Below are 222,973 nucleotides of genomic sequence, written 5' to 3'. Positions count from 1 at the left end.
CGAGCCGCCGATGCCGCCGACGCTGAAGTAGCGGTTGAGGCAGGCGAAGACGAGGACGGGCGGAAGCATCATGATCACGGCGACGGCCATGACGTAGCCCCAGTTGGCCGCGTTCTGCTGGAAGAACGTGTTGAGGCCGACCGGCAGGGTGTACTTCGACGAGTCCTGCAGGAACAGCAGGGCGATCAGGTAGTCGTTCCAGGCGAGCAGGAACGAGAAGATCGCGGTCGACAGGATGCCCGGGAGCGAGTTGCGCAGCACGATGCGGGTGAAGCTGCCGAAGACGCTCGCGCCGTCCATCCACGCCGCCTCCTCGAGGGAGATCGGGATGGAGTCGAAGTAGGCCGCCATCATCCAGATCGCGACCGACATCGTCGAGCCGATGTAGATGATCGCGACGCCCTGCAGCGTGTTCACGAGGTTCAGCGCCGCGAACGTGATGAACAGCGGGATCGCCGCGGTCACGACCGGCAGCGACTGGATGACGAACAGGATCAGCGAGTACGTCGAGACCAGCCGGTTGCGCAGCCGCGACAGCACGTAGCCGGCGGGTGCCGCGACCGCGACCGCGACGACCACGACCACGAGCGCCACGCCGAGGCTGTTGCCGAGCCAGAGCAGCACGTCGGTCTGGCTGAGGACGGCGGTGAAGTTCTCGAAGGTGAACCCCGTCGCGCTGCTGCCGAGGCCCGGCTGCACCGAGAGGTAGAGCACCGCGAGGATCGGGATGATCACGATGAACGTGACGACGAGCACGAGGAGGAAGCGCCACCACTGGCCGCGCTTGCCGGTGGACAGATCGGCCCGCTTGCGGGCCTGGGTGCGCTCCTGAGCTCCGACGGTCGCTCGCGTGGCGCCGCCGACGGCGAGTGGCTGGCTCATTCGATGTTCACCTTCTTGATCTGCTGGTAGAGCACGACCGACACGATCACGAGCACGACGGTCATGATGAACGCCACCGCGGTGCCGGGGCCGGTCGCGAAGTTCTGGAACGCGTACTGGTAGGCGAGCACGATCAGCGACGTGGTGGCGTTCTGCGGACCGCCCTGCGTCAGCAGGAAGATCGTCGGGAAGTCGTTCACGCAGAAGATCGTCATGAGGACCCAGCTGATGTAGGTCGACCTCGAGATCATCGGCAGGGTGATGCCCGTGAACGTCTGCCAGCTCGTGGCGCCGTCCATCTTCGCCGCCTCGTAGACGTTGACGTCGACCGAGGCGAGCGCCGAGCCCATCATCATCATCATGAAGGGGAAGCTGATCCAGACCTTGAAGACGCAGACCACGATCTGCGCCAGCACGGGGCTGCCGAGGAAGTTGAGGTTCCCCGCCCCGAACACGGACAGGATCACGGGGACCGGGCTCTGCGGCGTCGCGACGAGCCAGTTCCATGCGGTCGACGAGACGACGACCGGCACGATCCACGGCAGCAGCAGCAGCACCTTGAACACGGTGTTGCCCGGGATCTTGGTGCGCAGCAGCAGGGCGAGCGCCAGCCCGATCACCCAGGACCCGAAGACGCCGGTGATCGTGAAGATGACAGTGAAGATCGTGCTCGCCCAGAACTGCGCGCTCGTGAGCACGTTGCCGTAGTTCGTGAGCCCCACGAACGGCGCGTCCCAGGGCAGCGTCGACGGGGTCCCGTTCTGCAGCGATTGGAGGATCGCGTAGATGACGGGGAAGAGGTTGAGCAGCAGCAGCAGCACGAGCGACGGCAGGGCGAAGCCCGCCATGGTGAGGGCACCGGTGTGCCGTCGCTTGCGCGCAGTGGGGGTGCCCGGCCCACGGCCGGACACCCCCACTCCACGTCGTGCCCGCTGCAGTCGCTCCGGAACGGTGTCGATGGCCATGTGGCTTCCCTCCGTCGGGATTCGTGCGAATGCTAGAAGCGGATGCTGACTACTTCTTGATCGATGCCTGCAGCGAGTTCTGCAGCGTCGTGAGCGCGGCCTTCGCCGTCGTGTTGCCCGACAGGATCGCCTGCGTGAACGTCGTGCCGGGCGCGGTGCCGTCGACGGCGGTCACGTTGAGGAACACCGTGTTGCCACCGGGGGCGCCCCACGTCTTCGAGACGGGCTGCCACTCGGACAGGATCTTCACGTTGTTCGGGTCGGACTTGAACTCGGGCGTGTCCGCGATCGACTTGAGCACCGGGAGGCCGATGCCGGTCTTCTGCGTCCAGAGCTGCTTCATGTTCTGGTAGTAGTACGTCGCGAACGCCTCGGTGCCCTTGATGGACCGGTTGTGCTTGTACATCATGATGTTGTTCGGGAAGAAGAGCGCGCCCTTCGCACCCGAGTGGCTCGTCAGCGGGCTGGCGACCTTGAGGTTCGCGCCGACCGTGCCGCCGACGTTCTGCGCGAGACCGCCGGTGTCGAAGCCCATGCCGAACTTGTTCGCCTTGTACTGGTCCTGCGCGTTCTGCGCCGTGTAGGTGCCGGCGCGCGGGTCGACGAAGCCCTGCTTCACGAGGCCGATGACCCAGTTCATCGCGTCGATGTTCGGCTGCGTGACGCAGTCGGGCTCCTGGTTGGCGTTGAACAGACCGCCGCCGTTGTTGATCATGTGGCTGACCAGGTTGTGGAACCCGGTGAAGCCGCCCGCGCCGGAGTACGTGCCGTAGCCGTAGATGCCCTTGGCCTTCAGCTTCTTGCAGACCGCCTCGAACTCGTCCCAGGTGGTGGGCGGCGTCGCACCGACGGAGTCGAGGAGCTGCTTGTTGTACCACATGACGCGCATGTCGAGGTTGTAGGGGATCGCCGCGTAGCCGTTCTTCGTCTTCAGCGTGTCGATCAGGCCCGGCAGGAAGTCGCTGTAGAGCCCGTTGCTCTGCCACGTCTTGTACAGGTCGTCGGCGTAGTGGATCTTGCCCTGCGACTCGAACAGGAAGGCCTGCGTGCCACCGCCCGAGCTGATCTCGGGGTTCGTGTTCGACGCGACCGCCGTCGAGTAGCGCTGGGCGAAGTTCGCCCACTGGATGACCTGGTACTTCACCGTGGGCAGGCCGCTCTTCGGCTTGTACGCGGTGGTGATCTTCTGGTCGAGCGGGTTGAACTGGGTGTTGCCCCAGGGCTGGTTCCAGAAGCTGATCTGGCCGCCGCCACCACCGCCACCGCCGCTGCCCGAGCCGCCGCCGCTGCACGCGGCGAGGAGCGTCGTGGCGGCTGCGGCGCCGGCGACGCCGAGGAAGCCTCGCCGGGTGAACGCGGAACCGTTCTGCTGTGACATTCGGGTCCTCTCCGGGAGCCGGCGCCTCACGGAGCCGCTCCTGTCATTCCTCATCGAATAAAAGTTTCGAAGGCCTCAGTCGCGATGCGACCGTGTTCTCCTCCGGCAAGGTCAGTCTGGGCGGGTCGCTCGGGCGTGTCAACGTGACACGGAACGACAAGGTTGCGATTCGGACACGGCGGAGAGCGTCCGGACCCTCCGAACGGGGGCAACGGAGCGCCGACTCGGGCCTCGATGCTCCGAAACCTTTCGAACACTCGGCTTGAAAGTTGCGGGGTCCTCGTCAGTCCTGAGGGTCGGTCAACGCCTCGACAGCGAGCACGACCGCGGTCGGACCACGCAGGTCGGCGACCGCGATCCGGTCGAGCCGCAGCACCGCGCCCTGCTCCACGGCCCCCGCGGCCGTGTCGGTGACGTGCGGCCACCAGTCGTCGAGGAGGTGCGCGGGAGCCTCCGGCTGCGCGCCGAGCGCGAGCACGGCGTCGACGAGCCGCGCGTGCAGGTCGGCGAGCGCCGGCGTGCGGTCCACGAGCGCGACGGGCACGTCCCGGCTCGGGCCGAACAGCGCGCGCCCGCGGACGGTCGCCTCGATCGGGCGGGTGCCCGCGGCGACGGCGCGCACCGCCGCCACGACGGCGGGCAGGACCTCCGCCTCGGGCACGGCGTGGTTCGGCAGCACCGTGAGGTGCCTCGGCCAGGCGCGGCGCGACACCTCGGCCGAGGGCAGCAGCCGCACGAGCGGCAGGTTGACGGTGACGAGCACGGCTGCGGTCATCGCACCATCCGGATCTCCGGAGCGCCGCCGAGCTCGGCGGAGGCGTCCTGCCGGGCGCCGTCGAGACGGAAGCCGGCCTGCTCGTAGAAGCGGCGGGCCCGAGCGTTCGCCTCGAAGACCCAGAGCTGTGCGGGCGCCGCATCCGGCAGCGCCGCGTCGAGGAGACGCCGGCCGAGGCCGGTCCCGTAGGCCGCCGCGAGCACGTACAGCGAGTACAGCTCGCGGTCGCGCACCGCGGGCAGCGCCTCCGTCGCCCGTGCCGGGCCCGCGATGGTGTGGCCGAGGATCACCCCGCCGACCGCGTCCTCGGCGACGAGCACCGTGGTGCCGGGCGTGGGGGACCCGAGGTGGTGCGCCCAGCGCTCGATCCGCTCCTCGATCGGATGGTCGTCGAACCATCCCGGCAGCAGGATCGAGGCATAGGCCTCCCGCCACGCCGCGTGATGCATGCGGCCGAGCGCCTGCGCGTCGGCCGGCACGGCGGGGCGGATGCGCGGCGGAGACGGGTCCATCGCGGCCGATCCTGCCGCAGGGGAGCGCGCCCCGCCCCGCGCCCCGGTAGCGTGGCCCCTCACGACTGGCGCGGGTAGGGCACTACCGGGGAGTGGAGTCGGAGCATCGCCCGCCTGGGTGCTCCTCGCGGAAGCGGCGAGGAGAGGGATGCCTGCGGAGCTGATCGACGGGAAGGCGCTCGCGGACGCGACGCTCACGCGCGTGACGGAGCGCGTCGCCGCGCTGCGGGCGGCGGGGCGCCGGGCGCCCTGCATCGCGACGGTGCTGGTCGGCGACGACCCGGCCTCGCACTCGTACGTGCGGATGAAGGTGAACCGCGCGCGCCGCGTGGGCATGGAGCCGAGACGGCACGACCTGCCGGCGAGCACCGACACCGCGGGGCTCGTGGCGCTGATCGAGGCGCTGTCGGCCGACGACGCGGTCGACGGGATCCTGCTGCAGCACCCCGTGCCGGCGCACATCGACGAACGCGCCGCGTTCGAGGCGATCGCCGCGGGCAAGGACGTCGACGGCGTCACCCACGCCTCGTTCGCGCGGATGGCGTTCGGCGAGCCCGGCTTCCGCTCGGCGACGCCCGGCGGCATCCTCGCGCTGCTCGATGCCTACGGCGTCCCGCTGCGGGGCACCGACACCGTCGTCGTCGGGCAGGGGCCGATCCTCGGGCGCCCGCTCAGCGTGCTGCTGCTCGCCGCCGACGCGACCGTGACCATGTGCCACGTGCACACCCGGGATCTCGAGGCGCAGGTGCGGCGCGCGGATCTCGTCGTCGCTGCGGTCGGGCTCCCCGGGCTCATCCGCGGGGAGTGGATCAAGGAGGGCGCCGTCGTGATCGACGCCGGCTACGGCCCGGGCGGCCGCGGCGACGTCGAGTTCGACGTCGCCCGGGAGCGCGCCCGGCTCATCACGCCCGTCCCCGGCGGCGTCGGTCCGATGACCGTCGCGACGCTGCTCGCGCAGACGCTCGAGTCCGCGGAGCGGCGGCTCGGCGTCGCCTGACCCGCCGCGGAGACGCGGAAGGCCCCGCACCGGCAACGGTGCGGGGCCTTCGTGCCGAACGGGGCTCACGCGGCGATCGCGGGCGCCTCCTCGCGGACGGTCGCGACGAGCGCGTCGCCCGCGACGTCGATGAGGACCTCGCCGGAGGCGAGGTCGCGCTCGACGAGCACGTCCGCGATGCGGTCCTCGACCTCGCGCTGGATCACGCGACGCAGCGGACGGGCGCCGTACTCGGGCTCGTAGCCGAGCTCCGCGATGCGGTCGACCGCGGCGTCCGACACCTCGAAGGCGACGTGCCGGGCGCCGAGCCGGGCCGCGGTGTCGGCGAGCAGCAGGTGGACGATCGCCCGCAGCTGCTGCCGGTCGAGCTTGCGGAACAGCACGACCTCGTCGATGCGGTTCAGGAACTCCGGCCGCATGGCCTCGCGGAGCTTCGCGAAGACGCGGTCACGGAGGGCCTTGTCGGAGCCGAAGCCCGCGCCGTCGTCGCTCGCTGCGACGAACCCCAGGGCGCCGCTGCGGCTCGCGAGGAACTCGCTGCCGAGGTTCGAGGTCATGATGACCACCGTGTTGCGGAAGTCGACCGTGCGGCCCTGGCCGTCGGTGAGGCGCCCGTCGTCGAGCACCTGCAGCAGCAGGTTGAACACGTCGGGGTGCGCCTTCTCGATCTCGTCGAGCAGCACCACCGAGTACGGGTTGCGGCGCACGCGCTCGGTGAGCTGGCCCGCCTCGTCGTAGCCGACGTACCCGGGAGGGGCACCGACGAGCCGGCTGACGGTGTGCCGCTCGCCGAACTCGCTCATGTCGAAGCGGATCATCGCGCTCTCGTCGCCGAACAGGCTCGCCGCGAGGGCCTTGGCCAGCTCCGTCTTGCCGACGCCCGTGGGGCCGAGGAAGAGGAAGCTGCCGACGGGCCGGCGGGGGTCGCCCATGCCGGTGCGGCTGCGCCGCACGGCCTTCGCGATCGCGGCGACCGCGTCGTCCTGCCCGACGACGCGCTCGTGCAGCTCGGACTCGAGCCGTGCGAGGCGCGAGCGGTCGCCCTCCGTCATGCGGGCCGCCGGGATCCCGGTGACGCGGGCCACCATCTCGGCGATCTCGGCCTCGCCGACACGGGAGTCCGCCTCGGTCGCGGTGCGCGCACCGGCCTCCGCCTGCGCGATGCGCCGCTGCAGCTGCTCGGCCTCGTCGCGCAGCCGCGACGCGTCCTCGTAGCGCTCCTCGGCGACGGCGGTCGCCTTCTCGGCCTCGAGCTCGCTCGCGCGGGCGCGGAGGCCGGCCACGTCGACGCGGCCGCCGACGGCGAGGCGCTTGCGGGCGCCCGCCTGATCGATGAGATCGATGGCCTTGTCGGGCAGGAAGCGGTCGGTGATGTAGCGGGCCGAGAGCGTGACGGCGGCGCGCACCGCGTCGTCGGAGTAGGTGACGCCGTGGTGCTGCTCGTAGCGGTCCTTGAGGCCCGCGAGGATGCGCACCGCGTCCTCGATGCCCGGCTCGCCGACCGTGACCGGCTGGAAGCGCCGCTCGAGGGCGGCGTCCTTCTCGATGCGCCGGTACTCGGCGAGGGTCGTCGCTCCGATCAGGTGCAGGTCGCCCCGCGCGAGGCGCGGCTTCAGGATGTTGCCCGCGTCCATGCCGCCCTCGCCGCCGCTGCCGGCGCCGACGACGGAGTGCAGCTCGTCGAGGAAGACGATCAGTTCGTCCTTGTGCGCGACGATCTCGTCGACCGCCTTCGTGATGCGCTCCTCGAAGTCCCCGCGGTAGCGGGTGCCCGCGACCATGCCGGGGAGGTCGAGCGCGACCACGCGCTTGCCCTGCAGCAGCTCGGGCACGTCGCCGTCGGCGATGCGCTGGGCGAGGCCCTCGACGATCGCGGTCTTGCCGACACCTGGCTCCCCGATCAGGACGGGGTTGTTCTTCGTGCGACGCAGCAGGATCTCGACGACCTGCTCGACCTCGAGGGTGCGGCCGATGACCGGGTCGAGGCCGTGCTCACGGGCGCGGGCGGTGAGGTCGGTGCCGTACTGGTCGAGCGTCGGGGTGCCGGTCGAGGACGCCGCGTCGGCCTGCGCCGGGGCGGTGCCCTCGGCGACGCCCTGCGCGATCGCCTGCAGGCGGTCGGGCGTCACGCCGTGGGCCGCGAGCAGCTGACCCGCTGCCGCGTGCTGGTTGGCGACGAACGCGAAGAACAGGTGCTCGGGGTCGACGTAGGTCGAGCCGAACGCCCGCGCCACCTGCACGGCCTCGAGCAGCGCGCGCTGCGCGTACGGGGTGAGCGAGGGGGTGCCGTCGACGCGCTCGCCGCCGGTGGGCAGCCGCTCCTCGATGGCGCCGACGAGGGCGTCGACGTCGATGCCGGCGCCGCCGAGGGCGCTGCGGCCCTGCTCGCTTCCGACGAGGGCGCGCAGCAGGTGCAGCGCGTCGACCTCGGCGTGGCCGTGCTCGACGGCGAAGCGCACGGCGTCGGCCATCACCGCGTGGCTGCGGCGGGAGAGCAGACGACTGATGTCGATGGGGCGACCGGACGGCGCCGACCGCTGATTGGCGAGCAGGCGGGCGAGGAACTCGTCGAACGAGCCGTCGCCGGCTGCCGGGCCGAAGTACTCAGGCAAGGGACCTCCGATAGAACTTGAGTGCCTACGACTCAGTACAACGGCGTCGGCGCCCGTCCATTCCCGGTTCCGGAACGGACTTGAGCGGATCTCGCTCAGGTCGCGTCGTGCTCCAGCCGGGCGAGCGCCTCGGCCGCCGACGGCGACGTCTCGGCCGGCAGGCGTCGGAGCAGCTCGAGCCAGCGCGCGTCCCGCTCGGCGACCTCGCGGAGGAGCGCCAGGCCGCGGTCGGGCCGCCCCGCGCGCAGCAGGTCGAGCCCGACGAAGAACGCGATCTCCGGGTTGTCCGGGGCCGCGGCGTGCGCCGCCAGCAGCACCGAGGCGGCGGCGTCGAGCTCGCCGCGCTCGAGCAGCGGCTCGACGTCGTTCCCGAGGGAGTAGGCGTCGTTCAGGGTGACCAGCCGACGGAGCTCGCGCAGCGGCTCGGGGGAGTCCTCGACCCGGAGGTCGAGGATCCGATCGGCCTCGGTGCCCTCGGCCGGCACGACGAGGATCGCGGCCGACTGCCGACCGCGGAGGTCGCCGCCCTCGGCCTCGGCGGCGTCGAGCGCGGCGAGGAGCGCCACGCCGAGCCCCTCGGACGCTGCCGCCTCGTACGCCTCCGCCATCGCGTCCCAGACGGTGTCGCGCTCCATGAGGTTCGCCTGGACGGCGTACCCGTCGCCGAGCCGGTGCCCGGCGGCGGAGATGCAGAGGTCGCCGGTGTGGGCGGCGGCGCGGCCCGCGGCGTCGACCACGGCGACCTGGCGCGCGGCGGCGTCCGGGTCGCCGGCGACGAGCGCGGCCACGACCTCGTCGGCGCTGCGACCCTCCCGCAGCAGCGCGAGGGCCTGCGGCTTGTACTGCAGGTTCGCCATCGACTGGGTGGCGATCGCGCCGACCCCCGGCAGAGCGGCCGGCACCGCGGAGCCCACCGCGAAGTAGTGCGACTGGACGGCGACGCCGAGGGCACCGGTCCGGGGGTCTCGCGCGACGATCGAGTAGGTCATGGGCGCGATCCTCTCAAGGACGCCGGCGTTCAGCGCCCGAGCAGTCGCAGCGCCTCCGGCTGCGCGGGCACGGACGCCGGGTCGAGCCGCCGCAGCAGCTCGAGCCACCGCTCGTCCTGCTCGATCACGTCGCGGAGCAGCACGAGGCCGCGGTCCGCGAGCCCCGCGCTCATGAGGCCGAGCGCGGCCCAGAAGACGAGCTCGACCTTGTCCGGCGCCGCCTCGTACGCACCGATGTAGCGCTGCGCGGCCCCGGCCATGTCCTCGTGCGCGAGCAGGGCGTCACCCTCGTCGGCGAGCACGTACGCGTCGTTCAGCGCGACGAGCCGGCGCAGCTCAGCGAGCGGCTCGGGGGAGTCGTCGACGCGGACGTCGACGATCCGGTCGGCGTCGGTGCCCTCGGCGGGCACGATCAGCATCGCGGCCGACTGCCGTCCGCGCAGGTCCCCGCCGGCGAGCTCGGCCGCGTCGAGCGCCGCGAGCAGTGCCGCGGTCAAGCCCTGCCCGAGGGTGGCCTCGTACGCCGCCGCCATCGCGGGCCAGACCTCCGGCCCGCGCATCATGTTCGCCTGGCAGACGTAGCCGTCGCCGACCACGTGCCCGGCCTCGCGGATGCAGGACCGTCCCGTGTGCCCGGCGGCCCGTCCCGACGGGTCGATGATCGCGAGCTGCCGGTGCGGTGCGGCGTCGTCCTCCTGCAGCAGCGCGGCGAGCACCTCGTCGGCGGCGCGGCCCTCGCGCAGCAGGGCGAGGGCCTTCGGCTTGTGCTGCACGTCGGGGAACGCCTGGGTCGCGATCGCCCCGACGCCGGCGGACGCGGCGGGGACGACCGAGCCGACGGAGAACCAGTGGGACTGGACGGCGACGCCGAGGGCGCCGGTCGCGGCGTCCCGCGCGACGATCGAGTAGGTGCCGCGGCGGGGGCCGCGCTGGCGGGGGAAGGTCGACCCGGCGGAGCTGCTCACAGGGGGCGATTCTGCCGGAGCGCCGGAGCCCCGCGCGGGGGCACCGCCCAGGGGAGCGCGGCAGGCTCCGAGCCGTGCAGCAGGACCCGTTCCCCGCCTGGTTCTTCGACCGCGACGACCCGTCCGACGACGCCCGCTTCTACCGGTCCCTGCGGCTCGTGACGCACATCGACGACGACGCGATCGCCGCCGTCGGCGACCTGTACGCCGAGCTCGGCATCGACGGCGCGGCCCCGGCGCCGACCCGGGTGCTCGACCTCATGTCGTCGTGGATCTCCCACTTCCGGACGGCTCCCGCGGAGCTCGTCGTGCTCGGGATGAACGCCGCCGAGCTCGAGGCGAACGCCGCCGCGACGGAGCGCGTCGTGCAGGACCTGAACGCCGACCCGTCGCTGCCCTTCCCCGACGCGTCGTTCGACGGCGTCGTCTGCTGCGTCTCGATCGACTACCTCGTGCGCCCGGTCGCGGTGCTCGCCGAGGCCGCCCGCGTGCTGAGACCGGGCGCCCCGCTCGCCGTGACCTTCTCGAACCGGTGCTTCCCCACGAAGGCGATCGCGGGCTGGCTTGCCACCGACGACGCAGGCCACGTGCGCGTCGTGCAGGACTACGTCCGCCTCGCGGGCGGCTTCGACGAGCCGGTCGCGCAGCGCCGGACGCCGGCCGGGCTCGAGGAGGGCGGCCGGCACCGCGGCGACCCCCTCCTCGCCGTCGTCGCGCGGCGAAGCGGCGACCCCGTCCCGTGACCGGCGCCACCGCGCGGCCCGCGGTCGAGCCGGGCCACCGCCGCGGGTCGCGGGAGTACCGCCGGCTCGTGGTCGCGCTGCTCCTCGCCGGGGTCGCGACCTTCGCGCAGCTCTACGCGCCGCAGGGCGTGCTGCCGCTCGTCGCGTCCGGGCTGCACGTCGACGCCGCCTCCGCGGCGCTCACCCTCTCGGCGGCGACGCTCGGGCTCGCGGTCGCCGCGCTGCCGTGGTCCGTCGCCGCGGACCGCTTCGGCCGGCGGCGCGTGCTGCTCGCGTCGCTCGCCGGCGCCACCGTCGCCGGGCTCGCCGCTCCGTTCTGCTCTGACCTGCCGACCCTGCTCGGGGTGCGGCTCGTCGAGGGGCTCGCGCTCGGGGGCGTGCCCGCCACCGCCGTCACTTACCTGACCGAGGAGGTGACGCGGTCGGCCGCGGCGGTCGCCGCCGGCACCTACGTCTCGGGCACCACCCTCGGCGGCCTCTTCGGGCGCATCGTCGCCGCACCCGTCGCCGACGTGGCGGGCTGGCGCGCCGGCCTGCTCGTCGTCGGCATCGCCTCGGCGCTCGCCGTCGCGGGTTTCGCGCTGCTCGCGCCGGTACCGCGCGGACGCGGCGTCCACGCGTCCGCCGCGCGGCCAGCGCTGCGGCATCTGCTCGCGCCACGGCTCGTCGTGCTCTACGCGCAGGCCTTCCTGCTCATGGGCGGTTTCGTCGCGGTCTACAACTACCTCGGCTTCCGGCTCGAGCAGCCGCCGTTCTCCGTGCGCCCGGGGCTGACCGCGCTGCTGTTCCTCGCCTACCTCGCCGGCACCGTGTCATCGCCCGTGGCGGGAGCCGCGGCGGCGACCGTCGGCCGGCGCCCGGTGCTCGTCGCCTCGACCGCGGTGCTCGCGCTCGGCGTGCTGCTCACGCTGCCGCCCGTGCTCCCGCTCGTCGTCTGCGGCCTCGTGCTGCTCACCGCCGGGTTCTTCGGCGCGCACGCGGTGGCCGCCGGCTGGGTCGGCGCCCGCGCGACCACGGGGCGGGCGCAGGCGTCCTCGCTCTACAACGTCGCCTACTACGCGGGATCGAGCCTGATCGGCTGGGCCGCGGGCGGGGCGTTCCTCGCGTCCGGCTGGGCCGGTCTCGCGCTGCTCGTCCTCGCGCTCGCCGTCGTCGCAGTCGTGTGGGCGCTGCTCGACGCGGGCCGCGGCATCCCCGGCCGGGAAGGATCCGTATGACCGAGACCGACCGCTGCCCCTGCGGCAGCCGCGAGCCGTTCGCCGCGTGCTGCGGTCCGCTCCTCGACGGCGCACCGGCGCCGACGGCGGAACGCCTCATGCGGTCGCGGTACACCGCGTTCGCGCTCGGCCGCACCGCGCACCTGCTGCGCACCTGGGATCCCGCCACCCGCCCGGCATCGCTCGAGCTCGAGCCCGGAGTCGTCTGGCGCGGGCTCCGCGTCGTCGACACCTGGGCCGGCGGCCCGGACGACGACGCGGGCGTCGTCGAGTTCCGCGCCGCCTACCGGGACGCGGACGGGGCGGCGCTGCTCGCCGAGCGCAGCCGGTTCGTGCGCCGCGGGAACGACTGGTACGTGGGCCCCGCGGAGGTCAGCGTCGCGGTGCGACGAGCGCCGGCACCGCCGCCGCGATCGCGGCGCTGATGCCGGTCACGGCGAGCACCGACGGCCACGGCCCGAGCCGTTTCGACAGCGGATGCGAGCCGCCGAAGGCGAGCAGGTACGAGACGGTCACGGCGGAGGCCGCGATGGGACCGGCCCCCCGGTTCACCACCCCGAACGTCGCGGCACCGAAGGCGGCGAGCACCGCGCCGCCGAGCGGGCGGTTCCTCGTCGCGACCGCCACGCCGTAGCCCGAGACGAGCCCGGCGGTCGTGAGCACCGGCGGCAGCACCTCGGTCAGCACGCTGCGGGAGACGTCGGCCGGCCGGGTCACGAGCGGGGCCGGGCGGGGCCGCCGCCTGCGTCGGTGTCCTCGCCCGGGTCCTGCGGGCCGGTCGTGTCGGTCTGCGCGCCGTCCGGCAGGTCCTCGGCGCGCGACAGGGCGTCCGCGTCGTTCCGTGGGTCGCTCATGCGGTCCTCCTCCTGGTGGGAGCTCGAGCGTCCCCCGCCCGGCTCGGCAGACCCTGAGCACCGGTTCCGCCGCGGGGGTGCCCCACCGCCTCCCATGGCGTCCGCAGGCCGCCGCGCTGCAATGGTCGTCGCGCCGCACGGGGCGGCCGGACGACCTGGAGGCACGATGCCGAGGCTCTTGAACGGACTGTGGACGGGCGCACTCGCCGGCGCTGCGGGCGCCACCGCGCTGAACATCGTCACCTACGCCGACATGACGGTGCGGGCGAGGCCCTCGAGCAGCACGCCGGAGCAGCTCGTGCAGAAGGTCGCGAGCGACCTCGACGTCGCGATCCCGGGCGCGGGGGAGCAGCGCGAGAACCGGATCTCAGGCCTCGGCGGACTCTCGGGCCCGCTCGTGGGCGTCGCGGTCGGCGCGGCCGCCGGTGCCGTGCGGGCGCTCGGCATCCGGCTGCCGCTGCTGATCTCCGCGCCCCTGATCGGCGCTGCGGCGATGGCCTCCGCCGACGTGCCGCTCGCGGCGGAGGGGATCTCGGATCCGCGGACGTGGTCGCGCACGGATTGGGCGGCCGACGTCGTGCCGCACCTCGTGTTCGGGCTCGTCACCGCCCTCGCGATCCGGGCGATGCAGCGCCGCTGACGCCGCCTGCGCGACGGCCGCGGTTCAGGCCGGCGCGCCGCTGATGTTCACGAGCCAGGTGGTGCCGAACCGGTCGCGCAGCATGCCGAAGCTGTCGCCCCACTGGGCCTTGGTGAGCGGCTGGAGCACGGTCGCGCCGTCGCTCAGGGCGTCCCACCAGCGCTGCAGCGTCGCCTCCTCGTCGCCCGAGAGCGAGACGGACGTCGTGTCGCCGGGGTTGTACGACATGCGCTGCGGGGTGTCGCTGCCCATGAGCACGACCCCGTGCTCGCCGAGCAGCTGCGCGTGCATCACCTGGTCGGTCTCGGCCGGGTCCTGGGCCGCGCCGAAGTCGCCGAACGTGCTCACCGTGAGCTCGCCGCCGAACACCCCGCGGTAGAACTCCATCGCCGCGCGGGCCTCGCCGCGGAAGCCGAGGTAGGGGTTCAGTCGGACGGTCATGGCGCTCCTTCGGGCCGGGGGATCGAGGACCCCACCCTCGCAGAGCCCTCGGACGCTTGGCCAGGGACGACCGGCCTACGCAGGCGCTCGTCGGGCCTCCGGACCCGCGAGCGCGGCGAGCACCTCCTCGTCCGTCGTCTGACGGAAGTCCTCGTACGCGTCGCCGACGGCGCGGAGGCCGGCGGGGATCAGCGCGGCGACGGCCTCGTCGGCGGCTGCGGCGAAGGCGCGCGACCAGCCGGGCGGCGCGACCGGGACGGCGATGACGACACGGGCCGCGCCCGCGGACCGTGCGGCGCGGCAGGCGACGAGCGCGGTCGACCCGGTGGCGATCCCGTCGTCGATCACGATCGTCGTGCGGCCGGCGAGGTCGAGCCGCGGCCGCGCGGGCCGGTAGCGCGCAACGCGGCGGGCGACCTCCTCGCGGGCGGTTCGCTCGGCGTCCCCGACCGCCTCGACCGGAACGCCGAGGCGGCGGATGAGCGGCGCGTCGAGCAGCAGCCCGCCGTCCTCGGCGACCGCGCCGAGCGCGAGCTCCGGGCGCTCCGGCGTCCGCAGCTTCGCGGCGACGAGCACGTCGAGCGGCGCCTGCAGCGCGGCGGCGACCTCCGCGGCGACCAGCACGCCGCCTCGCGGGAGTCCCAGCACGATCGTCGCGGTGCCGGTCTCCGCGAGCAGGAGCGGCGCGAGCCGGCGTCCGGCGTCCCGCCGATCGGCGAAAGCCATGCCCCGCATGCTGCCGCCGCGCGCCCGGGCTGTCGAGGGCTTCCCATGTCCGGGCGGCGCGGCGCCGGTAGCGTCCTCCGAGGGCGGTGGACAGCTGGACGGGTGGACAGGCGGCCCGGTCGATCGGGGACGTGGGAGGAGCGGCGATGCTGGTGGCGTTCTCGGTGAGCCCGAGCGGAACCGGACGGACGGACGGCTCGGTGCACGACGCGGTCGCGGCGGCCGTGCGCATCGTGCGCGAGTCCGGCCTGCCCAACGAGACCGACTCGATGTTCACGACGATCGAGGGGGAGTGGGACGAGGTTTTCGACGTGGTGAAGCGCGCCACCGAGGCCGCCGGCGCGTACGGATCCCGCGTGTCGCTCGTGCTGAAGGCCGACATCCGACCGGGCCGCACGGGCGAGCTCACCGGCAAGCTCGACCGGCTCGAGCAGGCGCTGGCCGACTCCGAGCGGGCCTGACCGCGCCCTCCCGGGGCGGGGGTTGCAGAAGCGCCCAGCGGCCGGATGGCAGGCTTGAGCCGTGCGCGCCACGGTGGTCTGCCCGGGATGCGGCGCCGCGCTGCCCGGCATGGAGCACCCGCCGCAGCCCGAGGGCAACGCCTCGAGCGAGTGCACGGCCGCCTTCCACGAGGTGATCGGCTTCGAGTTCCAGCACCCCGTGATGCTCCGGTACCACCAGATGAGCGTCGACGCCTACGGCGCCCAGCACGGCGGCGACGCGGCGAAGCCGATCCGCCTCGTCTACTCGCTCGCGGGACTCTGGCTCGCGCTCGAGCAGGGCTTCTCGGGCGACGAGGTGCGCGCGATCCATCAGCGGATGGGGCACCCGGCCGCCGACTGGCCCACGTTCGAGCCGGTGACGGTCGCGAGCTGGACCACGGTCGCCGACGTGCTCGAAGCGGGCGTCAAGCGGAGGAGCGAGACGGGGCACGCGAAGGCCACGCGCGACTGGGCGGCCGACGTCTGGTGCGCCTGGCTGCGCGAGCGACCGGGCACCGCGACGCAGATCGAGGACCTGCTGCGGCTCGTCTTCGTGCACCCGGGGGGCCCGGGCCTGCTCGGCACCGTCGGCTCGGCCGGCGCTGTGCACCGGCTGCTCGGGGTGCTCGAGGGCCCGTCGTCCGCGCGCGGCGCCTGAAAGCCGCAGCCCGAGCCGGACCTCCTGCGGAAGGACGACGACTCGAGCTGCGACCGGTGCTCGATGCCGGTACCGCGTGTAGGTCATCCGTCCTCGTGTAGGTGCGAACCTGCGTTCTGCACCTACACGAGGCCGAAGTACCTACACGCGGTAGTGGTGGGGAGCGCTACTCGAGCGTCTTCGGCGGCATGATCACCACGGGGCACTCGGCCGCGTAGATCAGGCGTCGGGCGAGGTTCGGGCCCTCGGCGAGGTCGAGCCGCGACGGGGCGTCGAGCACGAGCAGGTCGGCGGTCTCGGACGCCTGCAGGAGCACGCGGAACGTGCTGCCGTGGACGACCTCGGACCGGATCCCCGACGAGTCGCCGAGCGCCGCGCGCACCTGGTCGGCGAGGCGGTCCTTCGCCTCGGCGACCACCGCGTCGGCGTCGAAGCCGACCCCGGGCGGGCGGCCCCCGGGCGCGATCGGTGGCCGCGGCTCGCGCCAGGCCGACAGGGCGACGAGCTGGGCGCCGCGGCGTCGCGCCTCGTCGGCCGCCCAGTGCAGGGCGGTGGGGGAGCCGCTCGTGGGGCTGACGCCCACGACGACCGTGCCGCCGGAGCGTGCCGTGTCGTGGGTCCTCGTCTCGTCGCTCATCGCGTGTTCGCCATGAAGTTGATGTCGCTGATGTCCTCGAGGCCCTTGCGCTCGGCGCTCACGCCGAAGATCAGGGCCACGATGCCGCCGACGATCATCATCCCGGCGCCGAGGTAGTCGCCCACCGCGAGCGGGCCGCGCGCGGAGCCGTTGCCGACGAGCGCGCCGAAGATCGTCGGAGCGAACGCGCCGACGAGCTGGCCGATGGAGAAGAAGTACGAGATCGCCTGGCCCCGCACCTGCAGCGGGAAGGTCTCGCTCACCGTGAGGTACGCCGACGAGGCGCCCGCGGAGGCGAAGAAGAACGACACGCACCAGAGGATCGTCTGCGTCACGGCATCGAGCGCGCCCGCCGCGAACAGCGCCCCCGACAGGGCGAGCACGAGACCGGCGATCACGTAGGTGCCGAAGATCATCTTGCGGCGGCCGAGCGTGTCGAAGAGCGGGCCGAGCACGAGCGGGCCGGCCAGGTTGCCGATCGCGAACGGGAAGAAGTAGAGCCCGATCGCCGCCTGCGGGATGTGGAAGAACTTCTGCAGCACGAGGGCGTAGCTGAAGAAGATCGCGTTGTAGAGGAACGACTGCGTGATCATCATCACGAGGCCGACGAACGTGCGCCGCGGGTAGCGGCGCAGGAACACGTGCGCGACCTGGCTGAACGGGATCCGTTCGCTCGGCACGACCTCGATGGCCTTCGAGTCGGGCAGCTTCTCGAGCGGCCGCCCCGACTCCTGCTCGACCTCGCGCTCGATGCGCTCGACGTTCGCCTCGGCCTCCTCCTGCTGGCCGTGCGTCAGCTGCCAGCGGGGGCTCTCGGGGATGTGCCGCCGCAGGTAGATGATCACGAGACCGAGCACCGGGCCGATGAAGAAGCCGATGCGCCAGCCCCAGCCCTGGTCGTTCAGCTGCGGCGTGAGCAGGAACAGGTTCGCCGCGGCGCCGAGGGCCGCACCGCCCCAGTAGGTGCCGTTGATCGCGATGTCGACGCGGCCGCGGTAGTGCGACGGGATGATCTCGTCGATCGCCGAGTTGATGGCCGTGTACTCGCCGCCGATGCCCATGCCCGCCACGAAGCGGAAGATCCAGAGGAACCACGGCGCGAAGGCGAGGCCCGCGATGCCGGATCCCACGAGGTAGATCGCCAGGGTCAGGATGAAGAACCGTCGCCGCCCGAGACGGTCGGAGAGCCGCCCGAACACGAGCGCGCCGACCACCTGGCCGATGAGGTAGATCGTGCCGGTCAGGCCGATCTCGACCGAGTTCATGTGCAGCTGCTGCGCGAACCCGTTCGCCGAGACCATCTGGATCTCGAGGCCGTCGAGGATCCAGGACACCCCGAGGCCGAGCACCACGGTCCAGTGGAACCTCGTCCAGGGCAGCCGGTCCATCCGGGCCGGGATGAGACTGCGGATCGCTCCGGTTGGTCTCGCGTCCGTCGCCGTCATCGTCGCTTCCGCTCCTTATCCGCTCGGCGACGTCGCCGAGCACCGGGAGGGAACGTAGAACCTCTTCCCGGGAAACGGGTCAGAACGATCCAACGGAGACTCTGCCGACGCTCAGGCTTCCCTCCTTGGAGCGCGTCGGACGGGCGGGCAGGATCGTGGCGGAGGGGTGATGCCGGAGCGCGAGGTGCTGTTCGTCCCCGACGCCGACGCCTGGGAGCGGTGGCTCGAGGAGCACGCCACCACCTCGCCGGGCGTGCGGCTCGCGCTCGCGAAGAAGGGCGGGGGCGGGTCGAGCCCCACCTACGACGAGGCGCTCGAGCACGCGCTCTGCTTCGGCTGGATCGACTCGCAGGTGGGCCGCCTCGACGAGCGCTTCTACACGCAGGTGTTCACCCCGCGCGGTCCGCGGAGCGTCTGGTCCCAGCGCAACACCGGCATCGCCGAACGGCTCGCCGCGGAGGGCCGGATGCGGGAGGCGGGCCTCCGCGAGGTCGAGCGGGCCAAGGCCGACGGCCGCTGGGAGCGCGCCTACGCGTCGTCCTCGACGGCGGAGGTGCCGGACGACCTCGCCGCCGCGATCGCGGCGTCGCCGCGCGCGACGGCCGCCTTCGCGCGGCTCAACCGGCAGAACCGGTACGCGGTCCTCTACCGGGTGGGCGCCGCGAAGCGCCCGGAGACCCGGGCCCGGCGCATCGCGCAGTTCGTCGCGATGCTCGAGCGCGGCGAGACGGTCTACCCCCAGCAGCAGTCGCTCGAGCAGCGCTGAGCGGCGCCCGAGCGCTCAGGCGGCGATGCGCGCCTCGAGGCTGATCGGCAGGTGGTCGGAGGCGCCCTGCGGCAGCACGTCGATGCTGTCGATGGCGAACCCGGTCGACGTGACGAAGTCGAAGTAGCCGCTGAAGTACCGGTACTTCACGTACGTGGGCGCGTTCGTGCGCGTGAGCTGGTAGCCGGCGGAGCTGAGGTGCCGCTCGAGCCCGCGCACGAACCACGGGTAGTTGAAGTCGCCGACCATCACGGCGGGCACGCCGTCGGCGAGGGTGCGCATGCCCTCGTGCGCGGCCGCGATCTGCTTGCGGCGGAGCGAGTTCGAGGCGGTGAGCGGGGCGGCGTGGAAGTCGCCGACGAGCACGTCCTGCCCGGTCGCGGTGTCGGTGAGGTGCGCGGCGAGCAGCCGCTCGTGGGCGGGCGCCATGACGCGGTCGTGCAGCGACTTGCGCAGCGCGAAGAGCTTCGAGCGGTGCAGCTCGAAGCGGTCGCTGCGGCAGTACATCGCGAGCCCGAGCCGGTTCGTCTTCGTCTGGTCGATGAGGGAGAGGTGCTTGAGCGTCTGCGGCATGTCGCTGCTGTCGCACTCCTGCAGGCAGAGCAGATCGGCGTCGTAGCGCTCGGCGAGCCCCTCCAGCTCGCCCCGCGCGGTGTGCTCCCGAAGGTTGTAGCTGATGATGCGCACCGGCGTCCCCTCACGTCCTCGTCGCAGTCGGAGCCCGCGGCTGAGGCCCGCCGTCCAACCTACTTCGCGGCGCGGGGGAGCCTCATGCGAGCACGTCGCGGGTGGTGAACCGGCCGTAGGCGAGCGCGCCGAAGACGACCACGTAGCCGAGCTGCACGAGCACGTCGGTGCCGAAGCTCGACCAGATCGGCGGCTGGCGCAGCAGGTCGATGAAGCCGAGCCACGGGTCGGAGAGCAGCCAGGGGTGCAGCCAGGCGAGCTGCGGCAGCTGGTCGAGCACCTCCGACGTGACCGCGAGCACGACGGTGGTCGCCATCGCACCGACCGGCACGTCGGTGACGGTCGAGACGAAGAGCCCGACCGCGGTGAGCCCGAGCATCGACACCGCGGTGTAGAGGCCGATCAGGGCGAGGCGGCCGAGGCCCTCCGCCACGGGCACCTGATCGCCGGAGAGCAGGGTGACGGGCCCGACGGGGAACAGCAGCGCGCCGACGACCGTGCCCGCGAGGACGATCGCGAAGGGCGCCGCGAGGCAGAAGACCGCCGCACCGATCAGCTTCACGACGAGCAGGCGGACCCGGCCGGCGGGGACGACGAGCAGGTAGCGCAGGGTGCCCTGCGCCGCCTCGCCGGCGATCGTGTCGCCTGCGACGACCCCGATCGTGAGCGGCAGGAACAACGGGATCGCGAGCACGAGCGACGCGACGCCGACGAAGAGGCCGTTGCCCGCGATCGCGCCGATGAGCGCGGGACCGTTGCCCCCGCTGCGCGCGCTCGACACCCGGACGGCGATCGCGACGAGCACGGGGATCGCGGCGAGCGCGAGCAGCATGGCCCAGGTGCGGCGGCGCCGGAACACCACGGCCACCTCGGACAGCACGAGCGCGCCGACCGCCGGGCGCGGCGCGCGCGAGGCGGCGACGGCGGGGCGCTCAGGACTCGACATCGAAGCCCTCCCCGGTCAGCTCGACGAAGCGCTCCTCGAGGCTCGCGCCCGCGACGGTGAAGCCCCGGACCCGCACCGCGGCCGTGACGAGGGCGTCGACGAGCGCCTCGGGCGCGACGCCGTCGGGGAGCGCCGCGACGGCCGCGGTCCCGCTCGGCGCCTGCTGCGGCGTCCCGCCGAACCGGACGAGCACCTCGTGCGCGGCCGCCACGTCGGGCGTCGTGACCGTCGCGACGGTGCCGCCGCCGCGGAGCGCCTCGAGCGAGCCCTGCGCGACGAGCCGCCCGGCGCGCATGATCCCGGCGTGGGTGCAGATCTGCTCGATCTCCGCGAGCAGGTGGCTCGAGACGAACACGGTCGTGCCGTCGGAGGCGAGCGCGCGGACGAGCGAGCGCACCTCGCGGGTGCCCTGCGGGTCGAGGCCGTTCGTGGGCTCGTCGAGCACGAGCAGGTCGCGCGGGCGCAGCAGCGCGTTCGCGAGGCCGAGCCGCTGCTTCATGCCGAGCGAGTAGGCCTTCACCTTCCGGTCGGCCGCGGCGGCGAGGCCGACCCGGTCGAGCGCGTCCGCGATCCGCCGGCGGCGCGAGCGCCCGTCGGCGCGCGCGTCCGCCGCGTCGAGCCGTGCGAGGTTCTGCGCGCCCGAGAGGTAGGGGGCGAAGCCCGGGCCCTCGACCAGCGCGCCGACGCGGGGGAGCACCGCACCCTGCTCGTCGGGCATGCGGCGGCCGAGCACCGCCGCGTCCCCGCTCGAGGCGGTGATGAGGCCGAGCAGCATGCGGATCGTCGTCGTCTTGCCGGATCCGTTCGGGCCGAGGAAGCCGAAGACGCTGCCGCAGGGCACCGCGAGGTCGACCGCGTCGACGGCGGTGCGCCGCCCGAAGCGCTTCGTGAGGCCGTGCGTCTCGACCGCGAGCGCCGAGGCGTCCACGTCCGGCGCGGGGTCCGCGGGTGCCGAGCGCCGGCCGCTCAGTGCGCGGCCGCGACCGCGACGAGGCGGCTGATCGGCACGGCGCCCGCGAGCACCCGGCCGTCGTCGGTGCGCAGCACGTTCACGAGCGAGGTCGCGAGCACCCGGCCGGCGGCCGTCGGCGTCGTGAGGCGCTGGAACGTCGCGTTGCCCGACAGCGTCGCGGGCACGTCGGCCGCGGGGATCGTCACGACCGCGTCCCAGCCGGAGCCGGTGACGGTGGGGCGATCGGCCGTGGGGAGCGACCGGTGCTGCTCGTGCGTGCTCGGGCTCACCGTGTGGCGCTCGACGGTCGCGCCGGCCGGCGGGGTGAACTCGAACGTCGCCGCGTCGGGCACCGTGTACGTGAGCGACGTGAAGGCCGACTCGAACGCCGGGCTGCCCGCTCCCTTCGCGAACGCCTGCACGCGCAGCTGCAGACCGGTCGTCCCGTCGACCGCGATCCGGATGGAGCCGACGGTGGTGTCGGCCGACTCGGGCGTGAGCACGAGCGTGTACGCCGCGTGCCCGGCGACCGAGGTCGTCGTGTCGACGGAGACGTCGGTGCTCGGTCCGACCTTCGCGAGCAGGGCGTCGGCGGCCTCGGCCGGCGACATCGTCGTGGACTCCTGCTGCTGGGCCGAGGCCCCGGAGCCGGTGACCTCGGTGGCGCTGTTCCTCCTCGAGTCCCACAGCCACACCGTCGAGCCGTTCCGCACGACGTCGCGCTCCGCGGTGGTGTCGAGGATCGCGATGCGGCTGCGGCTCGTGCCCGCCACCGCCACGCGAGCGGTGTGCGTGCCGGTCAGCAGGTTCAGCGTCTGCGCGGTGGAGGAGTCGCTGCCGGCGCCGGAGGTCGGCAGCGACGGCAGGCCGAGGTAGCTGGTCTGCTGCACCTCGCCGGTGAAGCCCGGGATGGCCCTCGCCTTCGCGACGAGCGCGAGCACCTCGTCGGCCGGCTTCGGAGGCAGGTCTGCCGAGGCGGTGGCGGCGAGCGGGACGGCGACCGCGCCGACGACGACCGCGGGCGCGATCACCGCGGGCAGCCAGCGGAGCAGACGGGAGGACATCGGGACCCCTTTCCGTGGCTCCCGAGGGTACGCGCGGCCCGGTGGGCCGCCGCGTCGCGACCGTGCTTCTTACCGTCCTCGCAGGCGCGGTCAGCGGGCGGGGGCTCTCCCGCCCTAGGCTGGCGCCGACGCAGGCGACCCGCGGCTCATGGAGGATCAGCACGCTCATGGCACGCACCTACTCGTCGATCACCGAGGCCTTCGGCCGGACCCCGCTCGTGCGCCTGAACCGGGTGACGGACGGCGCGGGCGCGACGGTGCTCGCGAAGCTCGAGTTCTACAACCCGTCGTCGAGCGTGAAGGACCGGCTCGGCATCGCGGTCGTCGACGCCGCGGAGCGGTCCGGGCAGCTGCGGCCCGGCGGCACGATCGTCGAGGGCACGAGCGGCAACACCGGTATCGCCCTCGCGATGGTCGGCGCGGCCCGGGGCTACACGGTCGTGCTCACGATGCCGGAGTCGATGTCGATCGAGCGCCGCAAGCTGCTGCGGGCCTACGGGGCCGAGCTCGTGCTCACGCCCGCGAGCGAGGGCATGAAGGGCGCCGTCTCGCGGGCGGAGCAGATCGCCGCCGAGCGGCCCGGTGCGGTGCTCGCCCGGCAGTTCGAGAACGAGGCGAACCCCGCGATCCACCACGCCACCACCGGGCCCGAGATCTGGGAGGACACCGACGGCGCCGTCGACGTGTTCGTCACCGGGGTCGGCACCGGCGGCACGATCACGGGCGCCGGCCGGTACCTCAAGGAGCAGAAGCCCGGCCTGCAGGTGATCGCGGTGGAGCCGAAGGAGTCGCCGATCCTGAACGGCGGCGCGCCCGGCCCGCACAAGATCCAGGGTCTCGGTGCGAACTTCGTGCCCGACGTGCTCGACCGCACCGTCTACGACGAGGTCGTCGACGTCGACATCGACCAGTCGGTCGCGATGGCGCGGCGCCTCGCCCGCGAGGAGGGCATCCTCGCCGGCATCTCCTCCGGCGCGACCGCGTACGCGGCCGTCCAGGTGGCGCAGCGGCCCGAGCACGCGGGGAGGACGATCGTCGTCGTGCTCGCGAGCTACGGCGAGCGGTACCTCTCGACGGTGCTGTTCCAGGACCTGGACGTGTGACCAGGCCGCCGTTCATCGGGGTGCGGGAGGACCTCGCGGTCGCGCTCGTGCGCGATCCCGCGGCCCGGACGCGCCTCGAGGTCGCCCTGCTCTACCCGGGCCTGCACGCCGTCTGGTCGTACCGCGTCGCGAACCGCATGCACCGCGCCGGCCACCGCTTCGCCGCGCGGCTGCTCTCGCAGCTCACCCGGTTCCTCACGGGCGTCGAGATCCACCCAGGCGCGACGATCGGTCGTCGGCTGTTCATCGACCACGGCTCCGGCGTCGTCGTCGGCGAGACCGCCGAGATCGGCGACGACGTGACGCTGTACCACGGTGTGACCCTCGGCGGCACGACCTGGCGGCACGTGAAGCGCCACCCCACGGTCGGCGACCGGGTGCTGGTCGGTGCGGGCGCGAAGCTGCTCGGTCCGATCACCGTCGGCGCGGACAGCGTCGTCGGCGCGGGCGCCGTCGTCGTGCACGACGCCCCGCCGCACTCGTTGCTGCTCGGCGTGCCGGCCGTCGCTCGGCCGCGCTCGCCGCAGGACGCCTCGGTGCACCACTGGGTCATCTGATGACTGCCTTCCGGCTCGGGTCGATCGAGGCCGTGCCCGCGCGGGAGCGGCCGGACCTCCTCGGCGCCCCGGTCGCGGCCTTCGTCGCGGCGCACGACCTCGGCGAGCGGATCGGCGTCCTCCCGATCGATCCGGCGATCTCCGAGACCGCCGCGACGCAGCAGCGCTACGCGCTCGATCCGGCGGCGCTCGTGAACTGCGTCGTGGTCGCGGGGCGCCGCGAGGGCGACGAGCGGGTGGCCGCCTGCCTCGTCCCGTCGACGAAGCGGGCGGATGTGAACGGCGTCGTGAAGCGCCGCCTCGACGTGCGCAAGGCGTCGTTCCTGCCGCAGGACGACGCCGTCGCGCGGAGCGGCATGGAGTACGGCGGCATCACGCCGATCGGCCTGCCCGCGGGATGGCCGATCCTCCTCGACGCCGACGTCGTGCCGCAGGCCCTCGTGCTCGTCGGGTCCGGGATCCGCGGCTCGAAGCTGCTCGTGCCGGGGGCGGTGCTGGCGGCGCTGCCCGGCGTCGAGGTCGTCGAGGGGCTCGGCAGGCCGGTCGCCTGACCCCTGTCGCGTTCTGCGACCAGCCCTCGGGAGCCTCAGGTCGGGCTGGCGACCGGATCCGTGCCGGGAGCGAGCGCTGCTCGCACCTCCACGGCCGCGGCGGCGGACCAGGCCTGCGGGTGGCAGGCCGCCGGGTACGGGACCGGCGCTCCGTCCGCAGCGCCTGAGAAGAGCTCGGGCATCCGCCACCCGAACCCCTCGGCCGCGGCGACGAGGCCCTCGGCGAGTCGGCGGGCCTCGGCGGGGAACCCCGCGCGGATGAGGCCGTGCACGGCGATCGCGGTGTCGTGCGCCCAGACGCTGCCGCAGTGGTAGCTGAGGGGCCAGAAGCCGCCGGAGTCGTCCGCCATGGTGCGGAGCCCGTAGCCGCTGTCGAGGCGGGGATCGACCAGGAGGCTCGCCACACGGGCCTCGTCGGCGGCGTCGAGCAGGCCGGTGCCGAGCAGATGGCCGATGTTGCTCGTCAGCGAGTCGACGGCCCGGCCGTCGGCGTCGAGCGCGATGGCGGGATACCCGCCCTCGCCGTCCTGCACCCAGAACGCGTCGCGGAAGCGTGCCTTCAGCTGCGCCGCCCAGGCGGCCCAGGGCGCCGCCTCATCGGGGTCGCCGAACGCGATGAGCAGCGCGGCGGCGGCGAGGGCGGCCTCGTGGGCGTAGCCCTGGACCTCGCAGAGCGAGATCGGCCCCTGCGCGAGCCGGCCGTCGCGCCAGCGCACGCTGTCGCCGGAGTCCTTCCAGCCCTGGTTCGCGAGGCCGTGGCCGCTCTCGTCGTGGTAGGCCAGGAACCCGTCCTGCGGCACCGCGGCGCGGAGCCAGCCGAGAGCGGAGCGGAGCGCCGGCAGCAGGCCGCGCACCTCGTCGTCGGGGAGGCCCGCCCGCCAGGCGTCGTGCAGCAGGAGGATCCAGAGCGGGGTCGCGTCGATCGTGCCGTAGTACCGCGGTGGGAGCGTGAGCCCCTCGGAGAGCGCCGTCTCACCGCGCCGGAGCTCGTGCAGGATGCCGCCGGGACGCTCGCCGGTGGTGCGATCGGTGGTCGTGCCCTGCAGCCGCGCGAGGACCTTGAGCGTGCCGGCGGCGATGCGCACGTCGATCGTCAGCAGCATGCGGGCCGCCCAGATGGAGTCCCGACCGAACAGCGTGAGGAACCAGGGGCCCCCCGCGGCGAGGAAGACGTCGTCCGGGGCGTCGGGCAGCGCGAGCTCGAGCGCCTCGAGGTCGTCGAGCGCGACACGCAGCCAGGCGTCGAGTGCGCTGCGGCCGGTGGGCGGGGCGGTCAGCGGCACGCGCCGCCGCGGCGCCCGGACCACGCCGGCGGCGTCATCGACGCGGACCGTCCACGACGCGGTCGCGCTGCCGTGCGCCGGCACGTGTGCGCGCCAGGTGAGGGCGACGCCCTGCTCGGTGGGCGACACCTCGAGACCGTCGTCGACGGTGAGGAAGGCGGTGACGCTCGCGTCCCCCCAGCGGGCGGTCGCGCCCGCGACCTCGATCGGGAGCGGTGCGCCCCGCTCACCGCGCCGCACGGCGGGCATCTCGAGGAGGTCCGACCCGAGGTCGAGCGTGAGCGAGAGCTCGAGGGCGTCGTCGCGGGCGTTCGAGGCGACGAGGGTCTCGATGAGCCCCTCGACCGTGACCGTGCGGTCGCGGTGCAGCAGCACGTGCGGATCGGGCGACGGATCGTCGAGACCGGGGAGCAGAGCGGTGAACCGCGTGCGGGCCGTGCTGATCCTGGCCGTGCTGATGTGCTCGATCGGGCTCCCCGCGGCAGCGATGTCGACGCGCGAGAGGATCCGGACGTCCGAGATCCACAACCCGTCGATCGGAGCGCTGAGGGTGCCGTCGGGGCGGCACCAGATCTGGGCCGGCGCGGCGAGGGAGACCTCCGCGTCGTGCAGCAACGGCTGGCGCATGCCGGAGACGCTAGGCGATGCGGCGTGCCGTGGCGACGGGCGCGGGAGCGACGGGCACGTGCCGGATCGCGACCGGGTGCAGGGGCTCGCGCCAGTGCACCGCGAGACGGAGGTGGCCCTGCCGCGCGATGACGATCCCGATGACGACCGCCGCGAGGGCGGGGACGGCGCCGGAGAGGATCATGCCGCCGCGCGGGCCGATCAGGTCGACGATCCAGCCCATCACGGGGCCCCCGACGCCCTGGCCGCCGAGCAGCACGAGGATCCAGACCGCCATGACGCGGCCGCGCACGGCTGCGGCGCTCGTCGTCTGGATGAGCGGGTTCGCGGCCATGAAGAAGAACTGGTTCGAGACGCCGACGCCGACGAGCGCGACGCCGAAGGCGACCTCGCTCGGCATGAGCGCGGCGACCGCCTGCAGGGCCGCCCAGACGCCCCCGCAGACGATCACGGTGCGGAGGCGGATGACGGAGCGGCGGGTGGTGAGGATCGCGCCGACGAGCGCGCCCCCCGCGATCAGCGAGTTGAAGAGGCCGTAGCCGGCGGCGCCCTGGTCGAACACCTGCTTCGCGTAGGCGGCGAGCAGCACGGGCGTCGTCAGGGTGAACACGGCGAGGAACGCCACCAGCACGATCGGCCAGCGGATCGCGGGCCGCGCGGCGGCGTAGCGGACGCCCTCGGCGAGCTGCCCGCGCTTGCGGGGCGCCGGCGCGATCGGGTGCAGGGCCGACACGTCGAGCCGCGTGAGCATGAACACCGTGAACGCGCAGGCGGCGGCGTTCAGCAGGAACGCGGGGCCGCCGCCGACGACGGCGATCAGCGCGCCGCTGACGGCCGGGCCGAGCAGGCCGCCGAGCTGGAACACGCCGGAGTTGATCGTGATGGCGTTGCGGAGGTGCTTCGGCCCGACGAGCTCGTTCGCGAACACCTGCCGCGCCGGGTTGTCGACGACCGTCACGACGCCGATGCCGAGCGCCGTGGCCCAGACGGCCCACACGCTCGCGGTGCCCGTGAGGGTGAGCGCGGCGAGGACCGCCGAGAGGAGCGCCGCGCTGCCCTGCGTGATCATAAGCAGCTTCCGCTTCGAGTAGCGGTCGACGATCACGCCGCCGTGGAGCCCGAGCACGAGCATCGGCCCGAACTGCATCGCGGTGGTGACGCCCACGGCCGCGACGCTGCCGGTCAGCTGGAGCACGAGCCAGTCCTGCGCGATGCGCTGCATCCAGGTGGCGGTCATCGCGAGCACGTTGGCGCCCGCGAACATGCGGAAGTTGCGGACGGAGAGGGCGGAGAAGCTGGAGCGCCAGGTGGTGCCGGAGGAGGTCACGGATCGTCTCGTCTGGTGTCGTATGTCGGTCGGCTGAACAAACGTAACGAGCGGCCAGCATTACGCTGGTCAATGACACGAATAACTCCCATTGGCGTTCCGAATGAGAGGCCGCCGTGTACGACCCGGTGCTGCTCCGCACGTTCCTCGCGCTCACCGAGGCCGGCAGCTTCACCGGCGCGGCGCAGCGGCTCGGGCTCAGCCAGCCGACCGTGAGCCAGCACGTGCGGCGGCTCGAGGACGCGGTCGGCCGGAGCCTCGTGCTCCGCGACACCCGCGAGGTGCGGCTCACCGACGCGGGGGAGTCGCTCGCCGGCTTCGCCCGCGAGATCCTCGCCGCGCACGCGGCCGCGGAGCGGTACTTCGCGGCTCCCGCGACGAAGGGGCGGCTGCGGTTCGGCACGGCCGACGACCTCGCGGTGACGCAGCTGCCGCGCATCCTCCGGTCGTTCCGGCGGCAGAACCCGCAGATCACGCTCGAGCTGACGGTGGGCCAGAGCGGGGCTCTCGTGCGGCGCCTGAGCAGCGGCCAGCTCGACCTCGTGTTCGTGAAGGAGCAGCCGGACGGCGCCGAGGGCACGCTCGTGCTCCGCGACCGGTTCGTGTGGGTGGGGCAGGAGACGACGACCGTGCAGCCCGACGCGCCGGTGCCGCTCGTCGCCTACCGCGCGCCGAGCCTCAGCCGCACGATGGCGATGACCGCGCTCGAGCGGCAGGGTCGCCGGTGGCGCGTCACATGCACGGTCCGCGACGTGGCGGGGCTCATCTCCGCGGTGCGCGCGGGGCTCGGCGTCGCCGTGCACCCGCACTCGCTCATCCCCGGGGACCTCACGAAGGTCTCGAACCGCTTCTCGCTGCCCGAGCTCGACGAGGTCGACTTCCGGCTGCTCGCGAACCCGTCGGCGCCGCGCGAGCCGATCGAGGCGCTCACCGCCGCGATCCAGAGCCAGACGCTCGGCGCGACGGAGGCGCCGCGCTAGGAGGCGGCAGCAGCAGTGCTCCGGGCGGGCAGGGGGACGCCCGCCGCGTCGGTCATCGAGTCGAGGGCAGCCCCGCGGGCGCGCCCTCGAGGTGCCGCTCGTCGTGCCCGACGTACTCGGACAGCGGCCGGATGAGCGCGTTCGCCTCGAGCTGCTCCCGGATGTGCGCGGTCCAGCCGACGACGCGCGCGGCGACGAAGAGCGGCGTGAACATCCACGTGTCGAAGCCGAGCAGGGCGTAGGCGGGCCCGCTCGGGTAGTCGAGGTTCGGCTTGATGCCCTTGCGCTCCTGCATGCCGGCCTCGAGCCGGTCGAGCAGCTCGGCGAGGCCGTGCGCCTCGCGCTTCGCGATGAGCCAGTCGAGCGCGGTGCGCATGGTCGGCACGCGCGAGTCGCCGTGCTTGTAGACGCGGTGCCCGAAGCCCATGATCTTCCGCTTGCTCGCGAGCGCCTGATCGAGCCACTCGTCCACACCGTCGGGCGAGCCGATCTCGTCGAGCACGCCCATGACGGCCTCGTTCGCGCCGCCGTGCAGCGGGCCCTTCAGCGCGCCGATCGCGGCGACGACCGCCGAGTGCAGGTCGGCGAGCGTCGAGGTGACGACCCGGGCGGTGAAGGTCGAGGCGTTGAAGGAGTGCTCGGCGTACAGGATCATCGAGATCCGGAACACGTCGGCCTCGATGTCGCCCGGCTCCTCGCCGAAGGTCATCCAGAGGAAGTTCCGCGACCAGTCGAGGTCGTCCCGGGGAGCCACGAGGTCGTCGCCGTGCCGGCGCCGCTGGTCGTAGGCGATCATCGCCGGGATCGCCGCGAAGAGCGTGACGGCCTTCGCGAGGTTGCCCTCGGGGCTCGCGTCGTTCACCCGGGGGTCGGTCGCGCCGATCGCGCTGACGGCGGTGCGGATCACGTCCATCGGGTGCGCGTCGAGCGGCAGCCCGTCGATCACCCGGCGCACGGCGTCGGGCAGGGCCCGCTGGGCGCGCTCCTCGCGCTCGAACACCTGCAGCTCGTCGTCGCTCGGCAGCTCGCCGTGCCAGAGCAGCCAGGCGACCTGCTCCATCGAGCACGACGCCGCGAGCTCCTGCACCGGGTAGCCGCGGTAGAGGAGCGAGTTCGTGTCGGGGTTGACCTTCGAGATCGCCGTCGTGTCGACGACGACGCCGACGAGCCCCTTGCGGATGTCGGTCACAGCACGTCCTCCTGAAGCTCAGCCGCGGTTGTTCGCGAGGTCGAACGTGAAGACGCCCTCGTCGAACGCGGCGGTGCCCGCGTAGTCGAGCAGATCGTAGAGCCGGGCGCGGGTCTGCATCTCGGGCACGTGGGGCTCGAGGGTGCCCTGCTCCTTGAGGGTCGCGAGGCCGCGCTCGGCGGCACCCATCGCGAGCCGGAGCAGCGAGACCGGGTGGATGACGAGGTTCACGCCCACGTCCCGCAGCTGCTGGTGCGTGAAGAGGTCGCTGCGGCCGAACTCGGTCATGTTCGCGAGCATCGGCACGTCGATCGCCTTCCGCACCGCCTCGAACTCGGAGAGCGACGTGAGGGCCTCGGGGAACACCGCGTCGGCGCCCGCGTCGACGAGCGCCTTGACCCGGTCGAGCGTCGCAGGCAGGTCCGCGGTGCCGCGGACGTCGGTGCGCGCCATGATCAGGAAGTCCGGATCGCGCCTCGCCTGCGCGGCCGCGCGGATCCGCTTGACCGCCGTGTCCTCGTCGACGACCTGCTTGCCGTCGAGGTGCCCGCAGCGCTTCGGGTTCACCTGGTCCTCGAGGTGCAGGCCGGCGACGCCGGCGTCCTCGAGGATCTGCACGCTGCGTGCCACGTTCATCGGCTCGCCGAAGCCGGTGTCGGCGTCGACGAGGGACGGCAGCTGGGTGACCCGGGCGATCTGGCCGCTGCGCCCCGCGACCTCGGTGAGGGTGGTGAGCCCGATGTCGGGCAGGCCGAGGTCGGCCGAGAGCACGGCGCCCGAGACGTAGACGCCGTCGAAGCCCATCCGCTCGATGAGCATCGCGGACAGCGGGTTGAAGGCGCCGGGCAGCACGAGCAGGTCGCCGGAGGCGAGCCGTTCGCGGAAGCGGCGGCGCTTGTCGGCGGGGGAGGACGGGGCGGCGAGCATCTAGAGGAGTCCCTTCCTGCCGACGGGGAGGCCGGCGGCGGTGAACGTGAGCTCGCGCACCTCGGCGGCCGACAGCTCGGGCAGCCGCTCCGCGAGCGCGAGGAAGCGGTCCGCCTCGCCGGGGTCGAGCACCTCGCCCGCGAGGGTGCGGAACTTGCGCGTGTAGTCGGGGCGGGAGAACGGGCGGGCGCCGGCGGGATGCGCGTCGGCGACGGCGATCTCGGCGGTGCGCGTCGTGCCGTCGGCGAGCTCGATCTCGGCGCGGCCGCCGAACGCCCGCCGCATCGGGTCGGGGTCGTGGTAGCGCTCCGTCCACGCGGGGTCCTCGCGGGTCTCGATGCGGCGCCACAGGGCGACCGTGTCGGGCCGGCCGGCCCGCTCGGGCGTGTACGAGTCGACGTGGTGCCAGCGGCCGTCCTGCAGCGCGACGGCGAAGATGTACGGGATCGAGTGGTCGAGCGTCTCGCGGGTCGCCGTCGGGTCGTACTTCTGCGGATCGTTCGAGCCGGAGCCGATCACCACGTGGGTGTGGTGGCTCGTGTGCAGCACGATGCGCCGCACCCGCTCGGGATCCCGGAGCTCGGGTTCCTCGGCGCCGAGCCGGCGCGCGAGGTCGATCCACGCCTGCGCCTGGTACTCGGCGGAGTGCTCCTTCGTGTACGAGTCGAGGATCGCCCGCTTCGGCTCGCCCGGCTCGGGCAGCGGGATGCGGTACACCGCGGTCGGCCCCTCGAGCAGCTGCGCGATGACGCCGTCCTCGCCCTCCCAGATCGGCGCGGGGCTGCCCTCGCCGCGCATCGCGCGGTCGACCGCCTCGATCGCGGCCTTGCCGGCGAAGGCGGGGGCGAAGGCCTTCCAGCTCGAGATGACGCCCTTGCGGGACTGCCTGGTGGCGGTCGTCGTGTGCACCGCCTGCCCGATCGCCTGCGCGATCGTCTCCTTCTCGAGCCCGAGCACGGTGCCGAGCCCGGCGGCGACCGCGGGCGCGAGGTGCGCGACGTGGTCGATCTTGTGCGCGTGCAGGCTCATGCCGCGGGCGAGATCGATCTGCACCTCGTAGGCGGTGGTGATGCCGGCCACGAGCGCGGCACCGTCGGCGCCGGCGTGCTGCGCGACCGCGAGCAGCGGCGGGATCGTGTCACCCGGGTGGGCGTACTCGGCGGCGAGGAACGTGTCGTGGAAGTCCAGCTCGCGCACCGCGGTGCCGTTCGCCCACGCCGCCCACTCGGGCGAGGTCGTCGTGCGGGTGCCCCAGACCACGCCGCCCGGGCCGGCCGGATGCGCGAGCGCCTGGTCGCGGGCGACGGTGACGGGGGAGCGGGTGAGCGAGGCGGCGGCCACCGCCGCGTCGTCGATGAGGCGGTTCGCGACCATCTCGGCGACCTCGGGCGCCACCGGCACCACGTCGGTCGCGACCGCCGCGATGCGGCCGGCGAGCTGCTCGTCGAGGGGGAGCCCCTCGGGTCCGGCCGTCCGCACCTCGTGGATCCGCACGCGCTCCTCGCTTCCCGGCGCGCGGCGTCCGCGCCCCGGAGCGCAACCGTAGCCGCTCGGGGCGGCGTCGCTCGCGCCTCCGGCTAGCGTGGACGCCCGTATGAGCGGGCTCGATTCGACGATCGCGCGCCGGCTGCGCGCCCGCCGCCGTCGGCGCCTGCTCGTCGCGCTCGGCGCCCTCGTCGTGGTGCTCGTGCTCGTCGCGCTCGTGCCGCAGGGCAACGCGCGCGGGGGCTATGCGGTGCCGACCGATCCGCGCATCGGCGGCGAGGTGCAGACCGTCGGGGTCGTGCAGGGACGGCTCTCGGCCGAGCGCCGCGGCGACCGCGTGTGCTACTCCGTCGCGACGGCGCAGGGGCCGCGGCTGCTCGTGCTGCCGGCCGGCTGGACCGCCGACGCAGGGCTCGCGCTCCGCGACGCGAGCGGAGGCCTGCGCGCGCGCCCGGGCGCCACGATGGCCTTCCTCGGGGCCCCCGCCGGCCGCGGCGCGGTGACGGGCTGCGCCGCTGCCGGCGTCCGGTGGGACACGACGGACGTGCGCCTGCCGTCGGTCGCCCGCCCGACCGCGACGCCGTAGCGCGCCGCTAGTCCTCCCGCGCCTTGCGCGTGGCCGTCGCGTTCGCCTTCTGGATCGCGTCGACGAGCTCGTCCTTCGTCATGCTCGAGCGACCCCTGACGTCGAGCCTCCTCGCCACCTCGAGCAGGTGCGCCTTCGACGCGTTCGCGTCGACGCCGCCCTTCGTGTCGTGGCGACCGGGTCCGCCCTGCGCGGCGCCCGCGTCGGACGGCCCGTTCTCGGCCTTGCGCTCCCAGTGGTCGCCGACCTTCTCGTACTCGTGCTTCAGCGACGCGAACGCGGTGCGGCGGGCGCGCTCGCCGTCGCCGCCGTAGGTGCCCGCCGCCGACTTCAGGGTCTCGCGGAACAGCGCCTGCGCGTGCTCGTCCGAGCGCTCGATGGTGCTCGGCAGGTCGGGTTGCTTCTCGGGCACGGCGGCCTCCATCCACGTCAGGGGTGGCGGGACGCTACTCCCAGCCCCTGTCGGGCGCACGTGTGCCGTCGGGACGCCTGGAGCCGCTCGAGCGCCTGCAGATGTCCCGACGGCATACGGATGGGCGGGGCGCCGCGGGCCGAGGAGCTCAGGCCTCGTCGCGCCAGGAGTGCTGCGGCTCCCAGCCGAGCAGGCGTCGCGCCTTGTCGATCGAGAGCAGCGTCTCGCGGCCCGACACCTCGCGCTTGCGGGGCACGTCCGGGAACACCGCGTCGAGCAGCTCGGCGCTGTCGCGCTCCATCACCGTGTCGGCGTTCGCGATGATGACCCGCTCGAAGCCGGGGCCGCGCGTCTCGAGCGCCTTCTGCACGGCGTCGGCGGCGTCGCGGGCGTCGATGTAGCCCCAGAGGTTCCACTTGCGCAGGGTGGGATCCGACTGGAACGACGGGAACTGGGCGTAGTCGCCCGGCTCCATCACGTTCGAGAAGCGCATCGCGGTGATCGACAGCTGGGGGTCCCACCGGCAGAGCTGGATCTCGAGCTGCTCCTCGAGGTGCTTGCCGAGGGAGTAGGTGCTCTCCGGTCGGGCGTCGTACTCCTCGTCGACCGGCACGTAGGGCGGCGGCACGTCGAAGGGCAGGCCGAGCACGGTCTCGCTCGACGCGGTGACGATCTTCTTGATCCCCACCCGTCGCGCCGCCTGGAGCACGTGGTACGTCGACGGCACGTTGTTGTCGAAGGTCGCGACGTCGGGCACGATGCCGGGCGCCGGGATCGCGGCGAGGTGGACGAGCGCGTCGACGCCGCTGTGGTGCTCCTCGATGCCGTGGAACGCGTCGACGACCTGGCCGTAGTCGGTGAGGTCGACGGGGAAGTAGCCCGGCTCGCGCTCCGCGACCCGGTCGAAGACGAAGACCTCGTGGCCCGAGTCCTTGAGGTGCGTGACGACGGCCCGGCCGAGCTTGCCGTTGCCGCCCGTGACGATGATGCGCATGGCGTTCCTTCCGGTCGCTCCCATCGTGCCGGACCGCGTCTGCGGGCAGCATGGGGGCATGGCCGTCGATCTCGCCGCCGGGTTCTCCGCCGATCAGGTGCGCGCCGCCGAGCGGCCGCTGCTCGATGCGGGTGTGCCGCTCATGGCCCGGGCCGCGGCCGGGCTCGCCGACGTCGTCCGCGAGGTGCTCGGCAGCCGCCCCGACCACGAGGGCCGGCTGCTCGTGCTCGTCGGCGGCGGCAGCAACGGCGGCGACGCCCTGTTCGCCGCAGCGGAGCTGCTCGGCGACGGCTGCAGCGCGACCGTGGTACGGCTCGGCCGCTCGGTGCACGAGGCGGGGCTCGACGCGGCGCTCGCGGCGGGCGCCGCGCTGCTGCCCGCGGACGCTGACCTGGACGACGTCGTCGCCGCGGCCCGCCGGGCCGACGTCGTGCTCGACGGGATCCTCGGCACCGGCTCGCACGGCCCGGGGCTGCGCTCGCCGGCCCGCGAGACCGTCGCGGCGCTGCTGCCGCTGCTGCCCGGCCCCGTCGTCGTCGCCGTCGACCTGCCGAGCGGCATCGACCCGGACGACGGGTCGGTCGAGGGTCCCGTGCTGCCGGCCGACGTGACGGTCACGTTCGGCGCGGCGAAGGCGGGGCTGCTACTGCCGCCCGCCTCGCGGCTCACCGGGCTCGTGCGCCTCGTCGACATCGGGCTCGGCCCCGAGCTCGAGGGCGTCGAGCCCCTCGTCCCCGCACCGCGACCTCGCCGTGAGGATCCGTCCAGGCAGCGGTGAGACGGTGATCAGCGACGGCGAGCGGATCGCCCGACGGAAGGAAGCCCCATGCCCAGACCGCCGCAGAAGATCCTCGTCCTCGGGGGTGGCTACGTCGGTCTGTACGTGACGTGGACGCTCGAGAAGCACACCGAGGTGCCGCTCGAGATCACCGTCGTCGAGCCGCGGGCCTACATGACCTACCAGCCGCTGCTGCCCGAGGTCGCGGGCGGCCACGTCGAGCCGCGCAACGTGACGGTCGACCTGCGTCAGGCCTTCAAGCACGCCACGGTCGTCCGTGGCTCGGTCACGGGGCTCGACTCGAAGCGCCAGTTCGCGACCGTGCGCACGATCGACGGCCAGGAGCGCCGCTTCGACTACGACCACGTCGTGCTCGGCATGGGCGCCGTGAGCCGCGTCTTCCCGACGCCCGGGCTCAAGGAGCGCGGCATCGGCTTCAAGACGGTCGAGGAGGCCGTCGGCACCCGCAACCGCGTGCTCGAGAACGTCTCCCGCGCCGCCGCCACGGACGACCCGGCCGAGCGGCGCAAGTACCTCACGTTCGTCTTCATCGGGGGCGGCTACACGGGCGTCGAGGCGCTCTCGGAGCTGTCCGACCTGTCGAAGAAGGCGATCGCCGCGCAGCCCGCGCTCGCCGGCGAGCGGCCCCGCTGGGTGCTCATCGAGGCCCTCGACCGCGTTGCGCCGGAGGTCGGGCCCGAGCTCGCGCAGTGGACGCTCGGCGAGCTGCGCAACCGCGGCATCGACGTGCGGCTGAAGACCACGATGAAGTCGTGCGAGGACGACGTCGCCGAGCTGTCCGACGGCGACCGCATCCCGTTCGGCATGATCGTCTGGACCGCCGGCGTCAAGCCGAACCCGGTGCTCGACAACACCGACATCCCGCGCGGCCCGAAGGGCCACGTGAACGCGAACCCGCAGATGCAGGTCGTGCGCGAGGACGGCAGCTGGGTGAAGGGCGTCTGGGCGGCGGGCGACATCGCGCAGATCCCCGACCTCACGAAGCCGCAGCCGGCCTACTACCCGCCGAACGCGCAGAACGCGCTGCGGCAGGCGGTGCAGCTCGGCGAGAGCATCCCGAAGGCCATCCGTCGCCGTCGGGTGCGCCCCTACATCCACTACTCGCTCGGCACGGTCGCCTCGTACGGCGTGCTGAAGGGCGCCGCGAACATCAAGGGCGTCCAGCTGAAGGACACGTGGGCGTGGCTCGCGCACCGCTCGTACCACCTGCTCGCGATGCCGACCTTCGACCGGAAGGTGCGCATCCTCACCGGCTGGATCGGCGACGCGATCGGCAAGCCGGACCTGAGCCCGATGGACGACCTCGAGGACCCGCGCCACGACTTCCGGGAGGCCGCGGCCTGACGGCCGCGAGGAGGAGGGGACGATGAGCGACCCGCTCAGCACGAACGACGACAACGACCTCGCCCATCCGTCGCAGGCGGAGGGGGAGGACCCGGCAGCCGCCGAGCCCGAGGTCGTGCTCGAGCCGGAGGGCCGCACCTCCCAGGCCGAGGGCGACGACCCCGAGCACCCGGACGAGCACGAGGTGCTCGACCCGGCCGAGCCCGACTGAGCCGGTGGCGCTCACCGTCGGCGCGGTCGTGCTGCGCGTCACCGACCTCGAGCGCGAGGTCGCGTTCTGGGCGGCCGCGCTCGACTACGTGCCCCGCGCGGAGCCCGAGGACGACTGGGTGAGCCTGCGGCCGAGGGAGGGCGGCGGCGTCAACCTGTCGTTCGACCGCAAGCGGTCGCAGTACGACCTGCCGCCGCGGTTCCACCTCGACCTCTACGCAGACGACCAGGCCGCCGAGGTCGAGCGCCTGATCGCGCTCGGCGCCCGCGAGATCGACGTCCCGCAGCGGCCGGCCGACGCCGACTGGCGGCTGCTCGAGGACCCGGAGGGCAACCGCTTCGACGTGGTGCAGCTCTCACGCGACGACCAGCGTCCCGGCAGCTGACCGAACGACGGCCAGGGGCCCCGGGTCAGCACTCGACGAGGTTCACGGCGAGACCGCCGGTGCTCGTCTCCTTGTACTTGTCGCTCATGTCGAGGCCGGTCTGCCGCATCGTCTCGACGGCGACGTCGAGCGGTACGACGTGCCGGCCGTCGCCGTAGAGGGCGAGGCGCGCCGCCGCGACCGCGGTGGCCGCCGCGATCGCGTTCCGCTCGATGCAGGGCACCTGCACGAGCCCGCCGACCGGGTCGCAGGTGAGGCCGAGATGGTGCTCGACCGCGATCTCCGCGGCGTTCTCCACCTGCGCCGGCGTCCCCCCGAGCACGGCGCAGTAGCCGGCGGCCGCCATCGCGCACGCGGAGCCGACCTCGGCCTGGCAGCCGCCGTCGGCGCCGGAGATGGTGGCGTTGCGCTTGATGAGCGAGCCGATCGCGGTGGCGGTGAGCAGGAAGGTCGCCGCCGCGTCGGGGTCCGGCTCGCCGGTGTCGAGGGCGTGCTGCAGCACCGCGGGCACGATCCCGGCGGCACCGTTCGTCGGCGCGGTGACCACGCGTCCGCCGGCCGCGTTCTCCTCGTTCACGGCGAGCGCGTAGGCGGGCAGCCAGTCGGCCGAGCGCCGCTGCGGATCCGTCCGCTCGAGCCGCTCCCGCATGCCCGCCGCGCGGCGCTGCACCTGGAGGAAGCCCGGCAGCACACCCGTCGTCGTGAGGCCCGCCTCGATGCAGTCGCGCATGGCGCCGGCGATGCGCGCGATGCCCGCGTCGAGCGTCGCGGCGTCGTGGTGCGCGAGCTCCGCCTCCCGCGCGAGGGCCGCGATGGAGGCGCCGCGCGCCGCGCAGTCGGCGAGCAGCTCGGCTGCGCTCGCCCAGCCCGCGCCTCGCCCGCCCCCCTCGGCGGCGGGCTCGGCCGCGTTCCCGGGCTCGCCGTCGCGCCGCAGGAACCCGCCGCCGATCGAGTAGTAGACCTCGCTCGCGAGCACCGCCCCGTCGACGCCGAGCGCGGTGAGCCGGAGGGCGTTCGGGTGGCCGGGCAGCCGGTCCCGCGGCGCGAACGCGACGTCGTCCTGCCGCATCCGCACGGGGCGCCCGGCGAGCGTCACCGTGCCGCCGTCCCCGAGCGCCGCCCACGCACCGCGCACGACGGCGGGGTCGCAGGTCTCCGGCGCGAAGCCGTTCAGCCCGGCGACGACGGCGTCGGGCGTGCCGTGCCCGAGCCCCGTCGCCCCGAGCGATCCGTGCAGCACCACCCGCAGGCCCGCGACCTCCGGGAGCAGCCCGGCCTCGCGGAGGGTCTCGACGAAGCGGGAGGCCGCCCGCATCGGCCCGACGGTGTGGCTGCTCGACGGCCCGATCCCGATGGAGAAGAGGTCGAGCACGGAGACGGTCCCGGCGGCGCTGCCCATCCGTCCAGTATCGCGGGCCGGGTCGTCAGTAGCCGCGCAGCCGCGTGATGGCGCGGCGGTCGCGCTTCGTCGGCCGGCCGCTCGCGAGGTCGCGGAGCACCTGGTCGGGGGTCTCCTCGCGCGGCGGCGGGGGAGGCGTGCGGTCGTCGACGGCCTCGGCGGCGAGGGGCGCCGAGACCCGCTTCAGCAGGATCCCCTTCACCCCGAGGATGCGCTCGTGCGCGACGCGCACCCGGACCTCGTCGCCCGCGCGGACCATGTGCGACGGCTTGACGCTCTCGCCGTTGATCTTCACGTGCCCCGCCTTGCAGGCCTGGGTGGCGAGGGACCGCGTGCGGTAGACGCGCACCGCCCAGAGCCACGTGTCGATGCGGGCCGTCGCAGCCGCCGAGGGGTCGCTGGTCATCGGGCAGGAGTGTAGGCGCGGGCCGCCCGGCTGCTGCGTCTCAGGCCTCGCCCTGCGTCTCCGCGACGACGAGCCGCGCCACGTCGCGGAGGTCGCCGCGGCGCGCGAAGGCGCGCCGCTGCCGCTCGGCCGACCCGCCCCGCGCCAGGGCCGCCTCGGCGAGATCCTCGACCTGCTCCCGGTCGCCGAGCTCGTCGAGCGCGGGCCGCAGCCGGACGACGAGGCTCCGGACGGCCTCCGCCGCGGGCACCGCACGCGGGGAGGGGAACGGCTCGAGCAGCGCGCCGGCGAGGCCGCTGCGCGCGGCCTGCCAGGTCGCCGCGCGGTGCAGCGGCAGCGCCCGGTCCACCCTCGGGAGCCCGGCCTCGACGTCCTGCTCCGCGGCGCGCACGAGCGCCCGGAACAACCCGGCGATGAGCACCGCGTCGTCGACGAGCGGGCAGGCGTCGCAGACCCGCAGCTCGAGGGTCGGCGCGTGGGACGAGGGCCGCACCTCGAAGTACGCCATCTTGCGGTCGCTCACGACGCCCGAGGCGATGAGGTCGTCGACGAGCGCGTCGTACTCGGCGGCCGAGCCGAGCGGCCCGGTCGGCCCGGCGCTCGGCCAGCGCTGCCAGACCAGGGTCCGCACCGAGGCGTAGCCGGTGTCGACCCCGTTCCAGAAGGGCGAGCTCGCCGAGAGCGCGAGCAGCACCGGCAGGTGCGGGGCGACCCGCTGCAGGATCTCCACCGCGAGGTCGCGGTCGGCGACGCCGACGTGCACCTGCAGGCCGCAGATGAGCTGCTCGTCGACGAGCAGCCGGTACTGGTCCTGCATCCGCTCGTAGCGGCGGGTGCCGGTCAGCTCGAAGTCGGCGGCGACGCTGCCGGGCGCGCTGCCCACCGCGGCGATGCCGAGGCCCGCTGCGGCGGCGACCTCCTGCGCCCCGCGCCGGAGCCGGACGAGCTCGTCGCGGAGCGCGTCGAGCGAGCGCACGACCGGCGTGTTCGTCTCCACCGTCGAGCGCTGGATCTCGGCCGAGTAGCCGGTGACGGGCAGGGTCGCGAGCAGCTGGGGTGCCTGCGCCGCGAGCTGCCAGCGCTCGAGGTCGAGCAGGTGCAGCTCCTCCTCGGCGCCGAGCGTCAGTTCGGCGGCCACGCCTCACGGTAGCGGCCGGAGGGGGCCGACGCCGCGGCTCCGAAGGGATCCGACAGTCCGCCGAAACCTGCCGATCACATCCGCTCGGGGAGTGGGAGGCGGGAGCGGATCAGAGCGCGGCGCCCACCGCGAGACCCACGCCCGCGAGCGCTGTGGCCGCGGCGAGCAGCCCGAGCGCGTTCACGAGCGCGAATCCGAGCCGCCGCTGCTCGAGCAGCCGCAGGGTCTCGACCGTCGACGCGCTGAAGGTCGTGTAGCCGCCGAGGAAGCCGGTGCCGAGCACCGCGCGAGCGGCGTCGGGCAGCAGATGCGCGCCGGTCGCCCCGACGACGAGGCCGAGCAGCAGGGAGCCGCTGAGGTTGATCACGATCGTGCCGACGGGCAGCGCCGTCCGCGTGCGCGCGCGGACGGCGCCGTCGAGCACGAACCGGACCACGGCGCCGACCCCGCCGGCGAGCGCGACGCCGGCGAGCAGCAGCGGCGTCACGACGCGCGCCCGAGGCGGTCGCCGAGCGCGGCGCCGCCGAGCCCCGCGATGACGGTGACGAGCGCCGATCCGATGCCGGCGACGAGACCACCCGCCCCGACGAGGCCCGCGGTGTCGACGGCGAGCGTGCTGTAGGTGGTGAACCCGCCGAGCAGGCCGGTGCCGAGCAGCAGTCGCAGCGTCCTCCGGCTCCCGGTGTCCGGGCCGCGCCGCGCGAGGGCCGCGAGCAGCAGGCCGAGGGCGAACGCACCGGCGACGTTGATGGCCGGCGTGGCGATGGGCACGTCCGCGGGGAGCGGGATCAGGCCGATCGCGGCGCGCACCGCCGTGCCGACGGTGCCGCCGACGAGGACGACGGCGAGCAGCGCCGGATCGCGGTGCGGGTGCGCGCTCAGACGACGCCGCTCGTGCCGAGCAGCAGGCCGATGGCGTAGGTGAGGGCGAGCGCGAGCGCGCCGCCGATCACGGTACGGATCGTGGGTCGCAGGGGGTGGGCGCCGCCGAGCCGCGCGCCGAGCGCACCGGTGATGGCGAGCGCGACGATCACGACGACGACGGTACCGGGGATGCGCGGTGCGGCCGGCAGCAGCACCACCGCGAGCAGCGGCAGCACGCCGCCGCAGAGGAAGGACACCGCGGAGGCGAGCGCCGCGAGCCACGGGCTCGCGTCCTCGGCGCTGTGCCGGCCCCCGCGAGCCGCCCGCTGGCTGTCGCGCTGGCTGCCGACCGAGACGTACTCGCCGAGCGCCATCGACACGGCGCCGCCGATGAGGGCGGCGAGGCCGGCGACGAGGATGGGGCCGCCCTTCGTCGTCGCGCCCGCGACGCCGACGACGATCGCCGCGACGGACACGATGCCGTCGTTCGCGCCGAGCACCCCGGCACGCAGCCAGTTCGCGCGCTGCGAGACCGCGGCGTCGGCCTCGTCGACCGGCGCGACCTCCGACACCGTGTCGCTCATGCCGACGATCCTGAACGAGGATCGACGCGCCCGCCAGCAAGGGAAGGCAATCCTTCGTGCCGCCGCCCGCGCCGCGGGGAGGGCGGTCAGGGCTCGCCGATGCGGTACCCCTGCCCGCGGACCGTCTCGATGACCGCCCGCTCGGTCTTGCGCCGGATGCCGTGCACGTAGGTGTCGACGGTGCCCGGCCACGCGCCCGCACCGAAGACGTGCCGGAGGATGGCGGCCCTCGAGAAGATGCGGTCGGGCTCCGCGGCGAGCAGCTCGATGAGCGCCGTCTCGCGCGGGGTGAGCGCCACCCGGCCGAAGAACGGCGAGGTGATCATGCGGCGGCCGGGGAAGAGCTCCCACGAGCCGACCTCGATGGACGGCCCGCTCGGGTGCACCCGCAGCAGGGCCCGGAGCCGCGCCTGCAGCTCCTCGAAGTCGAAGGGCTTCACGAGGTAGTCGTCGGCGCCCGCGTCGAGCCCCTCGACGCGGTCCGCGACGGTGCCGAGCGCGGTGAGCATGAGCACCGGCGTGCCGTCGCCGTCGGCGCGGAGCCGCTGCACGACGTCGACGCCCGAGACGCCGGGCAGCAGCCGGTCGACGACGAGCACGTCGAAGTCGCCGTCGCGCACCGCCTGCAGGGCCGCCTCACCGGTGCTCGCGAGCGTCACCTGGTACTGCTCGGCGAGCACCTCCTCGAGCAGCGCGGCGAGGCGCGGGTCGTCCTCGACGGCGAGGAGCGTGGGGCGGGGTTCCGGTTCTGCCACGGGTTCATCGTGACGCATGCGGGCGCGGGACGCCTCGAACTCCGCCCCTGTGCGCCGGGAGTCGCCTCCGCATCGCGCTCCGAGCCGCCGCCGATAGCGTCGGCGGCGAGCCCGAGTGCGAAGGAGCCGACCGATGCCCGACCGCCCCTACCCGCCGCTGAAGCCGCCGCAGCTCGTGCTGCTCCGCCACGGCGAGACGGAGTGGAGCCTGAACGGACGGCACACGGGCGTCACCGACCTGCCCCTCACCGAGGAGGGCGAGCGGCGCGCTCGCGCCGTGCGGCCGGTGCTCGCCGGTCGCGACTTCGGCCTCGTGCTGTCGAGCCCGCGGCGGCGCGCGATCCGCACGGCCGAGCTCGCCGGATTCGCGGGCCGCATCGAGGTCGACCCGGACCTCGCCGAGTTCGACTACGGCGCCTACGAGGGCCTCACCACGCCGCAGATCCGGGAGCAGCGGCCCGACTGGGACCTGTGGCGCGACGGGACGCCGCCCGGCGACACCCCGGGCGAGACGCCGGAGCAGGTGCGGCAGCGCGTCGAGCGGGTCATCGCGCGCGCCGAGACCGTGATGGACGAGGGGAAGGACGTGCTGTGCGTGGCGCACAGCCACGTGCTCCGCGCCTTCGCCGCCGCGTGGGTCGGGCTGCCGGCGGACGGCGGCAAGCGGCTCGTCCTCTCGACGGCCGGCCTCGGCACCCTCGGCTACGAGCACGGCAACCGCGTGATCGACCTGTGGAACGTCACCCCGTGACCGACGAGCGGGCCCGCTCCTTCGGCCGGGCCGCCGCCGAGTACGAGGTGGGCCGGCCCTCCTACCCGCCCGAAGCCGTCGCCTGGCTGCTCGGCGGGGACGCCCTCGACGTGGCGGACGTCGGGGCCGGCACGGGCAAGCTCACCCGTGCGCTGCTCGCCGCGGGCGCCGATGTCGTCGCCGTCGAGCCCGACGACGGGATGCGCGCGGCGCTCACCGCGGCGCTGCCCGGGGTGCGGGCGCTGCCGGGTACGGGGGAGGCCCTGCCGCTGCCGGACGCCTCGGTGGACCGCGTGACCTACGGGCAGGCCTGGCACTGGGTCGACCCGGAGCGCGCCTCCGCGGAGGCGGCGCGGGTGCTCCGCCCCGGCGGGGCGCTCTGCCTGCTCTGGAACATCCGCGACGAGGGGGACCCGTGGGTGCGGCGCCTCGGCGAGGTGATGACCTCGAGCGCCGCAGAGGAGATGATCGCGCACGACCGGCTCCGGATCGGCGCCGGCTTCGCGCCTGCCGAGCACCGGAGGGTCTCGTGGTCGAACCGGCTCACGAGCGAGCAGCTCGTCGCGATGGCGGCGTCGCGCAGCTCCGTGATCACGGCGCCGGAGCCGCGGCGCGCGGCGATCCTCGACGGGGTCCGGGCGCTCGCCGAGGAGCGGGTCGACGCGGACGGGCTCGTCGAGCTGCCGTACGTGACCCACGCGTTCCGCGCGACGCGCCAGGACGGCTGACCGGCGGGGCTCAGGGCCAGAGCCGCGCCCGCCGCCACGCGTCGCCGTCGCGCTCGTAGCGGAGGCGGACCTCGCCCGTGCCGTGCCGCGACTGCCAGAACTCGATCTCGGCCGGTGCCACGAGGTAGGCGGTCCAGCGGGGATCGACCGAGCCGGGATCCTGCTCGAGGCGCTGCACGGCGGCGGCGATGCGCTCGTCGGCGTCGTCCGGCAGCGGCTCGCTCTGGCGCCCGGCCAGCGTGATGGCCTGCGACCGGCCGCCGCGCGCCCGGAACGCGGCCGCGCCGCGACCGGCGTCGCCGCGCGCGACGGCACCGGTGACGCGGAGCTGCCGGGACTGCTCGCGGAGGTGGAGCACGAGCGCCGCGGCGGGGTTCTCCGCGAGGTCGCGGCCGGCGGGGCTCTCGGCGCTCGTCGCGAACCAGAACCCGTTCTCGGTGACGTCGTTCACGAGCACGGTCCGCGCCGAGGGCGACCCGTCGGCCGTCGCGGTGGCGAGCACCGCCGTGCCCGCGCCGAGCACGCCGCCGTCGACCGCGGCGGTGAGCCACTCCTCGACGAGCGGCCAGGGGGTGTCCGGGGCGGCGTCGACGTCCCACTCCGGCTCGGAGGTCGGCCGGGTCGAGGCGCGGGACAGCAGGTCGGCGAGCGGGAACGGCATGCCCGGCACGCTAGGAGCGCCGCCTGGACGTCCGGCGGCGCTCCCTGCCGTCGGCGCGCAGCACGATCGAGCCGAGGGACTGCCGCAGCGGCAGGGTCGAGCCCGCCGCGAGATCCGGTCAGCGCGCCCCCGAGGGGGCGCGGTAGGTTGCGCGGCATGCGGCAGCGGCTCCTCTTCGCCGAGCAGCTCGGGCCCTCGTTCGACGACGGGGAGGTGCCGATCCTCCTCGTCGAGTCGCTCGCGGCCTTCCGGCGGCGGCCGACGCACCGCGCGAAGGCGCACCTCTACCTCTCGGCCCTGCGGCACCGGGCGGCCGAGCTCGCCGACCGCGTCGAGTACGTCCGGGCCCCGCGGTTCCGCGAGGTGCTCGAGGGGCGCGACCTCGAGGTGATCGACCCGGTCTCGTACCGCGGGCGGCGGCTCGTGCGCGAGCTCGGCGCCGAGGTGCTGCCGAGCCGCGGCTTCGTGACGAGCGAGGCGGACTTCCGGGAGTGGGTCCGCGGCCGCAGCGAGAAGAGTCTCGTGATGGACACGTTCTACCGCTGGGTGCGGGAGCGCGAGGGCATCCTCATGACGCCGCAGGGCAAGCCCGTCGGCGGGCGCTTCAGCTACGACGCCGACAACCGGCGGCCGCCCCCGAAGCGGCGCGACACGCTCGGGCTGCCCGAGGCGTGGACGCCGGAGGAGGACGACATCGACGCGGAGGTCCGCGAGGACCTCGACCGGTGGCAGGCCGACGGCCTCGTGCGCTTCGCCGGCGAGGACCGGCCGCGGCTCTTCGCCGCGACGCGCGCGGAGGCGCTCGTCGCCCTCGAGCGGTTCCTCGACGAGCGGCTGCCGGCCTTCGGGCCCTACGAGGACGCCACGCTCGCCGCCGACTGGCGGATGAGCCACTCGACGCTGTCGATGACGATGAACCTCGGCCTGCTCGACCCGCGCGAGGTGGTCGGGCGAGCGCTCGGCGAGCACGCCGCGGGCCGCGCGCCGCTCGCGTCGGTCGAGGGCTTCGTGCGCCAGATCATCGGCTGGCGCGACTGGATGTGGCACCTGTACTGGCACCTGGGGGAGTCGTACACGGGCCGGAGCAACCGGTTGCACGCCACCGAGCCGGTGCCCGACCTGTTCTGGGAGCTCGACCCGGAGCCCGTGGAGGCGAACTGCCTGAGGTCCGTCCTCAGCGATGTGCGGGAGCGGGGCTGGGCGCACCACATCCAGCGGCTCATGATGCTCGGCAACTTCGCGCTGATCCGCGGCTGGTCGCCGCAGCAGATGACGGAGTGGTTCACCGGCATGTTCGTCGACGGCACCCCGTGGGTCATGCCCACGAACGTGGTCGGCATGAGCCTGCACGCCGACGGCGGGATCGTCGCGACGAAGCCGTACGCGGGCGGCGGCGCGTACATCAACCGGATGACGGACTACTGCGGCGGCTGCCGCTTCGACCCGAGGCGGCGAGTCGGTGAGGACGCGTGCCCGTTCACCGCCGGGTACTGGGCGTTCCTCGACCGGGTCGAGCCGCTGATCCGCGACAACCCGCGCATGACGCGGGCGCTCGCCGGCATGCGGCGCCTCCCGGACCTCGACGAGGTCGTCGAGCAGGAGCGCGCCCGCACGACCTGGTGACCCCGGGATTTCGCGGTTCCGGAGAATTCTCCCGGATCCGGAATTCCTGCCCGACACGCCGTCCTCACAGGCGCGCGACCCGGCGTGTCGCTGCGGAAGTCCGGATCCGCGAAAGAAATCCGGATCCGCGAACGTGGCAGGAGGTCAGGGAGTGACGTCGATGAGGACCTTGCCCGTCGCGCCGTCCTCGACCGCGCGGTGCGCGTCCGCGGTGCGCTCGAGCGGGAAGCGGAGCACCGGCAGGCCGGCGTCGTCGCCGATGCGGAGCGCGCCCGCCTCGACGGCGGCGCGGACGCCCGCCACCGCCGCGTCCTTCTCCGCCTCCTGCACCGTGTACGTGAGGAGGAACCGCCAGCGGAGGTTCTTCGTCATCGCGGGCCGCACGTCGAGCGACATCGGCTCCGACCGGTCGGTGGCGTAGACAGCGACGGTCGCGTCCGGCCTCGTCACCGCGAGGTCGAGGCCGGCGTTCGCGTGCGGGTTCACCTCGACGACGAGGTCGACGCCGTCGGCGGCCGCCTCGTGGATGCGCGCCTCGGCGTCGTCGTGCCGGTAGTCGACGACGACGTGCGCGCCCGCCGCCCGCGCGAGCCGCGCCTTCTCCGGCGAGGAGACGGTCGTGATCACCCGGGCTCCGGCCCACACGGCGAGCTCGATCGCGGCGTGCCCCACCGCGCCCGCGCCGCCCGCGACGAGCACGGTGCGGCCGGCGAGCGCGCCGGGCGCGAGCGGTGCCGGCTCGGTGTCGCCCGCGGTGAGCGCGAGGTGCGCGGTGAGCGCGGGGATGCCGAGCGCGGCGCCCAGGTCGAACGACGCGGCGTCCGGCAGCGGCACGACCTGCCGCGCCGGCAGGACGACGAGCTCCTGGGCGGTGCCCCCCGGGCGCCGGTAGGCGGCGTCCCAGACCCACACCCGGTCGCCGACCGCGAAGGGGGCGCCGGCGCCGACGGCGTCGACCGTCCCGGCCCCGTCCTGGTCCGGGACCTGCTCGTCGTCGGGCGCGGTGCCGCTCCGCGACTTCCAGTCGGTGGGGTTCACGCCGGACACCTGGATCCGCACCCGCACCTCGCCCGGCCCCGGGGTCGGCTCCGGCCGCTCGACGAGCCGCAGCACACCGGCGTCGCCGGCCTCGGTGTAGACGATCGCGCGCACGGTGACAGTCTTCCGCGGCGTCGCTGGGGACCGCGCCCGGACGTCTCGACGGATGGGACACTCCATGCGTGGCGGTGCAGCTCGTGGTGGTGGTGAACCCCACCGCGGGGCGGGGGCGTCGCGCCGAGCTCGCCGACGTCGCGATCGAGCGGCTCCGCGCCGCCGGGCACGCCGTCGAGCGGCTGCAGGCCGTCGATGCGCCGACGCTCGAGCGGCTGCTCCGGCGGCGGCTCGACGTGAACCCGCCCGGCGCGGTCGTCGTCGCGGGCGGCGACGGCACCGTGCACCTCGTCGCGAACGTGCTGGCCCGCTCCGGGATCCCGCTCGGGATCCTGCCGATCGGCTCCGGCAACGACGCCGCCCGGAGCATCGGGATCCCGCATGACGACCCCGACGCGTGCTGCGCGCGCCTCATCGCCGCGCTCGCCACGGACGACCTCGCGACGAAGCCGGTCGACGCGGTGCGCACGAGCACCGGCCGCTGGTTCGTCGGTGTGCTCTCCGCCGGGTTCGACGCCGCGGTCAACGAGCGCGCCAACACGCTCCGCTGGCCGCGGGGGCAGGCGCGGTACGTGCTCGCGGTGCTGCTCGAACTCGCGAGGCTCACGCCGCACCGCTACCGCATCACGATCGACCGCGACGCCAGGCAGGTCGACGCCGTCCTCGTCGCCGTCGCGAACACCTCGACGTTCGGGGGCGGCATGCGCATCGCACCGGGCGCCTCGACGGCCGACGGGCTGCTCGACGTCGTCGTCGCGACGCCCCTGCCGAGGTTCCGCCTGCTGCAGCTGCTGCCGCGGGTGTTCGCGGGCACGCATCTGACGGACGACCATGTCGCCGTCGTGCACGGCCGCGTCGTCACGGTCGACGTGGCCGACCGCACCGGCCCGACGCCCGTCGCGTACGCGGACGGCGAACGGCTCGGCCCCCTGCCGGTCACCTGCGAGGTGGTGGCGGCAGCGCTCGCCGTGCTCGCCTGACCTCCCGGGTCGCGGCGCGTCGCCCTGTTGCGCCGCGTTGCGGGCACCCGTCGCGGCGCCGCCGCTCCCCGTCCTACCGTGGCGCCATGCCGGCATCGGTCGCAGCCCTCGACGTCCCCCTGCTGCCGGTGGTCGGCGCGGGGATGCCGGTGCCGCTCGTCGGCGGCGGCTCGGTGCGGGGGGTCGACCTCGACCTCGCGGCCACCGCACCGGCGCTCAGCGCGGTCGCCGCGCACGTCGCCGCCGTGCTGCCGCACCTCGGCAGCGTGCACCGCGGCGCGGGCTGGCGCAGCGAGCTCGCCACCGGGGCGGTCGAGTCCGCCAGGCGCACGATCGGCGCCTTCGTCGGCGCACGACCGGACGACGCGGTCGTGCTCACCCGGAGCACGACGGAGGCGCTGAACCTGCTCGCCGGCGCGGTGCCGGGCTCGACCGTGGTGCTCGACGTCGAGCACCACGCGAACCTGCTGCCGTGGGCGCGCTCGGCCGGCGGGGCGGTCGTCGTGCGCTCCGCCGAGACCTTCGCCGGCACGCTCGCCGCGCTCGAGCTCGCGCTCACGGCCGAGCGGCCCGCGCTGCTCGCCGTGACCGGCGCCTCGAACGTCACGGGCGAGGTGCTGCCGCTGCCGGAGCTCGTGGCGCTCGCGCGCCGCGCCGGTGCGCGCGTCGCCGTCGACGGCGCACAACTCGTGCCCCACCGCCGCATCGACCTCGGCGCCACCGGGGTCGACTACCTCGCCTTCTCCGGGCACAAGGCCTACGCGCCCTACGGCGCAGGGGCGCTCGTCGGCCGCGCCGACTGGCTCGACGCCGCCGCGCCGCACCTCGCGGGCGGCGGCGCCGTGCAGCGGGTCCGTCTCGTGGGCGCGCAGGCGATCGCCGACTGGCGGGACGGCGCCGCCCGGCACGAGGCCGGGACCCCGGACACCGTCGGCGCCGTCGCGATCGCCCGCGCCTTCGACGAGCTCGCGGCGCTCGACCCGGACGTCTGGTCCGCGCACGAGGCCGGGCTCCGCGACCGCCTCGTCGACGGCCTCGCCGCCGTACCGGGCGTGCGGGTGCTGCGGCTCTTCGCCGACCTCGACGACGCGGTCGGCGTCGTCTCGTTCACGCTCGACGGGCTCGATGCCCGCCTCGCCGCGCTCGCGCTCGCCGCCGAGCACGGCATCGGCGTCCGTGACGGCGGCTTCTGCGCCCACCCGGCGCTCGAGCGCCTCACGGGCGGTCGCCCCGCCCTCCGCGCGAGCCTCGGCGTCGGCACCACGCTCGCGGACGTCGACGCGCTCCTCGCGGCGGTGTCCGTGCTCGCCGCCGACGGACCCCGGGGCCGGTACGAGCGCGGTGCGGACGGCTGGCGGGTCGTCGGCGACGACCGGCCGCGGCCCGAGTGGGCGGTCCCGGCCGTCTCCCGGGCCTGCGGGGCGGGCTCGTGACCCTCGAGGTCCGCTGGGTGCGCGCCGACGACCCGCTGCTCGCACCGCTCGTCGAGGACCTCGCCCGCGACTACGACGCGCGGTACGAGCCGACCGACGGCGTCCCGTCGAGCGCCGAGCTGACGCGCTACCCGGCGGCGGCGTTCGCTCCGGAGCAGGGCGGCGCGTTCGTCGCGCTGCTCGACGACGGCGAGCTGGTCGCCGGCGGCGCGCTCAAGCGCGGCCGGCCGGGGCCGGACGGCCGGCCCCTCGCCGAGCTGAAGCGGATGTGGACGTCTCCGGCGCACCGGCGGCGCGGCCTCGCCGGCCGGGTGCTCGCCGAGCTCGAGCAGCGCGCCGCCGCCCTCGGCTACACCGGGCTCGAGCTGACGACCGGCGCACGGCAGCCGGAGGCCGTCGCCCTCTACCTCCGGCACGGGTGGACGCCCGACTTCGACGTGCGGGACGACTGGGAGCGGGTGTCCTACCTGCGCTTCACCCGGCCAGCGCCTCCGCCGCCTGCTGCACCAGCGCCTCCGCCGGCAGCCCGTCGTCGATGATCGCGACGAGCCGGGCCGCGAGCGGGGCGGTCCCCGCGCCGAGCGCGGCGGGCTCGGCGCCGCGGATCAGCGACGCGGCGTGGAGCGCCTCGATCGCGAGCACCTCGAGCACGAGGTCCGCGGCGCGGTGCCCCGCCTCGGCGGCGGTCCACGCGAAGGTCGCGTAGTCCTCGACGACCGAGAGCGGCGCGGCGCCGAGCGTCACCGGGGCGGCGAGGGCCCGCAGCTCGGCGAGGTCGCCGGCCGCCGTGTAGGCGAGCAGGCCGGGCATCCCGGCGCGATCCGCTGCCCGCAGCCGCGCTGCGAGCCGGGAGAGCACGGCGATGCGCCGCTCGGCGATGCCCGCGAGGTGTGCGAGTCCGATCCGGGCCCGCTCGAGGTCGAGCGCGAGCCGCACCGGCGCGAAGTTGCCGTTCGCCGTGATCGTGCCCGTGCCGGTGTCGACGAGGGGGTTCTCGGGCCGTGCCTCGAGCTCGAGGTCGACCGTGGTGAGCAGCGCGTCCGCGGTGTCGGCGAGCGCTCCGTGCACCTGCGGGGCGCAGCGGAAGCAGAGCTCGTCCTGCACCGCCCGCTCGCGGTCCTCCGCGGTGAGGAACGACCCGGCGAGCAGCTCGCGCACCGTCGCGGCGGACGCCGCCTGGCCGAGGTCGCCGCGGTCGGCGCTCGCGACGGCCGAGAAGGGGCCGAGGTCGCCGGAGGGCCGGTGCAGCGCCGCGGCCTCCAGCGCGAGCGCGACCGTGCGGTCCGCCGCCTCAGCGAGCTCCTCGACCCGTGCCGCGAGCACCGCGGCGGAGCCGAGCGCGAAGGCGTTCGTGTTGATGAGCGACAGCGCCTCGTGCGCGGCGAGCGCGAGCGGACGGATGCCCGCCGCGGCGAGCGCCTCGGCGGCGGGTGCGGCCGTGCCGTCGGCGCGGAGCACCTCGCCCTCGCCGGTCAGCACGGCGGCGACCGCGGCGTTCTGCGGCAGGTCCGCGGCGCCGACCGAGCCGCGGTCGCGCACGAGGGGCACGACGTGGGCGTTCAGCAGCGCGGCGAGGGCGTCGGCGACCTCGGGACGGGCGCCGGAGCCGCCGCCCGTCAGGTGCGCGAGCCGCGCGGCGATCGCGGCGCGCACGACGACCGCGGGCACCGGCTCGCCGACGGCGCCGAGGTGGTTGCGGATCACCTGCCGCTGGAACGCCGCCTGGTCGGCGACCGCGTCGCCGTGCCCGGCGCCGAGCCGGCGGGTGAGGCCGTACACCGCGTCGCCGCGCTCGAGGGCGCCCTCGAGCAGGTTCCGCGCCACGGCCATCCGCGTGCGCGCGGAGGGACCGACGCGCACGGGCTCGCCGTCGGCGACGTCGAGCAGCTGGTCGGCGGTGAGCGGGTCGGCGCCGAGGACGACGGGCACGGTCAGAACGCCGCGAGGTTCGCGCGGAGGCCCCGGTCCGAGAGCCCGGTGCGGAGCAGGCCCGCCCGGCGCAGGGCGGGCACGAGCGGGTCGAGGGTGCGGTGCACGTGCGCGGGGTGCACCTGGCCGGTGAACAGGAAGCCGTCGGCGCCGCTCTCGTCGCCGAGCGTCGCCAGGTGCTCCGCGATCTCGTCCGCGGTGCCGATCACGGCGAGCCCGTCGGCCTTCGCCCGGGCGGCGAGGATCTCGCGGAGCGTCGCGCCCGCGGGGGCGCTGCGGACGAAGTTGTCGAGCGTGCCCTGGTTGCTGTTCGTCGTGAGCTCCGGCAGCGGGGCGTCGAGGTCGAACCGGGCGAAGTCCGTGTTCGTGAGGTAGGAGATCGACTGCAGCTGCTCGTCGATCGCCGCCTGCGTGAGCTGCGAGCGGGCGCGACGCACCTCGCCCGTCTCCGCGGCGTTCGCGGTCGGGATGGGGTTCACGACGAAGAGGACGGTGATCGACTCCGGGTCCCGGCCCGACTCGGCGGCCACGGCGCGGATGTCGTCGCGGTGCTGCTTCATGCGCTCCGCGGTCGAGGCGAGCGCGAGCACGACGTCGGCGTGCTTGCCGGCGAAGGCGCGGCCGCGGCCGGAGGCGCCGGCCTGCACGAGCACCGGCTCCTCCTCGGGCGGCACGGTGTTCAGGGGGCCGCGCACCCGGAAGAAGCGGCCCTCGTGGTCGATGCGGTGCACCTTCGTGTGGTCGGCGAAGACGCCGTGCTCGACGTCCTCGACGATCGCGCCCGGGTCCCAGCTGCGCCAGAGCGCGCGGATCACGTCGACCCACTCGTCGGCGCGGTCGTAGCGCAGGTCGTGCTCGGTCTGCTTGTCGAGCCCGTAGTTCTGCGCCGCGAGGTCGCTGCCCGAGGTGACGACGTTGAACCCGAGCCGGTTCTGCGCGAAGTGCTGCAGCGTCGCGAGCTGCCGGGCCGCGGTGTACGGCTCGGTGAAGCTCGCCGAGATCGTCGGCACGATGCCGATGCGGCTCGTGGCGCCGAGGAGGTACGGCACGAGCGGGAGCGGGTCGTGCTTCGGCACGAACCGGGCTGCGGCGAGGTTCACCTCGGCGGTCCCGCGGTACGTGTCGGGCACGGCGACGCCGTCCTCGATCACGAGCAGGTCGAGGCCGGCCGCCTCGAACGCGCGCACCGCGTCCTGGTAGACGCCCGGCTGCTTCCAGTCGTAGCCGATGCCGTACGTCGTGTCGCCCCAGCCCTGCACGCCGAAGCCCGCCCCGAGGAACCAGCCGAAGTGCCGCAGCGTCATCGTTCGCCTCGCAGGGTCATCGTGGGCCTCCCAGCGCCTCGGACAGGTAGTTCCCGCCGCCGTCCGACGACACGACGACGACCACGTCGTCGGCGGTCAGCCCGGCGGCGACCTCGAGCGCGACGGCGACCGCGAGGCCCGAGGAGGGGCCGAGCAGCAGCGCCTCCTCCGCGGCGAGCCGGCGCACCGTCTCGAAGACGACGTCGTCCGAAGCGCTCCGCACCTCGTCGGGCACCCCGGCGTCGAAGCTGGCGGGCCAGTGGCTCCGCGGCCAGCGGGTGCCGACCCCCTCGACGCGGATCTCCCCGGGCGCGCCGCCGCCGTAGGTGGAGCCCTCGGGGTTCGCGCCGATGACGCGCACCGCGCCGCCGCTCGCCTCCTTGAGGAAGCGCCCCGTGCCCGAGATCGTGCCGCCCGTGCCGATGCCGGCGACGAGGTGCGTCACCCGGCCGCCGGTCTGCTCCCAGATCTCCGGACCGGTGGAGCGGTAGTGCGCCGACGGGTTCGCGTGGTTGTCGTACTGGTGGCTGCGCCAGGCGCCGCGCTCGGCCGCGATGCGGTCGGCGACGGCCCGCGGGTTGTCGGGGTCGTCGGGGCCCGCGTCCCAGTCGGCCTCGACGAGCTCGGCCCCGTAGAGCGCGGCCGTCGCCCGCTTCTCGGCGGACATGTTCGGGCCGTGCACGAGCACCACGGGGTGCCCGGTGAGACGCCCGACGAGCGCGAGGCCCACGCCGGTGTTGCCGGAGGTGGACTCGACGATCGTCGCGCCGGGTGCGAGGTCGCCCGCGGCCTCGGCAGCGCGGATCATGGAGAGCGCGGGGCGGTCCTTCGCGCTGCCGCCGGGGTTGCGGCCCTCGAGCTTCACGAGCACCTGCGGCGCGACGGCGCGTGCGAGCACGCCGAGCCGGACGACCGGGGTCCGGCCGATGAGGTCGAGCACCGAGTCGGCGACGCCCGGCATCGCCGGGTCCGTCCGGGCGGGGCCGGGGAGCAGGGACGAGGGACGCATCCGCTCCAGGGTAGGAGCCGGAGGCACGCTGCCGCCGCAGGTGACGGCGGATGACCGACTACTCGTTCAGCCGCTCGACGAGCGCGTGCTTCGGGAGGTTCGAGACGCCCTGGAGCCCCCGTCGCTTCGCCTCCTGGCGGAGGTGCACGAGGGTCCACGAGTCGTTCGGCCGGCCGTCCTGGGGCGCGTGGGGGAGCGGCGGCGTGTAGGCCCGGTCGCCCGCGGCGGCGTCCACGGTCCCGCCGCCCGCGGGCGACGGCGTCGCGGGCAGGGCGGGCTCGTCCCGGGTGAAGACCGCGGCCGCATCGATGGCGGCCTCGACGGGAGGCGCCTCGGGGTCCGCCACCTCGGCCTGCGCGGTCGCGTCGTCGAGCCGCTCCGCGACGTCCCGGGCCACGTCGGCGACGGTCTCCTGCGGGGCGGCGGCAGCGGCGAGCTCGGCGCCGAGCAGGGCGTCGGCGACGGTCGCCTCGACCGCCGCGTCGACCCGCTGCTCGGCCGCGCGCTCCTCGGCCGCGAGGGCGAGCGCGCGGCGCTCGTCGTCGAGCTGCTGCTGCACCTGCCGCAGGCGGTGCTCCGCGTCGACGAGCTTCGCCTCGGTGTCGCGGAGCGCGAGCTTCAGCACCTCGACCTGGTCCGGCTGCGGGCGGGCGGCGTCGCCGGCGGGCTTCCCTCCGGCCTGCTGCGACCGCCGGCCCTGCCGTGCCTCGGCCTTCTGGGCCTTGCGCGCGGCCTTCTCGGCCTTCGCCTGCCGCTTCCGGTCCTTCGCCTCGGCCTTCCGGGCCTTCTTGCCCTTCTTGCCGGCGTCCTTCTTGCCGCGGTCCTTCTTGGCCCGAGCGCCGCCGCCGCCGGGCGTGGGCACCGTCAGCAGCGCGACCGCGTCGCGGAGCGCGTCGCCCGCGCTCGCCGCCGCACCGCGCTTCGCGGCGCCCTTGCCGCGCTTCGCGCCCCTGGCCGTGTCGTCGGCCTTGTTCTTGCTCTTCTTCACCATCGTTCGTCCTCCGACCGATCCCGTCGGCGCCACGATAGCCACGCCGGGTGTCGCCGCACCCGGCGGATGCTCAGGGCACGGGTTCGAAGACGAAGCCGTGCGGGAACGGGTCGGTGGGGTCGAGCAGGTAGTCGGCGCGGCCGGTGACCCACGCCCGCCCCGTGATCGTCGGCACGACCGCCGGCCGCCCGGCGACCGTGGTCTCGCGGACGAGCCGGCCGACGAACCGCGTGCCGAGGAACGACTCGTTCACGAAGTCCTGGAGAAGCGGCAGCTCGCCGCGTCCCCAGAGCTCGGCCATGCGCGCCGAGGTGCCGGTGCCGCAGGGGGAGCGGTCGAACCAGCCGGGATGGATGGCCATCGCGTGGCGGGAGTGCCGCGCGCCGGCGCCGGGCGCGAGGAACTCGACGTGGTGGCAGACGTCCACCCCCGCGATCTCCGGGTGGTGCGGCGCGTCCGTCTCGTTGATCGCCCGCATGATCGCGAGACCCGCGTCGAGGATCGGGCGGGCGGCGGCGCGCTCGAACGGCAGGCCGACCGCGTCGAGCTCCACCATCGCGTAGAAGTTGCCGCCGAAGGCGAGGCTGTAGGGCACGGTGCCGTGGCCCGGGACGTCGATGCGGGCGTCGAGGCGCTCGGGGTAGCTCGGCACGTTCTCGATCGTGACCGAGTCGGCGTGCCCGTCGCGGACGGCGACGGTGGCGACGACGAGGCCTGCGGGGGTGTCGAGCCTGATCGTCGTCACCGGCTCGACGACCGGCACCATCCCCGTCTCGACGAGCACGGTCGCGACGCCGATCGTGCCGTGCCCGCACATCGGCAGCAGGCCCGACACCTCGATGTAGAGCACGCCCCAGTCGCAGTCGGCCCGGGTGGGCGGCTGCAGGATCGCGCCGCTCATCGCCGGGTGGCCGCGCGGCTCGTCCATGAGGAAGTGGCGCAGGTCGTCGAGGTGCTCCTGGAAGTACCGGCGTCGCTCGTTCATGGTCGCGCCGGGGACGGGCGCGACGCCGCCGGTGACGACGCGGGTCGGCATGCCCTCCGTGTGCGAGTCGACGGCGCTGATCAGCCGCGCGGCGCGCACCGGCTACGCCTGCAGCAGTGCACGGCCGGCGGCGAGCGCCCGCTCGGTGTCGCGGCGGATCACCGCCTGCTGCTCGGCCGGGAGCGGCCCGCGCGGCGGCCTCGTCGGGCCGCCGGTGCTCTCGCCCGCGACGTCGATCGAGTACTTGATCGCCTGCACGAACTCCGTCCTCGAGTCCCAGGAGAAGACCGGAGCCATCTCGGTGAAGAGCGCACGCCCCTCGTCGATGCGCCCGGCGGTGAGCAGGTCGTAGAGCCGGACCGCCTCGCGCGGGAAGGCGTTCGGGTAGCCGGCGAACCACCCGGTGGCGCCGGAGACGAGCGCCTCGAACAGCAGGTCGTCGGCGCCCGCGATGACGTCGATGTCGCACCGCTCGCGGATCTCGCGCACCCGCCGGGCGTCGAGGGAGAACTCCTTGATGGCGACGACCTCGGGCAGCGCCGCGAGCTCGGCGACGAGGTCGGGCACGAGGTCGACCTTCGTGTCGATCGGGTTGTTGTACATCATGATCGGCAGGCCGACCTCGGCCACCTTCGCGTAGTGGGTCAGCACCTCCTGCCGGTTCGCGCGGTACAGCGTGGGCGGCAGCAGCAGCACCCCGTCGGCGCCGTCCTCGGCGGCGAGCTCGGCCCAGCGCCTCGCCTGGTGCCAGCCGACGCCGTGCACCCCGGCGATGACGAGCGCCCGGTCGCCGACCGCGTCGACCGCCGTGCGCACGACCTGCCGGCGCTCCTCGTCGGTGAGCGACGAGTACTCGCCGAGCGAGCCGTTCGGGCCGACGCCCCGCACGCCGTTGTCGACGAGCCAGGAGCAGTGCGCGGCGTACCGCTCGTGGTCGACCGCGAGGCCACCGGGGGCGTCGTCGTCGGGGGTGAAGGGCAGGGTCGTCGCGACGACCACCCCGCCCAGGTCGAGCGTCCGTCCGGCCATGCGCGCCTCCTCGTCGATGCCTGACCTCGATCGTATTGAGGCCCGCTGCAGCGCACGTCGGGCGTCCAGGCGGGCGAGGGGGCGCGCTCGTAGTGTGGGCTCGGCGAGGGCGGCCCACGGGACGGCCCGAGCCGTTCGCGGTGGCGCGCCGAGCGGGCCTCGGCGCCGACGACAAGGAGATCCATGCCCCTCCGCATCCTGTTCCTCGGCGGCTCCGGGATCATCAGCTCCGCGAGCGTGCGGCTGGCCGCCGCCCGCGGCCATGAGGTCACCGTGCTGAACCGCGGCCGCACCACCCACCGACCGCTGCCCGACAGCGTCGAGACGCTCGTCGCCGATCAGCGCGACGCGGCCGCGGTCGACGCGGCGCTCGGCGACCGCGAGTTCGACGTCGTCGCGCAGTTCCTCGCGTTCACCCCGGAGCACGTGCAGACCGACCTCGACCGCTTCCGCGGTCGCACCGGCCAGTACGTCTTCATCTCGAGCGCGTCCGCGTACCAGAAGCCGCCGGCGTCGGTGCCCGTCACCGAGTCGACGCCGCTGAAGAACCCGTTCTGGCAGTACTCGCGCGACAAGATCGCGTGCGAGGACCTGCTGATGCGCGCCTACCGCGACGACGACCTGCCGATGACGATCGTGCGGCCGTCGCACACCTACGACGACTCGACGCTCCCGACTCTCGGCGGCTGGACCGACATCGCACGGATGCGGCAGGGCAAGCCGGTGATCGTGCACGGGGACGGCACGACCCAGTGGACCCTGACGCACACCGACGACTTCGCCGTGGGCTTCGTCGGCCTGCTCGGTCGCCCCGAGACCGTCGGCAACGCCTACACGATCACCGGCGACTCCGCGCCGACATGGGACCAGGTGTACACCTGGCTCGGGCGCGCGGCGGGCGCGGAGCCGACCCTCGTGCACGTCGCGTCCGAGACGATCGCCCGCGAGCTGCCCGACAAGGGACCGGGCCTCGTCGGCGACAAGGCGCACTCGATGGTGTTCGACACGACGAAGCTGCGCCGCATCGTGCCCGAGTTCACGACGACGATCCCGTACGTCGAGGGCGCGCGGCGCACCCTGGCCTGGTTCGACGCCCATGAGGACGCGCAGCAGGTCGACGACGAGCTGGACGCGGCCTTCGACCGCCTCGCGGAGCGCGGCTAGCGGGTCCGACCGCACTCCTCCGGTGAGCGCCGGACGTCCCGAGCGGCGTCCGGCGCTCTTCTTCGTTTGAGTCCGATTCGGTCTTCACATCTGTTGATTGTTGGGCTAGCCTCCACACGAACACAGATCCGGGCACTGCGGCCCGGGGGCGGGGCAGCACATGTACGCGACGGAGCGGCACCACCGGATCCTCGAGCAGCTCGACGCGGCGGGGCGCGTCTCGGTCGCCTCGCTCGCGCGCTCGCTCGACGTGACCGGCGAGACCATCCGGCGGGACCTCGACCTGCTCGAGGGCGCCGGGGTGCTGCGCCGGGTGCACGGGGGCGCCGTCCGGGCCGGCAGCGGCTTCGAGCTCGGGCTGCAGGAGCGCACGGAGCGCAACAGCGCCGCGAAGCGCGCCATCGCCCGTGCTGCGCTCGCCCTCGTGCCGCGCACGGTGCCCGCCTCCGTCGCGCTCGACGCCGGATCCACGACCGGCGCGCTCGCCGACCTCCTCGCCGACTGGAGCCCCGAGGGCGGGACGACGCTCGACGTCGTCACGAACGCGATGCCGCTCGTGCTGCGGCTGCAGGACAACCGCGCGCTCGCCGTCCACGCGATCGGCGGCGTCGTCCGCCCCACCACGAGCGCCGCCGTCGGCGCCGCCACCGTCGAGGGCTTCGCCCGTCTGCGGCCCGACCTCGCCTTCGTCGGCGCGAACGGCCTGTCCGCCTCGTTCGGCCTCTCCACCCCCGACGAGCGCGAGGCCGCCGTGAAGGCCGCGATGGTCCGCTCGGCCCGCCGCACCATCGCGCTCGTCGACTCCTCGAAGCACGGCGAGGAGTCGTTCATGCGCTTCGCCGAGCTCGCCGACATCGACACCCTCGTCACCGACCGCGCCCCCGACGGGGACCTCGCCGCCGCGCTCGCCGCAGCGGACGTCGAGGTCGTCGTCGCCTGACCGGTTTCCCCCTCCCTCCTCCGACCGTCCTCCCTCCCGTCGACCCCCTCATCCCTGAAGGAGCGCCATGCCAGCCCTCATCACGCGGGACCTCGTCCTGCTCGACGCCGACCTCGGCACCGACCGGCAGGGGGTGATCCGCGCGCTCGCCGAGCGGGTCGTCGCCGCCGGCCGCGCCACCGAGGTCGACGGCCTCTACGCCGACGCGTGGGCACGCGAGCAGAAGACGGACACGGGCGTGCCGGGCGGCATCGCCATCCCGCACTGCCGCTCGAAGGCGGTGCTCGAGCCGACGCTCGCGATGGCGCGCCTGCAGCCCGGCGTCGACTTCGGCGCCTTCGACGGGCCCGCCGACATCGTGTTCTTCATCGCCGCCCCCGACGGCGCCGGCCAGCTGCACCTCGCGCTGCTCGCGAAGCTCGCCCGCTCGCTCATCGACGAGTCCTTCGTCGCCGAGCTCCGCTCCGCCCCGACGCCCGAGCGCATCGTCGAGCTCGTCGAGCGGGCGACCGCGGACGAGCCCGCGCAGGCCGCGGCGGAGAACCGTGCCGCGTCGAGCGCGCCGGCGGCGAGCGGCGGCGGGCCGCTGCTCGTCGGCATCACGTCCTGCGCCACCGGCATCGCCCACACCTACATGGCGGCCGACGCCCTCACCAACGCGGCGAAGAAGCTCGGGGTCGAGCTGCACATCGAGACGCAGGGCTCCGCGGGCTCGACCCCGCTCGACCCGGCGCTCATCGAGCGTGCCGGCGCGGTGATCTTCGCGAACGACGTCGACGTGCGCGACCGCGGCCGGTTCGCCGGCAAGCCCGTCGTGCAGGCGCCGGTGAAGCGCGGCATCGACCACCCGGACGACATGATCCGCGAGGCGATCGCCGCGGCGTCCGACCCGAACGCCCCGCGCGTGCAGGGCGCCGGCTCCGCCGCGGGCGGCACCTCCACCGGCCCGCGCGCGGGTGAGAGCGTCGGCGCGACGATCAAGCGGGTGCTGCTCACCGGCGTCAGCTACATGATCTCGTTCGTCGCCGCGGGCGGCCTGCTCATCGCCCTCGGCTTCCTGTTCGCGGGCTACGGCATCGCCCTCACGCCGAAGGGCGCAGCGGCGAACAACGCCGTGACGACGCTCACGAACTACACCCTCTTCCACCTGCCGCCGCAGGGCCTCCTCTACTACCTGGGCGCGGTGCTGTTCCAGATCGGTGGCCTGAGCTTCGGCTTCCTCGTCCCCGCGCTCGCCGGCTACATCGCCTACGCGATCGCCGACCGGCCGGGCATCGCCCCCGGCTTCGTCGCCGGCGCGGTCTCCGGGTTCCTCGGGGCGGGCTTCCTCGGCGGCATCGTCGGCGGCTTCCTCGCCGGGTACGCCGCGCTGCTGATCGGGCGCCCCGCGGTGCCGCGCTGGCTGCGCGGCCTGATGCCGGTCGTCATCATCCCGCTGCTCGCGTCGATCATCAGCTCCGGCCTCATGATCCTCGTGCTCGGCGGTCCCATCGCGGCGATCACGAAGGGCCTCACCGCCTGGCTGAACGGCCTGAACGGCGCCGGCGCGATCCTGCTCGGCATCGTCCTCGGCCTCATGATGTGCTTCGACCTCGGCGGCCCCGTGAACAAGACGGCCTACGTCTTCGCCACCACCGGTCTCGCGGCGGGCGGCACGGGCAGCTTCCGCATCATGGCCGCGGTCATGGCCGCCGGCATGGTGCCCCCGATCGCGATGGCGCTCGCGTCCACCGTGCTCTACCGCCGCGGCTTCAGCGAGGTCGAGCGGGAGAACGGCGCCGCCGCCTGGCTGCTCGGCGCGTCCTTCATCTCCGAGGGCGCCATCCCGTTCGCCGCGGCCGACCCGCTGCGCGTCATCCCCTCGAGCATGGTGGGCGGCGCCGTGACCGGCGCGCTCTCGATGGCGCTCGGCCTGCAGAGCCGCGCGCCGCACGGCGGCATCTTCGTGTTCTTCGCGATCGGCCCGACGTTCCTCGTGTCGTTCCTGCTCTGGTTCCTCACCATCGTGATCGGCGCGGTCGTCACCGCCGTCGTGCTGATCGCGCTGAAGCGGTTCGTCCGGCCCGGTGCGCGGCAGGCCGTCGAGGAGCCCTCGGCCACCGCGTCCGCCCAGCCGGTGGCGCAGGTCGCTTGACCCCGCTCCACCCCGGCCCGGCCCTTCCGCATCCGGAAGGGCCGGGCCGTCGTTCGTCCAGCGGGCGCGCCTAGCCTGATCGGCGTGGCGGGATCGGGTGCGCGGCCTTCCGGGGACGGATGGGTCGAGCTGCCCGACGGGCGTCGCTTCTGGGGCCGCGCCGGCGCCGCCGGGCTGCTGGCCGTGAGTCCCGCGGGAGCGGTGCTGCTGCAGCACCGCGTCGAGTGGAGCCACTTCGGCGGCACCTGGGGGCTGCCCGGAGGCGCCCGCGACCTGGGGGAGACCGCGCTCGAGGGGGCGCTGCGCGAGGCGCGGGAGGAGACCGGCATCGACGCGGCCGCGCTCCGGCCGCGGTTCGCGGTGCGGCTCGACCTCGACGTCTGGAGCTACACGACGGTCGCGGCCGACGCCCCGGCCGAGCTGCCCGTCGCGGTGTCGGACCGCGAGAGCACCGGCCTCGAGTGGGTCGCGGCCGACGAGGTCGACGCGCGCCCGCTGCACCCCGGCTTCGCGGACGCCTGGCCGCGGCTGCGCGCCCTGCTGCCGCAGCGCGACGCGCTCGTCGTCGACGTGGCGAACGTGATGGGCTCGCGACCCGACGGCTGGTGGCGGGACCGGCGAGGCGCCGCGGAGCGGCTGCTCGCCGCTCTGGCGGCCCGAACCGCGGCCGGGTTCGACGAGCCGGCCGCCGACGGGCCCCTGCCGGTCGTCGTGCGCTGGCCGCGCGTCGTCGCGGTCGTCGAGGGCGAGGCCCGTGGAGCGACCGCACCCGAGCCGGTCGAGCTGGTCGCCGCACCGGGCTCCGGGGACGACGCGATCGTGGACGTGACCCTGGACCTGCTCGGGCAGGGGTACCGCACGCGGGTCGTCACCGCCGACCGGGGGCTGCGGGAGCGCGTCGAGGCGGCGGGTGCCGCGGGGGAGCGGCCGGGCGACCTGCTCGGTCGGCTGAGCCCCGATCAGCTGGGCTGAGCCGGCTCCTCGACGGGCTGCGAAGCGCGCTCCGCGTCGAGCCGCCAGCCGGCGAGCCGCCGCACCTGCGCGTCGCGGTCGCCCGCCAGGCCTTCGACGAGCGGCAGCGGGAGGCCCGGGTTCAGCACGACCCAGCAGCGCACCCGCGGGTCGCGGTCGCCCGCGAGCGCCGTGAGCAGGCTCTGCGGGACCGTCTCGTTGCGGGCCACCTCGCCCCGCACCGCGGGATCGGCGTCGGCCGCGAGCGCCTCGAGCAGGTCGGCGGGCGCGTGCCGGTTCGAGGCGACGCTCTGCCTGATGCCCGGCTGCGGCGACCCGGCGAGCAGCCGCAGCCGCGCGATCTTGCTCTCGGTCACGGGCGGCGCGAGGTGCAGCACCGCGGCATCCGCCGCGGAGAGGCTCCTGCCGTCCTGCCGCATGGCCGTGCGCTGCGCCGAGGTGTTGAACCGGATGCAGGACATGTCGTCACGGTAGCGGCGGCGTCCGACGACGGCCGGAAGCGGCGCAGCGGCGCCCGCACCTGGCGGCGGTCCCGGCCCTCGTGCTCTACTTGAGACTCGATGCCGCATCCGGCATCCCGATGCGACGGCGGATCGACCGAGGCGGAACGACACGCCGAGGGGACCCGCTAGCCTGGAGCGCCGAAGGAGGTCGCCGAATGGTCGATGAGCGCGACGATCGCCGCCGAGGACGCCGTCACGAGGCCTACACGGGCCCCGAGACCACCGCGTCGTTCGGCTACGAGTTCGGCTCCCAGCTCGCCGCCATGCAGGGCCGCTCCTCCGAGGAGCAGGCCGCGGTGAACGCGCTGCCGTCGGGCTCGGCCCTGCTCGTCGTGCGCCGCGGCCCGAACGTGGGGGCGCGGTTCCTCCTCGACCAGGACGTCACCATCGCGGGGCGGCACCCGTCGGCCGACATCTTCCTCGACGACGTCACCGTCTCCCGTCGCCACGCGCAGTTCACGCGCCACGGCACGGCCTTCGAGGTGAAGGATCTCGGCAGCCTGAACGGCACCTACTTCGACGGCGTCCGCATCGAGACGGCGCTCCTCTCCGACGGGGCCGAGGTGCAGATCGGCAAGTTCCGGCTCACCTTCTACGCCTCGCGCCTCGACCTCGCCCGCCTCGCCGCGAGGTGAGCGCCGTGCTGCCGCAGCGTCGCGAGCCGGCGACGCTGCCCACCACGTTCAGCATCGGGCAGGTGCTCGGCCGGCTCGCGGACGACTTCCCCGAGCTCAGCCCGTCGAAGCTGCGCTTCCTCGAGGACCGCGGCCTCATCCAGCCGGCACGCACCGCGTCCGGCTACCGCAGCTTCACCCAGGCCGACATCGAGCGCATCACGCTCGTGCTGCTCATGCAGCGCGACCACTACCTGCCGCTCAAGGTCATCCGCAAGTACCTCGCCGACCTCGATGCCGGCCGCGAGCCGGCCTGGCCGGGCACCGCCGCCGGTGCGCCGTCGATCCTCGGCACCGAGCGCCGCTTCACGCGCGACGAGCTGCTCGCCGAGACCGAGGCGAAGGCCGACCTGCTGAACGACGCGGTCTCGAACGGGCTGATGCCGGCGACCGACGCGTACGACGAGACCGCGGTCGCGACGCTGAAGGCGCTCGTCGACCTCCGCGTCGCGGGCATCGAGCCCCGGCACCTGCGGGCCATGCGCATCGCCGCCGAGCGCGAGATCGAGCTCGTCGCGAACGCGTTGCTGCCGATGCGCCGGCGGCCCGACGCGGCGAGCCGGGCGAAGGCCGACGAGCGCGCGATCGAGCTCGCGAACCGCATCGAGACCGTCCGGTCGGCGCTCGTGAAGCAGGCCCTCGCGAAGCACGCGTCGTGACCCCCTGCCCCATACCCGGTGCGACACGCCAGACCCCCGTGTCCGGATGTCGTTGCCCGAGGGGCTCCCGCTCTGTAGCGTGACCTCCGAACGCGGCCCCGCCGTTGGCGGGGGCGCATGGGGGGTGGAAGGCAGTCCTACATGACTGAGGTGAACCGGAGCGAAGACCGGTACGACCTCGGCTTGCTGTTCACAGACGGCATGCCGGAGTTGGACGACTCTGCTGGCTACCGCGGCGTGATCGCCGCGCGGGCCGCGGGGATCACGTACCGGCAGCTCGACTACTGGGCGAGGACAGGACTCGTCGAGCCGACGATCCGCGGGGCGGCGGGGAGCGGCTCCCAGCGGCTGTACGGCTTCCGCGACATCCTGGTGCTCAAGCTCGTGAAGCGCCTGCTCGACACGGGGGTGTCGTTGCAGCAGATCCGCACCGCGGTCGAGCAGCTTCGTGACGCGGGCATCACGAGCCTCGCGCAGACCACGCTGATGAGCGACGGCGCGAGCGTGTACCTGTGCACGTCGAACGAGGAGGTCATCGACCTCGTCAACCGCGGCCAGGGTGTGTTCGGCATCGCGGTGGGCAAGGTGCTCCGCGAGGTCGAGTCGAACCTCGTCGAGCTCGACGCCGAGACCTCGGACCCGATGGACGAGCTGGCGCAGCGCCGCGCGGCGCGGGCCGCCGGCTGAGCCTTCCGCAGCAGCGACGACTTCCGCGGGTGCCCGCGCCGACCTGATCGGCGCGGGCACCCGCGTCGCGTCTCCGGCCGCGAGCGCTTCCGCATGCCGTGGGGACGCCTGTATGCGCACGGACGCCTACTGGTCTCCCCACGGCATACCCACGGGGCACACGGCGCTGCTGGCGCGACGCGGTCGGCATGCGTACCGCGGAACCACGGCTACCGCGCGACGTCCACCGCGGCGTCCGGCCGAGTACCGCGTGTAGGTGATCCGCCCTCGTGTAGGTGCGACACGCGGCTTCAGTACCTACGCCAGGGCGAAGTACCTACACGCGGTCCCGGACGGCCGCGACGCGGAGGCCGCACGGTCGGGGACCGCGACCGCGCAGGGGAGGGGCTCAGGCGCCCTTCGCGACCTGCTGGACCGGGCCCGTCGCGTACTCGCCGACGCGTCCCGTGCGCAGGATGCGCTCGAGCAGCTGGTCGAACATGCCCGCGAGCTCCTGGGCGCTCTCACCCGGCCACACGTGCAGCGGCTTCGCCGCGCCCTGCGCCTGCTGCAGCGACGTGCGCTCCGGCAGCTGCGGGCTGAGCACCAGCGGGCCGAACATGTCGCGCAGCTCCTTGATGCGGAACTGGTGCTCGAGGCTCTGCATGCGCGCGCGGTTCACGACGATCCCGAGCGGCTGGAGGCGCGGCGACAGGCCGCGGCGGATCTCCTCGATCGCGCGCAGGGCGCGGTCGGCTGCGGCCACCGAGAACAGGCCCGGCTCCGTGACGACCGTGACCCGGTCGCTCGCGGCCCACGCGGTGCGCGTGAGGGCGTTGAGGCTCGGCGCGCAGTCGACGAGCACGAGGTCGTACTCGGCCTCGACGTGCGCGAGGGCCTCCTCGAGCTTCCAGATGTCGCGCACCGACGGGTGCGGCCCGTCGAAGTTGATGGCGGACGGCGACCCGACCATCACGTCGATGATGCCGCCGCGTCCGCGCGTCCAGCCGCTCGGCGTGATGGCCTGGCGGACCGTCTTCTCCTTCGGCGAGGCGAGCACGTCGGCCACGTTCACCGGCGAGACGGGCACGTCCATGCCGGTCGAGACATCGGCCTGCGGGTCGAGATCGACGACGAGGGTCGGGACACCCTTCGCATAGGCCGCGGATGCGAGGCCCAGCGTCACCGTCGTCTTCCCGACGCCGCCCTTCAGCGAGGAGACGCTCAGCACATGCACGGCCACTAGGTTAGCGGCGTGCCCGGGGAGTCTCCGGGGACGACACCCCCCGCGCGTCGACAGCGAGGAGTCCGGCGAAGTGTTCGAGAAGATCCTGGTCGCCAACCGCGGCGAGATCGCCATCCGTGCCTTCCGGGCCGCGTACGAGCTGGGCGCGCGCACCGTCGCGGTCTTCCCGTACGAGGACCGCGACTCGCTGCACCGGCAGAAGGCCGACGAGGCCTACCTGATCGGCGAGCCCGGGCACCCGGTGCGCGCCTACCTCGACGTGGCCGAGATCATCCGCGTCGCGAAGGAGTCGGGTGCCGACGCCGTCTACCCGGGCTACGGCTTCCTGTCCGAGAACCCCGGCCTCGCCGAGGCGTGCGAGGCGAACGGCATCACCTTCATCGGGCCGCCCGCCCGCGTGCTCCGCTCCGCCGGCAACAAGGTGACCGCGAAGGAGCAGGCGATCGCCGCCGGCGTGCCGGTGCTCAGGTCGTCGGCGCCGAGCAGCGACCTCGAGGAGCTGCTCGCCGCCGCGGACGGCATCGGCTTCCCGATCTTCGCGAAGGCCGTCGCGGGCGGTGGCGGCCGCGGCATGCGGCGCGTCGAGCGCCGCGAGGACCTGGCGGAGGCGCTCGAGAGCGCGATGCGCGAGGCCGACAGCGCCTTCGGCGACCCCACGATGTTCCTCGAGCAGGCCGTGCTGCGGCCGCGGCACATCGAGGTGCAGATCCTCGCCGACGGCGCGGGCACCACCCTGCACCTCTTCGAGCGCGACTGCTCCGTGCAGCGGCGGCACCAGAAGGTCGTCGAGATCGCTCCGGCGCCGAACCTCTCCGACGACGTCCGGCAAGCCCTCTACCGCGACGCCGTCGCCTTCGCCGAGTCGATCGGCTACGTGAACGCCGGCACCGTCGAGTTCCTGCTCGACACCGCGGGCGACCGTGCGGGGGAGCACGTCTTCATCGAGATGAACCCCCGCATCCAGGTCGAGCACACGGTGACGGAGGAGATCACCGACGTCGACCTCGTGCAGTCGCAGATGCGCATCGCCGCGGGGGAGACGATGGCCGATCTCGGGCTCCGCCAGGAGGACCTGCGGATCCGCGGGGCGGCGCTGCAGTGCCGCATCACGACCGAGGACCCGAACGCGAACTTCCGTCCCGACACCGGCCGCATCACCACCTACCGGTCGCCGGGCGGTGCGGGCGTGCGCCTCGACGGCGGCACGATCAACCCGGGCGCGCAGATCAGCCCGCACTTCGACTCGATGCTCGCGAAGCTCACCTGCCGGGGCCGCGACTTCGGGGCCGCCGTCGCCCGCGAGAAGCGGGCCCTCGCCGAGTTCCGCATCCGCGGCGTCGCCACGAACATCCCGTTCCTGCAGGCCGTGCTCGACGACCCGTCGTTCGCCGCCGGCGACCTCTCGACCTCGTTCATCGAGGAGCGTCCGGGGCTCTTCCGCCAGAACCCGTCGCGCGACCGCGGCACGAAGATCCTGAACCACCTCGCCGACGTCACGGTGAACCAGCCGAACGGCGCCCTGCCCCGCGGACCCCGGCCCGCCGACAAGCTGCCCGCCGTGGACCTGCACGCACCGGCTCCCGCGGGTTCGAGGCAGCGGCTGCTCGAGCTCGGCCCCGCGGGCTGGGCGAAGGCGCTCCGCGAGCAGACCGCGCTCGCCGTCACCGAGACCACCTTCCGCGACGCGCACCAGTCGCTGCTCGCCACCCGCGTGCGCACCCGCGACCTCGCTGCCGTCGCGCCGCACGTCGCGCGGCTCACCCCGCAGCTGCTCACCGTCGAGGCGTGGGGCGGCGCGACCTACGACGTCGCGCTGCGCTTCCTCGGCGAGGACCCCTGGGAGCGGCTCGCCACGCTGCGGGAGGCGCTGCCGAACGTCGCGATCCAGATGCTGCTCCGCGGCCGCAACACGGTCGGCTACACCCCGTATCCGACCGAGGTGACCGACGCGTTCGTGCGTGAGGCCGCCGCGACCGGCGTCGACGTGTTCCGCATCTTCGACGCGCTGAACGACGTGGCGCAGATCCGGCCGGCGGTCGACGCGGTGCTCGCCACCGGTACCGCCGTCGCCGAGACGGGCCTCTGCTACACCGCGGACCTCCTCGACCCGAACGAGACGCTGTACACGCTCGACTACTACCTGCGCCTCGCCGAGCAGATGGTGCAGGCGGGTGCGCACGTGCTCGCCATCAAGGACATGGCGGGCCTGCTGCGCCCCTTCGCCGCCGCGAAGCTCGTCACCGCGCTGCGCCAGGAGTTCGAGCTCCCCGTGCACGTGCACACGCACGACACCGCGGGCGGCCAGCTCGCCACGCTGCTCGCCGCCAGCGCCGCGGGGGCGGACGCGGTCGACGTGGCGAGCGCGCCGATGGCCGGCACGACGAGCCAGCCCTCCTTCTCGGCACTCGTCGCCGCGCTCGCGCACACCGAGCGCGACACCGGCATCCCGCTGCAGGCCGTGTCCGACCTCGAGCCGTACTGGGAGGCCGTCCGCGGCCTCTACAAGCCGTTCGAGTCCGGTCTGCCGGGGCCGACGGGCCGGGTCTACAAGCACGAGATCCCGGGCGGCCAGCTCTCGAACCTCCGCCAGCAGGCGATCGCGCTCGGGCTCGCCGACCGGTTCGAGCTGATCGAGGACCTCTACGCCGCCTCGAACGAGATCCTCGGGCGCATCCCGAAGGTGACGCCGTCGTCGAAGGTCGTCGGCGACCTCGCCCTCCAGCTGGCGGCCACCGAGGCCGACCCGCACGACTTCGAGGAGCACCCCGAGCGCTACGACATCCCCGACTCGGTGATCGGCTTCATGGCCGGTGAGCTCGGCGACCTGCCCGGCGGGTGGCCGGAGCCGTTCCGGAGCCGGGTGCTCGCCGGCCGCGACGTGAAGGTGGGCGTCACGCCGCTCTCCGATGACGACCGGGCCGCGCTCGACGGCGACGGCGCCACCCGTCGCGCGACCCTGAACCGCCTGCTGTTCCCGGGGCCGACGCGCATCTTCACCGAGCAGCGCGAGCAGTTCGGCGACCTCTCCGTGCTCGACACCGCCGACTACCTCTACGGGCTGCAGCCCGGGGCCGAGCACATCGTGCGCATCGGCCGGGGCGTGCTGCTGTTCGTGGGGCTCGAGGCGATCGGCGAGGCCGACGACAAGGGCATGCGCACGGTCATGACCACCCTGAACGGGCAGCTCCGACCCGTGTACGTGCGCGACCGGAGCATCACGGTCGTGACCCGGTCGGCGGAGAAGGCCGACCCGAACCGCGCCGGCCACGTCGGCGCGCCCTTCGCGGGGGTCGTCACCGTCAAGGTCGAGCAGGGGCAGCGGGTCGAGCCCGGCGAGACGATCGCGACGATCGAGGCCATGAAGATGGAGGCGTCGATCACGACGCCCGTCGCCGGCTCCGTCGGCCGGCTCGCGGTGCAGGGCACCGCGCAGGTCGAGGCGGGGGATCTGCTCGTCGTGGTGGAATGAGCGACGCGGCGGGCGCGGACTCGGGCTCGTCGTCCTCCGGAGCCCGGGACGGGCTCCGGCGCTGGGGTCGCGGGGGAGGCCAGAAATGGCCTCCCCTCCTGGCTCCACCCCGCGGCGACGCCCAGAGCTCCGGCGCCCGCGACACGCCCCCAACCCGCGTGGCGCGCCTCCGGGGGACGGCGCAACCCTCAAGTTAGAGTCGAACCCGTGACCCCCGTCAAGGGAGCTGAAGCCGTGGCGAACAAGCGCAAGAAGCCGGACCTGCCCGCAGGCCACGGCGACGCGTCGCGCCACGACGAGCCGCTCCAGGTGAGCCTCGTGACCCGCGCCGCCGGGGACGAGGTCGGCGTCGCGTCCGCGGCGGTCCCCGACGTCGCGTCCGCCGCCCCCGAGCACGAGGACGTCCGTCCCGCTCGCGCGACGCACACCGGCACGCTGGTCCGGCCGGGTCTCACCCGCCTGCTCGAGGAGCGCGCCCGCCTGGCCGAGCACCCCTCCATCGAAGTCGAGCTGCCGCCCCTGCCGCGGAGCGAGATGCCCGAGGACGAGGCGCGGGTCCGCATCGACGACAGCACGATCGACCCCGGCGGGCTCGCCCCGGCCGGCACGGCGAGCATCTCGCTCCTCGCGAGCACGGGTGACGTCCCGGCGATCGAGGCCGCCCCCGAGCCGTGGCGCCCGAGCGGCGACCGGGTCACCGGCCCCCAGGCGTTCAGCACGGGCGCGATCGCGCGCACGACCGGTCCCGTTCCGCGCACCACGGGAGGCCTGCCGCGCACCACCGGCGGCATGCCCGCCGTCCCGCGCCGCACCGGCGCCGCCTACGACGCCCTGCTGGGCGGCGCGCGGGTCAGCCCGCACGGTCCGCTCGGCGGCCACCTGCCCGGCGCGACCGGCGAGGTCCCGCGACTCGACGGCGCAGGCACCGCGACGAGGCGCGAGCGCCGCGCCGGCACGCCCGCGGGTGAGCCCGAGTCGGCGGCGATGCTCACGCCCGACCGCCTCATCGAGGGCGGCGGGCGGCCGCGGCAGGCGCCGACCGGCACGTGGAACAGGTTCGTCTACGCCGCCACCTTCAAGAAGCTGAACCTCGGCGACTCCGCGATCGAGCGCATCCGCAAGGAGCAGGCGGGCCGCATCGCGAAGCAGTTCGAGGGCGGCACCCGGTTCGTGCCGGTGCTCACCCGCAAGGGCGGCGTCGGCAAGACGACCGTCACAACGCTGCTCGGCATGACCCTCGCCACGCTGCGCGAGGACCGCATCATCGCCGTCGACGCGAACCCGGACCGCGGCACGCTGTCCGAGCGGGTGCCCAAGCAGACCCGCGCGACCGTCCGCGACGTCGTCACCCGTGCGAGCGCGATCACCGGCTTCACCGACTTCAGCACGCTGGTCTCCCGCGACGAGACGCGCCTCGACATCCTCGCGTCGGACACCGACCCACTGCTCTCGGAGGCGTTCGACGAGAACGACTACAACGTCGTCGCCGACCTCGCCGCTCGCTACTACTCGATCGTCCTCACCGACTGCGGCACCGGCATCGTCCACTCGGTCATGCGGGCGACGCTCCAGCGGGCGGACTCCGTCGTGATCGTGTCGGGCGGCAGCGTCGACGAGGCGCGGCTCGCCTCCGAGACCCTCACGTGGCTCGAGGCGAACGGGTACGGCGACCTCGTCCGCAACGCCGTCGTCGCGATCAACACGGCGACGCACGGCACGAGTCTCGTGAAGCTCGACGAGATCGAGACCCACTTCGCGAGCCGCGTGCGCGCGATCGTGCGCATCCCCTACGACGCGCAGCTCGCCGCCGGCTCCGTCGTCTCGTACAAGGACCTGAAGCAGACCACGAAGGACGCGTCGCGCGAGCTCGCGGCGCTCGTCGTCGACGGGCTCCCGGCGAGGCGCGAGGTCGAGGTCTGACACGCTTGACGGCGTGACCGTCCGCGACATCCGACTCTTCGGCGACCCGGTGCTGCGCACCGTGGCCGAGCCCGCGGGGGAGCCGGACGAGCGGCTCGAGGCCCTCGTGCAGGACCTGCTCGACACCGTGAGGGTGCCCGGACGCGCGGGCGTCGCCGCGAACCAGATCGGCGTCGCCACCCGCGCCTTCGCCTACAACGTCGACGGGCAGGTCGGCTACCTGCTCGACCCCGAGCTCGCCGAGGTGCGCGGCGAGCCGACGCTGTTCGACGAGGGCTGCCTCTCCGTGCCCGACCTCAGCTTCCCGATCCGCCGCCACCCCTGGGCGCGCTCGACCGGCCGGCTGCTCGACGGGAGCACGGCTGAGGTCGTCGGTGAGGGGGTGCTGGCCGAGGCGCTGCAGCACGAGCAGGACCACCTCGACGGCCGGGTCTACCTGCAGCGGCTCGAGCCCGAGGTGCGCCGCGAGGCGATGGCGGCGGTGCGCCGGTCGCCCTGGTTCCTGAGCCGCACCCCCTGAGGGCGGCCTCGGCGCCGGGCCGGAGGTCAGTGCGCCGCGGTCTCGCGGCTGCGCTTCGCGTCGCTGTAGAGGCGCTCGATGTCGGCGGCGTGCCGCTCGAGGATGACGTGCCGCTTGATGCTCAGCTTCGGCGTCAACGTGCCGTCGGCCTCGCTGAAGTCCGTGGGCAGGATCGCGAAGGCGCGGATGCCCTCCGCCCGGGACACGTGCGTGTTCGCGGCGTCGACGGCCCGCTGCACCTCGTCGCGCACCGCCGGCAGCTCGGCCGCCTGCGCAGGGGAGAGGGACGGGTCCTCGCCGTGGTTCGTGAGCCAGGTGGGCAGCATGTCGGCGTCGAGCGTGACGAGCGCGGCGATGAACGGGCGCCCGTCGCCGACGACCACCACCTGGCTCACGATCGGGTTCGCCCGCATCGCGTCCTCGAGCTCGGCGGGCGCGACGTTCTTGCCGCCCGCGGTGACGATGATCTCCTTCTTGCGGCCGGTGATCGTGAGGTAGCCATCGTCGTCGAGGCGGCCGAGGTCGCCGGTGCGGAACCACCCGTCGTCGAACGTCTCGGCGGTCGCCTCGGGGTTCCGCCAGTACTCGCGGAACACCTGGATGCCACGGGTCTCGACCTCGCCGTCGTCGGCGATGCGCACCGCGATGCCCGGCAGCACCGTGCCGACCGTGCCGATCTTGAAGCGCGACGGCCGGTTGACGGTGGTCGGCGCCGTCGTCTCGGTGAGCCCGTAGCCCTCGAGGATCGTCACGCCGATGGCCCGGTAGAAGTGCCCGAGCCGCACGCCGAGCGGCGCCGACCCGGACACGGCCCACCGGACGTGCCCGCCGAGCGCCCGGCGCAGGGTGCGGAACACGAGCGCGTTCGCGACCGCGTACTTCGCGGCGAGCGCCGCGGGCACGTGACCCGCGTCCTTCGCCTCGCTCCAGGCGATGCCGGTGGCGGCCGCCCAGCGGAAGACGTCGCCGCGGCCGCTGCTCTCGGCCTTCTGCTCGGCGGAGTTGTAGACCTTCTCGAACACCCGGGGGACCGCGAGCAGGAACGTCGGCTGGAACGACGCGAGCGCCGGCAGCAGCCGTGACGTGTCGGCCTGGTGCCCGACCTGCACGCCGCCGTGCACGGCGAGCACCGAGATGAAGCGTGCGAACACGTGCGCGAGGGTGATGAAGAGGAGCGTCGACGCGCGCTCGTTGACGACCTCGGGGATCGCGAGGGTCGTGTTGCGGGCGAGCTCGACGAAGTTGCCGTGCGTGAGCACGCACCCCTTGGGGCGCCCGGTGGTGCCCGCCGTGTAGATGATCGTGGCGACGTCGGTCTCGGTGGCGAGCTGCCGCCGCCGGTCGATCTCGGCGTCGTCGATCCCGCGGCCGCGCTCGGCGAGCTTCGCGAGGTCGCCGAGGTGGAGCTGCCAGACGAGGTCGACGTCGGGCAGATCGGGCAGCACCTCGTCGACCCGTGTGTAGTGCTCGGCCGTCTCGACGACGACGCCGCGGGCGCCGGAGTCGGTGAGGATCCATCGCACCTGCTCGGGCGCGCTCGTCTCGTACACCGGCACGACGAGGGCGCCCGCGTACCAGGCGGCGAAGTCGACGAGCGTCCACTCGTAGCTCGTGCGAGCGAGCAGCCCGATGCGGTCGCCGGGCTCGACGCCGGATGCGACGAGGCCCTTCGCGACGGCGATCACCTCGCGCTCGAAGGCGGCGGCGGTCACGTCGTGCCAGCCGTCGCCCTGCGGCTTCGCGAACAGCGGGCGGCCGGGCGTGCTGCGCACACGCAGGGCGAGGAGGTCGGCGACGTTCAGCGCCGGCTCCGCCGGCGCCAGCGCCCGCGCCTCGATCTCCTGCACGTGAAGGCTCCTCGCGTCACCGCCGATCGGCGGGACCTCGATCGTAGCGGGCACCCTAGACTCCGGTCCGTGCAGGCGATCGGCATCGACATCGGAGGCACGAAGATCGCCGGAGCCCTCGTCGACGAGCTCGGCACGATCGTCGAGTCCCGCCGCGTCGCGACCGACGCGGGCGACCCCGGCGCCCTCGAGACGAGCGTCGTCGAGATGGTGCAGGACCTCGCGGGCGGCCGCACCCTGGCCGTCGGCGTCGCGGCCGCCGGCTTCATCGACGCGGGCCAGTCGATCGTCTACTACGCCCCGAACATCCGCTGGCGCAACGAGCCCTTCCGCCAGCGCCTCGAGGCGCGCCTGTCGCTGCCCGTGATCATCGAGAACGACGCGAACGCCGCGGGCTGGGCCGAGTTCCGCTACGGCGCGGGCCGGCTCGTCTCCGACATGGTCATGATCACGAGCGGCACCGGCGTCGGCGGCGCGGTCGTCGCCGACGACCGGCTGCTGCGCGGCGGGTTCGGGGTCGCGGGCGAGCTCGGCCACCTCCGGGTCGTGCCCGACGGGCTGCCGTGCGGCTGCGGCGCGCGCGGCTGCATCGAGCAGTACGGATCCGGGCGGGCCCTGCTGCGGATGGCCAACGCGATCGCCGACGGCGGCGGCATCGGTGTGCCGCTCGCCGAGGCGCGGGCGGCCGCCGGCGGCACCCTCGACGGCGCCGCGATCGCCGCGCTCGTCGACGACGACGACCCGGGCGCCCTCGCCGCCCTCCGGCAGCTCGGCTCGTGGCTCGGGCAGGCCGCCGCGAGCCTCTCCGCGGTGCTCGACCCGCAGCTCTTCGTGATCGGCGGCGGCGTCGCGAGCTCGGGCGACAAGCTGCTCGACCCCATCCGGGCGGCGTACCTCGAGCACCTGCCCGCGCGCGGCTACCACCCCGAGCCCTCGTTCGCGGTCGCCGAGATGCTGAACGACGCGGGCGCCGTCGGGGCGGCCGACCTCGCGCGCATCCACTTCGGCGACCCGATCCACGAGTACCGCTCCCGCGCCTGAGGCACGCGTCCGCGGTGGGCGCGGCCGTCCGGTAGCGTTTCAGGCCGGCGAAAGGGCTGTCCGAAGCGTGCTGTACTTCCTGCTGAAGAACCTGTTCGCGGGTCCCTACATCCGCTCGACCTTCCGGCCGTGGGCGACCGGGCTCGAGAACGTGCCCGACTCGGGTCCCGCGATCCTCGCCTCGAACCACCTGTCGGTGATCGACTCGATCTTCCTGCCGCTCGCGGTGAAGCGTCCCGTCTACTTCCTCGCGAAGAGCGACTACTTCACGGGCCGCGGCCTGCGCGGCTTCGTGATCCGCTGGCTCATGAACTCGCTCGGCCAGCTGTCCATCGACCGCTCCGGGGGGAAGGCGTCCGAGGCGTCGCTGCAGACCGGGCTGCAGGTGCTCCGCCGCGGCGACCTGCTCGGCATCTACCCCGAGGGCACCCGCAGCCCGAACGGCAAGCTCTTCCGCGGCCGAACGGGCGTCGCCCGCATGATCCTCGAGGGTCACGTGCCGGTGATCCCCGTCGCGATGATCGACACCGAGAAGGCGATGCCCATCGGGCGCCGCATCCCGAAGGTGCGCCGCATCGGCGTCGTCATCGGCGAGCCGCTCGACTTCTCCCGCTTCGACGGGCTCGAGTCCGACCGCTTCATCCTCCGGTCGATCACCGACGAGATCATGGTCGCGATCGCCCGCCTCTCGGGCCAGGAGTACCTCGACGTGTACGCGAGCACGCTGCGGCAGGCCGCGCCGGCGAAGGCGGCGTGAACGACGATGTCCGCCACCGAACCCGTCGTCGCCGCGCGTCCCGAGGTCCTCGCCGGCCTCGACCACTGGCGCACGCTGCCCGTCGCCCAGCAGCCCACCTGGCCCGACGGCGGGGCCGTCGAGGCGGTCGCCGCCGAGATCGCCGCGCTGCCGCCGCTCGTCTTCGCGGGCGAGATCGACCAGCTGCGCGCGCGGCTCGCCGCCGCGGCCGCGGGGCGCGCGTTCGTGCTCCAGGGCGGCGACTGCGCCGAGACCTTCTCCGGCGCGACCGCCGATCAGATCCGCTCCCGCGTGAAGACGATCCTGCAGATGGCGGTCGTGCTCACCTACGGCGCGTCCGTGCCGGTGGTGAAGATGGGCCGGATGGCGGGGCAGTTCGCGAAGCCCCGCTCGAGCGACACCGAGACCCGCGACGGCACGACGCTGCCCGCCTACCGCGGCGACATGGTGAACGGCTACGAGTTCACCGCCGCGTCCCGCGCCCACGACCCGCAGCGCCTGGTCCGCGGCTACCACACGGCGGCGGCCACGCTGAACCTGGTGCGGGCGTTCACGCAGGGCGGCTTCGCCGACCTCCGCGAGGTGCACAGCTGGAACAGGGGGTTCGCGACGAACCCCGCGAACCAGCGCTACGAGGGCCTCGCCGGCGAGATCGACCGGGCCGTGCGGTTCATGGAGGCGGCGGGCGCGGACTTCGACGAGCTGAAGCGCGTCGAGTTCTACACCGCCCACGAGGCGCTGCTCATGGAGTACGAGCGGGCGATGACCCGCATCGACTCCCGCAACGGCACGCCCGTCGACACCTCGGCGCACTTCGTCTGGATCGGCGAGCGCACCCGGCAGCTCGGGCACGCGCACCTCGACTTCGTCTCCCGCATCCGCAACCCGATCGGCGTGAAGGTCGGCCCGGCCATGACGGCCGACGAGCTCGAGCGGCTCGTCGACCTCGTGGATCCGGACCGCGAGCCCGGCCGGCTCACGCTCATCACGCGCATGGGCGCGGGTCGCATCCGCGACGCGCTGCCGCCGCTGCTCGAGGCCGCGCAGCGGTTCGAGTCGACGCCGCTCTGGATCACCGACCCGATGCACGGCAACGGCATCACCACGCCGACCGGCTACAAGACCCGTCGCTTCGACGACGTCGTCGACGAGGTGCGCGGGTTCTTCGAGGCGCACCGGCACGCCGGCACCTGGCCGGGTGGCATCCACGTCGAGCTCACGGGCGACGACGTGACCGAGTGCCTCGGCGGTTCCGAGCACATCGACGAGGAGACCCTCTCGACCCGGTACGAATCGCTCTGCGACCCGCGACTGAACCACATGCAGTCGCTCGAGCTCGCCTTCCTCGTCGCCGAGGAGCTCGGGCAGCGGCGCAGCCGCTGAGTCCGGCGGGACCGAGCGGCTACTGGCCGCCGGCGACCACGAGCCGGACGCGCACCCCGGGCGCCGGCGTGGCGCCCGCGCGCAGCGTGTGCCCGGACGCGTCGAGCACGGCGAGCGCCGAGCCCTCCGGGCCACCGGCCGCCCGGTGCAGCACCGGGCCGAGCGCGAGCTCGGCGGCGTGGAGCGCCCGCAGCGCCTCGGGCGTGCTGAGCCCGCGCACGGCCGGCACGCGGCCCGCCGTGGTCGTGAAGCCGGTGAGGCTCGCGCCCCGGGCGGCCGGGGCGCCCGCGGCGCCGAGCGCCCAGCCCGTGCAGGCGGCGACGAGGCCCGCGACCAGCACGATCGCGAACGCCCACGCCCCGCGCTTGTGCGCCTTCGTCGTCGCGGCCTGCAGGCGGGCGACCGCGCCGACGGGCACCGGTGCGCTCGCCCGGGGCCGCATCGGCACCGGAGCCGGGGGCGCGGCCGGCTCGAGCACGCGCGTCGCCGCGGCGGAGGGCAGGACGCTCGTGCGCTGCGCCGGCGCCTGGTCGTCGCGCATCGCGTGCTGCAGCTCGAAGAGGTGGTCGAGCATCGCGCGGGCGTCGCGGGGCCGCTGCTCCGGGTCGCGCGCGGTGGCCCAGAGCGTCAGGTCGTCGAGCGCCGGCGGCACCGACGGGTTCTTCAGCGACGGCGCGGGCACCGAGTCGTTCGCGTGCTGGTAGGCGATCTGCACCGGCTGCTCGCCCTTGAAGGGCTGCTCGCCGACGAGCATCTCGTACATCATGATGCCGACCGCGTAGACGTCGCTGCGGGTGTCCGCGATGCCCCGGGTGACGAGCTCGGGGGAGAGGTACGCGATCGTGCCGAGCAGCGCCTGCCCGCTCGCCGTGTGGCTCGTCGCGGCGCGGGCGAGGCCGAAGTCGCCGATCTTGATGCGGCCGTCGTCGGCGAGCAGCACGTTCTCGGGCTTCAGGTCGCGGTGGATGATGCCCGACTTGTGCGCCGCGACGAGGCCCGCGAGCACCGCCTCGAGGATGTCGATCGTCTGCTCCGGCGTGAGCCGGCCGTACTCGCCGAGCAGGTCCCGCAGGGTGATGCCCTGCAGGTACTCCATGACGAGGTACGCGAGCCCCGCGTCCTGACCCTGGTCGAAGACGTTGACGACGTTCGGGTGCGCCAGGCGGGCCGCGCTGCGCGCCTCCTGGATGAAGCGGTCGCGGAAGCTCGCGTCGTCGGCGAGGTGCGGATGCATGATCTTCACCGCGACGCGACGGTCGAGGCGCAGATCGGTGGCGAGGTACACGGTCGCCATGCCGCCTCGCGCGATGCGGGCGCGGATCTGGTACCGGCTGTCGAGCAGGCGCCCGACCATCGGATCGGGAGGCGCCGCGGTCACGCCGGGCAGTCTACGAACGGCCCTCGCACCTGCCGGGGGCCGCGCCCGGCGTGCCGCGGACTGGCCCGATCCGGTACCGGGCTCAACGGCCCCGGTCGAGGTCCTCGAGCCAGGAGCGGGCGCTGCGCTCCCAGCGCCCGTAGCCGGTCGCGGTGCCGCGCAGCAGCACCGCGGTCGCGACCTCGCCGACGGCGAGGAACTCCCAGCCGGGCAGCTCGAGCAGGCCGCGCGTCCCGCCGCCGGGGAAGCGCGGACCGCGGAGGAACGCGGTCGCCGCCTTCCGCGGGTCGAGGAGCTCGGCCTCGGTGCCCCAGCCGTCGCTCGGGCGCAGCTGCAGCACGCCCACCGCGTCGTCCTCGCCGAAGTCGAGGTTGTGCAGGCACGAGTCCTGCATGGCCGCGGCGAGCGCGACGACGACCGCGTCGTCCGGAGCGCCGAGCAGCCGGCCCGCGGCGACGATGCCCGCGGCGTTCGCGCGCATGTCGCCCGCGAGCACGACGGGGCCGCTCGCGCGGCGCTTCGGTGCCGGCACGACGAGCTCGGAGCCCGCCCGGAGTGCCGCGCCGCGCGACAGCCCGTTCGCGAGCAGCAGCGCGGCGACCGCGACGCCGTGGCGCGCGGCGAGGTCGTCGAGCGTCTCGCCCTCGCGCACCACGTGCACGCCGACGGGCGCGACCGGGTCCGCGGCCCGCGCGGCGGGGCGGACGAGCAGCTCGTCGCCCTCCCGGACGGGTGTGCGCCAGCCGAGGCCGTTCAGCGCGAGCACCGCGGCGGTCGAGACGCCGTGGGCGGCCGCGATGTCGGCGACGGTCTCGTCGGGTCCGACGACGACACGGATCGCCCCCGCGAGCCGGTCCGGCGACGCAGCGGCGACGCCGCTCTCGGACGGAGCGGGGCCCTGGACCGCCACGTGCGCGACATGGGGGACCGGGAGCCCCGCCGGTCCGGCGAACGTGCGGGCGAGCGACCGGATCGTGCCGGGCACGGCGCCGAGCGGCGTCAGGCGCCGCTTCGCGCGTGGTGCCGCGTGGCGCCCCCGCGCCTGCGGCTCCGACTTCGGTCCGTCCGTGGACAGCGTCGAGCTCATCGTTCCCTCTCCGCCTTGCTCCCCCCGGGAAGGCGTGGGAGGAACGGTACCGACGGGCACGACGGAACCGGGGGACCGCCTCGCGCGGAGGTGCGCCTCGTGCCCGCACGTCTTCGGGGGGCAGCCGGGTGCGGCATCCTGGAGGCATGGCGAACGGCGACGAGCGCGACTGGCTGCCGATCCCCGACGTCGCGGAGCGGCTCGGCCTCACCCCGGGCCGCGTCCGGCGGCTGATCGAGGAGCGGCACCTGCTCGCCGTGCGACGGGACGGCGTGCTGCGGATCCCGGCGGCGTTCCTCGGCGACGACGGGCCGCTGCCCGAGCTGCGCGGCACCGCGATCCTGCTGAACGACAGCGGCTTCGACGACGAGAGCGCGGTCTTCTGGCTGCTGAACGAGGAGGAGAGCCTCGGCGCCGCGCCGATCGACGCGCTGCGCGCCGGCCGCAAGGCCGAGGTGCGCCGCGTGGCGCAGGCGCTCGCGCTCTAGCGCCCGCGCACGCTTCCCGCGTTCAGGCCCCCCTCCCGCGTTCAGGCACCACCGGCCTCTGCCGCCTGATCCCGGGCGCACCGCCTGATCCCGGGCGTGATCACGGACCCGCCGCCAACCCGGTCCGGATCCGCGGCGGGTCGGCCGCTCGACCGGATCGGTGCCCGAGGGGAGAGCCGGGCCTCAAGCGACGCGGACGCTCACCGACTCGGCGAGCCCCGACAGCGCGGTCAGCGCGTCGGGCGTCAGGTCGGCGCCGTCGAGGGCGTCGAGCGCGCGGTCGACGTTCTCCGTGATCATCCGCTCGACCTCCTCGATCGCCCCCGAGGAGCGGATGGTCTCCTGCAGCGCCGCGACCTGCTCCGGGTCGAGGTCGGGGTCGCCGAGCAGCTCGTCGACCGTCCGCCGCGCCGACATCGGCAGGCCCTGCCGCGCGAGGGCGATGAGCACCGTGCGCTTGCCCTCGACGAGGTCGTCGCCCGCCGGCTTGCCGGTGACCTCGCTGTCGCCGAAGACGCCGAGCAGGTCGTCACGCAGCTGGAAGGCGATGCCGAGCGGCAGGCCGAAGCCGCGGAGGGCGTGGAGCTGGTCGGGCCGGGCCCGGCCGAGGCACGCCCCGATCGCGAGCGGCGCCTCGATCGAGTACTTCGCCGACTTGTACGTGATGACCCGCTCGGCGTAGGCGATGGCCTTCTCGTCGGGCACCTCGGGCCACGCGGCCTCGGCGACGATGTCGAGGTACTGACCCGCGGTCACGTCGATGCGCATCCGGTTGAACTCGGCGCGGGCGGCGCGGCCCGCCCCCTCGTCGGCGAGCTCGTCGAGGGCTTCGGCGAACAGCTCGTCGCTCCAGACGAGCAGCAGGTCGCCGAGCAGCACCGCCGACGAGCGGCCGAAGCGCTCCGCGTCGCCCACCCGGTCGCGCACGCGGTGCTCGCGCTCGAACAGCCGGTGCGCGGCGGGCATGCCGCGGCGCGTGTCGGAGGAGTCGATGAGGTCGTCGTGCACGAGCGCCGCGGCGTGGAACAGCTCGAGCGCGGCGGCCGCGGACACCACCGCCGGAAGGTCGCGGCGGGGGTCCGTACCGAGCGGATCCTCGAGCCGGTCGCCGCCCTGCACGGCCTGCCATCCCCAGTAGCAGAACCGGGCGCGATAGCGCTTGCCGATCCTCAGAAAGTCCCTTGAGAAGCGGTCGAACACGGCGGCCTCATCGCCGATCGCGGCGAGAATCGGAGTGCGCTCGTCGAGGAACCCGTCGATCCTGGATTGCACGAGATCCACGAGCCTGGCGCCGGCGCTCACGCCGCCTAGCCTAGCCATGGCTCCCGTGGCTACACTCGGCCGGGCGACGGTCGCCTGACCCGTCAACATTCGGTGGAGAGGGAGTCCGGATGCCGCTTTCGGAGCAGGAGCAGCGACTGCTCGACGAGATGGAGCGCAGCCTGTACCACGGCGACGCCGATTTCGTCGCGAGCGTCGGCCGGGTCCGCACCGGCGTGAACTACACCGCCGTCGTCGGTGGCGTGCTGCTCGGCCTCGCGGGGGTCGCGGTGCTGCTCCTCGGCGTCGTCCTCCAGGCGTGGATCGTCGGGGTCGTCGGCTTCGCCGTCATGTTCGCGGGCGTGCTCGTCGCGGTCGGCAACCCTCGCCGCCGCATGCCGCGCGTCCTCCGCCGCCGCAGCCCCCTGCTCGACCGCCTCACCGCTCGCTGGGACCGCCGCCGCCGGGCCTGACGCCCGCCCCTCCTTCCCGAACGCCCCGCGCCGACCCCGGCGACGGGGCGTTCGTCGTTCCTGGGGCGGCGCCGCGGCCGCGGACGCCCTCCACGGCGCTCCACCGGCCCGCGATCCCTCCACTGCGCACCGCCGCCCCCGCGATCCCTGCGTCCCTCGGCGGTTCCCGCGCGCTCCGGCCGCGCGTCGGAGGCGTCGACGGCGTGCGCGGGGGAGGTGGTCGTGCCCCCATTCCGCGGCACATCCGCGCGTGTCGGAGCCCTCGGAAGCGTTCTGTGGTGGAGGAGGTGGAGCGCAGTGGAGTAAAGTGGGGCTAAGACCAGCACTCGGAGGGGGTGGGGTGCCGTGTTCCTCGGTACCTACGCGCCCCGACTCGACGAGAAAGGGCGGATCATCCTGCCGGCCAAGTTCGCGGACGAGCTCGCAGAGGGCGTCGTGATGACCCGCGGGCAGGAGCGCTGCGTGTACGTGTTCAGCGCCGCCGAGTTCGGCAGGATGCACGAGCGGATCCGCCAGGCCCCGGTGACGAGCCGCGATGCGCGCAACTACCTCCGCGTGTTCCTGTCGGGCGCCCACGACGAGACGCCCGACAAGCAGCGCCGGGTCACGATCCCGCCCGCGCTCCGCGCCTACGCCGGGCTCGACCGCGAGCTCGCGGTGCTCGGCGTCGGCGACCGGGTCGAGATCTGGGACGCGAAGGCGTGGGAGACCTACCTCGCCGAGCAGGAGGACGCGTTCTCCGAGACCTCGGGGGAGGTGGTCCCCGGGATCCTCTGACGGTCCGCGACACCCGACTCCCAGCCGTGACGAGCCCTCGCCCCTTCCTCCCTGACGCCACTTCCCCGGCGGCAGGTCGAGGGGTGGGGGGACGTCGAGCCCGCCCTGACACACTTCCCCGGTGGCAGGACGAGGACACGGATGGGGATCCGGTGGCACGGCCCGATAAGGACGCCGGGGGCCGGCGCGACATGACGACCGCCCTCCACGTGCCCGTGCTCCTGCCGGAGACCGTCGAGCTGCTCCGGCCGGCCGTGTCGGCGGAGGGCGACGTCGTCGTCGACGCCACGCTCGGCCTCGGCGGTCACAGCGAGGCGCTGCTGACCGAGTTCCCCGGCCTCACGGTCGTCGGCGTCGACCGCGACCCCGAGGCCCTCGCGCTCGCGAGCGCGCGCCTCGAGCCCTTCGGCGAGCGCTTCCGAGCCGCGAGGGCCGTCTACGACGAGATCCCCGACGTGCTCGACGGGCTCGGGCTGCCGCTCGCGCAGGGCGTGCTGTTCGACCTCGGCGTCTCGTCGCTGCAGCTCGACCGCGACGACCGCGGCTTCAGCTACTCGCGGGACACCCCGCTCGACATGCGGATGGATCCCGACGAGGAGCGCACCGCCGCCGACGTGGTGAACACCGCCGACGAGGCCGAGCTCGCGCGCATCCTCTGGACGTACGGCGAGGAGAAGCTGGCGCGGCGGTACGCCGCCGGCATCGTCGCCGCCCGCCGCACGCGTCCGATCACGACCTCCGCCGAGCTCGTGGCGGTGCTCGAGCCGCTCACGCCGATGCGCGCGAGGAGCGGCCACGGCCATCCGGCGAAGCGGGTCTTCCAGGCGCTCCGCATCGAGGTGAACCGCGAACTGGAGGTGCTCCAGGCCGCGATCCCCGCGGCGCTCGACCGCCTGTCGCTCCACGGCCGGATCGTCGTGCTGTCGTACCATTCGCTCGAGGACCGCATCGTCAAGCGGGCGATCACCGCCCGCACGGTCTCGACCGCCCCTCGGGGACTGCCGGTCGAGCCGGAGGACGCGGCACCCACCTTCACGATGCTCTCCCGGGGCGCACCCGGTGCGGGCGACGCGGAGGTGCAGCAGAACCCCCGGGCCGCATCCGTGCGGCTCCGGGCGGCCGAACGGGTTCGGGGGAACCCGCGCGGCCGAGGAGTACCGCTCCGCTAGGAGCGGCTGGAGTACCAGCAACAGTTGGGGGACTGTTCATGAGCTCTGCATTCGCGTTCGATCCTGTCCGCAGGCCGACGCCCGCATCGATGGCCGCGGCCGCGCTGCTGCCGGCGCCGCTGCCGCCGCTCGAGTCGCCGCTCGCACCCGCCCGGTCGCCGCTCGCGTCGCCGAGGGTGGGCCGCGCGAAGGTGCTGCTCGCCGGGAGCCTCGTCGCCGGCGTCGGCTGCGTGCTCGCCGCGCAGCTCGTGCTGTCGATCGGCACCGCGGACGCCGCCTACCGCATCGACGCGCTCACGACCCGGTCGGTGCAGCTCGCGCGGCAGCAGCAGGTGGGCCGCGAGCAGCTGCAGGTGCTCGCCTCGCCGCAGCACCTCGCCGCCGCCGCGACGGCGCTCGGCATGGTGCAGCAGGACGCGCCCGCCTACCTCGAGCTCGGCTCGGGGCGGGTGCTCGGCTCGCGCACCGCGGCGACGCGGGGGAGCGCGGTCGGCGTCGGCGAGGTGGCGAACGCGCTCGTGACGGGCCGCTAGCCCGCCTCGGGCGACCTCGGAGCGTCGCCCCGGGGCGATCGCCGGCCTCGCGTACCGTCGGCGCGATGCCTGCGCGACCGATACCTGCGGGGCCGAGGCGCCGGCGGGGCCTGCGGCCCGTGCTCGTGCTGCTGCTCGTGGTCGTGGCGACCCTGGTCTTCCTCGGGCGCCTCGTCGACGTGCAGGTGGTGCACGCCGACGCGCTCCGCGCCGAGTCGAAGGACCGCCGCAGCCAGGAGCGCACGGTGCCGGGCACACGCGGCGAGATCGTCGACCGGAACGGGGTCGTGCTCGCCGGCGGGATCCCGGTCTACACGGTCTCCGCGTCGCCGCGGCTCGCGGCGCAGGCCGGATCCGTGCACGCCGCCGCCGCGCGCATCGCCGCCGCTCTGGGCGTCCCGGAGCCGGGCGTCGAGCGGACCCTCACGAAGGACCGCTCGTCGGACTACGCGGTGCTCGCGAAGTCGGTGCCGCTCGCGGCGCTGACGCGGGTGAAGGCGCTGCAGGTGCCGTGGCTCTACTACGACGAGTCGCAGCGGCGGGTGTACCCGAACGGCGCGGTCGCCGGCAACCTGGTCGGTTTCGTCGGCTCCTCGGGCGAGGCGCAGGCGGGCATCGAGTACGGCGAGAACCGCTGCCTGCAGGGCGCCGACGGCACCGTCGAGTACGAGAGCGCCCTCGACGGCACCCCGATCCCCGGCACCGCGGTGACCACGAAGCCGGCGACGCAGGGCGGCGAGGTCACCCTCACGATCGACCGCGACCTGCAGTGGTTCGCCCAGCAGACCCTCGCGGCCCGCGCCAAGCAGACCGGGGCGAAGTGGGGATCCGTGGTCGTCGAGGAGGTGCGGACCGGGCGGCTGCTCGCGGTCGCCGACTGGCCCTCGGTCGATCCGAACGACGTGAACGCCACCGCGTCGACCGACAGCGGCTCGCTCGGCTCCCGCGCCTTCACCGCGCCCTACGAGCCGGGCTCGACGATGAAGACCATCACCGCCGCGGCGCTGCTCGACCGGCGCCTCGCGACGCCGGCCTCGCGGGTGGTCGCGCCGTACCGCTGGACCCCGCCCGGCGTGAACATCGCCGACAGCGAGACGCACCCCACCGAGCACCTCACGCTGACCGGCGTGCTCGTGCAGTCGAGCAACACCGGCATCAGCCGGCTCGCGACGGCGATGAACGACGAGGTCCGCTACCGCTACCTGCAGCGCTTCGGCTTCGGCACCCCGACCTCGGTCGGCTTCGGCGCGGAGGCGGGCGGCGACCTCGGCGGGGGGCCGTCGAGGTGGGATCCCCAGACCCGCATCGCGACGATGTTCGGCCAGGGCCTCACCTCCACCGCGGTCCAGATGGCGAGCGCCTACGCGACGCTCGCGAACGGCGGCGTGCGGCTGCCCGTGCGGCTCGTGTCCTCCTGCACGACGCCCGACGGCCAGGTGCACCGCACGCCCGTGGCCGCGGGCACGCGCATCGTGTCCCCGGCCGCGGCGAAGGGCTCGATCGCGATGCTCGAGGACGTCGCGACGAAGGGCTGGCTCGCGAAGGACGTCGCGATCCCCGGCTACCGGGTCGGCATCAAGACGGGCACGGCGCAGGAGTCCGACGGCCACGGCGGCTACTCGAAGCAGTACCTCGTCTCGGTGGCCGGGGTCGCCCCGGCGGAGTCGCCGCGGTACGTCGTCTACGTCGATCTGAACGCGCCTTCTAAGATGAACACCTCCCAGGCGGCCGCACCCGTGTTCCGCGACGTGATGGCGCGGGTGCTGCAGGCGAACGGCGTGATCCCGTCCGGGACGCGCTCACCCGACCTGCCGACGACCTGGTGACGCGCAACGAGGAGAGGGAGCGGATGGGCGAGGGCCTCCGACCCGAGCATCCGGTACCCCGGTCGCTCGCACGCCTGGCCGAGGAGTTCGGCTTCGACACGCAGGGCGACCTCGGCGAGGCCGAGGTGGAGGGCGTCTCGCTCTCCTCGAAGGGCATCGAGGACGGCGACCTCTACGTCGCCCTGCAGGGCCGCAACGCGCACGGGGCCGCCTACGCCGCCGACGCGGTCGCGGCCGGCGCCACGGGCGTGCTCACCGACCCGGCGGGCGCTGCGCTCATCGCCGGGCTCGAGGTGCCCGTGCTCGTCACCGCCGACCCGCGCGCCGCGCTCGGGGCCGTGGCGAGCTTCGTGTACCGCACCGACTCGGGCCTGCCGCAGCTCTACGCCGTCACCGGCACGAACGGCAAGACGAGCGTCGTGCACCTGCTCGACGGCGTGCTGCAGCAGCTCGGCATCCTCTCGGCGCTCACCTCGACCGCCGAGCGCCGCGTCGGCGACGTCACGCTCGTCTCGTCGCTCACGACGCCCGAGGCGAGCGACCTGCACGCGATGCTCGCCCGCATGAAGGAGGCGGGCGTCCGCGCCGCCGCCGTGGAGGTCTCGGCGCAGGCGCTCAGCCGCCACCGCGTCGACGGCGTCGTGTTCGACGTCGCCGGCTTCACGAACCTCTCGCACGACCACCTCGACGACTACGGCGACCTCGAGGAGTACTTCGCCGCGAAGCTCGCACTCTTCGACCCCGACCGTGCGTCCCGCGGCGTCGTGCTCGTCGACGGCGAGTGGGGCCGGCGCATCGCCGACGAGTCCCGCATCCCGATCGCCACCGTCGCGCTCGGCGACGCGGACGCCGACTGGCACGTCGAGGTGACCGACGAGAGCGCCGACCGCACCGCGTTCACGCTCCACGGTCCCGACGGCCGCACCCTGTCGACGAGCGTGCCGTTCTTCGGCGCCTACATGGCCGCGAACGCGGCGCTCGCCATCGTGATGCTCGTCGAGGGCGGCATCGACCTCGGCGAGATCGACCACGTGCTCACCCGCGACGGCGGCATCGACGCGCGCATCCCGGGTCGCATCGAGCGGCTCTCCGGCGCGCGGGGACCCGCGTTCTACCTCGACTACGGGCACACGCCCGACGCGTTCGAGACCACCCTCAAGGCGCTCCGGAAGGTCACCCCCGGCCGTGTCGTCATGGTGTTCGGCGCCGACGGCGACCGCGACCGCACGAAGCGCGCCGACATGGGCGCCATCGCCGCCCGCGAGGCCGACGCCGTCGTCATCACCGACTTCCACCCCCGCAGCGAGGACCCGGCGACCATCCGCGCCGCCCTGCTGCAGGGCGCCCGCGCTGCCCGCCCGGAGGGCGAGCTGCACGAGGTGCCCGACCCCCGCGAGGCCGTCCGGCTCGCGGTCCGTCTCGCGGGCGAGGGGGACAGCATCCTCTACGCTGGACCGGGCCACGAGAACTACCGGGAGGTCGCCGGCGTGAAGCTGCCGTACTCGGCTCGAAGCGACGCTCGCGTCGCGCTGCAGGAGGCGGGCTGGGAGCCCGCCTACGCCGGGCCGGACGAGCAGTAGCGACGTGATCGCCCTCCAGCTCTCCGAGATCGCCCGCGCCACGGGCGGCACGCTCGCCACGGACGGCACCGACGCGACCGCCGACACGGTGGTCGCCGGCCCCGTCGAGACCGACTCCCGCGACGTCGTGCCGGGCGGCGTGTTCGTCGCCCGCCGCGGCGAGGCCATGGACGGCCACGACTTCGCGGCCGCCGCCGTCGAGAAGGGCGCCGTGCTGCTGCTCGTCGAGCGCGTGCTGCCGCTGCCGGTGCCGCAGGTCGTCGTGGCCGACGCGACCGAGGCCCTCGCCGCGCTCGCCGCCGAGGTGGTGCGCCGGGGCAAGGCCGGCGGGCGCCTGAAGATCGTCGGCATCACCGGCTCGAACGGCAAGACGACGACGAAGAACCTGCTGCGCGAGATCTGCGGCCGCGCGGGGGCGACCGTCGCCTCGCGCGCCTCGTTCAACAACGAGGTCGGGGGGCCGCTCACCATGCTCGAGATCACCGAGGACACCGAGTACCTCGTCGCCGAGATGGGTGCGAGCCACATCGGCGACATCGCGCGGCTCGTGTCGCTCGCGCACCCCGACGTCGGCGTCGTGCTCAAGGTCGGTCTCGCCCACGCCGGCGAGTTCGGCGGCATCGAGAGGACCGTCACCGCGAAGTCCGAGATGGTCACCGACCTCGTCCCCGACGACGTCGCGGTGCTGAACCGCGACGACCCGCGCGTCGCGGGCATGGCCGAGCGGACGAGCGCGACGGTGCTCTGGTTCGGCCTCACGCCCGAGGCGCAGGTCACCGCGACCGACATCGACGCCACCGCGCAGGGCACGACCTTCGTGCTGCGCCTGCCGGGCGGCGAGTCCCGCGAGGTGCGCTTCCAGGTGCTCGGCGAGCACCACGTCATGAACGCGCTCGCCGCGGCGGCCGCCGCGCACGCGCTCGGCATCGGCATCGACACCATCGTCGAGGGCCTCGTCGCCGTGCCCCGCGCCGAGCGCTGGCGCATGGAGGTGCTCGCCACCGACCCCGTCACGGTCGTGAACGACGCCTACAACGCCTCGCCCGACTCCATGGCCGCGGCGCTCAAGACGCTCGCCCAGATCGGGCCGCGCCGCACCATCGCGGTGCTCGGCGAGATGACCGAGCTCGGCGACCTGGCGGGTGAGGAGCACGACCGCGTCGGCCTCCTCGCGGTGCGCCTCAACATCGACCAGCTCCTCGTCGTCGGCGAGGGCGCGAAGCGCATCCACCTCTCCGCCGAGGCGCAGGGCTCCTGGAACGGCGAGAGCCTCTACGCCCCGACCATCGAGGAGGCCGAGGCGCTGCTCGCCGCGATCGTCGAGCCCGGCGACACCGTGCTCGTCAAGTCGTCCAACGCGGCGGGCCTGCGCCACCTCGGCGATCGCCTCGGCGAGCGCTGGAGCAGGGGCGCCTAGGTGCAGGCGCTCCTCACCGGCGCGGCCTTCGCGCTGCTCTTCACGCTGTTCCTGACGCCGCTGTTCATCCGGCTGTTCCACCGGCTGCAGTGGGGCCAGTTCATCCGCGACGACGGACCGGTCACGCACCACGCGAAGCGCGGGACCGCCACCATGGGCGGCGTCGTCATCATCCTCGCCTCGGTCCTCGGCTACTTCGTCGGCTGCCTCACCTCCAGCCGGGCGATCAGCGTCTCGCCGCTGCTCGTGCTGTTCCTCATGGTCGGGCTCGGGCTCGTCGGCTTCACCGACGACCTGCTGAAGACCCGCAACCAGCGCAGCCTCGGCCTCGGCGGCTGGGCGAAGGTCGCCGGTCAGGTGATCGTCGGCACCGTCTTCGCGCTGCTGTCGCTGCAGTTCCCGCGCGAGCTGAAGGGACGCAGCGTCACGCCCGCCGACACGGCCGTCTCGTTCGTGCGCGACCTCACCGTGAACGGCCAGGTGCTCAGCTTCGTCGGCCTGTTCGGCGCGGTCGCGGGCGTGATCGTCTTCGTCGTCTGGATCCAGGCGATCGTCACGTCGACCTCGAACGGCGTCAACGTCGCCGACGGCCTCGACGGGCTCGCCACCGGGTCGTCGATCTTCGCGATCGGGTCGTACATCATCATCGGCTTCTGGCAGTACAACCAGTCGTGCTTCCGGGGCGACGTGCTGAAGGCGAACCTCTTCAAGTGCTACGACGTCCGCGACCCGCTCGACCTCGGCATCGTCGCGGCATGCATCACCGGCGCGCTCATCGGGTTCCTCTGGTGGAACACCTCCCCGGCGCAGATCTTCATGGGCGACACCGGCTCGCTCGGCCTCGGCGGCGCCCTCGCCGCCCTCGCCGTGTTCAGCCGCACCGAGCTGCTGCTCGTGCTGATCGGCGGCCTCTTCGTCATCGTCACCGGGTCGGTGATCCTGCAGCGCGCCTACTTCAAGGTCACCCGCGGCAAGCGGATCTTCCTCATGAGCCCCCTGCACCACCACTTCGAGCTGAAGGGCTGGGCCGAGGTCACCGTCGTCGTGCGGTTCTGGATCATCGCAGGCCTCTCCGCGGGCCTCGGCGTCGGCCTCTTCTACCTCGAGTGGCTGTCCCGGACGAGCGCGTGAGCCCCGCCGAGCGCGTCGCCGGCCTCACCAGCTGGTCCGCCGACTGGCGGGGGCTGAGGGTCGCCGTGCTCGGCGCCGGGGTGACGGGCTTCTCCGTCGCCGACACCCTCGTCGAGCTCGGCTGCGACGTCCTCGTCACCGGCGCCGGCGCGGCGGCCGACCGCATCGAGCTGATCGACGTGATCGGTGCCCGCTTCGTCGCGGGCGACGAGGCCGCGCAGGCCGCCGCGGTGCGCGAGCACGGCGCCGAGCTCGTCGTCGTGAGCCCCGGCTACCACCCCGACGTCCCCGCGCTCGCCGAGGCGGCCGCGGCCGGCATCCCCGTCCTCGGCGACGTCGAGCTCGCCTGGCGCCTCCGCGACAAGGAGGGCGCGCCCGCCGAGTGGATCGCGATCACCGGCACGAACGGCAAGACCACCACGACGCAGCTCGCCACCGCCATGCTGCAGGCGGGCGGCCTGCGCGCCCGGGCGTGCGGCAACATCGGCAGCCCCGTGCTCGACGCGATCCGCGAGCCCGGCGGCCACGACGTGCTCGTGGTCGAGCTGTCGAGCTACCAGCTGCACTGGGTGAACCTCGTCAGCCCGCTCGCGAGCGTCTGCCTCAACATCGCCGACGACCACCTCGACTGGCACGGCTCGCGCGAGGCGTACATCGCCGCGAAGGCGCACGTCTACGAGCGCACGAGGGTCGCCTGCGTCTACAACGTCGACGATCCCGTCACGATGCGCATGGTCGAGGACGCCGACGTCGTCGAGGGGGCACGGGCCGTCGGCTTCACCCTCGGGGTGCCCGCGGTCTCGGAGCTCGGCGTCGTCGACGGCATCCTCGCCGACCGCGCGTTCCTCGACGACCGCCGCCGGTCGGCGCTCGAGCTGACGACGGTCGAGGACCTCGCCGAGCACGGCCTCGCGGCCCCGCACGTGGTGCAGGACGTGCTCGCCGCCGCGGCGCTCGCCCGCGCGGCGGGCGTGCCGCCGGTCGCGATCCGCGACGCGCTGCGCTCGTTCGAGCTCGACGCGCACCGCATCCAGCCCGTGGGCGAGATCGACGGCGTGCGCTTCGTCGACGACTCGAAGGCCACGAACCCGCACGCCGCGACCGCGTCGCTCGGCGCGTTCGAGCGCGTCGTCTGGGTCGCGGGCGGCCTCACGAAGGGCGTCGACGTCGCGCCGCTCGTCGAGGCGGCCGCCGGCCGGCTCGCGGGCGTCGTGCTGATCGGCGCCGACCGGTCCGCGTTCCTCGCGGCGCTCGGGCGACACGCACCCGACGTCCCCGTGGCGGAGGTGACCGCGGGGGAGACTGATCGGGTCATGCCGGACGCCGTGGCGGCGGCCCTCGACCTCGCCGCACCCGGCGACGTCGTGCTGCTCGCCCCGGCGGCGGCGTCGATGGACCAGTTCACCGACTACGCGGACCGCGGCCGGCGTTTCGCCGAGGCCGTCCGCGCGGCGGGGGGCTGAGCCGCACCCGAGCTCAGGAGGCGCATGGAGACCGAGACGGCCGTGCAGCGCACCGCCGACGTGATCCCGCTCTTCGTGCGACGCCGCATGCGGACCGTGCGGGTGGCGCTGCCGCCGCTCTCGCGCGTCGGCACACCCGACTACTACGCCCTCGGCGCGATCACGCTGTTCCTCGCGGCCTTCGGCCTGCTCATGGTGCTGTCGGCCTCCTCGGTCGAGCAGTCGCAGCGCGTCGGCAACCCGTACGCCGACTTCGGCCGGCAGGCGATCGCGGAGTCGCTCGGCGTCGCGCTCATGCTGCTCGTGTCCCGCCTGAAGCCCGCGGTGCTGCTGCGGTCGGCGCCCATCGTCTTCGCGGGCGCGGTCGTCGTGCAGCTGCTCACCGTGCTCACGCCGCTCGGGCTCACGGTCAACGGCAACCGCAACTGGATCCGCATCGCCGGGTTCACCCTGCAGCCCTCGGAGTTCGTGAAGCTCGGCCTCGTGCTCCTCATCGCCGCCGTGCTGAGCCGCCGCAAGGCCGAGCGGCTCGGCTTCGTCGGCCTGCTGCCGGTGCTGCTGCCGGCGGCGCTCGCGATCCTCGTGGTGCTGCTCGGCAAGGACCTCGGCACCTCGATGATCATCGGGCTCATCGTGCTCGCGGGCCTCTACTTCTCCGGGGTGCGGATCGCCACCCTGGGCTCGCTCACCGTGCTCGCCGCCCTCGTGTTCGGCCTCGCGGCCGCCTCCCGCGGGTCCCGCGTCGACCGGCTCGCGGCCTGGTCGCACGGGTGCAACGGCGACGTGCTCGGCACCTGCTGGCAGGCGCAGCAGGCGATCTGGGCGCTCGCGAACGGTGGCCTGTTCGGCGTCGGCATCGGCAACTCGGTGTCGAAGTGGTTCTGGCTGCCCGAGGCCGACAACGACTTCATCCTCGCCGTGATCGGGGAGGAGACGGGCCTCGTCGGGCTGCTCGTGCTGCTGCTGCTGTTCGTCGCGCTCGCTGTCGTCGCGCTCCGCATCGTCACCGCGAGCCGCGACCGGTTCACCCGCGCGGCCGTCGGCATGGCGCTCGCGTGGCTCGTCGGCCAGGCCTTCGCGAACATCGCGGTCGTGCTCGGGCTCGCCCCCGTGTTCGGCGTCCCGCTGCCCTTCGTCTCCGCGGGCGGGTCGTCGATGATCGCGAACCTGCTCGCCGTCGGCGCGGTCATGGCGCTCGCGAACGCGTCGAAGGACGGTCGGGCGCCGTCCGCCCCGCCCCTCCGTCATCGACCCGCACCCGTTCGAGGAGGATCCGCGTGACCACCTGGCTGCTCGCCGGCGGCGGCACCGCCGGCCACGTGAACCCGCTGCTCGCCGTGGCCGACGAGCTCACGGCGCAGGGCGACGACGTGCTCGTGCTCGGCACGGCCGAGGGGCTCGAGGCGCGGCTCGTGCCGTCCCGCGGCTACGAGCTGCTCGTGATCCCGCGCCTGCCGTTCCCGCGCCGCCTCGACGCGGCGGCGGTGCGCTTCCCGCGGGCGGTGCTCGGCTCGATCGCCACGACGGCCGGCCACCTCGCCGATCGTGGGGTCGACGCCGTGATCGGGTTCGGGGGCTACGCCGCCGCACCCGCCTACCTCGCGGCGCGCCGCCGCCGGGTGCCGATCGCCGTGCACGAGCAGAACGCGAAGCCCGGCCTCGCCAACCGGCTCGGCGCCCGGCTCACGACGGCCGTCGGCGTCACCTTCGACGGCACCCCGCTGCCGCACGCCGAGGTCGTCGGGATGCCCCTGCGGCGCGAGATCGCCGCCCTCGACCGCGCCGCGGTGCGCGGCGAGGCGCTCAGGTTCTTCGACCTCGCCGCCGACCGGCCCGTGCTGCTCGTCACGGGCGGCTCGCTCGGCGCCGACCGCATCAACCGCGCCGTGACCGCGAGCGCGCGCGCCGTGCTCGACGCCGGCTGGCAGGTGCTCCACCTCGCCGGCAGCCGCGGGGACGTCGACGACCCGGGGCTGCCCGGCTACCGGATGCTCCAGTACGCCGACCGGATGGACCTCGCGCTCGCGGTGGCCGACCTCGCGGTGTCCCGCGCGGGCGCCTCGACCGTGAGCGAGCTGTCGGCGCTCGGGATCCCCGCCGTCTACGTGCCCTACCCGGTCGGCAACGGCGAGCAGCGGTTCAACGCCGCCGGGGTCGTCCGCGCGGGCGGCGCCCTGCTCGTCGACGACGCCGACTTCACGCCGGAGGCCGTGCGGAACCGCGTGCTGCCGCTGCTCGCCTCGTCGGTGCGCCTCACCGCGATGACCGAGGCGGCCCAGGCGGGCGGCGTCCGCGACGGGGCGGTCCGCATGACGCGCCTCGCCCGCACCGTGCTCGGCGACGGGGCGCGCGTAGGGTTCGGCGCATGACGATCAAGCCCGACCTCGACGTCCCGATCCCGGCCCGGCTCGACCGGGTGCACTTCGTCGGCATCGGCGGCGCGGGCATGAGCGGGATCGCCCGCCTGTTCCTCGCCCGCGGGGCGACGGTGTCCGGCTCGGACCGGGCTCGGAACGCGAACACCGACACCCTGGGCGGGCTCGGGGCGACGATCTCGATCGGGCACGAGGCCGGGAACGTCGGCGACGTCGACGCGATCGTCGTCACGAGCGCGCTCTGGCCCGACAACCCGGAGCTCGCCGAGGCCCGCCGTCGCGGCGTCCCCGTGCTGCACCGCTCGCACGCCCTCAAGGCGCTGATCGGCGACGACCGGCTGGTCTCCGTCGCGGGCGCGCACGGCAAGACCACCACGACCGGCATGATCGCGGTCGCCCTCGACGCGCTCGGCGCCGACCCGGGCTTCGTCGACGGCGGTGTGATCAAGGACTTCGGCACCTCGTCCCGGCTCGGGAGCGGCGACCTCTTCGTCATCGAGGCGGACGAGTCGGACGGCTCGTTCCTGCTCTACGACACGGCGATCGCGCTCGTGCTGAACGTCGACGCCGATCACCTCGACCACTACGGCACCGTGGAGGCGTTCGACGACGCGTTCGTGCGGTTCGGCACGCAGGCGTCGGAGCTGCTCGTGATCAACGCCGACGACCCGGGGGCCCGTCGGGTCCGGGCGGCGATCCCGGAGCGGACGGTGCGCACCTACGGGGAGTCGCCCGAGGCCGACGTGCGCGTCACCGACATCCGCACCGACGGTCCCGCCTCTGGCGTGCTCTCCGCCGGCGGCCGCTCGGTGCACCTGACCCTGCGGATCCCGGGCAGGCACAACGTGCTGAACGCGGCCGGGGCGGTCGCCGTGCTGCTGGGCCTCGGGTACCGGCTCGACGAGGCCGCCGCGGCCGTCGCGCGCTTCGGCGGCACGGGTCGGCGGTTCGATCTGAAGGGTCGTGTGGACGGGATCAGCGTCTACGACGACTACGCGCACCTGCCGGCGGAGGTGGACGCGGCGCTCACCGCGGCCCGCACCGTCGTCGGCGACGGGCGCATCCTCGCCGTGCATCAGCCGCACCTCTACTCCCGCACGCAGGCCATGGCGGGCCGCTTCGCCGAGGTGCTCGAGCGCCGTGCCGACCACACCGTGGTGCTCGACGTCGACGGCGCCCGGGAGGACCCGGTGCCGGGCGTCACGGGAGCGCTCGTCAGCGAGCGCTTCACCGACGCCGCCGCCGTCGACTACGTGCCCGACTGGGGGGCGGCGGCCGAGAAGGTGGCCGAGCTCGCCCGGCCCGGCGACTTCGTCGTGACGCTCGGGTGCGGCTCGGTGTACCGGCTCGTGCCGCAGATCCTCGACGCCCTCGCGGCGCGCTCCGGGCAGCCGGTCTCCGCCCGGTGACCGGGACCGACACGTTCGACCTGCTCGTCCGGCCCGCGGAGCCCGCGGCGGGCGACGACCCGGAGGCACGGGTCGCCGGCGCGGCGCTGCCATCCCCGCGGCAGGATCGCGCGGCGCTCCGGGCGGCGCGACGCGCGCGGCGCCGGGCCGAGGCGTCGGAGGTCCGTCGCTTCACCCGGTCCGCCCGGCGTCGCCGCCTCGTGCTGCTCGGCGGTGGCGGGTTCCTCGCCCTCGCGGTGGCCGCGCCGCTGCTGCTCGCCGTGTCGCCTGCGTTCGCCGTGCGCCAGGTCGTCGTGACCGGGGCGAGCCCGGCCGTCGCCGCGGCCGTCCGGGCCCGCCTCGCGGCCGAGGTCGGGGTACCGATCGCGCTCGTCGACCAGCGCGCGGTGGCCCGCGCCGTCGGCGGGGTCGCGCGCGTGCAGAGCTTCCGTGCGGTCCGCCTGCCGCCCGACCGCCTGCAGGTCGAGGTGGTCGAGCGCACGCCCGTCGGGCAGGTGCGCACGCCGACCGGCTACGCCCTCGTGGACGCGGCCCAGGTGCACCTCGCGACCGCGGCGCGCCGCTGGTCGGGCTACCCGCTCGTCGTGGTGCCCGCGCAGGCACCCGCTGCTGCCGGCGCGTCGGCGGGAGCCGTGCTCGCCGCGCTGCCGCGGCCGATCGCGTCACGGGTGACCACGCTCACGGCGCGCAGCGCCGACGACGTGGTGCTCGTCCTCGCGGACGGCCGCCGGGTCGAGTGGGGGAGCGCGGAGCGGAGCGCGGCGAAGGCGGCCGCGCTCAGCGCCGCGCTCGTCTCGGCGGCGCGGGGCGCGCACGTGATCGACGTGTCGGCGCCGGGCGTCGTCGCGACCCGCTGAGACCGCGACCCAAGGCCCTCGTTCGCGGCGCGTCGACACGGCACCGCATGGTGCTTCCGCTTACCGTCATGTCTGCGAACCCCGCGCAGACCAGGACTTTCACCCTCAAGTAGAGGTTGAGGACCCGACGGAAGGCCCCTCCCAGAGTGACGACGAACCAGAACTACCTCGCCGTGATCAAGGTCGTCGGCGTCGGCGGCGGCGGCGTGAACGCCGTCAACCGCATGATCGAGCTCGGCCTCCGCGGCGTGGAGTTCGTGGCGATCAACACCGACGCCCAGGCGCTGCTCCTCTCCGACGCCGACGTGAAGCTCGACGTCGGCCGCGAGCTCACCCGGGGCCTCGGTGCCGGCGCCGACCCGGAGGTCGGCCGGCGCGCCGCCGAGGACCACGCGGAGGAGATCGAGGAGGCCCTCGCCGGGGCCGACATGGTCTTCGTCACCGCCGGTGAGGGCGGCGGGACCGGCACCGGCGGCGCGCCCGTGGTCGCCCGCATCGCGAAGTCGATCGGCGCGCTCACCATCGGCGTCGTCACGAAGCCGTTCTCCTTCGAGGGCAAGCGCCGCGGCGCGCAGGCCGAGCGCGGCGTCCAGTCGCTCGGCAACGAGGTCGACACGCTCATCGTCGTGCCGAACGACCGGCTGCTCGAGATCAGCGACCGCGGCATCTCGATCGTCGAGGCCTTCCAGACCGCCGACCAGGTGCTGCTCGCCGGCGTCCAGGGCATCACCGACCTCATCACGACCCCTGGTCTCATCAACCTCGACTTCGCCGACGTGAAGAGCGTCATGCAGGGCGCCGGCAGCGCGCTCATGGGCATCGGCTCCGCCCGCGGCGCCGACCGCGCCATCAAGGCCGCCGAGCTCGCGGTCGCCTCACCGCTGCTCGAGGCGTCGATCGACGGCGCGCACGGCGTGCTGCTGTCCATCCAGGGCGGCTCGAACCTCGGCATCCTCGAGATCAACGACGCGGCGAAGCTCGTGCAGGAGGCCGTGCACCCCGAGGCGAACATCATCTTCGGCGCCGTCATCGACGACACCCTCGGCGACGAGGTGCGGGTCACCGTCATCGCCGCCGGCTTCGACGGCGAGGGCGTCCGCGCCCGCGACGTCCGCCGCAGCAGCTTCGTCGAGTCCGCTCGCAGCGCCACCGCGGGTCCGGGAGTCGCCGACGCGAACTCGACCGGCTCGCACGAGTGGCAGCTCGTCGCCGAGACCACGACGCTCACCCAGACGAGTGACCTCGACGGCGGCTACGACGACCAGGACGACGACGACCTCGACATCCCTGAGTTCCTGCGCTAGCGCAGGAACTCAGGGGCGGTGCTCACTGTCTTCGATCCGCGAGCGCATCGAAGACGTCGCTGGCACTCCGCCCGGGCGCGCGCGAGCGCCCGGGCTCCCGTTCCGAAGGTCGGCCGTCTGACCGCACGGCTCGGCGCCTGCCATGCCTCCAGCTCCGGCCAGCCCGGCTTCTGCATGCCGTCGGCACCTCTGTCGGCGCTCGTCCGGCTACACGGGGCCCGACGGCATACGCGTGCCCGCGGCGCGACGACGTCGACGGCGGGGGAGCGAGGGCTCGGCTAGCGTCGAGGGCGCGATGACGGAGGACGACGGGCTCGAGGGGCGGCTGCAGCAGGTGCGGGGCCGCGTCGCCGACGCCGCCCGCGCCGCCGGTCGCGACCCCGGCGAGGTCGTGACGATCGTCGTCACGAAGTTCCAGCCGCTCGCGCTGATCGAGCGCCTCGCCGCCCTCGGCGTGACCGACTTCGGCGAGAGCCGTCACCCCGAGGCGCGCGACAAGGCCGCGGCGCTCCCGGACGCGACCTGGCACTTCGTCGGGCAGCTGCAGACGAACAAGGCCCGGCAGGTCGCCCGCTACGCCGACGTGATCCACTCGGTCGACCGGGCGGTGCTCGTCGACGCGCTCGCCCCCGTGCCGACGTCCGCGTTCCTCGAGATCGACCTGACGGGCGGCGCGACCGGGCGGGGCGGCGCCGCGCCCGACGACGCCGAGGGCCTCGCGCAGCGGATCCTCGAAGCGGGCCTGCCGCTGCTCGGCGTGATGGCCGTCGCGCCGCAGGGGGAGGAGCCCGCCCGGGCGTTCGCGCGCCTCGCCGCCGTCGGCGAGCGCGTGCGCCGCGTCGCGCCCGGCGCGACCGCGATGTCCGCGGGCATGTCGGGCGACTTCGAGGCGGCGATCGCGGCCGGTGCGACACACCTCCGCATCGGCGTGGCGATCACGGGGCCGCGACCGCCCGTTCGCTAAGGTGCCCTCGGGCGGCACCGCGGGGGGCGGGCGCGTCAGCCCGTGGAGGATCCAATTGTCCAACCCGATCCGTAAGTCGATGGTCTGGCTCGGCCTCGCCGACGACCAGTACGACGACTACGACGAGCCGGTCGAGCCGCCGGTGCCGGTGGCGCCCGCGGTGCAGCGAGCGCCCGTCACGCCGCTGCCGAAGCGGCAGCCGCTCCGCGGGGTCGTGCCCGAGCTGAACGAGATCCTCACCGTGCACCCGAAGCAGTACCGCGACGCCCAGGCGATCGCGGAGCACTTCCGTGAAGGCACGCCCGTCATCATCAACCTCACGCAGATGAGCGAGGCCGAGGCCCGACGGCTCGTCGACTTCGCCTCCGGCCTCTCGACCGGTCTCCGCGGCCGTATCGAGCGCGTCACCAGCAAGGTGTTCCTGCTCTCGCCCGAGCACATCAACGTGTCCGGCGAGGACCCGAGCGACACCGGGGAGATCGACGCCGGCTTCCCGGGCTGAGCGCGCCCGGCGCCGCTCCGCCGACCTCGCGCCCCGACGTCCCGACCGCCTCCGGCGGCCGCCGCCGAGGGCGCCCGTCGGCGTGCCCGGGCCCCGCCGGGAGGGTCGTCCCACAGGTATCGGCTCCGCAACGACACGCCACGCCACGCCCGTCGTCGATCGGCCCCCGAACGCGGGCCCGCGCTAGCCTGTCGGGACCGCATCCGCTTCATCCGCAGACCATGAAGGTGGCACAGCATGGCCCTCACGCCTGAAGACGTCGTCAACAAGCGTTTCCAGCCGACGAAGTTCCGCGAGGGCTACGACCAGGACGAGGTCGACGACTTCCTCGACGAGGTGGTCGTCGAGCTCCGCCGCCTCGGTCAGGAGAACGAGGACCTCCGCCAGCGCCTCATCGCGAGCGAGTCGCGCATCGCCGAGCTGCAGCGCTCGAACCAGCCCCCGACGGGCGAGCAGACGCAGCAGCCGGCCCCGCAGCTCGGCTACCCGACCGGGCAGGTCGACGTCGGCTCGGTCGGCTCCATCGACCCCTCGAACACGAACAACCTGCTGCAGCTCGCGCGCCGGCTCCACGAGGAGCACGTCCGTGAGGGTGTCGAGAAGCGGGATGCGCTCATCGCGGAGGGCCACGCCACCGCCGCCCGCGTGGTCGCCGAGGCCGAGGCGAAGCAGCGTCAGCAGATCAGCTCGCTCGACCAGGAGCGTGCCGTGCTCGAGCACCGCATCGACGAGCTCCGCACCTTCGAGCGCGAGTACCGGCAGAAGCTGAAGAACTACATCGAGGGCCAGCTCCGCGAGCTCGACTCCTCGAACATCGTGAACTCGGGCTCGTACAACGTGGGCGTCGCCTCGGCACCCGCCCCGTCGGGCTTCCAGGGCTTTGGCGGCAACTGAGCCCGCCGACGATCAGGCGCCGCCGGGGACGGCGGCGCCTTCGTCTGCTCGGGGGGACCGCCCACGTCGCGCGCGTGCGGCGGTCTTCGGGCTGCTCGGCGTCGTCGCCGCGCTCGTGCTCGTCCTCGACCAGGGGAGCAAGGCGCTCGTCGTGGCGCTGCTGCCCGAGGACGCCCCGCGCGAGGTGCTCGGCAGCCTGCTCGTCTTCCGCCGCCTCGAGAACGCGGGAGCCGCCTTCTCGATGGCGAGCGGCTCGACCTGGGTGTTCTCCCTCATCGCGGCCGCCGTCGTCGTGTTCCTCGTCGTCTCGGCGCCGCGCATCCGGTCGCTCGGGTGGGCCCTGCTCTTCGGGCTGCTGCTCGGCGGCACGCTCGGCAACCTCATCGACCGCCTCACGCGTCCGCCCGGGTTCGGGGTGGGGCACGTCGTCGACTTCCTGCAGATCCCGCTGCTGCCCGCCGTCTTCAACCTCGCCGACTCGGCGATCGTGGCGAGCATGGCGCTCTTCATCCTGCTCACCCTCCGCGGGGTCGGCCTCGACGGGGTGCGCCGCACCGGCACCCGCGAGCACCCCGGTGCCGCCGAGCAGGCCGACACCGGCGAGCAGCCCGCCACGCGCGAGCGCACCGATCCTCGCGAGCAGGCCGATCACCGCGAGCAGGCCGATCACCGCGAGCAGGCCGATCACCGCGAGCAGGGCTGACATGCCCGAGCGCACCCTGCCGGTGCCCGACGGCCTCGCCGGCGAGCGCGTCGACGTCGGCGTGGCGAAGCTGCTCGGGCTCTCGCGCACCCGCGTCGGCCAGATCGCCGATGCCGGCGGGGTGCGCATCGACTTCCGTAGCGCGTCGAAGTCCGACCGGCTCGCTGCCGGAGCCCTCCTCTCAGTCGAGTGGACGGACGAGCGCGAGCCGCCGCCCGAGCCCGTCGCCGTGCCCGGCCTCGGCGTCGTGCACGAGGACGACGACGTCATCGTCGTCGACAAGCCCGCCGGGGTCGCGGCGCACCCCTCGCCCGGCTGGACCGGCCCCTCGGTCGTCGGCGGCCTCGCCGCGGCCGGCGTCCGGGTCAGCACCTCCGGCGCTGCCGAGCGCGCGGGCGTCGTGCACCGCCTCGACGCCGGCACGAGCGGCCTCATGGTCGTCGCGAAGAGCGAGCACGCGTACACCGTCCTCAAGCGGGCGTTCAAGGAGCGCACCGTCGAGAAGCGGTACCTCGCACTCGCGCAGGGGCACCCCGATCCCACCTCCGGCACGATCGACGCGCCCATCGGACGGCACCCGCGCAGCGAGTACAGGTTCGCCGTGCTCGCGGACGGGCGGCCGTCGATCACCCACTACGAGACCGTCGAGGCGTTCCGCGCGGCGACGCTGCTCGACGTGCACCTCGAGACCGGGCGCACCCATCAGATCCGGGTCCACTTCGCCTCGCTGCGGCATCCGCTCGCCGGCGACACGATGTACGGCGCCGACCCCGTGCTCGCCGCCCGGCTCGGCCTCACGAGGCAGTGGCTGCACGCCGTGCGCCTCGGCTTCGAGCACCCGTCGACTGGGGAGTGGGTCGAGTTCGAGAGCCCGCTGCCGGAGGACCTCCAGGTCGCCCTCGACACGCTGGCCGAGTGAGCGCGGGAGCTGGGAGCGGAGGCGGTTCCTCGCCTCCGCCGCGACGCGGGCCCCGCGGGCCGGGCCCTCGGGCGATGATGGCGTCGTCGAGATGACCGCCACCAGACCCCTCACGCTCGCGGACGCGCCCGAGCTCGCCGCGCTCGTCACCGGCAACCGCGCGTTCCTCGCGCCCTACGACCCGGTCCGGCCCGACGTCTGGTTCACCGAGCCCGGGCAGGCCGCCGTGCTCGGCGACCTGCTGCGCCAGGCCGACGCCGGGCGTGCGCTCGCATGGGCGATCGTCCGCGACGACGGACGCATCGCCGGACGGATCACGCTCACGGGCATCGAGCACGGCCCGTACCGGAACGCCCGGGTCGGGTACTGGGTCGCGCAGGGCGCGAACGGCCGAGGCCTCGCCTCCGCGGCGCTCGGCGAGCTGCTCGCGCACGCCTTCACCGCGCTCGGGCTGCACCGCGTCGAGGCGAGCACCCTGGTCGACAACGTCCGCAGCCAGGCGGTGCTCCGCCGGAACGGCTTCACCCGCATCGGGCTCGCGCCGAAGTACCTGCACATCGCGGGGGAGTGGCGCGACCACCTGCTGTGGCAGCGGATCGCCGACGAGCCCGACACGCCGTGAGAACGCCGCGACACAGCTCCGACCAGGGGATCCGCGTGCGGTCGGTGAGGCGAGTCGACGCGAACCCGCGCCGTGAGCAGGAGAAACTGCCACTGTCCGAGGCAGCACCTAGGGTGAGCGCACGATGAGCGCGGCCGACAGTTTCGTCCACCTGCACGTCCACTCCGAGTACTCGATGCTCGACGGCGCGGCGCGCCTCGGCGACATGCTCGCCGAGGCCGAGAAGCAGGGCATGCCCGCCATCGCCATCACCGATCACGGCAACACCTTCGGCGCCTTCGACTTCTGGAAGCAGTCGCAGGCCACGGGCGTGAAGGCGATCATCGGCACCGAGGCCTACCTCACGCCCGGCACCCACCGCGGCGACAAGACCCGCGTGCGGTGGGGCGACGGCGGCGAGAACGACGTCTCCGGCTCGGGCGCCTACACCCACATGACCCTGCTGGCCGAGAGCACGACGGGGCTGCACAACCTGTTCAAGCTGTCGTCGCGGGCGTCGATCGAGGGCTACTACTTCAAGCCCCGCATGGACCGCGAGCTGCTGCACGAGCACCACGAGGGCCTCATCGCCACCACCGGCTGCCCCGGCGGCGAGGTGCAGACCCGCCTTCGGCTCGGCCAGTACGACGCCGCCGTCGCGGCCGCCGCCGAGTTCCGCGACATCTTCGGCCGCGACAACTTCTTCGTCGAGATCATGGACCACGGCATCGCCGTCGAGCGGCGGGTGCAGCAGGACCTGCTGCGGCTCGCGCGAGAGCTGTCGCTGCCGATCGTCGCCACCAACGACCTCCACTACACGCACGCCGAGGACGCGACGAGCCACGCGGCGCTGCTCTGCGTGCAGTCGGGCTCCACGCTCGACGACCCGAACCGCTTCAAGTTCGACGGCGACGAGTACTACCTGAAGTCCGCCGCCGAGATGCGGCACATCTTCCGCGAGCTGCCCGAGGCCTGCGACAACACCCTGCTCATCGCGGAGCGCTGCGAGATCGAGTTCGACACCAAGGCGAACTACATGCCCCGGTTCCCGGTGCCCGAGGGCGAGACCGAGGACAGCTGGTTCATCAAGGAGGTCGACCGCGGCCTCGAGCAGCGCTACCCCGACGGCGTGCCCGAGGCGGTGCGCAAGCAGGCGGAGTACGAGAAGCAGGTCATCGTCCAGATGGGCTTCCCGGGCTACTTCCTCGTCGTCGCCGACTTCATCAACTGGAGCAAGCGCCACGGCATCCGGGTCGGCCCCGGCCGCGGCTCCGGCGCGGGATCCATGGCCGCGTACGCCATGCGCATCACCGACCTCGACCCCCTCCAGCACGGCCTGATCTTCGAGCGGTTCCTGAACCCCGACCGCATCTCGATGCCCGACTTCGACGTCGACTTCGACGAGCGCCGGCGCGACGAGGTGCTCCGCTACGTCACCGACAAGTACGGCGACGACCGCGTGAGCCAGATCGTCACCTTCGGCACGATCAAGGCGAAGCAGGCGCTCAAGGACTCGTCCCGGGTGCTCGGGTTCCCCTTCGGCATGGGCGAGAAGCTCACGAAGGCGATGCCGCCCGCCGTCATGGGCAAGGACATCTCGCTGTCCGGCATCTTCGACCCGAAGGACAAGCGCTACAAGGAGGCCGGCGACATCCGCGCGGTCGTCGAGACCGACCCCGAGGCCAAGACGGTCTTCGACACCGCCCTGGGCCTCGAGGGGCTGAAGCGCCAGTGGGGCGTGCACGCCTGCGGCGTCATCATGTCGAGCGCGCCGCTCACCGACATCATCCCGATCCAGCGCCGCGAGCAGGACGGCCAGATCGTCACGCAGTTCGACTACCCGGCGTGCGAGTCGCTCGGCCTCATCAAGATGGACTTCCTGGGGCTCCGCAACCTCACGATCATCGAGGACGCCCTCGACAACATCAAGGCGAACCGGGGCCACCGCCCGGTGCTCGAAGACCTGCCGCTCACCGACGAGAAGACCTACAAGCTGCTCGCGGCCGGTGACACACTCGGCGTCTTCCAGTTCGACGGCGGACCCATGCGGTCGCTGCTGCGCCTCATGAAGCCCGACAACTTCGAGGACATCTCCGCCGTCGGCGCGCTGTACCGGCCGGGCCCCATGGGCGCCAACTCGCACACGAACTACGCGCTGCGCAAGAACGGCCTGCAGGAGATCGTCCCGATCCACCCCGAGCTCGCCGAACCGCTCCGCGAGGTGCTCGGCACGACCTACGGCCTGATCGTGTACCAGGAGCAGGTCATGGCCATCGCGCAGAAGCTCGCCGGCTTCAGCCTCGGCCAGGCCGACATCCTGCGCCGCGCGATGGGCAAGAAGAAGAAGGCCGAGCTCGACAAGCAGTTCGCGGGCTTCAAGGCCGGCATGAACGAGCGCGGCTACTCCGACGAGGCGGTCCAGACGCTCTGGGACATCCTGCTGCCGTTCTCGGACTACGCGTTCAACAAAGCGCACTCGGCGGCCTACGGCGTCCTGTCCTACTGGACCGCCTACCTGAAGGCGCACTTCCCGGCCGAGTACATGGCGGCGCTGCTCACCTCCGTCGGCGACGCCCGCGACAAGCTCGCCGTCTACCTGAACGAGTGCCGCCGCATGCGCATCCGCGTGCTGCCGCCGGACGTGAACGAGTCGATCGGGTTCTTCGCGGCCGTCGGCGAGGACATCCGCTTCGGCCTCGGCGCGGTGCGCAACGTCGGCTTCAACGTGGTCGACCAGATCATCGCCGCGCGGCAGGAGAAGGGCCGCTTCACCTCGTTCCACGACTTTCTGCGCAAGGTGCCGCTCGGCGTCGCGAACAAGCGCACCGTCGAGTCGCTCATCAAGGCGGGCGCCTTCGACTCGCTCGGCGCCACCCGCCGGGCGCTGCTCGAGATCCACGAGGACGCGGTCGACGCCGCGGTCTCGATCAAGCGCAACGAGGCGAACGGGCAGATCGACCTCTTCGGCGGCCTGCTCGAGTTCGAGGAGGAGCCCGACCACGTGCCCGAGCGGCCGGAGTGGCCGAAGAAGGAGAAGCTCGCCTTCGAGCGCGAGATGCTCGGGCTCTACGTCTCCGACCACCCGCTCGCGGGTCTCGAGGCCGCGCTCGCGAAGCACGCCTCCACCTCGATCGGCGACCTCCTCGCCCTCGAGGTCGCGCCGGACGGCGAGCAGGTCACGCTCGCGGGGCTCGTCACCGAGGTGCAGCACCGCGTCGCACGCAACTCCGGCAACCAGTACGGCATCGTGCAGATCGAGGACTTCGGCGGCTCGGTGAGCGTCATGTTCCTCGGCAAGGCCTACCAGGAGTTCGCGCCGGCGCTCCTCGCCGACAGCGTCGTCGTGATCCGCGGGCGCGTCTCGGCCCGCGACGACGGCATGAACATCCACGCGAACAGCCTGTTCGTGCCCGATCTCGGCGTCAGCCTCGGCTCCGGCCCGCTCACGATCACGCTGCCCGACCACCGGGCGACGACCGAGGTGGTCAAGTCGCTGAACGACGTGCTCATCCGCAACGCCGGCAGCACCGAGGTACGCCTGCGGCTCACCCGCGGCGGCACGGCGCGCGTGTTCGAGATCCCGTTCCCGGTCGAGATCACCGCCGACCTCTTCGGCGAGCTGAAGAGCCTGCTCGGGCCCAGCTGCTTGTGAATCCGGCGCCCATGGGGGCAGCCACCCTGCGCTGAGTCGGGAGGAGGGCCGCTCGCGCGCGGCCCTCCGGACGGTCAACGACGTCTTCGACGCGTGCACGCGTCGAAGACCATCGACACGAGCGCTCGGTAGGCTCACTCGCCGTGCTGCGGACCATCGACCTTCGGGGGAGCGCCCTCGACCGGGCCACGATCTCGGCCAGGCTGCCGCGCGCGGCGACCGATCCCGGCACCGCCCAGGCCGCGGTCCTGCCGCTCATCGAGGACGTCCGCACGCGCGGCGAGGCCGCCCTGCTCGAGCAGGCCGAGCGGTACGACGGCGGGCGCCCGCCCGCGCTCCGGGTGCCGGCCGACGAGATCCGCGCCGCGGTCGACGCCCTCGAATCGAGGGTGCGCACCGCGCTCGAGCTCGCCGTCGAGCGCGTCGGTGCCGCGAGCCGTGCGCAGCTGCCGCAGCCGGCCGAGACCCGCCTCGGCGCGGGCGCGGTCGTGACCCAGCGCTGGCAGCCGGTGCGCCGGGTGGGGCTCTACGTGCCGGGCGGCAAGGCCGTCTACCCGTCGAGCGTCGTCATGAACACGGTGCCCGCCCAGGTCGCCGGCGTGCGCGGCATCGCCATCGCGTCGCCCGGCCAGCGGGCCTTCGGCGGCCGCGTGCACCCCGTGATCCTCGGCGCTGCCGGGCTGCTCGGCGTCGACGAGGTCTACGCGATGGGCGGCGCCGGCGCGATCGGGGCCTTCGCCCACGGGGTTCCCGCCGTCGGGCTCGAACCCGTCGACGTCGTCACGGGGCCTGGCAACGTCTTCGTCGCCGCCGCGAAGCGCGCCCTCGCCGGACGCATCGGCATCGACGCCGAGGCCGGCCCGACCGAGATCCTCGTCGTCGCCGACGCCACCGCCGACGCGGGCCTGGTCGCCGCCGACCTCGTGAGCCAGGCCGAGCACGACGAGATGGCCGCCGCCGTGCTCGTCACGGACTCCGCGGAGCTCGCCGCCGCCGTCGCCGCGCGGGTCGAGGAGCTCGCGGGCCGCACCCACCACGCCCGCCGCGTGCGCGAGGCGCTCCGCGGCGAGCAGTCCGCGGTCGTGCTCGTCGACGATCTCGCCGCCGCCGTGGCGGTGAGCAACGCCTACGCGCCCGAGCACCTCGAGGTGCAGACCGCGGACCCCGCAGCACTCGTGCCGCGACTCACCGAGGCGGGAGCGGTGTTCGTCGGGCCATCGACGCCGGTGAGCCTCGGCGACTACCTCGCCGGATCGAACCACGTGCTGCCGACGGGCGGCACCGCGCGGTTCTCGGCCGGGCTGTCGGTGCGGCCGTTCCTGCGTCAGCAGCAGGTCGTCGAGTACGATCGCGACGCCCTGGCCGAGGCGCGACCGCACGTGCGTGCGCTCGCCGACGCCGAGGACCTCCCGGCCCACGGCGATGCGATCGACGCCCGCTTCGCCTGATCGGGGCGCGCTTCCTCCGCGGCGGCGCCGAATCACAGGCGTGTCATTCTTGCGCTGGCGTGTCGCCGCATCCCCGGTAGCATCGTCCCGATGTTCTGCCCGTTCTGCCGCAACCCGGACACCAGGGTCGTCGACTCCCGCGTGAGCGACGACGGCCTCGCCATCCGCCGCCGGCGGCAGTGCCCGCAGTGCCACCGCCGCTTCTCCACCACCGAGACGGCCAGCCTCAACGTGATCAAGCGCAACGGCGTGCTCGAGCCCTTCAGCCGCGACAAGGTCGTCTCCGGCGTCAAGAAGGCCTGCCAGGGCCGGCCCGTCACCGAGGGCGACCTGGCGCAGCTCGCGCAGCGCGTCGAGGAGACCATCCGGGCGACCGGAGCGAGCCAGATCGAGTCGAACGACATCGGTCTCGCGGTGCTGCCGCCGCTGCGCGAGCTCGACGAGGTCGCGTTCCTGCGCTTCGCCAGCGTCTACCAGGGGTTCTCGTCGCTCGACGACTTCGAGGCCGCGATCACGCTGCTGCGCATGGAGAACTCCTCGCCGGCACCCGGCGCCTGACCGCGACGTGGCGATGACGCGACGGCCGGGACCGGCCGCCCGGGCCGTGCGGGCCGCATACGGCGTCGTGTTCCGGACCGTGCTCCGCCGGCTCGACCCCGAGCGGGCGCACCACCTCGCGATGGACGCGATCCGGCTGCTCGGCGTCTCGCCGACCTTCGCTCGGGCGGTGCGCCGGCGCACCGCCCGGGGCGAGCCCGTCACGGTGATGGGACTTCCGTTCCCGAACCGGTTCGGGCTCGCCGCGGGGTTCGACAAGAACGCCGTCGGCCTGCGCGGACTCGGCGCGCTCGGGTTCGGGCACGTCGAGATCGGCACGGTCACGGCCCGGCCGCAGCCCGGCAACCCACGGCCCCGGCTCTTCCGCCTCGTGCAGGACCGCGCGCTTCTCAACCGGATGGGCTTCAACAACGACGGCGCCGAGGCGGTCGCAGCGCGGCTCGCGACGCTCCGGCGCGAGGGCGCGCTGCCCGTGGTCGGGGTGAACATCGGCAAGAGCCGCGTCGTCGCGGTCGAGGACGCGATCGACGACTACCGCGTCAGCGCCCGGCTCCTCGCGCCCGTGGCCGACTACCTCGTCGTGAACGTCAGCTCGCCGAACACCCCGGGACTCCGTGGCCTGCAGGAGCTCGACCGGCTCGAGCCGCTGCTCGCGGCGGTCGCCGAGGAGGCCGGCGCGGTGCCGCTCCTCGTGAAGATCGCGCCCGACCTCGACGACGAGGCCATCGGCCACATCGCCGCGCTCACCGACCGCCTCGGGCTCGCCGGCGTCGTCGCGACGAACACGAGCACCGGTCGGGCCGGTCTCCGCACCCCTGCCGACCTGGTCGGCAGGATGGGCGACGGCGGGCTCTCGGGCGCGCCGATCGCCGACCGCTCCCTCGCGGTGCTCCGCGTGCTGCGCGCGGCCCTGTCTGCGGACCGGGTCGTGATCAGCGTCGGCGGCGTCGAGACGGCGGCCCACGTGCGCGAGCGGCTGGCCGCGGGCGCCGACCTCGTGCAGGGCTACACCGGGTTCCTCTACGCCGGACCCGGGTGGGCGGCGGAGCTCGCCAGGGCGTAGCGCCGGCCGTTCGTGGTCTGCCCGTCAGGCGCTAGACCTTCTGCCACCGCTTCACCTGAGGCCGCGGCGTCCGCAGCGCGCGGAGCTGCAGCGCCCGCTTGATGACGTACCAGTTGAGCCCGCGCTCGACGGAACCGGCGCCGAAGCGCTCCTCGAGCCGCTTGCGGATCGACCGCGCGGCGAGCAGGCCGTCGAGCACCGCGAGCACGATGAACCCGTAGAGGGTGATGAGGAGCACGCTCTGGTACAGGCCCGGCACCACGAAGGTGATGACGAGGAACACCGCGAAGATCGGGATGAGCAGCTCGCCGAGCGTGAAGCGCCGGTCGAGCAGGTCGCGCGTGAGACGGCGCTGGGGTCCGCGGTCGGCGCGCGGCAGGTAGCGCTCCTCGCCGGCGGCCATGCCGAGCCGGGCCCGCTCGCGCTCGGCGGCGACCTGCGCCCGCGACGCCTTCTGGGCGGCACGCCGGTCGTCCGGCACCAGAGGGCGGCGGCGGGCCTGCTCGGCATCGCGCCGCGACGGCGTCGGGCGGTTCTTGCCGGCGCCCTGCGGTTCCGCCACCGGCTCGGCTGCGGCCTTCCGGCCGCGGGAGGGCCGTGCGGGGACGGCGGGAGCCTGCTCGGCGGGTGCCTTCTTCGCCACGGGAGTCCTCCTGATCGGGTCTCTAAGGTTACCGGCATGGCCGTCGATCCATCGGAGCAGCCCGTCCTCGACGCGGTCGCGGCGGGCTTCCCGGCCGCGGTCGCCGCGTTGGGGCGGCTCGTGCGCATCCCGTCCGTCGCCTTCCCCGGGTTCTCGCCCGAGGAGGTGGAGCGGAGCGCCGAGGCCGTCGCGGCGCTGTTCCGGGACACCGGGCTGTTCGACGAGGTCGGCGTGCACCGGGCCGCGTACGGCGACGACGGCGCGGTGGGCAACCCGGCGGTGCTCGCGGTGCGTCCCGCGGCGCCCGGGCGGCCGACGATCCTGCTCTACGCGCACCACGACGTGCAGCCGGCCGGCCGCGACGAGCTCTGGGACGCGCCGCCGTTCGAGCCGACGCTCGTGGGGGAGCGGCTGTACGGGCGCGGCGCGTCCGACGACAAGGCGGGCGTCGTGACGCATCTCGCCGCCGTCACGGCAGCGGCCGCCGCGCTCGGCGACGCCTTCGCCGTCGGCGTCTCGCTCTTCATCGAGGGGGAGGAGGAGGCGGGCTCCCGCTCGTTCGAGGCCTTCCTCGCCGAGCACCGCGACGTGCTCGCCGCCGACGTGATCATCGTCGCGGACTCCGACAACGTGAGCACCGAGGTGCCGGCCCTCACCTCGAGCCTGCGCGGCAACGTGACGTTCGCCCTCACGGTCGCGACGCTCGAGCACGCCTCGCACTCCGGCATGTTCGGGGGAGCGGTGCCCGACGCGATGCTCACCGCGATCCGGCTGCTCGCCACGCTCTGGGACGACACCGGCGCGGTGGCGGTTCCCGGCCTCACCACCGCCGCCGAGCCGGACGCCGCGGACGGTCCGACGCCGGAGCAGCTCGCGCGCGACGCCGGGCTGCTGCCCGGCGTGACCGCGGTCGGCGCCGGCAGCGTCGCCGACCGGCTCTGGCGCGGGCCCTCGATCACGGTCACCGGCATCGACGCCCCGGACGTGCAGAACGCGTCCAACACGCTGCAGCCGTCGGTGCGCGTCCGCATCAGCGTGCGGGTCGCGCCCGGCCAGCGGGCCGCGGACGCCTACGCGGCGGTGCGGCGGCACCTCGAGCACGCAGCGCCGTTCGGCGCGCACCTCCACTTCGCCGACGTCGACCTCGGCGAGCCGTTCCGCATCGACCAGGACGGCTGGGCGGCGCAGCTCGCCCGCGAGGCGCTCGAGGACGGCTTCGGCTCCGCGCCCGTCGCGACCGGAATCGGCGGCTCGATCCCGTTCGTCTCGACGCTCGCCGAGGCGTTCCCGCGGGCGCAGATCCTGCTCACCGGCGTCGAGGACCCGTCGTCGCGGGCGCACTCGCCGGGGGAGTCGCAGGACCTCGGCGTGCTGCGGCGCGCCATCACCGCGGAGGCGCTGCTGCTCGCCCGGCTCGCCACGCGGAGCCTGTGAGCGGCGGCACCCGGAACGGCGCTCCGCGGCCTACCATGCATCCCATGACCGACATCGCGCTCACGGGCAAGCCCACGACGGACACCGGCCACGGCGTGCTGCTCACCGCGGCGGCCGCCGACAAGGTGAAGAGCCTGCTGGCACAGGAGGGCCGTGACGACCTGCGCCTCCGACTCGCGGTGCAGCCCGGCGGCTGCTCCGGCCTCATCTACCAGCTCTACTTCGACGAGCGCCTGCTCGACGGGGACGCCACCGTCGACTTCGACGGCGTCGAGGTCGTCGTCGACCGCATGAGCGTCCCGTACCTCGACGGCGCGACCGTCGACTTCGAGGACACGATCAGCAAGCAGGGCTTCACGATCGACAACCCCAACGCGCAGGGCAGCTGCGCCTGCGGCGACTCCTTCCACTGAGCGTCCGCTCCGAGATGCACGAGGCGCGCCCCCGCGGGGGCGCGCCTCGTCTCGTCCGTGCGCCGTCTCGCACCCATCGCCGGGGCTCCGCATCGCCCCGGACCGGTAGGCTGACGACGTCTCATCCGCTGGATACCGAGAGGGCACCGGTGCGCAAGAACCGACGACGCCTGCTCCTGCTGCCGGGGCTCGCCGCCGCAGTGCTGATCAGCCTCACCGGCTGCTCCACCCTGCAGGAGCACGGCTACCTGCCCGGCTTCGTCGCAGGGCAGCAGCCCGTCACGAACCACACCCAGCGGGTCTCCGACCTCTGGGTCGGCTCGTGGATCGTCGGCCTGCTCATCGGGTTCGTCACCTGGGGTCTGATCATCGCCTTCGCGATCGCCTACCGGCGGCGCCGCGGCCAGACGGGCCTGCCGCTGCAGATCCGGTACAACATGCCGATCGAGATCTTCTACACGCTCGTGCCGGTCATCACCGTGCTCGGCCTGTTCGCCTTCACGGCGCGCGACCAGCAGATCATCGAGACGCGCACGCAGAACCCGGACGTCACCGTGCAGGTGTTCGGCAAGCAATGGGCGTGGGACTTCAACTACGTCAAGGAGAACGTCTACTCCGCGGGTGTCCAGGCGGTGCCCGCAGCCGAGGGCACGCCCCGCACCGGCTTCGTCGAGTCGGCGGTGCCGCAGCTCGTGCTGCCCGTGAACAAGACGGTCGAGCTGCAGCTGCGCACCCGTGACGTGAACCACTCCTTCTGGGTCATCGACTTCCTGTACAAGAAGGACCTGATCGCAGGTCAGACGAACTACATGGACTTCACGCCGACGCGCACCGGCACCTACGCGGGCAAGTGCGCCGAGCTCTGCGGCGAGTACCACTCGCGCATGCTGTTCACCGTCAAGGTCGTGACCCCGGCGGAGTACACCGCGTACATCCAGCAGCTGCGCTCGGCGGGCAACGTGGGTCAGCTCGGCACGAACCTGAACAAGGACGACAACTCCGCCGCGGTGGGGTCCCAGGACTCCGGCGTGCCTGCCGGCAGCGAGACAAACCGCCGCGGCGGCAACGACACCAGCGGCCTCACGGGGAGCGGAAAGTAATGACGACGACACTCGGCAGGCCGGGCACCCCGGCTCTTCCGGCGGGTGAGTCCACCGGGATCGGCGATCGGCCGGTCGCCCGCAAGGGCAACATCGTGGTGCAGTACCTCACCACCACCGATCACAAGCGCATCGGGTACCTGTACCTCGTCACGTCGTTCATCTACTTCCTGGTCGGCGGCATCCTCGCGCTCGTGATCCGCGGCCAGCTGGCCGAGCCGGGCCTGCACCTCGTGCCCACGCCGGAGATCTACAACCAGCTGTTCACGATGCACGGCACGATCATGCTGCTCATGTTCGCGACGCCGCTCTTCGCGGGCTTCACGAACGTGATCATGCCGCTGCAGATCGGCGCGCCCGACGTCGCCTTCCCCCGGCTCAACGCGCTCGCGTACTGGCTGTTCTCCTTCGGCAGCTTCATCGCCGTCTCGGGCGAGTTCCTGCCCGAGGGCGCGGCGAGCTTCGGCTGGACCGCGTACGCGCCGCTGTCGTCGTCGCTCTACTCGCCGGGAATGGGCAGCTCGCTCTGGGTCTTCGGCCTCGGCCTCTCCGGCTTCAGCACGATCCTCGGCTCGGTGAACTTCATCACCACCGTCATCACGATGCGCGCCCCCGGCATGACGATGTTCCGGATGCCGATCTTCACCTGGAACGTCTTCATCACGAGCGTGCTCGTCGTGATCGCGTTCCCGGTCCTCGCCGCGGCGCTGCTCTGCCTCGGCGCCGACCGCACCCTCGGCGCGCACGTCTTCGAGAGCGGCTCGGGCGGCGCGATCCTCTGGCAGCACCTCTTCTGGTTCTTCGGGCACCCGGAGGTCTACATCATCGCGCTGCCGTTCTTCGGCATCATCAGCGAGGTCATCCCGGTCTTCAGCCGCAAGCCGATCTTCGGCTACCGCACCCTCGTCTACGCGACCATCTCGATCGCGGCGCTCTCGGTCGCGGTGTGGGCGCACCACATGTACGTCACGGGCTCGGTGCTGCTGCCGTTCTTCGCGCTCCTCACGATGCTCATCGCGGTGCCGACCGGCGTGAAGATCCTCAACTGGACCTTCACCATGTGGCGCGGCTCGGTCACCTTCGAGACGCCGATGCTCTGGGTGATCGGCTTCCTCATCACCTTCACGTTCGGTGGCATCACCGGCGTGATCCTCGGTTCGCCGCCGCTCGACTTCCACCTGTCCGACAGCTACTTCGTGGTGGCGCACTTCCACTACGTCGTGTTCGGCACGGTCGTGTTCGCGATGTTCGCGGGCTTCTACTTCTGGTGGCCGAAGTTCACGGGCAAGATGCTCGACGAGCGCCTCGGCAAGGTCCACTTCTGGACGCTGTTCATCGGCTTCCACATGACGTTCCTCGTGCAGCACTGGCTCGGCGTGCTCGGGATGCCCCGTCGGTACGCCACCTACCAGCCGGGTGACGGCTTCGGTGGGCTGAACGAGCTGTCGTCGATCGGTGCCGCGATCCTCGGCCTCTCGATCCTCCCGTTCCTCTACAACGTGTGGATCACGGCCCGTCGAGCGCCCAAGGTGACGGTGAACGACCCGTGGGGCTACGCCCGCAGCCTCGAGTGGGCGACGTCGTGCCCGCCGCCGCGCCACAACTTCACGTCGATCCCGCGCATCCGCAGCGAGTCGCCGGCGTTCGATCTGAACCACCCCGAGGCGGGTCTGCCGTTCGGTGTCGGCCCGGTGAAGGACGCGCCCGAGGCGCCGACGTTCGACGCCGCTCGTGGGAACGTGCGGTAACCGGCCATGCGCGCGAACGTCTACTTCTTCTGGTTCATCTCGGCCTACGCGTTCCTCGCGGACGTCGTCTACACCATCTGGAACCTGTTCTTCGCAGGGACCACGAACGGTGGCGGCGGCGGTCGCGTCGAGCCCATCGGCACCGTCTGCCTGCTGCTCACGGCGGTCATGGCCCTCTTCATCGGGTTCTACGTCAACCGCTCCCGCCTGGGGCAGGGCGGCGTGCTGCCCGAGGACCGCCCCGACGCGAGCATCGACGACGGCGACCCCGAGCTCGGCTTCTTCAGCCCGTACAGCTGGTGGCCGATCCTGCTCGCCGCATCGGCGGCCCTCGGCTTCCTCGGCTTCGTGATCGGCATCTGGGTCGCCTTCATCGGTGGCGCCATCGCGATCGTGGCGCTCGTCGGCTGGGTCTACGAGTACTACCGGGGCTTCTTCGCCCGCTGATCCGCCCGCCTGTCGCGGCCTGCAGGAGCCGCCGTCCCTCCCGGGGCGGCGGCTCCTGCCGTTCGTGGCCGCCCGCTCACGCCCCCTCGTCTGCCGTCCGGACATCTGCAGCCCGACGAGCGCCGACACGCGTCCCGACGGCATACCGAAGTGCCGCGGGAGCTGCTCCATGCCGATCGCCTCGTCGCGCGGTGCCTGGGGCGTCGCGCGGTCGGCATGCACACCGCGCGACGCCACCGCTACCGCGTGACCTCAGCGCTCGAGCAGCGGAGCCAGGCGCTCCAGGAACGGGCGCTGCCCCTTCGTGAGCAGTGTCGCGGCCTCGGGCAGCGGCACCCAGCGCAGGGCGTCGATCTCGGGCACCTGCACGGTGCGCCCCGAGCGCGGCGGCCACTCGAGCGCGAAGGTGCCGGGGGAGAAGCCGGTGAGCTCGACATCGCTCTCGCCGGCCCACAGCTCGATCGCCTTGCCCGAGGCGCGGACGGTGCCGAGCGGCGTCCAGTCCGCCTGCGGGACCGGCAGGCCCGTCTCCTCGGTGAACTCGCGCAGCGCGGCCTCGAAGGGCCGCTCGCCGGGCTCCACGACTCCCTTGGGCGCCGACCAGGCACCCTCCTGCTTGCGGGCCCAGAACGGGCCGCCCATGTGGCCGAGCAGCACCTCCGGCGAGCCCCCCACACGACGGAACAGCAGGAGGCCCGCGCTCGAGAGCGCGGGCCTCCTGCTCGACGGGTCCGACGTCAGTGGTGCGATGCCAGCTCCACCTCGGTCGTCGACACGGGCTCGATGCGGTCCTCGAAGAACCACCGCGACAGCACCGCGCGCACGCGCTCCTGCGGCGGGATCTTGCCGTTCGCGTTCGGGCGGAGCATGAGCGGCTCGTAGTCGTTGTAGCTGACGAGCTTCCAGCGCTCGTACTCGTCGACCGGCTCGTGCACCTCGATGAACTCGCCGCCCGGGAGCCGGACGATGCGGCCCGACTCGTAGCCGTGCAGCGCCATCTCGCGGTCCTTCTTCTGCAGCGCGAGGCAGATGCGCTTCGCGACGAAGTAGGCGATGAACGGCCCGATGATCAGCGTGAACTGCATCGAGACGATGACGCCCTCGATGGACAGCCGGAAGTGCGTCGCGATGAGGTCCGAGCTCGCCGCCGCCCAGAGGACCGCGTAGAAGGTGACCCCGGCCGCACCGATGGCCGTGCGGGTCGGCATGTTGCGCGGCCGGTCGGCGATGTGGTGCTCGCGCTTGTCGCCCGTGACCCAGCCCTCGAGGAAGGGGTACGCCATCGCCGTGACGATGAACAGGCCGAGCACCGCGATCGGCGCGATGATGTTGAGCGAGTACGTCGTGTTGAAGAGCACGAACTCCCAGCCGTGCGGCACGAGGCGCAGGGCGCCGTCCGCGAAGCCGATGTACCAGTCGGGCTGGGTACCGGCGGACACGGGGGAGGGGTCGTAGGGGCCGTAGGTCCAGATCGGGTTGATCGTGAAGAACGTCGCGATGAGCACGACGACGCCGAACACGATGAAGAAGAACCCGCCGGCCTTCGCCGCGTACACCGGGAGGATCGGGTAGCCGATCACGTTGTCGTTCGTCCGGCCGGGACCGGCGAACTGCGTGTGCTTCTGCACGACGACGAACACGAGGTGGAGGCCGATCAGGGCGACCACCGCGGCCGGCAGCAGCAGGATGTGCAGCGTGTAGAGGCGCCCGACGATCGCGGTGCCGGGGAACTGGCCGCCGAACAGGAACCACTCGATCCAGCTGCCGATGAACGGGATGCCCTCGACCATGCCCGCGATGATGCGCAGGCCGTTGCCGGAGAGCAGGTCGTCGGGCAGCGAGTAGCCGGTGAAGCCCTCGCCCATCGCGAGGATGAACAGCGTGAAGCCGATGACCCAGTTGAGCTCGCGCGGCTTGCGGAACGCACCGGTGAAGAAGATGCGCATCATGTGCACGCCGGTCGCGGCGATGAAGAGCAGCGCCGCCCAGTGGTGGATCTGCCGCATGAGCAGGCCGCCGCGGATGTCGAACGAGATGTCGAGCGCGGACTGCATGGCCGCCGACATCTGCAGGCCCTTGAGCGGCACGTACGAGCCGTTGTAGACGACCTCGGCCATCGACGCCTGGAAGAAGAAGGTGAGGAACGAGCCCGACAGCAGGATGATCACGAAGCTGTAGAGCGAGACCTCGCCCAGCATGAACGACCAGTGGTCGGGGAAGATCTTGCGCCCGAACTCGCGGACGACGTAGCTGATGCCCGTCCGCTCGTCCAGGTAGTTGGCCGCCCACCCGGTGACGCCCGCGCCGGAGCGGCGCGCGTCGGCCGCCTCCGTGCGGTCGAACGACACCGCCTCGGCGGGGGCGGTGGTGGTCTCAGGCGTTGTAGTCACCGCGACGCTCCCAGAAGCTCGGTCCGACTGGTTCATGGAAATCGCTCTGCGCGATCAGGTAGCCCTCGCTGTCCACGGTGATCGGCAGCTGCGGCAGCGGGCGCTTGGCGGGGCCGAAGATGACCGCCGCCTCGTTGGTGATGTCGAACTGCGACTGGTGGCACGGGCAGAGCAGGTGGTGCGTCTGCTGCTCGTAGAGGGCCACGGGGCAGCCGACGTGTGTACAGATCTTGGAGTAGGCGACGATGCCGTTGTAGTTCCAGGTCCTGCGCTCGGGGGAGATGCGCAGTTGACGGGGGTCGAGGCGCATGAGCAGCACCGCGGCCTTCGCCTTCTCCTCGAGCGCGTCCTCCTTGTCGTTCAGCCCCTCGGGGATGACGTGGAAGACGGAGCCGATGGTGACGTCGGAGGCCTTGATCGGCACGCCGGACGGGTCCTTCGTGAGCCGGAGCCCCTTCTTCCACATCGTGTGCGAGTAGGCCTCGGCCGGGGTGCCGGATGCGGGGCCGAGGTCGCGGAACAGGAAGATCGCCGGGAACGGCAGGAAGGCGAAGGCAGCGATCATCGCGTTGCGGATGATGGAGCGACGCGAGAAGCCCGACTCCTCGTCGGCGAGGCGGAAGATCTCGACCGCCCTGGCGCGGGTGCGCTCGTCGCCCCGCTGCGGGTGCCGCAGGTCGACGCCCTCGTGGTCGGCCATGAGGACCTTGCCCCAGTGCACCGCGCCGACACCGATCGCGAGCAGCGCGAACGACAGGCCGAGGCCGACCATGAGGTTGTTGAGCCGGACGCTGCCGAGATCGTTGCTGCGGATCGGGAAGGCGAAGTAGGCCGCCATCGCGAACACGGCGCCGACGATCGAGATGTAGAACAGCCCGACGATGATCCGCTCGGCGCGCTTCGCGGCCTTCGGGTCGGTGTCGGTGACGCGCGCCCGGTGGGGCGGCATGCCGGGGTTCTGGAACGAGTCGGACCGCACCACGGCCGAGCCGGCGGGGTTCGAGTAGGGCGACTGCGCCGTGCGGTCCCCGGCGGGGACGACATCGGTGTGCTCTTCGGTGGCCATCCTTCTCCCGTCAGTTCGCCCTGGCGGTCAGCCAGACCGTGAAGGCGATGATCGCGCCGAGGCCGAAGATCCAGAGGAACAGGCCCTCGGCGACCGGACCGAGGTCGCCCAGCGTGAAGCCGCCGACGTCCTCGTTCTGCGCCTGCGTCTTCAGCGCGGTGATGATGTCCTGCTTGTCCTGCGGCGTGATGTTGTCGTCGTTGAAGACGGGCATGTTCTGCGGGCCGGTGAGCATGGCCTCGTAGATGTGCGCCGGGGTGGTGTCCTGCAGGTTCGGGGCGTACTTGCCCTCGGTGAGCGCACCGCCGGCGCCCGCCACGTTGTGGCACATGGCGCAGTTGATGCGGAACAGCTCGGCGCCGCGGGTGGCGTCGCCGGTGAGCGTCAGGTACTTGCTCGGCGGCAGGCCGGGACCGGCCGCGACGGAGGCGACGTACGCCGCGAGCTGCTTCGTCTGGGTGTCGGTGAAGACCGGCTGGCGGGCCTCGGCCTGGGGTGCGTCGCGGGCCATCGGCATGCGCCCGGTGCCGACCTGGAAGTCGACGGACGCGGCCCCCACGCCGATGAGCGACGGGCCGGCGACGGTGCCCTGCAGCGCGAGGCCGTGGCAGGTGGCGCAGTTCGCCTGGAACAGCTTCTTGCCCTGCGCGATCGCCTGCGGGCTCGACAGGTCGATCGCCGCGTTCGCGCCCGAGGACGCCGTGAACAGCGTGTACGCGCCACCGGTGAGCAGCAGGCCGATCGTGACGAGAGCGACTGTGGCGAGCGGCGAGCGGCGGCCGCTGCGGCGGCGCGAGCGCGCCGGGCGCTCGTCGGCCCGGGCTCGGATGGGGAACAGCACTGGCTCAGGACTCCCTTACTTCAGCACGTAGATGACGACGAACAGGGCGATCCACACGACGTCGACGAAGTGCCAGTAGTAGGACACGACGATCGCCGTCGTGGCCTCGCGGTGACCGAACGTCCGCACCGCGAACGCGCGGCCGATCGTCAGCAGGAAGGCGATCAGGCCGCCCGTGACGTGGAGGGCGTGGAAGCCGGTCGTCAGGTAGAAGGCGGAGCCGTAGGCGCTGCTGTTGATGGCGATGCCCTCGGAGACGAGGTTGGCGTACTCGAACACCTGACCGGTGACGAAGACCGCGCCCATCGCGTACGTGACGAAGAACCAGCGGACCATGCCCCACTCGGACGGCTTCCAGCCGGTGGACTGCGGCTGCAGCCGCTCGGCGGCGAACACCCCGAACTGGCAGGTGAAGGAGCTGAGCACCAGGACGATCGTGTTCGTGAGCGCGTACGGCACGTTCAGGTGCTCGACGCTCGACGCCCACACGGCGGGCAGCGAGGTCTTCAGCGTGAAGTAGATGGCGAAGAGGCCGGCGAAGAACATCACCTCGCTGCCGAGCCACACGATGGTGCCGACGGCGACGCTGTTCGGCCGGTTCACCGCCGGGGCCGACGTGGTCTGAAGCATCGACGCGGAACTCACATGATCATTATGGCGGTCCGGGGGGACGTGGGCCCCCAGCGAGGGCCGATCGACCCGGGGAGTCGGCAGTGCGCGGGGGCGCGTCCCGAGCCGGAACGGGGGCGCCGGGCGCGTCGATAGGATCGCCCCATGCCCGACGCCGCCGAATGGGCGAGACTGCTCGCCGCGCTGCTCGACGGACGTGATCTGCGCGTCGCCGAGGCGACCTGGGCGATGGAGCGCGTCATGGCGGGCGAGGCGTCGCCGGCGACGCTCGCCGGCTTCCTCGTGGCGCTCCGCGCGAAGGGCGAGACGGTCGACGAGATCGTCGGGTTCCGCGACGCGGTGCTCGCCCGCGCGGTGCCGCTCGAGGTGCCGACGGACGCCGTCGACATCGTCGGCACGGGCGGTGACGGCTTCCGCACCGTGAACGTCTCGACGACGGCGGCGATCATCGTCGCCGCGGCCGGGATCCCCGTCGTGAAGCACGGCAACCGCGCCGCGAGCTCCGCCTCCGGCGCGAGCGACGTGCTCTCCGCGCTCGGCCTGCGGATGGACCTCGACGCCCGGCAGGTCGCCGCCGTCTTCGAGCGGGTCGGCCTCACCTTCGTGTTCGCGTCGGCGTTCCACCCCGGCTTCCGGCACGCGGCCGAGGCCCGCGCCGCGCTCGGCGTGCCGACGGTGTTCAACTTCCTCGGCCCGCTCTGCAACCCCGCGCGGCCCGACGCGAACCTGCTCGGCGTCGCGAGCCCCAGGGTCGTGCCGCTCGTCACCGGCGTGCTGCAGACCCGAGGGGCGACGGCGCTCGTCGTGCGGGGCGACGACGGGCTCGACGAGCTCTCGACCACCGGGCACAGCCACATCTGGGAGGTGTCGGCGGGCGCCGTCACCGAGCACGACGTGCACCCGGGCGACCTCGGCCTGCCCACCGCGCGCATCGAGGACCTCGTCGGGGGATCCCCGGACGACAACGCCGCCGCGCTCCGCCGCGTGCTCGACGGCGACGGGGGACCGGTGCGCGACTTCGTGCTGCTGAACGCCGCGGCGGCGCTCGTCGCCTGGGACCTGCTGCAGGACCCGGGGCAGGCGGAGCGTCCGATGGTGCGCCGGCTCCGCGAGCGCTACCGCACCGCGGCCGAGACGGTCGACTCGGGAGCGGCGAAGGCGCGCCTCGCAGCCTGGGTCGACGCGTCGCGGAGCGTCTGACCCGGTCGCCCGAGCGGCGCGCCGCTCAGCGCACGTCCTCGTCGACCCAGTCGAGGCTGCGGCGCACCGCCTTCCCCCAGTTGCGGTACTGCCGCTCGCGCTCGTCCTCCGGCATCGACGGGGTCCAGCGCCGGTCCTCCGCCCACTGCTCCTGCAGCGCGTCGAGGTCCCAGAAGCCGACGGCGAGCCCGGCGGCGTAGGCGGCGCCGAGCGCCGTCGTCTCCGCGACCTTCGGCCGGATCACCGGGACGCCGAGCAGGTCGGCCTGGAAGCCCATGAGCAGCTCGTTGGCGATCATGCCGCCGTCGACCTTCAGCTCGGTCAGCGGCTGCCCCGTGTCCGCGTTCGCAGCCTCGACGACGTCGCGGGTCTGGAACGCCGTCGCCTCGAGCACGGCGCGCGCGAGGTGCCGCTTGTCGACGAACCGGGTGAGGCCGACGAGGGCCCCGCGGGCGTCCGGCCGCCAGTAGGGCGCGAACAGGCCGGAGAACGCCGGGACGAAGTAGGCGCCGCCGTTGTCCCGGACGTCCCCCGCGAGGGCCTCCACCTCGGCCGCGCTGCCGATCAGGCCGAGGTTGTCGCGGAGCCACTGCACGAGCGACCCGGTCACCGCGATCGAGCCCTCGAGCGCGTAGGCGGCCGGTGCGTCCCCGAGCCGGTGGGCCACGGTCGTGAGGAGGCCGTGGCTGCTCCGGACGATGTCCGTGCCGGTCGGCAGCAGCAGGAAGTTGCCGGTGCCGTAGGTGTTCTTCGCCTGGCCGGGCTCGAAGCAGAGCTGCCCGAAGGTGGCCGCCTGCTGGTCGCCGAGGATGCCGGCGATGGGCGTGCCCCGCAGCAGGCTCGAGGGCTCGGCCGAGCCGTACACCTCGGAGGAGCTGCGGATCTCGGGCAGCATCGCCCGCGGCACGCCGACCAGATCGAGCAGCTCGTCGTCCCAGGCGAGCGTCTCGAGGTCCATGAGGAGCGTGCGGGAGGCGTTCGTCACGTCGGTGGCGTGCACGCCCCCGTCCGGACCGCCGGTCAGGTTCCAGAGCAGCCAGGTGTCGGTCGTGCCGAAGAGCAGCTCGCCCGCCTCGGCCCGCCGCCGCGCCCCGTCGACGGAGTCGAGGATCCACCGGATCTTCGTGCCCGCGAAGTAGGTCGAGAGGGGCAGGCCCGTCCGGGTCCGGAAGCGCTCCTCGCCGCCGTCCTTCGCGAGGGCGTCGACGAGCGGCTGGGTGCGGGTGTCCTGCCACACGACGGCGTTCGCGATCGGACGCCCGCTGCTGCGCTCCCACACGACCGTGGTCTCGCGCTGGTTCGTGATACCCACGGCCGCGATGTCGTGCCGCGTCACGTTCGCGCGCGACAGCGCCTGCCCGATCACCTCGCGCGTGTTGCGCCAGATCTCGTCGGGGTCGTGCTCGACCCAGCCGGCGCGGGGGAGCAGCTGCCGGTGCTCGAGCTGGCCGACCGAGACGATCGAGCCGGAGCGGTCGAAGAGGATCGCGCGGGTCGAGGTGGTGCCCTGATCGAGCGCGAGGACGTGGTCGGCCACGGCGGACTCCTTCACGGGACGCGCCGTCCGCACCCTCGTCGGCCGGCGACGCCGCCACGCTACCGAAGGGCCGCGTTGACAACCCGGCGCGCCGCGCTTATGGTCCTTCTCACACGACTCGTGTGAGAAGATCACACGAAGATCACACGGCGGGGGACCGCCGGGGGACCGCCGGCACCGGCGGGACCGGGACGGGACCGACGGCGCTTCTCCTCACGTGAGCGGCGCGTCGGAGGGATGCGAAGGAGCGTTCGCGGTGCGTGCAGTGGTGTTCGAGTCCGAGGGGAAGCTCTCGCTGACGGAGCGGCCGGATCCCGAGCCCGGCTACAAGGAGATCCTCATCGAGACCGCCGCGGTCGGTATCTGCGGCACGGACACGCACGTCTTCGACGGCGAGTTCGAGGGCACGGTGTTCCCGCTCGTGCCGGGCCACGAGGCGACCGGCACGATCATCGCCCTCGGCGAGGGGGTCAACGACGGCGTCTTCGACTTCCACGTCGGCGACCACGTCGCGATCAACCCGAGCACCACCTGCGGCGAGTGCGAGTTCTGCCTGAACGGTCACCAGAACCTCTGCCGGTTCTGGAACGGCCTCGGCGTCGTCGCCTCCGACGGGGCGTCGCAGGAGCGCTTCGTCGCCCCGGCGAGCAACGTCTACAAGCTGAAGCCCGAGACCGACCTCTTCGAGGCCGCGCTCATCGAGCCCCTCGCCTGCGCGATCCGCGGCTGGGACGTGCTGCCCCGCCGCCTCGGCGACCACGTGCTCGTCTACGGCGCCGGCACGATGGGCCTGCTCATGGCGCAGCTCGCCCCGCGCGCGGGCGCCGCGAGCGTCACCGTCGTGGACCTCAACGAGGATCGGCTGCAGACCGCGGCCGAGGTCGGCGTCGAGCACCGCTTCACGAGCGCCGACGACGCCGGACGGGAGAAGTGGGACGTCGTCATCGACTGCACCGGCAACATCCGGGCGATCGAGGACGGCCTCACGCGCGTGAAGCCCGCCGGCTTCTTCCAGGACTTCGGCGTGGCGCCCGCCGACCGCACGGCGAACTACTCGCCGTTCCGGGTCTACCGCGACGAGATCTCGATCGTCGGCACGATGGCGGTGCTCAACTCGTTCGGCCGGGCCGTCGAGATGTTCGAGGCCGGGGCCATCCGGCCGACGCCGATGATCAGCCACTCGTTCGTCCTCGACGACTACGCCGAGGCGCTCGAGATGTTCCGCAAGGGCACCGGCCGCAAGCTGCAGATCCGCCCGAACGACACCGAGTCGCGGGTGCTGCTGTGACGGCCGTCGCCACCGGGGAGCGCCCGTCGCGCGGCCCGCTCGTCAGGCGGATCGTCATCGCCGCGGTGATCGTCGTGGTGCTCGCGCTCATGGCGCTCAGCACGAAGGTCGTCGGCAAGGGTCAGGTCGTCGGCAGCGGCGGAGCGCCCGCCTTCAGCGCGGCGGCCTACGGCAAGAAGACGTTCCCGGTGCAGCAGCGGTTCATCGAGCAGCACGCGGTCGACGCGTCCACGCTCGCCGCGGCGCTCGCGAAGGACCCGACAGCGGCCGGCACGAAGTACGGCGTCGCGAACGACTCCGGCGCCGGCCCCGAGGTCCCGGTGAAGCTCACCGGCACCGTCGGCAAGGCCGACGCGACCGGCCTGCCGGTCGTGACGGTCGCGGGGCTGCCGAAGGACACGGTCGTGCACGTGCAGCTCGGGCCGGCGATCAACGGCACCGACCTCCGCGACGCCACGGGCAAGATCCAGCTCGGGCAGTTCGAGAACCAGATCCAGTACCAGGACGCCGCGTCCGCGCTGAACGACCGGCTGAAGGCCGAGCTGAAGAAGGCGGGCGCGCCCGACCTCACCGGGAAGACGATCACGATCGCCGGGGTGTTCCAGCTCATCAACCCGAAGAACTGGAACGTCACGCCCGCGACGATCTCGGTGAAGTCGTGAGCGACGAGACCGTCGCGTCGGCACCCGGGGCCGACGAGGTCGTCCTCTCAGCCCGCGACGTCGTCAAGACGTACGGCGGCACGCGGGCGCTGAAGGGCGTGAACTTCGACATCCACCGGGGTCGGGTCACCACGCTCTTCGGCGAGAACGGCGCGGGCAAGTCGACCCTGATGAAGATCCTGTCCGGCGTCGAGCAGCCCACCTCCGGGCGGATCCTGCTCGACGGCGCCGAGGTGCAGTTCGGCAGCACCGTCGACGCCCGCGAGCGCGGCATCTCGATCATCCACCAGGAGCTGAGCCTCGCTCCGAACCTGTCCGTGCGCGACAACATCTTCATGGGGCGCGAGCTCCGGACGCCGACGGGCGTCGACTACAAGGAGGAGGGGCGGCAGTCGGCCGAGATCCTGAAGGAGCTCGGCGAGGACATCGACCCCGCGGCGCTCGTCTCGGACCTCCGGCTCGGCCAGCAGCAGGTCGTCGAGATCGCCCGCGCCCTCTCGATCGACGCGCGGATCCTCATCATGGACGAGCCGACGAGCGCGCTGTCGGCCACCGAGGTCGAGGTGCTGTTCCGGGTCATCGCGGACCTGAAGCGCAAGGGCGTCTCGATCGTCTACATCTCCCACCACCTCGAGGAGGCGCTGCAGATCACCGACTTCGCGGTCGTCCTCCGCGACGGGTCGATCACGGCGAACGCGCTCGCGAAGGACATCGACCTCGAGTGGATCGTCCGCCGCATGGTCGGCGACAACTTCGACCTCGGCGAGCCGCCCGCCGGCTACGAGTTCGGCCCGGTCGCCCTCGCGATCGACGACGTGAGCGTCGCCGACGTCGAGAACCCCGACCGCTCCGTCGTCGACCACCTCTCGCTCGACGTGCGCGCCGGCGAGATCGTCTGCCTCTACGGCCTCATGGGAGCCGGGCGCACCGAGCTGCTCGAGGCGGTCGCGGGGCGGGTCCCGGTCACGGGCGGCCGGGTGGTGCTGCAGGGCCGCGACGTCAGCCGGATGAGCATCGCGCAGCGGCTCGCCGCCGGCCTCGGCCTCGTGCCCGAGGACCGGCAGCGCGACGGTCTCGTGCAGACCATGACCGTCGGCCAGAACCTGTCGCTGTCGAGCGTCGGCCGCTTCGTGAAGGGCCTGTTCCTGTCCCGCGACGCGGAGCGCTCGCTCGTCGAGGCCGGCATCCGCGACGTGCGGGTGAAGACGTCCGGGGGAGCGGCCCCGATCGGCTCGCTGTCGGGCGGGAACCAGCAGAAGGTCGTGATCGGCAAGATCGTCTCGACCGGGCCCAAGGTGATCCTGCTCGACGAGCCGAGCCGCGGCATCGACGTCGGCGCGAAGGCCGAGGTCTTCCGCCTCCTCGCGGATCGCGCCCGCGAGGGCCTCGCCGTCGTCTACTCCACGTCCGAGGTCGGCGAGTGCCTGAGCATCGCCCACCGCATCGTCGTGCTGCGCCGCGGACGCATCTCCGCCGAGTTCGGGCCGCAGGCGGCCAAGGAAGAGATCATGGCCGCTTCGGGAGAAGCGGTCGTGGTCTGAATCGACCAGAGGAAGACAGCATGACCACGGTCCCCGCGGCCCCGAAGGGCCAGGCCCCGGCGACGAGCCGGTTCGACCTCGGCAAGATCCTGCTCGAGGGACGCGCGTTCCTCGCGCTCATCGTCATCTTCGTGGTGTTCACGATCCTGGCGCCGCAGTCGTACCCGACGGTCGGCAACATCCTCGTGATGGCGTCGCACGTGTCCGTGTACGCCATCCTCTCGATCGGGATGTTGCTCGTCATCCTGAACGGCGGCATCGACCTGTCGGTCGGCTCGACGCTCGGGCTCTCCGGCATGGTGGCCGGCTTCCTCATGCAGGGCGTGAAGCTCGGCGGGGTCACCCTCTACCCGGCCGTCTGGGTCGTCGTGGTGATCGCCCTCGCCGTCGGCGCGCTCGTCGGGCTCGTGAACGGCATCCTCGTCGCCCGGCTGAAGGTCGCCCCGTTCGTCGCCACGCTGGGCACCCTCTACGCGGTGCGCGGGCTCGCCGAGCTCATGACGAACGGCCTCACGTTCAGCAGCCTCGACGGCGACCCGGCGCTCGGCAACACCGGCTTCGACTGGCTCGGGTTCAACCGCATCCTCAACGTGCCGATCGGCGTGCTCGTCATGATCGTCGTCGCCGTGCTCGTCAGCCTCGTGCTGAACCGCACCGTCTTCGGTCGCTGGGTGTACGCCTCGGGCGGCAACGAGCGCGCCGCGGAGCTGTCCGGCGTGCCGGTGCGGCGCGTCAAGGTGCGGGTCTACGTCGCCTCCGGCGTCTGCGCCGCGATCGCGGGCGTGATCCTCGCCTCCGAGCTGACCTCGGCGAGCCCGACGGCGGGCACGTCCTACGAGCTGACCGCCATCGCGGCGGTCGTCATCGGCGGTGCCGCCCTCACCGGCGGCCGCGGCAACATCCGCGGCACGCTGCTCGGCGCGTTCGTCATCGGCTTCCTGTCCGACGGCCTCGTCATCGTCGGCGTCTCCGCGTACTGGCAGACCGTCTTCACGGGCACCGTCATCGTGCTCGCGGTGCTGCTGAACGCCGTGCAGTACCGCGGCCGGCGCCGTGCCGCCCAGAACGGCGCGGGCAGCCCGCCCTCCGCCACCGCTCCGAGCACCGCGACGGCAGGCGCCGACCGCACCGTGCTCGAGAAGGCCGCCGGCTAGCGCCGGGGCTGCCACCTCACCGAGAAGAAGGAACACAGCATGTCCCGCAAAGCAGGCGCGGCTCTCGCGCTCGGCATCGGTCTCACCGTCGCGCTCGCCGGGTGCGCATCCGGCGGCTCCGGCTCGTCCGGCGGCTCCAGCAAGAGCAGCTCGAGCTCGAGCTCGTCCGGCGGCTCCGGCAAGAAGGGCGGCCTGATCTCGATCATCGTGAACGACCCGGCCAACCCGTACTGGCTCACCGAGGGCAACGTGGCCTCGGACGAGGCGAAGAAGCTCGGCTACACGGCGAAGGTCACGGCGAGCAAGGGCGACGTGAACGCGGAGAGCCAGCAGGTCGACACCGCGATCTCGAGCCACGCCGTGGCGCTGATCCTCGACCCCGCGAACGCGAGCGGCTCGATCGGCAACGTGAAGAAGGCGAACGCGGCGGGCATCCCGGTGATCCTCGTGAACGCCGAGATCAACCAGACCGGCATCGCGAAGGCGCAGCTCGTGTCGAACAACGCCCAGGGTGCCGCGATCGGCGCGCAGCAGTTCGTGAAGGCCGTCGGGCAGAAGGCCGACTACGTCGAGCTGTACGGCAACCCGGCCGACAACAACGCGGCCACCCGCTCGAACGGCTACAAGACCGTGATCTCGCAGTACCCGGGCTACAAGAAGGTCGCGCAGCAGGTCGCGAACTGGGACCGCACCCAGGGCCACGACAAGATGCAGTCGATCCTCCAGGCGCACCCGAAGATCGACGCGGTCATCGCCGGCAACGACGAGATGGCGCTCGGCGCGATCGCGGCGCTCAAGGAGGCCGGGAAGATCAAGAACGTGAAGGTCGGCGGCTTCGACGGCTCGCCCGACGCGGTCGACGCGATCAAGGCCGGCACCCTGCAGTACACCGTGCTGCAGCCGGTCGCGACCTTCGCGAAGAAGGCCGTCGACGAGGCCGACAGCTTCATCCGCACCGGCAAGACCGGAGCGAACCAGGAGAAGCAGGCGTTCAACTGCATCCTGATCACGAAGGACAACGTGAGCAAGATGACGGGACCCTTCACCATCAGCCAGTAGCAGGACGCGGGGGCGGCACCGCCGCCCCCGCTCCACCGCTCGAGGAGGACGGACCACACGTGAGCTACCTGCGCAACGACCCGACACGCTTCACCGACGAGCTGACGGCCGGCTTCGTCCGGGCGAACGGCGACCTCGTGCGCCGCGTCGAGGGTGGCGTGGCCCGACGCACCCGCACGCCCGAGACCCAGGTGGCCGTCGTCATCGGCGGCGGCTCCGGGCACTACCCGGCGTTCGCCGGCCTCGTCGGGCCGGGCCTCGCGCACGGCGCCGCGATGGGCAACGTGTTCGCCTCGCCGTCGGCGCATCAGGTCTACTCGGTCGCGAAGGCCGTCGCGACACCCGCCGGCGTGCTGCTGTCGTACGGCAACTACGCGGGCGACGTGCTGAACTTCGACCAGGCGCAGGAGCGGCTGAACGCCGAGGGCATCCCGTGCCGCACGGTGCGCGTCACCGACGACGTGTTCAGCGCGGGGGAGGACGAGCGCGAGAAGCGCCGCGGCATCGCCGGGGATCTCGTCGTGTTCCGCGTCGCCGCCTGGGCCGCCGAGCAGGGCCGCTCTCTCGAGGAGGTCGAGGCGCTCGCCGCGCGGGCCAACGACCGCACCGTCTCGCTCGGCGTCGCCTTCTCCGGCTGCACGCTGCCCGGCGCCGAGGAGCCGCTCTTCACCGTGCCGGCGGGCCGCATGGCGGTGGGCATGGGCATCCACGGGGAGCCCGGCATCGACGAGGTCGACCTGCCCACCGCCGAGGAGCTCGCGCACCTCTTCGTCGACCGGCTGCTCGCCGAGCGCCCCGACGGCGCCGACCGCGTCGCCGTGATCCTGAACGGCCTCGGGTCGGTGAAGACCGAGGAGCTCTTCGTCGCCTACACGACGATCGCCGACCTGCTCGAGGGAGCGGGCCTCACGATCGTCGAACCCGAGGTCGGCGAGTACGCGACGAGCTTCGAGATGGCGGGCGCGTCGCTCACCCTCACCTGGCTCGACGAGGAGCTCGAGCAGGCGTGGCGCTCGCCCGCCTACACCCCGGCCTACCGCAAGGGTGCCGGCGGCCTCGACCTCGCCGCGGGCGAGCAGGTCGACGAGGAGGCGGCGGCCGAGGAGGCCGCGGCGGAGGAGATCCCGCCCGCCTCCGACGACTCGAGGCGCGCGGTCGGCCGGGTCGTGCGGGCGATCACCGCGATCCGCGAGACCATCGACCGCGAGGCGGACGCCCTCGGGCGCCTCGACGCGGTCGCCGGCGACGGCGACCACGGCATCGGCATGCAGCGCGGCGCGACCGCCGCGGACGCGGCCGCCCGGGACGCGGCCGACCGTGGCGCCGGCGCGGGCACCACCCTCGCGCTCGCGGGCGACGCGTGGGCCGACAAGGCCGGCGGCACCTCGGGCGCCCTCTGGGGGGCGGCCCTCCGCGCCCTCGGCACGAGCCTCGGCGACGACGCGGCGCCGAGCGCCGAGCGGGTGGCCGAGGCGGTCGCCGCGGCGCGCGACGCCGTGACCCGGTTCGGCAAGGCCGAGGTCGGCGACAAGACCCTCGTCGACGCGCTCGTGCCCTTCACCGACTCGCTCGCCGCGCACGTCGGGAACGGCGAGGCGCTCGCCGTCGCGTGGCGGGCCGCCGCCGCCGACGCGACCGCAGCCGCGGAGGCGACCGCGGACCTGCTGCCGCGGCTCGGACGCGCCCGTCCGCATGTGGAGAAGAGCCGCGGCACTCCCGACCCGGGCGCCGTGTCGCTGGCTCAAACCCTGACCGCTGTGACGGCGGTCCTTGCCGAAGGAGGAGACGAATGACGAGGAAGTGGCGCGTGGTGGTCGGCTCGGACGACGCCGGGTTCGACTACAAGGAGGCCATCAAGAAGGACTTCGAGGGCAACCCCGACGTCGAGCTCGTGGCCGACGTGGGCGTGGACGCGCAGAGCCACACCCCCTACCCCTCGATCGCGATCGCGGCCGCCGAGAGGGTCGCCGCCGGCGATGCCGACCGTGCCCTGCTCGTGTGCGGCACCGGGCTCGGTGTCGCGATCTCGGCGAACAAGGTGCCGGGCATCCGTGCGGTCACGGCCCACGACAGCTACTCGGTCGAGCGCAGCGTGCTCAGCAACAACGCTCAGGTGCTCACCATGGGGCAGCGCGTCATCGGGCTCGAGCTCGCCCGGCGGCTCGCCCGCGAGTGGCTGCAGTACGAGTTCGACGAGGGGAGCGCCTCGGCCGAGAAGGTCGCCGTGCTCACCGAGTACGAGCAGCGCTCGGACGCCTGAGCCGCCCGTGACCGATCGCACCGGGCCGGGGCTGCCCCGGCCCCTGATCGGGGTCAGCCTGAAGCTGTACCTCGACCCGGCGCGCAGCGTCGCCTGGGCGCGGCGCATCGGCGAGATCGTCCGCGACCACGAGGCGACCGCGAGCGGCACGGCGGGGGTCTTCGTCCTGCCCTCGCTGCCCGCCCTCGCCGGCGTGCTCGAGGCGACTGCGGGCACGCCGGTGCGCGTCGGCGCGCAGGACCTCTTCTGGGAGGACCGCGGCGCCTACACGGGCGCCGTCAGCGGCGCCGACCTCCGCGCCGTCGGGTGCGAGCTCGTCGAGATCGGGCACGCCGAGCGGCGGCGGTTCTTCGGCGAGACCGACGACACGATCCGCCGCAAGCTCGCCGCTGCGCTCCGCAACGACCTCGTCCCCGTGCTCTGCGCGGGGGAGCGGACCCGGCAGCACGCGACCGGCGCGATCGCGGACGTGACCGCCCAGCTCGCCGCGGCGCTCGACGGGCTGCCGGACGCGCCCGAGGGCGCCGGGCTCCTCATCGCCTACGAGCCCGAGTGGGCCATCGGGGCCGACTCGTCGGCCGCGCCCGAGCACGTCGCGGAGGTGACGAGCGGCATCCGCGCGTTCCTCGCGACCCGGCCGCACCTGCCGCCGACGTCCGTGATCTACGGCGGCAGCGCGGGCCCCGGCCTGCTCGGCCGGCTCGACGGGGCGGTGGACGGCCTGTTCCTCGGCCGCTTCGCGCACGACCCCGAGGCGGTCGCCGCCGTGCTCGACGAGGCGATGGCGCTGCGATGAGCGCGACGGACCTCGAGGGCGCGGGGGAGGAGCAGGGCCAGGGGCCCGCCGCCGAGACGCGGCAGGGTCGGCAGCAGGCGCGGCAGCGCGCGATCACCGAGGCGGTGATGGCGGCCGGCACGATCCGCATCGAGCAGCTCGCCGACCGCTTCGACATCAGCGTCATGACCGTGCACCGCGACCTCGACGAGCTCGAGGCGCGCGGGCTGCTGCGCAAGAGCCGCGGCATCGCCACCGCCACCTCGTCGCTGCTCGTCGAGTCGAGCGACGTCTACCGCGCCGCCCGGCAGCGGCGGGAGAAGGAGGCGCTCGCCGCCGCGGCGATGGAGCACCTCGAGCCGGGGCAGGCGGTGCTGCTCGACGATTCGACGACCGTCCAGCACATGGCGCGGCACCTGTCGGCGAAGGCGCCGCTCACCGTCATCACGAACGCCCTGCCGCTGCTGAACGAGCTGCGCGTCGCCCGCGGGGTGACCCTGCTCGGGCTCGGTGGGACCTACTACAACTGGTGCAGCGCCTTCATGGGGTCGATGACGACCCGCATGATCGCATCGCTCCGCGCCGACGTCCTCGTCATGTCGACGGCCGCCATCACCGACGACGTCGTGTTCCACCAGGCGCTCGAGACCGTCGACGTGAAGCGGGCGATGCTCGAGGCGGCGGGCAAGCGCATCCTGCTCGCCGACCACACGAAGTTCGAGCGGCGGGCGCTCCACGCGCTCGTGCCGCTCACCGAGTTCGACGTCGTCGTCGTCGACGAGGCGACCCCGGAGCCCACCGTGGACCGGCTGCGCCGTTCGGGCGTCGAGGTCGTCGTGGCGGGCCAGCCGGGCGGCGAGCCGCAGATCGAGGAGGAGGACGAGGGATGACCGACGGGGTTCCGACGACCATGCGGGCGAGCGTGCTGCACGGCGCGCAGCATCTGGAGCTCGAGGAGCGGCCCGTGCCGGCGCTCGAGCCCGACCAGGTGCTCGTCAGGATCACCGCGGTCGGGGTCTGCGGGTCCGACGTGCACTTCTGGCACGAGGGCGCGCTCGGCGAGTGGACCGTCACGGAGCCGCTCGTGCTCGGGCACGAGTCGGGCGGCGTGATCGTCGCCGTCGGCCGCGACGTGCCGGGGGAGCGCATCGGCGAGCGCGTCTCGATCGAGCCGCAGCGGCCGGAGCCGCTCTCCGCGGAGACGCTCGCGGGGCACTACAACCTCGATCCGGCCATGCGCTTCTACGCCGTCCCCGGCACCGACGGCGCGTTCGCCGAGTACGCCGCGATCCAGTCGCACTTCGCCTGGGCCGTGCCGGACTCGATGAGCGACGAGGCCGCCGCGCTGCTCGAGCCGCTCTCCGTGGCGGTGGCGACCATCCGGAAGGCGGGCATCACGGTCGGGTCGCGCCTGCTCATCGCGGGTGCCGGCCCCATCGGCGTCGCGGTCGCGCAGGTGGCCCGCGCCTACGGCGCCGCTGAGGTGCTCGTCTCCGACGTCGACGAGGCCCGGCGCGAGCAGGCGCTCACCTTCGGCGCCACCCGTGCCCTCGCCCCCGGGGAGGTCACGGACGACCTCGCCGTCGACGCCTTCGTCGACGCGTCGGGCGCGGCGCCGGCGGTCGCGGCGGGCGTCCGCGCCGTGCGTCCCGCGGGCAGCGTCGTGCTCGTCGGCATGGGGGCGCCCGAGATGCCGCTGCCGGTCGCCGTGATCCAGAACCGCGAGCTCGTCGTCACCGGGATCTTCCGCTACGTGAACACCTGGCCGACGGCGATCGGCCTCGTCGAGTCCGGCGCGGTCGACCTCGACCGCATGGTCACGGGCCACTTCGGGCTCGCGGAGGTCGAGGACGCGCTCGCCTCGACCCGGCGCCCCGGCACCTTGAAGAGCGTGGTGCACCCGCAGCGCTGAGGGGCCGCCTCCCCGTTCCGCCCCGCTGCGCTCGCTCCGCCTGGCTCGCTAGGGTGCGGACGGGGAAGGAGGCGTCGACGATGAAGAAGCTGCTGCGTGATCCCCGGACGCTCGTGCGGGACGGGCTCGACGGCCTCGCGGCCACCCACCCGGGCCTCCTGCGCGTCGAGGCGGGCCCCGAGCTCGTCGTGCGGGCCGATGCGCCGGTGCGCGGGAAGGTCGGGCTCGTCTCCGGAGGCGGCAGCGGCCACGAGCCGCTGCACACCGGCTTCGTCGGCTTCGGCATGCTCGACGCCGCCGTGCCGGGACCGGTCTTCACCTCGCCGACGCCCGATCCGATCCTCGAGGCGACGCGCTCGGTGTCCGGCGGCGCCGGGGTGCTGCACATCGTGAAGAACTACACCGGCGACGTGCTGAACTTCGAGGTCGCCGCCGACCTCGCCCGGGCCGAGGGCATCGACGTCGAGACGGTGCTCGTCGACGACGACGTCGCCGTGCAGGACTCGACGCACACCGCCGGGCGCCGCGGCGTGGCCGGCACGGTGCTCGTCGAGAAGATCGCCGGCGCGGCCGCCGAGCGTGGGGACGACCTCGAGACCGTCGCCGCGATCGCACGGGGAATCGTCGCCGACGTGCGCTCGATGGGCGTCGCGCTCGCGGCTCCCGTCGTGCCGCACTCCGGGCTGCCGAGCTTCGATCTCGCCGACGACGAGATCGAGATCGGCATCGGCATCCACGGCGAGCCCGGGCGCGAGCGGATCCCGTGGGAGCCCGTCGACGGCATCGTCGCGCGCCTGCTGCAGCCGATCGTCGACGACCTGCCCTTCACGTCGCTCGACGACGTGCTCCTGCTCGTGAACGGCATGGGCGGCACGCCGCTGCTCGAGCTGTCGGTCGTCCTCGACGCGGCGAACCAGTGGTTGTCGGACCGCAGCATCCACGTCGCGCGGACCCTCGTGGGCAGCTATGCGACGAGCCTCGACATGCAGGGGTGCTCGATCACCCTCCTGCGCCTGACGGACGAGAGGAAGGCCCTGTGGGACGCCCCGGTCGAGACCGCGGCGCTCCGCTGGGGCCGTTGAGAGGAGCCGGGCCATGGCGGGTCTGACGGCGGACTGGGCGCGCGACTGGGTGCGCCTCGCGGCGGCGTCGGTGGCCGAGCACCGCGCCGAGCTCGGCGCGCTCGACCGCGACATCGGCGACGGCGACCACGGGGAGAACCTCGACCGCGGCTTCACCGCCGCGCTCGCGAAGGTGCAGGACGGGGCAGCGGGCACCCCCGGCGCCGTCCTCCGGCTCGTCGCGACCACGCTGATCTCGACTGTCGGCGGCGCCGCGGGTCCGCTGTACGGCACCGCGTTCCTCAAGGCGGCCGAGGCGGCCGGCGATGCGGACACGCTCGACGGTCCCGCGGTCGCGGCGCTGCTCGCCGCCGCGCGCGACGGGATCGTGCTCCGGGGCCGGGCCGAGCCGGGCGACAAGACGATGGTCGACGCGTGGTCGCCGGCGGTCGACGCGGCGGCGGCGGCGGCGGCCGGCGGCGCCGAGCCCGCGGAGGTGCTGCGGGAGGCGGCCCGCGCCGCGGGGGAGGGCGCCGCTGCCACCGAGCCGCTCGTGGCCCGCAAGGGACGCGCGAGCTACCTCGGCGAACGCGCCGTCGGGCATCGCGATCCGGGAGCCGCTTCGAGCGCGCTGCTGCTCGCCGCCGCGGCCGAGGCCGCCGGGAGCCGCTGACGTGGGCGTCGGGCTCGTCTTCGTGTCGCACAGCGCCGCGATCGCCGACGGGCTCGTCGAGCTCGCCCGCCAGATGGCGCCGGACGCCGCCCTCGCCGCCGCCGGTGGCACCGAGGAGGGCCGCATCGGCACGAGCTACGAGCGCATCGAGGCGGCGGTCCGCCAGGTCGACTCGGGCGACGGCGTCGTCGTGCTCGGCGACCTCGGCTCGGCGATCATGACCGCCGAGGCGGTCGCCGACCTCATCGATCCGCCCGTCGTCGCGCTGCGCGTGGTCGACGGGCCGCTCGTCGAGGGCGGCGTCGCGGCCGCGGTGGCGGCGCAGGCCGGGGCCGATGTCGATGCGGTCGCTCGTGCCGCCGCCCGCGGCACGGATCCGGAGGAGCCGAACCTCGCGGGTCCGGGGAGCGGGGCGCCCGACGACAGCGCGGAGGCCGTCGCCGAGCTCGCCGATCCCGACGGCCTCCACGCCCGCCCCGCCGCCGAGCTCGTGCGGCTCGCCGCCACCTTCGACGCCGCGGTGCGGGTGAACGGCGTCGACGCCCGGAGCCTGCTCGCGATCCTCGGGCTGGGGCTGCGGCAGGGCGCGGAGGTGCGCATCACCGCGCGGGGGAGCGATGCCGCCACCGCCGTCGACGCGGTGCAGACCCTGCTCTCGACGGGCCGTCCGGAGGTCTGAACCGGTCGCCTCCCGGTCGCACGGCCGGACCGCCGTGGGCGGGAGCGCCCCGGACCGTCCGCGTGGACCGAGCGGCGCGCCGACCCCGTTACCGGATCGAGCCCCGCCCGGATGTCACGATTCGGACATGCTCTTCACGCTCGTCTGGGTCCTGGCCGGTGTCACCGCCTGGTGCGTGGCGTCGCTGGCGCTCGCGCTGCTCGTGGGCCCGCTCGTGCGTGGCGCGGCGGAGCGCCGCGACAGGAACGAGGCGGCGCGGCCGAGCCCCGCGATGCTCGCCCCGGCGATGCAGCTGCAGCGCTGATCGCTGCTGCGCACCACCGCGGCGAGCCCGCGACTCACCCCATACCGCTCGCGGTGAGACCGCGGACGCGGCACATTCCCGAGCGAGTATGAACTAGTCCTCGCGGCCGTCCGTCTTCTGCAGCCGCCGCGCCTGGTCGACGAGCTTCTTCTGCTTGGCGGCCTTCTTGTCGGCACCGCGCTCGTCGCGCATCGGCAGCTGGATCTGCTGCGCGGCCGGCATGCCCGCCTGCAGCTCCCGCCCGCGCTCGATCTCGGCGTCGAACTCGGCGCCGAAGAGCAGCGCGAGGTTCGTGATCCAGAGCCAGAGCAGGAAGATCACGACGCCGGCGATGGGCCCGTACGACTTCGCGTAGCTGCCGCCACCCGAGAAGGACAGGTACAACCCGAACGCGACGGTCGCGAGCGCCCAGACGAGCAGGGCGATGACCGAGCCCATGCTCGTCCACTTGAACTTCGGCTGCCGGATGTTCGGCGAGAAGTAGTAGAGGATCGCGACGCAGGCGACGGCGATGAGCACGAGCACCGGCCACTTGACGATCGAGAACACGAGGAAGGCCGGGCCGCCGATGCCGATGCGCCCGGCGATGTGCTCGACGACCGGCCCGGTCGAGACGAGGATCAGCGCACCGAGCACGACGAGCACGAGGACCGCGAGCGTGACCGCGAGCTGCGTGGGCCGCAGCTTCCAGACGGGGCGGCCCTCGGGGATGCCGTAGATGCGGTTCATCGCCCGCCCGAACGCCCCCACGTAGCCCGATGCGGACCAGATGGCGCCGACGATGCCGACGACGAGGCCGATGCCGGCGCCGGGGGCCTTGCTCGCGTTCGTGAGCAGGCCGTCGATCAGCGTGTAGGTGCTCGGCGAGCCGGCGAGCGCCGGCTTCAGGATCTGGTTCGACAGGCTCGAGATCGTGCTCGGGGAGAGCAGGCCGAGGATCGACACGATCGCGACGATCGCCGGTCCGAGCGCGAGCACCGCGTAGTAGACGAGTGCGGCCGCGATGTCGGTGCACTGGTCGGAGCCGAACTCGGAGAGCGTGCGCTTCAGCGAGTACATCAGCGACGGCTTGTGCATGTCCTCCGGACCCTCGGGCTTGCTCGGGTCGTCGGGCGGGGGAGCGTTCCGTGGTGACATGGTCATCCTCGCCGTCCTCGACGGCGCCTTTCCCTTCGCTTCGCGCAGCCGCTCGTCGTGCCGTCGGTGCGCGGTCTCGCGGCGCCGCTGCTCGGGCGTCTCGGGGATCGCGCCGGTGCGGCGGGCGAGCCCGACCGTCGACGCGACGAGGGCGACGACGCCCGCCGAGACGGCGGAGGCGCCCACCAGGGTGCGCGCCCCGCCCTCGGTGCGCGGCTGCTTCGTGTCGGTCATCTCAGGCGGTGGCGGTCGGCGAGGTCGACTCGTCGGTGCCCTCGGCGGCCGCGTCCTGCGCGCCCTGCACGGTCTCGAGCTGCTCGGACTGCTCCGACTGCTCGGAGAGCAGCCCCTGCTGCTCGAACACCTCGGCGGCCTCCTGCGCGCTCTCCGGCGTCGGGGTGCCGGTCGCGACCGAGGCGGCCGCGCCGGTGCTCGCCGCGGCGCTGCCGCTGCCCTTGCTGCGGGAGCGGGAGCCGCGGCCCGAACCCGAGCCCGAGTCGGTCGAGGACGAGTCGGACGCGGACGAGGAGTCGTCCTCGGTCGACGTGCTCGACGTGCTCGAGGAGCCCTGCGACGTGCTCGCGCCGGCGACGTGCGCGACCGTGCTCGCGACGCCCTCCACGGCGCCCGAGACCTGCGGGGCCTTCTGCTCGGCCAGGTCCTTGGCCTTGCCGAGCACGTTCCGCACCTGCGGGTTCGCGGCCGCGTCCTGGACGCGCTGGCGCAGCGATTCGTAGGCCTGCCGGCCGGCGCGGGATCCGACGACGTAACCCGTGGCCAGTCCGGCGACGAAAGCGAGTCTGCCCTTCATGCGTGCTCCTTCCCCCAGTGGGTACGGAGCCATGCTGCCAGTCGCGCAGCCGGGATCCACCCGGGGCCCAGGTACCTTTCGGGGGATCCTCGGGCTGCGGAGGAACGGAGGTCAGCGGATGCCGGAGCGGGCGACCCCCTGCACGAAGTAGCGCTGGAAGACGAGGAACAGCACGATCATCGGGATCACCGCGACGAGCGACAGTGCCATGACGTCCTCGAACTGCGGGGTGTTCTGCCCCTGCAGGAAGAGCAGTCCGATCGGCAGCGTGAAGAGGTAGTTCTGCTTGAGCGCGATGAGGGGCCACGCGAAGTCGTTCCACGTCGCCATCGCGGTGAGCACGACGAGCACGGCGATGAGCGGTCGGCAGAGCGGCAGCACGATCGACCGGAAGATGCGGAACTGGCCGGCGCCGTCGAGCTTCGCGGCCTCGACGAGCTCGTCGGGGATGCCGAGGATGAACTGCCGCGCGAGGAAGATGCCTGTCGCCGTGGCGGCGGACGGCAGGATCACCGCCCAGTAGGTGCCGTAGAGCCCGAGCTGGGTGATGAGGCGGAACTGGGCGACCATCGTCACCTGCACCGGCAGCACGAGCGTCGAGAGCGCCGCGAAGAACAGGGCGTTCTTGCCGAGGAACCGCAGCTTCGCGAACGCGTAGCCGGCGAGGAGGTTCGCGAAGGTGCTGAGCACGGTGACGAACAGCGTGATGACGACCGAGTTCTGCAGCCAGGTGAGCACGTCGAACCGGGTGAACACGTCGGCGAAGTTGCCGAGGGTGAGCGCGCTCGGCCAGAGCAGGAAGCGGTCCGTGAACAGCTCGTTCCGGGGCGAGAGGGCGACGACCGCCATCCAGTAGATGGGGAACACCATCACGATGCAGACGACCGTCGCGAGCAGGAAGCGGATCACCTGCAGACGGCGGCGCCGTCGGGTGCGGCTGCCTCGGGTGGCCGTGCGGGCGGCGGCGACGCGGGCGGGGCGGCGGGCCCGCGCCTCGGCGGAGGCGCTCATCCGGCGAGGTCCCGCGTGCGGTTCGTGCGCCACTGCACGCCCGTGAAGGCGAGGATCAGCACGAGCAGCACCATGCCGATCGCGGCGGCGTACCCCTGGGCCCGCGTCGTGAAGGCGGTCTGGTACGCGTAGGTCGTGAGCATCTCGGTCGCGTTGCCGGGGCCGCCGCCCGTCAGCACGAACACGATGTCGAAGACCTGGAACGAGTAGATGACGTTCATGATCAGCAGGAAGAACGTCGACGGCCCGAGCAGCGGGAAGGTGATCGACCGGAAGCGCTGCCAGGCGCTCGCGCCCTCGATCTGCGCCGACTCGTGGAGATCGGGCGAGATGCCCTGCAAGCCGGCGAGGTAGATGACCATGTTGAAGCCGGTGCGGCCCCACACGGTCATGAGGATGACCGCCGCCATCGCCGCGGCGCCGTCGCTCTGCCAGGGGACGGGCGGCAGCCCGAGGAAGTTCAGCCCCTTGTCGATGACGCCGGTGTTCTCGTCGAACATGAGCACGCCGATGAGGCCCGATGCGACCCCCGAGACGACCATCGGGATGTAGATGATCGTCCGGAACACGCTCCGCCCGGGCAGCGACGTGTTCAGCAGCACCGCGAGGGCGAGGCCGAGGCCGACGCTGCCGAGCAGGGTGAGGGTCGTGAACACGATCGTGTTGAGCAGCGCCCGCCAGAAGGCGGCGTCCGAGAGGAGCGACGCGTAGTTGCCGAGGCCGAGCCAGGTCGGATCGCCGAAGCCCGAGAAGCGCTGGAAGCTGAGCACGAACGCGGCGAGCAGGGGCCAGAACAGGAAGACCCCGAGCAGCACGAGGTTCGGGGCCGCGAACGAGTAGCCGGCGAGCCACTCGCTCGTCCGCGCACGTCGCGTGCCCGGCCGCGGGCGCGGCGCCTGCTCGGCGGCCCGCAGCCCCGCGGCCGCGGGAGCGGTGGCCGACTCGCTCACGACCGCAGCGCCTTCGTCACCCCGTCCGCGATGTTCGAGAGCGTCTTCGAGGTGCTCTGGCCCTGGCGGAACGCGGCCTCGAGCTCGTTCGTCAGCGTCGTGTTGATGCTCGTGAACTGCGGGATCGAGATCTGCGCGACGTCGTCGGGCGTGATGGTCGTCGCCTGGTCGAGGTAGACCGGCATGACGCCCGACTGGATCTTCCAGCCGAGGTCCTTGCCGACGAGCGACTTGAGCGTCGGCTGCTCGAAGGCGGTCACGCACATGGTGCTCATCGCCTTCTCGCTGACCATGAACTTCAGGAACCTCGCCGCCAGGTCCTTGTTCGGCGAGGCCGCCGAGGCGACGAGGGCGTTGCCGCCGAGGTCGTCGGCGCCGCGCACGTCCTTCGGCAGGTAGGTGACGCCCCACTCGAACTTCGCTCCGGTGAAGCCGGGCAGCAGGAAGGTGCCCGCCGAGACCATCGCGGTGGTGCCGGCGAGCCAGGTGGTGTCCGCGTAGGTGTTCGACTTCGTCGAGTTGTTCTGCGGCACGTACTGCTTCGCGAAGAAGTCGCGGGTGTAGTCGAGCGCCTTCGTGCCCTGCGGCGAGACGATCGCCGGCGACTTCAGGTCGCTGCTGAGGATGCGGCCGCCCGTGCTGAAGAGCCACGTGAGCCAGCGGAAGGCGCCCGCGAGCTGCCAGTTGTCGGCGAACGGGAAGTGCTTCGCGTCCATGTTCTTGCGCAGCTTCTCGAGCACCTGCGTGAACTCGTCGAAGCTCCAGGCGTTCTCGAGGCTGTCGGGCACCGAGGTGATGCCCGCGTCCTTCAGCATCTTCGTGTTGTAGACGAGCGCCGAGGTGTCGGTCTGCTGCGGCACCCCGTAGGGCTTGCCCTGGTACTTCACCGCCTGCCAGAACTGCGGCTGGAACGCGTCGGCCTCCGACGAGCTGAAGTAGGGGGAGAGGTCGAGCAGCACGTTCTTGTCCGAGTAGCCGCCGATCTGCCCGTAGCCGAGGCGGAAGATGTCGGGCGCCTTGCCCGCCTGCAGCTGGGCGTCGAGGTTCGTGAACGCCTGCTCGTAGGGGACGATCGACAGCTTGACGGTGACGCCCTTGTTCGCCGCCTCGAACTCCTTGATGAGCTGCTGGTAGGCCGTCTTCTCCTGGTCGCTGCCCCACGTGGTGAAGGAGAGCGTCTTCGAGCCGGAGCCCCCCTTGCCGCTTCCCTGGTTGCTCTGGCCGGTGAAGCCCGCGCAGCTCGCGAGGAGCGTGGAGAGCGAGACGGCGCCGGCGCCGGCGAGCACGGTGCGACGGGTGGGGTTCATCGGGGTCCTTCCGGATGCGTGAGGGAACTCTCTTAGGCAATCGCTCGATCCGCAAGGATTCGTGCCCGAGGGGGCTCCGGGCAGCGGATGCCCAGGCTTCTACGAGGACGAGGGGGTGGCGGACGGCGCTGTCGGACCCCGCTGGCAGCCTGCTCCGATGCCCGCTCCCGCTCCGCTGCTCGACGTGCGGCGCATCTACGTCGAGGAGGCCGCGGCGTCGCTGCCCCGCGGGCAGCAGATCCTCGGGCGCTGGCCGGACGCCGAGCTGGTGCCGGTCGACAGCCACTGGCGCATCCCCGAGCTGCACGGCGACGAGGCGAACGTGCGGCGGTGGGTGCGCATCAAGACCGAGGCGCTCGTGCTCGGGGTGAAGAAGTCGCTCGCCGCTCGGCCGAACGGCCGATCCGCCGACTTCATCGCCCCGTCGACCGCGAACGGCTGCGCCATGGCCTGCGCGTACTGCTCCGTGCCCCGGCGCAAGGGGTACAGCAACCCGATCACCGCCTTCGCGAACATCGAGCAGATCTCGGGCTACCTGGCCCGGCACGTGCGCCGGCAGGGCGAGAAGCCCGCGCCGAACCAGTGCGATCCGACCGCGTGGGTCTACGACATCGGCGAGAACAGCGACTGCTCGGTCGACGCGATGGTGAGCGACAACGTGCGCGACCTCGTCGACCTGTTCCGCGCGCTGCCGACCGCGAAGGCCTCGTTCGCCACGAAGTGGGTGAACCGCGACCTGCTCGACTGGGATCCGCAGGGGCGCACGCGCATCCGCTTCTCGCTCATGCCCGAGCGCCTGCGGCGCCTCGTCGACATCCGCACGTCCCCGACCCCGCAGCGCATCGCCGCCATCGACGACTTCGTCGCCGCGGGCTACGAGGTGCACCTCAACCTCTCGCCGGTCATCGTCACCGACGGGTGGCTCGACGACTGGGCCGTGCTGCTCGACGAGCTCGACGCCGCGCTGTCGCCGGCGACCAAGGCGCAGCTCGCGGCCGAGGTGATCCTGCTCACCCACAACGCGGCGCTCCACGAGGTGAACCTCGGCTGGCACCCGAAGGCCGAGGAGGTGCTCTGGCGGCCTGACCTGCAGGAGGACAAGCGCAGCGAGAACGGCGCGATCAACGTCCGGTACCGGGCGGGGGAGAAGCGGCGCCACCTCGAGGCCTTCACCGCGCTCGTCGCCGAGCGGCTGCCGTCGTGCCGCATCCGGTACGCCTTCTGACGGGCTGCGGCAGGATCGGAGGGTGACCTCCCGCGTCGACGTCGACCTCGCCGCCCGCGCCCTCGACCTCGACGCCGTCGATCCGCTCGCCGCGCATCGCGACGCGTTCGTCGACGCGCCGGGCGTCGTCGCCTACCTCGACGGCAACTCGCTCGGCCGGCCGCTCAGGGCCACCGCTGCGCGGCTGCAGGAGTTCGTCGCGGGGGAGTGGGGGAGCGGTCTCATCCGGTCCTGGGAGCGCTCCTGGATGGACGAGCCGATGCGCCTCGGCGACGAGCTCGGCCGGGTCGTGCTGGGCGCGGGGGAGGGCCGCACGGTGATCGGCGACTCGACGACCGTGCTGCTCTACAAGGCGGCACGCGCGGCGGTCGCGGCGCGGCCGGGACGCGGCCGCATCGTCACCGACACCGCGAACTTCCCGACCGACCGGTTCCTGCTGCAGGGCGTCGCCGCCGAGCTCGGGCTGACGATCACGCTGCTCGAGCCGCCCGCGGACGGCGGCGTGACCGTCGCCGACGTCGAGGGGGCGCTGGGGGAGGACGTGGCGCTCGTGCTGCTCTCCGCGGTCGCGTTCCGCTCGGCGCACCTCGCCGACGTGCCCGGCATCACCGCGGCGGTCCACGCCGCCGGCGCACTCGTCGTCTGGGACCTGAGCCACGCCGCGGGCGCCGTGCCGCTGGCGCTCGACGCCGACGACGTCGACCTCGCGGTCGGCTGCTCGTACAAGTACCTGAACGGCGGGCCCGGCGCGCCCGCGTTCCTCTACTGCGCCGAGCGGCTGCAGGACGAGCTGCGCCAGCCGGTGCAGGGCTGGATGGGCTCGGCCGAGCCGTTCGTGATGGGGGAGCGGTACGAGCCGGCCGCGGGGATGCGCCGATGGCTGTCGGGCACCCCGCCGATCGTCGGGATGCTGCCGATCGCCGGCATGCTCGCGCTGCTCGACTCGGTCGGCATGGACGCGGTGCGGGCGAAGTCGCAGGCGCTCACGGCGTACGTGATCGAGTACGCCGATGCGCGGCTCGCGCCGGCCGGGGTGCGGCTCGCCAGCCCCCGCGACCCGGCGGTGCGGGGGAGCCACGTCACGCTCGACCACCCGGACTTCGAGGCGCTCGTCCCGCGGCTGCAGGAGCGCGGGGTGATCCCCGACTTCCGCCGCCCCGACGGCCTGCGGGTCGGGCTGTCGCCCCTGTCGACCTCGTTCGCCGAGGTGCACGCGGGGCTCGAGGCCGTGCGCGACGCGCTCGGGGCGTGAGCGGCACAATGCGTGTGGAGCTCGGGCGCGAACGGATCGAGCGGACGGGAGAGCCAGCGTGATCGTCGGCATCGAGACGGGTGGCACGAAGGTCGTCTGCGGCGCGGTGGACGAGGCGCGTCCACGTGAGCTCGTCGACGAGGTCCGCTTCCCGACGACGACGCCCGAGGAGACGATCGGCCGCATCAACGCGTTCGTCGCCGACGTGGAGCAGCGCGGCGAGGTGCGCGCGCTCGGCGTCGCGTCGTTCGGACCGGTCAACGTCGAGCCGGGCGCCGCGCGGTACGGCTACGTGACCGGCACGCCGAAGCAGGGCTGGTCGCACACGGACCTGCTCGGCGGCATCGCGCTCGCCGCGCGGGTGCCGACCGTGATGCTCGCCGACGTCGGCAGCGCGGCCGTGGGGGAGCAGCGGTGGGGAGCCGGCGCGGGCCTGGACCGCGTCGCGTACGCGACGATCGGCACCGGGATCGGCGTCGGGCTCGTCGTCGGCGGCAGGCTGCTGCACGGCAACGGCTACCCCGAGCTCGGCCACATCCTCGTCCGCAAGCACCCCGACGACGACTTCGAGGGCGTCTGCCCCTTCCACGGCGACTGCCTCGAGGGGCTCGCGTCGGGACCCGCGGTGCTCGCCCGCTGGGGCGCCGACGCCTCGTCGTTCTCGGACGACGTGCGCGATGCGCGCCTCGACGTGCTCGCGTTCTACCTCGCGCAGCTCGCGGCCACCACGTCGTACGCCGTCGGCGTGCAGCGGTTCGTGCTCGGCGGCGGCGTCATGTCGTCGCCCGGCCTGCTCGACGCGGTCCGTCGGCGCCTGCCGCAGGTCAGCGGCGGCCCGGGCGCGGGCCACGCCGACAGCCTCGACGCCGACGACTTCCTCGTCGCGCCCGGGCTCGGCGGCCACTCGGGCCTGCTCGGGGCCGTGGTCGCAGCGCTCGACCTCCTCGAGCGCTGACGCTGCGCCGACTCCGCCGCGTCATCCCGCGCGTCGGTGTCCCGCCACTCCCGCTGACATAATGTGCATTATCGGCTGCGCTGAAGCTGGCGGAGGAGCGATGCCGATAAGGGCTCTTATGTCAGGTCGAGGGACGGAACGGGCCGGAGGACTCTGGTTCGGAGGGTGCGCACGCTCTACCCTTCGCCCGTGCGTCGCCGCCTCCTGCTCGCGTTGATCCCGGTGCTCGTGCTGAGCGCCTGCACACCGGCCGCACCTGCGCCGTCGGCGACGGCCACCAGCGCGGCGGTGGTGCCCGCCCCGGCGCCCTCGGTCTCACCCGTGGCCGTGGCGACGCCGGCGTCGAGCGCGAGCATCGGGCCGACGCCGCCCGATGCGCATGCCGGCTGCGCGCCGACCGCCGCCCGCATCCCGGCCGGCGCGGTCACGGCGACCACCACGGACGTCGACGGCGACGGCAGGCCCGACGTCGAGTGGGCGGTCGTGGTGGCCGGCGCCGTCGAGTTCGGCGTCCGCACCGCGAGCGGCGCGACCGCGTCGGCGTCGTACTCGTTCGCAGGTCCGGCTGAGCGGACCGTGGCCATCGCACGGCTCGGCAACGGCGCGGTGGTCGCTCTGCCGAGCGATCACCGCGGCGCGCAGCTCTTCGCGTTCGCGCACTGCCGGTTCGTGCATCCCGTCGGGGTGGACGGCAAGCCCTACGCGTTCGACCAGCAGGACCTCCGCGGCAACGGCACCGGCGTGGGCTGCCGCGGCGGTCGCCTGCTCGGCTTCCAGGTCACCGGACGAAGCGGCGACCGGACGGTCACCGGCACGCTCGTCACGGTGTCCCCCGACGGGCGCTCGGCGACGAACGGCGCCACCGAGACGATCGCGACGCACATGGGCGACGACGCCGATGTCGTGCGGGTCGCCTCGCAGGCCACCTGCTCCCCCGCGCCGCTGCTGCACCCTCGTCCCCAGGGCTGACGCCCTCCGCCTCCGGCGAACAGCGCCGGTGGTGCGGCCCGACGGGAGCAGGATCCCGGCATGGACGACACCGCCGCGCTCGACGCGTACTCCGCCGCCGTCGTCGCGGTGGCCGAATCGGTGCTGCCGAGCGTTGCGAGCCTCGCGGTCCGCACGGCCCGCGGCGCCGGCGCGGGCAGCGCCTCCGTCCTCGACGGCGACGGCCATCTGCTCACGAGCGCGCACGTCGTGGCAGGCGCGGACAGCGCGGAGGCCGCGTTCCCCGACGGCCGCACCGTGCGGGCCCGCGTGGTCGGGCGCGATCCCCTGTCGGACCTCGCCGTGCTGCGCGCCGACGGCGACGTGCCGCCGCCGGTGCCGCTCGGCGACGCCGCGGCGCTCAAGGTCGGGCAGCTCGTGGTCGCCCTCGGCAACCCGCTCGGGCTCGCCGGCAGCGTGACCGCCGGCATCGTGTCGGCGCTCGGCCGCTCGCTGCCGACCGCGTCGGGTCGCGTGGTCGACGAGGTCATCCAGACGGACGCCGCCCTCAATCCGGGCAACAGCGGCGGCGTGCTCGCCGACAGCCGCGGCCGGATGGTGGGGGTGAACACCGCGCTCGCCGGCATCGGCGTCGGCCTCGCCGTGCCGATCAACGCCACGACCCGCGGCATCCTCGATGCGCTCGGCACAAACGGCCGGGTGCGACGCGCCTGGCTCGGCATCGTCGGCGCCGAGGTGCCGCTGCCGCCCCAGCTGCAGCAGCGGGTGGGCTCCCCCACCGGCCTCCGCGTCGCCGACGTCGCCCCCGGCAGCCCGGCCGCCGTCGCGGGTCTCCGCCGCGGTGACGTGCTCGTCGCGCTCGACGGCCGCGCCGTCGTCACGACCACGGCGGTGCAGCGGCTCATGCTCGAGGACGCCATCGACCGAGCGATCGAGATCACGGTCGCCCGCAACGGCGCACTCGTCGACGTGATCGCCGAGCCGAAGGAGCTGCGGCTCCCCTAGGCCGCCGGCGCCCGCGCGGGCGTCTCCCCGGCGCCGCGGCATCGCCTCCCTGCACGACAGGGGTGAGGGCGAGCAGCGGTCCCGTCGCGGCGAAGGCGCGCGCACACGACTCCCGCACCGACCGGACCTCAGTGGACGTCAGGGTGCGATCGCGCACGATGGAGGGCACGGCGACGTCCACGCCGGTCGCGTCGGCGACGATCGGTGCGACGCCGAGGCGGATGGCGACGAGGCCGCTCCGGCGGCCGCGCCGATATCTCCCGGACGCCCGTTCCCTTCGGCCCTCGAACGGTTCGGAGGCCGTGACACCGTCGACGGAAGGAGCAGGTAGTGGCCGAGCAGGAACGTGGACCGCGACAGGCGGTCGCGCCCGAGACCGTCGCGCTCCGGCACCTGCAGACCGCGGTCACCGACGCGCAGCTCGCGCTCGCCCGGCGGATGGCGATGCACCCCACCGACCTCGCCGCGATGGAGCACGTCTCCTTCGCGCCGGATCCGCTCGGCGCCCGTGAGCTGAGCGAGCGACTCGGCCTCTCCCCCAGCGCGACGACCGAGCTCGTCGACCGCCTCGAGCGCGCCGGGCACCTCGACCGCACGCGGTCCGCGGTCGACCGTCGCCGCATCGAGCTGCACGCCTCCCCCGCCGCCGGCACCGCGGTGATGGCACAGCTCTCCGGGCTGCTCGCCGAGCTCGACGCGGTGGTCGAGGGCTTCGACGATGAGCAGCGGGAGGTGATCCGCGCCTACCTCGAGCGCGTGACGGCGGCCTACCGCTCCTGGACCGAGGACGCGGGCGACGCCTGATCCCCTGCCGTCGGGGAGCCGGGGCCGATCGTCAGCGGCGGGGTCGAGTCCGCACCCTCCTCGAGCCGGGCGAGACCGGTGCGGATGAGGTCCGGCAGGTCGCCGGGCTCGTACCGCTCGCCGGACGCCACCAGCTCGTCGGCGGTCCACCAGCGGGAGCCGAGGATGTCCTCCCGCTCGTCGGGCATCCACCCGGCGTCGCTCGGCGCGAACCGCTCGGTGCGCAGCGCGAACCACGCCCAGTGCCCGAGCTCGTACTCGTGCCACCGCGGGTCGACCGCGAGGTCGTCGATGCGGAACGGCTCGCCGACCGCCTCGACGACGAGCCCCGTCTCCTCGCGCAGCTCGCGGACCGCGGCCGCGGCGAAGTCCTCACCGGGATCGACGCCCCCGCCCGGCGTGATCCAGCGGGGCGGCTCGGCGTGGTCGGGCCCGTAGGTGAGGAACAGCAGGACCGCGCCGGTCGGATCGGCGACGACCAGACGGGCGGTCGATCGCTCCTTCACGCGCCCTCGGGCGTGAACGCGCTCGTGTCGCCCACGTAGCGGGTGGAGCCCTCCGGCACGGGGTCGACCGCGGCCGCGGCGACCTCGGCGGCGAACTCGCCCACGTTGTACAGCTTGCCCGCCGACTCGCGCCGGGACGAGATCGCACCCGGGTTCGCCCGCTCGAGCAGCGTCGCGGTGATCGTGCCCTCGATCATGTCGCCCGAGACCACGACGAGCTCGACGCCCGCCTCGGCGAGCTCGGGCTGCAGCTCGCGGAGCGCGTCCTCGCCCGCCCGCTTGCTGCGGGCCACGGGCTCGTACTCCGGCATCGTCGGTGTGGTGCGGATGAAGTGCGCCTGGTGGCTCGTCACGAAGACGACGCGAGCACCGGGGGGCATCAGCGGCAGCGCCGCACGGAGCACCCCGACCTGCGCGTCGCGGTTCAGCTTGAGGGCGTAGTCCTCGGCCATGCCCGACTCCATGCCGCCGGAGGCGTTCAGCACGAGCAGGTCGAGACCGCCCAGCCGCTCGCGCACCGCTTCGAGCAGCGCGGCGACGGCCGGGTCGTCCGTGAGGTCGGCCCGGACCGCGAAGGCCGTGCCGCCGGCGGCCTCGATATCGGCGACGAGCTTGTCGGCCCGACGGGCCTTGCGCTCGTCGCGGTAGTTCAGGACGACGGACGCGCCGGCCGCGGCGAGCAGCTTGGCGGTGTCGGCGCCGATGCCGCGCGAGGAACCGGTGATCAGGGCGCGCTTGCCGGCGAGCGAGCCGGGGGCTGGTGCGTTCGTCACGCGAAACGACACTACCCGTCGCTCCCCGGTGCTACCTTCGCCGCAACCGACACCGTCAGAGACCCCGAACACCATGCCCGAACCCTCGCTCGTCGCCCCGCTCGCGTGGCTCGTGGTGGTCGTGCTGGCCGTCGTGCTCGAGATCGTGTCGCTCGACCTCGTGTTCCTCATGCTCGCCGGCGGGGCGCTCGTCGGCGGCCTCGGCACCTGGCTGCTCGGCCTGCCGTGGCCGCTGCAGATCGTCGGCGCAGCGGTCGTCTCCGCACTGCTGCTGCTCGGGCTGCGGCCGCCGCTGATCCGGCGGCTGCACGCGAAGCGCGACCCGCTGCCCACCGGCATCGACGCCCTCCAGGGCATGTCGGCGCGTGCGACGTCGGCCTTCACCGACGGGCGGGGGCTCGCTCGGCTCGCCAACGGCGAGACCTGGAGCGCGAGGCTCGACCCCGCCCACGTCCGCGTCCCGGTGGAGGCGGACGACCGCCTCGTCGTGCTCGCGGTCGATGGCGCCACCGCCGTGGTGACGCCCGCCCCGACCCGCGCGATCCCGCGCCAGGAGACCTGATGATCGACGTCGTCCAGACCGTGCTCGTGCTGCTCGCGCTCGTCGTCGTGGTCCTCGTGATCACGGTGCTCGTCCGCGCCATCCGCGTCGTGCCGCAGGCGCGGGCCGGGGTCGTCGAGCGGCTCGGGCGCTACCAGAAGACGCTGCTGCCGGGCCTCAACGTGCTCGTGCCGTTCATCGACCGCATGCGACCGCTCATCGATCTCCGCGAGCAGGTGGTGTCGTTCCCGCCGCAGCCCGTCATCACCGAGGACAACCTCGTCGTCTCGATCGACACGGTCGTGTACTTCCAGGTCACCGACGCGCGAGCCGCCACCTACGAGATCGCGAACTACCTCGTGGCCGTCGAGCAGCTCACCACGACGACGCTCCGCAACGTCGTGGGCGGCCTCAACCTCGAGGAGACCCTGACGAGCCGCGACAACATCAACGGGCAGCTGCGCGTCGTGCTCGACGAGGCGACCGGCAAGTGGGGCATCCGCGTCAACCGGGTCGAGCTGAAGTCGATCGAGCCCCCCGCCTCCATCCAGGACTCGATGGAGCAGCAGATGCGCGCCGAGCGCAGCCGCCGCGCGCAGATCCTCACCGCCGAGGGTGGCAAGCAGGCCGCGATCCTGCAGGCCGAGGGCTCGCGGCAGGCGGCGATCCTCCAGGCCGAGGGCGAGGCGCAGGCCCGCGTGCTGCGCGCCGAGGGCGAGGCGAAGGCCATCGGCACGGTGTTCGACGCGATCCACGCCGGCAGGCCCGACAGCTCGCTGCTCGCCTACCAGTACCTCCAGACGCTGCCGAAGATCGCGGAGGGCCAGGCGAACAAGGTGTGGATCGTGCCCTCCGAGCTGTCCGAGGCGCTCCGTGGGCTCGGTGCCGCGTTCAAGCCCGGCGCGGGCCAGGAACCCGGGCAGGGATCGGCGCCCGCACCGGCCGCGCCGTCCTCGATCCGGCCGCCGCACCCCTCGGCCGTCCCGGAGCCCGTGGAGCAGCCCGCGGCGCCCGCCGCGACGGCGTGACCCGCACCGGGTTCTTCGACGGGCCGCTCCCCCGCATCCTCGCCCACCGCGGGTTGACGCTCGACGCGCCCGAGAACAGCGTCGCCGCCTTCCGTGCGGCGCTGGAGGCCGGTGCCACGCACCTCGAGACCGACGTCCGCGCGACGGCCGACGGCGAGGCGGTGCTCGTGCACGACCCGCGCCTCGGCGACGACGAGATCGACGGCCTGACCCTCGCGGAGCTCCGGCACCGGCTGCCCGCGGTCGCGACGGTCGCCGAGGCGCTCGCTGCGCTCCCGACCGCGCGGTTCAACGTCGACGTGAAGGCGCTGGCCGCCGCCGCACCGCTCGCCCGAGCGATCCGCGAGGCGGGTGCCGCCGAGCGCGTGCTCATCACGTCGTTCCGCGGCACCCGGCGCCGAGCCGCGCTCGCTCTGCTGCCACCGGTCGCCACCTCGGCGTCGAGCACCGGCGTCGCGGGCGCCCTGCTCGGCGCCGCGACGCGGCTGCAGCCGGTCGTCACCGCGGCGCTCGCCCGCGTCGACGCGGTGCAGCTGCCGCTCACGACTCCGGTCTTCGATCCCACGAGCGAACGGTTCCTCGCGATGGCGCACGCGGCCGGCGTCGAGGTGCACTACTGGGTCGTGAACGACCCCGCGCGCATGCGGTGGCTCGTCGACCGGGGTGCCGACGGCGTCGTCACCGACCGCCCCGACCTGGCCGCCGGCGCGCTGCGATGAGGCATCGGGAGCGCTGCACGCCTCCCGCACGTCCCGCTCCCGCTCGGTGGACAGCCTCTGGGAGACCTCTGGGAAACACCGAACCCTGGAAGTCCCGGGCACGAACGCCCGTTATACCGGGCATCTCGGGGAGGAAGGGGAAAGCACATGGCTGATCGGAGTCTGCGCGGCATGCGACTCGGCGGGCAGAGCCTGCAGAGCGAGGAGGGCGTCGTCTTCACGGAGCGGGCGGTCCGGCAGTTCCGCACCACGGATGGAGCCGTCTTCTCGGTGCCCTTCGCGGCGGACGCCGAGATCCCGGAGCGCTGGACGAACCCGAAGACCGGGCAGGAGGGCCGTCTGCTCGAGGAGGACGGGTCGCTCGTCGAGTCGACCGTCAAGGAGGCGAAGCCGGCTCGCACCCACTGGGACATGCTGCTCGAGCGCCGCACGCGCGCCGAGCTCGAGGAGCTGCTCGAGGAGCGGCTCCAGTACCTCCGCGCTCGCCGCGGCAAGCTGAACGACAAGAAGGCCTCGTAGGCCTCGTCGACGCGCTTCGAGGCGCCCGCCCGCGGATCCCGCGGCCGGGCGCCTCGCTCGTTCAGCGGCGGCGCAGCGGCCGCGCGAGCGCCGCGAGCAGCAGGGGCAGCACGCCGCCGAGCACCGCGAGCACGATGCCGAGGCCGATGCCGAAGGCCACGGCCGGGGTCGTGCCCGTCGCGAGCGGCACCGCGTCGAGCAGGGCCGCCCGGGTGAAGGGCTTCGCGGCGTCGATCGTGGCGCCGTCGGGCGCGATGATCGTCGTGGAGGCGACCGTCGAGACGGTCACGACGCTGCGCCCGGTCTCGATGGCCCGCAGCCGGGCGATGGCGAGCTGCTGCTGGTTCTCCTCGGTCGTGCCGAAGTCGGCGTTGTTCGTCTGCCCGACGAGCAGCTGCGCGCCGTCGGCGACCGAGCCGAGGATCAGGCCGTCGTCGGCGATGTCGAAGCAGATGTCGACGCCGATCCTCGCCCGGCCCACGTCGAGCACCGGAGAGCGCGTGCCGATGGCGTAGTCGCGGCCGATCAGCTTCAGCAGGTCGGGCGCGAACGGCGTCCAGAACGCGCGGTCGGGCACGTACTCGGCGAAGGGCACCGGGTGCACCTTGTCGTAGAGCCCGACGATCCCCTCCCCTGCTCGCCAGAGGATCGACGAGTTGCGGTAGACCCCGTCGCGGACCGTGATCGCCCCGGCGAGCAGCGGCGCCTGCGCGAGTGACGCGACGCTGTCGAAGCGCGTCCGGATCGACGGGTCGGCGAAGGGGTCGCCCTCGCTCGCCCCCTCGGGCCAGACGACCAGCTCGGCGCCGCGGCCGAGCACGGGAACGGTCGCCTGCACCGTCGCGTCGAGGTTCTTCGACGGGTCGTTCCGCGGATCGAAGTAGCCCGCGTGCGTGTTCGGCTGCACCGCCGCCACCCGAAGCACGCCCTGCTCGGTCGGCCGGAACGGGGGCACCGCGAGCACGAGGCCGAACGCGACGGCGATCGCGGCGGCCCTCGGCAGCCAGAGGTCGAGCGATCGCCGGTGCAGCGCGCCGAAGCGGCCCGACGGCTCCACGAGCACCGCGAGACCGAACGCCGTGAGCCAGGCGAGCACGAACGACAGCCCAGTGAGGCCCGTCCAGGCCGCGAGGGGCGCGAACGGGCTCGTCGACTGGCTGAGCGCGAGGCGCCCCCAGGCGAAGCCGCCGTAGGGCCAGGTCGACGCGACCACCTCGCGGCAGGTCCAGGCGAGCGCGACGACGAGCGGCGTGACGCCGACCCGTCCCCACCGCGAGCGCCAGAGCAGCGGCACCGACCGGTACGCGAGAGCGATGAGGCCGCCACCTGCGGCCATGTTCAGCGCTTCGAAGGTGCCGAGGGCGAGCAGCGGCACCGCGCCGAGGAACAGCGTGATCCACGAGATCAGCGAGAACCAGAACGTGAGCCCGGCGGCGAACCCGACCAGCGCGCCGGTCCAGAGGCCGCGCCCCCGGAGCGCGGCGAGCTGCAGCCCGACCCCGGGGAACACGAGCAGCCAGACGTTCGGCGCGGGGAACGCGAGCGCGGTGAGGCCGCCGCCGAGCGCCGCGAGCAGGAGCGCGACGGGGAGCGGGGCGGTGAACCGCGCTGTCGCAGGGACCGGGCCGGACGCGCTCACCGTCTCGCGCACCGCCCGCTCCGGCAGGACGTCAACCGACACTCGAGTACGCCACGATCCCGCGGCGGATCGCCTCGATCGCCTGGCGCGCGGTGCGCGAGGTCTGCCCCTCGGCGACCTGGTCGACCTGGTCGAGCAGGTCGACGACCTGCTTCGTCCAGCGCACGAAGTCGCCCGCGGCGAGATCCGCCTCGCGGAGCACCGCATCGAGCGCCCCGCCCCGCGCCCAGCGGTGCATCGCGCTCACGAGCCCGACCGACGGCGTGCTCGACCCGGGCAGGCCGTGCGAGCGCTCGAGGTCGTCGAGGCGCTCCCAGAGCCCCTCGAGCCGGTTCCACGCGTCGCGGAACGGTCCCTTCGGCAGCCAGCGCTCGTTGACCGGTCCCTCCTCGCGGCGCGCCTCGTAGACGAACGTCGTGGCGAGCGCGGCGACCGCGGGCACGTCGAGGCCGTGCCAGACCCCGCGGCGCAGGCTCTCGGCGAGCAGCAGGTCGCGCTCCGCGTAGATCCGTGCGAGGGCGCGGCCGTGCGTCGTGATGGCGAGCCCCGAGTCCTCCGCCCGCACGTAGTCGAGCGTGAGCAGCACGTCGGTGACCCGGTCGAAGATGCGGGCGACCGCACCGGTGCGGGTGGCGATCTGCCCCTGGAGGTGCTCGGTCTGCCGCTTCAGCCGCCACCAGCGCTCGGCCCAGCGCGACAGCTCCTCCCGGCGTGGCGACGTGTGAGCGGGATGGGCCCGCATGCGGCGGCGGAGCTCGGCGAGCTCGCGCTGCCGCCGCTCCCTGGTCCGGGCGCTCTGGTCGCCCGGCCTGGCGCCGGCCTTCTCGAGGTCGCTGATCTCGCGGCGGATCGCGGCGTACTCGGTGACGTCGCCGGACGCGCCCGTCTCGTCCTGCATCGCCCGCTCGTAGCCCCCGAGCGACTCCTCCTGCTGCCGCACCTTGCGCGCGAGGTCGACGACGGCGCGGTCGGCCTGGAACTGCGCGAAGGACGACTCGAGGATCGCGCGGGTGCGTTCGCGGCCGTACCGCTCGATGAGGTTCACGGCCATGTTGTAGGTCGGCCGGAACGACGAGTTGAGCGGGTAGGAGCGCCGCGAGGCGAGCGAGGCGATCGCCTGCGGATCGAGCCCCTCCTGCCAGACGATGACGCTGTGGCCCTCGACGTCGATGCCGCGCCGCCCCGCTCGGCCCGTGAGCTGCGTGTACTCCCCCGGCGTGATCGGCACCCGACCCTCGCCGTTGAACTTCTCGAGCTGCTCGAGCACGACGGTGCGGGCGGGCATGTTGATGCCGAGGGCGAGCGTCTCGGTGGCGAACACCACCTTGACGAGCTTGCGCTGGAACAGCTCCTCGACGACCTCCTTGAAGGCGGGCAGCAGGCCGGCGTGGTGCGCGGCGACGCCGCGCTCGAGGCCCTCGAGCCACTCCCAGTAGCCGAGCACCGCGAGGTCCTCGTCCATCAGCGTCCGGCAGCGGTCGTCGACGATGGCGCGGATCTCGTCGCGCTCCCACGCCTCGGTGAGCCGGATGCCGTCGCGCATCGCCTGCCGCACCGCGGCGTCGCAGCCGTTGCGGCTGAAGATGAAGAAGATCGCGGGCAGCAGGTTGTGGTCGCCGAGCAGGCGGACCACGTCGGTGCGGGGCATGCCGAACCGCTGCGGCCGGCCGCCCTTCGAGTGGTAGCGCCCGACGTCCTGCATCTGCCGGGCGGACAGGGTGCGCCCGCTGTAGCGGGCCATCTGCAGCAGCTCGGGGTTCACCTTCGCGGCTCCCCCGGAGGCGTTCCGCGTCGAGTCGAAGAGGTCGACGAGCTTCGTGCGCATGAGCACGTGCTGCTCGAGCGGCACCGGACGCTCCTCCGAGACGACCACGCGCGTGTCGCCGCGGACGGTGTTCAGCCAGTCGCCGAACTCCTCGGCGTTCGACACGGTCGCCGACAGGGACACGAGCCGCACCTCCTGCGGCAGGTGGATGATCACCTCCTCCCACACGGCCCCGCGGAAGCGGTCGGCGAGGTAGTGCACCTCGTCCATCACCACGTACGACAGGTCGTGCAGCAGGTCGCTCTCGGCGTAGAGCATGTTGCGGAGCACCTCGGTCGTCATGACGACGACCCGCGCCCGGGGGTTCACGGCGGTGTCGCCCGTCAGCAGCCCGACGTCGTCCGACCCGTAGAGCTCGGCGAGCTCGTTGTACTTCTGGTTCGACAGCGCCTTCATCGGCGCGGTGTAGAAGACCTTCTCGCGCGGCGACGCCATCGCGAGGTACACGGCGAACTCCGCCACGATCGTCTTGCCCGCGCCCGTGGGTGCCGCGACGAGCACGCCCTGGCCGTCCTCGATCGCCTGGCAGCCTTCGACCTGGAACGGATCGAGGTCGAAGGCGAGCTGCTCGCGGAAGGCGTGCGTCGCCGGATGCGACCGGCGCTGCCGCGACGCGGTGTAGCGCTCGGCGGGACTCAGGGTCACCGCGAACCGCCGGAGGTCGGGTTCACGCCCTCGTTCCTACAGGGCCGCGGTGACCGCGGCCTGCGCGCGGCGGTCGACCCGGCGGTCGTGCAGCAGCGCCACCCCGACCGAGCCGAAGTAGAGCGCGATGAGCGGGGCCGCGAGCAGCATCATCGAGATCACGTCGGCCGACGGGGTCGCGAGCGCCGTGAACACGACCGTCGCGAGCACGGCGAGCCGCCAGCCCTTGAGGATCGCGCTGCCGCGCAGGATCCCGATGAAGTTGAGGAGCACGAGGAAGACCGGCAGCACGAAGGCGACACCGATGACGAGCACGAGCCGCAGCACGAAGTCGAGGTAGGTCTTCGCATCGATGAGCGTGGCGTCCTGGGTGCCGGCGAAGCCGGTCATGAGCGCGACGATGTGCGGCACGAGCAGCCAGCCCGCCGCGCAGCCGATGAAGAACAGCGGCACGGCCGTGAAGAAGAAGCCGAAGACGTACTTCTTCTCCTGCCGGGTGAACGCCGGCGTGATGAACGCGAACACCTGGTAGAGCCAGACCGGGCTCGAGAGCACGATGCCGAGCACGATCGCGATCTCGAACTTCACGTCGAACGCGCTCGTGATGCCCGTGAAGTTGATGCGCGAGTTCGGCCGCCCCAGCAGCGGGTGACGCAGCGCGGCGAGCACGAGGTCGGCGAGGAACCAGCCGGCGACGCCGCCGACCACCACGCCGAGCACGGCGCGGACGAGGCGGCGACGCAGCTCGAGCAGGTGCTCGATCAGCGGCATCCGCCGCTCGGTGTTCTTGGTGCGCGGCGAGGACGCCACGCCGCTCAGCTCCGGCGCGAGCCCGGCGTCCGGCGGTCGGACTCGGCCGGCGGCTCGGTGGACGAGTAGACCGGCTCGGCGTCGCGGTCGCGCTCGGCGCGGTCCTCACGCACGTCGGCGGAGACGTCCTTCATCTCCTTGCGGAAGACCTTCACCGACTGGCCCAGGCCCTTCGCGAACATCGGCAGCCGCGAGGCGCCACCGAAGAGGATCAGCACCACGACGGCGATGATGACGATCTTCCAGAAACCCAGGTCGCTAAAGAACCCCATCGGATGCTCCTTCGGTGGCGGGCCCGTCGATGGCGCCGCCTGAACCGGGAGTCTAAACCGGATCCGTCGGGGCGTCGCGTGCCCCGGCGGGCGGCGTGCCGTAGCGCGCCGCGCCGGTGGCGGCCCACTCGGCGACCGCCCGACGCGCCTCGGTGGGCTCGACGACCTGCACGAGCCCGGGATGCGAGGCGACCAGCCGCTTCAGGCCGTTCAGGTGCGCGATGCGGAGCGTCGTGCGCACCCAGCCCCGCCGGCTCGCCCTCGTGAGCGTCGGCCGGTCGGGCAGGTAGTCGGCGAGCAGCGGCACGGCGGGCTCGGCGAGCTCGATGACGACGGCGAGGTCCTGCTTCGACGGCTGGAAGATGCGGTCGGGCAGGCGGATGTCGGCGGGGCGGCGGCTGCGGGCCTTCTCGTCGACCGCGACGCCGCGCATCCGGTCGAGCCGGAACGTGCGCAGCGCCTCCCTGGAGCGGTCCCAGGCCCGCAGGTACCAGACCTCGTCGACGCTCTCGACGCGGAGCGGCTCGACGCTGCGCTCCTCGCGCTCGCCGCGGCCGTTCAGGTAGTCGAAGCGCAGCACCCGGTTGCCGTCGATCGCCGCCCGGATCACGCCGAGGCGCGCGTCGGCCTCGCCGGCCACTACGACCGGCGCCGGCGCGCCGGAGGCCGCGCGCGTGAGCTTCGCGGTGAGCGAGGCGATCGCCGCGCGGTCGGCGTTCTCGGGCAGCGCCGAGAGGTACTGCAGGCCCGCGATGAGCGCCGCGGCCTCGCGGGCCGAGAACCGCGGGGCGTCGTCGATGGCGACGTGATGCGTGATCGCGATCTCGTCGTGGTCGTCGAAGCGGTCCCAGTCGATGTCGAACAGGTCGCCGTGCTGGTACTGGCGGCTCTCCCCCGGCACGCCGGACATCGCGATGAGCGTCACGGCGTCGCGGACGCGCTGCTCGGAGACGCCGAAGTGCACCGCGGCGTCGGCGACCGAGACCCCCTGGCCACCGCGGTCGATGAGGTAGGGAACGAGTGTCAGCAGGAACGCGAGGCGGTCCTGCACGCGGAGCGGCTGCTGGGCCTCAGCCACGGTGGGCCTCCGCGACCGCGGTGAGCCGCTCGAGCACCGCGTCCGCGAGCTCCCCGGGCTCGAGCACCCGCACCTCCGGCCCGTACGACGCGATCTCGTCGGCGAGCAGGTGCAGGTCGGCGTAGTGGAGCGCCACCGTGCCGTCGCCGCGGACCTCGCCACGGCTGCCGAGCCGTGAGGCGGCGTCGGAGTCCTGCTGCACCTCGAGCACCGCGACGTTGCGCTGCGCCACCTCGCGGAGCGAGCCGAGGGCCGCCGCGGACGCGTCGCCCTCCGGCGGCTCGAACGAGGCGCCCGTCTCCTCGACGGTGCCCACGATCCGCGAGAGCAGGAAGGTGCGCTCGGCGCCGCTGCGCTCCTCGAGGCCCCAGACGTGCCAGCGCCCGCCGAACTGCACGAGCGCGAGCGGGGACAGCGTGCGGACCCGGGCGCGGGTGTCGCCGGGCTTCAGGTAGGAGAACCGGACGACGCGGTGCCGCTCGATCGCGGTCGAGAGGGGCCCGAAGGCGGTGTCGCGGGCGCGGATGCGCGGGGCGTAGCCGAGCAGCGGCTCCTGCACGTCGACGCCGAGCGAGCGCAGCTTGAGCAGCGCACGCCGCGACTCCCCCGACAGCGAGCCCTCGCGCCACGCGAGCGCCGCGAGGTTCAGCAGCGCCACCTCGTCGGGCGTGAAGGCGACGTCGGCCGGCAGGTCGTAGGCGCCCTTCGGGATCCGGTACCGCGTGTACTGCGCCGCGCCCTGGTCGGCGGGCAGCTCGATCGACTCGAGCGGCACGCCGAGCTCGCGGACGTCCTCCTTGTCGCGCTCGAACTGCCGCTCGAGGCTCGCGTTGTCGCCGCCGGGGCGGTACCGCTGCCGGTACCCCTGCACGCTGGAGAGGACGTCGGCCTTGGTCAGTCCGGTCTCGGTCGCGAGCAGCGCGAGCACCAGGCTGAACAGGCGCTCCTCGTTCGGGATCGCCGCCACCTGGCTGCCGCTCAGACCTTGCCGAGGATGTCGACGACGAACACGAGCGTCGCGCCCCCCGGCACCGCGCCGCTGCCCTGCGCCCCGTACGCCTCGCCCGGCGGCAGGATCGCGATCACCTGCGATCCGACCCGCTGGCCCTCGAGGGCGGTGACGAAACCCTTGACGAGGCTGCCGTTCTTCACGGGCAGCGCGGCGGGGGCGCCCTTCTGCCAGCTCGAGTCGAAGACCGTGCCGCCCTTCCAGAGCACACCCGTGTAGTGGACGACGGCGGTGTCGCCCTTGCGGATCACCGCGCCGGAGCCCTTCTTCAGGTCGGCGACGACGAGCTGCTTCGGCGGGTCGCTCGGGGGCACGGTGATCCCGGGGCGACCGTCCGGGCCGAGCACGACGGCCGGCAGCCCGCTGCCCATCACCTGGTTCACCCCGTTCGCGCGGGGCAGGTAGGTGCGGCGCACGTCGACCACGACGACGAGGGAGTCGGTCGGCCTCACGCTCGTGCCGAGGGCGCCGGCCGCGAAGCCCTCCTTCGGCGGCAGCACCGCGGCGAGACGCTCGCCCTGCTGGGCGCAGACGAGCGCCTTGCGCAGCCCCGCGGAGGGCAGGGTGCTGTTCACGACGATGGTGGCGGGCCCCGTCGAGCCGCTCGCGTCGACCTTGCCGGAGTAGTCGGTCTTCGTGACGACCCTGCCGGTCGTGCCGTCGAGGATCGTGACGTCGGCGAGGAGCTCCTGGTTCGGCACGACGGGTGCGCCGGAACCGGGCCGCAGCGTGGTCACCTGGGTCGTCGAGACGTCGAGCGGCGTGGCGAACCGCACCGCCGGCGCCGTGCCGAAGGGGCCGCTCGCGATCACGGAGTCGGAGCCCGATCCCGACGTCGCCTGCGGCGTGCAGCCGCTCGCGCCCGCCCCCGCCGCGCAGCCGGCGAGACCGGTGGCGAGGACGACGGCCGTCGCGAGGGACGCGGCGAGCCGGAGCACGGGGAGGCGGAGCACGCCCAGCATCCTGCCAGATCGACGGAACGGACCCACCGCTAGCGTCGCGCACCCGTGCCGGTGGCGAGCGCGTCGGCGAGCTGCGCGGCCTGCGGCTTGCGGCGCAGGTGCCCGTCCCAGAGCAGCGCCGCGCCCTGCTGCGGCGCGGTGTAGGTCCACGGCACCCACGACCGGTCGTCGGAGACGCCCCAGGTGGTGAACGAGATGCAGGCGCGGACGGCGAGGCAGGACTCGGCGAGCCGTCGCCACACCGCCCCCTGCTCCACGACGGCCCGGGACCCCACCGGGGTGTTCACCGCTCCGGGCCCGGTCCGCGTGCGCACGTCCGCCTCGGTGATCGCGACGCGGAACCCGGCGTCGGCGAACCGGCGCAGGTTGGCGGTGACGTCCTCCGGGACCGGTCGGCCCGCGTCGAGGTGCGCCTGGAAGCCGACGCCGTCGATCGGCACTCCTTGCGCCTTCAGCCGCGTCGCCCAGGCGAGGACCGCGGTGCTCTTCGTGCCGATCCCCTCGATGCCGTAGTCGTTGTAGAAGAGGAGCGCCTTCGGGTCGGCCTCGTGCGCCCAGCGGAACGCGTCGGCGAGGACGCCCGAGCCGAGATGGTCGACCCAGAACCGGCTCGGGGCGGACGCGCCGAGGAGGCCGGGATCGGAGAACACCTCGTTCACGACGTCCCACTGCCAGATGCGGCCCCTGAAGTGCGCGACCTCGTCCTGGATGTGCTGCTTGAGGACGCGCCGCAGCTCGATCCGGGAGATGCTGCCGGTGTCCACCCCCGTGAGCAGCCAGGCCGGAAGGCTCCGGTGCCAGACCAGGGTGTGACCGCGGACGAGCTCGCCGTGCGCCGCGGCGAAGTCGACGACGGCGTCCGCGTCACGCCAGTCGACCGCACCGCGTACGGGCTCGAGGCGCTTCCACTTCATCTGGTTCTCGGGCGTCACGGCCGAGAACTCGGCAGCGATCAGGGAGCGGTACGCGCCGTCGGCGAGCTCGGGCGCGGTGACGGCCGTGCCGATACGGAGCCCCACCCGGTCCCCGAGGGCTCGGAGCGGCGCGGACGGCGCCAGAGTCGGGACGGCGACGGGAGGCGAGGACGCCGGACCCGCCGTCGCACTGGGCGGCCGGCTCCGGGCGGATGACGCCGGCGGGGAGCCTGCCGCGGTGGTCGCGGTGGTCGCGGTGCAGGCGGTCTGCCCGACCAGCAGCGCGCAGACCGCGGCGGCGCGGACGGCGCAGACGAGCAGCGCGCGGGACCGCTGCCGCGGCGCTGCCGTGCTCCGCATCGCTGGGCTCCTGTTCTCGGCGGTCCGCGCCCGCGGCAGGGCGATGCCCGAACGGTTCCGGACCAGGCTGCAACGCGGACGCTCCGAGCGCTCGCCCCAGAAGTCGGGGCCCGGGAACGGGGACGGGGACGGCGGGCCCGCAGGAGGACGGGCCTCCGTCAGTCGAGCTGCTCGTCCTCGGGCGCCGCGGCGCGGGCGATCTCGGCCGCCTGGCGCGCGGTGCGGCGCAGGCGCTTCGGGCTCTGCTCGCGCACGCCGAGCGCCCCCGGCGTCCAGGCCTCGAGGTCCTCGTCGGTGTAGGCCGTCTTCGAGGCGCGGCGGGACGCGGTCGGCGCGACGGCGCCCGGGGCCAGCCGTCGGGCGGTGACGAGGAACCCGGTGTGCGCGACCATCCGGTGGTCGGGTCGCACGGCGAGGCCGTCCACGTGCCAGCCGCGCACGAGCGTCTCGGTGCTGAGCGGCTCGGTGAAGGCACTCGAGACGCGGAGCGCCTCGACGTAGCGGCTCAGCTGCGGCACCGTCGCGACGTAGGCGGTGACGACGCCGCCGGCGTCGAGCGCGCGCGCGACCGCGTCGACGCACTCCCACGGCGCGAGCATGTCGAGCACGACCCGGTCGGCGACGGACGGCTCCCCCGCGTCGAGCACCTCGACCAGGTCGCCGACGGTGACGGTCCAGCCCGCCGGCCTGCCGCCGAAGAAGCCCGTGACGTTGTCCTCCGCGATGGCGGCGAACTCGGGTCGGCGCTCGACGGAGTGGAGCGTGCCCGTCGGGCCGAGCGCGCGCAGCAGCCAGAGGGACAGCGCACCGCTGCCGACGCCGGCCTCGACGACCCGCAGGCCGGGCGCGATGTCGCCCTCGGCGAGGATCTGCGCGGCGTCCTTCGGGTAGATGATCGCCGCGCCGCGCGGCATCGACATGACCCAGTCGGTGAGCAGCGGCTTCAGCGCGAGGTACACGGTGCCGTCGGTGCCGGTCACGACGGAGCCGTCGGGCTGCCCGATCAGCAGGTCGTGCGCGAGGGCGCCGCGGTGCGTCGAGAAGACGGCGCCCGCCTGCAGCGTGATCGTGTTGCGACGGCCCTTGTGCCCGGTGAGCTGCACCCGGTCGCCCGCCGCGAAGACTCCGGTCATCGTGCTGCCGCCAGCGCGGCGAGGTCGTCGAGGTGCCGGCCCTCGAGCGTCGGCCAGATCGTCCAGGCCTCCCCCGACGGCAGCGGCACCGTGTTCGGCACCCCGACCGCGGCGGTGCCGGCCGCGACGGCGGAGGTGAGCCCGGGCGGCGAGTCCTCGATCGCGACACAGGCGCCCGCTGCCACGCCGAGCAGCTCGGCGGCGCGCAGGTACGGGTACGGATGCGGTTTCGGGTGCAGCACCTCGTCGCCCGCCACGACGACGCTGAAGACGGGGAACGGCATCGCGGCGACGACGGCGTCCGCCATGCGCCGCACCGACATCGTGACGAGCGCGGCCGGCACGTCGGCGTCGGCGAGCTCGGCGAGCAGCGCCAGCGCCCCGGGCCGCCAGGTGACGCCGTGCTCGAGACGGTCGATCACCCGGGAGGTGAGGCGGTCGACGATCTCGTCCGCGGGCAGGTCGACGCCGTGCCGCTGCAGGATCCGTGCCGACGCGCCGAGGTCCTGCCCGACGAGGGTGAGCGCCTGCTCGTGCGTCCAGGTGCCGCCGAATCCGCTGACGAGGTCGGTCTCGGCCGCCATCCAGTGCGGCTCGGTGTCGACGAGGGTGCCGTCGAGGTCCCAGAGCACGGCGGCGGGGACGTCGGCTGCTGGCACCCGGCAACGATACCGACGCCGGGAGCGAACACTCGGGGGCGCCTGTCGGCCGGGTCGTAGGCTGGCGAGACCCCGGCCCGATCGGGTCGGTCCGACGGGAGCCTGATAGATCTTGCCCACGACGAGACGATTCCAGCGCGGACGCATCCTGGTGGTCGCGTTCGAGGGCTGGAACGACGCCGGTGAGGCCGCGACGAACGCGGTGCGCATGGTGAAGGACGCGCTGCCGCTCGTCCCGGTGCTCGACATCGACCCCGAGCTCTACATGGACTACCAGTTCAACCGCCCGGTGGTCGGCACCGACGAGCACGGCGAGAAGCGCCTCACCTGGCCCGGTGCCACGATGTTCGGCCCCGCCCGGCGTCCCCGCGGTCGCGGCGTCGCGGCCGAGACGCCGGAGCCCGGCGAGCGCATCGACCGCAACAACATCTTCGTGCTGCTCGGCACCGAGCCCTCGCGCAGCTGGCGCGGCTTCGTCGCCGAGATCATCGACGCCGCGCTCGTCGCCGACGTCGAGGGCGTGGTGCTGCTCGGCGCGATGCTCGCCGACGTGCCGCACACGCGGCCCATCTCGACCTTCGCGAGCAGCGACGACGCCGACGTGCGGGCCGAGCTCGACCTCGAGCGCAGCAACTACGAGGGTCCTGTCGGCATCCTCTCCGTGCTCTCCGACGCCGCTGCGCGAGTGGGCATCCCGTCCGTGTCGATCTGGGCGTCGGTGCCGCACTACGTGCACAACGCGCCCTCGCCGAAGGCGACGCTCGCCCTCCTCGAGAAGCTCGAGAGCATCCTCGACATCGCGGTCCCCCGCGGCGACATCGAGGCCGAGGCGAGCGCGTGGGAGAGCGGCATCGACGCGCTCGCGAACGACGACGAGGACATGGCCGCCTACATCGAGCAGCTCGAGAAGGCGCGCGACACGGTCGACTCCCCCGAGGCGAGCGGCGAGGCCATCGCGCGCGAGTTCGAGCGCTACCTCCGCCGCGGCGAGGGCCCGGGCCGCGACGACGCGCCCCCGTGGCGCCCGAAGGACTGACGCCCTCCCGTCGGTCGCCTCGCGCGGTGCTTGTGGCGTGACGCGGTACGCATGCGTACCGCGCGATGCCACAGCCACCGCGCGACGCGGAGCGGGCGGTCAGGCCGCCGTGCGCCAGAGGCGGTCGGTGGCGAGGGCCGCGCCCTTCGCGAGCGACTCGAGCTTCGCCCACGCGATCTGCGGGTGGATGCGTCCGCCGAGGCCGCAGTCGGTCGAGCCGAGCACCCGCTCGCGGCCGACGAGCCGCGCGAAGCGCTCGATGCGGTCGGCGACGAGCTCCGGGTGCTCGACCACGTTCGTGGCATGGCCGACGACCCCGGGCAGGATCAGCTTGCCGTCGGGCAGCGCCACGTCCTCCCAGATGCGCCACTCGTGCTCGTGGCGCGCGTTCGCCGCCTCGAACGAGTAGGCGCCCGCGTCGATCTCGAGCATGGTCGAGACGATGTCCTTGAACTCGATGTCGGTGGTGTGCGGGCCGTGCCAGCTGCCCCAGCAGAGGTGGAAGCGGATGCGGTCCTGCGGCAGCCCGCGGAGGGCGTGGTTCAGCGCCTCGACGCGGATGCGGGTGAAGGCGACGTAGTCCTCGACGGACGGCTCGGGGCTGATCTGGTCCCAGTTCTCGGCGATCGACGGGTCGTCGATCTGCAGCACGAGGCCCGCGTCGAGGATCGCGACGTACTCCTCGCGCATCGCGTCGGCGCACGCCCAGATGAAGTCCTCCTCCGTCGCGTAGTGGCTGTTGCCGATGCGGGAGCAGCTGCCGGGCGAGAGGCTCGTGAGGAAGCCCTCCTCGGTGCCGGTCGCCGCGAGCGCGGCCTTGAGGTTCGCGATGTCGGTCGCGACCCGGTCGTGGCCCGTGTAGGTGAGGGGCCCGGTACAGGTGGGGAACTGCGGGGCGGACTCGCCGAGCGCGATACCGCTCCTCGGGTCCTGGTAGGCCTCGGCGAACCGCACCCAGTCGCGCCGGTCGGGGAACGTCGTCAGCCGCACGTGGCCGGGGCTCGAGCGGCGCGGCGGCCCGGCGAACGGGTCGCCCTCGCCGCCGGACGGCAGCAGCTCGAGGCCACCGAGCCGCGAGAAGGAGTAGGACCACCAGGCCCCGTAGTCGATGTCGGTCGACATCGCCTTGCCGTACTCGCCGTCGTTCGGCACGTCGATCCCGGCGCTCCGCTCCGCCGCGACGACGTCGGTGACCGCGCCGGTCAGCAGCTCGTCGTAGCCCTCGGCCGCGCCCTCCCGCTTCGCCCGGTTCGCCGCGATCAGGCTCTTCGTGCGCGGCAGGCTGCCGGCGTGGGTGGTCAGGATCCTCTCGTCGCTTCCGCGCACAGCACGTCCTCCCGCTTCCTCGTCGCGGCGAGGCTACTGAAGCGGAGCGCCGGCGTCGCCCCGGCGTGACGCCGGACGTCAGGCGCGCGGCTTCAGGCGCACCGTCGGCAGCTCGGGCGCCGGCAGCACGTCGTCCCAGCCGCCCGGATGCGGGCCGAACCGGCCGTCGGCGGTGCCCGTGGCGCGGTGCTCGGCGACCTGCCGCTGCCAGTCGTCGCGGGCGGCGACGATCTCGTCGTGGTCGCGGCCGACGAAGTTCCACCACATGACGACGGGCGCCTCGAACGGCTCGCCGCCGAGCACGAGCACGCGCGCGCCCTCCGCGCCCGCCTCGAGCACCAGCGCATCCCGCCCGGCCGGCAGCGCGAGCAGCTGCGACGGCGCGACCTCGGCGCCCTCGCTCGTGACCGATCCGCGGTCGACGAGCACGCCCGTCTCGAACGCGGGGTCGAGCGGCGCGCGCCAGACCGCGCCGGGCGGCAGCAGCACCTCCGCGCCGAACAGGGCGGTGAAGACGGCCGGGTCGGCGCGCAGGCCGAGCCACTCCCCCAGGAACACCCGCACCCGCGCCCCGTCGATCTCCCGCGGCTCGGGCACGAAGTGCTCGAAGCGGCGCTCGCCGGTGCGGGCGCCGTCGGGCAGCGCGACCCACAGCTGCGCGCCGTGCACGATCGTCCCCGCCCCCGTCGAGTACTCGGAGTGCGCGACGCCGGCGCCGGCGGTCATGAGGTTCACCTCGCCGGGCCGGACCACGATCGAGGCGCCGGTGGTGTCGCGGTGCTCGACCTCGCCCGCGAAGAGCCAGGTCACGGTCTGCAGGCCGATGTGCGGATGGCCGGGCACCCGCATGCCGCCGCTCCCGGCCGTGTCGGTCGGGCCGTAGTGATCGAGGAAGCACCAGGCGCCGATCAGCGAGCGGCGGCGCTGCGGCAGCGTGCGTCGCACCGGCATCGCACGCGGGCCGCCGAGCGGCACCTCTCGCGGCAGCAGCAGCTCCGGCGCCCCCGGTGCTCCGAGCCCGAGGACGTCCGCGGGGCCGCCCTCGACGAGGTCCGGGTTCCGCTCGGTGACGCTCATGGGCGGCACCCTACGCGCGCATCAGTACTCGAGCAGCAGGTCCGTTAGCACCCTCGTGCCGAAGTCGAGTGCCGCGAGCGGGATGCGCTCGTCGACGCCGTGGAACATCGCCGGGAAGTCGAGGTCGGCGGGCAGCTGCAGCGGTGCGAAGCCGTAGCCGGTGATGCCGAGCCGCGCGAGCGACTTGTTGTCCGTGCCGCCGGACATGAGGTAGGGCAGCACGGGCGCGCCCGGGTCGTGGCGGTCGAGCAGCTCGACGATCCGGTCGACGAGCGGGCCAGAGAAGGGGTTCTCGAGGCCGATGTCGGTGCGCACGACGTCGACCTCGATGTCGTCGCCGACGAGCTCGCGCAGCTCGGCGAGCACCTGCTCCTCCTCGCCCGGCAGGGTGCGGATGTCGACGAGCGCGGTCGCCGTGTCGGGGATCACGTTGTGCTTGTACCCCGCCTCGAGCACGGTCGGGTTCGTGGTGGTGCGCAGGGTCGCGAGGATGAAGCCCGACGCCGTGCCGGACTCGAGCACGACCGCGTCGGGACCGGCCGCCTTCGGGTCGACGTCGAGCAGCCGGCCGAGCTCGTCGACGAGGGCCCGGGTCGTGTCGGTGAGCCGGATCGGCCAGTCCTTCCGCCCCACCGCGGCGACCGCCTCGGCGAGCCGGGTGATCGCGTTGTCGCGGATGAGCCGGGAGCCGTGCGCCGCGGGGCCCCGGGCGGTGAGGCGCGCCCAGACGAGCGCCTTCTCCCCCGTCTGCAGCAGGTAGGCGCGCTTGCCGTGCAGGTCGACGGAGTAGCCGCCGACCTCGCTGATCGCCTCCGTGGCGCCCGCGAAGAGCTCGGGGTGGTGCTCGACGAGCCAGTGCGCACCGAGCAGGCCGCCCGCCTCCTCGTCGGCGAAGAACGCGACGACGAGGTCGCGCGCGGGGTGCCTGCCCTGCCGAAGGATCTCGCCGAGCGACGCGAGGATCATCGCGTCCATGTCCTTCATGTCGACGGCGCCGCGGCCCCAGAGCAGGCCGTCGCGGATCTCGCCGCCGAACGGGTCGACCGTCCAGTTCGCCGCGTCAGCCGGGACCACGTCGAGGTGCCCGTGCACGACGAGTGCCGGCCCCGGCCGCTCCCCCGGCACCCGGGCGACGACGCTCGCGCGGCCGGGCTCGGACTCGAACACCTGCGGCGAGAGCCCGAGGCGCTGCAGCTCGGCCTCGACGTAGGCCGCCGCCTCGGCCTCGCCGTCGCTGCGGCCGTTCCCCCAGTTCACGCTCGGGAAGCGGATGAGGTCGCGGGCGAAGCGGACGGTCGGGCTCAGCGCGTCGGTCACCCGTTCACGCTAGACCGGCGCCGATGCCGTCAGACCGAGGGGTGGACCGCGAGCACGCCCGTCCGCACCCGCGGCTCCCCGTCGACGACGACCTCGAGCCGCTCCGCGAACACGCCGAGCAGCCCCGCGACGGCGCGGCCGTCGGACAGCGGTTCGTCGTAGGTCCAGAACAGGTCGCGCAGCACCTCGTCGGCGACGCGTGCCGACCGGTAGCACGCCCGGCCCTTGTACGCGCAGGTCGTCGTGGTGTCGCTCGGCTCGAGCGGCACGCGGACGGCGTCCTCCGGCACGTACCAGCGCACCGGCAGCATGGTCTCGGCGAGCAGCCGCGCGCGGTCGGTCTCGACCACGACGACCCCGCGGTGCGACATCACGACATGGCGTGGGGTCGGCCGCACGTCGATGCGGTGGAACGGATCGCGCGGGTGCGCGACCTGCGGGGCGTCCTCCTCGAACCAGGCGAGCGCGTCGAAGTCGATGGCGATGCGTCCCTCCAGCAGCGGGTCGCCGAACCGGAAGGCGGCCACGACGCCTCCGGCGGCGTGGACCGCGAGGGCCTCGCCCGGTGCGGTGTGCGCGTCGAACGGCACGCTCGGGTCGAGCACGGGTCGTCGCGCCTCAGCAGGATCGAGCGGCCGCGGCGGCCCGAGCGGCTCGATGCGCCCGGCGACGTCCGGGTCGGGCACGGCGTAGACCGGGGTGACCCGTCTCGGCTCCCAGACGAGCACGGCATCCCGGCTGTCGACGACCGTCTCGTTCGCGCGGATCCCGCGGATGCGCCACGGGGTCGCCGCGACCCGGAGCTCGCCGAGGAGCTCCGCCGTCCGCTCCTGCAGCTGGATCGCCATCCGCTCCCCTCCCGACGCCAGTGTGCTCCGCACGACCGGCGCCGGGAAGGGCGCGGGTCAGACGTCGCTGGAGCGCTGCCAGAAGTTGATGCCGCCGTCGACCGCGTGCTCGTCGATCGCCGCGAGCTCCTCGGCGGTGAACGTCGTGTTCGTCACCGCCGCGAGGTTGTCGTCGAGCTGCTGCACGCTCGAGGCGCCGATGAGGGCGCTCGTGACGCGCTCGTCGCGGAGCGTCCAGGCGACCGCCATCTGCGCGAGCGACTGACCGCGACCGGCGGCGATCTCATTCAGGGCGCGGACGTGCGCGAGCGCCTCCTCCGTGATCGTGCCCTGCACGCTCTGGTCGCGCGCAGCCCTCGAGCCCTCCGGGATGCCCTGCAGGTAGCGGTCGGTGAGCAGGCCCTGCGCGAGCGGCGAGAAGGCGATGACGCCGACGCCGAGCTCGCCGACCGTGTCGAGCAGCCCGTGCTCGATCCAGCGGTTCAGCATCGAGTACGACGGCTGGTGAATGAGCAGCGGGACGCCGAGCTCGCCGAGGATCCGCGCCGCTTCGCGGGTGCGCTCCGGGGAGTAGCTCGAGACACCCGCGTAGAGCGCGCGGCCTGACTGCACGGCCGTCGCGAGCGCGCCCATCGTCTCCTCGAGGGGGGTGTCGGGGTCGGCCCGGTGCGAGTAGAAGATGTCGACGTGGTCGAGGCCCATCCGCTCGAGCGACTGGTCGAGGCTCGCGAGCAGGTACTTCCGCGAGCCGAAGTTCCCGTAGGGCCCGGGCCACATGTCGTAGCCCGCCTTCGTGGAGATCACGAGCTCGTCGCGGAACGGCCGGAAGTCGTCACGGAAGTGCCGGCCGAAGTTCGTCTCGGCCGAGCCGTAGGGCGGCCCGTAGTTGTTGGCGAGGTCGAAGTGCGTCACCCCGGCGTCGAAGGCGCGGCGCAGGATCGTGCGCTGCGTGTCGAAGGGGGTGGTGTCGCCGAAGTTGTGCCAGAGCCCGAGGGACACCGCGGGCAGCTGCAGCCCGCTGCGCCCGGTGCGGCGGTACGGGAAGGAGTCGTAGCGGGTCGGGTCGGGTTCGTAGGCCATGCAGCGAGCCTGGCACGCCGCGGGCGGGCGATGCCCGGAGCAGGGTCGCCCGGTCTGCTAATCTCGATCGGCGCCGCGGGAAGCGGCACCGCACTCGTCCGGGTGGCGGAATGGCAGACGCGCTAGCTTGAGGTGCTAGTGCCCTTTATCGGGCGTGGGGGTTCAAGTCCCCCCTCGGACACGAACGGATCCCCGTGCCGCATGCAGCGGCACGGGGATCTTTCGTCGTCGGGCGATCCTCAGCCCTGCATGAGCCGGTGCTCCGTTAGCGTGCGCAGATGCTCGAAGGGGAGATCTGCCCGTGCCCGCGCTGCGACGGGAACCTCACGGCCGCCGGCCCCGCTGCGGCGCCGTTCTGGGAGTGCCGCGGCTGCGGCTGGTTCACCGCCGACCACGCGGTGACCGACCTCACCCGCTGCTGACGTTGCTCCCGACCGTCGCGCGGTAGCCGTGGCGCCGCGCGGTACGCATGCGTACCGCGCGACGCCACACGTACCGCGCGAGGCCGTCCTCACACCTCGACCGCCGCGCCTTCGCGCATCGGGACCCGGATGCCCTGCTCCGCAGCGACCCGCTCGGCGATGTCGTAGCCCGCGTCGACGTGGCGCAGCACGCCCATGCCCGGGTCGTTCGTGAGCACCCGCTCGAGCTTCTGCGCGGCGAGCTCCGTGCCGTCCGCGACGGTCACCTGGCCCGCGTGCATCGAGCGGCCGATGCCGACCCCGCCGCCGTGGTGCAGCGACACCCAGGTCGCGCCGCTCGCCGTGTTCACGAGGGCGTTGAGCAGCGGCCAGTCGGCGATCGCGTCCGAGCCGTCGAGCATCGCCTCGGTCTCGCGGTACGGCGAGGCGACCGAGCCGGTGTCGAGGTGGTCGCGGCCGATGACGACGGGCGCCGAGAGGTCACCCGACCGGACGAGCTCGTTGAAGCGGAGGCCGGCGACGTCGCGCTCCCCCTGGCCGAGCCAGCAGATCCGGGCCGGCAGGCCCTGGAACGCGACCTTGTCCTGCGCCGCACGGATCCAGCGCTGCAGGTGGTCGTTCTCGGGGAACAGGTCGAGCACGGCGCGGTCGGTGACGGCGATGTCCTTCGGGTCGCCCGACAGCGCCGCCCAGCGGAACGGGCCCTTGCCCTCGCAGAAGAGCGGCCGGATGTAGGCGGGCACGAAGCCGGGGAAGGCGAACGCGCGGGCGAAGCCGCCCTGGCGCGCCTCGTCGCGGATCGAGTTCCCGTAGTCGAACACCTCGGCGCCGCCGTCCATGAAGCCCACCATCGCCTCGACCTGGCGGGCCATGGACGCCCGCGCGCGTTCGGTGAAGCCCACCGGGTCCTTCGCCGCGGCGTCGTGCCACTCCTCGACCGAGACGCCCTCGGGCAGGTAGCTGAGCGGGTCGTGCGCGGAGGTCTGGTCGGTGACGACGTCGACCTCGACGCCGCGGCGCAGCAGCTCGGGGAAGACGGTCGCCGCGTTGCCGACGAGCCCGACGGACAGCGCGCGGCGCTCCCGCTTCGCCGCGAGGCAGCGGGCGACCGCGTCGTCGAGGTCGTCGGCCACCTCGTCGAGGTAGCGATGGTCGACCCGCCGGCGCAGCCGGGTCTCGTCGACGTCGACGATGAGCACGACGCCGCCGTTCAGCGTGACGGCGAGCGGCTGCGCGCCGCCCATCCCGCCGCAGCCGCCGGTCAGCGTGAGCGTGCCGGCCAGGCTGCCCCCGAAGCGCTTCGCGGCGACTGCGGCGAACGTCTCGTACGTGCCCTGCAGGATCCCCTGCGTGCCGATGTAGATCCACGAGCCGGCCGTCATCTGGCCGTACATCGTCAGGCCGAGCTGCTCGAGCCGCCGGAACTCCGGCCAGGTCGCCCAGTCCCCCACGAGGTTCGAGTTCGCGATGAGCACCCGGGGGGCCCACTCGTGCGTGCGGAGCACGCCGACCGGCCGGCCGGACTGCACGAGCATCGTCTCGTCGTCGCGGAGCGTCGTGAGCGTGCGCACCATCGCGTCGAAGCTGCGCCAGTCGCGGGCGGCTCGGCCGGTGCCGCCGTAGACCACGAGGTCGTCCGGACGCTCGGCCACCTCGGGGTCGAGGTTGTTCTGCAGCATCCGCAGCGGCGCCTCGGTCTGCCAGCTGCGGGCGGTGAGCGTCGTGCCCCGCGGTGCGCGGACCGGTCGTGCTCCGTCCATGGTCGTTCGGCTCCTTCGCTCGTTCGTCGGTCGGTCAGGACAGGTCGTGGCCGGGCAGCGCGCCCTGCGCCGCCCGGAGGATCGCGCCGCTCGTGACGGCCTCGACGGTCGCCTCGATCTCGGGTGCGAGGAAGCGGTCGGGGCCGGGTGCGGGCACGCCCGCCGCGCGGATCGCGTCGCGGACCGCGCCGGTGGCCGCGGAGGGCTGCAGGGGCGCACGCAGGTCGAGGCCGCGGGCGGCGGTGAGCAGCTCGATCGCGAGCACGCGGGCGAGGCCGTCGATCGCCCGCCGCAGCTTGCGCGCGGCGTGCCAGCCCATCGAGACGTGGTCCTCCTGCATGGCGGACGACGGGATCGAGTCGACGCTCGCCGGCACGGCGAGGCGCTTCAGCTCGCTGACGATGCCGGCGGCGGTGTACTGGGCGATCATGTGCCCGGAGTCGACGCCCGGGTCGTCGGCGAGGAACGGCGGCAGGCCGTTGCTGCGGGCCGGGTCGAGGAACCGGTCGGTGCGCCGCTCGCTCATGCTCGCGACGTCGGCGACGGCGATCGCGAGGAAGTCGAGCACGTAGGCGACGGGTGCGCCGTGGAAGTTGCCGTTCGACTCGACCCGCAGGTCGGGTGTGACGACGGGGTTGTCGATCGCGGCGGCGAGCTCGCGGTCGGCGACCGCCGCGGCGTGCGCGAGGGTGTCGCGGGCGGCGCCGTGCACCTGCGGGGCGCAGCGCAGCGAGTAGGCGTCCTGCACGCGGGTGCACTCCGGTCCGCGGTGGCTCGCCATCACCCCGCTGCCCGCGAGCACGGCGCGGAGGTTCGCGGCGGCGGCGGCCTGACCCGGATGCGGGCGCAGCGACTGCAGGTCGGCGGCGAAGACGGCGTCGGTGCCGAGCAGCGACTCGACGCTCAACGCGGCGGCGACGTCGGCCGTGACGAGCAGCGCCCGCAGGTCGGCGAGGGCGAGCACGAGCATGCCGAGCATGCCGTCGGTGCCGTTGACGAGCGCGAGGCCCTCCTTCTCGGCGAGCACGACCGGATCGATGCCGGCGGCGGCGAGCGCCTCGGCAGCGGGCTGCCGGCGCCCGGACGCGTCGCGGACGTCGCCCTCGCCCATGAGCGCGAGCGCGACGTGGGACAGCGGTGCGAGGTCGCCGGAGCAGCCGAGCGAGCCGTACTCGTGCACGACCGGCGTGATGCCCGCGTCGAGCATCGCGGCGTACGCCTGCGCCGTGCCGACACGGACCCCGGTGCGGCCGGTGGCGAGCGTCGACAGCCGCAGCAGCATGAGCGCGCGCACCACCTCGCGCTCGACCTCCGGGCCGGAGCCTGCGGCGTGCGAGCGGATGAGGCTCCGCTGCAGGTCCGCGCGCCGCTCCGGCGGGATCCGCTTCGTCGCGAGCGCCCCGAAGCCGGTCGAGACGCCGTAGTGCGGCGCCTCGTCCTCGGCGAGCGCCTCGATGACCGCTCGCGTGCGGGCGATCTCGGCGAGCGCCTCCTCGGCCAGCACCACCCCCGCCCCGTCCCGGGCGACGCGCACCACGTCGTCGGCCGCGAGGGCCCCCGTCCCGATCTCCACCCGCTGCGTCGTCGGCGTCGTCGTCGTCACGTCGGCCATGCCACACCCGGGCACTCGCCGCCGCCATCGGGCGTCCGAGGTTGCTGTCCGGTATCCCGGACGGCGCTACCCTGCCGTTCCATGGGCACGGCGACGGAGCAGGACCGCCGGGGCGGCGTCCCCGCCGCTCGGCAGGTGCTCGCCCTGCTGCAGGCGCTCGCGCGGCATCCCGCGCCGCTGCCGGCCGCCGTGCTCGCGCGGGACCTCGGGCTGCCGCGCTCGACGACCTACCACCTGCTCGGCGAGCTGCTCGCCGCGGGCCTCGTCGTGCACCTGCCCGAGGAGCGCCGCTACGGCCTGGGCCTCGGCGCCTTCGAGCTCGGCACCGCCTACCTGCGGCAGGCACCGCTCGCCCGGCTCGCCCGGCCCGTGCTCGGCCGGCTCGTGGACGCCACCGGGCACACCGCGCACCTCGCCGTGCTCCAGGGCGGCGACGTCCTCTACCTCGTCGAGGAGCGGGCGCCGAACCGGCCGCGGCTCGTCACCGACGTCGACGTGCGGCTGCCGGCGCACCTCACCGCGACCGGCCGAGCGATCCTCGCGGAGCTGCCCCCGCAGCACGTCCGTGCGCTCTTCCCGACCCGGGGCGCGTTCGTGCTCCGGCACGGCTCGGGTCCCACGTCGCTCCCGGAGCTCCGGCGCGTGCTCGCCGAGGTCCGCCGCACCGGGTACGCGAGCGAGGACGGCGAGGTGACACCCGGCTTCGCCTCCGTCGCGGTCGCGGTGCACGACCACAGCGGCCTGCCGCTCGCCGCGGTGGCGGTCACGTATCCCGCCGACGACCAGACGGCGGATCCCGACCGCCTCGCCCACCAGGTCGCTCGGGCGGCCGCGGAGCTGAGCCGCCGGATCGGCGGGACCACGCCCGTCCCCGCCGCCGCCGTCTGAGATCTCGGACAGCGATGCGTGCGCCGACGTGGGACCGCGCCACCTCCGGGGTGTGCGATGGGCGCATGGCAGCAGGCGGAGTGGCGGCGGTGCCGCTCGCGGCGCGGTTCGCGGCGCTCTGGTCGTCGCTCGAGCGGGTCGGGCGCGACCCGAGCACCGGCGGCTACCGCCGCTTCGCCTGGACCGAGGCCGACCGCGCGCTGCGCGACTGGTTCGCCGGGCAGGCCGCCGACCGCGGCATGACGTGCGAGGTCGACCGCAACGGCAACCTCTGGGCGTGGGACGGCGAAGCCGCCGACGGCGCGGTCGTCACCGGCAGCCACCTCGACAGCGTGCCCGACGGGGGCGCGTTCGACGGCCCGCTCGGTGTGGTCTCCGCGTTCCTCGCCGTCGACGAGCTGCGCGACCGCGTCGACCGGCCGCGTCGTCCCGTCGCGGTCGTCGCCTTCGCGGACGAGGAGGGCGCCCGCTTCGGCGTCGCGTGCGCCGGCAGCCGGCTGCTCACCGGCGCCCTCGACCCCGCGGCGGCGCGTACTTTGACGGATCGCGACGCCGTCCCCCTCGCCGAGGCGCTGCGGGCCGCCGGCGTCGACCCGGAGGGCCTCGGCCGCGACGAGCGGGCCCTCGCCCGCATCGGCGCCTACGTCGAGCTGCACGTCGAGCAGGGCCGTGCGCTGGCGGACCTCGACGCACCGGTCGCCGTGGCGACCGCGATCGTGCCGCACGGCCGGTGGCACCTCGCCTTCCGCGGCGCCGCCGATCATGCCGGCACCACCCGGCTCGCCGACCGGCAGGATCCGATGCTCCCCTTCGCCGCCGCCGTCACCTCCGCCCGCGCGCTCGCCGAGCAGGCGGGTGCGGTCGCCACCGTCGGCCGCGTGCAGGTCGCGCCGAACGCGACGAACGCGGTGCCGGCCGCCGTCGACGCGTGGCTCGACGCCCGCGCCGCGGACGACGCCGTGCTCGACGCCCTCGTCGCCGGCGTGACCGAGGCTGCCCATGCGGCGGCGCACGGCGTCCAGGTGACCTGCACGGAGGAGTCCCGCTCCCCCGCCGTGCGCTTCGACGCGGCGCTCCGCGACCGGATCCGCGCCGTGCTCGGCGACGTGCCGCTGCTGCCGACCGCCGCAGGTCACGACGCCGGGATCCTCGCCGCCGAGGTGCCCGCGGCGATGCTGTTCGTCCGCAACCCCAGCGGGGTCAGCCACAGCCCCGCCGAGACCGCCGACCCGGAGGACTGCGTCGCCGGGATCGAGGCGCTCGCCGCCGTGCTCGAGGAGCTCGCATGCCGGTGACGCGCTGGTTCGCCGACGCCGCCTGGCTCGGCGGCGACACCGCCGCGACCGACGTGCTGATCGAGGCCGCGGACGGCCGCATCACCGCCGTGGTGCCGGGCGCCGAGCAGCCCGCGGACGCGGAGCACCTGCGGGGCCTCGTGCTGCCCGGCCTCGCGAACGTGCACTCCCACGCCTTCCACCGCGCGCTGCGCGGCCGCACGCACCGCGGCGACGGCACCTTCTGGACGTGGCGCGACGACATGTACGCGCTCGCCGCGGTGCTCACCCCCGACACGTACCGCGACCTCGCGCGGGCGGTGTTCGCCGAGATGGTGCTCGCCGGCGTCACCGCGGTCGGCGAGTTCCACTACCTGCACCACGCGCCCGGCGGCCGGCCGTACGCCGACCCGAATGCGATGGGCGAGGCGCTCCTCGACGCCGCCGCGGAGGCGGGGATCCGGATCACGCTGCTCGACACCTGCTACCTGCGCGGCGGCTTCGACCGGCCGCTGGAGGGCCCGCAGCGCCGCTTCGGCGATGGCGACGCCGACGCGTGGGGCGAGCGCGTCTCGGCGCTCCGGCCCTCGGGCGACGCGCGCGTCGGCGCCGCCGTCCACTCCGTGCGCGCGGTGCCGCCGGAGCAGCTCGGAACGGTGGCCGGCTGGGCGGAGGCCCGGCGCGCGCCGCTGCACGTGCACCTGTCGGAGCAGCGCGCCGAGAACGAGGCCTGCCTCGCCGCCACCGGCCGCACCCCGGCGACGCTCCTCGCCGAGGCGGGCGTCCTCGGTGCGAACACGACCGCGGTGCACGCCACGCACCCCACCGACGACGACGTGGCCCTGCTCGGCGGATCCCGCACGACGGTGTGCTTCTGCCCGACCACGGAGCGCGACCTCGCCGACGGCATCGGGCCCGCCCGCGCCCTCGCCGACGCGGGCGCCCCGCTCGCCCTCGGCAGCGACAGCAACGCCGTGATCGACCTGCTCGAGGAGGCCAGAGGCATGGAGCTCGACGAACGGCTCGCGAGCGAGCGCCGCGGCCGGTTCCGCACGGCGGAGCTGCTCGAGGCCGCCTCAGCGGGAGGGCACGCGGCCCTCGGGAGGCAGGGCGGCGGCCGGATCGCGCAGGGCGCTCCCGCCGACCTCGTCGCGGTCGCGCTCGACTCGGTGCGCCTCGCCGGTGCCCGTCCGGAGACAGTGCTCGAGTCCGCGGTCTTCGCCGCGACCGCCGCCGACGTCCACGCCGTGGTGATCGGGGGGCGCCGCCTCGTCGCAGAAGGCCGGCACACCACCATCGACGTGCCCCGCGCTCTCACCGCGGCGATCGAGGCGGTGCTGCCGTGAGCACGCTGCTCGAGAACATCGGGAGCCTCGTCACGAACGAGCCCGCGCTGGGACGCGGGCCGCTCGGGCTCGTCGATGATGCCGCGCTGGTGGTCGAGGACGGCCGCATCGTCTTCGCGGGCCCACGCGCCGCGCTCGGCCGCGCCGCCGCCGACACACGCGTCGACCTGGGCGGCCGGGCCGTCCTGCCGGGCTTCGTCGACAGCCACGCCCACCTCGTCTTCGCGGGCGACCGCACGGCCGAGTTCGCCGCGCGGATGTCCGGGCTGCCGTACTCCGCGGGCGGCATCCGGACGACGGTCGAGGCGACCCGCGCGGCGTCGCGAGAGACCCTCGAGGCCCGCACCGCAGCGCTCGCCGCCGAGGCGCTGCGAGCGGGCACCACGACGATCGAGTCGAAGTCGGGATACGGCCTGACCGTCGACGCCGAGCGCACGAGCCTCGAGGTCGCGGGGCTCGTCACCGACGAGCGCACGTTCCTCGGCGCGCATGTCGTGCCGTCCGAGTACGCGGGCCGCGCCGACGACTACGTCGACCTCGTCACGGGCGCGATGCTCGACGCCTGCGCGCCGCACGCGAGGTGGATCGACGTCTTCTGCGACCGCGGCGCCTTCGACGGCGACCAGGCCCGCGCGATCCTGACCGCGGGCATCGCGCGGGGGCTGCTCCCCCGCCTCCACGCGAACCAGCTCGAGGCCGGACCGGGCGTCCGGCTCGCCGTCGAGCTGGACGCCGCCTCGGCCGATCACGTGACCCACGTCACGGACGAGGACGTGGCAGCGCTCGCCGGCAGCCGGACGGTCGCGACGCTCCTCCCGGGCGCCGAGTTCTCGACGCGCTCGCCGTACCCGGACGCCCGGCGCCTGCTCGACGCCGGCGTCACCGTCGCCCTCGCCTCCGACTGCAACCCGGGCTCGAGCTTCACCACGAACCTGCCGTTCTGCATCACCGTCGCCGTGCGCGAGATGCGCATGACGCCCGACGAGGCGGTCTGGGCCGCGACCGCCGGAGGGGCGCGAGCGCTGCGCCGCGACGACGTCGGCGCGCTCGGCCCGGGCGCGAGGGCCGATCTCGTGGTGCTCGACGCACCCTCCCACGTGCACCTCGCCTACCGGCCGGGCGTGCCGCTCGTCGCGCAGGTGTGGCGCGGCGGGGAGCGCGTCATCGGCTGAGCGCCGGAGCGCGACGGGCGGTCGGCTGCTCGATATCGATCCGATATCCGACGTTCGGCTGACTCTCGGCGAACTCCGTCACAGTACGGAGGCGACGCGCAGGCCGGCCTCACCCAGGGTCGGTGCGGGCCCGCCTACCCACCCGACGAGAAGGTCCGAACGTGTACGAGAACGAGCTCACCCAGGGCTTCTGCATCACCTGCTACGAATCGCTGGTGCTCCGCGGCGACAGCGGCGAGCGCCACTGGGAGTGCCCCGGCTGCGGCCGGGTGCTCTCCTACGCATGACGGTCGTCGCCCCCGCCTCCCATGCGTACCCGGGCCCGGGACGCGACGCGGAGCGCGGCGTCGCCGTAGCGTGGCGGGGACCCGATCCCGAGGCGGCGCTTCCCGCCTCCTCCCTGCCGAAGGTGGTCCGTCTCCCCATGACTGCAGCACCTCCCGTCCGCACCGCCGGATGGCACCTCGCCGGCCACCATCTGTGGCTCGGCCGGGTCGAGGGCGAGGACGTGGGCGTGATCGAGAACGACGGCCGCTACGCCGCGATCGGCGCCTCAGGCGTCGTCCGCGGCGTGTTCCCGACGCTCTGGCAGGCGCAGCTCGCCCTCGAGGGCGCTCCGGTCTGACACCGGGGGCCCGACGGTCCGGCCGCCGGCCCTGACGGGGGCGGCGACCGGACCGCGGAGCGACTCGCCGCTAGGCCGTCGCCGCCACGTCCGCCGGCCAGCGGAGCAGCGCCGCGGCCTTCTGGCCGTCGAGGTCGACCGAGGCCACCTCGAGCACCGTCGCATCGGTGACGAGCGCCGCCCGCGTGAGCGCCTCGGCAGCGGGCACGCGGCCGATCACCCCGGCGGAGGCCGCGTCGTCCTCGGAGCCCGCGACCCACGGCACGTCGTCGAGCGCGACGAGCTCCTCGCCCTCGAGCGCGGCGACGTCGAGCAGCACCGTGTCGGCCTGCGCCTGCCGCAGGGCCTCGCACACCCCGCGGACGCCGCTGCTCGCCGAGCCGTGCGGCTGACCGAGCCGGGTGTGCAGCAGGTCGACGAGCTGCGCGCGGTCGCGCTCGAGCAGCGCCTCGACCTGCTGACCGGTGAACTCCGGCAGGATCGACGGATCCGCGCCGCCCGACCGGGTGTCCTTCGCCAGCTCGACCGCGAGCGACCGGCTGCGCTCCGAGAGCGCCTCGAGCAGCAGCCGGCGCGCCTTGATGTCGCCTGCGACGATCACGAGCCGCGGTCGGTGCTCCAGCACGAGCCGGTCGACCTCCGCCGAGAGCTCGGTCTGCGTCTGCTTCCAGATCTCCTCGACGTGCTCCTGCAGGTTGAGGTGCGCCCAGCCGCCGCCCTTGATCTTGTGCAGCGAGTCGGTGCGGCCCTGCAGGGTGGTGCTCGCCTCGGGGAAGAACGCCCCGGTGCGGCGCACCTGGATGTCGCCGCCGTCGCGCGAGACCTGCACGACGAGGTACGGGAAGTCCTCGACGCCCGACCGCACGAGCGGTGCGATGAGCGGCATCGGCCCCACCGAGACGATCTGCTCGCCCACGGGCGTGCCGGGGATCGCCTCGTCGAGCACGATCTCGCCGTCGCGCACGAGCAGGTACCGGCAGTACGGGCTCGGGAGCCGGCTCGGGTCGGCGAGCCGGAGGAACACGGCCTCCGCCGCCTCGTCCGACGCGCCCGCCTCGATCAGCCGGTCACGGATGGAGCGCCGCCGAGACTCCTGCAGGCCCTCCGGGTTCTCGCGGTCCTGCGAGAGGTCCAGGTAGACGGTGCTCCACGTCCCTCGCTGCCGCACCGTCTCCGTCAGCCGCGCCCGCAGCCCTTCCGCCATGTCGACTCCTCCCTCTCCCGTCCGGATCGAAAGGGCCGGACGGGTCCGTTCAGACCGACGCTAGGCCTGGGAGGCGTGCGCCGTCGAACCCCTGCGCGCATTCGCCGCGGCTTCCCAGAGCATGCGTCGACGCCTGCGTCACGGTGACGGCACCGGGAGCGGCGGGCACGTCGCATCCGCGGTGCGTCCCGCCTTCCGCGCGGGCAGCGCGCCGGACGCGAGGTAGCGGGCGATGGCGCCGTCGACGCAGTCGTTGCCCGACAGCGAGTCGGCGTGCGAGGTGCCGCCCGGCTCGGCGAGCAGCCGCGCCTTGGGGAAGCGCGAGCGCACCTCGAGGCTCCCCCGGTAGGGCGTGGCGGCGTCGAGCGTCTCGTCGATGAGCAGCGCGGCGGGGGCCTTCGACCCGTCGACCCGCACGGGCTGCTTCGCCTTCGCCGGCCAGGTGAGGCAGGGGGCGTTGAACCAGGTGTTCGGCCAGGTCTCGAAGCTCGCGGCGGCGTCGACACGGCTGCTGTCGCGCCGCCAGGTGGCGAAGTCGGCCGGCCACGGGGCGTCGGTGCAGTCGACCGCGAGGTAGACGGCATAGCCGTTGTCGTCGTCGGGACTGTTGATCGAGCGCCAGTCCGCGACGAGCCGCGAGGCGTCGCCCTGCCGCAGCGCCGAGGCGAGGCCGCCGGCGATCTCCTGCCACCACGACTGCTCGTAGCCGGCCTCGAGCACCGTGTCGGCGAGCTCGTCCGGCCCGAGGACGCCGTGGGCCGGGCTGCGGGACAGCCGCCCGGCGAGCGACGCGTAGGCCTGCTCCACCGCGCGGGGGGTCGTCCCGAGGCCGTAGACGGCGTCGTGCTGCGCCACCCAGCGGAAGAACGCCTCCATGGTCGTCTGGAAGGCGGCGTCCTGGTCGAGGTTCGAGCCGTACCAGACGCGGCGCGGGTCGACGTTCGAGTCGAGCACCATGCGGGCGACGTGGGACGGGAACAGCGTCGCGTACACCTGCCCCAGGTACGTGCCGTAGGAGTAGCCGTAGTAGCTCACCTTCGGCGCGCGCAGCGCGAGCCGCAGGAACTCGATGTCGCGGGCGCTGTCGGCCGTGGTCATGTGCTGCAGGATCGGGCCGTTCTTCGCGCAGGACGACGCGTACCTCCTCGCGCGGGCGAGCCAGGTCGACACCGTGCTGTCGGTCGGTGGCGCGTAGCGCGGCCGCGGCCCGTTCGCGTAGTCGGCCTGGCACGTGAGGCGCGGCCGGGAGTCCCCGACGCCCCGAGGGTCGAAGCCGACCCAGTCGTAGCGCTCGCCGACGCCGCCCGGCACGTGGGAGCCGAGGGTCGCGAGCGAGAGCCCGCTCTCCCCCGGGCCGCCCGGGTTCGCGAGCATGACGCCGGCATAGGGCGCGGCGGTGTGCCGCACCCGCGCGATCGCCAGCGTGATCGTCCGACCGCGGGGCCGCGACCAGTCGAGCGGCACCGCGACCGAGGCGCACTGCGCGTCGCGCAGGTCGGCGGCCCGGCAGGCGCGCCAGGACACCGCCTTCGGCGTCGGCCAGGACGACTCGGGTGCGGCGCTCGTCGCTGCCGATGCCGTCGTGGCGGGCGCGAGCGCGCGGCCTGCGGTCACGGCCACCGCGACGCCGATGCCGAGCACGACGACCACCGCGACGGCGATCGCGACCAGGATGCTGCGCCCGCCCATGTCAGAGCCGCTCGTCGGTCGCCGGGTCGGCCTCGCCGCCGAACCAGCGGTCGAGCACGGCGCCGAACACGTCCGCGCCGGGATCCGCGCGGGCGAAGAGCGTCATCGAGCTGCGCAGCTTCTGCGCGTCGATCGCGCCGAGCAGCGCTTCGGCGCTCGACGCCGGCGCCTCGAGCACGACCTGGGCGGTCTCGCGGAGCCGCGGTCCGAGCACCGGGTGCGCGAGGTACGCCTTCGCCTCCGCCAGCGAGCGGATCGCGTAGCGCTGCGCCATCGCGCTGTGCCCGAGACCCGCGATCTGCGGCAGCACGAACCACATCCAGTGGCTCGACTTCCGGCCGGCGCGCAGCTCGGCCAGGGCGCGCCGGTAGACCGTCTCCCCGTCCCGGCCGCCGTCGTCCTGCGCGTGCACGAACCGGTCGAGGTCGCTGTCGCTCATCGCCTCGAGGGTATGGGAGCGAAGCGGCTACGGTCGCTGCAGGAGGGGTCGGTCATGACGACGAGCAGACGCTTCACGGTCACCGGTGAGGTGCAGGGGGTCGGCTTCCGCTGGGCGGCGCAGGGCGAGGCCGAGCGCCTCGGCCTCGTGGGCCGGGTGCGGAACCGCACGGACGGCGCCGTCGAGGTCACCGCGCAGGGCGAGGACGCCGCGATGGCGGAGTTCGCGGGGTGGCTCGAGCGCGGGCCGCGCTGGGCGCGGGTCGCCGACGTCGATGCGGAGCCGATCGACCCGATCGACGCGACCTCCTTCGAGATCACCCGCTGACGTGGACCTCGCCGCCGCGCGCCTGCTGCGCCTCCGTGCGCAGGGGCTCGACGGCGGGACGGCGGACCCCGCGAGCGCGGTGCGGCGGCTGCTCGCCGTGCAGGCGCAGGACGTGGGCTCACCGCTGCTCGCGATCGCGCAGCGGACCCATCCGCGCGCGAGCCGGGCGGAGGTCGAGGCCGCGTTCGCGTCCGGCCGGGTGGTGCGCACCTGGACGATGCGCGGCACGCTGCACGCGATCGCGGTCGAGGACGCGCCCTGGCTCCTCGCGCTGACCGGTGAGCGCACGCTCGCGAGCACCGCCACGATGCGACGACGGGAAGGGGTGACGGACGACGACCTCCGGCGCGCACGGACCGTCGCGGAGTCCCTCGACGACGCGGGCCTGCGCCGGCCGGAGCTGCTGGAGGCCTTTCGGGCCGCCGGCGTCGACCCGGGCGGCAGCCGCGGCTACCACGTGATCCTCGCGCTCGCCGCGCAAGGGGTGCTGCAGGTCGGCGCCCGGGAGGACGGCCAGTACCGGATGCACCGCGGACGGGGGCTCGAGCCGCTCGAGCGCGACGCGGCGCTCGCGCGGCTCGCCATCCGGTACGCGACGGGCCACGGACCGGTCACCGACCGGGACCTCGCGTGGTGGGCGGCGATCCCCGTCACCTGGGCGCGCCGGGCGTTCGCCGCCGCGGGCGACGCGCTCGAGGCGGTCGACGTCGCCGGGACGCCCGCCTGGCAGGTGAAGGGCGCCGAGCCCGCGGCTCCCGGATCCGTGCTCGCGCTGCCGTCGTTCGACGAGCTCGTGATCGGCTACGCCGAGCGCGACGCGGTGCTCGGCGCCCATCCGCTGGCGGCGCTCGTCCCCGACCGCAACGGGCGCCTCCGACCCTTCGTCGCCGTCGACGGCCGGCTCGTGGCCGCCTGGGACGCCCGTGCGGAGCCGCCGAGGGTCTGGCCCCTCGAGGTGCTGCCGGCACCGCTGCTCGAGCGCGCCGAGGTGGCCGCCGCCGACGCGTCCGCCTGGCTCGCCCGCTGACGGAGCGCAGCGCGGCTCAGCGGATCGTCGAGGGCGTCTGCGGCAGGTCACGCGGCAGCGCCGCGCGAAGCCCTTCGACGAGCGGCGTCGTCGGCCGACCGAGCAGCGACGACAGCGTGTGCGTCGCGTGCCCGAACGCGCCGTTCCGGATGTCGCCGTCGAGCGCGACCCGGAACGCGGCCGCCTCCGGGCCGACGTGCTCGATGCCGAGCTCGATCTCCATCTCGTCCGTCGTGCGCGGCGAGTAGACGATCGGCCGGCCGAGCAGCTGGGTGGCCGCCGCGGCGAGGTCGTAGCCGTTCCACGCCCTGTCGCCGGTCAGCTCGAGCACCGCGTCCCGGGCGCCCTGCAGCAGGACGACCGCGGTCCCTTCGGCGAGGTCGCCGATCGTCGCGCTCGCGATGCCGCCCTCGCCCCAGCCGGCGAGGATCTCGCCCCGGGCTGCGGCCTGCAGGATGCTCGACACCTGCTCCTCCGTGTAGAGCGTGTTGCGGAGGAACGTGTGCCGCAGGCCGGAGGCGCGGATCAGCTCCTCCGTCGCCCGGTGACCCGGGGTGAGCACGGTGTCGACCGTGTCGGCGCGGACGATGCTCGTGTAGAGCAGCCAGGGCACGCCGGTCCGCTTCGCGGCCTCGACCACGTTGCCGTGCTGCGCCGTGCGTGCGTCGCCGAGCGCGCTGCTCGAGACGAACAGGACGGCGTCGGCGCCCGCGAAGGCCGGGTCGAGCGAGAGCGGCACGTCGTAGTCCACCCGTGCGGTCTCGACGCCGTGCGCCGCGAGCACGGCGAGGCGCTCGGGGTCCCGGCCCACCGCCCGCACCTGCCCCGCAGGCACGCCGCGCTCGAGGAGTCGCTCGACGACGCGGCGACCGAACCGGCCCGTGGCTCCGGTGACGACGATGGTCATGCGGGTCCTCCCTGCGTCTTCAGGACGTGTCGCGTTCAGGACGTGTCGTGGGCCACGGTATGTGCCTCGGCCGGACGCGTCCTGCGCCTTGCTCGGGCGATGCCTTCCGGACGGCTGGCACCCGCCTCCCCGGCCTCTGGGAACCGCGCCGCCGCCCGCCCCGAGCGCGCAGCATGGCCGCATGGCATTCGAACCGAGGACAGCGATCGTGACCGGCTCCGACTCCGGCATCGGCAAGGCGACGGCGGTGGCCCTCGCCGCGGCGGGCATGGACGTCGGCATCACCTACCTGGACGACGCGGAGCGCGAGGGCGCGGAGGGCACCGCCGCGGAGGTGCGCGCGCACGGGCGCACGGCGGTGGTGCGCCGGCTCGACGTGACCCGCTTCGACGAGGTGCAGCCGGCGATCGACGCGATGGCCGAGGAGCTCGGCGGGCTCGACGTCTTCGTGAACAACGCCGGCACCGGCGACAACGCCCCGCTGCTTGAGATGACGTTCGACCAGTGGCGGCACACGGTCGCGGCGGACCTCGACGGCGCGTTCCTCGGCATCCAGGCGGCGGCGAGGCGGATGGTGGCGGCCGGGAACGGCGGCCGCATCATCGGCATCACGAGCGTGCACGAGCACCAGCCGCGCGTCGGCTCCTCCGCCTACGACGCGGCGAAGCACGGCCTCGGCGGCCTGCTGAAGACGATCGCGCTCGAGCTCGGGCAGCACGGCATCACCGCGAACGCCGTCGCACCGGGTGAGATCGCGACCCCCATGACCGGCATGGAGGACCAGGACCCGCACGAGGTGCACCGCCCCGGCGTCCCGCTCGGCCGCCCGGGCGCCGCGAGCGAGATCGCGGCCGTGGTCGCGTTCCTCGCCTCGCCGGCGGCGAGCTACGTCACCGGCGCCTCGTGGGTGGTCGACGGCGGGATGCTGCAGATGGGTCCGCAGGCCGGCTCGCACCTCACCGCCGACGACTGGCGCGAGGGCTGACGCTCCCCCGCGAGGGTCGCGCGGTGGTTCTGGCGCCGCGCGGTGTGCATGCCTACCGCGTGACGCCACAGCTACCGCGCGAGGCGCGGCGCTACGCGAAGCGGACCGCCGCCTGCAGGCGTGTGCGCACCTCGAAGATCTCGGTGCCGCCGACGGCGCGGCCGCCCGGCAGGCCGTCACGGAGCGCCGTGAGCAGCGTCGAGGCCTGCAGCACCACGAGCTCGGCGCCGCGAGCCGAGCCGAGCGACACCGCGGGGTCCTCGAGCGCGTCGTCGGGCAGCACGAGCAGCAGCCCGGTGAAGCGCACCCGCGCCGCGCGCGCCACGGCCTTGGCCCGCACGGCCAGCTCGTGCATCGGCCGCTCGCCCGCGAGCACGTCGCCGGCGAGCTCGCCGCGGCGCACCCGCACCGGGCCCCCGTAGTCCTCCGACTGGATCGCGAAGAGGCCGGTGGGGCCGAGCACGAGGTGATCGATCTTCGCCTCCGAGTCGCCCGCGGCGACGTCGTGCCAGATCGTGTAGCCGATGCCGAGGTGCGCGAGGCGGCGGGCCGTCGCCTCCTCGGCGAGCGCGTCGGCGAGCAGGTGCCGGATCTCGCGCGGCGCGCGCCGCACGAGCACCGGGTCGTAGGGGTCCGGGATCGCGGCCCCCCGACCCACCCACTCGGTCAGCAGCGCGAGGTAGCGCTCGCGACGCCACCCGCCCGGGTGCCCGTACGCCCGCGCCGTCGGCCGCGAGCGCTCGCGCTCGCCCCGCTGCGGCGCCCAGGTGGGTGCGGTGTCGTCGGGCATCCGGCCCCGGTCGTAGCGGGCACGCGCGTCCGGGCTGCCGATGCGCTCCCACGCCACCTGCACGGCGATGAAGCGCGCCGCGTCGCCGCCGGTGTCCGGATGCGTCTCGCGCAGCAACCGCCGGTAGGCCCGCCGCACGTCCTCGTCGGACGCGGTCGGGAGCACGCCCAGCACCTCGTACGGCGAGGCGGCCATCGGGCTGTCGCTCAACGCGGTGCCTCCTTCCGCTCGTGCTGCAGGGCACGCCGACGCTAGCGGCTGGGCGGCCACGGGCGGCGCCGCGGAAGCAGCCCTTCAATGATCGGAAGGAAGCGTTCGGGGTCTTCCCACGGGCCTCCGGCGTACGGTGCCGAACGGCTCCGCGGGCCGCGTCGAGACCCGCCGGCAGCCGCGAGGGAGGCGTCGTGACGAACGGGTTCTGGGGCGGAGCCGCGGCTCCCGGCGAGTGGGGAGCGACCGACACGGCGATCCCGGGACTCGAGGTCGTGCACGAGTTCGAGGACGGCCCGATGCCGACCGGGGTCACGGTCTCGGCGTCCGGCCGCATCTTCGTGAACTTCCCGAAGTGGGGCGACGAGGTGCCGGCGACGGTCGCGGAGCTGCGCGACGGGCAGGTGGTGCCGTACCCCGACGAGCGCTGGAACAGCCCGGCGGGCGACGACGACGAGCACGCCCTCGTCTCGGTGCAGAGCGTCGTCGTCGATCCGGCCGATCGGCTGTGGATCCTCGACACCGGCAGCCCCCTGTTCCAGGAGACGAAGCCGGGCGGCCCGAAGCTCGTCTGCGTCGACCTCCGGGACGACGAGGTGGTGCAGATCATCACCTTCCCGCCGGACGTCGCGCTGCCGACCACCTACCTGAACGACGTCCGCTTCGACCTGCGCAAGGGCAAGGCCGGCGTCGCGTTCATCACCGACTCGGCCGAGTCGGGCCCGAACGGCATCATCGTCGTCGATCTCGCCTCGGGCGACTCGTGGCGCCGGCTGCACGACCACCCGTCGACCAAGGCCGCGGCCCCGCCCGAGCTCGTCGCCCGCGCCGAGGGGCGCGTGCTGCTCGAGCGGGATCCGGGCGGCGGCACGAAGCCGATCTCGATGGGCTCCGACGGCATCGCGATCTCGGCCGACGGCGAGCGGCTCTGGTACTGCCCGCTCATGTCCAGGCGCCGGTACAGCGTCGCCACGACCGCGCTCCTCGACCGCGACGCCGAGGAGGTCGACGTCGCTCACCGCGTGCGGGACGAGGGCGACAAGGGCGGGGGCGCCGACGGGCTCGAGTCCGACGACGCGGGGCGCATCTACGCGACGGACTGGGAGCACGACGCGATCGTGCGGCGGCTGCCCGACGGCACGATCGAGACGATCGCGCACGATCCGCGGATGCTCTGGCCGGACACGATGTCGGTCGCCGCCGACGGGCACCTCTACTTCACCGCCAACCAGCTGCACCGGCAGGCGCGGTACCAGGGCGGCGACGACCTCCGCCGCTGCCCGTACCGCCTCTTCCGGCTCCCGATCGACGCCGGTCCCGTCCGGCTCGCCTGACCGATGGTCGCGACCGTCTACCTCGCCTCGGCCGAGGGCAGCACCGGCAAGTCCGCGATCGCCCTCGGCCTGCTCGAGGCGCTCGCCCGGCGGCTCGGGCGCGTCGGCGTCTTCCGGCCCGTCAGCCGCTCGGCGGACGGCGACTACGTGCTCGACCTGCTGCTCGAGCACACGACCGCGGACCTGCCCGCGGCGGCGGCCGTCGGCACCACCTACGAGGCCGTGCACCACGACCCGGAGGCGGCGCTCGGCACGATCGTCGAGCGGTTCCGGGCCGTCGCCGAGGGGTGCGACGCGGTGCTCGTGCTCGGCAGCGACTACACCGACGTCGGCACGCCCACGGAGCTCAGCTTCAACGCCCGCGTCGCCGCGAACCTCGGCGCGGCGGTCGTGCTCGTGCTCTCGGGCCGCGCCGCCGGCGGTTCCCGGGCCCGGACGCCGGGCGAGGTCGCGCAGGTGACCGAGATCGCGCTCGGCGAGTTCCGCGGCCAGCACGCCGAGCTCGCCGGCGTGGTCGTGAACCGCGCCGACCCGCAGCGCCTCGCGGAGGTCGCGGCGGCCGTCTCGGCGCTGCTGCCGGAGGGCACCCCGGTGTCCACGGTGCCGGAGAGCCCGCAGCTCGTCGCGCCGACCCTCGCGACGGTGCTCGACGCGGCCGGCGCCGAGGCCGTCGCGGGCGATCCGGCGCTGCTCGAGCGCAACGTGAACGGCATCGTCGTCGCGGCGATGACGCTCGAGAACCTGCTCCCCCGCCTCGTGCCCGGTGCCCTCGTCGTCATGCCGGGCGACCGCGCCGACACGTTGGTCGGGGTGCTGCTCGCGCACGCCTCCGCCACCTTCCCGTCGATCACGGGCGTCCTGCTCACCGGCGGCCTCGACCTCACGCCGAACGTGCGGCGACTCGTCGACGGCCTCGGGCTCACCCTGCCGCTCGCCCGCACCGGGCTCGGCACGTTCGAGACCGTGACCGCGGTGTCCGGGGCGCGGGGCCGGCTCGCCGCGGAGAGCCCGCAGAAGGCGGCCGAGGCCGTCGCGCTCTTCGAGCAGCACGTCGACGTCGACCGGCTGCTCGCAGCGCTCGACCTGCACGTGCCGAACGTCGTGACGCCGCTCATGTTCGAGTACGGGCTGCTCGCGCGGGCCCGGTCGCGGCGGATGCGCATCGTGCTGCCCGAGGGCGACGACGACCGCGTGCTCGAGGCCGCGGGCATCGTGCTCTCGCGGGGCATCGCCGACCTCACGATCCTCGGCCAGGAGGTCGCCGTGCGCGCCCGCGCGATCGGCCTCGGCGTCGACCTCGGCCACGCCGCCGTCGTGAACCCCTTCGACGAGCCGCTCCGCAAGCGGTTCGCGGAGGTGTACGCGCGGGAGCGCGCGCACCGCGGCGTCTCGCTCGAGCTGGCGCGCGACACCGTCACCGACGTGTCCTACTTCGGCACCCTGCTCGTGCACGAGGGCCTCGCCGACGGCATGGTGTCCGGTGCGCGGCACACCACCGCGCACACGATCCGGCCCGCCTTCGAGCTGATCCGCACGGCGCCCGGCGTCTCGGTCGTGTCGAGCGTGTTCCTCATGGCGCTCGCCGACCGGGTGCTCGTCTACGGCGACTGCGCCGTGCTGCCCGACCCGACGAGCGACCAGCTCGCCGACGTCGCCATCTCCGCCGCCGCGACCGCCGAGCGCTTCGGCATCGACCCGCGGGTGGCGATGCTCTCGTACTCGACGGGCACGTCGGGCAGCGGCGCCGACGTCGAGAAGGTGCGCGCCGCGACCGCGCTCGTGCGCGAACGGGCGCCCGAGCTGCTCGTCGAGGGCCCGATCCAGTACGACGCCGCCGCCGATCCCGACGTCGCGCGCACGAAGATGCCGGGCTCCCCCGTCGCCGGCCGGGCGACGGTCTTCGTGTTCCCCGATCTCAACACGGGCAACAACACGTACAAGGCGGTGCAGCGCTCGTCGAACGCGCTCGCGATCGGCCCCGTCCTGCAGGGCCTCAACAAACCGATCAACGACCTCTCGAGAGGGGCGCTCGTGCGCGACATCGTGAACACGATCGCGATCACCGCGATCCAGGCGCAGGGCGCCCCGGACCCGGTGCCCGCGCGGGCGGAGGCGCTGCGATGACCGCGGTCTTCGTGCTGAACGCCGGCTCGTCGAGCCTCAAGTACCAGCTCGTCGACCCCGGCACCGGCGCGGTGCACACCTCCGGCACGATCGAGCGCATCGGTGAGCCCGGCAGCGGCGTCCCCGACCACGAGGCCGCCGTGCGGTCCGCGCTCGACCGGATCGAGCGCGGTCCACGGCCCGATGCCTGCGGGCACCGCGTCGTGCACGGCGGTGACCGCTTCGACGGCCCCGCCGTCATCGACGACGGCGTCGAGCAGGCCATCGAGGAGCTCTCCGCGCTGGCGCCGCTGCACAACCCCGCGAACCTGCAGGGCATCCGCGCCGCCCGCGCCGTGCTGCCGGACGTGCCGCACGTCGCCGTGTTCGACACCGCGTTCCACCGCACGATCCCGGCGGCCGCGGCCACCTACGCGATCGACGCCGACCTCGCCGAGCGGTACCGGGTGCGGCGCTACGGCTTCCACGGCACCTCGCACCGCTTCGTGTCGCGGGCTGCGGCCGAGTTCCTCCGGATCCCGCTCGAGCGCTCCAGGATCATCGTGCTGCACCTCGGCAACGGCGCCTCCGCCTGCGCCGTCGAAGGCGGCCGCTCGATCGAGACCTCGATGGGCATGACGCCCCTCGAGGGGCTCGTCATGGGCACCCGCTCCGGCGACCTCGACCCCGCCGCGCTCTTCCACCTGCACCGGCAGGCGGGCCTCGGGTTCGAGGAGCTCGAGACCATGCTGAACCGCGACAGCGGGCTGAAGGGCCTCACCGGCTCCGGCGACATGCGCGACGTGCAGGCGGCCGCCGCGGAGGGCGACGAGCGGGCCGAGGCGGCGCTCGCCGTGTACCGGCACCGCATCCGGCGCTACATCGGCGCCTACCTCGCGCACCTCGGCGGCCTCGACGCGCTCGTCTTCACCGCCGGGGTCGGTGAGAACAACTCGCTGCTGCGCCGACGCACCCTCGCCGGCCTCGAGCACCTCGGGCTCGTGGTCGACCCGGACCGCAACGAGGTGTCCTCGAAGGAGGCCCGCCGCATCTCCCCCGACGGGGCGCCGGTCGCCGTGCTGGTGGTGCCGACCAACGAGGAGCTCGAGATCGCCCGGCAGACGACCGAGGCCACCGCGGTGTGACGCCCCTCTACTGGGGCGGCCGCTGTCCACAGGCCTGACGGCGTCCCCGACGGCCGGGCAATACCATGCAGCGGTGCTCCTGAACCCCCTGCACCGGGCCGGACCCTCATGACCGCGGCCATCGCCCTGGTCGTGCTCGTCATCGCGCTGGCGCTCGTCTTCGACTTCACCAACGGCTTCCACGACACCGCGAACGCCATGGCGACGCCGATCGCGACCGGTGCCATGCGGCCGCGCGTCGCCGTCGCCGTCGCCGCGGTGCTGAACCTCATCGGTGCGTTCCTGTCGACCACGGTGGCCCAGACCATCTCCGGCGGCCTCATCAAGGAGGGCCAGACGGTCCAGGTCGGACCGGAGCTCGTCTTCGCGGGACTCATCGGCGCGATCGTGTGGAACATCACGACGTGGTACTTCGGCCTGCCCTCGTCGTCGAGCCACGCGCTCTTCGGCGGCCTCATCGGCGCCTCGCTCGTCGGCGCCGGCTTCGGCGCGATCGACTACGGCGTGCTGCTCGGCAAGATCATCATCCCGGCCGTGCTCGCGCCGCTCACCGCGGCCATCGTCGCGATCCTCGCCACCCGCATCGCCTACGCGATCACCCGCCGCAACGACGGGCGCCGCGACGGGCGCGGCGTCTTCCGCGTCGGGCAGCTCTTCTCGTCATCGCTCGTCGCGCTCGCCCACGGCACGAACGACGCGCAGAAGACCATGGGCGTCATCACGCTCGTGCTCATCACGGCCGGCCTGCAGAAGCCCGGCACGGCACCGCAGCTCTGGGTGATCGCGGCCTGCGCCCTCGCCATCGCGGTCGGCACCTACACCGGCGGCTGGCGCATCATCAAGACGGTCGGCACCGGCCTCACCGCGGTGCGCCCCGCGCAGGGCTTCGCGGCCGAGGTGAGCACCGCCTCGACCATCCTCGCCTCGAGCCACCTCGGCTTCGCGCTCTCGACGACGCACGTCGCGTCCGGATCCGTGGTCGGCTCCGGCATCGGCCGCCGACGCTCGAAGGTCCAGTGGGGCACGGTGCGCCGCATCGTCGCGGGCTGGGTCGTCACCCTGCCCGCCGCCGCGATCGTCGGCGCCGTCGCCGCGCTGCTCGTGAAGCTCGGCCCGACCGGCATCGTCATCGACGCCGTCCTCGGCGTCGGCTTCATGGTCGCGGTGTTCCTCCGGGCCCGGCCGAACCGGGTCGACGCGAACAGCCTCGAGCGCGAGGTCAACGCGGCGGGCGCCGCCGTCGTGCGGGTGCGCAAGACCAAGCAGAAGCGGGGTGCGACGGCATGACCATCGACTGGCTGGCCTTCGTGGTCGTGTTCGTGTCGTCGATCGTCGCCGCGTGCGTCGTCGTGGCGCTCTTCGCCACCGCCATCCGACTGTTCGCCACGCCGCCGGTCGGCGCGGCGGCCGCCGGCGCGGCCCGCGACGAGGAGATGGACGACGTCGAGGGCCCGACCCGCCCCGCCGCGGCCACCGCGGGCGGCGTCGTGTTCTTCGTGCTCTCGGCGCTCGTCGTGCTCTTCGGCATCTACCTGATCATCCCGGCCCTGCACCACTAGCGGTCCCGACGGCAGTCGCGTCCCGGGAGGCGGTGGGTCAGACCGCCACCGGGGCGCCCTGCACGATGCGGCTGTCGCCGCCCGGCTGCACCTCGACCGCGAGCTTGGCGGGGATGCGCTCCTGCATCGACTCGACGTGGCTGATGAGGCCGATGGTGCGGCCGCCCGCCCGGAGGTCGTCGAGCGCCGTCATCGCGACGTCGAGCGTCTCGCCGTCGAGCGAGCCGAAGCCCTCGTCGACGAAGAGCGTGTCGAGCGAGACGCCGCCGGATTCGGCGGACACCACCTCGGCGAGCCCGAGCGCGAGGGCGAGCGAGGCGAGGAACATCTCGCCGCCCGACAGCGAGACGGCCTGCCGCACCTGCCCGGTGTGCGCGTCGCGCACCCCGATGCCGAGCCCGGTCTCGACGTTGCGGTGCTGCCGCTCGTCGTCGAGGTCGAGGCTGTAGCGGCCCGAGGTCATGCGCTGCAGCCGCAGGTTCGCGGCCGCGAGGATCTGCTCGAGCTGCGCCGCGAGCACGTACGTCTCGAGCCGCATGCGGCGCGTGTTCGGCTCGTCGCCGTGCACCGTCGCCGCGAGGTCGCGGATCGCCCGGTACTGCTGCTGCTGCGCCTCGGTGCGGGCGAGCAGGGCGACCGCCCGTCTCGCCGTCGCGGCCACGTCGTCGGCGATGCCGCGCAGCCGCCCCGACTCCGCCGAGGCCGCCTCGAGCGCCGCGCGGGCCCGTTCGCCGGCGAGCAGCGCCGGCTCGGGATCGACCGCGTCGTCCGGCGCGGCGGCGACCTCGGGCTCGGCGAGCACGGCCTGCGCGGCGGCGCGCTCGTCGTCCGCCGCGCGGATGCGGGCGCCGGCGAGCGCCTTGGCGCCGTCGTCGAGCGCGGCCTCCCGCGCCGAGCCGGCATCGGGGAAGCCGGCCGCGGCGAGGCGTGCGGCGCGCTCGGCGGTGGCGCGCTCGGCCGCGCCCCGCGTCGAGACGAGCGCGCGCTCGGCGGTCTCGAGCCGGCGCAGGCGGGCGAGCGCGTCGCGGACGAGGACGACCCGGTCGGCGACCGACGCGGCCTCGCCGCGCGCGTCGTCGATCGCAGCAGCGTCGGCGGCGACCTCGGCCCGAGCGGCGGCGCACTCGGCCTCGGCCCGGGCGAGCGTCGCTCGGGCCGCATCGAGGTCGTCGCGGCCGCGCTCGGCCTCGGTCTCGAGGCCGAGCACCTGGGCGTCGAGGCGGTCGCGCTCGGCGGCGGCGGCACCGGCGGCCTCGAGCCGGGCGTTCGCCGCGGCGAGGACATCCGCGAGGTCGGCGACCGCGCCGCCGTTGGAGGCCGACCGGGCCGCGGCGAGCTCGCGCTCGGCCCCCCGCACGAGCTCACCCGCCTGCTCGAGCGCGCGAGCCGCCCGTGTCGCGGCGTGCCGGGCCTGCTCGACATCGGCCGGCAGCACCGGCGGGACGCCGGTCGTCGCAGGGGCTGGATGCTCGGCGGATCCGCACACCGGGCAGGGCTGCTCGGGCACGAGGGCAGCGGCGAGCTCGAACGCCTGCCCCTGCACGCGCCTCGCGAGGAGGTGCTCGACCGACCGCGTCGCCCGGGTGCTCTCGGCGGCCGCCGCGGCCTCGGCGCGCTCCGCCTCGCTGAGTCTCGCGGCGAGACCCTCGGCCCGCCGGGCGGCGCCGAGCGCCCGCTCGGCATCGGCGACCGCGCCGCGGGCGGCGGGCTCGTCGGCCGCGGCGTCGGCGGCGACCCGGGCGGCCGCGCGGGCCGCGACGAGGCGAGCCGGCAGATCGGCGAGCGCCTGCTCGCGCTGCGTGACCGTCGCCGCCGCCTGCAGCACGCGGCCTTCGGCGTCGGCGCAGCGCCTCCGCAGGTCGGGCAGCCGTCGCTCGAGCTCGGCGGGGTGCTCGAGGGCGCCGAGGAGCGTGAGCAGGTCGTCGGGGTCGTCGCGCTTCGGTACCGCCGCGGCGGCCGCCGTGTGCTCCTCCTCCGCCGCGCGCAGCTCGCGCTCCGCCAGCTCGGCTGCAGCGAGCGCGGGCTCGACCGTCGCGGCGCGTGCCGCGGCCTGCAGGCGCTCGCGGAGGGCGTCGACCGCAGGCCGCGCCTCGTCGAGGCGGCGGAGCTGCTGCTGCGCGTCGTCGCGGCGGCGCTGCACGCCCTGCAGCCGGAGAACCTCTGCCGCCGCGGCCGCGGCGGCGCGCTCGGCCTCGCGGGCGCGGTCGACCTCGCGGGCGGCCGTCGTCGCGGCGGCGGCCGCGCCGTCGACCGCGCCCCGGAACCAGCCGGCCGTCGGCTCGGCTGGCGCGTCGAGACCCGTGGCCGCGGCCACGCCTCCGGCCTGCAGCGCCACCTCGCGGGCCGCGTCGGCCACCTGCTGCCCGAGCTCGCGGCGCCGCTCGAGCAGGTCGAGCTCGAGGCGCTCGAAGCGGTCGGTGCCGAACAGGGTGCGCAGGAGCGCACGCCGCCGGTCGGTGGGCGCGAGCAGGAACTCCTGGAAGCGTCCTTGCGCGAGCAGGATCACCTGCAGGAACTGGTCGCTGCGGATCGGCAGGATCGCGGCGAGCTCGATGCCGACGTCGCGCGGCTTCGTGGCGATCGGCCGCCAGCCGTCCCCGTCGCGCACCGCGAGCGACGCCTCGGGCTCGGCCGTCGTCGTGCCGCGGCCCGTGCGCTTCGCCCGCTCGTACCGCGGCGTGCGGCGGATGCGGTACTCGGCGTCGCCGAGCACGAGCTCGAGCACCACCTCGCTTCCGTCCTCCGGCAGGCAGTGCTGGCTGCGCACCTGCTTGTCGCGGCCGTCGTACCGGGGCACCTCGCCGTAGAGGGCGAAGCAGATCGCGTCGAGGATGCTCGACTTGCCCGCCCCGGTGCGCCCCGTGATCAGGAAGATGCCGTCGTCGTCGAAGCGGCGGAAGTCGACCTGCTGCGGCTCGCGGTACGGGCCGAACCCGGCGAGCTCGAGCCGCGTGATCCTCACGCGGCTCCCTCGCCGGCCGCGAGCAGGTCGGTGACGAGCCGCTGCTCGAACTCGCTCGGCCCCTCACCGCCTCGCATGAGCGCGAGGAAGTCGGCGACGATCTCGGTGTCGGTGCGGCCGCGCACCCGCTCGGCGTAGGTGGCGGTGCCGCCGTCGTCGACCTGCTCGGGGCGCCACTCGAAGGCGACGCAGTGCGGGAAGCGGCGCTGGAGCAGCCGCATGCCGTCGGTGGGCCGGACCCGGTCGGTGACGACGGCCTTCACCCAGCAGTCGGCGGCCGCGTCGAGAGCGGGATCGCCGAGGAGCCGCTCGAGCGGCCCCTCGAGCACCCGGAGCGCCCGCGGCACGGGCAGCTCGAGCCAGTCGACCGACCGCACCCCGTCGGCGCCGAGATCGATGACCCAGCCGCCGCGCGGCTTGCCCGCCTCGCCGAACGAGTAGTGCAGCAGCGCCCCGGAGTAGCGCACCGTGTCGCTGAGCACCGCGCGGCCGTGGATGTGCCCGAGCGCCACGTAGTCGACGCCGTCGAAGACGGACGCGGGCACGAGGTCGAGGCCGCCGCGGCTGATGTCGCGCTCGACGTCGCCCGCGGGCACGCCCGCGGCGAAGCAGTGCGCGAGCACGACGCTGCGACCGCCGCGAGCCGCCGCGTCGGCGCGCACCCGGTCCATCGCGAAGCGGAGCGCGTCCTCGTGGCTCGCGAGTCGCCGGTCGGGGTGCTCGTGCTTCAGCAGCGACGGCTCGAGGTAGGGCACGCCGTAGACGAGCACCTCGCCGTCGTCGTCACCGAGCACGACCGGCTCGTCGAGCCGCTGCCAGCGGGTGCGGAGGTGGATGCCGGCAGCGCCGAGCCACTCGGCGTGGAGCCCCAGCCGGGTGACCGAGTCGTGGTTGCCGCTCGTGAGCACGACCTGGGCGCCCGCGTGCCGGACGCCCTGCAGCGCCGACTGGAACAGCTCGATCGCCGCCGTCGAGGGGGCAGCCGAGTCGAACACGTCGCCGGCGACGAGCACCACGTCGATCGACTGCTCGCGCACCGCGGTCACGAGCGCACCGAGCACCGCGCCGAGGTGCTCGAGGGTGCTGTGCGTGTGGAAGGTGCGGCCGATGTGCCAGTCGGAGGTGTGCAGCAGGCGCATGCGGGGAACGCTAGGGCCGGGTCCCGACACCGCTTCCCGGCCGGACGCGGCAGGGCAGCGCCGCGACTCCGGCGGCCTGGCGCGGCGGGGCGACCGGTCGGGCGGGGAGGTCGCCCGCATACTGCTCTGATGGTCCGCCGCGCCGTGCTCGCGCTCGCGGCCGTCCTCGCGGCCGCCGCGCTCGGGGTGCTGCCGCGGGCCGCGGTCGAGGCCGCGCCCCGCTCCCCTGCCGCCGCGGTGGAGCAGGCGGTCGCGCCGCACCTCGACGCCGAGGGCTACGACGTCTCGTTCCCGCAGTGCGGCACGCCCCTGCCGTCCGGGCAGGCGTTCGCCGTGGTCGGGGTGAACGCCGGCATCGGCACCTCGACGAACCCGTGCCTCGCCGACGAGCTCGCCTGGGCCGACCTCTCGTCCGGCGCCACGGGTCAGCCGGGCGCCGCCGTGTACGTGAACACCGCGAACCCCGGGCAGCTCGGCTCCTGGTGGCCGCGGTCCGACCGCACCCGCACCGGCGCCGCGGTCGAGAACCCCCGCGGCCGGTGCACCGGCGCCGAGGACGCGGCCTGCGCCTACGTGTACGGCTGGTCGATCGCGGCCGACGACGCCTTCGCCCGCGGCGTGAGCGACCCGGCCGAGCGGTTCTGGTGGCTCGACGTCGAGACGATGAACACCTGGAGCTGGAACACCCGCACGAACACGGCGGTGCTCCAGGGCATGGCCGCGCTGCTGCAGCGCGTCGGCGGCGGGGTCGGCCTCTACTCGACGCACCGGCAGTGGACGACGATCACCGGTGGGGGCGACATGCCCGCCGAGCTCGAGGGGCTCCCCGACTGGCTGTCGGGCGCGACGACCGCGGCCGAGGCCCGGGCGCACTGCACGTCCGCGCCGCTGACCCGGGGCGGCGTCGTCACGGTCGTGCAGTGGGTGACCCCGGAGCTCGACGGGGACCTCGCCTGCCCGCAGCCGACAGCGGGACCCGCCCCGCTCGTGACCGGTCGCGCCGCGGTCGGCGGCGACCTGCTCGCGGCGCCCGGCACCTGGCACCCCCGCGACGCCTCCCTCGCCTTCCAGTGGCTCCGGGACGGCGCGCCGATCCCGGGTGCGACCGGCCGTGACCACGCCGTGACCGATGCCGACGCGGGCGCCGACCTCGCCGTCGTCGTCACCGGCACCCGGGGCGGCGCGGCACCCGTCTCGCGGCGCAGCGCCACCCTCCACGTGCCGGCGCCGGTGACCGCGCCGCACCCCGCGAGCACCGGTCTGCTCGGCACGCGCTAGCGACCTGCGGCGCGCCGCGCAAGCCTGCCGGTGGATCCGCGGAACGGTGCGATGCTGGACCCGTGACCGACGACGTTCACGGAACCCCCGACGTACCCAGCTGCCTCGCCGACGGCACCCGCATGACCGCGACGATCATGGGCTGGCGCTGCTCGTTCTGCGGCGCCTTCGCGCTGCCGTCCGCCGCCTGATCGAGCGGGCCGCCCGCCGCGCACCGAGCGCGTGCGCAGCGGATGCCGGGCGAGTTCTTGTCCGGTGCCCGGAGCTGTGTCAGCGGCGCGCAGCAGGGTGGAGGCCATGAGCCCGATCGCGACCCCGGCGCCCGCTGCGTCCACGTGGAGCATCCCCGTCTGCGCCGCGGACGGCATGCGGATGACGGCGACGATCGTCGGCTGGCGCTGCCCGCTCTGCGGGGCGACCGAGGTCTGAGTCCGAGACCGGATCAGCGACCCCGGTCAGTCCATGCGCGCTCGCGCCGCGCGGACGAAGCCGTAGAGCCCCGCGGCGATCCAGCCGATCGCGATGACGACGAGCGCGATCCCGCCGGCGGGCGCGTGCGCGATCGCGTGGATCGACCCGTCGAGCCCCGTGGCCTTCTTCGGGTCGGTCGTGAGCGCGGCGATGGCGAGCAGCACGCCGACGCCCACGACGGCCACGCCGCGGGCGATGTAGCCGGCCTCGCCGAGCACGACCACGGGCCGGTGCCACTGCCCGGAGGGCACGTCGATGTCCTTCTCGAAGCCGCGCTTGATGCCCTTGACGGCCAGCCCGACACCGATGGCGACGACGACGAGCGCCACGAGCAGCAGCAGCACCGGGCCACCGGGCAGCGAGAGCACGTCGGCGCTGCCCTTCTTCGAGCTCGACGACGCGTTCGACCCCGAACCGGTCGCGAAGCGCAGCGCGGTGAAGGCGATCACGAGGTAGAGGAGCGCCTTCGCCCAGTCCTTCCCGCGCTCCGTCCACCGCTTCTTCGCGTCGGGGTTCCTCACGAGCGCACCGTCGACGGCGTACCAGACGGCCAGGGCGAACGAGCCGAGGACGGCGATCCAGAGCAGCACCGCGCCGCCCGGGGCCTTGGCGATGCCGGAGAAGGCGCCCGTCTGGTCCGGGCTGCCGCCCGACGTCCCGCCGGTGGCGATCTGGAGTGCGAAGACGCCGACGAGCAGCTGGATGAGCCCGGACACGGCGAAACCGGTCCTGGCGGCGGCCTGGAACGCCGGGTTGCGCTTCGCGGCGCTGGCACCCTGCTCGGCCTGCTGCTGGACCTGCTGCGGCTGCGGCATGGCCTCGCTCCCTTCTCTCGTCGTGATGATGGCGGAGCCGGAGGCCTCCGCCCCCGTTCCTGAGGGCAACTCTCAGGGTTCACTCAGGGAGCGCTGGACGCCCTCCCACGGCGGGACGAGCGCTCCGACGCGCCCGAGGCCGAGGAACGGGCCGAGCAGGCGACCCGCGAGCGTGGCGCGGAACGCCTCCGGGTGCAGGCGCACCGTGTGCCGCGTCCGCTGCGCGGCGCTGCGGAGCCGGCTGCCCGAGAGCACCGCGCGCGACGACACCGCGACGGCCGCCCCGAGGTCGAACCGGATGCGCGCCGTCGCCCCGAGGTGCACGGTGAGGTCGAGGTCGTCGTGCACGTCCGGGTCCTCGCGATGCACGACGTCGCGGACGGCACGCCACGCCTCCGCCCGGATCGCGAGGTTCGAGCCGTAGAGGGGCACCCGCCCGAGCAGCAGCCCGCCGACGAGGCCGAAGTACAGGCCGTAGTAGCAGGACGCGGCGAGCGCTGCGAGCGGCCGCGGCAGGTCGACGAAGACGCCGGGCCCGGTCAGACCGGTGAGCGCGGGGTCGGCCACGAAGCGGTCCGCAATGCGGCCGAGCCAGTCGACCCCCGGCACCGCGTCGGCGTCGAACCGCACGAGCACGTCCCCCCGGGCCGCGTCGAAGCCCGCCGCAGCCGCGGGCAGGATGCCCTGCCGCGGCTCGTGGACCAGACGCGCTCCCGCCGCGGCCGCGACCGCCGCGCTGCCGTCGGTCGAGCCGTTGTCGACGACGATCGTCTCGAACGGCGCGGGGTCGAGCGTCGCGACCGCCTCGAGGCACCGGCGCAGCAGCACGGCGTCGTCGCGCACCGGCAGGACGAGCGAGATCCGGGGCGCACGGACCGGGGCGCTCACACCTCGATCTCGCCGCCGACGCGCCGCAGGTGCTCGCGGAACGTGAAGGTCGGGTCGGTGGCCCGCCGCTCCAGGTAGTCCTGCAGGTGCACCTGGTCGCGGAGGGAGACGCCCTCACGGATGCGCGCGGCCTGCCGTCGCTCGGTGTCGCGGATGCCCTCCGCGGCGTCGAGCACCGCCTCCAGGTGTTCGGCGGGGACGAAGAGGACCCCGTCGTCGTCGCCGAGCACCACGTCGTGCCCGTCGACGGTCCACTCCCCCACGCGCGCCGACGAGATCGCCTCAGGCGATCGCTCGAGCACCTGCAGCGGCCCGGTCGGCACGCTGCCGAGGCTGAACAGCGGCAGCCCGATCGACCGGATCTCGGCGGTGTCCCGATGCAGGCCCCAGATCACGATGCCCGCGAAGCCGGCGGCGGCCGCCTCGAGCGTCACGAGGTCGCCGACGCAGCTCTCGTCCTCGCGCCCCCCGTCGTCGACGACGAGCACGTCGCCCGGCTCGGCGCGCTCGAAGGCCTCGAGGAACACGTCGACGCTGCCGACGTGACGCGCGGGGGCGACGCGGCCGGCGAGCCGCATGCCCGGCGCGACCGGCTGCACCCGCCCGGGTCCGCAGCGCACCTCGACCCCGACGCGGAGGCAGCCGTCGGCGACGTGAGCGGTCGACAGCGCCGCGAAGCGTTCGCGCAGGGTGGTCGGATCCATCACTCCTCCTGGGCCGGTGCGGTCACCCTAGCCACGCCGCCCGCTCCCCCTTCTTGAGAGGCACCGCCACACGGGCCGAACGTTCCCTGGTGATCTCCAGGAAGCGGGTCCACCATTCGGCATCGTCCCGGCGACCACGCCGGCGGCATCCTCGAACCCAAGAAGGACTGGTGAGGGACGTGAACACCCTCCTGATCATCGTCGCGGTCATCGCGGTCATCCTGCTCATCGTGGGCGGGGTCGGCTCGGCGCTCCACTTCCTGCTGTGGATCGGCGGCATCCTGCTCGTGCTCGCGATCATCCTGTTCCTCGTCCGCGCCCTGACCGGCCGCCGGACGCTGTAAGAGGAGCGACCCCGGCCGGCACCCACCGGCCGGTCCCGCCGCCCGACCCGGAGCGGCGTACCCAGCACAAGGAGGAACCCATGAGTATCGGCACCGGTGCCGTCCTGTTCGTGATCGGCGCGATCCTCGCGTTCGCCGTGCACGTCTCGGTCGGCTTCATCAGCCTCTCGACCGTCGGCTACATCCTGATGGTCGCGGGCATCGTCGTGTTCGTGGTCGGCCTGCTGCTCGCGATCCGTGGGCGCCGCAGCGTCTCCACGGTCTCGTCCGACGTCGACCCCGCCTCCGGCGAGCGCGTGACGCGCAGCAGCACCAGCGCGGACGACGTCGTCCGCTGAACCGCTGAGACGGCACCGGCCCCGTCCGCCCCGCGAGGGGCGGCGGGGCCGTTCCCGTCGGTGCACACGGTCCGGTGCGGACGTGCCGGACGCCCAGCGGATCCGCACCTGGAAGCCCTTGTGCGGCGCCCCCGGCCCGTGCTGACCTGGATCCTCTTCCGGCGGCGCGGCCGGTGCTCGGGCGCACCCGCGTCGCCGCCGGCCGGGACCAGCGCACGGACGGGGGCTTCGATGATCGACTGGAACGCCATCGTGCTGACGGGCGGCCGCGCGAGCCGCCTGGGCGGCATCGACAAGTGCGCGCTCGAGGTGCGCGGACGCCGACTGCTCGACATCGCGCTCGCCGCCACCGAGCACGCCGCGGCCCGCGTCGTGGTCGGACCGCAGCGCGAGGACCTGCCCGCCGGCGTCCGCGCGGTGCAGGACACGGAGCCGTACGCCGGCACGCCCTCTGCGGTCGAGACGGGCCTCGCGGCGCTCGCCCCGTGGGCCGCTCCGATGACCGCGGTGGTCGCCGCCGATCAGCCCCGCGCCGACGACGCGCTCGCGGTGGTGCTCGCGTCCGTCGCCCCGTCGACCGACGCGGAGGCGTGGGTCGCCGTCGACCCGGGCGGCGAGCCGCACGCGCTGCTCGCCGTCTACCGGACCGAGGCGCTCGCGCGCGCGATCGCCGAGGCGCGCCGCGAGGCCGGTACCCCGGGCCGCAAGCTGCGCGGCATCCTCCCGCGCCTCGCGGTCCAGCCCGTCCGTCTCTTCGGCTACCTCTGCGCCGACATCGACACCCCGGTCGACCTCGTCGAGCACGGGATCGATCCGGCCCGGGTGCTGCCCGCGCGGGTCTGACCGCGGCTTCGCGCGTCCGCGGCGGGGCACCCCCGCAGACGGGGGACGCGCTTCCACACTGGCCGGGTGAAGCGCCGCGCCTCCCTGCTCCTCGCCGCTCTCGGGGCCCTCGCCGCGGTGGTCTGCGCCCCCGCTGCCGCGCAGGCCGCTCCGGTCGCCGGGACGAGCACCACGACCGCGAGGACCATCGGTGCGGACGTGTCGTACCCGCAGTGCGACGGGCACGGCGGCACGGTCGCCGGATCGCTCACGGGCACGCCGGCGTTCGCGGTCGTCGGCGTGAACGGCGGCGTCGCGACCTCGACGAACCCCTGCCTGCGCGCGGAGCTCTCCTGGGCGGCGGAGGCCGCCGGCGACACGACCGCGCCGGCATGGTCGGTCTACGTGAACACGGCGAACCCGGGTCTCGCGGCGAGCTGGTGGCCCTCCTCGAACACGACGAAGGCCGGCACGAGGCTCTCGAACCCGAACGGCACCTGCACCCACCGGGCGGGGGCGGCCTGCGCCTTCGTCTACGGCTGGTCGCTCGCCGAGCAGGACGTGCTGAAGGCCGGCGGCTTCGCGAAGCCGGGACTGACGTGGTGGCTCGACGTCGAGGCGGCGAACACGTGGAGCCGCGACCGCACCGCGAACCGTGCGGTCCTCGAGGGCATGACGGCCGGGTTCCAGACGGCGGGCATGAAGGTCGGGCTCTACGCCCTCCGCACCGACTGGGCCGACGTCGTGGGCACCGTGCCGTGGACCAGTCCGTTGACCTGGCTGCCGAGCTGGCTGGCCGGCGCGTACACCCACTGGGAGGCGATGAAGGCCTGCGCGGGCGCCCCGCTCACCCGCGGTGGCCGCATCGCGGTCACCCAGTACCTGCCGGACGGCGCGCAGATCGACTCCGACGTCGCCTGCGCCGTGCTGCACGGGCCGACGCCCGTCGTCCGCGGCACCGCCGCCGCGGGCACGTGGCTCAGCGCCTCGGCCGGTGCGTGGCCCGCCGGCACGTCCCTGACGTACCAGTGGCGCCGGAACGGCACGGACGTGCGCGGCGCCACGAGCCGCTCCTACTACGTGCACCAGAGCGACCGAGGCGCGGTGGTCTCGGTGCGTGTCACGGGCACGAAGGCGGGCTACTCCCGCGCATCGGCGACGAGCGCCGGGCACCGGATCCCCTGACGGTCGCCGGGCGGGTCGGTCAGCCCGTCGACGAGCTCGACAGGACGTCCGAGCCGGCGATCTTGAGGATCCCGTCCTGCGGCACGAGCCGGTACGACGTGACCTCGGTCGTCACCCGGCCGCTGTCGTAGTAGTAGACGACGGTGGCCTGCGCCGTGTCCGGCGCGGAACCGGACACGTCGCGCACCGACACCCGGTCGACCGGTGCCCAGAACGCGTCGTACGCGGCGCGGCCGCCCGCGTGGTTCTGCTGGTAGTCCGCGGTCATCCGCGGCCACGCCGCGTCGAGGTTCCGGGGGACGAGCGAGTAGTACGTCGTGATCGCGGCGGCGAGCTGCGCGGAGGTCGGCGAGCCCGACACCGGCGCGGACGTGGCGGGCGGCGCGCTCGACGGCGCGGAGGAGGCAGCCGTCGACGTGGGGACCGGCCTCGGTGCGGTCGTGGCGGTCGGCTTCGGCGTCGCCGAGGGGCTGCTCGACCGGCTCGGAGTCGGCGGCGCCGAGTCCTGCCTGGTCGGCGCGCTCCGCTGCGTCGTGGGGGCCGGCGGGCTCGCCGTCCGCCGGTTCGAGAGGATGGCCGGCACCAGCAGCGAGAGCGCGATCACCACCGCTGCGGCCGCGGCGAGCACCAGCAGGGCCGTGCGGCGTGCTCGAGGGTCGTCCGCCGGGACGGCGCCCGAGGGATCGCCGGGTCCGCCGCCGTCGGCGACGGACGGCTCGCTCGCCGGCGGGTCGGCGAGCAGTGCCGGGGTGGCCGCAGCGCGCCCGGCGCGGGCCGGCTCGGCCCGGACGCGTTCAGCGCGGGCGGGTTCGGCGTGCGCGGGTTCGGCGTGCACGGGGTCGGCGTGCACGGGGTCCGCGAGCAGGGCCGCGGCGGCGAGCCCGGCTCCCCCGACCACGGCTGCATCCCGGCCGCGGATCCCGCGCCGCTTCCCGGTCTCGGCGAGGGCCTCCGGCTCGCCCTCCGGCTCCTCGAGGTCCGGCTCGCGCTCGACGGCCGGCTCCGGCTGGTCCACCTGCTCCGGCTCCTCGACCGGGTGCGGCTCGTCCACCGCGTCCGGTTCCCCGACCGGCTGCGACTGCTCGGCGGGCACGGGCTCGGCGACGGCTGCGGCGGGCATCGCCGCACCGGCGGGTTCGCCCTCGTCCGGCGCCCCCGCGTCGCTCGGGAGCACCGCGGGCTCGACCGGCAGCGCCGTCGTCGGATGGGACGGGTCGACCCCGTCGGCGTCGGGCAGGGTGACCGGCAGCAGCGGGACGGTGGGCGTGTCGCCCACGGTGCCGATCTGCGCCTGCAGCGCGCCGAGCCGGGTCGCCACCTGCGTCATCGTCGGCCGCTCGTCCGGCTCCCCCGCCATCATCGCGTGGAGCAGGTCGGTCAGCACGCCGGCACGGGCGGGCGGGGGGAAGTCGCCGAGCGCGACGCGGTGGAGCGTGGCGATCGAGTTCCCGTCGGAGCCGAACGGCGGCGCGCCCTCGACGGCGGCGTAGAGGGTGGAGCCGAGCGAGAAGACATCGGCGGCGAACGTCGACTCATCGCCCCGCGCCACCTCGGGTGCGAGGTAGGCCGGGGTGCCGTGCACGAGCCCGGTCGAGGTGAGGGACGCGTCGCCGAGGGCGTGGGCGATGCCGAAGTCGCTGATCATCGCGCGGCCGTCGTCGTCGGCGATGAGCACGTTGCCCGGCTTCACGTCGCGGTGGACGATGCCGAGCGCGTGGGCCGCGGCGAGCGCCGACGCGATCTGGGCGCCGATGCGGGCGACGTCGGCGAGCGGCAGGTGACCGCGCTCGTGCAGCACGGCCGACAGGGGCACCGACGGCAGGTACTGCATGATCAGGCACGGCTGGCCGTCCTGCTCGATCGCGTCGAAGACGAGCACCGCGTGCGGGTGGTGGAGCCGGGCGCTGATGCGCGCCTCGCGCATGGCGCGGTTCTTCGCGAGCTCGGCCTCCTGGTCGGAGACGCCGACCTCGGTGCGCAGCCGCTTGACCGCGACCGGGCGCTCGAGCAGCTGGTCCCAGGCCTCCCAGACGACGCCCATGCCACCGGTGCCGATGCGCCGCTCCAGGCGGTAGCGCCCGCCGAGGAGCGCAGCGGGGGCAGTCACCTCGGCCCTCCTGGTGTCGCTGATCGGCCGATCCTACGGCGGGATCACGAGCGCGCATCCAGGAGACCCTCAGATGGTGGTGACCCTCGGTCAGCCTCCGGGCAGCGCCACGACCTCGGCGTCCGGGTCCGTCACGGCCTCGCGCTCGAGGCGCCGCAGCTCGGCCTCGGCGGCGCGGGCGTACTCGCCGAACCGGGCGGGATCGATGACCGACGCGGAACGGGGGCGCACGTTGCCGACGCAGAACGTGCCGACGGCCTCGCCGGACGCCGAGTGCAGCGGGAGGCCGGCGTAGAAGCGCATCTGCGTGAAGTCGATGAGCGGGCTGTCGCGGAACCGCGGGTCGTCGAACGAGTTCGGCACGATCAGGAGCTCGTCCTGCCGCACCGTGACATCGCAGTGGCTGAGGGCGCGCGGCACGGACCGGGGCCGGGGGCCGGTGGTCGCGGCGAACACCTGGCGCTCGTCGGACAGCAGGCTCACGTACGCGAGGTCGGCCCCGAACTCCTTCTTCGCGGCGTCGATGAGGCGTCGCAGCTCGGGCCAGCCGCCATCGGGCGCCTCGTCGATCACGCGGACGGCACCGGCCCAGTCCCAGCCCGGCTCGGGCACCGCCGGAGCGGGTGCGGTGCGCACCGCGGCGGCGCGGGCGAGCGCGGGCGCGGCGGCCGCCGCGAGCTCGTCCGCCCAGGCGTCGTAGACCTTCGGCGAGCCGAGGGGACGCCCCAGCTCGGTGCGCCCCGGCGACAGCTCGAGGTACACGGCGCGCTCGAGGCCGCCGACCACCTCGCGGGTCGTGGTGTTCAACCGGTCGGCGACCCGCTGCCCGAACGATCCGTACAGCGAGTCGTAGGGCAGCACGGAGCGCACGGGCTGGATGCCCGCGACCACGAGCTCGGCGGCGGGGGCGCAGCGCGCCTGCAGCAGGTCGAGGAGCGCGACGAGGTCGCGCCGCCACTGGTCGACGGGGGTCCACCGGACCGCGTCGTTCATCCCGGCCACGAGGACGACGAGGTCGACGCCCTCGAGGGGGCGCTCCCCGAGCCAGGACGAGGCGGCGGCGAGGCTCATCGTCTCCTCGCCGACGAGGTCGACGTCGACGGGCCTGCCGGTCCCCCGCTCGAGGGCGCGGCCGAGCGCGCCGGTCAGCGCGAGCTGGTGCGTGAGCACGCCCCAGCCGTGCACCGGGCCGTTGCCGAGCAGCAGCACCCGCAGCGGATCCGCCCCGGGCGACCGGTACGTGGGCGCGTCCATCGGCTGGGGCGCCGTCGAGCCGGCGGCGAAGGTCTTCAGGTACCAGAGCTTGGCGAGCACGCGCAGGGCGCCGGTGGGCATCGAGAGTCCTTCCTGCCGTTCCCGGCGTCGGACCACTGAACCATCCGGGCGTCGCCGCACCGCCGTGACAGGCCGATCGGCGCCCACCAGGGGTCGCCGCACGCCTCATGGCGGGCTCATGGACGGTGCCGAGGACCGAGGCCGCTGCGGTTCGTATCGTCAGGCCGTGATCGAGTCGGTGCGCCCCGGGACGAGCGGGCCCGAGCCCACGAGAGCGGTGCAGCACGTCATGGGCACCGTCGTGTCGTACGACCTGCGCGGTGGCGGCGACCACGCCGGCGCCGTCGCCGCGGCGCGACGCTGGTTCGAGGAGGTCGACGCCCGCTTCAGCACCTACCGGGAGGACAGCGAGGTGCGGCGGTTCTCACGGGGCGAGGTCGCCGAGCCGAGCCCCGACCTCCGGGCGGTGATCGCCGCGTGCCAAGCACTCGCACGCGCGACGGGCGGCCTCTTCGACGCGACCCCCGCGGACGGCTGGTTCGACCCGTCCGCCTGCGTGAAAGGCTGGTCGGTCGACCGTGCCGCACTGCTGCTCGCCGAGCACGGAGTGACGGACTTCAGCCTGAACGCGGGCGGCGACGTGCTCACCCGAGGCCGTCCCGGCCCGGGCGCCCGCTGGCGGGTGGGCATCCAGCACCCCTTCGAGCGCGGCGCGCTCGCGACGCTCGTCGAGGGCACCGATCTCGCCGTCGCGACGTCCGGCACCTACGAGCGCGGCGCCCACCTGCGCGACCCCCGCACCGGGCTCGCAGCCACCGGACCCGCCTCGGTGACGGTCTGCGCCACGGACCTCGCCACCGCGGACGCCTGGTCCACGGCCGCGTTCGCCCTCGGCGACGACGCGGCGGCCTGGCTCGCGGCGCAGCCCGGGCTCGAGGCCCTCGTCATCACCCTCGACGGCCGCACGGTCCGCACCGCGGGCTTCCCCACGGGGTCCCCCGTGCCGATCCGCGCCCTGCCCGCGGCGCCGCCGCTGCCCGGCGTCCGCTAGGCGGCGACGGATGGACCTCTAGGCTCGAGGCGTCCGCCGGTTCCCTCGCGTTGCGCTCCGGCAGCCCTCCCCCGGTGCGCCGCTGCGTCACCGTCCGCCCGAGGAGCCCGAAGTGACCGGTGCCGCGTCCCCCGGCGAGGCCATGCCCTCGCGGCGCCGCACCGCCACGATCGTGATCCTCGGGCTGCTCGTCGCGCTCGGCCCGTTCACGATCGACCTGTACCTGCCCGCGTTCCCGTCGGTGCGGCGCTCGTTCCAGGTGAGCGACGTCGCCGTGCAGCTGACGCTCTCGGGCACGATCCTCGGCTTCGCGGTCGGCCAGCTGCTCGTCGGGCCCTGGAGCGACCGGGTCGGCCGGCGGGTGCCGCTGCTCGTCATGGCGGCGCTGCACGTGACCTCGTGCCTGCTCGCCGCGGTGGCCCCGACCGTGACGGTGCTCGCGGTGCTCCGCGTGCTGCAGGGCGCGGGCGCCGCGGGCGGCGGGGTCGTCGCACAGGCGACCGTGCGCGACCTGTTCGCCGGCCGGGCGCTCGTGAAGATGCTCGCCCGCATGGGGCTCGTCTCGGGAGCGGCGCCGGTGGTCGCGCCGCTCATCGGCTCGCAGCTGCTCCGCGTGCTCGACTGGCGAGGCCTCTTCGTGAGCCTGGCGGTCTACGGCGCGGCCGCCCTCGCGCTCGCCGCGGCCCGCATCGGCGAGACCCGGCCCGCGTCGACGCGCGGCTCCGCCGGGCACGACACGATCGGACGCCGCTACCGCGCCGTGCTCACCGACCGGGTGTTCGTCGGTGCGGCGCTGCTCGGGGGCATGCAGTTCAGCGGCCTCTTCGCCTACCTGTCGACCTCGTCGTTCCTCTTCCAGGAGGTGTACGGCCTCACGCCGCAGCTCTTCGGGCTGCTCTTCGCGACCAACTCGGTCGGGATCATCGTGGGCTCGCAGCTCTCCGCCCGGCTGATGCGCCGCACGGGTCCGCAGTGGGTGCTCGTCGTGACGACGGCCGTGCAGCTGCTGAGCGGCGGGACGATCCTCCTCGTCGGCGGCGCGGGTGCGCCGCTGCCGGCCGTGCTCGTGCCGCTCTGGTGCTTCGTCGCCGCCTGCGGCTTCGCGTTCCCCTGCGTCTCGGTGCTCGGGCTCGCGCACCACGGCGAGGAGGCGGGCACCGCCGCGAGCCTGCTCGGGGCGGTGAACTTCGGTTTCGCGGGGCTGCTCTCGCCGCTCGTCGGCCTGCTCGGCATCGCCTCCGCACGGCCGATGGGGATCGTCATGACCTGCACGGCCGCGGTCGCGGTCGCCGCGCTGTGGGTGCTCGTCCGGCCGCGCACGGTACCCCCGATCGGCGCGTGATGACAGCGGTGGGATTCGGGGGCTGGCGCACGCCGTCCCGCACGGCGAGGATGGCGGCCGTCCCCCGGCGCCGCTCCCTCCCCGCTGCGTCACGCGTCGCCCAGAGATCCGATGCCGGGCTCGGCGTTCGGCAGCCGGTGGACCGGAGCAGCGGGAGGGGGACCTGATGACGACCGATCCGGACCAGTCCGGCGCGCAGCACCGCGCGCACCGCCGCGGCACCGACCGACGTGCGGAGCGACCCGCCCCGGGCGTCGTGCTCGGCGGCCGCTACCGCCTCGGCGACGAGATCGGCACCGGCGGCATGGCGCGGGTGTTCGAGGCGACCGATCTGAGGCTCGGCCGCGCCGTCGCCGTCAAGGTGTTCCGCGCCGACCTCGCCGAGGCGGTCGACCCCCAGCGCACCACTCGCGAGACCCGGCTGCTCGCTGGGGTCGACCACCCGTCGGTCGTGTCGGTGCTCGACGCGTCCCCGGTCGGCTCGCCGATGCGGTACCTCGTCATGGAGCTCGTCGACGGGCGGGACCTCGGCTCGCTGCTGCAGCGGGGGCCGCTCAAGCCCGACCTCGGTCGGCGCATCGCCGCCGACATCGCCGGCGCCCTCGCGATCCTGCACGCGCGGGACGTCGTGCACCGCGACGTGAAGCCCGCGAACATCCTGGTGCTGTCCGACGACGAGATCGAGCGCACCGGCATCACCGCGAAGCTCACCGACTTCGGCATCGCGCGCGCGATCGACCCGTCGCGGATCACGACCGCCGACTCGATCGTGGGGACCGCGGCATACCTGAGCCCCGAGCAGGTGCGGGGCGAGAGCGCCGGGCCCGCGAGCGACGTCTACTCGCTGGGCCTCGTGCTGGCGGAGGTGGTGAGCGGCGCCCGCGCCTTCCCGGGTGCCGCCGCCGAGGCCGCCGTCGCGCGGCTGTCCGGACCACCGCCGCTGCCGCTGCACGCCTCCCCCGGGCTCGCCGCGCTGCTCGCGCGGATGACCGCGACGGATCCGGCTGCCCGGCCGAGCGCCGCGGAGGTCGCGGAGGCGCTGCACGGCGAGCTCGCGGGCGGGATGACCGGCGGCGAGTCCACGGACACCGCGCCGGTGCCGCTGCTGCCCGTGCCGCCGCTCGCTCCCGCGCCCGCCGCGGCCGCCGCGCTGCCCGCCGCCGCGGCGATGTTCGACGGTGCCCCGGCCACCGCCGACGACGGCGCCTTCGCCGCGCTGATCGCCGGCGACCGGTCGCGCAGCGACGAGGCCTCCGAGCCGCACCGGCGCTCACCGCTCGTCGCCGCCGGCATCGGCGCCCTCTCGGTCGCCGTGGTCGCGTCAGTGGGGCTCATCGTCTCCGCCTCGGCCCTGCAGAACCCGCTCGCGGTGCTGCCGGTCACGAGCCCGGCCACCGCGGGCGGCACCGTCCCGGCCGGGTCCGGCGCCACCGCCGGGCCCGGGACCGTCTCGCCGTCCGCGCTCCCGACCAGCGCAGCGCCGACGGCGAGCGCACCCCGACGGGCGCCGAGTCGAGCCCCGTCGAGCCCCGCCGCGGCCGCGCCGCCCGCACCGGTGGCCTCCACGACCACGACGTCGTCCTCCCCGTCCACGTCGCCGACGAGCAGCCCGACGAGCAGCCCGACGCGCACAGCGACGCCGACGCCCACGCCGACCGCGACGGCCACCCCGACGCCCACACCCACGCCGACACCAACCCCCACGCCCACCCCGACGCCCACGCCCACGCCGACCGCGACGCCCACCCCGACGCCCACACCCACACCTACGAAGCCCGGCAAGAAGCGGGTGCCCGGCGGCGTGCAGCCCGGCCCGGGGCCGCACGGCTCGGGCGGCGCGACCCCGTCGGCGTCGGCCCCTCAGTGACGGCGCGCTAGAACCACTCGCCGAGCACGGGGGTCCGCGGCGATCGGAGCAGCACGTCGGCGCGTGCGGCGTCGCCCGGCCGCCCCTCCCGCACCACGCCGGCGCGCGTGAGGGTGTCGACCGGCACACCGCCGAGCAGCAGCGAGCCGAGCGCCGGCGCGTCGAGCGCCAGCGACGGCACCCCGTCCGGCACCGCAGCGATCTGCCGGGCCCTCCCGGTGCGGTCCTCCCCCACCTCGAGCAGCCACCGTCCGGCCGCGTACCCGTCGGGGTCGTCGACGTCGAGCGCCAGGCGTCCGGTCGCCGCGTACCCCCGGGCGCCGAGCGCGCCCGGGACGTCGAGCACGCGTACCCAGAGGTGGTCCTGCTCGGTCTGGCGGATCGCGCGCTGGTCCGACACCATCCAGCGCAGCGGCTCGTCGACGCTGCGCAGCCGCGCCTCGATGCGACCCACGAGGTCGTGCTCGAGCAGGAAGCGCCACAGCGCCGCGTACGCGTCGTCGGTCGCGGCGACGAGGTGGATCACGTGCAGGGTGCCGTCGGCGAAGTCGTCGAGGTTCGGCTCGATGCGGTACGAGCAGTAGCCCTGCGGCGCCCCGGCCTCGTCGTCGTAGCGCACGAAGCGGCGTTCCCGCGTCCGGTCGCCCTCCGAGGGCCGGCCGAGCAGCCCGGTGAGGAGCAGGCCGCCGAGGTCGAGCTCGCCCGGGGTGCGACGCCTCGCCGCATCGAAGATCCCGGGGACGTCGGCGAGCAGCGCGTCACGGCCGACGTACCGGACGCGGCCGGCTGGTGCAGGCCCGGTCCAGCGGATCCGCTTCGTGCGGATCGTGAGGGCGGCCACGCGGACCGCAGGCCCGAAGCCGTAGCGGCTGTAGATCGTGGCCTCGGAGACCGTGAGGATCGCGAGCGGCAGACCGGCCCGCACGGCGGTGCGCAGCTCCGCCTCGAGCAGCTGCCGGGCGATGCCGCGGCGGCGGTGGGTCGCCGCGACGCTCACCGACGTGATCGCCCACGCGCCGACCGGAGCGGGGCCGGGCGCGGTCAGCTCGGCCGGGAACACGCCGATCGTGCCGACCACGGGCTCCGGCGCGTCGTCGTCGACGACCGCGAGGGTGCGGCGCAGGCGGCGGTCCTCGTACTGCTCGGCGACGGACTCGTCGGTCGGCGCCGGGTCGGTGAAGCCGCGGGCGTCGGCCTCGAGCCAGGAACGGACAGCGGGCGCGTCGCCGGGGTCCACGAGCTCGAGCCGGAGGCCCTGCGCGGCGAGGGCGGCGGACGCCTCGGGGTCCGGCGGCAGGGACAGCAGGGGGTCGCTCACTCCCCGAGGCTACGGGCCAGACTGAGGCGCATGCTCGACGCCGCCGAAGCCGACGCCCTCCGCGACCGCTGCACCCGCTTCGTGAACGGGCACGGCCCCGTCCGTGCCGCGTCGCTGCTCGCCGGGATCGCGCCCGACACCGCCGTCGACACCTACGGCGACGGCGGCGTCGTCGCGGAGCTCGAGGCGGAGGTGGCCGCGCTGCTCGGCAAGCCCGCCGCGGTGTTCCTGCCGAGCGGGATCATGGCGCAGCAGGCGGTGCTGCGCGTGCACGCCGACCGGCGAGCGCGGCGCACCGTGCTGTACCACCCGATGTGCCACCTCGCCCGCCACGAGGAGCAGGCGCTCGAGCGGCTGCACGGCCTGATCGGCCGCCCGGTCGGCGAGGCGCACCGGCTGATCGCGCTCGCGGATCTCGAGGCCGTCGCCGAACCGCCCGCGGCGCTGCTGATCGAGCTGCCGCAGCGCGATCTCGGCGGCGAGCAGCCGCCGTTCGACGCGCTCGAGGCGCAGGTGGGCTGGGCGAGGTCGCGGGGCGCGGCGGCGCACCTCGACGGCGCCCGCCTCTGGGAGTCGTCGGCCGGCTACGAGCGGCCACCGGCCGAGATCGCCGCGCTCTTCGACTCGGTCTACGTGTCGTTCTACAAGGGCATCGGCGCGCTGGCCGGGTGCTGCGTGGCCGGCGAGGAGGACGTCGTCGCGGAGGTGCGCGAGTGGCGGCGGCGGCTCGGCGGCACCCTGTACGGGCTGTGGCCCGCGGCGGCGTCGGCCCTCGGCCTGCTGCGCGAGCGGCTGCCGCGCATGCCGCGCTACCTCGAGCAGGCGCGGGCGATCGCCGACGCCGTACGGCCGGTGCCGGGGATCCGTGTCGTGCCGGACCCGCCGCAGACCCCCATGCTGCATCTCCTGCTCGAGGCGCCGGCCGAGGCCGTCGAGGAGCGCATCCGCCGCCTCGCCGAGGAGGACGGGGTCTGGACCTTCCGCGGCGCCGGCGGCACCCCCGACCCGGCCGTGCAGCGCGTCGAGCTGGCGATCGGCGACGCGACCTGCGCGATGACCGCGGACGAGGTCGCGGGCGTGCTCGCACGCCTCGTCACGCCGCGATGACGAAGGGGTGCCCGCGGTCGCTCGCGGGCACCCCTCCTCGATCGTCCGGCTAGCGGGTGACGCCGAAGTACGCGTCCTCGCCGTGGCCGGTGCGACCGCCGAACGTCGCGCTGGTGCGCATGTCGGTCCAGTACGCCGCGACGCCGCTCGGCGTGACCGCGATGTTGCTGTAGTCACCCAGGAACGTGGTCGCGTACGGGAAGGCCGCGTTCGCGGTCGCCGCGAACCAGCGGTCGTTCTTCGTCGGGTCGGACAGGGCGGTGCTGACCAGGGTGGTGGTGAAGCGGAGCGAGCCCGCCGTCGTCTCGGTGCTCACCGAGTAGCCGTACAGGTGGTTCGCCGAGTCGTACGAGCGGTCGAACGCGCCGATGCGCAGCCGGCCCGACGCGTCGTAGGCGCCCCACGGCATGAACTGGTCGTTCGCCCGCGCCAGCGCCGTCGGCGCCGACCAGTGCCGGCCGTAGTCGCTCGACTGGCTGACGACCACGTCGGAGTTCGTCCTCGCGGCGTACGGGTCGGCCGGTGCCGGCGTCACGCTGTTGCGCATGTCGGACCAGACGACCGCGAGGTGGCCGGGGTGCGTCGGGTCGCTCGTGATGTTCCCCGCGGCCCAGGAGCGGAACAGGCTGTCCTGGTAGGTCTGACGCCCGAACGCGATGGGGTAGTCGGTCGCGCCGTCGATCGTGCGCGCCACGGTGAAGGGGCCGGCGACGAGGGCGCCTGTCGCCGGGCTGACCTCGGAGACCACGTAGTCGTCGCGGTAGTTGTCGGAGGCGACGGTGTTCAGGAAGGCGACGAACACGCGCCCGTCCTTCGTCACGGTCGGCACGGACACGAAGGCCTGGTCGAGGGGCCCGGAGACCACGACCGGCGCGGACCACGTCCTGCCGTAGTCGTGCGTGACCGTCGTGTGGATCCGGGCTGTGACGATCGCGCCCTTCTGGGCCTGCCGGAAGTCCCCGAAGCTGACGATCGCGTTCCCTGCCCCCCACGCCGCGATCCACTCCTTGTCGAGCAGGTCGCCGACGCTGCCGGAGTTGCCGCTGCCGGATGCCACCCGGACGGACGTCCAGTTGCGGCCGCCGTCTCCGGAGTTCGCCACGACGATGTCGGGGTTCGTGGCGCCCTTCGCGCCGGTGAACCCGAAGCCCAGCGTGGCGTAGTAGGCGTGGCCGGTCGCGTCGAACGCGATGGAGGGGTCACCGGTCGCCTGGTAGGCCGAGTTCGCGTTGATCGGGTACTCGCTCCACGTGCGGCCGCCGTCGAACGTGACGTGGGCGCGGGACAGGACCGACTCGGCCACGTGACCACCGGGGTTGGAGCGCAGCTGGTAGTCGTTCGCGCCGCCGATCAGGTTGTTCGCGTTCGTGGGGTTCACCGCGATCGCCGTCTCGTTGTGCGGGTTCTGGCCGTCGCAGTCGGTGTTCACGTTCGCGGTCGGCGACCCGGACGTGGTGCAGATCGGGACCCCGGGCTTGGTCGCTGCGCCCTGCCCGAGCGCGGCTCCCGTGACGGGCGCCGCGGCACCGGTGACGTTGTGCAGGAAGTCGACGGGGTTCGTGTCGTCGCCGCCACCGCCGCCGTCCGCCGCGGCGTGGGCGGCGGGCGCGCCGAGCGCGACGAGGAGGGCGCTCGTGGTGAGCGCGAGCAGGAGGCGGGGTGTTCGGGAGGACATGGGTACCCTTCGCTCGAGCGGCTCGCCGGTGAGCCGCCTCGATCCGGACCTTAGGCACGGGTAGAACGACCCGTCAACCGACTACGGACCGGCAGGATGTTCCCCGTGACCGTCCGCTTCGTGCAGCTCTTCTCCGTACCCGTGACCGACCAGGCGAGGGCGCGGGACTTCTACGTCGACGTCCTCGGTCTCGAGCTCGTGCGCGAGCAGCCGATGGGGCCCGGCCGGCACTGGGTGCAGCTGCGGCCGCGGAGCGCCGAGACGGCGATCACCCTCGTCACCTGGTTCGACGAGATGCCCGCCGGCTCCCTGCGCGGGCTCGTGCTCGAGACGGACGACCTCGACGGCGACGCGGCCCGGCTCGCCGAGCGCGGCGTCGACGTCGGCCCGGTCGAGCAGATGCCGTGGGGCCGCTACGTGCAGTTCCCCGATCCGGACGGCAACCGGCTCATCCTGCAGGCGACCGACGCGGACGGAGGGCGCTGATCATGGCCGAGCCGGGCGAGGCGCGCGTCGCCGTCTACCTCGACTTCGACAACATCGTCATCGGTCGCTACGACCAGGTGCACGGCCGCAGCGCCTATCAGCGCGATCGGCAGCGCGCCGCCGCCGACGAGCAGGCCGAGGGCGAGTTCGCGACGCGCCTCGAGCAGGCGACCGTCGACATCGGCGCGATCATCGACTTCGCCTCGTCGTTCGGCACCCTCGTGCTCACCCGCGCCTACGCCGACTGGTCGGCGCCCGTGAACGCGGCCTACCGCGGGCAGCTCGTGAGTCGCGCCGTCGACCTCGTGCAGCTGTTCCCCGCCGCCGCGTACGGCAAGAACGGCGCCGACATCCGGCTCGCGGTCGACGCGGTCGAGGACATGTTCCGGCTGCCCGACCTCACGCACGTCGTGATCGTCGCCGGCGACTCGGACTACATCGCCCTCGCGCAGCGCTGCAAGCGCCTCGGCCGCTACGTCGTCGGTGTCGGCGTCGCCGGATCGACGAGCCGCTCGCTCGGCGCCGCCTGCGACGAGCTCGTCACCTACGACGCCCTGCCCGGCGTCCCCGACCACCGCCCGAAGACGGCCGTCGCCGAGGCCGTCGAGGCGGAGAGCGAGGACCGGCGGCGCGGTCGCCGGCGCGCGACCCGTGCGTCCAGTCCCGTCGACAGCGTGGAGGACGAGGAGTCCGACCCGCAGGAGGCCGCCACCGGCCTGCTGCAGCGCGCGATGCGTCTCGGGCACCAGAAGGACGACACCGAGTGGCTGCACAACTCGGCGGTGAAGACGCAGATGAAGCGCATGGACCCGTCGTTCAGCGAGAAGGCGCTCGGCTTCAAGTCGTTCTCCGACTTCCTGCGCTCCCGCGGCGAGCTCGTCGACCTCGACGAGAGCAGCACCGCGCGGCTCGTGAAGCTGAAGGACGGTCCCGCCCCGGAGGCCGAGGAGCAGGAGACCGTGGGCCGACGGTCGGGCCGCTGAACCGGTCGCGTCACGGCTGACCGCTCCGCGCGGTAGCCGTGGCATCGCGCGGTAGGCATGCGTACCGCGCCACGCCAGAGCCACCGCGCGACATGCGGAAGGGGTCGCGAGGCGCCTCCGGCGACACGCGGAGGAGCGGCGGATCCACTCGGGACTCGCGCCGGAACCTCTCCCACCCCTCCCAGGCGCGGGGGGCACCCTGCACCGATCGAATCCATCGGGGGCCGGCCAGGGGAGGTCGGCTCCTGCCGGCGGACGCCTCACGCCAGGATCCGCGCGCCGGCATGACCGGAAGTGGGAATCGCATGATCAAGCACATCCTCGCGCCACTCGCAGGCGCCGCTCTCGCCGCCACATTGGTGTTCGGTGCGGGCGTGCCGGCCTCGGCGGCGCCATCCTCGCCCGCAGCCGCCACAGCGGCACCCTCGGCGACGCTGACGTCGGTCCCGTCGCCGATCCCCGTGACGGGGACGACGGTCGACGGCAGCGTGCTGAACGCAACCTTCCAGCCGACGAAGTTCGTCAACCAGAACGGGCGGCTCGCTCTGGCCGGGAACGTGGTCGGTACTCTGACCAGCCCGACGGGCACGGTGAGTGCGGTCAACATGGCGGCCACCACCCTGGTGACCAGCGCCCTCGCGAGCGGCAGCTGCAAGGTGCTCGATCTCACCCTCGGGCCGTTGCACCTCGATCTGCTCGGGCTCGTCGTCGACCTGAGCCAGGTGCACCTGACGATCACCGCGCAGTCCGGTCCGGGCAACCTCCTCGGCAACCTGCTCTGCACGGTGGCCAACCTGCTGAACAACGGAGGCGGGGGCGGTCTCGCGACCCTGCTGAACAAGCTGCTCGGGCTCTGACCCGAAGCCGCACACCCCGGCACCCGGGGAGCTCGCCCTGGCGCCTGCTCCCCGGGTGCTGCCGCGTCAGCCTCCGTGCACCTCGACGAAGCGGCTCAGCAGGCGCCGCGGCGCCGTGACCTCGGCCCGGAGCATCGCGGCGGCGACCGACTGCAGCTCTCCTGAAGGGAAGTAGCCGTGCCCCGCGTAGACCGCGGCGCGTTCGACGAAGTCCTGGGGCGTCGGCTCCGGATGGAACTGGCTCGCGAGCACCGAGCCGGCCCGGTAGAGCTGCACGGGCGACACGTCGTTCGTCACGAGCAGCGTCGCACCCGGCGGCGTCTCAGGTGCGGACTCCTTGTGCCCGGTGAGCGCCTGGAACACGGGCGGCAGCTCGCCGGCGACAGGATCCACGGCTCCCGCGTCGGTCAGCCGCTCCTCCGCCGCGGAGGCGATCTCGGGATGCGACCGGTCGACCGTGCCGCCGAGCTCGAGCGTGAGCAGGCCGATGCCGTAGCAGGTGAAGAACACGGGCCGGTCCCGCGCGAGCGCGTCGGCGGCGAGCCGCCGCAGCTGACGCTCCGCGAGCCGCTGGTCGCTGCCTTTGCCGGGCTCGGGGTCGGTCACGTTGTACGGGCTGCCGCCCGTGATCACCCCGGCCCAGCGGTCGAGCGCGTCACCCGGCAGCGGGTCGATGTCGATCCGGAGCACGTCGAGCCGGTCGCCCAGCCGCGTGGCGGCGCGCATCGACGCGGCCTCCCGCGTGCGGGCGTCGTCCTCGGGTCGCGCCTGCAGCAGCAGGAAGCGCGCGGACGACACGGACGAGCACGCTAGCAACGCGATCCCCGGGGCTGTTCGTGGAGTCGTTCGCCGGCGTCATGGTGCAGCCGTCGAACGATGGCCGGCCGGTTGCGGCGTCCGCCCGCACGACAGCGAGGAGGCGGCACGCCCTCGGGAATGCCGAGCCGGTCACTCGCGGACGACCGTGGGGCGAGCAGCGCCGGCGCCGCGCATCGCCCGGTCGAGCGCGGCGCCCACCGTGTGGACCACGCACGGCTCAGGATCCTGCACCTCCGCGAGCAGGTGGCGCACCAGCGCACCGACGGTGAGCACGTGCACGCGCAGCTCGCCCGGGTCCTCCGGCCGCCACCGCGGGTCGTCCAGCACGAGCGGCAGGAACTCGAGCAGCACCGCCGGAGCGAGAACGCGCGCGGCGGCGCCGGTCGGGCGGAACTGCCGCTCCGCGTCGAGCAGGGCGAGCTCGCCGTCGTCGAGCACCGCCTCCGCGGCCTGCTCGACGCAGTCGCGCAGCACCGTCTCCACCCGCTCGACGCGCTCGAGCCGGGGACCGGCGCAGCCCCGCCGCCGCACGGCGAAGAACTCGGTGAGGACCTGGTCGACGTTCCGGCGGAACCAGCGCATGGCGGCATCGTGGCGGCGGCCACCGACACCCCCTGCGTCCCCTCCACCGGCACCTCGCCCTCGGCGCGCCCCGGGCCGGACGTGGTTCGATCGGATCCCGGCGACGGACGAGGAGGCGCAGGTGGCCCGGAACCCGGTCCCCGATCTCCGCCGCCTCATCGACCGCACCCTGCAGCGCTTCGAGCCGCTCGCGCCGGACTGGTTCGTGCGCGTCGTGGCCCCGAAGCAGGCGCCGGTGCCGTGGGCGAACATGGTGCGCTTCGCCCTCTCGGTGGCGGTGCCGCTGCTCGTCGGGGTCGCCATCGGGCAGGGCGGCCTCGGCGGCTTCGCCGGCATGGGCGCGCTGCTCGGCGCGTTCGGCGACGCGGGCGGCCCGTTCTCCGCCCGCTTCCGACGTACGGGGCTCGGCGTGATCGCGGGCATCGTCGGGCTGCTCGCCGGTCGGCTGCTCCTCACGCAGGGGCCGATCGCCATCCCCGTCGTCGGGCTGTTCGGCGCGGTGTCCGCGTTCGTCTCGGCGGTGAACGCGGAGTTCTCGTTCGCCGGCCTGCAGCTGCTCATCTACCTCGCGATCGCGAGCGGCCCCGCGCGCGCCGTGCCGCCCGGCGCGCTGCTCGTCGCGTTCCTGATCGGCGCCGGCTGGTCGATCCTGCTGTCCTTCGTGCAGACCCGCATCGTGCGGGAGCCGGACCGCCCGCCCCTCGCGGTTGGTGCCGTGCTCGACGCCGTGCTCGACCTCATCCGTCACGTGACCGGCACCTTCGGCGGTAGCGGCGGCGAGGAGGAGCTGACGCAGGCGCGGCGCCGCGTGACGGTCGCCATCGGGCGCGCCTACGACGTGATCGCCGACGCCCGCGCCCACTCCCCGGGCAGCCGGGCGGACCTCCGGCGGCTCGCGGGCGTGCTCGCCGCCGTCGCGCAGCTCGCGGCGGTGACCACGCAGGAGGTGCGGGCGCACCCCGGCGAGCTCGCCGCCGCGGCGCCCGATCTCGAGGCCCTCCGCACGAGCATCGTCACGGGCAAGCGGCGGCTGCCCGCACGGCTCCGCACCCCGGAGGACCTCGCGACGCGCTCGGCGCTCACCCGCGCGATCGCGCAGCTCGACCGCGCCGGCGACGACGGCGCCGCCTCGATCGTCGGCATCGGTCGCCGCCCGCTCGGGGCGGTGCTCACCGAGCTGTTCTCCGGCACGTCCACCTGGCTCTTCGCGGCCCGCTTGGCCCTCACCCTGATGGCCGCCGAGGCCCTCACCCTGCTGCTGCCGATCCCGCGCCCGTACTGGCTGCTGCTCACGACCGCCGTCGTGCTGAAGCCCGACTTCGGGTCGATCTTCGCGCGCGGCGTGCAGCGCACCCTCGGCACCCTCATCGGCGTCCTCGTCGGCGCCGTCGTCGTCGAGCTCGTACCGGCCGGTCCGCTGCTGCTGATCCCGGTCGCCGTGTTCGCGTTCCTCTTCCCGTTCGGTGCGAGCCGGAACTTCGGGATGCTCTCGACCTTCCTCACGCCGCTCACCCTGATCCTCGTCGACTTCGGCGGCGCGGGAACGAAGGGCCTCGCCGCCGACCGGCTCCTCGACACCGTGCTCGGCGCCGCCGTCGTGCTGCTCGTCGGCTACCTGCCCTGGCCGAGCACCTGGCGGCCGGACCTTGCCGCCCAGGTCGCGAAGGCGATCGACGCGCTCGCGCACTACGCCCGGGTCGCCTTCGCGCGCCCGTCGGCGGAGGTGGTGCCGGCGAGGCGACGGGCGTACGCCGCGCTGTCCGACGTCCGCTCGAACCTGCAGGGTGCGCTCGCCGAGCCGACGCCGCGGGCCCGGCAGGCGTCGGCCTGGTTCCCGCTCGTCGCGCAGCTCGAGCGCACCGCCGACGACCTCCGCGACGCCTCGATCCTCGGCAAGCGTCTCGCCGAGCGCTCCCCCGCGGAGGACGGCGAGCGGATCGCGGCCGCCCTCGCCGAGCTCGCCGCGGCGATCCGCGAGCACCGGCAGCCGAAGACGGTCAGCGTGCCGGAAGCGGGGCTGCTCGCGACCGTCGGCGCCGACGTCGAGTCGGCGCGCCGGGTCGTCGCGGGCGCCGACGCCTGACGGCCTCCCCTCAGCGCCGCTCGGCCGCGAGGTCGGAGACCGCGTCCTGCCGCGTCACGCGCAGCGCGAGGATCCCGTGCTTCGCGAGCTCCCGGCACACGTCGTCGCGGTCGTCGTAGAACACCTCGATGCCGAGCTCGCGGCATTTCGCGAGCTTCAGGTAGGGCGCCTCGCGGGGGTCGCGGAACACGACCTCGTGCACCGCCGGCACCGGCGTGATCGCCCGCACCTCGGCCTCGACCGTGCCGATGCGGCCCGCGCCGATCGCCGAGACGACGTGCACGGTGTCACCGGCGGCCTGGTGCACCGCGATGAGGTGCCCGATCCGCTCCGGGTGGTGGCTCAGCACCTGCCAGTAGTCGAAGCCGACGATCACGGAGCAGGACGCTACCGGCGCTCACCGGACGTGCGGACGCCGGGCGGAAGGATGGGCAGGTGGACTCCCTCGGTCGGCACGACGACTACGAGCGCGGCGCCCTCGACGAGCGCGACCTCGCCGCGGACCCCATCGCGCAGCTCGCGCGCTGGCTCGACGAGGCCGAGCGCGCCGGCGTCCCGAGCCCGAACGCGATGGTGCTCGGCACGGCCGGCCCGGAGGGGCCCACGAGCCGGACGGTGCTGCTGAAGGACCTCGTCGACGGCCGCCTCGAGTTCGTCACCAACGCGACGTCGCGCAAGGGCCGGGCGCTCGCCGCCGAGCCGCGGGTCTCGCTGCTCCTGCCCTGGTACCCGCTCGAGCGGCAGGTGCTCGTCGACGGCGACGCCGCTCCCGCCGACGCCGAGGTGAGCGACCGGTACTGGGCGACCCGCCCACGCGGCTCGCAGCTCGCCGCGTGGGCGAGCGACCAGTCGCAGCCGATCGGGGGCCGCGAGGCGCTCGAGGAGCGGATGAGTGCGGTCGAGCAGCGCTTCGCCGACGTCCCGGCGCTCCCCCGCCCGCCGCATTGGGGCGCCTTCCTCGTCACGCCGCGGCGCATCGAGTTCTGGCAGGGCCGGCCGTCGCGCCTGCACGACCGGCTCGTCTACTCGCGGGACGGCGACGGCTGGGCCGTCACCCGCCTGCAGCCCTGACCGTCCCCGCCGTCCCGCTCACCCCCACCGTCCACCGACCTCGAACCAGGAGCACCGCCGTGCAGCACATCGGGATCGACCTCGCCTGGGGCGAGGGCACCGACACGAAGCCCGCCAACGAGACCGGCCTCGCCGTGATCGACGACGACGGCCGCGTGGTCGAGGCGGGCTGGACCCGCGGCGTCGACGAGACCGTCGAGCGGCTCCTCGACATCGCGCAGCCGGGCGCGGTCGTCGCGATCGACGCGCCGCTCGTGATCCCGAACGCGACCGGCAACCGGCCGGCCGAGAGCGCCGTCGCCCGCGGCTATGGGCGCTGGCAGGTGTCGGCGAACCCGAGCAACCGGGCGATGCGGTGGCAGGCCGGTGTGACGCTCCGCGAGCGGCTCGAGGCCGAGGGCTTCGTCTACGCCGACGGCACCGCACGGCCCGACCCCGAGGCGCGCACGCTGCTCGAGGTGTACCCGTACACGACGATCGTCGGCATGTGGGAGCTCGGCTACGACCGCGAGCGGCCCCGCTACAAGCGGCTGCCGCCGAAGGCGGACCCCGCCCAGGCGCGCCTCGACCGCGCCGCCGCCTGCGACGAGCTGCTCCGCCGCGTGGCCGCCCTCGCGGTCGCCGAGACGCCGCTCGACCTCTCGACCCACCCGGAGACCGCGCGGCTGCTCGACACCCCGTCGCCGATCGAGGACGGGCCGTACAAGCACCGGGAGGACCTGCTCGACGCGGTGCTCTGCGCGTGGACCGCCGCGATCTGGGCCTCGCACCCCGAGCGCGTGCAGGTGCTCGGCGCCGACAGCGAGCCGGACGAGCAGGGCCGCCGCGCCACGATCGTCGCTCCGGCGAGACCGGAGCAGCGCCCCGGCCGGCACCCCGAGACGAAGCAGCAGCCGTCGCCTCCCCCGGCCGACCCGCTCGAGCGCACCCGGGCACAGCTCCACGAGGTGGCCGAGCTCGCGGCCACGCTGACCGAACGCATCCGACGGCTCGAACGCGACCTCGGCAGGCCCGCGCGACGCGAGCGCTCCGAGCGGCCTCGGGGTGGGAACGGCTAACGTCGACTCCCATGGCCGACAACACGCGTGCCGGCGCGGGCACCACCTACCGCGCGACCGCGGAGGCGAGCAGCTCGCACCCGCAGGACTGGGGCCGTGCGCTCCAGGTCGTCGTGACCGACCTCGCCGAGCAGGCGGAGCGCGACGGGCACGGCGCCCCCGAGGCGAACCTGCTCGACACCGACGTGGTGATCCGCTTCGTGCGCACCGAGGACGGCGTCACCGTCACCGCCTCGGTCACGACGCCCCCCGCGGACGCGCCGGCGACCGAGCACTGAGCCCGGCCGCCGGACGCGACTCCGGCGGCCGCCGCTAGAAGAGGATGCCGCGGGCCGCGAACGCGGCCTTCACCGTGCTCGCCGCCTTCTTGCCGTCACGCGCGAGCGCGGTGTCGTAGGTCGCCTTCGCCGCGGCGCTGAAGCTCGTGGCGGGTGCGAACCGGAACTGCGCGTCGACGATCGTCGTGTCCGCCGCGGCGGTCGTGAGTCCCTGGGCCAGGTAGCCGTTCCGGATGTCCCAGAGCGCCCGGCTCCAGATCTCGCCGTCGTCGTGCACCTCGCCGTCCTTGTCGGCGACGGTCTTGCTGCCGTCGAGGCGGCGCAGGCAGTGCGGCGTCGTCGAGGTGTACGAGGTCGAGTCCCAGTCGGCGACGCACGCCGCCGGGGTCCTGACGGCCCAGCCGTACTGCTT

General features: G+C 74.0%; 219 protein-coding genes, 1 tRNA gene and 1 pseudogene (2 of these 221 running past the window's edge). 126 read left to right on the top strand and 95 right to left on the bottom strand.

From position 1 onward, the window contains the following. From QDR37_RS12645 to QDR37_RS12625, 5 genes are all read right to left on the bottom strand, one after another. On the bottom strand, positions 1-882 hold the 5' portion of the coding sequence (locus QDR37_RS12645) for a carbohydrate ABC transporter permease (RefSeq protein WP_279714136.1). Its footprint begins 15 nt before the window's first position; 882 of the gene's 897 nt are visible here — the first part of the coding sequence; its start codon is at positions 880-882; the stop codon falls past the left edge of the window. After that, positions 879-1,847 (bottom strand): sugar ABC transporter permease, encoded by a 969-nt coding sequence (locus tag QDR37_RS12640; RefSeq protein ID WP_279714135.1) that lies wholly within the window; start codon positions 1,845-1,847, stop codon positions 879-881. The genes QDR37_RS12645 and QDR37_RS12640 overlap by 4 nt, the downstream gene beginning before the upstream one ends. A gap of 49 nt (positions 1,848-1,896) precedes the next feature. Continuing rightward, positions 1,897-3,225: an extracellular solute-binding protein gene (locus tag QDR37_RS12635; protein WP_279714134.1), complete on the bottom strand. Its 1,329-nt coding sequence runs from the start codon at positions 3,223-3,225 to the stop codon at positions 1,897-1,899. Between the two features lie 283 nt (positions 3,226-3,508). Then, complete coding sequence (locus QDR37_RS12630) at positions 3,509-4,000, bottom strand: 2'-5' RNA ligase family protein (RefSeq protein ID WP_279714133.1); 492 nt, start codon at positions 3,998-4,000, stop codon at positions 3,509-3,511. Then, positions 3,997-4,512 (bottom strand): GNAT family N-acetyltransferase, encoded by a 516-nt coding sequence (locus QDR37_RS12625; protein ID WP_279714132.1) that lies wholly within the window; start codon positions 4,510-4,512, stop codon positions 3,997-3,999. The genes QDR37_RS12630 and QDR37_RS12625 overlap by 4 nt, the downstream gene beginning before the upstream one ends. 148 nt (positions 4,513-4,660) lie before the next feature. Between QDR37_RS12625 and QDR37_RS12620 the strand changes: the two genes are divergently transcribed. Beyond that, positions 4,661-5,509, top strand: coding sequence for a bifunctional 5,10-methylenetetrahydrofolate dehydrogenase/5,10-methenyltetrahydrofolate cyclohydrolase (locus tag QDR37_RS12620; protein WP_279714131.1), 849 nt, complete (start codon positions 4,661-4,663; stop codon positions 5,507-5,509). Positions 5,510-5,574: 65 nt separating this feature from the next. Here QDR37_RS12620 and QDR37_RS12615 read toward each other — a convergent pair whose 3' ends face one another. The 3 genes from QDR37_RS12615 to QDR37_RS12605 all read right to left on the bottom strand — a co-directional run bounded on the left by QDR37_RS12615 (position 5,575) and on the right by QDR37_RS12605 (position 10,075). Beyond that, the gene (locus QDR37_RS12615) at positions 5,575-8,121 is read right to left on the bottom strand and encodes an ATP-dependent Clp protease ATP-binding subunit (protein ID WP_279714130.1); all 2,547 of its coding nucleotides are present in this window, start codon (positions 8,119-8,121) and stop codon (positions 5,575-5,577) included. A 95-nt stretch (positions 8,122-8,216) separates the two neighbouring features. Beyond that, positions 8,217-9,110, bottom strand: coding sequence for a DUF1028 domain-containing protein (locus QDR37_RS12610; protein WP_279714129.1), 894 nt, complete (start codon positions 9,108-9,110; stop codon positions 8,217-8,219). Between the two features lie 29 nt (positions 9,111-9,139). Then, positions 9,140-10,075, bottom strand: coding sequence for a DUF1028 domain-containing protein (locus QDR37_RS12605; RefSeq protein WP_279714128.1), 936 nt, complete (start codon positions 10,073-10,075; stop codon positions 9,140-9,142). 74 nt (positions 10,076-10,149) lie between these two features. Between QDR37_RS12605 and QDR37_RS12600 the strand changes: the two genes are divergently transcribed. Genes QDR37_RS12600 through QDR37_RS12590 form a run of 3 tightly spaced genes read left to right on the top strand, consistent with a single transcriptional unit; the run spans position 10,150 to position 12,460 of the window. Next, the gene (locus QDR37_RS12600; protein ID WP_279714127.1) at positions 10,150-10,818 is read left to right on the top strand and encodes a methyltransferase domain-containing protein; all 669 of its coding nucleotides are present in this window, start codon (positions 10,150-10,152) and stop codon (positions 10,816-10,818) included. Beyond that, positions 10,815-12,035 carry an MFS transporter gene (locus QDR37_RS12595; RefSeq protein ID WP_279714125.1) on the top strand — a complete coding sequence of 407 codons (1,221 nt, stop codon included), beginning with the start codon at positions 10,815-10,817 and terminating at the stop codon, positions 12,033-12,035. Before QDR37_RS12600 ends, QDR37_RS12595 begins: the two co-directional genes overlap by 4 nt. Further along, positions 12,032-12,460: a YchJ family metal-binding protein gene (locus tag QDR37_RS12590; protein WP_279714124.1), complete on the top strand. Its 429-nt coding sequence runs from the start codon at positions 12,032-12,034 to the stop codon at positions 12,458-12,460. The genes QDR37_RS12595 and QDR37_RS12590 overlap by 4 nt, the downstream gene beginning before the upstream one ends. On the opposite strand, the gene QDR37_RS12585 is transcribed toward QDR37_RS12590, so the two are convergent. Together QDR37_RS12585 and QDR37_RS12580 are read right to left on the bottom strand one after the other, a co-directional pair. Beyond that, positions 12,408-12,752 carry a hypothetical protein gene (locus QDR37_RS12585; RefSeq protein ID WP_279714123.1) on the bottom strand — a complete coding sequence of 115 codons (345 nt, stop codon included), beginning with the start codon at positions 12,750-12,752 and terminating at the stop codon, positions 12,408-12,410. The genes QDR37_RS12590 and QDR37_RS12585 overlap by 53 nt on opposite strands. Then, the gene (locus QDR37_RS12580; RefSeq protein ID WP_279714122.1) at positions 12,749-12,889 is read right to left on the bottom strand and encodes a hypothetical protein; all 141 of its coding nucleotides are present in this window, start codon (positions 12,887-12,889) and stop codon (positions 12,749-12,751) included. Before QDR37_RS12580 ends, QDR37_RS12585 begins: the two co-directional genes overlap by 4 nt. 166 nt (positions 12,890-13,055) lie before the next feature. Between QDR37_RS12580 and QDR37_RS12575 the strand changes: the two genes are divergently transcribed. After that, positions 13,056-13,529 carry a hypothetical protein gene (locus QDR37_RS12575; RefSeq protein ID WP_279714121.1) on the top strand — a complete coding sequence of 158 codons (474 nt, stop codon included), beginning with the start codon at positions 13,056-13,058 and terminating at the stop codon, positions 13,527-13,529. 24 nt (positions 13,530-13,553) lie between these two features. Here the strand turns inward: QDR37_RS12575 and QDR37_RS12570 are convergent, their stop codons facing one another. Together QDR37_RS12570 and QDR37_RS12565 are read right to left on the bottom strand one after the other, a co-directional pair. Further along, complete coding sequence (locus QDR37_RS12570; protein WP_279714120.1) at positions 13,554-13,970, bottom strand: VOC family protein; 417 nt, start codon at positions 13,968-13,970, stop codon at positions 13,554-13,556. Positions 13,971-14,045: 75 nt separating this feature from the next. After that, positions 14,046-14,696: a phosphoribosyltransferase family protein gene (locus QDR37_RS12565; RefSeq protein WP_279714119.1), complete on the bottom strand. Its 651-nt coding sequence runs from the start codon at positions 14,694-14,696 to the stop codon at positions 14,046-14,048. A gap of 146 nt (positions 14,697-14,842) precedes the next feature. Here QDR37_RS12565 and QDR37_RS12560 point away from each other — a divergent pair, with 146 nt between their 5' ends. Beyond that, positions 14,843-15,157, top strand: a complete 315-nt coding sequence (locus QDR37_RS12560) for a thiamine-binding protein (protein WP_279714118.1) — start codon at positions 14,843-14,845, stop codon at positions 15,155-15,157. A gap of 61 nt (positions 15,158-15,218) precedes the next feature. After that, a complete protein-coding gene (locus QDR37_RS12555) occupies positions 15,219-15,836 on the top strand; it encodes a DUF5946 family protein (RefSeq protein ID WP_279714117.1) in 618 nt (205 codons plus the stop codon). Between the two features lie 166 nt (positions 15,837-16,002). On the opposite strand, the gene QDR37_RS12550 is transcribed toward QDR37_RS12555, so the two are convergent. Then, positions 16,003-16,473 (bottom strand): universal stress protein, encoded by a 471-nt coding sequence (locus QDR37_RS12550; protein ID WP_279714116.1) that lies wholly within the window; start codon positions 16,471-16,473, stop codon positions 16,003-16,005. Then, entirely contained in the window at positions 16,470-17,918 is a 1,449-nt protein-coding gene (locus QDR37_RS12545) for an MFS transporter (protein WP_279714115.1), read from the bottom strand. The genes QDR37_RS12550 and QDR37_RS12545 overlap by 4 nt, the downstream gene beginning before the upstream one ends. 169 nt (positions 17,919-18,087) lie before the next feature. On the opposite strand from QDR37_RS12545, the gene QDR37_RS12540 reads away from it, so the two are divergent. Beyond that, a complete protein-coding gene (locus QDR37_RS12540; protein WP_279714114.1) occupies positions 18,088-18,684 on the top strand; it encodes a YdeI/OmpD-associated family protein in 597 nt (198 codons plus the stop codon). Between the two features lie 15 nt (positions 18,685-18,699). On the opposite strand, the gene QDR37_RS12535 is transcribed toward QDR37_RS12540, so the two are convergent. The 4 genes from QDR37_RS12535 to QDR37_RS12520 all read right to left on the bottom strand — a co-directional run bounded on the left by QDR37_RS12535 (position 18,700) and on the right by QDR37_RS12520 (position 22,333). Beyond that, positions 18,700-19,371 carry an endonuclease/exonuclease/phosphatase family protein gene (locus QDR37_RS12535; RefSeq protein ID WP_279714113.1) on the bottom strand — a complete coding sequence of 224 codons (672 nt, stop codon included), beginning with the start codon at positions 19,369-19,371 and terminating at the stop codon, positions 18,700-18,702. Positions 19,372-19,453: 82 nt separating this feature from the next. After that, the gene (locus QDR37_RS12530; protein WP_279714112.1) at positions 19,454-20,317 is read right to left on the bottom strand and encodes an ABC transporter permease; all 864 of its coding nucleotides are present in this window, start codon (positions 20,315-20,317) and stop codon (positions 19,454-19,456) included. Beyond that, on the bottom strand, positions 20,304-21,245 hold the full coding sequence (locus QDR37_RS12525) for an ATP-binding cassette domain-containing protein (protein ID WP_279714111.1): 942 nt from the start codon (positions 21,243-21,245) through the stop codon (positions 20,304-20,306). The genes QDR37_RS12530 and QDR37_RS12525 overlap by 14 nt, the downstream gene beginning before the upstream one ends. Positions 21,246-21,283: 38 nt before the next feature. Beyond that, complete coding sequence (locus QDR37_RS12520) at positions 21,284-22,333, bottom strand: hypothetical protein (RefSeq protein WP_279714110.1); 1,050 nt, start codon at positions 22,331-22,333, stop codon at positions 21,284-21,286. Between the two features lie 167 nt (positions 22,334-22,500). On the opposite strand from QDR37_RS12520, the gene cysK reads away from it, so the two are divergent. From cysK to QDR37_RS12505, 3 genes are read left to right on the top strand one after another with little or no spacing between them, the layout of a single operon-like run. Beyond that, positions 22,501-23,436 carry a cysteine synthase A gene (gene cysK, locus QDR37_RS12515; protein WP_279714109.1) on the top strand — a complete coding sequence of 312 codons (936 nt, stop codon included), beginning with the start codon at positions 22,501-22,503 and terminating at the stop codon, positions 23,434-23,436. Continuing rightward, the gene (gene epsC, locus QDR37_RS12510) at positions 23,433-23,993 is read left to right on the top strand and encodes a serine O-acetyltransferase EpsC (RefSeq protein WP_279714108.1); all 561 of its coding nucleotides are present in this window, start codon (positions 23,433-23,435) and stop codon (positions 23,991-23,993) included. Before cysK ends, epsC begins: the two co-directional genes overlap by 4 nt. Beyond that, the gene (locus QDR37_RS12505; RefSeq protein ID WP_279714107.1) at positions 23,993-24,544 is read left to right on the top strand and encodes a YbaK/EbsC family protein; all 552 of its coding nucleotides are present in this window, start codon (positions 23,993-23,995) and stop codon (positions 24,542-24,544) included. The genes epsC and QDR37_RS12505 overlap by 1 nt, the downstream gene beginning before the upstream one ends. Before the next feature lie 35 nt (positions 24,545-24,579). On the opposite strand, the gene QDR37_RS12500 is transcribed toward QDR37_RS12505, so the two are convergent. Next, positions 24,580-26,454, bottom strand: coding sequence for a glycogen debranching N-terminal domain-containing protein (locus tag QDR37_RS12500; RefSeq protein WP_279714106.1), 1,875 nt, complete (start codon positions 26,452-26,454; stop codon positions 24,580-24,582). A gap of 10 nt (positions 26,455-26,464) precedes the next feature. Then, positions 26,465-27,781, bottom strand: a complete 1,317-nt coding sequence (locus QDR37_RS12495) for an MFS transporter (RefSeq protein WP_279714105.1) — start codon at positions 27,779-27,781, stop codon at positions 26,465-26,467. A gap of 116 nt (positions 27,782-27,897) precedes the next feature. Between QDR37_RS12495 and QDR37_RS12490 the strand changes: the two genes are divergently transcribed. Continuing rightward, entirely contained in the window at positions 27,898-28,761 is an 864-nt protein-coding gene (locus QDR37_RS12490) for a LysR substrate-binding domain-containing protein (protein ID WP_279714104.1), read from the top strand. A gap of 52 nt (positions 28,762-28,813) precedes the next feature. On the opposite strand, the gene QDR37_RS12485 is transcribed toward QDR37_RS12490, so the two are convergent. From QDR37_RS12485 to QDR37_RS12475, 3 genes are read right to left on the bottom strand one after another with little or no spacing between them, the layout of a single operon-like run. Continuing rightward, positions 28,814-29,950 (bottom strand): bifunctional 2-methylcitrate synthase/citrate synthase, encoded by a 1,137-nt coding sequence (locus tag QDR37_RS12485; protein ID WP_279714103.1) that lies wholly within the window; start codon positions 29,948-29,950, stop codon positions 28,814-28,816. Positions 29,951-29,968: 18 nt separating this feature from the next. Beyond that, positions 29,969-30,877 (bottom strand): methylisocitrate lyase, encoded by a 909-nt coding sequence (prpB, locus tag QDR37_RS12480; protein WP_279714102.1) that lies wholly within the window; start codon positions 30,875-30,877, stop codon positions 29,969-29,971. Next, a complete protein-coding gene (locus tag QDR37_RS12475) occupies positions 30,878-32,371 on the bottom strand; it encodes an MmgE/PrpD family protein (RefSeq protein ID WP_279714101.1) in 1,494 nt (497 codons plus the stop codon). A gap of 100 nt (positions 32,372-32,471) precedes the next feature. Here QDR37_RS12475 and QDR37_RS12470 point away from each other — a divergent pair, with 100 nt between their 5' ends. Further along, positions 32,472-32,948: a hypothetical protein gene (locus QDR37_RS12470; protein WP_279714100.1), complete on the top strand. Its 477-nt coding sequence runs from the start codon at positions 32,472-32,474 to the stop codon at positions 32,946-32,948. Positions 32,949-32,955: 7 nt separating this feature from the next. Here QDR37_RS12470 and QDR37_RS12465 read toward each other — a convergent pair whose 3' ends face one another. Then, positions 32,956-33,360, bottom strand: a complete 405-nt coding sequence (locus QDR37_RS12465; RefSeq protein WP_279714099.1) for a ChaB family protein — start codon at positions 33,358-33,360, stop codon at positions 32,956-32,958. A gap of 148 nt (positions 33,361-33,508) precedes the next feature. Next, a complete protein-coding gene (locus QDR37_RS12460) occupies positions 33,509-34,354 on the bottom strand; it encodes an NAD(P)-dependent oxidoreductase (RefSeq protein WP_279714098.1) in 846 nt (281 codons plus the stop codon). Positions 34,355-34,412: 58 nt separating this feature from the next. Here QDR37_RS12460 and QDR37_RS12455 point away from each other — a divergent pair, with 58 nt between their 5' ends. Genes QDR37_RS12455 through QDR37_RS12440 form a run of 4 tightly spaced genes read left to right on the top strand, consistent with a single transcriptional unit; the run spans position 34,413 to position 37,093 of the window. After that, on the top strand, positions 34,413-35,132 hold the full coding sequence (locus QDR37_RS12455; protein ID WP_279714097.1) for an NAD(P)H-hydrate epimerase: 720 nt from the start codon (positions 34,413-34,415) through the stop codon (positions 35,130-35,132). A gap of 48 nt (positions 35,133-35,180) precedes the next feature. After that, positions 35,181-36,497 (top strand): FAD-dependent oxidoreductase, encoded by a 1,317-nt coding sequence (locus QDR37_RS12450; protein ID WP_279714096.1) that lies wholly within the window; start codon positions 35,181-35,183, stop codon positions 36,495-36,497. A 22-nt stretch (positions 36,498-36,519) separates the two neighbouring features. After that, positions 36,520-36,708, top strand: coding sequence for a hypothetical protein (locus tag QDR37_RS12445; RefSeq protein ID WP_279714095.1), 189 nt, complete (start codon positions 36,520-36,522; stop codon positions 36,706-36,708). Positions 36,709-36,712: 4 nt separating this feature from the next. Further along, positions 36,713-37,093 carry a VOC family protein gene (locus QDR37_RS12440; RefSeq protein WP_279714094.1) on the top strand — a complete coding sequence of 127 codons (381 nt, stop codon included), beginning with the start codon at positions 36,713-36,715 and terminating at the stop codon, positions 37,091-37,093. Between the two features lie 25 nt (positions 37,094-37,118). On the opposite strand, the gene QDR37_RS12435 is transcribed toward QDR37_RS12440, so the two are convergent. The 7 genes from QDR37_RS12435 to QDR37_RS12405 form a co-directional block, all read right to left on the bottom strand. Beyond that, a complete protein-coding gene (locus tag QDR37_RS12435; RefSeq protein ID WP_279714093.1) occupies positions 37,119-38,492 on the bottom strand; it encodes an L-serine ammonia-lyase in 1,374 nt (457 codons plus the stop codon). Positions 38,493-38,517: 25 nt separating this feature from the next. After that, on the bottom strand, positions 38,518-38,898 hold the full coding sequence (locus QDR37_RS12430) for a S4 domain-containing protein (RefSeq protein WP_279714092.1): 381 nt from the start codon (positions 38,896-38,898) through the stop codon (positions 38,518-38,520). Positions 38,899-38,938: 40 nt separating this feature from the next. Beyond that, positions 38,939-40,036 carry a glutamate--cysteine ligase gene (locus QDR37_RS12425; RefSeq protein ID WP_279714091.1) on the bottom strand — a complete coding sequence of 366 codons (1,098 nt, stop codon included), beginning with the start codon at positions 40,034-40,036 and terminating at the stop codon, positions 38,939-38,941. A gap of 109 nt (positions 40,037-40,145) precedes the next feature. Continuing rightward, positions 40,146-40,523, bottom strand: coding sequence for a fluoride efflux transporter CrcB (crcB, locus tag QDR37_RS12420; RefSeq protein ID WP_279714089.1), 378 nt, complete (start codon positions 40,521-40,523; stop codon positions 40,146-40,148). Continuing rightward, positions 40,520-40,888 carry a CrcB family protein gene (locus QDR37_RS12415; RefSeq protein WP_279714868.1) on the bottom strand — a complete coding sequence of 123 codons (369 nt, stop codon included), beginning with the start codon at positions 40,886-40,888 and terminating at the stop codon, positions 40,520-40,522. The genes crcB and QDR37_RS12415 overlap by 4 nt, the downstream gene beginning before the upstream one ends. A 26-nt stretch (positions 40,889-40,914) precedes the next feature. Continuing rightward, positions 40,915-41,484, bottom strand: a complete 570-nt coding sequence (locus QDR37_RS12410) for a VIT1/CCC1 transporter family protein (RefSeq protein WP_279714088.1) — start codon at positions 41,482-41,484, stop codon at positions 40,915-40,917. A gap of 86 nt (positions 41,485-41,570) precedes the next feature. Then, complete coding sequence (locus tag QDR37_RS12405) at positions 41,571-42,239, bottom strand: response regulator transcription factor (protein ID WP_279714087.1); 669 nt, start codon at positions 42,237-42,239, stop codon at positions 41,571-41,573. 133 nt (positions 42,240-42,372) lie between these two features. On the opposite strand from QDR37_RS12405, the gene QDR37_RS12400 reads away from it, so the two are divergent. Then, complete coding sequence (locus tag QDR37_RS12400) at positions 42,373-42,990, top strand: histidine phosphatase family protein (protein ID WP_279714086.1); 618 nt, start codon at positions 42,373-42,375, stop codon at positions 42,988-42,990. Further along, complete coding sequence (locus tag QDR37_RS12395; RefSeq protein WP_279714085.1) at positions 42,987-43,718, top strand: class I SAM-dependent methyltransferase; 732 nt, start codon at positions 42,987-42,989, stop codon at positions 43,716-43,718. Before QDR37_RS12400 ends, QDR37_RS12395 begins: the two co-directional genes overlap by 4 nt. A 10-nt stretch (positions 43,719-43,728) precedes the next feature. On the opposite strand, the gene QDR37_RS12390 is transcribed toward QDR37_RS12395, so the two are convergent. After that, on the bottom strand, positions 43,729-44,379 hold the full coding sequence (locus QDR37_RS12390) for a pyridoxal 5'-phosphate synthase (protein WP_279714084.1): 651 nt from the start codon (positions 44,377-44,379) through the stop codon (positions 43,729-43,731). 156 nt (positions 44,380-44,535) lie between these two features. Between QDR37_RS12390 and QDR37_RS12385 the strand changes: the two genes are divergently transcribed. Next, positions 44,536-46,002, top strand: a complete 1,467-nt coding sequence (locus QDR37_RS12385; RefSeq protein WP_279714083.1) for a cryptochrome/photolyase family protein — start codon at positions 44,536-44,538, stop codon at positions 46,000-46,002. 144 nt (positions 46,003-46,146) lie between these two features. Here the strand turns inward: QDR37_RS12385 and QDR37_RS12380 are convergent, their stop codons facing one another. After that, entirely contained in the window at positions 46,147-47,154 is a 1,008-nt protein-coding gene (locus QDR37_RS12380; protein WP_279714082.1) for an NADPH:quinone reductase, read from the bottom strand. Between the two features lie 68 nt (positions 47,155-47,222). On the opposite strand from QDR37_RS12380, the gene QDR37_RS12375 reads away from it, so the two are divergent. The 3 genes from QDR37_RS12375 (at position 47,223) to QDR37_RS12365 (ending at position 50,106) form a co-directional block, all read left to right on the top strand. Then, positions 47,223-48,134: a diacylglycerol kinase family protein gene (locus QDR37_RS12375; protein WP_279714081.1), complete on the top strand. Its 912-nt coding sequence runs from the start codon at positions 47,223-47,225 to the stop codon at positions 48,132-48,134. An 86-nt stretch (positions 48,135-48,220) separates the two neighbouring features. Next, positions 48,221-49,567 (top strand): aminotransferase class V-fold PLP-dependent enzyme, encoded by a 1,347-nt coding sequence (locus QDR37_RS12370; RefSeq protein ID WP_279714080.1) that lies wholly within the window; start codon positions 48,221-48,223, stop codon positions 49,565-49,567. After that, positions 49,564-50,106, top strand: coding sequence for a GNAT family N-acetyltransferase (locus QDR37_RS12365; protein ID WP_279714079.1), 543 nt, complete (start codon positions 49,564-49,566; stop codon positions 50,104-50,106). Before QDR37_RS12370 ends, QDR37_RS12365 begins: the two co-directional genes overlap by 4 nt. Here the strand turns inward: QDR37_RS12365 and QDR37_RS12360 are convergent. The 6 genes from QDR37_RS12360 to QDR37_RS12335 form a co-directional block, all read right to left on the bottom strand. Beyond that, complete coding sequence (locus QDR37_RS12360; protein ID WP_279714078.1) at positions 50,042-51,496, bottom strand: aromatic amino acid lyase; 1,455 nt, start codon at positions 51,494-51,496, stop codon at positions 50,042-50,044. The two genes, QDR37_RS12365 and QDR37_RS12360, sit on opposite strands and share 65 nt — an antisense overlap. Before the next feature lie 2 nt (positions 51,497-51,498). Further along, positions 51,499-52,800: an NtaA/DmoA family FMN-dependent monooxygenase gene (locus tag QDR37_RS12355; protein ID WP_279714077.1), complete on the bottom strand. Its 1,302-nt coding sequence runs from the start codon at positions 52,798-52,800 to the stop codon at positions 51,499-51,501. Positions 52,801-52,816: 16 nt separating this feature from the next. Further along, positions 52,817-53,809, bottom strand: a complete 993-nt coding sequence (locus QDR37_RS12350) for a PLP-dependent cysteine synthase family protein (RefSeq protein WP_279714076.1) — start codon at positions 53,807-53,809, stop codon at positions 52,817-52,819. Positions 53,810-53,867: 58 nt separating this feature from the next. Next, positions 53,868-54,800 carry a hypothetical protein gene (locus QDR37_RS12345; protein WP_279714075.1) on the bottom strand — a complete coding sequence of 311 codons (933 nt, stop codon included), beginning with the start codon at positions 54,798-54,800 and terminating at the stop codon, positions 53,868-53,870. 70 nt (positions 54,801-54,870) lie between these two features. Next, positions 54,871-55,884, bottom strand: a complete 1,014-nt coding sequence (locus QDR37_RS12340; protein WP_279714074.1) for a proline racemase family protein — start codon at positions 55,882-55,884, stop codon at positions 54,871-54,873. Positions 55,885-55,887: 3 nt separating this feature from the next. Continuing rightward, positions 55,888-56,814: a dihydrodipicolinate synthase family protein gene (locus tag QDR37_RS12335; RefSeq protein ID WP_279714073.1), complete on the bottom strand. Its 927-nt coding sequence runs from the start codon at positions 56,812-56,814 to the stop codon at positions 55,888-55,890. Positions 56,815-56,997: 183 nt separating this feature from the next. Between QDR37_RS12335 and QDR37_RS12330 the strand changes: the two genes are divergently transcribed. The 4 genes from QDR37_RS12330 (at position 56,998) to QDR37_RS12315 (ending at position 62,024) form a co-directional block, all read left to right on the top strand. Continuing rightward, complete coding sequence (locus QDR37_RS12330; protein ID WP_279714072.1) at positions 56,998-57,978, top strand: SDR family oxidoreductase; 981 nt, start codon at positions 56,998-57,000, stop codon at positions 57,976-57,978. Positions 57,979-58,138: 160 nt separating this feature from the next. Further along, complete coding sequence (locus QDR37_RS12325) at positions 58,139-58,918, top strand: DeoR/GlpR family DNA-binding transcription regulator (RefSeq protein WP_279714071.1); 780 nt, start codon at positions 58,139-58,141, stop codon at positions 58,916-58,918. 67 nt (positions 58,919-58,985) lie between these two features. Continuing rightward, entirely contained in the window at positions 58,986-61,052 is a 2,067-nt protein-coding gene (locus tag QDR37_RS12320; protein WP_279714070.1) for a fructose-specific PTS transporter subunit EIIC, read from the top strand. 84 nt (positions 61,053-61,136) lie between these two features. Further along, on the top strand, positions 61,137-62,024 hold the full coding sequence (locus QDR37_RS12315; RefSeq protein ID WP_279714069.1) for an NUDIX hydrolase: 888 nt from the start codon (positions 61,137-61,139) through the stop codon (positions 62,022-62,024). On the opposite strand, the gene QDR37_RS12310 is transcribed toward QDR37_RS12315, so the two are convergent. After that, positions 62,012-62,485 (bottom strand): hypothetical protein, encoded by a 474-nt coding sequence (locus QDR37_RS12310; protein ID WP_279714068.1) that lies wholly within the window; start codon positions 62,483-62,485, stop codon positions 62,012-62,014. The two genes, QDR37_RS12315 and QDR37_RS12310, sit on opposite strands and share 13 nt — an antisense overlap. Positions 62,486-62,682: 197 nt before the next feature. Between QDR37_RS12310 and QDR37_RS12305 the strand changes: the two genes are divergently transcribed. The 3 genes from QDR37_RS12305 (at position 62,683) to QDR37_RS12295 (ending at position 64,547) form a co-directional block, all read left to right on the top strand. After that, complete coding sequence (locus QDR37_RS12305; protein WP_279714067.1) at positions 62,683-63,162, top strand: FHA domain-containing protein; 480 nt, start codon at positions 62,683-62,685, stop codon at positions 63,160-63,162. Positions 63,163-63,167: 5 nt separating this feature from the next. Then, positions 63,168-63,860, top strand: coding sequence for a MerR family transcriptional regulator (locus QDR37_RS12300; RefSeq protein WP_279714066.1), 693 nt, complete (start codon positions 63,168-63,170; stop codon positions 63,858-63,860). 141 nt (positions 63,861-64,001) lie between these two features. Continuing rightward, complete coding sequence (locus QDR37_RS12295; protein ID WP_279714065.1) at positions 64,002-64,547, top strand: MerR family transcriptional regulator; 546 nt, start codon at positions 64,002-64,004, stop codon at positions 64,545-64,547. A gap of 388 nt (positions 64,548-64,935) precedes the next feature. Here QDR37_RS12295 and QDR37_RS12290 read toward each other — a convergent pair whose 3' ends face one another. Further along, positions 64,936-65,763, bottom strand: a complete 828-nt coding sequence (locus tag QDR37_RS12290; RefSeq protein ID WP_279714064.1) for a ParA family protein — start codon at positions 65,761-65,763, stop codon at positions 64,936-64,938. Between the two features lie 79 nt (positions 65,764-65,842). On the opposite strand from QDR37_RS12290, the gene QDR37_RS12285 reads away from it, so the two are divergent. From QDR37_RS12285 to QDR37_RS12275, 3 genes are all read left to right on the top strand, one after another. Continuing rightward, positions 65,843-69,241 carry a pyruvate carboxylase gene (locus QDR37_RS12285; protein WP_279714063.1) on the top strand — a complete coding sequence of 1,133 codons (3,399 nt, stop codon included), beginning with the start codon at positions 65,843-65,845 and terminating at the stop codon, positions 69,239-69,241. Between the two features lie 207 nt (positions 69,242-69,448). Then, positions 69,449-71,161 (top strand): MinD/ParA family protein, encoded by a 1,713-nt coding sequence (locus QDR37_RS12280; RefSeq protein WP_279714062.1) that lies wholly within the window; start codon positions 69,449-69,451, stop codon positions 71,159-71,161. A gap of 13 nt (positions 71,162-71,174) precedes the next feature. After that, entirely contained in the window at positions 71,175-71,681 is a 507-nt protein-coding gene (locus tag QDR37_RS12275; RefSeq protein WP_279714061.1) for a peptide deformylase, read from the top strand. Positions 71,682-71,707: 26 nt separating this feature from the next. On the opposite strand, the gene QDR37_RS12270 is transcribed toward QDR37_RS12275, so the two are convergent. Further along, positions 71,708-73,528: an AMP-dependent synthetase/ligase gene (locus QDR37_RS12270; RefSeq protein WP_279714060.1), complete on the bottom strand. Its 1,821-nt coding sequence runs from the start codon at positions 73,526-73,528 to the stop codon at positions 71,708-71,710. Positions 73,529-73,597: 69 nt separating this feature from the next. Between QDR37_RS12270 and QDR37_RS12265 the strand changes: the two genes are divergently transcribed. From QDR37_RS12265 to QDR37_RS12255, 3 genes are all read left to right on the top strand, one after another. After that, positions 73,598-74,569, top strand: coding sequence for an ROK family protein (locus QDR37_RS12265; RefSeq protein ID WP_279714059.1), 972 nt, complete (start codon positions 73,598-73,600; stop codon positions 74,567-74,569). Positions 74,570-74,636: 67 nt separating this feature from the next. Continuing rightward, positions 74,637-75,326, top strand: a complete 690-nt coding sequence (locus tag QDR37_RS12260) for a lysophospholipid acyltransferase family protein (RefSeq protein ID WP_279714058.1) — start codon at positions 74,637-74,639, stop codon at positions 75,324-75,326. A gap of 6 nt (positions 75,327-75,332) precedes the next feature. Further along, positions 75,333-76,709, top strand: coding sequence for a 3-deoxy-7-phosphoheptulonate synthase class II (locus tag QDR37_RS12255; RefSeq protein WP_279714057.1), 1,377 nt, complete (start codon positions 75,333-75,335; stop codon positions 76,707-76,709). Positions 76,710-77,025: 316 nt separating this feature from the next. On the opposite strand, the pseudogene QDR37_RS12250 reads toward QDR37_RS12255, so the two are convergent. Together QDR37_RS12250 and QDR37_RS12245 are read right to left on the bottom strand one after the other, a co-directional pair. After that, positions 77,026-78,087 (bottom strand): annotated as a pseudogene (locus QDR37_RS12250) (protein kinase); the annotation flags it as partial. An 82-nt stretch (positions 78,088-78,169) separates the two neighbouring features. Continuing rightward, positions 78,170-79,174 carry a LysM domain-containing protein gene (locus tag QDR37_RS12245; protein ID WP_279714056.1) on the bottom strand — a complete coding sequence of 335 codons (1,005 nt, stop codon included), beginning with the start codon at positions 79,172-79,174 and terminating at the stop codon, positions 78,170-78,172. Between the two features lie 146 nt (positions 79,175-79,320). Here QDR37_RS12245 and QDR37_RS12240 point away from each other — a divergent pair, with 146 nt between their 5' ends. After that, positions 79,321-79,662 (top strand): Rv2175c family DNA-binding protein, encoded by a 342-nt coding sequence (locus tag QDR37_RS12240; RefSeq protein ID WP_279714055.1) that lies wholly within the window; start codon positions 79,321-79,323, stop codon positions 79,660-79,662. 183 nt (positions 79,663-79,845) lie between these two features. On the opposite strand, the gene QDR37_RS12235 is transcribed toward QDR37_RS12240, so the two are convergent. Then, positions 79,846-80,964, bottom strand: coding sequence for a polyprenyl synthetase family protein (locus QDR37_RS12235; RefSeq protein ID WP_279714054.1), 1,119 nt, complete (start codon positions 80,962-80,964; stop codon positions 79,846-79,848). A gap of 89 nt (positions 80,965-81,053) precedes the next feature. On the opposite strand from QDR37_RS12235, the gene QDR37_RS12230 reads away from it, so the two are divergent. The 24 genes from QDR37_RS12230 to QDR37_RS12115 all read left to right on the top strand — a co-directional run bounded on the left by QDR37_RS12230 (position 81,054) and on the right by QDR37_RS12115 (position 108,540). Beyond that, positions 81,054-81,395: a DUF3040 domain-containing protein gene (locus QDR37_RS12230; protein ID WP_279714053.1), complete on the top strand. Its 342-nt coding sequence runs from the start codon at positions 81,054-81,056 to the stop codon at positions 81,393-81,395. 345 nt (positions 81,396-81,740) lie between these two features. Beyond that, entirely contained in the window at positions 81,741-82,172 is a 432-nt protein-coding gene (gene mraZ, locus QDR37_RS12225) for a division/cell wall cluster transcriptional repressor MraZ (protein ID WP_279714052.1), read from the top strand. 191 nt (positions 82,173-82,363) lie between these two features. Beyond that, a complete protein-coding gene (gene rsmH / locus QDR37_RS12220; RefSeq protein ID WP_279714867.1) occupies positions 82,364-83,341 on the top strand; it encodes a 16S rRNA (cytosine(1402)-N(4))-methyltransferase RsmH in 978 nt (325 codons plus the stop codon). 38 nt (positions 83,342-83,379) lie between these two features. Further along, entirely contained in the window at positions 83,380-83,874 is a 495-nt protein-coding gene (locus tag QDR37_RS12215; protein ID WP_279714051.1) for a hypothetical protein, read from the top strand. A 65-nt stretch (positions 83,875-83,939) separates the two neighbouring features. Then, positions 83,940-85,700 carry a penicillin-binding protein 2 gene (locus tag QDR37_RS12210; protein WP_279714050.1) on the top strand — a complete coding sequence of 587 codons (1,761 nt, stop codon included), beginning with the start codon at positions 83,940-83,942 and terminating at the stop codon, positions 85,698-85,700. A gap of 23 nt (positions 85,701-85,723) precedes the next feature. Continuing rightward, complete coding sequence (locus QDR37_RS12205) at positions 85,724-87,280, top strand: UDP-N-acetylmuramoyl-L-alanyl-D-glutamate--2,6-diaminopimelate ligase (protein WP_279714049.1); 1,557 nt, start codon at positions 85,724-85,726, stop codon at positions 87,278-87,280. Between the two features lie 4 nt (positions 87,281-87,284). After that, the gene (gene murF, locus QDR37_RS12200) at positions 87,285-88,697 is read left to right on the top strand and encodes a UDP-N-acetylmuramoyl-tripeptide--D-alanyl-D-alanine ligase (protein WP_279714048.1); all 1,413 of its coding nucleotides are present in this window, start codon (positions 87,285-87,287) and stop codon (positions 88,695-88,697) included. Next, positions 88,698-89,828, top strand: a complete 1,131-nt coding sequence (gene mraY / locus QDR37_RS12195; RefSeq protein ID WP_279714047.1) for a phospho-N-acetylmuramoyl-pentapeptide-transferase — start codon at positions 88,698-88,700, stop codon at positions 89,826-89,828. Then, a complete protein-coding gene (gene murD / locus QDR37_RS12190; RefSeq protein WP_279714046.1) occupies positions 89,804-91,291 on the top strand; it encodes a UDP-N-acetylmuramoyl-L-alanine--D-glutamate ligase in 1,488 nt (495 codons plus the stop codon). Before mraY ends, murD begins: the two co-directional genes overlap by 25 nt. A 24-nt stretch (positions 91,292-91,315) precedes the next feature. Continuing rightward, complete coding sequence (locus QDR37_RS12185; protein WP_279714045.1) at positions 91,316-92,572, top strand: putative peptidoglycan glycosyltransferase FtsW; 1,257 nt, start codon at positions 91,316-91,318, stop codon at positions 92,570-92,572. Continuing rightward, complete coding sequence (locus QDR37_RS12180; protein WP_279714044.1) at positions 92,569-93,660, top strand: UDP-N-acetylglucosamine--N-acetylmuramyl-(pentapeptide) pyrophosphoryl-undecaprenol N-acetylglucosamine transferase; 1,092 nt, start codon at positions 92,569-92,571, stop codon at positions 93,658-93,660. The genes QDR37_RS12185 and QDR37_RS12180 overlap by 4 nt, the downstream gene beginning before the upstream one ends. Beyond that, entirely contained in the window at positions 93,657-95,075 is a 1,419-nt protein-coding gene (gene murC, locus QDR37_RS12175) for a UDP-N-acetylmuramate--L-alanine ligase (RefSeq protein WP_279714043.1), read from the top strand. The genes QDR37_RS12180 and murC overlap by 4 nt, the downstream gene beginning before the upstream one ends. Then, on the top strand, positions 95,072-95,932 hold the full coding sequence (locus QDR37_RS12170) for a cell division protein FtsQ/DivIB (protein WP_279714042.1): 861 nt from the start codon (positions 95,072-95,074) through the stop codon (positions 95,930-95,932). Before murC ends, QDR37_RS12170 begins: the two co-directional genes overlap by 4 nt. 146 nt (positions 95,933-96,078) lie before the next feature. After that, positions 96,079-97,236: a cell division protein FtsZ gene (gene ftsZ, locus QDR37_RS12165; protein ID WP_279714041.1), complete on the top strand. Its 1,158-nt coding sequence runs from the start codon at positions 96,079-96,081 to the stop codon at positions 97,234-97,236. A gap of 295 nt (positions 97,237-97,531) precedes the next feature. Continuing rightward, positions 97,532-98,200 carry an alanine racemase gene (locus QDR37_RS12160; protein ID WP_279714040.1) on the top strand — a complete coding sequence of 223 codons (669 nt, stop codon included), beginning with the start codon at positions 97,532-97,534 and terminating at the stop codon, positions 98,198-98,200. A gap of 55 nt (positions 98,201-98,255) precedes the next feature. After that, positions 98,256-98,702, top strand: a complete 447-nt coding sequence (gene sepF / locus QDR37_RS12155) for a cell division protein SepF (protein ID WP_279714039.1) — start codon at positions 98,256-98,258, stop codon at positions 98,700-98,702. A gap of 237 nt (positions 98,703-98,939) precedes the next feature. Further along, positions 98,940-99,596, top strand: coding sequence for a DivIVA domain-containing protein (locus QDR37_RS12150; RefSeq protein WP_279714038.1), 657 nt, complete (start codon positions 98,940-98,942; stop codon positions 99,594-99,596). Between the two features lie 91 nt (positions 99,597-99,687). Continuing rightward, positions 99,688-100,299, top strand: a complete 612-nt coding sequence (gene lspA, locus QDR37_RS12145; RefSeq protein WP_279714866.1) for a signal peptidase II — start codon at positions 99,688-99,690, stop codon at positions 100,297-100,299. A gap of 1 nt (position 100,300) precedes the next feature. Next, complete coding sequence (locus tag QDR37_RS12140; RefSeq protein WP_279714036.1) at positions 100,301-101,218, top strand: RluA family pseudouridine synthase; 918 nt, start codon at positions 100,301-100,303, stop codon at positions 101,216-101,218. 91 nt (positions 101,219-101,309) lie between these two features. Then, complete coding sequence (locus QDR37_RS12135; protein ID WP_279714034.1) at positions 101,310-101,840, top strand: GNAT family protein; 531 nt, start codon at positions 101,310-101,312, stop codon at positions 101,838-101,840. A 124-nt stretch (positions 101,841-101,964) separates the two neighbouring features. After that, positions 101,965-105,471: a DNA polymerase III subunit alpha gene (dnaE, locus tag QDR37_RS12130; RefSeq protein WP_279714032.1), complete on the top strand. Its 3,507-nt coding sequence runs from the start codon at positions 101,965-101,967 to the stop codon at positions 105,469-105,471. 143 nt (positions 105,472-105,614) lie between these two features. Beyond that, entirely contained in the window at positions 105,615-106,919 is a 1,305-nt protein-coding gene (hisD, locus tag QDR37_RS12125) for a histidinol dehydrogenase (RefSeq protein ID WP_279714031.1), read from the top strand. Between the two features lie 90 nt (positions 106,920-107,009). Continuing rightward, positions 107,010-107,477, top strand: a complete 468-nt coding sequence (gene nrdR / locus QDR37_RS12120; RefSeq protein ID WP_279714030.1) for a transcriptional regulator NrdR — start codon at positions 107,010-107,012, stop codon at positions 107,475-107,477. 13 nt (positions 107,478-107,490) lie between these two features. After that, positions 107,491-108,540 carry a quinone-dependent dihydroorotate dehydrogenase gene (locus QDR37_RS12115; protein WP_279714029.1) on the top strand — a complete coding sequence of 350 codons (1,050 nt, stop codon included), beginning with the start codon at positions 107,491-107,493 and terminating at the stop codon, positions 108,538-108,540. Between the two features lie 31 nt (positions 108,541-108,571). Here QDR37_RS12115 and QDR37_RS12110 read toward each other — a convergent pair whose 3' ends face one another. Further along, on the bottom strand, positions 108,572-109,183 hold the full coding sequence (locus QDR37_RS12110; RefSeq protein ID WP_279714027.1) for a DUF3043 domain-containing protein: 612 nt from the start codon (positions 109,181-109,183) through the stop codon (positions 108,572-108,574). Positions 109,184-109,219: 36 nt separating this feature from the next. Between QDR37_RS12110 and QDR37_RS12105 the strand changes: the two genes are divergently transcribed. From QDR37_RS12105 to QDR37_RS12085, 5 genes are all read left to right on the top strand, one after another. After that, positions 109,220-110,617, top strand: coding sequence for a M20/M25/M40 family metallo-hydrolase (locus tag QDR37_RS12105; protein WP_279714025.1), 1,398 nt, complete (start codon positions 109,220-109,222; stop codon positions 110,615-110,617). A gap of 44 nt (positions 110,618-110,661) precedes the next feature. After that, positions 110,662-111,030, top strand: a complete 369-nt coding sequence (locus QDR37_RS12100; protein ID WP_279714024.1) for an iron-sulfur cluster assembly accessory protein — start codon at positions 110,662-110,664, stop codon at positions 111,028-111,030. A gap of 149 nt (positions 111,031-111,179) precedes the next feature. Further along, positions 111,180-112,130 (top strand): cytochrome c oxidase subunit II, encoded by a 951-nt coding sequence (gene coxB, locus QDR37_RS12095; protein ID WP_279714023.1) that lies wholly within the window; start codon positions 111,180-111,182, stop codon positions 112,128-112,130. Further along, the gene (ctaD, locus tag QDR37_RS12090; RefSeq protein ID WP_279714022.1) at positions 112,130-113,878 is read left to right on the top strand and encodes a cytochrome c oxidase subunit I; all 1,749 of its coding nucleotides are present in this window, start codon (positions 112,130-112,132) and stop codon (positions 113,876-113,878) included. Before coxB ends, ctaD begins: the two co-directional genes overlap by 1 nt. Positions 113,879-113,884: 6 nt before the next feature. Next, on the top strand, positions 113,885-114,325 hold the full coding sequence (locus QDR37_RS12085; RefSeq protein WP_279714021.1) for a cytochrome c oxidase subunit 4: 441 nt from the start codon (positions 113,885-113,887) through the stop codon (positions 114,323-114,325). 252 nt (positions 114,326-114,577) lie between these two features. Here the strand turns inward: QDR37_RS12085 and QDR37_RS12080 are convergent, their stop codons facing one another. From QDR37_RS12080 to QDR37_RS12060, 5 genes are read right to left on the bottom strand one after another with little or no spacing between them, the layout of a single operon-like run. Next, positions 114,578-115,012: an NUDIX domain-containing protein gene (locus QDR37_RS12080; RefSeq protein ID WP_347882115.1), complete on the bottom strand. Its 435-nt coding sequence runs from the start codon at positions 115,010-115,012 to the stop codon at positions 114,578-114,580. Between the two features lie 50 nt (positions 115,013-115,062). Beyond that, complete coding sequence (locus tag QDR37_RS12075; RefSeq protein WP_279714864.1) at positions 115,063-116,673, bottom strand: ubiquinol-cytochrome c reductase cytochrome b subunit; 1,611 nt, start codon at positions 116,671-116,673, stop codon at positions 115,063-115,065. A 25-nt stretch (positions 116,674-116,698) separates the two neighbouring features. Continuing rightward, positions 116,699-117,781, bottom strand: a complete 1,083-nt coding sequence (locus QDR37_RS12070; RefSeq protein ID WP_279714020.1) for a Rieske 2Fe-2S domain-containing protein — start codon at positions 117,779-117,781, stop codon at positions 116,699-116,701. 10 nt (positions 117,782-117,791) lie between these two features. Then, positions 117,792-118,619, bottom strand: coding sequence for a cytochrome c (locus QDR37_RS12065; protein WP_279714863.1), 828 nt, complete (start codon positions 118,617-118,619; stop codon positions 117,792-117,794). Between the two features lie 18 nt (positions 118,620-118,637). Continuing rightward, positions 118,638-119,252 (bottom strand): heme-copper oxidase subunit III, encoded by a 615-nt coding sequence (locus tag QDR37_RS12060; RefSeq protein WP_279714862.1) that lies wholly within the window; start codon positions 119,250-119,252, stop codon positions 118,638-118,640. Between the two features lie 144 nt (positions 119,253-119,396). Between QDR37_RS12060 and trpD the strand changes: the two genes are divergently transcribed. Next, the gene (gene trpD / locus QDR37_RS12055; RefSeq protein ID WP_279714019.1) at positions 119,397-120,452 is read left to right on the top strand and encodes an anthranilate phosphoribosyltransferase; all 1,056 of its coding nucleotides are present in this window, start codon (positions 119,397-119,399) and stop codon (positions 120,450-120,452) included. 25 nt (positions 120,453-120,477) lie between these two features. Here trpD and glpK read toward each other — a convergent pair whose 3' ends face one another. Beyond that, entirely contained in the window at positions 120,478-121,989 is a 1,512-nt protein-coding gene (gene glpK / locus QDR37_RS12050; RefSeq protein WP_279714018.1) for a glycerol kinase GlpK, read from the bottom strand. A 256-nt stretch (positions 121,990-122,245) separates the two neighbouring features. Here glpK and QDR37_RS12045 point away from each other — a divergent pair, with 256 nt between their 5' ends. The 14 genes from QDR37_RS12045 (at position 122,246) to QDR37_RS11980 (ending at position 135,357) form a co-directional block, all read left to right on the top strand. Further along, positions 122,246-123,277 carry a zinc-dependent alcohol dehydrogenase family protein gene (locus tag QDR37_RS12045; RefSeq protein ID WP_279714017.1) on the top strand — a complete coding sequence of 344 codons (1,032 nt, stop codon included), beginning with the start codon at positions 122,246-122,248 and terminating at the stop codon, positions 123,275-123,277. After that, the gene (locus QDR37_RS12040; protein WP_279714015.1) at positions 123,274-123,939 is read left to right on the top strand and encodes a DUF2291 domain-containing protein; all 666 of its coding nucleotides are present in this window, start codon (positions 123,274-123,276) and stop codon (positions 123,937-123,939) included. The genes QDR37_RS12045 and QDR37_RS12040 overlap by 4 nt, the downstream gene beginning before the upstream one ends. Continuing rightward, positions 123,936-125,480, top strand: coding sequence for a sugar ABC transporter ATP-binding protein (locus tag QDR37_RS12035; RefSeq protein WP_279714014.1), 1,545 nt, complete (start codon positions 123,936-123,938; stop codon positions 125,478-125,480). The genes QDR37_RS12040 and QDR37_RS12035 overlap by 4 nt, the downstream gene beginning before the upstream one ends. Before the next feature lie 20 nt (positions 125,481-125,500). Then, positions 125,501-126,634, top strand: a complete 1,134-nt coding sequence (locus QDR37_RS12030) for an ABC transporter permease (protein WP_279714013.1) — start codon at positions 125,501-125,503, stop codon at positions 126,632-126,634. Between the two features lie 39 nt (positions 126,635-126,673). Next, on the top strand, positions 126,674-127,693 hold the full coding sequence (locus QDR37_RS12025; RefSeq protein ID WP_279714012.1) for a D-ribose ABC transporter substrate-binding protein: 1,020 nt from the start codon (positions 126,674-126,676) through the stop codon (positions 127,691-127,693). 59 nt (positions 127,694-127,752) lie between these two features. Next, on the top strand, positions 127,753-129,486 hold the full coding sequence (locus QDR37_RS12020) for a dihydroxyacetone kinase family protein (protein WP_279714011.1): 1,734 nt from the start codon (positions 127,753-127,755) through the stop codon (positions 129,484-129,486). Further along, on the top strand, positions 129,483-129,953 hold the full coding sequence (locus QDR37_RS12015; RefSeq protein ID WP_279714010.1) for a ribose-5-phosphate isomerase: 471 nt from the start codon (positions 129,483-129,485) through the stop codon (positions 129,951-129,953). The genes QDR37_RS12020 and QDR37_RS12015 overlap by 4 nt, the downstream gene beginning before the upstream one ends. Before the next feature lie 7 nt (positions 129,954-129,960). Beyond that, entirely contained in the window at positions 129,961-130,749 is a 789-nt protein-coding gene (locus QDR37_RS12010; RefSeq protein ID WP_279714009.1) for a triose-phosphate isomerase, read from the top strand. Continuing rightward, positions 130,746-131,618 carry a DeoR/GlpR family DNA-binding transcription regulator gene (locus QDR37_RS12005; RefSeq protein WP_279714008.1) on the top strand — a complete coding sequence of 291 codons (873 nt, stop codon included), beginning with the start codon at positions 130,746-130,748 and terminating at the stop codon, positions 131,616-131,618. The genes QDR37_RS12010 and QDR37_RS12005 overlap by 4 nt, the downstream gene beginning before the upstream one ends. Continuing rightward, the gene (locus tag QDR37_RS12000) at positions 131,615-132,640 is read left to right on the top strand and encodes an NAD(P)-dependent alcohol dehydrogenase (protein WP_279714007.1); all 1,026 of its coding nucleotides are present in this window, start codon (positions 131,615-131,617) and stop codon (positions 132,638-132,640) included. Before QDR37_RS12005 ends, QDR37_RS12000 begins: the two co-directional genes overlap by 4 nt. A gap of 80 nt (positions 132,641-132,720) precedes the next feature. Beyond that, the gene (gene dhaK / locus QDR37_RS11995; RefSeq protein ID WP_279714006.1) at positions 132,721-133,722 is read left to right on the top strand and encodes a dihydroxyacetone kinase subunit DhaK; all 1,002 of its coding nucleotides are present in this window, start codon (positions 132,721-132,723) and stop codon (positions 133,720-133,722) included. Between the two features lie 13 nt (positions 133,723-133,735). Beyond that, positions 133,736-134,374, top strand: coding sequence for a dihydroxyacetone kinase subunit DhaL (gene dhaL / locus QDR37_RS11990; RefSeq protein WP_279714005.1), 639 nt, complete (start codon positions 133,736-133,738; stop codon positions 134,372-134,374). 1 nt (position 134,375) lies between these two features. After that, positions 134,376-135,053, top strand: a complete 678-nt coding sequence (dhaM, locus tag QDR37_RS11985; RefSeq protein WP_279714004.1) for a dihydroxyacetone kinase phosphoryl donor subunit DhaM — start codon at positions 134,376-134,378, stop codon at positions 135,051-135,053. A gap of 127 nt (positions 135,054-135,180) precedes the next feature. Next, a complete protein-coding gene (locus QDR37_RS11980) occupies positions 135,181-135,357 on the top strand; it encodes a hypothetical protein (RefSeq protein WP_279714003.1) in 177 nt (58 codons plus the stop codon). 93 nt (positions 135,358-135,450) lie between these two features. Here the strand turns inward: QDR37_RS11980 and QDR37_RS11975 are convergent, their stop codons facing one another. From QDR37_RS11975 to QDR37_RS11955, 5 genes are all read right to left on the bottom strand, one after another. Next, on the bottom strand, positions 135,451-136,728 hold the full coding sequence (locus QDR37_RS11975; RefSeq protein WP_347882108.1) for a YihY/virulence factor BrkB family protein: 1,278 nt from the start codon (positions 136,726-136,728) through the stop codon (positions 135,451-135,453). A 1-nt stretch (position 136,729) separates the two neighbouring features. Next, entirely contained in the window at positions 136,730-137,305 is a 576-nt protein-coding gene (locus QDR37_RS11970) for a hypothetical protein (protein ID WP_279714002.1), read from the bottom strand. A gap of 111 nt (positions 137,306-137,416) precedes the next feature. Continuing rightward, positions 137,417-138,316, bottom strand: a complete 900-nt coding sequence (locus tag QDR37_RS11965; protein WP_279714001.1) for a carbohydrate ABC transporter permease — start codon at positions 138,314-138,316, stop codon at positions 137,417-137,419. Beyond that, on the bottom strand, positions 138,313-139,266 hold the full coding sequence (locus QDR37_RS11960; RefSeq protein ID WP_279714000.1) for a sugar ABC transporter permease: 954 nt from the start codon (positions 139,264-139,266) through the stop codon (positions 138,313-138,315). Before QDR37_RS11960 ends, QDR37_RS11965 begins: the two co-directional genes overlap by 4 nt. Continuing rightward, a complete protein-coding gene (locus tag QDR37_RS11955; RefSeq protein ID WP_279713999.1) occupies positions 139,263-140,573 on the bottom strand; it encodes a sugar ABC transporter substrate-binding protein in 1,311 nt (436 codons plus the stop codon). Before QDR37_RS11955 ends, QDR37_RS11960 begins: the two co-directional genes overlap by 4 nt. A gap of 157 nt (positions 140,574-140,730) precedes the next feature. On the opposite strand from QDR37_RS11955, the gene QDR37_RS11950 reads away from it, so the two are divergent. From QDR37_RS11950 to QDR37_RS11925, 6 genes are all read left to right on the top strand, one after another. Beyond that, complete coding sequence (locus QDR37_RS11950; RefSeq protein ID WP_279713998.1) at positions 140,731-141,798, top strand: spore photoproduct lyase family protein; 1,068 nt, start codon at positions 140,731-140,733, stop codon at positions 141,796-141,798. Between the two features lie 22 nt (positions 141,799-141,820). Then, complete coding sequence (locus tag QDR37_RS11945) at positions 141,821-143,050, top strand: aminotransferase class V-fold PLP-dependent enzyme (protein ID WP_279713997.1); 1,230 nt, start codon at positions 141,821-141,823, stop codon at positions 143,048-143,050. Positions 143,051-143,108: 58 nt separating this feature from the next. Beyond that, positions 143,109-144,005 carry an ROK family protein gene (locus QDR37_RS11940; RefSeq protein ID WP_279713996.1) on the top strand — a complete coding sequence of 299 codons (897 nt, stop codon included), beginning with the start codon at positions 143,109-143,111 and terminating at the stop codon, positions 144,003-144,005. Positions 144,006-144,194: 189 nt separating this feature from the next. Next, positions 144,195-144,974, top strand: a complete 780-nt coding sequence (locus tag QDR37_RS11935; RefSeq protein WP_279713995.1) for a hypothetical protein — start codon at positions 144,195-144,197, stop codon at positions 144,972-144,974. 60 nt (positions 144,975-145,034) lie between these two features. Continuing rightward, entirely contained in the window at positions 145,035-145,958 is a 924-nt protein-coding gene (locus QDR37_RS11930; protein ID WP_279713994.1) for a trypsin-like peptidase domain-containing protein, read from the top strand. A gap of 330 nt (positions 145,959-146,288) precedes the next feature. Then, positions 146,289-146,762 (top strand): MarR family transcriptional regulator, encoded by a 474-nt coding sequence (locus QDR37_RS11925; protein WP_279713993.1) that lies wholly within the window; start codon positions 146,289-146,291, stop codon positions 146,760-146,762. Here QDR37_RS11925 and QDR37_RS11920 read toward each other — a convergent pair. Further along, positions 146,726-147,268, bottom strand: a complete 543-nt coding sequence (locus QDR37_RS11920; RefSeq protein ID WP_279713992.1) for an NUDIX domain-containing protein — start codon at positions 147,266-147,268, stop codon at positions 146,726-146,728. The genes QDR37_RS11925 and QDR37_RS11920 overlap by 37 nt on opposite strands. Then, positions 147,265-148,041 carry an SDR family oxidoreductase gene (locus QDR37_RS11915; protein ID WP_279713991.1) on the bottom strand — a complete coding sequence of 259 codons (777 nt, stop codon included), beginning with the start codon at positions 148,039-148,041 and terminating at the stop codon, positions 147,265-147,267. Before QDR37_RS11915 ends, QDR37_RS11920 begins: the two co-directional genes overlap by 4 nt. A 73-nt stretch (positions 148,042-148,114) precedes the next feature. Between QDR37_RS11915 and QDR37_RS11910 the strand changes: the two genes are divergently transcribed. The 4 genes from QDR37_RS11910 to QDR37_RS11895 all read left to right on the top strand — a co-directional run bounded on the left by QDR37_RS11910 (position 148,115) and on the right by QDR37_RS11895 (position 150,848). Further along, positions 148,115-148,603 (top strand): NfeD family protein, encoded by a 489-nt coding sequence (locus QDR37_RS11910; RefSeq protein ID WP_279713990.1) that lies wholly within the window; start codon positions 148,115-148,117, stop codon positions 148,601-148,603. After that, positions 148,603-149,610, top strand: a complete 1,008-nt coding sequence (locus QDR37_RS11905) for an SPFH/Band 7/PHB domain protein (protein WP_279713989.1) — start codon at positions 148,603-148,605, stop codon at positions 149,608-149,610. Before QDR37_RS11910 ends, QDR37_RS11905 begins: the two co-directional genes overlap by 1 nt. Next, on the top strand, positions 149,607-150,329 hold the full coding sequence (locus QDR37_RS11900; protein ID WP_279713988.1) for a glycerophosphodiester phosphodiesterase family protein: 723 nt from the start codon (positions 149,607-149,609) through the stop codon (positions 150,327-150,329). Before QDR37_RS11905 ends, QDR37_RS11900 begins: the two co-directional genes overlap by 4 nt. Positions 150,330-150,476: 147 nt before the next feature. Then, positions 150,477-150,848, top strand: coding sequence for an RNA polymerase-binding protein RbpA (locus QDR37_RS11895; protein WP_279713987.1), 372 nt, complete (start codon positions 150,477-150,479; stop codon positions 150,846-150,848). 61 nt (positions 150,849-150,909) lie between these two features. Here QDR37_RS11895 and lnt read toward each other — a convergent pair whose 3' ends face one another. The 10 genes from lnt to QDR37_RS11845 form a co-directional block, all read right to left on the bottom strand. Further along, positions 150,910-152,529 carry an apolipoprotein N-acyltransferase gene (gene lnt / locus QDR37_RS11890; protein WP_279713986.1) on the bottom strand — a complete coding sequence of 540 codons (1,620 nt, stop codon included), beginning with the start codon at positions 152,527-152,529 and terminating at the stop codon, positions 150,910-150,912. Continuing rightward, entirely contained in the window at positions 152,519-154,957 is a 2,439-nt protein-coding gene (locus QDR37_RS11885; RefSeq protein ID WP_279713985.1) for a DEAD/DEAH box helicase, read from the bottom strand. Before QDR37_RS11885 ends, lnt begins: the two co-directional genes overlap by 11 nt. A 36-nt stretch (positions 154,958-154,993) precedes the next feature. Further along, positions 154,994-155,767: a twin-arginine translocase subunit TatC gene (tatC, locus tag QDR37_RS11880; RefSeq protein ID WP_347882107.1), complete on the bottom strand. Its 774-nt coding sequence runs from the start codon at positions 155,765-155,767 to the stop codon at positions 154,994-154,996. Between the two features lie 5 nt (positions 155,768-155,772). After that, entirely contained in the window at positions 155,773-156,039 is a 267-nt protein-coding gene (locus QDR37_RS11875) for a twin-arginine translocase TatA/TatE family subunit (RefSeq protein WP_279713984.1), read from the bottom strand. A gap of 52 nt (positions 156,040-156,091) precedes the next feature. Continuing rightward, positions 156,092-157,117, bottom strand: a complete 1,026-nt coding sequence (locus QDR37_RS11870; protein WP_279713983.1) for a WYL domain-containing protein — start codon at positions 157,115-157,117, stop codon at positions 156,092-156,094. After that, a complete protein-coding gene (locus QDR37_RS11865; protein ID WP_279713982.1) occupies positions 157,110-158,084 on the bottom strand; it encodes a WYL domain-containing protein in 975 nt (324 codons plus the stop codon). The genes QDR37_RS11870 and QDR37_RS11865 overlap by 8 nt, the downstream gene beginning before the upstream one ends. An 11-nt stretch (positions 158,085-158,095) precedes the next feature. After that, positions 158,096-159,079, bottom strand: coding sequence for an FKBP-type peptidyl-prolyl cis-trans isomerase (locus QDR37_RS11860; RefSeq protein ID WP_279713981.1), 984 nt, complete (start codon positions 159,077-159,079; stop codon positions 158,096-158,098). A gap of 38 nt (positions 159,080-159,117) precedes the next feature. Then, positions 159,118-160,362 (bottom strand): endo-1,4-beta-xylanase, encoded by a 1,245-nt coding sequence (locus QDR37_RS11855; protein WP_279713980.1) that lies wholly within the window; start codon positions 160,360-160,362, stop codon positions 159,118-159,120. Positions 160,363-160,520: 158 nt separating this feature from the next. Then, positions 160,521-161,495 (bottom strand): tRNA (adenine-N1)-methyltransferase, encoded by a 975-nt coding sequence (locus QDR37_RS11850; protein ID WP_279713979.1) that lies wholly within the window; start codon positions 161,493-161,495, stop codon positions 160,521-160,523. Continuing rightward, the gene (locus QDR37_RS11845) at positions 161,492-162,154 is read right to left on the bottom strand and encodes an HAD family phosphatase (protein ID WP_279713978.1); all 663 of its coding nucleotides are present in this window, start codon (positions 162,152-162,154) and stop codon (positions 161,492-161,494) included. The genes QDR37_RS11850 and QDR37_RS11845 overlap by 4 nt, the downstream gene beginning before the upstream one ends. Before the next feature lie 112 nt (positions 162,155-162,266). Between QDR37_RS11845 and QDR37_RS11840 the strand changes: the two genes are divergently transcribed. Continuing rightward, on the top strand, positions 162,267-163,190 hold the full coding sequence (locus tag QDR37_RS11840; RefSeq protein WP_279713977.1) for a PAC2 family protein: 924 nt from the start codon (positions 162,267-162,269) through the stop codon (positions 163,188-163,190). 99 nt (positions 163,191-163,289) lie between these two features. Here QDR37_RS11840 and QDR37_RS11835 read toward each other — a convergent pair whose 3' ends face one another. The 5 genes from QDR37_RS11835 to mgrA form a co-directional block, all read right to left on the bottom strand. Beyond that, entirely contained in the window at positions 163,290-164,516 is a 1,227-nt protein-coding gene (locus QDR37_RS11835; RefSeq protein ID WP_279713976.1) for a cobalamin-independent methionine synthase II family protein, read from the bottom strand. Between the two features lie 78 nt (positions 164,517-164,594). Continuing rightward, positions 164,595-165,593: a pirin family protein gene (locus tag QDR37_RS11830; RefSeq protein ID WP_279713975.1), complete on the bottom strand. Its 999-nt coding sequence runs from the start codon at positions 165,591-165,593 to the stop codon at positions 164,595-164,597. Between the two features lie 21 nt (positions 165,594-165,614). Continuing rightward, the gene (locus tag QDR37_RS11825) at positions 165,615-166,910 is read right to left on the bottom strand and encodes a M20/M25/M40 family metallo-hydrolase (RefSeq protein WP_279713974.1); all 1,296 of its coding nucleotides are present in this window, start codon (positions 166,908-166,910) and stop codon (positions 165,615-165,617) included. Between the two features lie 29 nt (positions 166,911-166,939). Beyond that, the gene (locus QDR37_RS11820; protein ID WP_279713973.1) at positions 166,940-167,758 is read right to left on the bottom strand and encodes a DUF427 domain-containing protein; all 819 of its coding nucleotides are present in this window, start codon (positions 167,756-167,758) and stop codon (positions 166,940-166,942) included. Between the two features lie 57 nt (positions 167,759-167,815). Further along, positions 167,816-168,838: an L-glyceraldehyde 3-phosphate reductase gene (gene mgrA / locus QDR37_RS11815; protein WP_279713972.1), complete on the bottom strand. Its 1,023-nt coding sequence runs from the start codon at positions 168,836-168,838 to the stop codon at positions 167,816-167,818. A 96-nt stretch (positions 168,839-168,934) separates the two neighbouring features. Between mgrA and QDR37_RS11810 the strand changes: the two genes are divergently transcribed. Together QDR37_RS11810 and QDR37_RS11805 are read left to right on the top strand one after the other, a co-directional pair. Then, positions 168,935-169,019, top strand: a tRNA-Leu gene (locus tag QDR37_RS11810). Between the two features lie 97 nt (positions 169,020-169,116). Beyond that, entirely contained in the window at positions 169,117-169,260 is a 144-nt protein-coding gene (locus tag QDR37_RS11805) for a hypothetical protein (RefSeq protein ID WP_279713971.1), read from the top strand. A gap of 89 nt (positions 169,261-169,349) precedes the next feature. On the opposite strand, the gene hutU is transcribed toward QDR37_RS11805, so the two are convergent. Both hutU and hutH read right to left on the bottom strand, forming a co-directional pair. Then, positions 169,350-171,020, bottom strand: coding sequence for a urocanate hydratase (hutU, locus tag QDR37_RS11800; RefSeq protein ID WP_347882106.1), 1,671 nt, complete (start codon positions 171,018-171,020; stop codon positions 169,350-169,352). A gap of 34 nt (positions 171,021-171,054) precedes the next feature. Further along, positions 171,055-172,632 (bottom strand): histidine ammonia-lyase, encoded by a 1,578-nt coding sequence (gene hutH / locus QDR37_RS11795; RefSeq protein WP_279713970.1) that lies wholly within the window; start codon positions 172,630-172,632, stop codon positions 171,055-171,057. Positions 172,633-172,713: 81 nt separating this feature from the next. Here hutH and QDR37_RS11790 point away from each other — a divergent pair, with 81 nt between their 5' ends. The 6 genes from QDR37_RS11790 to QDR37_RS11765 all read left to right on the top strand — a co-directional run bounded on the left by QDR37_RS11790 (position 172,714) and on the right by QDR37_RS11765 (position 177,937). Then, positions 172,714-173,520: an IclR family transcriptional regulator gene (locus QDR37_RS11790; RefSeq protein ID WP_279713969.1), complete on the top strand. Its 807-nt coding sequence runs from the start codon at positions 172,714-172,716 to the stop codon at positions 173,518-173,520. Positions 173,521-173,585: 65 nt separating this feature from the next. Continuing rightward, positions 173,586-174,815: an allantoate amidohydrolase gene (locus QDR37_RS11785; RefSeq protein ID WP_279713968.1), complete on the top strand. Its 1,230-nt coding sequence runs from the start codon at positions 173,586-173,588 to the stop codon at positions 174,813-174,815. Next, on the top strand, positions 174,806-176,140 hold the full coding sequence (locus tag QDR37_RS11780; protein WP_279713967.1) for a formimidoylglutamate deiminase: 1,335 nt from the start codon (positions 174,806-174,808) through the stop codon (positions 176,138-176,140). Before QDR37_RS11785 ends, QDR37_RS11780 begins: the two co-directional genes overlap by 10 nt. Further along, the gene (gene hutI / locus QDR37_RS11775) at positions 176,137-177,312 is read left to right on the top strand and encodes an imidazolonepropionase (protein ID WP_279713966.1); all 1,176 of its coding nucleotides are present in this window, start codon (positions 176,137-176,139) and stop codon (positions 177,310-177,312) included. Before QDR37_RS11780 ends, hutI begins: the two co-directional genes overlap by 4 nt. 161 nt (positions 177,313-177,473) lie before the next feature. Next, positions 177,474-177,599: a hypothetical protein gene (locus QDR37_RS11770; protein WP_279713965.1), complete on the top strand. Its 126-nt coding sequence runs from the start codon at positions 177,474-177,476 to the stop codon at positions 177,597-177,599. 137 nt (positions 177,600-177,736) lie between these two features. Continuing rightward, positions 177,737-177,937: a hypothetical protein gene (locus QDR37_RS11765; protein WP_279713964.1), complete on the top strand. Its 201-nt coding sequence runs from the start codon at positions 177,737-177,739 to the stop codon at positions 177,935-177,937. A gap of 70 nt (positions 177,938-178,007) precedes the next feature. On the opposite strand, the gene QDR37_RS11760 is transcribed toward QDR37_RS11765, so the two are convergent. The 3 genes from QDR37_RS11760 to QDR37_RS11750 all read right to left on the bottom strand — a co-directional run bounded on the left by QDR37_RS11760 (position 178,008) and on the right by QDR37_RS11750 (position 181,269). Then, positions 178,008-179,141 carry a Vms1/Ankzf1 family peptidyl-tRNA hydrolase gene (locus tag QDR37_RS11760; protein ID WP_279713963.1) on the bottom strand — a complete coding sequence of 378 codons (1,134 nt, stop codon included), beginning with the start codon at positions 179,139-179,141 and terminating at the stop codon, positions 178,008-178,010. 138 nt (positions 179,142-179,279) lie between these two features. Next, positions 179,280-180,830, bottom strand: a complete 1,551-nt coding sequence (locus QDR37_RS11755; protein ID WP_279713962.1) for an alpha/beta hydrolase — start codon at positions 180,828-180,830, stop codon at positions 179,280-179,282. A 1-nt stretch (position 180,831) separates the two neighbouring features. After that, positions 180,832-181,269, bottom strand: a complete 438-nt coding sequence (locus QDR37_RS11750; protein WP_279713961.1) for a DUF1810 domain-containing protein — start codon at positions 181,267-181,269, stop codon at positions 180,832-180,834. A 54-nt stretch (positions 181,270-181,323) separates the two neighbouring features. Between QDR37_RS11750 and QDR37_RS11745 the strand changes: the two genes are divergently transcribed. Continuing rightward, entirely contained in the window at positions 181,324-181,596 is a 273-nt protein-coding gene (locus QDR37_RS11745; protein ID WP_279713960.1) for an acylphosphatase, read from the top strand. A gap of 1 nt (position 181,597) precedes the next feature. After that, the gene (locus tag QDR37_RS11740; RefSeq protein ID WP_279713959.1) at positions 181,598-182,623 is read left to right on the top strand and encodes a winged helix DNA-binding domain-containing protein; all 1,026 of its coding nucleotides are present in this window, start codon (positions 181,598-181,600) and stop codon (positions 182,621-182,623) included. A 16-nt stretch (positions 182,624-182,639) separates the two neighbouring features. Here the strand turns inward: QDR37_RS11740 and QDR37_RS11735 are convergent, their stop codons facing one another. Beyond that, complete coding sequence (locus QDR37_RS11735; protein WP_279713958.1) at positions 182,640-183,530, bottom strand: NAD(P)H-binding protein; 891 nt, start codon at positions 183,528-183,530, stop codon at positions 182,640-182,642. 181 nt (positions 183,531-183,711) lie between these two features. On the opposite strand from QDR37_RS11735, the gene QDR37_RS11730 reads away from it, so the two are divergent. Continuing rightward, the gene (locus tag QDR37_RS11730; RefSeq protein WP_279713957.1) at positions 183,712-184,515 is read left to right on the top strand and encodes an SDR family oxidoreductase; all 804 of its coding nucleotides are present in this window, start codon (positions 183,712-183,714) and stop codon (positions 184,513-184,515) included. Between the two features lie 91 nt (positions 184,516-184,606). On the opposite strand, the gene QDR37_RS11725 is transcribed toward QDR37_RS11730, so the two are convergent. Then, positions 184,607-185,515, bottom strand: a complete 909-nt coding sequence (locus QDR37_RS11725; RefSeq protein ID WP_279713956.1) for a DnaJ domain-containing protein — start codon at positions 185,513-185,515, stop codon at positions 184,607-184,609. Between the two features lie 194 nt (positions 185,516-185,709). Here QDR37_RS11725 and QDR37_RS11720 point away from each other — a divergent pair, with 194 nt between their 5' ends. The 5 genes from QDR37_RS11720 to QDR37_RS11700 all read left to right on the top strand — a co-directional run bounded on the left by QDR37_RS11720 (position 185,710) and on the right by QDR37_RS11700 (position 191,656). Further along, the gene (locus QDR37_RS11720; RefSeq protein ID WP_279713955.1) at positions 185,710-186,849 is read left to right on the top strand and encodes an L-dopachrome tautomerase-related protein; all 1,140 of its coding nucleotides are present in this window, start codon (positions 185,710-185,712) and stop codon (positions 186,847-186,849) included. A 3-nt stretch (positions 186,850-186,852) separates the two neighbouring features. Continuing rightward, on the top strand, positions 186,853-188,973 hold the full coding sequence (pta, locus tag QDR37_RS11715) for a phosphate acetyltransferase (RefSeq protein WP_279713954.1): 2,121 nt from the start codon (positions 186,853-186,855) through the stop codon (positions 188,971-188,973). Next, positions 188,970-190,097 (top strand): acetate kinase, encoded by a 1,128-nt coding sequence (locus QDR37_RS11710; RefSeq protein ID WP_279713953.1) that lies wholly within the window; start codon positions 188,970-188,972, stop codon positions 190,095-190,097. The genes pta and QDR37_RS11710 overlap by 4 nt, the downstream gene beginning before the upstream one ends. 108 nt (positions 190,098-190,205) lie before the next feature. Beyond that, positions 190,206-191,384: an inorganic phosphate transporter gene (locus QDR37_RS11705; protein WP_279713952.1), complete on the top strand. Its 1,179-nt coding sequence runs from the start codon at positions 190,206-190,208 to the stop codon at positions 191,382-191,384. Further along, the gene (locus QDR37_RS11700; protein ID WP_279713951.1) at positions 191,381-191,656 is read left to right on the top strand and encodes a hypothetical protein; all 276 of its coding nucleotides are present in this window, start codon (positions 191,381-191,383) and stop codon (positions 191,654-191,656) included. The genes QDR37_RS11705 and QDR37_RS11700 overlap by 4 nt, the downstream gene beginning before the upstream one ends. Before the next feature lie 37 nt (positions 191,657-191,693). Here QDR37_RS11700 and QDR37_RS11695 read toward each other — a convergent pair whose 3' ends face one another. Both QDR37_RS11695 and QDR37_RS11690 read right to left on the bottom strand, forming a co-directional pair. Beyond that, positions 191,694-194,618: an SMC family ATPase gene (locus QDR37_RS11695; protein WP_279713950.1), complete on the bottom strand. Its 2,925-nt coding sequence runs from the start codon at positions 194,616-194,618 to the stop codon at positions 191,694-191,696. Beyond that, positions 194,615-195,757 (bottom strand): exonuclease SbcCD subunit D, encoded by a 1,143-nt coding sequence (locus tag QDR37_RS11690; RefSeq protein WP_279713949.1) that lies wholly within the window; start codon positions 195,755-195,757, stop codon positions 194,615-194,617. Before QDR37_RS11690 ends, QDR37_RS11695 begins: the two co-directional genes overlap by 4 nt. A gap of 129 nt (positions 195,758-195,886) precedes the next feature. On the opposite strand from QDR37_RS11690, the gene QDR37_RS11685 reads away from it, so the two are divergent. The 3 genes from QDR37_RS11685 to QDR37_RS11675 all read left to right on the top strand — a co-directional run bounded on the left by QDR37_RS11685 (position 195,887) and on the right by QDR37_RS11675 (position 197,464). Beyond that, the gene (locus tag QDR37_RS11685; RefSeq protein ID WP_279713948.1) at positions 195,887-197,035 is read left to right on the top strand and encodes a hypothetical protein; all 1,149 of its coding nucleotides are present in this window, start codon (positions 195,887-195,889) and stop codon (positions 197,033-197,035) included. A 62-nt stretch (positions 197,036-197,097) separates the two neighbouring features. Beyond that, the gene (locus QDR37_RS11680; RefSeq protein WP_279713947.1) at positions 197,098-197,226 is read left to right on the top strand and encodes a hypothetical protein; all 129 of its coding nucleotides are present in this window, start codon (positions 197,098-197,100) and stop codon (positions 197,224-197,226) included. 106 nt (positions 197,227-197,332) lie between these two features. Continuing rightward, a complete protein-coding gene (locus tag QDR37_RS11675; protein ID WP_279713946.1) occupies positions 197,333-197,464 on the top strand; it encodes a hypothetical protein in 132 nt (43 codons plus the stop codon). Positions 197,465-197,490: 26 nt separating this feature from the next. On the opposite strand, the gene QDR37_RS11670 is transcribed toward QDR37_RS11675, so the two are convergent. The 3 genes from QDR37_RS11670 to QDR37_RS11660 form a co-directional block, all read right to left on the bottom strand. Further along, on the bottom strand, positions 197,491-198,321 hold the full coding sequence (locus tag QDR37_RS11670; RefSeq protein ID WP_279713945.1) for a DUF1206 domain-containing protein: 831 nt from the start codon (positions 198,319-198,321) through the stop codon (positions 197,491-197,493). Between the two features lie 72 nt (positions 198,322-198,393). Further along, a complete protein-coding gene (locus QDR37_RS11665) occupies positions 198,394-199,209 on the bottom strand; it encodes a glycosyltransferase family A protein (protein WP_279713944.1) in 816 nt (271 codons plus the stop codon). Continuing rightward, the gene (locus QDR37_RS11660) at positions 199,206-199,913 is read right to left on the bottom strand and encodes an RraA family protein (protein WP_279713943.1); all 708 of its coding nucleotides are present in this window, start codon (positions 199,911-199,913) and stop codon (positions 199,206-199,208) included. The genes QDR37_RS11665 and QDR37_RS11660 overlap by 4 nt, the downstream gene beginning before the upstream one ends. Positions 199,914-200,083: 170 nt before the next feature. Here QDR37_RS11660 and QDR37_RS11655 point away from each other — a divergent pair, with 170 nt between their 5' ends. From QDR37_RS11655 to QDR37_RS11640, 4 genes are all read left to right on the top strand, one after another. Further along, positions 200,084-200,257 (top strand): hypothetical protein, encoded by a 174-nt coding sequence (locus QDR37_RS11655; protein WP_279714903.1) that lies wholly within the window; start codon positions 200,084-200,086, stop codon positions 200,255-200,257. Between the two features lie 80 nt (positions 200,258-200,337). Further along, positions 200,338-200,595: a DUF6458 family protein gene (locus QDR37_RS11650; RefSeq protein WP_279713942.1), complete on the top strand. Its 258-nt coding sequence runs from the start codon at positions 200,338-200,340 to the stop codon at positions 200,593-200,595. A 231-nt stretch (positions 200,596-200,826) separates the two neighbouring features. Continuing rightward, positions 200,827-201,438, top strand: a complete 612-nt coding sequence (locus QDR37_RS11645; RefSeq protein WP_279713941.1) for an NTP transferase domain-containing protein — start codon at positions 200,827-200,829, stop codon at positions 201,436-201,438. Between the two features lie 66 nt (positions 201,439-201,504). Then, complete coding sequence (locus QDR37_RS11640; RefSeq protein ID WP_279713940.1) at positions 201,505-202,602, top strand: hypothetical protein; 1,098 nt, start codon at positions 201,505-201,507, stop codon at positions 202,600-202,602. A gap of 19 nt (positions 202,603-202,621) precedes the next feature. Here QDR37_RS11640 and QDR37_RS11635 read toward each other — a convergent pair whose 3' ends face one another. Next, positions 202,622-204,709, bottom strand: coding sequence for a protein kinase (locus QDR37_RS11635; protein ID WP_279713939.1), 2,088 nt, complete (start codon positions 204,707-204,709; stop codon positions 202,622-202,624). Positions 204,710-204,799: 90 nt separating this feature from the next. Then, entirely contained in the window at positions 204,800-206,044 is a 1,245-nt protein-coding gene (locus QDR37_RS11630; protein WP_279713938.1) for a GDSL-type esterase/lipase family protein, read from the bottom strand. Between the two features lie 166 nt (positions 206,045-206,210). On the opposite strand from QDR37_RS11630, the gene QDR37_RS11625 reads away from it, so the two are divergent. The 3 genes from QDR37_RS11625 (at position 206,211) to QDR37_RS11615 (ending at position 210,244) form a co-directional block, all read left to right on the top strand. Continuing rightward, positions 206,211-207,035: an FAD:protein FMN transferase gene (locus QDR37_RS11625; protein ID WP_279713937.1), complete on the top strand. Its 825-nt coding sequence runs from the start codon at positions 206,211-206,213 to the stop codon at positions 207,033-207,035. Positions 207,036-207,147: 112 nt separating this feature from the next. After that, complete coding sequence (locus QDR37_RS11620) at positions 207,148-208,377, top strand: multidrug effflux MFS transporter (protein ID WP_279713935.1); 1,230 nt, start codon at positions 207,148-207,150, stop codon at positions 208,375-208,377. A gap of 166 nt (positions 208,378-208,543) precedes the next feature. After that, positions 208,544-210,244, top strand: coding sequence for a serine/threonine-protein kinase (locus tag QDR37_RS11615; protein ID WP_279713934.1), 1,701 nt, complete (start codon positions 208,544-208,546; stop codon positions 210,242-210,244). A gap of 7 nt (positions 210,245-210,251) precedes the next feature. Here QDR37_RS11615 and QDR37_RS11610 read toward each other — a convergent pair whose 3' ends face one another. After that, complete coding sequence (locus QDR37_RS11610; RefSeq protein ID WP_279713933.1) at positions 210,252-211,562, bottom strand: GNAT family N-acetyltransferase; 1,311 nt, start codon at positions 211,560-211,562, stop codon at positions 210,252-210,254. A 30-nt stretch (positions 211,563-211,592) separates the two neighbouring features. On the opposite strand from QDR37_RS11610, the gene QDR37_RS11605 reads away from it, so the two are divergent. Next, entirely contained in the window at positions 211,593-212,669 is a 1,077-nt protein-coding gene (locus tag QDR37_RS11605; protein WP_279713932.1) for a beta-eliminating lyase-related protein, read from the top strand. Positions 212,670-212,718: 49 nt separating this feature from the next. Here QDR37_RS11605 and QDR37_RS11600 read toward each other — a convergent pair whose 3' ends face one another. After that, positions 212,719-214,344: a sialidase family protein gene (locus QDR37_RS11600; RefSeq protein WP_279713931.1), complete on the bottom strand. Its 1,626-nt coding sequence runs from the start codon at positions 214,342-214,344 to the stop codon at positions 212,719-212,721. Between the two features lie 105 nt (positions 214,345-214,449). Here QDR37_RS11600 and QDR37_RS11595 point away from each other — a divergent pair, with 105 nt between their 5' ends. From QDR37_RS11595 to QDR37_RS11585, 3 genes are all read left to right on the top strand, one after another. After that, positions 214,450-214,830: a VOC family protein gene (locus tag QDR37_RS11595; protein ID WP_279713930.1), complete on the top strand. Its 381-nt coding sequence runs from the start codon at positions 214,450-214,452 to the stop codon at positions 214,828-214,830. A 2-nt stretch (positions 214,831-214,832) separates the two neighbouring features. Next, a complete protein-coding gene (locus tag QDR37_RS11590; RefSeq protein ID WP_279713929.1) occupies positions 214,833-215,813 on the top strand; it encodes an NYN domain-containing protein in 981 nt (326 codons plus the stop codon). Between the two features lie 305 nt (positions 215,814-216,118). Continuing rightward, complete coding sequence (locus tag QDR37_RS11585; protein WP_279713928.1) at positions 216,119-216,670, top strand: ABC transporter substrate-binding protein; 552 nt, start codon at positions 216,119-216,121, stop codon at positions 216,668-216,670. A 66-nt stretch (positions 216,671-216,736) separates the two neighbouring features. Here QDR37_RS11585 and QDR37_RS11580 read toward each other — a convergent pair whose 3' ends face one another. Together QDR37_RS11580 and QDR37_RS11575 are read right to left on the bottom strand one after the other, a co-directional pair. Next, complete coding sequence (locus QDR37_RS11580) at positions 216,737-217,468, bottom strand: GMP synthase (RefSeq protein ID WP_279713927.1); 732 nt, start codon at positions 217,466-217,468, stop codon at positions 216,737-216,739. Positions 217,469-217,618: 150 nt separating this feature from the next. Then, positions 217,619-218,071 carry a hypothetical protein gene (locus QDR37_RS11575; protein ID WP_279713926.1) on the bottom strand — a complete coding sequence of 151 codons (453 nt, stop codon included), beginning with the start codon at positions 218,069-218,071 and terminating at the stop codon, positions 217,619-217,621. Between the two features lie 121 nt (positions 218,072-218,192). Between QDR37_RS11575 and QDR37_RS11570 the strand changes: the two genes are divergently transcribed. Continuing rightward, complete coding sequence (locus QDR37_RS11570) at positions 218,193-220,154, top strand: FUSC family protein (protein ID WP_279713925.1); 1,962 nt, start codon at positions 218,193-218,195, stop codon at positions 220,152-220,154. A gap of 10 nt (positions 220,155-220,164) precedes the next feature. On the opposite strand, the gene QDR37_RS11565 is transcribed toward QDR37_RS11570, so the two are convergent. Next, entirely contained in the window at positions 220,165-220,530 is a 366-nt protein-coding gene (locus QDR37_RS11565) for a hypothetical protein (RefSeq protein WP_279713924.1), read from the bottom strand. Positions 220,531-220,589: 59 nt separating this feature from the next. On the opposite strand from QDR37_RS11565, the gene pdxH reads away from it, so the two are divergent. Genes pdxH through QDR37_RS11550 form a run of 3 tightly spaced genes read left to right on the top strand, consistent with a single transcriptional unit; the run spans position 220,590 to position 222,561 of the window. Beyond that, positions 220,590-221,225 carry a pyridoxamine 5'-phosphate oxidase gene (gene pdxH / locus QDR37_RS11560; RefSeq protein ID WP_279713923.1) on the top strand — a complete coding sequence of 212 codons (636 nt, stop codon included), beginning with the start codon at positions 220,590-220,592 and terminating at the stop codon, positions 221,223-221,225. A gap of 59 nt (positions 221,226-221,284) precedes the next feature. After that, positions 221,285-222,283 carry a DUF429 domain-containing protein gene (locus QDR37_RS11555; protein WP_279713921.1) on the top strand — a complete coding sequence of 333 codons (999 nt, stop codon included), beginning with the start codon at positions 221,285-221,287 and terminating at the stop codon, positions 222,281-222,283. Positions 222,284-222,294: 11 nt separating this feature from the next. Continuing rightward, positions 222,295-222,561: a hypothetical protein gene (locus QDR37_RS11550; protein WP_279713920.1), complete on the top strand. Its 267-nt coding sequence runs from the start codon at positions 222,295-222,297 to the stop codon at positions 222,559-222,561. 34 nt (positions 222,562-222,595) lie between these two features. Here QDR37_RS11550 and QDR37_RS11545 read toward each other — a convergent pair whose 3' ends face one another. Further along, positions 222,596-222,973, bottom strand: the 3' portion of a protein-coding gene (locus QDR37_RS11545; protein WP_279713919.1) for a M36 family metallopeptidase. 690 nt of this gene lie beyond the right edge of the window; the window shows 378 of its 1,068 coding nt (coding positions 691-1,068); its start codon lies off the right edge, out of view — the gene reads right to left on this strand; it ends in the stop codon at positions 222,596-222,598.

Origin of the sequence: Amnibacterium sp. CER49, assembly GCF_029846255.1 — a bacterium.
GTDB lineage: Bacteria > Actinomycetota > Actinomycetes > Actinomycetales > Microbacteriaceae > Amnibacterium.
Note: the sequence above shows the minus strand (reverse complement) of the source record. Positions and strands in the feature narration are given on the sequence as shown.

Excerpts from the sequence above, each read along its gene's own strand:
- QDR37_RS11700 (WP_279713951.1), top strand. The coding sequence starts at position 191,381 with ATGACCATCGACTGGCTGGCCTTCGTGGTCGTGTTCGTGTCGTCGATC.
- QDR37_RS11765 (WP_279713964.1), top strand. The coding sequence starts at position 177,737 with ATGACTGCAGCACCTCCCGTCCGCACCGCCGGATGGCACCTCGCCGGC.
- QDR37_RS12400 (WP_279714086.1), top strand. The coding sequence starts at position 42,373 with ATGCCCGACCGCCCCTACCCGCCGCTGAAGCCGCCGCAGCTCGTGCTG.
- QDR37_RS11685 (WP_279713948.1), top strand. The coding sequence starts at position 195,887 with ATGGTCCGCCGCGCCGTGCTCGCGCTCGCGGCCGTCCTCGCGGCCGCC.
- QDR37_RS12435 (WP_279714093.1), bottom strand. The coding sequence starts at position 38,492 with ATGGGCAGCGCCGCCGGGACCGTCTCCGTGCTCGACCTCTTCTCCATC.
- QDR37_RS12100 (WP_279714024.1), top strand. The coding sequence starts at position 110,662 with ATGACCGACATCGCGCTCACGGGCAAGCCCACGACGGACACCGGCCAC.
- nrdR (WP_279714030.1), top strand. The coding sequence starts at position 107,010 with ATGTTCTGCCCGTTCTGCCGCAACCCGGACACCAGGGTCGTCGACTCC.
- QDR37_RS11675 (WP_279713946.1), top strand. The coding sequence starts at position 197,333 with ATGAGCCCGATCGCGACCCCGGCGCCCGCTGCGTCCACGTGGAGCATC.
- QDR37_RS12230 (WP_279714053.1), top strand. The coding sequence starts at position 81,054 with ATGCCGCTTTCGGAGCAGGAGCAGCGACTGCTCGACGAGATGGAGCGC.
- QDR37_RS12295 (WP_279714065.1), top strand. The coding sequence starts at position 64,002 with ATGACTGAGGTGAACCGGAGCGAAGACCGGTACGACCTCGGCTTGCTG.
- QDR37_RS12185 (WP_279714045.1), top strand. The coding sequence starts at position 91,316 with ATGGAGACCGAGACGGCCGTGCAGCGCACCGCCGACGTGATCCCGCTC.
- QDR37_RS11600 (WP_279713931.1), bottom strand. The coding sequence starts at position 214,344 with ATGTCCTCCCGAACACCCCGCCTCCTGCTCGCGCTCACCACGAGCGCC.
- QDR37_RS12105 (WP_279714025.1), top strand. The coding sequence starts at position 109,220 with ATGGCCGTCGATCCATCGGAGCAGCCCGTCCTCGACGCGGTCGCGGCG.
- QDR37_RS12635 (WP_279714134.1), bottom strand. The coding sequence starts at position 3,225 with ATGTCACAGCAGAACGGTTCCGCGTTCACCCGGCGAGGCTTCCTCGGC.
- QDR37_RS11605 (WP_279713932.1), top strand. The coding sequence starts at position 211,593 with ATGCTCGACGCCGCCGAAGCCGACGCCCTCCGCGACCGCTGCACCCGC.
- QDR37_RS11970 (WP_279714002.1), bottom strand. The coding sequence starts at position 137,305 with ATGAAGGGCAGACTCGCTTTCGTCGCCGGACTGGCCACGGGTTACGTC.
- QDR37_RS12625 (WP_279714132.1), bottom strand. The coding sequence starts at position 4,512 with ATGGACCCGTCTCCGCCGCGCATCCGCCCCGCCGTGCCGGCCGACGCG.
- QDR37_RS11630 (WP_279713938.1), bottom strand. The coding sequence starts at position 206,044 with ATGCCCACCGGCGCCCTGCGCGTGCTCGCCAAGCTCTGGTACCTGAAG.
- QDR37_RS12005 (WP_279714008.1), top strand. The coding sequence starts at position 130,746 with ATGAGCGCGACGGACCTCGAGGGCGCGGGGGAGGAGCAGGGCCAGGGG.
- QDR37_RS11745 (WP_279713960.1), top strand. The coding sequence starts at position 181,324 with ATGACGACGAGCAGACGCTTCACGGTCACCGGTGAGGTGCAGGGGGTC.
- QDR37_RS11975 (WP_347882108.1), bottom strand. The coding sequence starts at position 136,728 with ATGACCGACACGAAGCAGCCGCGCACCGAGGGCGGGGCGCGCACCCTG.
- mgrA (WP_279713972.1), bottom strand. The coding sequence starts at position 168,838 with ATGGCCTACGAACCCGACCCGACCCGCTACGACTCCTTCCCGTACCGC.
- dhaL (WP_279714005.1), top strand. The coding sequence starts at position 133,736 with ATGGCGGGTCTGACGGCGGACTGGGCGCGCGACTGGGTGCGCCTCGCG.
- QDR37_RS12345 (WP_279714075.1), bottom strand. The coding sequence starts at position 54,800 with ATGGTGAAGAAGAGCAAGAACAAGGCCGACGACACGGCCAGGGGCGCG.
- QDR37_RS11805 (WP_279713971.1), top strand. The coding sequence starts at position 169,117 with ATGCTCGAAGGGGAGATCTGCCCGTGCCCGCGCTGCGACGGGAACCTC.
- QDR37_RS12350 (WP_279714076.1), bottom strand. The coding sequence starts at position 53,809 with ATGCGTCCCTCGTCCCTGCTCCCCGGCCCCGCCCGGACGGACCCGGCG.
- QDR37_RS12245 (WP_279714056.1), bottom strand. The coding sequence starts at position 79,174 with ATGAGCTCGACGCTGTCCACGGACGGACCGAAGTCGGAGCCGCAGGCG.
- QDR37_RS12445 (WP_279714095.1), top strand. The coding sequence starts at position 36,520 with ATGAGCGACCCGCTCAGCACGAACGACGACAACGACCTCGCCCATCCG.
- QDR37_RS11585 (WP_279713928.1), top strand. The coding sequence starts at position 216,119 with ATGATCAAGCACATCCTCGCGCCACTCGCAGGCGCCGCTCTCGCCGCC.
- QDR37_RS11790 (WP_279713969.1), top strand. The coding sequence starts at position 172,714 with ATGGGCACGGCGACGGAGCAGGACCGCCGGGGCGGCGTCCCCGCCGCT.
- QDR37_RS11780 (WP_279713967.1), top strand. The coding sequence starts at position 174,806 with ATGCCGGTGACGCGCTGGTTCGCCGACGCCGCCTGGCTCGGCGGCGAC.
- QDR37_RS12070 (WP_279714020.1), bottom strand. The coding sequence starts at position 117,781 with ATGGCCACCGAAGAGCACACCGATGTCGTCCCCGCCGGGGACCGCACG.
- QDR37_RS11735 (WP_279713958.1), bottom strand. The coding sequence starts at position 183,530 with ATGACCATCGTCGTCACCGGAGCCACGGGCCGGTTCGGTCGCCGCGTC.
- QDR37_RS11930 (WP_279713994.1), top strand. The coding sequence starts at position 145,035 with ATGGACGACACCGCCGCGCTCGACGCGTACTCCGCCGCCGTCGTCGCG.
- QDR37_RS12085 (WP_279714021.1), top strand. The coding sequence starts at position 113,885 with ATGCGCGCGAACGTCTACTTCTTCTGGTTCATCTCGGCCTACGCGTTC.
- QDR37_RS11895 (WP_279713987.1), top strand. The coding sequence starts at position 150,477 with ATGGCTGATCGGAGTCTGCGCGGCATGCGACTCGGCGGGCAGAGCCTG.
- QDR37_RS12135 (WP_279714034.1), top strand. The coding sequence starts at position 101,310 with ATGACCGCCACCAGACCCCTCACGCTCGCGGACGCGCCCGAGCTCGCC.
- QDR37_RS12430 (WP_279714092.1), bottom strand. The coding sequence starts at position 38,898 with ATGACCAGCGACCCCTCGGCGGCTGCGACGGCCCGCATCGACACGTGG.
- QDR37_RS11905 (WP_279713989.1), top strand. The coding sequence starts at position 148,603 with ATGATCGACGTCGTCCAGACCGTGCTCGTGCTGCTCGCGCTCGTCGTC.
- pta (WP_279713954.1), top strand. The coding sequence starts at position 186,853 with ATGGTCGCGACCGTCTACCTCGCCTCGGCCGAGGGCAGCACCGGCAAG.
- QDR37_RS11760 (WP_279713963.1), bottom strand. The coding sequence starts at position 179,141 with ATGGCGGAAGGGCTGCGGGCGCGGCTGACGGAGACGGTGCGGCAGCGA.
- QDR37_RS11575 (WP_279713926.1), bottom strand. The coding sequence starts at position 218,071 with ATGCGCTGGTTCCGCCGGAACGTCGACCAGGTCCTCACCGAGTTCTTC.
- QDR37_RS11955 (WP_279713999.1), bottom strand. The coding sequence starts at position 140,573 with ATGAACCCCACCCGTCGCACCGTGCTCGCCGGCGCCGGCGCCGTCTCG.
- QDR37_RS12160 (WP_279714040.1), top strand. The coding sequence starts at position 97,532 with ATGACGGAGGACGACGGGCTCGAGGGGCGGCTGCAGCAGGTGCGGGGC.
- QDR37_RS12255 (WP_279714057.1), top strand. The coding sequence starts at position 75,333 with ATGTCCGCCACCGAACCCGTCGTCGCCGCGCGTCCCGAGGTCCTCGCC.
- QDR37_RS12545 (WP_279714115.1), bottom strand. The coding sequence starts at position 17,918 with ATGACGGCGACGGACGCGAGACCAACCGGAGCGATCCGCAGTCTCATC.
- hutU (WP_347882106.1), bottom strand. The coding sequence starts at position 171,020 with ATGGACGGAGCACGACCGGTCCGCGCACCGCGGGGCACGACGCTCACC.
- QDR37_RS12150 (WP_279714038.1), top strand. The coding sequence starts at position 98,940 with ATGGCCCTCACGCCTGAAGACGTCGTCAACAAGCGTTTCCAGCCGACG.
- QDR37_RS11615 (WP_279713934.1), top strand. The coding sequence starts at position 208,544 with ATGACGACCGATCCGGACCAGTCCGGCGCGCAGCACCGCGCGCACCGC.
- QDR37_RS12355 (WP_279714077.1), bottom strand. The coding sequence starts at position 52,800 with ATGACGCTGCGGCACTTCGGCTGGTTCCTCGGGGCGGGCTTCGGCGTG.
- QDR37_RS12520 (WP_279714110.1), bottom strand. The coding sequence starts at position 22,333 with ATGTCCTCCCGTCTGCTCCGCTGGCTGCCCGCGGTGATCGCGCCCGCG.
- QDR37_RS11645 (WP_279713941.1), top strand. The coding sequence starts at position 200,827 with ATGATCGACTGGAACGCCATCGTGCTGACGGGCGGCCGCGCGAGCCGC.
- QDR37_RS12370 (WP_279714080.1), top strand. The coding sequence starts at position 48,221 with ATGCCGGCATCGGTCGCAGCCCTCGACGTCCCCCTGCTGCCGGTGGTC.
- QDR37_RS11910 (WP_279713990.1), top strand. The coding sequence starts at position 148,115 with ATGCCCGAACCCTCGCTCGTCGCCCCGCTCGCGTGGCTCGTGGTGGTC.
- QDR37_RS11965 (WP_279714001.1), bottom strand. The coding sequence starts at position 138,316 with ATGAGCGCCTCCGCCGAGGCGCGGGCCCGCCGCCCCGCCCGCGTCGCC.
- QDR37_RS12030 (WP_279714013.1), top strand. The coding sequence starts at position 125,501 with ATGACCACGGTCCCCGCGGCCCCGAAGGGCCAGGCCCCGGCGACGAGC.
- ctaD (WP_279714022.1), top strand. The coding sequence starts at position 112,130 with ATGACGACGACACTCGGCAGGCCGGGCACCCCGGCTCTTCCGGCGGGT.
- QDR37_RS12410 (WP_279714088.1), bottom strand. The coding sequence starts at position 41,484 with ATGAGCGACACGGTGTCGGAGGTCGCGCCGGTCGACGAGGCCGACGCC.
- QDR37_RS12320 (WP_279714070.1), top strand. The coding sequence starts at position 58,986 with ATGCCAGCCCTCATCACGCGGGACCTCGTCCTGCTCGACGCCGACCTC.
- QDR37_RS12210 (WP_279714050.1), top strand. The coding sequence starts at position 83,940 with ATGCCTGCGCGACCGATACCTGCGGGGCCGAGGCGCCGGCGGGGCCTG.
- QDR37_RS12000 (WP_279714007.1), top strand. The coding sequence starts at position 131,615 with ATGACCGACGGGGTTCCGACGACCATGCGGGCGAGCGTGCTGCACGGC.
- QDR37_RS12335 (WP_279714073.1), bottom strand. The coding sequence starts at position 56,814 with ATGGCCGGACGGACGCTCGACCTGGGCGGGGTGGTCGTCGCGACGACC.
- QDR37_RS12460 (WP_279714098.1), bottom strand. The coding sequence starts at position 34,354 with ATGCGCATCATCGTCACGGGCGGCAACGGCAAGCTCGGCCGGGCCGTC.
- trpD (WP_279714019.1), top strand. The coding sequence starts at position 119,397 with ATGCCCGACGCCGCCGAATGGGCGAGACTGCTCGCCGCGCTGCTCGAC.
- QDR37_RS12310 (WP_279714068.1), bottom strand. The coding sequence starts at position 62,485 with ATGTCCTGCATCCGGTTCAACACCTCGGCGCAGCGCACGGCCATGCGG.
- QDR37_RS11710 (WP_279713953.1), top strand. The coding sequence starts at position 188,970 with ATGACCGCGGTCTTCGTGCTGAACGCCGGCTCGTCGAGCCTCAAGTAC.
- QDR37_RS12570 (WP_279714120.1), bottom strand. The coding sequence starts at position 13,970 with ATGACCGTCCGACTGAACCCCTACCTCGGCTTCCGCGGCGAGGCCCGC.
- QDR37_RS12215 (WP_279714051.1), top strand. The coding sequence starts at position 83,380 with ATGAGCTCTGCATTCGCGTTCGATCCTGTCCGCAGGCCGACGCCCGCA.
- QDR37_RS11980 (WP_279714003.1), top strand. The coding sequence starts at position 135,181 with ATGCTCTTCACGCTCGTCTGGGTCCTGGCCGGTGTCACCGCCTGGTGC.
- QDR37_RS12240 (WP_279714055.1), top strand. The coding sequence starts at position 79,321 with ATGGCGAACGGCGACGAGCGCGACTGGCTGCCGATCCCCGACGTCGCG.
- QDR37_RS12550 (WP_279714116.1), bottom strand. The coding sequence starts at position 16,473 with ATGAGCGACGAGACGAGGACCCACGACACGGCACGCTCCGGCGGCACG.
- QDR37_RS12140 (WP_279714036.1), top strand. The coding sequence starts at position 100,301 with ATGCCCGAGCGCACCCTGCCGGTGCCCGACGGCCTCGCCGGCGAGCGC.
- QDR37_RS12470 (WP_279714100.1), top strand. The coding sequence starts at position 32,472 with ATGAGCGGGCTCGATTCGACGATCGCGCGCCGGCTGCGCGCCCGCCGC.
- cysK (WP_279714109.1), top strand. The coding sequence starts at position 22,501 with ATGGCACGCACCTACTCGTCGATCACCGAGGCCTTCGGCCGGACCCCG.
- QDR37_RS12500 (WP_279714106.1), bottom strand. The coding sequence starts at position 26,454 with ATGCGCCAGCCGTTGCTGCACGACGCGGAGGTCTCCCTCGCCGCGCCG.
- QDR37_RS12560 (WP_279714118.1), top strand. The coding sequence starts at position 14,843 with ATGCTGGTGGCGTTCTCGGTGAGCCCGAGCGGAACCGGACGGACGGAC.
- QDR37_RS11850 (WP_279713979.1), bottom strand. The coding sequence starts at position 161,495 with ATGACCGGAGTCTTCGCGGCGGGCGACCGGGTGCAGCTCACCGGGCAC.
- QDR37_RS11660 (WP_279713943.1), bottom strand. The coding sequence starts at position 199,913 with ATGGATCCGACCACCCTGCGCGAACGCTTCGCGGCGCTGTCGACCGCT.
- QDR37_RS12610 (WP_279714129.1), bottom strand. The coding sequence starts at position 9,110 with ATGACCTACTCGATCGTCGCGCGAGACCCCCGGACCGGTGCCCTCGGC.
- QDR37_RS11550 (WP_279713920.1), top strand. The coding sequence starts at position 222,295 with ATGGCCGACAACACGCGTGCCGGCGCGGGCACCACCTACCGCGCGACC.
- QDR37_RS11705 (WP_279713952.1), top strand. The coding sequence starts at position 190,206 with ATGACCGCGGCCATCGCCCTGGTCGTGCTCGTCATCGCGCTGGCGCTC.
- QDR37_RS12305 (WP_279714067.1), top strand. The coding sequence starts at position 62,683 with ATGGTCGATGAGCGCGACGATCGCCGCCGAGGACGCCGTCACGAGGCC.
- rsmH (WP_279714867.1), top strand. The coding sequence starts at position 82,364 with ATGACGACCGCCCTCCACGTGCCCGTGCTCCTGCCGGAGACCGTCGAG.
- QDR37_RS12640 (WP_279714135.1), bottom strand. The coding sequence starts at position 1,847 with ATGGCCATCGACACCGTTCCGGAGCGACTGCAGCGGGCACGACGTGGA.
- QDR37_RS11820 (WP_279713973.1), bottom strand. The coding sequence starts at position 167,758 with ATGGCGATCCAGCTGCAGGAGCGGACGGCGGAGCTCCTCGGCGAGCTC.
- QDR37_RS11875 (WP_279713984.1), bottom strand. The coding sequence starts at position 156,039 with ATGGGGTTCTTTAGCGACCTGGGTTTCTGGAAGATCGTCATCATCGCC.
- QDR37_RS12580 (WP_279714122.1), bottom strand. The coding sequence starts at position 12,889 with ATGAGCGACCCACGGAACGACGCGGACGCCCTGTCGCGCGCCGAGGAC.
- QDR37_RS12060 (WP_279714862.1), bottom strand. The coding sequence starts at position 119,252 with ATGCTTCAGACCACGTCGGCCCCGGCGGTGAACCGGCCGAACAGCGTC.
- QDR37_RS12330 (WP_279714072.1), top strand. The coding sequence starts at position 56,998 with ATGCCCCTCCGCATCCTGTTCCTCGGCGGCTCCGGGATCATCAGCTCC.
- QDR37_RS12505 (WP_279714107.1), top strand. The coding sequence starts at position 23,993 with ATGACTGCCTTCCGGCTCGGGTCGATCGAGGCCGTGCCCGCGCGGGAG.
- QDR37_RS11755 (WP_279713962.1), bottom strand. The coding sequence starts at position 180,830 with ATGGGCGGGCGCAGCATCCTGGTCGCGATCGCCGTCGCGGTGGTCGTC.
- QDR37_RS12620 (WP_279714131.1), top strand. The coding sequence starts at position 4,661 with ATGCCTGCGGAGCTGATCGACGGGAAGGCGCTCGCGGACGCGACGCTC.
- QDR37_RS12025 (WP_279714012.1), top strand. The coding sequence starts at position 126,674 with ATGTCCCGCAAAGCAGGCGCGGCTCTCGCGCTCGGCATCGGTCTCACC.
- QDR37_RS12385 (WP_279714083.1), top strand. The coding sequence starts at position 44,536 with ATGCGGCAGCGGCTCCTCTTCGCCGAGCAGCTCGGGCCCTCGTTCGAC.
- dhaK (WP_279714006.1), top strand. The coding sequence starts at position 132,721 with ATGAAGAAGCTGCTGCGTGATCCCCGGACGCTCGTGCGGGACGGGCTC.
- murC (WP_279714043.1), top strand. The coding sequence starts at position 93,657 with ATGACGATCAAGCCCGACCTCGACGTCCCGATCCCGGCCCGGCTCGAC.
- QDR37_RS11650 (WP_279713942.1), top strand. The coding sequence starts at position 200,338 with ATGAGTATCGGCACCGGTGCCGTCCTGTTCGTGATCGGCGCGATCCTC.
- QDR37_RS12455 (WP_279714097.1), top strand. The coding sequence starts at position 34,413 with ATGGCCGTCGATCTCGCCGCCGGGTTCTCCGCCGATCAGGTGCGCGCC.
- QDR37_RS12450 (WP_279714096.1), top strand. The coding sequence starts at position 35,181 with ATGCCCAGACCGCCGCAGAAGATCCTCGTCCTCGGGGGTGGCTACGTC.
- hutH (WP_279713970.1), bottom strand. The coding sequence starts at position 172,632 with ATGGCCGACGTGACGACGACGACGCCGACGACGCAGCGGGTGGAGATC.
- QDR37_RS12115 (WP_279714029.1), top strand. The coding sequence starts at position 107,491 with ATGACGCGACGGCCGGGACCGGCCGCCCGGGCCGTGCGGGCCGCATAC.
- QDR37_RS11785 (WP_279713968.1), top strand. The coding sequence starts at position 173,586 with ATGGCAGCAGGCGGAGTGGCGGCGGTGCCGCTCGCGGCGCGGTTCGCG.
- QDR37_RS12540 (WP_279714114.1), top strand. The coding sequence starts at position 18,088 with ATGCCGGAGCGCGAGGTGCTGTTCGTCCCCGACGCCGACGCCTGGGAG.
- QDR37_RS12325 (WP_279714071.1), top strand. The coding sequence starts at position 58,139 with ATGTACGCGACGGAGCGGCACCACCGGATCCTCGAGCAGCTCGACGCG.
- QDR37_RS12390 (WP_279714084.1), bottom strand. The coding sequence starts at position 44,379 with ATGCCGTTCCCGCTCGCCGACCTGCTGTCCCGCGCCTCGACCCGGCCG.
- QDR37_RS12590 (WP_279714124.1), top strand. The coding sequence starts at position 12,032 with ATGACCGAGACCGACCGCTGCCCCTGCGGCAGCCGCGAGCCGTTCGCC.
- QDR37_RS12575 (WP_279714121.1), top strand. The coding sequence starts at position 13,056 with ATGCCGAGGCTCTTGAACGGACTGTGGACGGGCGCACTCGCCGGCGCT.
- QDR37_RS12015 (WP_279714010.1), top strand. The coding sequence starts at position 129,483 with ATGACGAGGAAGTGGCGCGTGGTGGTCGGCTCGGACGACGCCGGGTTC.
- QDR37_RS11750 (WP_279713961.1), bottom strand. The coding sequence starts at position 181,269 with ATGAGCGACAGCGACCTCGACCGGTTCGTGCACGCGCAGGACGACGGC.
- QDR37_RS12630 (WP_279714133.1), bottom strand. The coding sequence starts at position 4,000 with ATGACCGCAGCCGTGCTCGTCACCGTCAACCTGCCGCTCGTGCGGCTG.
- QDR37_RS11855 (WP_279713980.1), bottom strand. The coding sequence starts at position 160,362 with ATGCGGAGCACGGCAGCGCCGCGGCAGCGGTCCCGCGCGCTGCTCGTC.
- QDR37_RS12205 (WP_279714049.1), top strand. The coding sequence starts at position 85,724 with ATGGGCGAGGGCCTCCGACCCGAGCATCCGGTACCCCGGTCGCTCGCA.
- QDR37_RS12565 (WP_279714119.1), bottom strand. The coding sequence starts at position 14,696 with ATGGCTTTCGCCGATCGGCGGGACGCCGGACGCCGGCTCGCGCCGCTC.
- prpB (WP_279714102.1), bottom strand. The coding sequence starts at position 30,877 with ATGCTCGCCGCCCCGTCCTCCCCCGCCGACAAGCGCCGCCGCTTCCGC.
- QDR37_RS11690 (WP_279713949.1), bottom strand. The coding sequence starts at position 195,757 with ATGCGCCTGCTGCACACCTCCGACTGGCACATCGGCCGCACCTTCCAC.
- QDR37_RS11950 (WP_279713998.1), top strand. The coding sequence starts at position 140,731 with ATGCCCGCTCCCGCTCCGCTGCTCGACGTGCGGCGCATCTACGTCGAG.
- dnaE (WP_279714032.1), top strand. The coding sequence starts at position 101,965 with ATGAGCGCGGCCGACAGTTTCGTCCACCTGCACGTCCACTCCGAGTAC.
- QDR37_RS11670 (WP_279713945.1), bottom strand. The coding sequence starts at position 198,321 with ATGCCGCAGCCGCAGCAGGTCCAGCAGCAGGCCGAGCAGGGTGCCAGC.
- QDR37_RS11730 (WP_279713957.1), top strand. The coding sequence starts at position 183,712 with ATGGCATTCGAACCGAGGACAGCGATCGTGACCGGCTCCGACTCCGGC.
- QDR37_RS12530 (WP_279714112.1), bottom strand. The coding sequence starts at position 20,317 with ATGTCGAGTCCTGAGCGCCCCGCCGTCGCCGCCTCGCGCGCGCCGCGC.
- QDR37_RS11590 (WP_279713929.1), top strand. The coding sequence starts at position 214,833 with ATGGCCGAGCCGGGCGAGGCGCGCGTCGCCGTCTACCTCGACTTCGAC.
- QDR37_RS11830 (WP_279713975.1), bottom strand. The coding sequence starts at position 165,593 with ATGAGCGTCACCGAGCGGAACCCGGACCTCGTCGAGGGCGGCCCCGCG.